This is a genomic window from Acinetobacter sp. YH12045, assembly GCF_013419925.1.
Lineage (GTDB): Bacteria > Pseudomonadota > Gammaproteobacteria > Pseudomonadales > Moraxellaceae > Acinetobacter > Acinetobacter amyesii.
Map to the genome: position 1 here is coordinate 57,672 of NZ_VOZE01000004.1, position 230,686 is coordinate 288,357.

206 protein-coding genes, 9 tRNA genes, 1 pseudogene and 1 riboswitch (2 of these 217 only partly in view) are annotated in these 230,686 nt (G+C 41.9%); of the genes and pseudogenes, 139 read left to right on the forward strand and 77 right to left on the reverse strand.

The annotated features are described in order from the left end of the window. The 5 genes from FTU02_RS06865 to asd form a co-directional block, all read left to right on the forward strand. A protein-coding gene (locus tag FTU02_RS06865) for a catalase (protein ID WP_180156451.1) crosses the window boundary here: on the forward strand, positions 1–25 show its 3' end. The gene continues 1,493 nt to the left of window position 1, outside the view; 25 of the gene's 1,518 nt are visible here — the last part of the coding sequence; its start codon lies beyond the left edge, outside the window; the stop codon is at positions 23–25. Between the two features lie 185 nt (positions 26–210). Continuing rightward, positions 211–711 (forward strand): ankyrin repeat domain-containing protein, encoded by a 501-nt coding sequence (locus FTU02_RS06870; RefSeq protein ID WP_180156453.1) that lies wholly within the window; start codon positions 211–213, stop codon positions 709–711. Positions 712–857: 146 nt separating this feature from the next. Then, entirely contained in the window at positions 858–2,066 is a 1,209-nt protein-coding gene (gene pncB / locus FTU02_RS06875) for a nicotinate phosphoribosyltransferase (RefSeq protein ID WP_111885113.1), read from the forward strand. A 153-nt stretch (positions 2,067–2,219) separates the two neighbouring features. After that, positions 2,220–3,068, forward strand: a complete 849-nt coding sequence (locus FTU02_RS06880) for a sulfurtransferase (RefSeq protein WP_180156455.1) — start codon at positions 2,220–2,222, stop codon at positions 3,066–3,068. Next, the gene (gene asd / locus FTU02_RS06885) at positions 3,065–3,916 is read left to right on the forward strand and encodes an archaetidylserine decarboxylase (RefSeq protein ID WP_180022320.1); all 852 of its coding nucleotides are present in this window, start codon (positions 3,065–3,067) and stop codon (positions 3,914–3,916) included. Before FTU02_RS06880 ends, asd begins: the two co-directional genes overlap by 4 nt. 145 nt (positions 3,917–4,061) lie before the next feature. On the opposite strand, the gene FTU02_RS06890 is transcribed toward asd, so the two are convergent. Continuing rightward, positions 4,062–4,661, reverse strand: coding sequence for an SPOR domain-containing protein (locus FTU02_RS06890; RefSeq protein WP_078193250.1), 600 nt, complete (start codon positions 4,659–4,661; stop codon positions 4,062–4,064). A 244-nt stretch (positions 4,662–4,905) separates the two neighbouring features. Continuing rightward, entirely contained in the window at positions 4,906–6,696 is a 1,791-nt protein-coding gene (gene argS / locus FTU02_RS06895; protein WP_078190674.1) for an arginine--tRNA ligase, read from the reverse strand. A 177-nt stretch (positions 6,697–6,873) separates the two neighbouring features. Here argS and FTU02_RS06900 point away from each other — a divergent pair, with 177 nt between their 5' ends. Further along, positions 6,874–7,161, forward strand: a complete 288-nt coding sequence (locus tag FTU02_RS06900) for a DUF2798 domain-containing protein (RefSeq protein ID WP_373684219.1) — start codon at positions 6,874–6,876, stop codon at positions 7,159–7,161. A gap of 59 nt (positions 7,162–7,220) precedes the next feature. On the opposite strand, the gene FTU02_RS06905 is transcribed toward FTU02_RS06900, so the two are convergent. The 4 genes from FTU02_RS06905 to FTU02_RS06920 all read right to left on the reverse strand — a co-directional run bounded on the left by FTU02_RS06905 (position 7,221) and on the right by FTU02_RS06920 (position 10,414). Beyond that, on the reverse strand, positions 7,221–7,814 hold the full coding sequence (locus FTU02_RS06905) for a hypothetical protein (protein WP_180132816.1): 594 nt from the start codon (positions 7,812–7,814) through the stop codon (positions 7,221–7,223). A 106-nt stretch (positions 7,815–7,920) separates the two neighbouring features. Continuing rightward, entirely contained in the window at positions 7,921–9,231 is a 1,311-nt protein-coding gene (locus FTU02_RS06910; protein ID WP_180156457.1) for a DUF445 domain-containing protein, read from the reverse strand. Positions 9,232–9,257: 26 nt separating this feature from the next. Beyond that, positions 9,258–9,815 (reverse strand): hypothetical protein, encoded by a 558-nt coding sequence (locus FTU02_RS06915; RefSeq protein WP_180156459.1) that lies wholly within the window; start codon positions 9,813–9,815, stop codon positions 9,258–9,260. Between the two features lie 59 nt (positions 9,816–9,874). Then, positions 9,875–10,414 (reverse strand): DUF924 family protein, encoded by a 540-nt coding sequence (locus FTU02_RS06920; protein WP_180156461.1) that lies wholly within the window; start codon positions 10,412–10,414, stop codon positions 9,875–9,877. 210 nt (positions 10,415–10,624) lie between these two features. On the opposite strand from FTU02_RS06920, the gene gshA reads away from it, so the two are divergent. Together gshA and FTU02_RS06930 are read left to right on the forward strand one after the other, a co-directional pair. Further along, the gene (gene gshA, locus FTU02_RS06925; protein WP_111885118.1) at positions 10,625–12,202 is read left to right on the forward strand and encodes a glutamate--cysteine ligase; all 1,578 of its coding nucleotides are present in this window, start codon (positions 10,625–10,627) and stop codon (positions 12,200–12,202) included. Between the two features lie 21 nt (positions 12,203–12,223). Beyond that, entirely contained in the window at positions 12,224–12,751 is a 528-nt protein-coding gene (locus tag FTU02_RS06930) for a disulfide bond formation protein B (protein WP_180073350.1), read from the forward strand. 68 nt (positions 12,752–12,819) lie between these two features. Here FTU02_RS06930 and FTU02_RS06935 read toward each other — a convergent pair whose 3' ends face one another. Next, positions 12,820–14,151, reverse strand: a complete 1,332-nt coding sequence (locus FTU02_RS06935; RefSeq protein ID WP_180024647.1) for an alpha/beta hydrolase — start codon at positions 14,149–14,151, stop codon at positions 12,820–12,822. A gap of 243 nt (positions 14,152–14,394) precedes the next feature. On the opposite strand from FTU02_RS06935, the gene FTU02_RS06940 reads away from it, so the two are divergent. The 8 genes from FTU02_RS06940 to FTU02_RS06975 all read left to right on the forward strand — a co-directional run bounded on the left by FTU02_RS06940 (position 14,395) and on the right by FTU02_RS06975 (position 23,894). Continuing rightward, positions 14,395–14,994 carry a YqiA/YcfP family alpha/beta fold hydrolase gene (locus tag FTU02_RS06940; RefSeq protein ID WP_180156636.1) on the forward strand — a complete coding sequence of 200 codons (600 nt, stop codon included), beginning with the start codon at positions 14,395–14,397 and terminating at the stop codon, positions 14,992–14,994. Positions 14,995–15,180: 186 nt separating this feature from the next. Beyond that, positions 15,181–17,061, forward strand: a complete 1,881-nt coding sequence (gene parE / locus FTU02_RS06945; RefSeq protein WP_180156463.1) for a DNA topoisomerase IV subunit B — start codon at positions 15,181–15,183, stop codon at positions 17,059–17,061. 375 nt (positions 17,062–17,436) lie between these two features. Next, complete coding sequence (urtA, locus tag FTU02_RS06950) at positions 17,437–18,723, forward strand: urea ABC transporter substrate-binding protein (RefSeq protein WP_180078537.1); 1,287 nt, start codon at positions 17,437–17,439, stop codon at positions 18,721–18,723. A 95-nt stretch (positions 18,724–18,818) separates the two neighbouring features. Then, a complete protein-coding gene (gene urtB / locus FTU02_RS06955; RefSeq protein ID WP_180156465.1) occupies positions 18,819–20,453 on the forward strand; it encodes an urea ABC transporter permease subunit UrtB in 1,635 nt (544 codons plus the stop codon). A gap of 4 nt (positions 20,454–20,457) precedes the next feature. Beyond that, positions 20,458–21,531 carry an urea ABC transporter permease subunit UrtC gene (urtC, locus tag FTU02_RS06960; protein ID WP_180156467.1) on the forward strand — a complete coding sequence of 358 codons (1,074 nt, stop codon included), beginning with the start codon at positions 20,458–20,460 and terminating at the stop codon, positions 21,529–21,531. Then, positions 21,528–22,349 carry an urea ABC transporter ATP-binding protein UrtD gene (gene urtD, locus FTU02_RS06965; RefSeq protein ID WP_180156469.1) on the forward strand — a complete coding sequence of 274 codons (822 nt, stop codon included), beginning with the start codon at positions 21,528–21,530 and terminating at the stop codon, positions 22,347–22,349. Before urtC ends, urtD begins: the two co-directional genes overlap by 4 nt. 10 nt (positions 22,350–22,359) lie before the next feature. Beyond that, positions 22,360–23,058, forward strand: a complete 699-nt coding sequence (urtE, locus tag FTU02_RS06970; protein ID WP_068532840.1) for an urea ABC transporter ATP-binding subunit UrtE — start codon at positions 22,360–22,362, stop codon at positions 23,056–23,058. 485 nt (positions 23,059–23,543) lie between these two features. Continuing rightward, positions 23,544–23,894, forward strand: a complete 351-nt coding sequence (locus FTU02_RS06975; RefSeq protein WP_257232765.1) for a DUF1877 family protein — start codon at positions 23,544–23,546, stop codon at positions 23,892–23,894. Positions 23,895–23,911: 17 nt separating this feature from the next. On the opposite strand, the gene FTU02_RS06980 is transcribed toward FTU02_RS06975, so the two are convergent. Further along, on the reverse strand, positions 23,912–24,412 hold the full coding sequence (locus FTU02_RS06980; protein ID WP_168379687.1) for a GNAT family N-acetyltransferase: 501 nt from the start codon (positions 24,410–24,412) through the stop codon (positions 23,912–23,914). 101 nt (positions 24,413–24,513) lie between these two features. Next, on the reverse strand, positions 24,514–25,275 hold the full coding sequence (locus tag FTU02_RS06985; protein WP_168379688.1) for an outer membrane protein OmpK: 762 nt from the start codon (positions 25,273–25,275) through the stop codon (positions 24,514–24,516). 497 nt (positions 25,276–25,772) lie between these two features. On the opposite strand from FTU02_RS06985, the gene FTU02_RS06990 reads away from it, so the two are divergent. From FTU02_RS06990 to FTU02_RS07010, 5 genes are all read left to right on the forward strand, one after another. Further along, on the forward strand, positions 25,773–26,138 hold the full coding sequence (locus tag FTU02_RS06990; RefSeq protein WP_078190593.1) for an HPF/RaiA family ribosome-associated protein: 366 nt from the start codon (positions 25,773–25,775) through the stop codon (positions 26,136–26,138). A 130-nt stretch (positions 26,139–26,268) separates the two neighbouring features. Continuing rightward, complete coding sequence (locus tag FTU02_RS06995; RefSeq protein WP_078190592.1) at positions 26,269–26,811, forward strand: ankyrin repeat domain-containing protein; 543 nt, start codon at positions 26,269–26,271, stop codon at positions 26,809–26,811. A 14-nt stretch (positions 26,812–26,825) separates the two neighbouring features. Continuing rightward, complete coding sequence (locus tag FTU02_RS07000) at positions 26,826–27,596, forward strand: transporter (RefSeq protein WP_180156471.1); 771 nt, start codon at positions 26,826–26,828, stop codon at positions 27,594–27,596. A gap of 54 nt (positions 27,597–27,650) precedes the next feature. Then, entirely contained in the window at positions 27,651–29,447 is a 1,797-nt protein-coding gene (dsbD, locus tag FTU02_RS07005) for a protein-disulfide reductase DsbD (RefSeq protein WP_180156473.1), read from the forward strand. A gap of 2 nt (positions 29,448–29,449) precedes the next feature. Then, positions 29,450–30,118 carry a glutathione S-transferase family protein gene (locus FTU02_RS07010; RefSeq protein ID WP_180156475.1) on the forward strand — a complete coding sequence of 223 codons (669 nt, stop codon included), beginning with the start codon at positions 29,450–29,452 and terminating at the stop codon, positions 30,116–30,118. 34 nt (positions 30,119–30,152) lie between these two features. Here the strand turns inward: FTU02_RS07010 and FTU02_RS07015 are convergent, their stop codons facing one another. Then, positions 30,153–31,319, reverse strand: a complete 1,167-nt coding sequence (locus tag FTU02_RS07015; protein WP_373684221.1) for a GGDEF domain-containing protein — start codon at positions 31,317–31,319, stop codon at positions 30,153–30,155. A gap of 281 nt (positions 31,320–31,600) precedes the next feature. On the opposite strand from FTU02_RS07015, the gene FTU02_RS07020 reads away from it, so the two are divergent. Continuing rightward, positions 31,601–32,170, forward strand: a complete 570-nt coding sequence (locus FTU02_RS07020) for an FMN-dependent NADH-azoreductase (RefSeq protein WP_180078552.1) — start codon at positions 31,601–31,603, stop codon at positions 32,168–32,170. Between the two features lie 86 nt (positions 32,171–32,256). On the opposite strand, the gene FTU02_RS07025 is transcribed toward FTU02_RS07020, so the two are convergent. Continuing rightward, positions 32,257–33,168 (reverse strand): alpha/beta hydrolase, encoded by a 912-nt coding sequence (locus tag FTU02_RS07025; protein WP_078190587.1) that lies wholly within the window; start codon positions 33,166–33,168, stop codon positions 32,257–32,259. A gap of 155 nt (positions 33,169–33,323) precedes the next feature. Between FTU02_RS07025 and FTU02_RS07030 the strand changes: the two genes are divergently transcribed. Next, a complete protein-coding gene (locus tag FTU02_RS07030; RefSeq protein ID WP_078193227.1) occupies positions 33,324–33,761 on the forward strand; it encodes a DUF2147 domain-containing protein in 438 nt (145 codons plus the stop codon). 104 nt (positions 33,762–33,865) lie between these two features. Here FTU02_RS07030 and FTU02_RS07035 read toward each other — a convergent pair whose 3' ends face one another. Both FTU02_RS07035 and FTU02_RS07040 read right to left on the reverse strand, forming a co-directional pair. Beyond that, positions 33,866–34,213 (reverse strand): Spx/MgsR family RNA polymerase-binding regulatory protein, encoded by a 348-nt coding sequence (locus FTU02_RS07035; protein WP_180109613.1) that lies wholly within the window; start codon positions 34,211–34,213, stop codon positions 33,866–33,868. Positions 34,214–34,840: 627 nt separating this feature from the next. Further along, on the reverse strand, positions 34,841–35,659 hold the full coding sequence (locus FTU02_RS07040) for an exodeoxyribonuclease III (RefSeq protein WP_078193225.1): 819 nt from the start codon (positions 35,657–35,659) through the stop codon (positions 34,841–34,843). A 40-nt stretch (positions 35,660–35,699) separates the two neighbouring features. Here FTU02_RS07040 and pyrE point away from each other — a divergent pair, with 40 nt between their 5' ends. Next, positions 35,700–36,350, forward strand: a complete 651-nt coding sequence (pyrE, locus tag FTU02_RS07045) for an orotate phosphoribosyltransferase (protein WP_078193224.1) — start codon at positions 35,700–35,702, stop codon at positions 36,348–36,350. 303 nt (positions 36,351–36,653) lie between these two features. Then, positions 36,654–37,088: a hypothetical protein gene (locus tag FTU02_RS07050; protein WP_180156480.1), complete on the forward strand. Its 435-nt coding sequence runs from the start codon at positions 36,654–36,656 to the stop codon at positions 37,086–37,088. Here FTU02_RS07050 and FTU02_RS07055 read toward each other — a convergent pair. The 3 genes from FTU02_RS07055 to FTU02_RS16460 all read right to left on the reverse strand — a co-directional run bounded on the left by FTU02_RS07055 (position 37,080) and on the right by FTU02_RS16460 (position 38,332). Then, positions 37,080–37,301, reverse strand: a complete 222-nt coding sequence (locus FTU02_RS07055; protein ID WP_180156481.1) for a DUF3565 domain-containing protein — start codon at positions 37,299–37,301, stop codon at positions 37,080–37,082. The genes FTU02_RS07050 and FTU02_RS07055 overlap by 9 nt on opposite strands. Positions 37,302–37,425: 124 nt before the next feature. Next, positions 37,426–37,797 carry a GGDEF domain-containing protein gene (locus FTU02_RS16455; protein WP_306670232.1) on the reverse strand — a complete coding sequence of 124 codons (372 nt, stop codon included), beginning with the start codon at positions 37,795–37,797 and terminating at the stop codon, positions 37,426–37,428. Beyond that, complete coding sequence (locus tag FTU02_RS16460; protein ID WP_306670233.1) at positions 37,748–38,332, reverse strand: sensor domain-containing diguanylate cyclase; 585 nt, start codon at positions 38,330–38,332, stop codon at positions 37,748–37,750. The genes FTU02_RS16455 and FTU02_RS16460 overlap by 50 nt, the downstream gene beginning before the upstream one ends. Before the next feature lie 315 nt (positions 38,333–38,647). Between FTU02_RS16460 and gshB the strand changes: the two genes are divergently transcribed. The 8 genes from gshB (at position 38,648) to lpxC (ending at position 48,011) form a co-directional block, all read left to right on the forward strand. Then, complete coding sequence (gshB, locus tag FTU02_RS07065; protein WP_180109615.1) at positions 38,648–39,592, forward strand: glutathione synthase; 945 nt, start codon at positions 38,648–38,650, stop codon at positions 39,590–39,592. Between the two features lie 302 nt (positions 39,593–39,894). Beyond that, positions 39,895–40,992 (forward strand): undecaprenyldiphospho-muramoylpentapeptide beta-N-acetylglucosaminyltransferase, encoded by a 1,098-nt coding sequence (gene murG / locus FTU02_RS07070; protein ID WP_180156483.1) that lies wholly within the window; start codon positions 39,895–39,897, stop codon positions 40,990–40,992. A gap of 14 nt (positions 40,993–41,006) precedes the next feature. After that, the gene (murC, locus tag FTU02_RS07075) at positions 41,007–42,455 is read left to right on the forward strand and encodes a UDP-N-acetylmuramate--L-alanine ligase (protein WP_078190576.1); all 1,449 of its coding nucleotides are present in this window, start codon (positions 41,007–41,009) and stop codon (positions 42,453–42,455) included. Positions 42,456–42,514: 59 nt separating this feature from the next. Further along, positions 42,515–43,444 (forward strand): D-alanine--D-alanine ligase, encoded by a 930-nt coding sequence (locus FTU02_RS07080; protein ID WP_078193219.1) that lies wholly within the window; start codon positions 42,515–42,517, stop codon positions 43,442–43,444. A 3-nt stretch (positions 43,445–43,447) separates the two neighbouring features. After that, positions 43,448–44,302, forward strand: a complete 855-nt coding sequence (locus FTU02_RS07085) for a cell division protein FtsQ/DivIB (RefSeq protein ID WP_180156485.1) — start codon at positions 43,448–43,450, stop codon at positions 44,300–44,302. Between the two features lie 68 nt (positions 44,303–44,370). After that, a complete protein-coding gene (ftsA, locus tag FTU02_RS07090; RefSeq protein WP_078193217.1) occupies positions 44,371–45,633 on the forward strand; it encodes a cell division protein FtsA in 1,263 nt (420 codons plus the stop codon). Between the two features lie 159 nt (positions 45,634–45,792). Further along, complete coding sequence (gene ftsZ / locus FTU02_RS07095; protein ID WP_078193216.1) at positions 45,793–46,983, forward strand: cell division protein FtsZ; 1,191 nt, start codon at positions 45,793–45,795, stop codon at positions 46,981–46,983. A 125-nt stretch (positions 46,984–47,108) separates the two neighbouring features. Further along, on the forward strand, positions 47,109–48,011 hold the full coding sequence (gene lpxC, locus FTU02_RS07100; RefSeq protein ID WP_180063028.1) for a UDP-3-O-acyl-N-acetylglucosamine deacetylase: 903 nt from the start codon (positions 47,109–47,111) through the stop codon (positions 48,009–48,011). A gap of 97 nt (positions 48,012–48,108) precedes the next feature. Here lpxC and FTU02_RS07105 read toward each other — a convergent pair whose 3' ends face one another. Then, positions 48,109–48,549, reverse strand: coding sequence for a DciA family protein (locus tag FTU02_RS07105; protein WP_111884464.1), 441 nt, complete (start codon positions 48,547–48,549; stop codon positions 48,109–48,111). Positions 48,550–48,655: 106 nt separating this feature from the next. Between FTU02_RS07105 and FTU02_RS07110 the strand changes: the two genes are divergently transcribed. The 3 genes from FTU02_RS07110 to FTU02_RS07120 all read left to right on the forward strand — a co-directional run bounded on the left by FTU02_RS07110 (position 48,656) and on the right by FTU02_RS07120 (position 54,323). Then, positions 48,656–49,351, forward strand: coding sequence for a M23 family metallopeptidase (locus FTU02_RS07110; protein ID WP_180156487.1), 696 nt, complete (start codon positions 48,656–48,658; stop codon positions 49,349–49,351). Between the two features lie 281 nt (positions 49,352–49,632). Beyond that, positions 49,633–52,335 (forward strand): pyruvate dehydrogenase (acetyl-transferring), homodimeric type, encoded by a 2,703-nt coding sequence (gene aceE / locus FTU02_RS07115; protein WP_180041745.1) that lies wholly within the window; start codon positions 49,633–49,635, stop codon positions 52,333–52,335. Between the two features lie 2 nt (positions 52,336–52,337). Continuing rightward, positions 52,338–54,323: a 2-oxo acid dehydrogenase subunit E2 gene (locus FTU02_RS07120; protein WP_180156489.1), complete on the forward strand. Its 1,986-nt coding sequence runs from the start codon at positions 52,338–52,340 to the stop codon at positions 54,321–54,323. A 231-nt stretch (positions 54,324–54,554) separates the two neighbouring features. Here the strand turns inward: FTU02_RS07120 and FTU02_RS07125 are convergent, their stop codons facing one another. Continuing rightward, positions 54,555–55,076, reverse strand: coding sequence for a hypothetical protein (locus tag FTU02_RS07125; RefSeq protein ID WP_168379405.1), 522 nt, complete (start codon positions 55,074–55,076; stop codon positions 54,555–54,557). Positions 55,077–55,134: 58 nt separating this feature from the next. Then, a riboswitch (yybP-ykoY riboswitch) is annotated at positions 55,135–55,277 on the forward strand. Positions 55,278–55,351: 74 nt separating this feature from the next. On the opposite strand from FTU02_RS07125, the gene FTU02_RS07130 reads away from it, so the two are divergent. The 7 genes from FTU02_RS07130 (at position 55,352) to recJ (ending at position 62,902) form a co-directional block, all read left to right on the forward strand. Beyond that, on the forward strand, positions 55,352–55,930 hold the full coding sequence (locus FTU02_RS07130; protein WP_078190565.1) for a TMEM165/GDT1 family protein: 579 nt from the start codon (positions 55,352–55,354) through the stop codon (positions 55,928–55,930). A gap of 194 nt (positions 55,931–56,124) precedes the next feature. Further along, positions 56,125–56,922 carry an MBL fold metallo-hydrolase gene (locus FTU02_RS07135; RefSeq protein WP_180156491.1) on the forward strand — a complete coding sequence of 266 codons (798 nt, stop codon included), beginning with the start codon at positions 56,125–56,127 and terminating at the stop codon, positions 56,920–56,922. A 98-nt stretch (positions 56,923–57,020) separates the two neighbouring features. Then, positions 57,021–57,386 (forward strand): YkgJ family cysteine cluster protein, encoded by a 366-nt coding sequence (locus tag FTU02_RS07140; RefSeq protein WP_180084433.1) that lies wholly within the window; start codon positions 57,021–57,023, stop codon positions 57,384–57,386. Positions 57,387–57,606: 220 nt separating this feature from the next. Further along, complete coding sequence (guaB, locus tag FTU02_RS07145; RefSeq protein ID WP_078190562.1) at positions 57,607–59,073, forward strand: IMP dehydrogenase; 1,467 nt, start codon at positions 57,607–57,609, stop codon at positions 59,071–59,073. 118 nt (positions 59,074–59,191) lie between these two features. Continuing rightward, complete coding sequence (gene glmM, locus FTU02_RS07150; protein ID WP_111884469.1) at positions 59,192–60,523, forward strand: phosphoglucosamine mutase; 1,332 nt, start codon at positions 59,192–59,194, stop codon at positions 60,521–60,523. A gap of 18 nt (positions 60,524–60,541) precedes the next feature. Next, positions 60,542–61,198 (forward strand): pyridoxamine 5'-phosphate oxidase, encoded by a 657-nt coding sequence (gene pdxH / locus FTU02_RS07155; RefSeq protein WP_180156493.1) that lies wholly within the window; start codon positions 60,542–60,544, stop codon positions 61,196–61,198. Then, positions 61,199–62,902: a single-stranded-DNA-specific exonuclease RecJ gene (gene recJ, locus FTU02_RS07160; RefSeq protein ID WP_180156495.1), complete on the forward strand. Its 1,704-nt coding sequence runs from the start codon at positions 61,199–61,201 to the stop codon at positions 62,900–62,902. Between the two features lie 71 nt (positions 62,903–62,973). Here recJ and FTU02_RS07165 read toward each other — a convergent pair whose 3' ends face one another. Both FTU02_RS07165 and FTU02_RS07170 read right to left on the reverse strand, forming a co-directional pair. Next, positions 62,974–63,759, reverse strand: coding sequence for a putative porin (locus FTU02_RS07165; protein WP_078193204.1), 786 nt, complete (start codon positions 63,757–63,759; stop codon positions 62,974–62,976). A gap of 325 nt (positions 63,760–64,084) precedes the next feature. Continuing rightward, a complete protein-coding gene (locus FTU02_RS07170; protein WP_180116813.1) occupies positions 64,085–64,933 on the reverse strand; it encodes a putative porin in 849 nt (282 codons plus the stop codon). Between the two features lie 181 nt (positions 64,934–65,114). On the opposite strand from FTU02_RS07170, the gene prfB reads away from it, so the two are divergent. The 5 genes from prfB (at position 65,115) to FTU02_RS07195 (ending at position 70,084) form a co-directional block, all read left to right on the forward strand. Continuing rightward, positions 65,115–66,210, forward strand: a protein-coding gene (gene prfB, locus FTU02_RS07175) for a peptide chain release factor 2 (protein ID WP_111884474.1) whose coding sequence is annotated in 2 segments (ribosomal slippage) — positions 65,115–65,186 and positions 65,188–66,210 — 1,095 coding nt in all. Because the reading frame shifts where the segments join, the coding sequence is not laid out codon by codon here. A gap of 142 nt (positions 66,211–66,352) precedes the next feature. Beyond that, a complete protein-coding gene (locus FTU02_RS07180) occupies positions 66,353–66,652 on the forward strand; it encodes a helix-turn-helix transcriptional regulator (RefSeq protein WP_078190555.1) in 300 nt (99 codons plus the stop codon). Between the two features lie 37 nt (positions 66,653–66,689). Further along, a complete protein-coding gene (locus FTU02_RS07185; protein WP_180156497.1) occupies positions 66,690–67,778 on the forward strand; it encodes an alkene reductase in 1,089 nt (362 codons plus the stop codon). 87 nt (positions 67,779–67,865) lie between these two features. Next, positions 67,866–69,146, forward strand: coding sequence for a 3-deoxy-D-manno-octulosonic acid transferase (locus FTU02_RS07190; RefSeq protein ID WP_180156499.1), 1,281 nt, complete (start codon positions 67,866–67,868; stop codon positions 69,144–69,146). Between the two features lie 227 nt (positions 69,147–69,373). Then, a complete protein-coding gene (locus FTU02_RS07195; protein WP_180156501.1) occupies positions 69,374–70,084 on the forward strand; it encodes a 16S rRNA (uracil(1498)-N(3))-methyltransferase in 711 nt (236 codons plus the stop codon). Here the strand turns inward: FTU02_RS07195 and FTU02_RS07200 are convergent. Both FTU02_RS07200 and FTU02_RS07205 read right to left on the reverse strand, forming a co-directional pair. Beyond that, positions 70,070–71,041, reverse strand: a complete 972-nt coding sequence (locus FTU02_RS07200) for a mechanosensitive ion channel family protein (protein ID WP_078193200.1) — start codon at positions 71,039–71,041, stop codon at positions 70,070–70,072. The two genes, FTU02_RS07195 and FTU02_RS07200, sit on opposite strands and share 15 nt — an antisense overlap. A 123-nt stretch (positions 71,042–71,164) precedes the next feature. Beyond that, positions 71,165–71,743 (reverse strand): DUF805 domain-containing protein, encoded by a 579-nt coding sequence (locus tag FTU02_RS07205; protein ID WP_180156503.1) that lies wholly within the window; start codon positions 71,741–71,743, stop codon positions 71,165–71,167. Positions 71,744–72,027: 284 nt separating this feature from the next. Between FTU02_RS07205 and acs the strand changes: the two genes are divergently transcribed. After that, positions 72,028–73,971, forward strand: coding sequence for an acetate--CoA ligase (gene acs / locus FTU02_RS07210; protein ID WP_180022761.1), 1,944 nt, complete (start codon positions 72,028–72,030; stop codon positions 73,969–73,971). 305 nt (positions 73,972–74,276) lie between these two features. Beyond that, complete coding sequence (locus FTU02_RS07215; RefSeq protein ID WP_180156505.1) at positions 74,277–75,455, forward strand: acyl-CoA dehydrogenase family protein; 1,179 nt, start codon at positions 74,277–74,279, stop codon at positions 75,453–75,455. 73 nt (positions 75,456–75,528) lie between these two features. Here FTU02_RS07215 and FTU02_RS07220 read toward each other — a convergent pair whose 3' ends face one another. From FTU02_RS07220 to msuE, 4 genes are all read right to left on the reverse strand, one after another. Then, complete coding sequence (locus tag FTU02_RS07220) at positions 75,529–76,143, reverse strand: riboflavin synthase subunit alpha (RefSeq protein ID WP_180156507.1); 615 nt, start codon at positions 76,141–76,143, stop codon at positions 75,529–75,531. A 124-nt stretch (positions 76,144–76,267) separates the two neighbouring features. After that, complete coding sequence (locus FTU02_RS07225) at positions 76,268–77,686, reverse strand: deoxyribodipyrimidine photo-lyase (protein WP_180156509.1); 1,419 nt, start codon at positions 77,684–77,686, stop codon at positions 76,268–76,270. Positions 77,687–78,180: 494 nt separating this feature from the next. Next, complete coding sequence (gene sfnG, locus FTU02_RS07230) at positions 78,181–79,287, reverse strand: dimethylsulfone monooxygenase SfnG (protein WP_180156511.1); 1,107 nt, start codon at positions 79,285–79,287, stop codon at positions 78,181–78,183. 39 nt (positions 79,288–79,326) lie between these two features. Continuing rightward, on the reverse strand, positions 79,327–80,058 hold the full coding sequence (msuE, locus tag FTU02_RS07235) for an FMN reductase (RefSeq protein ID WP_078190544.1): 732 nt from the start codon (positions 80,056–80,058) through the stop codon (positions 79,327–79,329). Between the two features lie 375 nt (positions 80,059–80,433). Between msuE and FTU02_RS07240 the strand changes: the two genes are divergently transcribed. Further along, positions 80,434–81,084: a response regulator transcription factor gene (locus tag FTU02_RS07240; RefSeq protein ID WP_078190543.1), complete on the forward strand. Its 651-nt coding sequence runs from the start codon at positions 80,434–80,436 to the stop codon at positions 81,082–81,084. Between the two features lie 167 nt (positions 81,085–81,251). Here FTU02_RS07240 and FTU02_RS07245 read toward each other — a convergent pair whose 3' ends face one another. Together FTU02_RS07245 and FTU02_RS07250 are read right to left on the reverse strand one after the other, a co-directional pair. After that, positions 81,252–82,001 carry a hypothetical protein gene (locus tag FTU02_RS07245; RefSeq protein WP_218956179.1) on the reverse strand — a complete coding sequence of 250 codons (750 nt, stop codon included), beginning with the start codon at positions 81,999–82,001 and terminating at the stop codon, positions 81,252–81,254. Between the two features lie 447 nt (positions 82,002–82,448). Next, the gene (locus tag FTU02_RS07250; protein WP_180156515.1) at positions 82,449–85,937 is read right to left on the reverse strand and encodes a PAS domain-containing hybrid sensor histidine kinase/response regulator; all 3,489 of its coding nucleotides are present in this window, start codon (positions 85,935–85,937) and stop codon (positions 82,449–82,451) included. A gap of 181 nt (positions 85,938–86,118) precedes the next feature. On the opposite strand from FTU02_RS07250, the gene FTU02_RS07255 reads away from it, so the two are divergent. Continuing rightward, positions 86,119–86,451, forward strand: a complete 333-nt coding sequence (locus tag FTU02_RS07255) for a DUF485 domain-containing protein (protein WP_078193192.1) — start codon at positions 86,119–86,121, stop codon at positions 86,449–86,451. A gap of 1 nt (position 86,452) precedes the next feature. After that, the gene (locus FTU02_RS07260; RefSeq protein WP_180156517.1) at positions 86,453–88,168 is read left to right on the forward strand and encodes a cation acetate symporter; all 1,716 of its coding nucleotides are present in this window, start codon (positions 86,453–86,455) and stop codon (positions 88,166–88,168) included. An 88-nt stretch (positions 88,169–88,256) separates the two neighbouring features. On the opposite strand, the gene FTU02_RS07265 is transcribed toward FTU02_RS07260, so the two are convergent. Continuing rightward, entirely contained in the window at positions 88,257–88,631 is a 375-nt protein-coding gene (locus FTU02_RS07265; RefSeq protein WP_180008801.1) for a hypothetical protein, read from the reverse strand. 251 nt (positions 88,632–88,882) lie between these two features. Between FTU02_RS07265 and FTU02_RS07270 the strand changes: the two genes are divergently transcribed. Further along, a complete protein-coding gene (locus FTU02_RS07270; protein WP_180008803.1) occupies positions 88,883–89,578 on the forward strand; it encodes an ion channel in 696 nt (231 codons plus the stop codon). Positions 89,579–89,637: 59 nt separating this feature from the next. On the opposite strand, the gene omp33-36 is transcribed toward FTU02_RS07270, so the two are convergent. Continuing rightward, the gene (gene omp33-36 / locus FTU02_RS07275) at positions 89,638–90,519 is read right to left on the reverse strand and encodes a porin Omp33-36 (RefSeq protein ID WP_111884490.1); all 882 of its coding nucleotides are present in this window, start codon (positions 90,517–90,519) and stop codon (positions 89,638–89,640) included. Between the two features lie 1,096 nt (positions 90,520–91,615). Here omp33-36 and FTU02_RS07280 point away from each other — a divergent pair. Continuing rightward, positions 91,616–93,322: a diguanylate cyclase gene (locus tag FTU02_RS07280; RefSeq protein WP_180084416.1), complete on the forward strand. Its 1,707-nt coding sequence runs from the start codon at positions 91,616–91,618 to the stop codon at positions 93,320–93,322. 41 nt (positions 93,323–93,363) lie between these two features. Here FTU02_RS07280 and FTU02_RS07285 read toward each other — a convergent pair whose 3' ends face one another. Next, positions 93,364–94,173 carry a toxin-antitoxin system YwqK family antitoxin gene (locus FTU02_RS07285; RefSeq protein WP_180156519.1) on the reverse strand — a complete coding sequence of 270 codons (810 nt, stop codon included), beginning with the start codon at positions 94,171–94,173 and terminating at the stop codon, positions 93,364–93,366. A 202-nt stretch (positions 94,174–94,375) separates the two neighbouring features. Between FTU02_RS07285 and blaOXA the strand changes: the two genes are divergently transcribed. Together blaOXA and FTU02_RS07295 are read left to right on the forward strand one after the other, a co-directional pair. Beyond that, entirely contained in the window at positions 94,376–95,227 is an 852-nt protein-coding gene (blaOXA, locus tag FTU02_RS07290; protein WP_257232766.1) for a class D beta-lactamase, read from the forward strand. A gap of 230 nt (positions 95,228–95,457) precedes the next feature. Beyond that, positions 95,458–97,197, forward strand: a complete 1,740-nt coding sequence (locus FTU02_RS07295) for a P-loop NTPase fold protein (protein ID WP_180156520.1) — start codon at positions 95,458–95,460, stop codon at positions 97,195–97,197. A gap of 111 nt (positions 97,198–97,308) precedes the next feature. On the opposite strand, the gene uvrA is transcribed toward FTU02_RS07295, so the two are convergent. Further along, on the reverse strand, positions 97,309–100,140 hold the full coding sequence (uvrA, locus tag FTU02_RS07300) for an excinuclease ABC subunit UvrA (protein ID WP_180156522.1): 2,832 nt from the start codon (positions 100,138–100,140) through the stop codon (positions 97,309–97,311). A gap of 179 nt (positions 100,141–100,319) precedes the next feature. Between uvrA and FTU02_RS07305 the strand changes: the two genes are divergently transcribed. The 3 genes from FTU02_RS07305 (at position 100,320) to FTU02_RS07315 (ending at position 102,088) form a co-directional block, all read left to right on the forward strand. Next, positions 100,320–100,703, forward strand: coding sequence for a hypothetical protein (locus tag FTU02_RS07305; RefSeq protein WP_180127372.1), 384 nt, complete (start codon positions 100,320–100,322; stop codon positions 100,701–100,703). 134 nt (positions 100,704–100,837) lie between these two features. Next, the gene (locus FTU02_RS07310) at positions 100,838–101,176 is read left to right on the forward strand and encodes a GlpM family protein (RefSeq protein WP_180121009.1); all 339 of its coding nucleotides are present in this window, start codon (positions 100,838–100,840) and stop codon (positions 101,174–101,176) included. Between the two features lie 189 nt (positions 101,177–101,365). Next, the gene (locus FTU02_RS07315; protein ID WP_180156524.1) at positions 101,366–102,088 is read left to right on the forward strand and encodes a hypothetical protein; all 723 of its coding nucleotides are present in this window, start codon (positions 101,366–101,368) and stop codon (positions 102,086–102,088) included. A 111-nt stretch (positions 102,089–102,199) separates the two neighbouring features. Here FTU02_RS07315 and tenA read toward each other — a convergent pair whose 3' ends face one another. After that, positions 102,200–102,865, reverse strand: coding sequence for a thiaminase II (tenA, locus tag FTU02_RS07320; protein WP_078193179.1), 666 nt, complete (start codon positions 102,863–102,865; stop codon positions 102,200–102,202). A gap of 207 nt (positions 102,866–103,072) precedes the next feature. On the opposite strand from tenA, the gene FTU02_RS07325 reads away from it, so the two are divergent. The 4 genes from FTU02_RS07325 (at position 103,073) to ahpC (ending at position 107,164) form a co-directional block, all read left to right on the forward strand. Then, a complete protein-coding gene (locus tag FTU02_RS07325; protein WP_180035454.1) occupies positions 103,073–104,158 on the forward strand; it encodes a DUF475 domain-containing protein in 1,086 nt (361 codons plus the stop codon). A gap of 155 nt (positions 104,159–104,313) precedes the next feature. Then, positions 104,314–105,678: an MFS transporter gene (locus FTU02_RS07330; RefSeq protein WP_111884498.1), complete on the forward strand. Its 1,365-nt coding sequence runs from the start codon at positions 104,314–104,316 to the stop codon at positions 105,676–105,678. Between the two features lie 51 nt (positions 105,679–105,729). Beyond that, positions 105,730–106,317 (forward strand): single-stranded DNA-binding protein, encoded by a 588-nt coding sequence (gene ssb / locus FTU02_RS07335; protein ID WP_078193176.1) that lies wholly within the window; start codon positions 105,730–105,732, stop codon positions 106,315–106,317. Positions 106,318–106,600: 283 nt separating this feature from the next. Further along, positions 106,601–107,164: an alkyl hydroperoxide reductase subunit C gene (gene ahpC, locus FTU02_RS07340; protein WP_078190520.1), complete on the forward strand. Its 564-nt coding sequence runs from the start codon at positions 106,601–106,603 to the stop codon at positions 107,162–107,164. 67 nt (positions 107,165–107,231) lie between these two features. Here ahpC and FTU02_RS07345 read toward each other — a convergent pair whose 3' ends face one another. Next, positions 107,232–108,155, reverse strand: a complete 924-nt coding sequence (locus FTU02_RS07345; RefSeq protein ID WP_180025069.1) for a LysR substrate-binding domain-containing protein — start codon at positions 108,153–108,155, stop codon at positions 107,232–107,234. A gap of 106 nt (positions 108,156–108,261) precedes the next feature. After that, the gene (gene ycaC, locus FTU02_RS07350; RefSeq protein WP_078193174.1) at positions 108,262–108,888 is read right to left on the reverse strand and encodes an isochorismate family cysteine hydrolase YcaC; all 627 of its coding nucleotides are present in this window, start codon (positions 108,886–108,888) and stop codon (positions 108,262–108,264) included. Between the two features lie 328 nt (positions 108,889–109,216). Between ycaC and FTU02_RS07355 the strand changes: the two genes are divergently transcribed. The 3 genes from FTU02_RS07355 to FTU02_RS07365 all read left to right on the forward strand — a co-directional run bounded on the left by FTU02_RS07355 (position 109,217) and on the right by FTU02_RS07365 (position 112,653). Next, complete coding sequence (locus FTU02_RS07355; protein ID WP_078193173.1) at positions 109,217–110,095, forward strand: pirin family protein; 879 nt, start codon at positions 109,217–109,219, stop codon at positions 110,093–110,095. A gap of 430 nt (positions 110,096–110,525) precedes the next feature. Beyond that, entirely contained in the window at positions 110,526–111,824 is a 1,299-nt protein-coding gene (locus FTU02_RS07360; RefSeq protein WP_180156526.1) for an FAD-dependent oxidoreductase, read from the forward strand. A 1-nt stretch (position 111,825) separates the two neighbouring features. Beyond that, a complete protein-coding gene (locus FTU02_RS07365) occupies positions 111,826–112,653 on the forward strand; it encodes a cyclopropane-fatty-acyl-phospholipid synthase family protein (protein WP_180127364.1) in 828 nt (275 codons plus the stop codon). A gap of 51 nt (positions 112,654–112,704) precedes the next feature. Here FTU02_RS07365 and FTU02_RS07370 read toward each other — a convergent pair. The 3 genes from FTU02_RS07370 to FTU02_RS07380 form a co-directional block, all read right to left on the reverse strand. After that, positions 112,705–112,780: transfer RNA gene (locus FTU02_RS07370), tRNA-Thr, on the reverse strand. 190 nt (positions 112,781–112,970) lie between these two features. Beyond that, complete coding sequence (locus FTU02_RS07375; protein WP_078190515.1) at positions 112,971–113,198, reverse strand: hypothetical protein; 228 nt, start codon at positions 113,196–113,198, stop codon at positions 112,971–112,973. A 430-nt stretch (positions 113,199–113,628) separates the two neighbouring features. Further along, positions 113,629–113,719: transfer RNA gene (locus FTU02_RS07380), tRNA-Ser, on the reverse strand. Between the two features lie 122 nt (positions 113,720–113,841). Here FTU02_RS07380 and FTU02_RS07385 point away from each other — a divergent pair. Continuing rightward, positions 113,842–115,722: a potassium transporter Kup gene (locus tag FTU02_RS07385; protein ID WP_078193161.1), complete on the forward strand. Its 1,881-nt coding sequence runs from the start codon at positions 113,842–113,844 to the stop codon at positions 115,720–115,722. A 203-nt stretch (positions 115,723–115,925) separates the two neighbouring features. Here the strand turns inward: FTU02_RS07385 and FTU02_RS07390 are convergent, their stop codons facing one another. After that, positions 115,926–116,642, reverse strand: a complete 717-nt coding sequence (locus FTU02_RS07390; protein WP_180156528.1) for a hypothetical protein — start codon at positions 116,640–116,642, stop codon at positions 115,926–115,928. 263 nt (positions 116,643–116,905) lie between these two features. Between FTU02_RS07390 and FTU02_RS07395 the strand changes: the two genes are divergently transcribed. Together FTU02_RS07395 and FTU02_RS07400 are read left to right on the forward strand one after the other, a co-directional pair. Next, positions 116,906–117,994 (forward strand): DNA/RNA non-specific endonuclease, encoded by a 1,089-nt coding sequence (locus FTU02_RS07395; protein ID WP_078193159.1) that lies wholly within the window; start codon positions 116,906–116,908, stop codon positions 117,992–117,994. Between the two features lie 117 nt (positions 117,995–118,111). Next, positions 118,112–118,360 (forward strand): hypothetical protein, encoded by a 249-nt coding sequence (locus tag FTU02_RS07400; RefSeq protein WP_180156530.1) that lies wholly within the window; start codon positions 118,112–118,114, stop codon positions 118,358–118,360. 98 nt (positions 118,361–118,458) lie between these two features. Here FTU02_RS07400 and aqpZ read toward each other — a convergent pair whose 3' ends face one another. Beyond that, positions 118,459–119,145 (reverse strand): aquaporin Z, encoded by a 687-nt coding sequence (gene aqpZ, locus FTU02_RS07405; protein ID WP_180063003.1) that lies wholly within the window; start codon positions 119,143–119,145, stop codon positions 118,459–118,461. A gap of 165 nt (positions 119,146–119,310) precedes the next feature. Further along, on the reverse strand, positions 119,311–120,321 hold the full coding sequence (locus tag FTU02_RS07410; RefSeq protein WP_180024917.1) for an AraC family transcriptional regulator: 1,011 nt from the start codon (positions 120,319–120,321) through the stop codon (positions 119,311–119,313). A 111-nt stretch (positions 120,322–120,432) separates the two neighbouring features. Here FTU02_RS07410 and FTU02_RS07415 point away from each other — a divergent pair, with 111 nt between their 5' ends. After that, positions 120,433–121,053, forward strand: coding sequence for a hypothetical protein (locus FTU02_RS07415; RefSeq protein ID WP_180108830.1), 621 nt, complete (start codon positions 120,433–120,435; stop codon positions 121,051–121,053). A gap of 374 nt (positions 121,054–121,427) precedes the next feature. On the opposite strand, the gene hisF is transcribed toward FTU02_RS07415, so the two are convergent. After that, positions 121,428–122,189, reverse strand: a complete 762-nt coding sequence (gene hisF / locus FTU02_RS07420; protein ID WP_306670495.1) for an imidazole glycerol phosphate synthase subunit HisF — start codon at positions 122,187–122,189, stop codon at positions 121,428–121,430. Between the two features lie 110 nt (positions 122,190–122,299). Between hisF and FTU02_RS07425 the strand changes: the two genes are divergently transcribed. From FTU02_RS07425 to FTU02_RS07435, 3 genes are read left to right on the forward strand one after another with little or no spacing between them, the layout of a single operon-like run. Further along, complete coding sequence (locus FTU02_RS07425) at positions 122,300–123,250, forward strand: homoserine kinase (protein WP_111884520.1); 951 nt, start codon at positions 122,300–122,302, stop codon at positions 123,248–123,250. Between the two features lie 27 nt (positions 123,251–123,277). Then, a complete protein-coding gene (locus FTU02_RS07430) occupies positions 123,278–123,904 on the forward strand; it encodes a DUF1294 domain-containing protein (RefSeq protein WP_180156533.1) in 627 nt (208 codons plus the stop codon). 39 nt (positions 123,905–123,943) lie between these two features. Beyond that, positions 123,944–124,336 carry a hypothetical protein gene (locus FTU02_RS07435; protein ID WP_078190495.1) on the forward strand — a complete coding sequence of 131 codons (393 nt, stop codon included), beginning with the start codon at positions 123,944–123,946 and terminating at the stop codon, positions 124,334–124,336. Positions 124,337–124,426: 90 nt separating this feature from the next. Here FTU02_RS07435 and FTU02_RS07440 read toward each other — a convergent pair whose 3' ends face one another. The 8 genes from FTU02_RS07440 to hisB all read right to left on the reverse strand — a co-directional run bounded on the left by FTU02_RS07440 (position 124,427) and on the right by hisB (position 130,900). Next, on the reverse strand, positions 124,427–125,314 hold the full coding sequence (locus FTU02_RS07440; RefSeq protein WP_180156536.1) for a DMT family transporter: 888 nt from the start codon (positions 125,312–125,314) through the stop codon (positions 124,427–124,429). A 69-nt stretch (positions 125,315–125,383) separates the two neighbouring features. After that, a complete protein-coding gene (gene hisA, locus FTU02_RS07445; protein WP_078190493.1) occupies positions 125,384–126,115 on the reverse strand; it encodes a 1-(5-phosphoribosyl)-5-[(5-phosphoribosylamino)methylideneamino]imidazole-4-carboxamide isomerase in 732 nt (243 codons plus the stop codon). 193 nt (positions 126,116–126,308) lie between these two features. Continuing rightward, entirely contained in the window at positions 126,309–127,073 is a 765-nt protein-coding gene (locus tag FTU02_RS07450) for a hypothetical protein (RefSeq protein WP_180156538.1), read from the reverse strand. 433 nt (positions 127,074–127,506) lie between these two features. Further along, a complete protein-coding gene (locus tag FTU02_RS07455; protein WP_180002794.1) occupies positions 127,507–128,172 on the reverse strand; it encodes a 3'-5' exonuclease in 666 nt (221 codons plus the stop codon). Positions 128,173–128,346: 174 nt separating this feature from the next. Beyond that, a complete protein-coding gene (locus FTU02_RS07460; protein WP_180156540.1) occupies positions 128,347–128,820 on the reverse strand; it encodes a DUF805 domain-containing protein in 474 nt (157 codons plus the stop codon). 230 nt (positions 128,821–129,050) lie between these two features. Further along, positions 129,051–129,560 (reverse strand): DUF805 domain-containing protein, encoded by a 510-nt coding sequence (locus FTU02_RS07465; protein WP_180009276.1) that lies wholly within the window; start codon positions 129,558–129,560, stop codon positions 129,051–129,053. A 129-nt stretch (positions 129,561–129,689) separates the two neighbouring features. Further along, positions 129,690–130,307 (reverse strand): imidazole glycerol phosphate synthase subunit HisH, encoded by a 618-nt coding sequence (gene hisH / locus FTU02_RS07470; RefSeq protein WP_078193147.1) that lies wholly within the window; start codon positions 130,305–130,307, stop codon positions 129,690–129,692. Next, the gene (hisB, locus tag FTU02_RS07475; protein WP_078190487.1) at positions 130,307–130,900 is read right to left on the reverse strand and encodes an imidazoleglycerol-phosphate dehydratase HisB; all 594 of its coding nucleotides are present in this window, start codon (positions 130,898–130,900) and stop codon (positions 130,307–130,309) included. The genes hisH and hisB overlap by 1 nt, the downstream gene beginning before the upstream one ends. Before the next feature lie 97 nt (positions 130,901–130,997). Here hisB and FTU02_RS07480 point away from each other — a divergent pair, with 97 nt between their 5' ends. The 10 genes from FTU02_RS07480 to FTU02_RS07525 all read left to right on the forward strand — a co-directional run bounded on the left by FTU02_RS07480 (position 130,998) and on the right by FTU02_RS07525 (position 137,808). Beyond that, on the forward strand, positions 130,998–131,387 hold the full coding sequence (locus FTU02_RS07480; protein ID WP_078190486.1) for a GNAT family N-acetyltransferase: 390 nt from the start codon (positions 130,998–131,000) through the stop codon (positions 131,385–131,387). 206 nt (positions 131,388–131,593) lie between these two features. Further along, positions 131,594–131,669: transfer RNA gene (locus FTU02_RS07485), tRNA-Phe, on the forward strand. Between the two features lie 137 nt (positions 131,670–131,806). After that, positions 131,807–131,882, forward strand: a tRNA-Phe gene (locus FTU02_RS07490). Positions 131,883–132,038: 156 nt separating this feature from the next. Beyond that, positions 132,039–132,488 (forward strand): hypothetical protein, encoded by a 450-nt coding sequence (locus tag FTU02_RS07495; RefSeq protein ID WP_180025927.1) that lies wholly within the window; start codon positions 132,039–132,041, stop codon positions 132,486–132,488. Then, positions 132,488–133,210, forward strand: coding sequence for a hypothetical protein (locus tag FTU02_RS07500; protein WP_180025928.1), 723 nt, complete (start codon positions 132,488–132,490; stop codon positions 133,208–133,210). Before FTU02_RS07495 ends, FTU02_RS07500 begins: the two co-directional genes overlap by 1 nt. A gap of 104 nt (positions 133,211–133,314) precedes the next feature. Beyond that, positions 133,315–134,049, forward strand: coding sequence for a class I SAM-dependent methyltransferase (locus tag FTU02_RS07505; protein ID WP_180156542.1), 735 nt, complete (start codon positions 133,315–133,317; stop codon positions 134,047–134,049). Between the two features lie 193 nt (positions 134,050–134,242). Continuing rightward, complete coding sequence (locus tag FTU02_RS07510) at positions 134,243–134,770, forward strand: hypothetical protein (RefSeq protein WP_233944666.1); 528 nt, start codon at positions 134,243–134,245, stop codon at positions 134,768–134,770. Positions 134,771–134,962: 192 nt separating this feature from the next. After that, the gene (locus FTU02_RS07515; RefSeq protein ID WP_180156545.1) at positions 134,963–135,712 is read left to right on the forward strand and encodes a hypothetical protein; all 750 of its coding nucleotides are present in this window, start codon (positions 134,963–134,965) and stop codon (positions 135,710–135,712) included. 79 nt (positions 135,713–135,791) lie between these two features. Beyond that, positions 135,792–136,070, forward strand: a complete 279-nt coding sequence (locus tag FTU02_RS07520) for a hypothetical protein (RefSeq protein WP_078190480.1) — start codon at positions 135,792–135,794, stop codon at positions 136,068–136,070. Between the two features lie 376 nt (positions 136,071–136,446). After that, entirely contained in the window at positions 136,447–137,808 is a 1,362-nt protein-coding gene (locus FTU02_RS07525; protein WP_180156547.1) for a GGDEF domain-containing protein, read from the forward strand. Between the two features lie 53 nt (positions 137,809–137,861). Here FTU02_RS07525 and FTU02_RS07530 read toward each other — a convergent pair whose 3' ends face one another. Then, positions 137,862–138,479, reverse strand: a complete 618-nt coding sequence (locus FTU02_RS07530; protein ID WP_180156549.1) for a hypothetical protein — start codon at positions 138,477–138,479, stop codon at positions 137,862–137,864. A 297-nt stretch (positions 138,480–138,776) separates the two neighbouring features. Between FTU02_RS07530 and tehB the strand changes: the two genes are divergently transcribed. Further along, on the forward strand, positions 138,777–139,649 hold the full coding sequence (gene tehB / locus FTU02_RS07535; protein WP_180156551.1) for an SAM-dependent methyltransferase TehB: 873 nt from the start codon (positions 138,777–138,779) through the stop codon (positions 139,647–139,649). Between the two features lie 152 nt (positions 139,650–139,801). On the opposite strand, the gene FTU02_RS07540 is transcribed toward tehB, so the two are convergent. The 3 genes from FTU02_RS07540 to fadB all read right to left on the reverse strand — a co-directional run bounded on the left by FTU02_RS07540 (position 139,802) and on the right by fadB (position 144,229). After that, on the reverse strand, positions 139,802–140,521 hold the full coding sequence (locus FTU02_RS07540; protein ID WP_180156553.1) for a hypothetical protein: 720 nt from the start codon (positions 140,519–140,521) through the stop codon (positions 139,802–139,804). Between the two features lie 369 nt (positions 140,522–140,890). Next, positions 140,891–142,063: an acetyl-CoA C-acyltransferase FadA gene (gene fadA, locus FTU02_RS07545; RefSeq protein WP_180059364.1), complete on the reverse strand. Its 1,173-nt coding sequence runs from the start codon at positions 142,061–142,063 to the stop codon at positions 140,891–140,893. A 12-nt stretch (positions 142,064–142,075) separates the two neighbouring features. After that, entirely contained in the window at positions 142,076–144,229 is a 2,154-nt protein-coding gene (gene fadB, locus FTU02_RS07550; RefSeq protein ID WP_180156555.1) for a fatty acid oxidation complex subunit alpha FadB, read from the reverse strand. 473 nt (positions 144,230–144,702) lie between these two features. On the opposite strand from fadB, the gene lpxO reads away from it, so the two are divergent. Further along, entirely contained in the window at positions 144,703–145,617 is a 915-nt protein-coding gene (gene lpxO, locus FTU02_RS07555) for a lipid A hydroxylase LpxO (protein ID WP_078190472.1), read from the forward strand. Between the two features lie 111 nt (positions 145,618–145,728). Here lpxO and FTU02_RS07560 read toward each other — a convergent pair whose 3' ends face one another. After that, the gene (locus tag FTU02_RS07560) at positions 145,729–146,001 is read right to left on the reverse strand and encodes a hypothetical protein (RefSeq protein ID WP_180156558.1); all 273 of its coding nucleotides are present in this window, start codon (positions 145,999–146,001) and stop codon (positions 145,729–145,731) included. Here FTU02_RS07560 and FTU02_RS07565 point away from each other — a divergent pair. Beyond that, the gene (locus FTU02_RS07565; RefSeq protein ID WP_180156560.1) at positions 146,000–147,073 is read left to right on the forward strand and encodes a diguanylate cyclase domain-containing protein; all 1,074 of its coding nucleotides are present in this window, start codon (positions 146,000–146,002) and stop codon (positions 147,071–147,073) included. The genes FTU02_RS07560 and FTU02_RS07565 overlap by 2 nt on opposite strands. Before the next feature lie 190 nt (positions 147,074–147,263). Beyond that, on the forward strand, positions 147,264–147,677 hold the full coding sequence (locus FTU02_RS07570; protein ID WP_180156563.1) for a PH domain-containing protein: 414 nt from the start codon (positions 147,264–147,266) through the stop codon (positions 147,675–147,677). Between the two features lie 53 nt (positions 147,678–147,730). On the opposite strand, the gene FTU02_RS07575 is transcribed toward FTU02_RS07570, so the two are convergent. After that, positions 147,731–148,777 (reverse strand): AAA family ATPase, encoded by a 1,047-nt coding sequence (locus tag FTU02_RS07575; RefSeq protein ID WP_180156565.1) that lies wholly within the window; start codon positions 148,775–148,777, stop codon positions 147,731–147,733. Positions 148,778–148,955: 178 nt separating this feature from the next. Between FTU02_RS07575 and uvrC the strand changes: the two genes are divergently transcribed. The 3 genes from uvrC to pgsA all read left to right on the forward strand — a co-directional run bounded on the left by uvrC (position 148,956) and on the right by pgsA (position 152,378). After that, positions 148,956–150,755 carry an excinuclease ABC subunit UvrC gene (gene uvrC / locus FTU02_RS07580; protein WP_078193131.1) on the forward strand — a complete coding sequence of 600 codons (1,800 nt, stop codon included), beginning with the start codon at positions 148,956–148,958 and terminating at the stop codon, positions 150,753–150,755. Positions 150,756–150,891: 136 nt separating this feature from the next. Further along, positions 150,892–151,686, forward strand: a complete 795-nt coding sequence (locus FTU02_RS07585; protein ID WP_180156641.1) for a thioesterase family protein — start codon at positions 150,892–150,894, stop codon at positions 151,684–151,686. 104 nt (positions 151,687–151,790) lie between these two features. Then, positions 151,791–152,378, forward strand: a complete 588-nt coding sequence (gene pgsA / locus FTU02_RS07590) for a CDP-diacylglycerol--glycerol-3-phosphate 3-phosphatidyltransferase (RefSeq protein WP_180007017.1) — start codon at positions 151,791–151,793, stop codon at positions 152,376–152,378. Positions 152,379–153,195: 817 nt separating this feature from the next. Here the strand turns inward: pgsA and FTU02_RS07595 are convergent. After that, positions 153,196–153,465 carry an oxidative damage protection protein gene (locus tag FTU02_RS07595; protein ID WP_078190466.1) on the reverse strand — a complete coding sequence of 90 codons (270 nt, stop codon included), beginning with the start codon at positions 153,463–153,465 and terminating at the stop codon, positions 153,196–153,198. Positions 153,466–153,492: 27 nt separating this feature from the next. After that, entirely contained in the window at positions 153,493–154,923 is a 1,431-nt protein-coding gene (gene argH, locus FTU02_RS07600) for an argininosuccinate lyase (RefSeq protein ID WP_180156567.1), read from the reverse strand. On the opposite strand from argH, the pseudogene FTU02_RS07605 reads away from it, so the two are divergent. From FTU02_RS07605 to FTU02_RS07750, 30 genes and pseudogenes are all read left to right on the forward strand, one after another. Further along, a pseudogene (locus tag FTU02_RS07605) lies at positions 154,914–156,067 on the forward strand (sensor histidine kinase). The gene argH and the pseudogene FTU02_RS07605 overlap by 10 nt on opposite strands. A 53-nt stretch (positions 156,068–156,120) precedes the next feature. Further along, a complete protein-coding gene (locus tag FTU02_RS07610; RefSeq protein ID WP_111886003.1) occupies positions 156,121–156,861 on the forward strand; it encodes a LytTR family DNA-binding domain-containing protein in 741 nt (246 codons plus the stop codon). Between the two features lie 95 nt (positions 156,862–156,956). Next, positions 156,957–157,874, forward strand: coding sequence for a hydroxymethylbilane synthase (gene hemC / locus FTU02_RS07615; RefSeq protein WP_218948553.1), 918 nt, complete (start codon positions 156,957–156,959; stop codon positions 157,872–157,874). A gap of 3 nt (positions 157,875–157,877) precedes the next feature. Then, positions 157,878–158,657, forward strand: coding sequence for a uroporphyrinogen-III synthase (locus FTU02_RS07620; RefSeq protein ID WP_180156572.1), 780 nt, complete (start codon positions 157,878–157,880; stop codon positions 158,655–158,657). After that, positions 158,654–159,496 (forward strand): hypothetical protein, encoded by an 843-nt coding sequence (locus tag FTU02_RS07625; protein WP_180156574.1) that lies wholly within the window; start codon positions 158,654–158,656, stop codon positions 159,494–159,496. Before FTU02_RS07620 ends, FTU02_RS07625 begins: the two co-directional genes overlap by 4 nt. Positions 159,497–159,502: 6 nt before the next feature. Beyond that, on the forward strand, positions 159,503–160,696 hold the full coding sequence (locus tag FTU02_RS07630) for a heme biosynthesis protein HemY (RefSeq protein ID WP_180156576.1): 1,194 nt from the start codon (positions 159,503–159,505) through the stop codon (positions 160,694–160,696). 9 nt (positions 160,697–160,705) lie between these two features. Continuing rightward, positions 160,706–161,137, forward strand: coding sequence for a thioesterase family protein (locus FTU02_RS07635; RefSeq protein WP_180156578.1), 432 nt, complete (start codon positions 160,706–160,708; stop codon positions 161,135–161,137). A 142-nt stretch (positions 161,138–161,279) separates the two neighbouring features. Further along, a complete protein-coding gene (locus tag FTU02_RS07640) occupies positions 161,280–161,606 on the forward strand; it encodes an H-NS family nucleoid-associated regulatory protein (RefSeq protein WP_180007248.1) in 327 nt (108 codons plus the stop codon). Positions 161,607–161,773: 167 nt separating this feature from the next. Next, a complete protein-coding gene (gspN, locus tag FTU02_RS07645; RefSeq protein ID WP_180065795.1) occupies positions 161,774–162,517 on the forward strand; it encodes a type II secretion system protein N in 744 nt (247 codons plus the stop codon). Then, positions 162,517–163,383, forward strand: coding sequence for a type II secretion system protein N (locus FTU02_RS07650; RefSeq protein WP_180156580.1), 867 nt, complete (start codon positions 162,517–162,519; stop codon positions 163,381–163,383). The genes gspN and FTU02_RS07650 overlap by 1 nt, the downstream gene beginning before the upstream one ends. Positions 163,384–163,425: 42 nt before the next feature. Beyond that, positions 163,426–165,657, forward strand: coding sequence for a type II secretion system secretin GspD (gene gspD / locus FTU02_RS07655; protein WP_180156582.1), 2,232 nt, complete (start codon positions 163,426–163,428; stop codon positions 165,655–165,657). 77 nt (positions 165,658–165,734) lie between these two features. Beyond that, on the forward strand, positions 165,735–166,484 hold the full coding sequence (locus FTU02_RS07660) for an FHA domain-containing protein (protein ID WP_180156584.1): 750 nt from the start codon (positions 165,735–165,737) through the stop codon (positions 166,482–166,484). 77 nt (positions 166,485–166,561) lie between these two features. After that, positions 166,562–167,230, forward strand: coding sequence for a phosphoglycolate phosphatase (gene gph / locus FTU02_RS07665; protein WP_180113619.1), 669 nt, complete (start codon positions 166,562–166,564; stop codon positions 167,228–167,230). Between the two features lie 117 nt (positions 167,231–167,347). Next, positions 167,348–168,841 carry an anthranilate synthase component I gene (trpE, locus tag FTU02_RS07670; protein ID WP_078193306.1) on the forward strand — a complete coding sequence of 498 codons (1,494 nt, stop codon included), beginning with the start codon at positions 167,348–167,350 and terminating at the stop codon, positions 168,839–168,841. A gap of 98 nt (positions 168,842–168,939) precedes the next feature. Next, positions 168,940–169,015, forward strand: a tRNA-Thr gene (locus tag FTU02_RS07675). Positions 169,016–169,069: 54 nt separating this feature from the next. Then, a tRNA-Tyr gene (locus FTU02_RS07680) sits at positions 169,070–169,153 on the forward strand. Positions 169,154–169,191: 38 nt separating this feature from the next. Then, positions 169,192–169,267: transfer RNA gene (locus tag FTU02_RS07685), tRNA-Gly, on the forward strand. 23 nt (positions 169,268–169,290) lie between these two features. Then, positions 169,291–169,365: transfer RNA gene (locus tag FTU02_RS07690), tRNA-Thr, on the forward strand. A 155-nt stretch (positions 169,366–169,520) separates the two neighbouring features. Continuing rightward, complete coding sequence (gene tuf / locus FTU02_RS07695; protein ID WP_180077405.1) at positions 169,521–170,711, forward strand: elongation factor Tu; 1,191 nt, start codon at positions 169,521–169,523, stop codon at positions 170,709–170,711. Positions 170,712–170,766: 55 nt separating this feature from the next. Next, positions 170,767–170,842 (forward strand) — tRNA-Trp (locus FTU02_RS07700). A 76-nt stretch (positions 170,843–170,918) separates the two neighbouring features. Then, positions 170,919–171,359 carry a preprotein translocase subunit SecE gene (gene secE / locus FTU02_RS07705; RefSeq protein WP_078189832.1) on the forward strand — a complete coding sequence of 147 codons (441 nt, stop codon included), beginning with the start codon at positions 170,919–170,921 and terminating at the stop codon, positions 171,357–171,359. Between the two features lie 7 nt (positions 171,360–171,366). After that, the gene (gene nusG, locus FTU02_RS07710; RefSeq protein ID WP_078189831.1) at positions 171,367–171,900 is read left to right on the forward strand and encodes a transcription termination/antitermination protein NusG; all 534 of its coding nucleotides are present in this window, start codon (positions 171,367–171,369) and stop codon (positions 171,898–171,900) included. 115 nt (positions 171,901–172,015) lie between these two features. Continuing rightward, positions 172,016–172,444: a 50S ribosomal protein L11 gene (gene rplK / locus FTU02_RS07715; RefSeq protein ID WP_004868049.1), complete on the forward strand. Its 429-nt coding sequence runs from the start codon at positions 172,016–172,018 to the stop codon at positions 172,442–172,444. A gap of 3 nt (positions 172,445–172,447) precedes the next feature. Continuing rightward, a complete protein-coding gene (gene rplA / locus FTU02_RS07720; RefSeq protein WP_078189830.1) occupies positions 172,448–173,143 on the forward strand; it encodes a 50S ribosomal protein L1 in 696 nt (231 codons plus the stop codon). A 301-nt stretch (positions 173,144–173,444) separates the two neighbouring features. Next, entirely contained in the window at positions 173,445–173,951 is a 507-nt protein-coding gene (gene rplJ, locus FTU02_RS07725) for a 50S ribosomal protein L10 (protein WP_111885844.1), read from the forward strand. 48 nt (positions 173,952–173,999) lie between these two features. Beyond that, positions 174,000–174,371: a 50S ribosomal protein L7/L12 gene (gene rplL / locus FTU02_RS07730; RefSeq protein WP_078189828.1), complete on the forward strand. Its 372-nt coding sequence runs from the start codon at positions 174,000–174,002 to the stop codon at positions 174,369–174,371. Positions 174,372–174,674: 303 nt separating this feature from the next. After that, on the forward strand, positions 174,675–178,763 hold the full coding sequence (gene rpoB / locus FTU02_RS07735; RefSeq protein WP_180024736.1) for a DNA-directed RNA polymerase subunit beta: 4,089 nt from the start codon (positions 174,675–174,677) through the stop codon (positions 178,761–178,763). Positions 178,764–178,904: 141 nt separating this feature from the next. Then, positions 178,905–183,104 (forward strand): DNA-directed RNA polymerase subunit beta', encoded by a 4,200-nt coding sequence (rpoC, locus tag FTU02_RS07740; protein ID WP_078192842.1) that lies wholly within the window; start codon positions 178,905–178,907, stop codon positions 183,102–183,104. A 159-nt stretch (positions 183,105–183,263) separates the two neighbouring features. Continuing rightward, a complete protein-coding gene (locus FTU02_RS07745; protein WP_111885842.1) occupies positions 183,264–183,806 on the forward strand; it encodes a hypothetical protein in 543 nt (180 codons plus the stop codon). Between the two features lie 130 nt (positions 183,807–183,936). After that, positions 183,937–184,293: a DNA transfer protein p32 gene (locus tag FTU02_RS07750; protein ID WP_078192840.1), complete on the forward strand. Its 357-nt coding sequence runs from the start codon at positions 183,937–183,939 to the stop codon at positions 184,291–184,293. 50 nt (positions 184,294–184,343) lie between these two features. Here the strand turns inward: FTU02_RS07750 and FTU02_RS07755 are convergent, their stop codons facing one another. Then, positions 184,344–184,826, reverse strand: coding sequence for a DUF4442 domain-containing protein (locus FTU02_RS07755; protein WP_078189823.1), 483 nt, complete (start codon positions 184,824–184,826; stop codon positions 184,344–184,346). A gap of 128 nt (positions 184,827–184,954) precedes the next feature. Between FTU02_RS07755 and FTU02_RS07760 the strand changes: the two genes are divergently transcribed. The 6 genes from FTU02_RS07760 to FTU02_RS07785 all read left to right on the forward strand — a co-directional run bounded on the left by FTU02_RS07760 (position 184,955) and on the right by FTU02_RS07785 (position 191,165). Then, the gene (locus FTU02_RS07760) at positions 184,955–185,830 is read left to right on the forward strand and encodes an alpha/beta fold hydrolase (protein ID WP_180156587.1); all 876 of its coding nucleotides are present in this window, start codon (positions 184,955–184,957) and stop codon (positions 185,828–185,830) included. Positions 185,831–185,926: 96 nt separating this feature from the next. Beyond that, positions 185,927–187,294: a Na+/H+ antiporter family protein gene (locus FTU02_RS07765; RefSeq protein ID WP_180156589.1), complete on the forward strand. Its 1,368-nt coding sequence runs from the start codon at positions 185,927–185,929 to the stop codon at positions 187,292–187,294. Between the two features lie 306 nt (positions 187,295–187,600). Next, on the forward strand, positions 187,601–188,188 hold the full coding sequence (locus tag FTU02_RS07770; RefSeq protein WP_180024739.1) for an OmpW family protein: 588 nt from the start codon (positions 187,601–187,603) through the stop codon (positions 188,186–188,188). A gap of 162 nt (positions 188,189–188,350) precedes the next feature. After that, on the forward strand, positions 188,351–188,698 hold the full coding sequence (locus tag FTU02_RS07775; RefSeq protein ID WP_078189819.1) for a lysozyme inhibitor LprI family protein: 348 nt from the start codon (positions 188,351–188,353) through the stop codon (positions 188,696–188,698). Positions 188,699–188,815: 117 nt separating this feature from the next. Then, complete coding sequence (htpG, locus tag FTU02_RS07780) at positions 188,816–190,735, forward strand: molecular chaperone HtpG (protein ID WP_180156590.1); 1,920 nt, start codon at positions 188,816–188,818, stop codon at positions 190,733–190,735. Positions 190,736–190,889: 154 nt separating this feature from the next. Further along, positions 190,890–191,165 (forward strand): hypothetical protein, encoded by a 276-nt coding sequence (locus tag FTU02_RS07785; protein WP_078192833.1) that lies wholly within the window; start codon positions 190,890–190,892, stop codon positions 191,163–191,165. Between the two features lie 68 nt (positions 191,166–191,233). On the opposite strand, the gene FTU02_RS07790 is transcribed toward FTU02_RS07785, so the two are convergent. From FTU02_RS07790 to FTU02_RS07810, 5 genes are all read right to left on the reverse strand, one after another. Further along, positions 191,234–192,394 carry a hypothetical protein gene (locus FTU02_RS07790; RefSeq protein WP_180156592.1) on the reverse strand — a complete coding sequence of 387 codons (1,161 nt, stop codon included), beginning with the start codon at positions 192,392–192,394 and terminating at the stop codon, positions 191,234–191,236. A gap of 98 nt (positions 192,395–192,492) precedes the next feature. Continuing rightward, a complete protein-coding gene (locus FTU02_RS07795) occupies positions 192,493–193,941 on the reverse strand; it encodes a hypothetical protein (protein WP_180156594.1) in 1,449 nt (482 codons plus the stop codon). Between the two features lie 11 nt (positions 193,942–193,952). Beyond that, positions 193,953–194,132, reverse strand: a complete 180-nt coding sequence (locus FTU02_RS07800) for a hypothetical protein (RefSeq protein ID WP_180007056.1) — start codon at positions 194,130–194,132, stop codon at positions 193,953–193,955. Between the two features lie 351 nt (positions 194,133–194,483). Further along, entirely contained in the window at positions 194,484–194,672 is a 189-nt protein-coding gene (locus tag FTU02_RS07805) for a hypothetical protein (protein ID WP_111885834.1), read from the reverse strand. A 234-nt stretch (positions 194,673–194,906) separates the two neighbouring features. Then, positions 194,907–195,155: a glycine zipper domain-containing protein gene (locus FTU02_RS07810; RefSeq protein ID WP_180156596.1), complete on the reverse strand. Its 249-nt coding sequence runs from the start codon at positions 195,153–195,155 to the stop codon at positions 194,907–194,909. Between the two features lie 237 nt (positions 195,156–195,392). On the opposite strand from FTU02_RS07810, the gene FTU02_RS07815 reads away from it, so the two are divergent. Then, entirely contained in the window at positions 195,393–195,593 is a 201-nt protein-coding gene (locus FTU02_RS07815; RefSeq protein ID WP_067761311.1) for a dodecin family protein, read from the forward strand. A 76-nt stretch (positions 195,594–195,669) separates the two neighbouring features. Here FTU02_RS07815 and FTU02_RS07820 read toward each other — a convergent pair whose 3' ends face one another. The 5 genes from FTU02_RS07820 to ompR all read right to left on the reverse strand — a co-directional run bounded on the left by FTU02_RS07820 (position 195,670) and on the right by ompR (position 201,248). Continuing rightward, complete coding sequence (locus tag FTU02_RS07820; protein ID WP_111885832.1) at positions 195,670–196,356, reverse strand: DsbA family protein; 687 nt, start codon at positions 196,354–196,356, stop codon at positions 195,670–195,672. Positions 196,357–196,505: 149 nt separating this feature from the next. Continuing rightward, positions 196,506–196,925, reverse strand: coding sequence for a GNAT family acetyltransferase (locus FTU02_RS07825; protein WP_078189811.1), 420 nt, complete (start codon positions 196,923–196,925; stop codon positions 196,506–196,508). A 127-nt stretch (positions 196,926–197,052) separates the two neighbouring features. Beyond that, positions 197,053–198,570, reverse strand: coding sequence for an acetyl-CoA hydrolase/transferase family protein (locus FTU02_RS07830; RefSeq protein WP_078192882.1), 1,518 nt, complete (start codon positions 198,568–198,570; stop codon positions 197,053–197,055). Positions 198,571–198,776: 206 nt separating this feature from the next. Continuing rightward, on the reverse strand, positions 198,777–200,237 hold the full coding sequence (locus FTU02_RS07835) for an ATP-binding protein (protein WP_180024744.1): 1,461 nt from the start codon (positions 200,235–200,237) through the stop codon (positions 198,777–198,779). A 246-nt stretch (positions 200,238–200,483) separates the two neighbouring features. Continuing rightward, positions 200,484–201,248 carry a two-component system response regulator OmpR gene (ompR, locus tag FTU02_RS07840; protein ID WP_078189809.1) on the reverse strand — a complete coding sequence of 255 codons (765 nt, stop codon included), beginning with the start codon at positions 201,246–201,248 and terminating at the stop codon, positions 200,484–200,486. Between the two features lie 335 nt (positions 201,249–201,583). On the opposite strand from ompR, the gene FTU02_RS07845 reads away from it, so the two are divergent. The 4 genes from FTU02_RS07845 (at position 201,584) to FTU02_RS07860 (ending at position 208,393) form a co-directional block, all read left to right on the forward strand. Beyond that, entirely contained in the window at positions 201,584–203,944 is a 2,361-nt protein-coding gene (locus tag FTU02_RS07845; RefSeq protein WP_180156598.1) for a Tex family protein, read from the forward strand. 118 nt (positions 203,945–204,062) lie between these two features. Further along, positions 204,063–204,746: a hypothetical protein gene (locus FTU02_RS07850; protein ID WP_180156600.1), complete on the forward strand. Its 684-nt coding sequence runs from the start codon at positions 204,063–204,065 to the stop codon at positions 204,744–204,746. A gap of 26 nt (positions 204,747–204,772) precedes the next feature. Continuing rightward, positions 204,773–205,978 (forward strand): ImmA/IrrE family metallo-endopeptidase, encoded by a 1,206-nt coding sequence (locus FTU02_RS07855; protein ID WP_180156602.1) that lies wholly within the window; start codon positions 204,773–204,775, stop codon positions 205,976–205,978. Positions 205,979–206,212: 234 nt separating this feature from the next. Continuing rightward, positions 206,213–208,393 (forward strand): SulP family inorganic anion transporter, encoded by a 2,181-nt coding sequence (locus FTU02_RS07860; RefSeq protein ID WP_180156604.1) that lies wholly within the window; start codon positions 206,213–206,215, stop codon positions 208,391–208,393. A 69-nt stretch (positions 208,394–208,462) separates the two neighbouring features. Here the strand turns inward: FTU02_RS07860 and FTU02_RS07865 are convergent, their stop codons facing one another. The 7 genes from FTU02_RS07865 to FTU02_RS07895 all read right to left on the reverse strand — a co-directional run bounded on the left by FTU02_RS07865 (position 208,463) and on the right by FTU02_RS07895 (position 214,755). Next, positions 208,463–208,777 carry a hypothetical protein gene (locus FTU02_RS07865; protein WP_078189807.1) on the reverse strand — a complete coding sequence of 105 codons (315 nt, stop codon included), beginning with the start codon at positions 208,775–208,777 and terminating at the stop codon, positions 208,463–208,465. A gap of 72 nt (positions 208,778–208,849) precedes the next feature. After that, complete coding sequence (locus FTU02_RS07870; protein ID WP_180156606.1) at positions 208,850–209,929, reverse strand: patatin-like phospholipase family protein; 1,080 nt, start codon at positions 209,927–209,929, stop codon at positions 208,850–208,852. Positions 209,930–210,035: 106 nt separating this feature from the next. Continuing rightward, positions 210,036–210,443: a hypothetical protein gene (locus FTU02_RS07875; RefSeq protein ID WP_180156608.1), complete on the reverse strand. Its 408-nt coding sequence runs from the start codon at positions 210,441–210,443 to the stop codon at positions 210,036–210,038. 104 nt (positions 210,444–210,547) lie between these two features. Further along, complete coding sequence (locus FTU02_RS07880) at positions 210,548–212,167, reverse strand: AarF/ABC1/UbiB kinase family protein (RefSeq protein WP_180156610.1); 1,620 nt, start codon at positions 212,165–212,167, stop codon at positions 210,548–210,550. 18 nt (positions 212,168–212,185) lie between these two features. Continuing rightward, positions 212,186–212,854, reverse strand: a complete 669-nt coding sequence (locus tag FTU02_RS07885) for an SCP2 domain-containing protein (protein WP_180156612.1) — start codon at positions 212,852–212,854, stop codon at positions 212,186–212,188. A gap of 16 nt (positions 212,855–212,870) precedes the next feature. Further along, positions 212,871–213,815, reverse strand: a complete 945-nt coding sequence (gene ubiE, locus FTU02_RS07890; RefSeq protein ID WP_078192823.1) for a bifunctional demethylmenaquinone methyltransferase/2-methoxy-6-polyprenyl-1,4-benzoquinol methylase UbiE — start codon at positions 213,813–213,815, stop codon at positions 212,871–212,873. 226 nt (positions 213,816–214,041) lie between these two features. Further along, positions 214,042–214,755 (reverse strand): hypothetical protein, encoded by a 714-nt coding sequence (locus FTU02_RS07895; protein ID WP_180156614.1) that lies wholly within the window; start codon positions 214,753–214,755, stop codon positions 214,042–214,044. Positions 214,756–214,960: 205 nt separating this feature from the next. Between FTU02_RS07895 and FTU02_RS07900 the strand changes: the two genes are divergently transcribed. Further along, positions 214,961–216,379 (forward strand): phosphate--AMP phosphotransferase, encoded by a 1,419-nt coding sequence (locus FTU02_RS07900; RefSeq protein WP_078192821.1) that lies wholly within the window; start codon positions 214,961–214,963, stop codon positions 216,377–216,379. Between the two features lie 141 nt (positions 216,380–216,520). Here the strand turns inward: FTU02_RS07900 and FTU02_RS07905 are convergent, their stop codons facing one another. Beyond that, positions 216,521–217,042, reverse strand: coding sequence for a hypothetical protein (locus tag FTU02_RS07905; RefSeq protein WP_180024754.1), 522 nt, complete (start codon positions 217,040–217,042; stop codon positions 216,521–216,523). A 179-nt stretch (positions 217,043–217,221) separates the two neighbouring features. Between FTU02_RS07905 and FTU02_RS07910 the strand changes: the two genes are divergently transcribed. The 6 genes from FTU02_RS07910 to FTU02_RS07935 form a co-directional block, all read left to right on the forward strand. Then, the gene (locus FTU02_RS07910) at positions 217,222–221,007 is read left to right on the forward strand and encodes an exodeoxyribonuclease V subunit gamma (RefSeq protein WP_180156616.1); all 3,786 of its coding nucleotides are present in this window, start codon (positions 217,222–217,224) and stop codon (positions 221,005–221,007) included. Further along, the gene (locus FTU02_RS07915; RefSeq protein WP_257232768.1) at positions 221,004–224,774 is read left to right on the forward strand and encodes a UvrD-helicase domain-containing protein; all 3,771 of its coding nucleotides are present in this window, start codon (positions 221,004–221,006) and stop codon (positions 224,772–224,774) included. Before FTU02_RS07910 ends, FTU02_RS07915 begins: the two co-directional genes overlap by 4 nt. A gap of 194 nt (positions 224,775–224,968) precedes the next feature. After that, positions 224,969–226,696 carry an exodeoxyribonuclease V subunit alpha gene (gene recD / locus FTU02_RS07920; protein ID WP_257232770.1) on the forward strand — a complete coding sequence of 576 codons (1,728 nt, stop codon included), beginning with the start codon at positions 224,969–224,971 and terminating at the stop codon, positions 226,694–226,696. Between the two features lie 868 nt (positions 226,697–227,564). Further along, the gene (gene rpsO / locus FTU02_RS07925; protein WP_067761248.1) at positions 227,565–227,834 is read left to right on the forward strand and encodes a 30S ribosomal protein S15; all 270 of its coding nucleotides are present in this window, start codon (positions 227,565–227,567) and stop codon (positions 227,832–227,834) included. Between the two features lie 273 nt (positions 227,835–228,107). Then, positions 228,108–230,195: a polyribonucleotide nucleotidyltransferase gene (pnp, locus tag FTU02_RS07930; RefSeq protein ID WP_180035036.1), complete on the forward strand. Its 2,088-nt coding sequence runs from the start codon at positions 228,108–228,110 to the stop codon at positions 230,193–230,195. A 138-nt stretch (positions 230,196–230,333) separates the two neighbouring features. After that, a protein-coding gene (locus FTU02_RS07935; protein ID WP_180156618.1) for a magnesium transporter CorA family protein crosses the window boundary here: on the forward strand, positions 230,334–230,686 show its 5' portion. It continues 916 nt past the right edge of the window; only the first 353 of its 1,269 coding nucleotides appear in the window; its start codon is at positions 230,334–230,336; its stop codon lies beyond the right edge, outside the window.

Genomic DNA, 230,686 nt, shown 5'->3' on the forward strand with positions numbered 1-230,686 from the left:
TAAAGCAGCACAACTGAAAGACTAATTTCGATCAGTCTGAAGGATTGGTAACTAGGGTCTAGAACGTTACCTCAAAAAAGTCCTATGAAGCTCCATACCTTTCCTGCACCCTAGGGGGGAGTTTCATAGGCACTCCTTAAATATTCATTTTTTTAATGAAATGAATTGTTTCCAATTCAATTCTACATTCGATTTCTGTTGGAGTTCATCATGAAAGTTATGCAGCATTTGACTTTAGCCAGTCTTCTTGCGTTTGGTTCCGCATTCGCAAACGTGGCAATCGCGGAAGATATCTCCCCCGCTAAAGCAGCTGCAAGCGATCAGATGACCTCACAACAGGAATTGATCGCAATCTTCTTTGCCGCAGCCAAAACTGGCAATGAAGAAGTGATTAATGAGTTTCTCAAGCACGGTTTTCCGGTCGATGTGCGCAATGCTTCGGGTTTTACACCACTGATGATGGCGACCTATTATGGTCATCAAAATATTGTGACTCGTTTGCTAGAACACGGTGCAGACCGCTGCGCACGTGACAATAAAGGCAACACCGCATTGATGGGTGCCATGTTTAAATTAGAATGGGCGATTGCAAAGCAATTACGCCAATTGGATTGCGATGCAAATGCCAAAAAAATGGGGCAAAAGACTGCAGAACAGTTTGCGCGTGAATTTGGTCAAGAAGAAAAATATCGACAGTTACTCAAAAAATAATGAGCTTGATCGCGCTCAGCTTCAGCAAAAAAATTGAAAAAAGTCGATGAATCGCGGTGATTTATAAGTTATTCCACTAAATCAATCGGCTTTTTATCAATAAAGTATGCTTTAATGCAAAGAGTTGATAAAAACTGAAAGTCTTTATGTCTCCAATCATCCAATCCTTATTAGACACAGATCTGTATAAATTCACCATGCTTCAGGTGGTGTTACACAAATTTCCGCAAACCCATAGTGTGTATCACTTTCGTTGCCGTAACTTGGATGATACAGCCTATCCACTGGTTGAAATTTTGGATGATTTAAACATGCAGCTCGACATGCTTTGTCAGTTGAAGTTTAAAGAAGATGAATTGCAGTATTTACGCAGTTTACGTTTTATTAAAAGCGATTTTGTTGATTATCTTGAATTATTTCAGCTTAAACGCCGTTTTATTAAAGCGGGTATTGATGATGAAGGTCGACTCGACATTTGGGTAGAAGGCCCAATGGTTCAAGCGATGATGTTTGAAATCTTTGTTTTAGCCATCGTCAATGAATTATATTTCCAACGTATTCGTACACCCGAAGTTTTAGCCGAAGGTGAGCGCCGTTTACAGCATAAGATTGCCTTGCTGAAGCAGTATGAAGCACGGCAAAATCCAAATGATCCACCATTCTTGGTCTCTGATTTTGGCACGCGTCGTCGTTATAGTTATGCATGGCAAAAGCATGTAATTGAAGAATTAAATCAGGCTTCACCGTATATTTTCCGCGGTACAAGTAATGTTCTGATTGCCAAAGACTTGAACATTACTCCAATTGGTACGATGGCGCATGAGTTCCTACAAGCATTCCAAGCGCTTGATGTTCGTCTACGTAACTTCCAGAAGTCTGCGCTAGAAACATGGGTGCAGGAATACCGTGGTGACTTAGGAATAGCCTTAACGGACGTTGTCGGTATGGATGCGTTCCTACGTGACTTCGATTTGTACTTTGCCAAACTATTCGACGGTTTACGTCATGACAGTGGCGACCCGTATGAATGGGGCGATAAAGCCTATGCACATTACAAAAAGCTTAAAGTCGATAGCAAAAGTAAAATGCTGACCTTTAGTGATGGTCTAAATATCGAAAAAGCGTGGGATTTGCATAATTACTTCAAAGACCGTTTCCAAGTTAGCTTTGGTATTGGCACCAACTTGACCAATGATATGGGACAAACTGCGCTGAATATCGTACTGAAACTGGTTGAATGTAATGGTCAATCTGTGGCAAAAATTTCAGATAGTCCGGGTAAAACCATGACGGATAATGATACTTTCTTAGCGTATCTACGTCAGGTGTTTGACATCTCTGAAGTTAGCGCTTAAACACAGCATTAGATAAAAATAAAAAAGCCGAATCAATGATTCGGCTTTTTTATATCTAAAATATTGCTAAAGGAATGCAAAAATTCAGAATAATAGTGAAAATGACTTATGCTAAGATCGAATTTAATCGCACAAAATACAACACGAACAACGATGACAGTATCTACACTGAATTTTGGTCTGCTGATTGAAGCGGAAGAATTGGTTCCACATCTTGGTAATGAAAAACTACGGATCGTCGATTTGAGTCGTCGTTCGGTTTATGACCAATTGCATATTCCACATGCACTGCATGTGCAGCCGAAACTGTTAGTGCGCCAAGAAGAACAAGCGATGGGGCTTTTACCTGACCAAGCTGGCTTAGAACAGCTCATCAGCTATCTGAATATCAGTCCAGAACATCATGTAGTAGTGTATGACGATGAAGGTGGGGCATGGGCTGGTCGACTGATTTGGAACTTACATTGCCTCGGTTTTGAAAATACCAGTCTCCTCAATGGTGGCATCCATGCTTGGCTTGGGGCAGGCTTACCGACCTCGTCTGAAATTGAGCAATTTGAACCCGTGAGCCCATTGGTTGAAGTAAGTGCGGAGGCGCGTGCTCAGTATCAAACAGATTATGATGAGCTATTGGCTCGTGTGCAGCAGGAGCAGATCCAAGTATGGGACTGCCGTACCGAAGATGAATATACAGGCCTACGTTTGGCTGCGCGACGCGGCGGTCACATTCCGGGGGCACGACATTTCGAATGGAGTACTGCCCTTAACCGAGAAAATCATTTAAAATTGCATCCTTTAGAACGCACACAACAACGCTTAGAACAATTGGGATTCAATTTAAACGAACCTGTGGTGGTATATTGTCAGTCCCATCATCGGTCGGGCCTAGCTTATATACTAGGACGTTTACTCGGTTGGAATATTCGAGCTTACGATGGTGCGTGGAGCGAGTGGGGCAACCGACTCGATAGTCCTGTGATCACCGGAGAGTTGCCGTCTTGAGCCTTACATCTCAGTTAAAAAAACAAATTTTTATTCAAGCTCAGCGTGTTGTTCCACAGCACAAATTATCACGTATCGTGGGTAAATTGGCTGCAAGCGAAAACCCTGTGGTGAAAAATGCTGTGATTACCGCATTTAAAGCGCAGTATGGCATCGACATGTCGATTGCTGAGCAAAGCAATGCCTTAAAATTTAAATCCTTCAATGAATTTTTCACTCGTTCTTTAAAAGAAGGCGTACGTGTAGTTGATGCAAATGCCAACAGTGTTGTTTCACCCGCAGATGGTGCGATTTCACAACTAGGTAAAATTGAAAATGGTGACGTATTTCAGGCCAAAGGGCAGAAGTTCACCGTTGAAAACCTGATTGCCGATCCACAATTGGCAGAGCCGTTTAAAAATGGCCAGTTTGCTACGGTTTATTTGTCACCAAAAGACTACCACCGTGTACATATGCCATTTGCAGGAACATTGACAGAAACCCTGTATGTACCGGGTGAATTGTTCTCAGTAAACCAGACCACTGCTGAAAATATTCCGGGTTTATTTGCCCGTAATGAACGTATGGTCTGCTTATTTGATACAGAAGTCGGTCGTATGGCGGTTGTATTGGTGGGCGCAATGATCGTGGCAGGTATTGAAACCGTGGCTACAGGTAAAGTTAAACCTACAGGGCGTTTGGAACTCAATCAACACGATTTATTCTTAGAAAAAGGTGCAGAATTGGGCCGTTTTTATTTAGGTTCAACAGCGGTAGTGTTGTTTGAAGAAAACAAAATGCAATGGGATGCGACCTTTAAAGCCAACTCGACTGTGGTGATGGGCGAAGCTATAGGGCATACCATTTAATGAATTCCCTCTCCTTTTAGGAGAGGGTTAGGGAGAGGTTTTTGAGCTAAGCGGATGTATTCAAAAAAGAATCCCTTCTAACCTCCCTTTATTAAAGGAATGAATAAAAAAAAGCGCCATCAGGCGCTTTTTTTAAATTCAAAATTTAGCGTTTTACGACGATCGAGTCGATACTGCTATGACGTAAAGTTTGTTGTGCAATCACAGCAGCTTCTTGTGAATCATAGGGGCCAGACACGACGCGATACCAAACTTTGCCATTTTCATTACTTTGGATCACATCGGCAGATAAGCCATTTAAAATAATTTCTGCACGACGGGCATCGGCTTGGTCAGGGTCATCATAGCTACGCACTTGCAAAATATAGCTTGCAGGGGCAGGTGTTGTTTCTGTGGCTTCAATACCCGGCTCAGTCGGTGTAGTGGTATCCGTTTCAGGTGCTTCAACGATCACCACGGTTTCTTTGGTATCTGTTTCAGGCACAGCTTGATCTGGAATCGGGGTGACTTGTTGCTGAGGCAACAGATCATAAAAACGGTAATCTTTATTGGTTTCTTCTTGGTAGTGTTCAGAGGTAATTTGACCTTTCGGTTTTACCGGCTCCCATGGTTTCCATAACATCAAGGCCACCAAGAAACTCAACACGATTAAAATGATCACAAGTGTACCTAACCATGCAGGAATCAATGGTTTTTTAGGCTGATTTGGCCGCTCTGATACACCGCGTTGCGTTTTTCCAAACACGAGGAAACCTCTTTAATTGTAATTGTTACGAACCTAGCGGGAACTGACCCAAAACCAAGTTCTGATTATTATATATTACATGACTGTCATGCTGTTTATGTTTAATTTTCACAATTTCAACATCTTCAATTTTTCATTAAAAGATGACTGAATATCCATGAAAATACAGGCTCATAAAGAGCCTGTATAGGCGTCAATGTATATGGTCATACATGGACGGATTCTAACGTATGCTAAGAATGGCTTACATTGATTCAGGCGCACTCACACCCAATAATTCAAGACCATTGCGTAAAACTTGCTGTACATTTACAGACAGTAATAAGCGCGCTTGAGTCAGTTCTGCATCATCACCCAAGACTTTATTTTCGTTGTACCAACCATGGAACAACGCCGCCAATTCTTTCAAGTAGTTACCCACTTGGTGTGGTTCATAGCTGTTTGCTGCACGAACCACAATTTCAGGGTAAGCCGCAAGTTTAGCAAGAACTTCAGTTTCAGCTTCTAACTCAAGTTTAGCTGCAAATTGACGTGCAGCTTCAGCAGAGAATTGAACGTCTGTCGCAGCCGCTTTTTCGAGCATACGGCAGATACGTGCGTGTGCATATTGGATGTAGTACACCGCATTGTCTTTACTTTGAGACACAGCAAGGTCTAAGTCGAAGTCAATGTGTTGTTCTGATTTACGCATGACGTAGTAGAAACGAGCAGCATCGTTGCCCACTTCTTTACGTAAGTCGCGTAAAGTCACGAATTGACCTGAACGAGATGACATTTGAACCATTTCGCCGCCACGCCATAGGCTCACAAATTGAACCAAAAGCACGGTCAATTTTTTAGAATCATAGCCAAGTGCATCAATCGCTGCTTTCACACGTGCGATATAACCGTGGTGGTCTGAACCCCAGATATCCACGATATCGGTATAGCCACGTTGTAGTTTATTTAAGTGATAAGCAATGTCGGATGCGAAGTATGTAGTCTGACCATTACGACGTTTCACAACACGGTCTTTTTCATCACCAAATTCAGTTGATTTGAACCAGATGTTGCCATCTTTTTCGTATAAGAAACCACGTTGATCGAGCATTTGTAATGCTTCATCAATTTTTTCAGTCAAGGTTGCTTCGCTGAACCATTGATTGAAAGTCACGCCAAATTCACCGAGGTCATCTTTAATGTCATCGAGAATGGCTTTCAGCGCAGCTTGATGGAACACACGGTAACCCGCAGCCAAATGGTTTTGTGAATTATGAATTAGGCCATCAATGTGTTTTTCTTTATCGCCTGAAACAACGACTTTATTGCCTTCGCTATCGAGTTCAGCGGCATATTGCACATCTTCTGGAACATCTTTGTAGATGTCGGCAACAGGGCGTACATAAGCATCGCCATCTTTGTCGATAATGCTTTGAGCGATTTCTTTAACGTAGTCGCCTTGATATGCATTTTTAGGGAAGACCAGTTGTTGACCGGTCAATTCTAAATAACGCAAGTAAGTCGATGTCGCCAAGATATCCATTTGACGGCCAGCATCGTTGACATAGTATTCACGGTCAACTTTGGCACCTGTTGCTTCAAGAAGATTGGCAACGGTCATACCGTAAGCTGCGCCACGACCATGACCAACGTGTAGGCTAGACGTTGGGTTGGCTGAAACGAATTCCACTTGAACACGTTTTTCAGCATTGGCCTGAGTGCGACCGAACTGATCTTTCTGAGCTTGAATTTGGTCTAAGACAGCAAAACGTTGGTCAGCATTTAAAAAGAAGTTAATAAAGCCAGGACCTGCAATTTCTGCTTTGCTGATATCTGCGACTTCTGGAAGATTTGCCAGAATTTTTTCGGCTAAATCACGCGGCTTCATACCTGCAGCTTTAGAGGCAATCATGGCAATGTTTGACGCAAAGTCACCGTGGCTTCGGTCTTTGGTTCGGGTCAAATTGCTAGTATTGTTCCAGTCAGTTGGGAGTACACCTTCAGCTTGAAGGGATTGCACTGCATGATCGAGCGCTGCTTGTATTGCCGTATTCATAATCAGTCGAAAAATAAATGTCGCAGAAAAACGGTAAATATAGCAAATTTCAGGCTCTTTAGGTGAACCCATTTGTTGCGAATAAAAAATATTCGATAAAAGTGAAGCATTGCTTATATCGAAGTAAAACGATATAAGTAGTTTAGCGATTCAGGATCACTGCTTGAGTATATGGACATGTCACAACCCACCCCTAAAATTTTTGGCAATGTGCCGAAGTTAGCTGCACGCTGGGCGCTGATTATCGTGCCGTTTATTTTATCCTGTCTCATGAGCGGTATTATTTCGTTTATTAATATGCTCAGAAATTTAGGCTGGTTTGAGGGATTTGTGACTCTATGGCTGCATAATTGGATGATTTCATGGGCAATTGCTTTTCCCATTGTACTGATTTTATTGCCATTTGTTCGAAAGTTTACAGGCCTGCTGGTTGATATGTCAGGGCCACAGCCACCTGCAAAATAAGCCTGCATGTAAGTCACAGCTGAGTCAAACGGTGACTTACTGCATTTCGCTTTAAATATTTATAGGCTATCGCGACAACTCACTGCTTTAGAGAGTAACTCGGCTTTGTTGTTTTGGAAGGTATAGAGTTTTGAGGAATTAAACACTTTAATGACTTTGGCCTGAGCGACAGCGGTTTTAAAGCTTTGGAACTTTTGCTGATGGGCTGTCTCAAACGGATTTCCAAAGTTTTTATTGTCGAGCAGAATTTGAATTTGCCCCACATTTGTATCATGTGCTTTTAGGATCTCTTGGCCATCCGCGTTGCTTATACTGAAAGTTGGGCGCTGAGTGCTGATTTTGCAATTCAATTTGAGGCTCAAGGTGAAATTGTCTGCCGATTTATTTTTGAGGGTAGATGTGCCTTGTTGATCATTTTCAATATAGATCCACTGATTTTTCGGCATATTGGTTAGTAGGGTTTCTAACTGTTGTTGGGTACTTTTGCTGATATCGACTGTGCCTTTTTTATCGATTTCAGGGGCTTTTTCTTTACCGAGCATGCCCATCACTTTGTCGCTGACTGTGCTACTGGTTTTGGAAATGGTCTGGCAAGCGCTTAAGCTACTGATGATTAGAATGAATGGTAGTGTATAGATGGCAGGTAAATGCATAGATTTTATTGTTCTATTAAATTTTCGGATCGGCAAAGTTTAACGGTTCTACGCATAAAGCTCAAACCTGCGGCCAATCTCCTTTGAGGAGGACTGCTGCAGGCGGCTAAAGCAGCCATTCTACACAGGCACGAATAATCCCCAGTGCGAGGCCAATAAAACCACCGACCACGACACCATTGACTCGAATCATATGCAAGTCGCCACCGACTTCGTTTTCGATCTTATCGATCATTTCACGTGAATCCCATTCATGTATACGTTCACTGATAAACCGAATGACTTTTTCGCTATATTGATCGGAGAGATTGATGGCAATATCACTCATTTTTTCATTCAGCAATTGGCGTACAGCGACATTAGAGACAATATTTTCGCCCACTTGTTGAATGGCGACACGTAGGTTTTGTGCAATCCCAGAGTCGGGTTTTTCTAAATCAGAACGAATCGCGTCGCATAAAATCACCACTGCACCACTGATAAAATTCAACATTTGTGGACTATCGAGCATGGCATCTTTGGTACTGTTCAGGCGTTGGCTGGCTACACTTTGATTGTCTGCCAGTTGCTGCATAAGCTGCTGTGCCATTTCTTCAATTTTTCGACGCCAAGGATGTTCTGGATCGGCCAACATAGATTCGACACGGCTCACCAATGAATCAATGGTGCGTTGTTGTACATCAATGCCGATCCAGCTTGCACCTTTGGCGAGCTTCCAAACCCCGAGTTCTTTAAACAACTGACGTGATAAATCACGGGTTTGTTCAGGGTGCTGTAACATCCAGTCATGGGCTAAATCTAATCCACGTTGCAGGACATCTTGATGGAAATCATTTTCTAAAACTGCTCGCAGCATTTCACTGGCAAGATGGTTGACTTGCGTATTGCGTACCCATTGCACGCTGTTATTTTGGATAAATCGTCCAATTTGTTCCTGACCGACAAATTCGAAAATTTTCGGTACCGTTTGCTGAATGACTTGAGTCACTTGCGCATTATTGTGCGGATTGGCCAACCATTTCCCGACGGCAAGAGAGAGATCCGTCTCCGCTAAACTTTTTTCAACCACTTGTGGTGAAAGAAAATTTTCCTGAACAAAGCGGCCCATGGACTCAGCAATGCGCGCTTTATTGCGTGGAATAATTTCTGTGTGGTCACGTAAAAATTTAGGAATCGGAATACGACCAAAGGGATTGCGAAATAAAACGGTTATCGCATACCAGTCTGCCAAACCACCAACCACTCCAGCTTCTGCTGAAAGCATTAAAATATGAATGAGCCAGACGTATTCAGGCAGCAATTTAGCTGCGATCATCAATGCAATCCACGCCAGCACCGCCACCACCAAAGCAATGGTGGCGAAGCGTTTACTGCGTTGCAGACTAGGTGAAACAGCGGGCTGTTCAGTTGGGCTCATCAATGATCGGGTCTCTATGGGTTGACTTATTTAGAGGTGGGCTCAGCGGCTACAGGCAAAGGATTTCCTTGGCTGTCTAAACCATATTTAGCTCCGAGTGACTGCAAAATCAAGCGAGCATCAAAGGCATCCTGAGGGGCTTTGGCACGATCTTTATAGCAAGTAATACTGTAGGAAACTTGAGTCGGATCGAGTGTGACCACCTGTGGAACGTCATAAAACGGGCCTGGCCAAAATCCGGGATGGCGACGATAATAGCCATATGGATAAGGCATAGGGTCTGGGTAAATCACCGCTTGACGCGGTGGTTTTTGACTCCGATTACTCGGATCATCCATGACTTTAAAATATTGAAAGCCATTGTGTAGGGTGGTTTGAGCGGCTTTAACCAAGGTAATTTCTTCGGCAGTACCATAGCTCATATTGGGGCGAGCTTGAAAGCTAATACGGTAGCTTTGCGCATTTAATGGTGTCGCAGAATATTGACCGAGTTGTTCAAAGGTCAAAGGTTTTGATGGGGTTGTGGCACAGCCAGTCAAACCGAGTGCTGCGGTCATGGCTGCTGCGATAATGAGTTTGTTCATGCGCATACTCCTGTTTAGTCGGTTCATGGCAAGGGGAGATACTGGCCAAAAGCCGTCAATTAAAAGCTAGAATTGGGCTGGGTTAAAAATTCCAATTCCTCTGCTGTGGATGTTCTGCCCAATACCGCATTGCGATGCGGGTAACGTCCAAATCGATCGATAATCACTTTATGCTTTTTTTCAAATTCTAAGTTGATCGGATTGCCCAGTTGCTCAAATAATTTTAACGCGCTTTGATGGATTTTTGTCGATTCGCTATGCATAAAGGGCATATATAAAAATGAGCGCTGTTCAGGGCTTAATTGTAGATCTAAACCCTGCGCGATGGCTTCTTGTGCAAGCGCCAAAGCCAGTGCATCTTGGGCAAAAGCCAAGCCAGAGTCACGGAATAAATTTCGCGAAAACTGATCTAAAACAATAATTTCAGCCAAGCGACCTTCGGCTGTGGTGCGCCATTGCCACAGTTCTGCTTGACTGGCCGCTTGATGGATGTCTTTAAACTTTTTTTCGATTAAAACATCAAAATTATTGCTTTTAGCGAACCAATTGGGCTGATTTTCTAGGTTAAACCAAAATTCGAGAATATCTTGATAATTCATAAGTTTTAAGCATTATTAGCATATACTTGTTTATAAAATCACAAATTTCAAATGTCATATAGAGTAAGTTTGTGATAAAAAATTGCCAAAATAAAATCACGGTTTGTCTCAAAACTATACAGTGGGTCATATGCCCACTTCAAATCGCGTTATACTGATATAAACTGATGATTTTATTTTAGTAGTTTCTTCCATTTAAGCGAGATAGCAATGAGTCAACCCGAATCGACCTCTCAAGACATTTTACCGACTTGGGTAGATTCTTCGCTGATTAAAGGAATGTTGCGCGGTATTGAGCGCGAAAGCTTACGTATGCAAAGCAACGGTTTCTTGTCTCAGGCCGACCACCCCCAAGCCTTGGGTGCGGCTTTGACTCATCCGCATATTACGACAGACTATTCTGAAGCTTTAATGGAATTTATCACACCGCCAAAAGAAACCATTACCGAGGCGTTGAACTATCTGCAAGATATTCATGCTGTTGCGCATACGCATTTGGAACATGGTGAGAAACTTTGGCCGTTGTCGATGCCGTGCATGTTGGATAAAGACGAAGACAGTATTCGTTTAGCGCAATATGGCAGCTCGAATATTGGGCGCTTTAAAACCTTGTATCGTCGTGGTTTAGGGGTGCGCTATGGTCGCCGTATGCAGACCATTTCAGGGGTACATTATAATTTATCTTTCCCAGATCATTTCTTTGAAGCACTGCAACAGCACGAAACTGACGACGCCCTCAAAGCATTGAGCTTACAAGATTATCGCAGTCATCGTTATTTCGGCCTGATCCGTAATTTTATTCGTTTAACGCCATTGGTGATGTTTTTGGTTGGGGCGAGTCCGTCGGTGTGTAAATGTTTTATGACTGGACGTGAACATCAGCTGTTACCGCTCTTAAAAGGCACGCTATTTTTACCCTATGCAACGGCGCTGCGTATGGGAAATTTTGGCTATCAAAATTCAGCACAAAAACAGTTAGGGATTCACTACAACGACATTCAGGCGTATTTGGAAGGTTTGCAAAAAGCGGTGCATACCCCGTATGCTGCATTTAGTCATTTAGGTTTAAATGATGAACAGGGTGAACCGATTCAAATTAATGACCATGTGTTGCAAATTGAAAATGAATACTACAGTTTGGTTCGTCCGAAACAAGTGCCACAGGATGGTGAAACACCGTCTGAAGCCCTGCAAAATCGTGGCGTAGGTTATGTTGAATTACGCGCGGTAGACGTCAATCCTTATAGCCCGATTGGGATCAATGAAGACACGGCAGGCTTGCTCGAAGTGGTGGCTTTGTACTGTTTATTGCAAAACAGTCCAGCGTTGTTAGATGCCGAACAAAATGAAATTGAGAAAAATCAGGCGGAAGTAGTGAACCGTGGTCGTGCCCCAAATGCAGTGATTTTACAGCAAGGGCAAGCGATTCCAATTGAAACATGGTGTCGTACACATGTTGCTGCGATGCAACCGTTGGCTGAATTGCTAGATGATTCTTACAATACAAATATTTACACTCAGGCAATGGCTGTGATGCAATCACGCATTGATGAAGTCGATGAAACATTGTCGGCACGTATGATTAGCGATACTTTAGAACAAGGTGGAACTTGGGGCTTTGGTAGCTTTATGGCCTTACAACATGCTGAAGTGTATGAGCAGCATGTCTTGAGCCCTGAAGCTGCTGCATATTTTGCACAAGCTGCTGAGCAGTCTTTAGAAAAACAGGCTCAACTTGAGCAAGACTGTACCTTGAGTTTTGAAGAATATTTGAAAAACTTTAGATAAAAAATTTTAAGAGGATTTACCATGAAATGGAGTTTCCGCTTCGTGAGTGGTTTGTTGTTTTTAGCCAGCGTGATCGGTATGTCTTTTGCGCTGTTTTTAGAACATGTACAAGGCTTAGAGCCTTGTCCGTTGTGCGTATTCCAACGTATTGGTTTGATTGGACTCGGCATCATTTCATTGATTGCGTTGATTCACAATCCAGCATCGAATTGGGGTAAACGCATTTACGCATTGTTGGGGACACTATCAATTCTTTGGTCTGCTGGGGTGGCTGCGCGTCATATTTGGCTGCAAAACTTACCGCCAGACAAAGTACCGAGCTGTGGCCCAGGACTGGATTATTGGGTAGAAACGCTGCCGTTAAAATCGGTCTTTGAGCAAGTGCTGACAGGCTCTGGTGAGTGTGCCAAAGTGGATTGGACGTTCTTGGGACAATCCTTACCGGTTTGGTCATTGGTGTTTTTTGCGGTCTTAACTTTGCTTAGCCTTTGGCAGTTATTACGTAAATACCCAAGCAGACCAGTGCCACGTTTACGTGATAAATTTTAATTTAGTGATACATAAAAAAGCCCTCAGTTGAGGGCTTTTTTACGCATACACATGGTGGAAATTTTACCTTAGGTTAGGGCAATGCCTTCCATACTTTCCAAGTCCATCATAAATTCATAAATGTGGTCACAAGCTTTATCGTCATTATTTGGATAGAACCAATGCACGATTTGCTCAGCCACTTGCGGATGATGCTGAATTTCAAAATGGTTCAGGCCATAAAATATTGCTTTATGTGAGTCAGGTACTTTTAATTGGTAGCGTGGGTTTGGGTGTTCTCCTAACGCACTTTTCACACTGACCAAGTAATCTCCAATCACATGTCGCGTTTTATTGCGACGATGTTCATATTCGATGGTCCCTGCCACGAGGTAGGTATTGATATGCGATGGAATCGGGGCTGGTTTACGGTTGTCGTCCATGAGTCCAATACGGACATCATTATGTTCCCAATCATCATCACGCACGCTGCCATAGCGCAAATCTAAAATGCCGTTACTGCGAATATTCACCACGTGGCCCACGATTTTGACCAAAGGGAAACGCCCCAATTGATCTTGCAGATGAAATCCGATACGTTCAAGCACAGCACCATGATGCGGTGAGCCTAAGCAGACTAGATTTTCGACTTGATGAATCCATTGATACATATTTTGTTTGCCATAAAAAATGGCACTACGGGACACTAAGCCTCCCATACTATGACCAATTAAGTCGATACTGGTAATGCCGGGGTTGCGACGGACCAAATCTTCTAATGTATTGGCTAGGCTGCGACCATTGGTCGAGATACGACGACCCGTATTGTAATTTAAATACAGCATGGTGTTATGGTCACGTTGAGAAAGTAATTTTTCACCAATGCCGCCATATTTGGCTGTCGACCATGACAGATGATTCATGCACAGCCCATGAATTAACAGGGTAATACGACCGTTTAATTCGCCTTTTTGTACCGCACCATAATGGTCGTAAACCACCATCGGTAAGGCCATCGGGTTGTGATATTTCAGTAAATAGTCACCCAGCACCCCATTCAGCGCACCTACTAGAAAATGTAAAGACGGCGTGAGGGGTTTGTCGTGTAAGCGTGGGAATTTTTCAATAATGCTACGCAGCGTTGGTGCAAGTAAATAATTGCCATAATTGAAAAAAGTGTTGTAAGAAAATTCGTAAATCCGTGCAATGGTCGGCTGCTTATGAAAGGCTTTCGAGCCTTGTTCGCTCATTCCAAAAATACTGATTAAAATTTCACGTTGAATGTTTTTGATCAAGTCATGCACGACATCACTAAAACGCATTGTCACGAGTTGTGCCAAACCTTCCAGCACATCTGCTTGACTGGGTGGAGTGCGGTCCCATTTACAATAGGTTTCATGCAATGGTGTTAAGCTAGGCATAATGTTCCTATCCTTACATTCAATGCTATCCCTCGATTGTATTTATTACTGGAATAGCCTGAAGTTTCATTGTTTATTTTATAAAATTCTCACGAACAGCTTTTACAATACCGATAACAGACCTGTCGGTGAATGCCTTTTGTCTGACAATTTTACTAAAAATTCAAATTTAGAAAATGTGACGCAGTTAGCACTTATATGCCACTTTTAAAGCAATTTAAAGATCAATTTGGAATCAAAATGATGAATATTGTGTATTTGCATGGTTTTCAAAGTAACTCAAATTCAGTGAAAGGACAGATACTGCGGCGCCATTGCGCAGACTTAAATGGTGTGCACGTGCATTTGCCAGATTTGAATATGCCACCGCTACAGGTAATGCAGCAGATGTCAGAGCTGATTGAAGGTTTGGATAATGTGGTTTTGGTCGGTAGCAGTTTAGGTGGCTTTTATGCGACGCAGTTGATGGCACGCCATCAAATTCCTGCGGTGATCATCAATCCTGCGGTCTATCCATGGCAATTATTTCGTGATTTATTTGGCGACACGGCATTGCCTTATCAGGTGACTGAAACGTGGTGCTTGGATGATGCACAGCTCAATCAAATGCAGGCTTTGGCTGTATCTAAGGTTGAAAATGCAGATCAACTGTTGGTCTTGCTCCAACAAGGTGATGAAACCTTGGATTATCGTGATGCCACTAGTTTTTATAGTGCGGTTCAAGCCGGCACGGCTATGCTGATCACTGAGGTGGGTGGAACGCATGACATGGATGATTTTGCAGAAAAAATACCGATGCTCTTGCAGTTTTTATCTGATGCTGTCAAAAATATGCCTAAATAAAATGATCCAATACAAATGCTGAAAAGCTAGATTCAACATACAAAAATAGGCAGTTACGACATCATTTGACGTTTAAATTGTTTAAGAAAATGGCGGCTGATCGCAAGAGATATGCATTTTAATAAAAAAGCATATACTGTAGCGCTTGAAGAAATGTTTTAACCAAAAAGCAGGGAATTTTGCAACGTGACGCAATATACGGCTCAATCACTTGAAGTTTTATCTGGCCTAGATCCGGTACGTCGTCGTCCGGGTATGTATACAGACACTACACGACCAAACCATTTGGCGCAGGAAGTGATAGATAACTCCGTCGATGAAGCGCTTGCAGGTCATGCCAACAAAATTACTGTGACGGTTTATAAAGATGGTTCTTTGTCGGTAGAAGACAATGGACGCGGTATGCCTGTTGATATTCATCCTGAGTATGGTCAAAGCGGGATTGAAATTATTCTGACCAAATTACATGCCGGTGGTAAGTTCAGTACCGATAACTACCAATTTTCAGGTGGTTTACACGGTGTGGGTATTTCGGTGGTGAACGCACTGTCAGATCGTGTTGAAGTGGAAGTTCAGCGTCAAGGCAATCTATATAAAATGGCCTTTGAACATGGCGTTCCTGTGGCACCGCTTGAGGTGTTGGAAGGCAAATGCGCTAAACGTGCAACGGGTACTACCGTGCATTTTTGGCCTGAAGCCAAATATTTTGATTCGCCTAAATTTGCGCTGAAAGCCTTAAAACACAACTTAAAAGCCAAGGCTGTTTTGGCGGCAGGCTTGCAGATTATTTATATCGATCAAATCAACAACGAAAAGATCGAATGGCAATTTGAAAATGGTCTAGTCGACTATTTGATGGATGAGCTACAAGACCGTGACATCGTTCCTGTTCCTGCATTTGTTGCGACTGGTGAAGCTGAACGTGCTAGTGCTGAATTTGCCATTTGCTGGAACGTTGAAGGCGGCGAACAGATTCAAGAAAGTTATGTCAATTTGATTCCAACTGCGCAAGGCGGTACACATGTCAACGGTTTACGTTCGGGTGTGACAGATGCGATTCGTGAGTTCTGTGAATTACGTAACTTGTTGCCGCGTAATATGAAGCTGTCTGCCGAAGATGTGTGGGATGGTGTCAACTTTATTCTGTCTTTAAAATTCCAAGAGCCACAATTTTCGGGTCAAACTAAAGAACGACTTTCAAGCCGTGAAGCCTCTAGTGTGGTGTTAAATATTGCCAAAGATGCCTTTGCACTGTGGCTGAATCAAAACTCCGATATTGCTATGCAACTGGCAGAAATGGTGATTGCCAAGGCCGGTCGCCGTTTAAAAGCTGCGAAAAAAGTTGAACGTAAAAAGATTGTTTCAGGTCCAGCTTTACCAGGTAAATTGGCGGACTGTGTAGGCCATACCTTAGAAGAATCTGAACTGTTTATTGTGGAAGGGGATTCTGCAGGTGGTTCTGCCAAACAAGCACGTGATAAGAACTTCCAAGCGATCATGCCGATCCGTGGTAAGATTTTAAATACTTGGGAAGTGTCTTCAGACGAAGTTTTGGCATCGCAAGAAGTACACGATATTGCGATTGCGATTGGTGTAGATCCGGGTAGTGATGACTTATCTGAATTACGTTATGGCAAAATTTGTATTTTGGCCGATGCCGATTCAGACGGTCTACATATTGCGACGTTGCTTTGTGCTTTGTTCGTTAAACACTTCCCAACTTTGGTGGAAGAAGGGCATTTGTTTGTGGCAATGCCACCACTGTTCCGTATTGATGATAATAAAGACGTTCATTACGCGCTGGATGAAGATGAACTAGAAAGCATCTTAAAGAAATGTAAAACCAAAAATCCTCAAATCACTCGATTTAAAGGATTGGGCGAGATGAACGCGAGTCAGCTGCGTGAAACGACTATGGATCCCAATACACGTCGTTTAGTGCAACTGGACTTGGATGACGTACAGTTTACTTCAGGTTTACTCGACAAATTATTGGCGAAGAAACGCTCTTCAGACCGTAAACACTGGCTAGAGCAGAAGGGTAATTTGGCCGATTTGGCGGTTTAAAATTGCAATAAGAAAAAAACCACGCAAGTGGTTTTTTTTTGCTTTAAATTTAGGAAAAGCTGCATGATTTGTGTGCTAATACACCGTATTTTTTGAAAAACGTCGCAAAATTGTTCAATTATAGGTCAAGTGTTGGATACAAGTTTGTATGCATCTTTGCGGTGATTTTACGGTGTTTGGATCGAACCATAAAAAATTACAAGCAAAGTTTTTTGTTATAACTATATGAAAAATAATATTTAAAAAATAAATAAAAGCACTCAATCAAAATAAAAAATAAGCCTTGGCACAGTTATTGAATTGCTCTGTTGTGATGAAAGACAACAAATGCATTTTAAAAATGTGACTTACAAGCTTAGGTTGGGAGTGTGAATAATGTTTCAACGCAATGTATTTGCTAAAAGTATTTTAGCGGCAACGATGACTGGGGCGATTGCTTTAACGGGCTGTTCAAAACCTGCAGAAGAAAAAACAGAAAGTGCTGCATCTGAACCAAAAGCCGCTGCAGCAAGTGGTGACACCATTAAAGTTGGGATCTTACATTCGCTGTCAGGCACGATGGCGATCTCAGAAACTTCTCTTAAAGATACGGCCTTGATGGCGATTAATGAAATTAATGCCAATGGCGGGGTATTGGGCAAAAAATTAGAACCTGTGGTGGTTGACCCTGCATCGGACTGGCCACTATTTGCGGAAAAAACCCGTCAGTTGATTACCCAAGACAAAGTAGCCGTGATTTTTGGTTGCTGGACGTCGGTATCTCGTAAGTCGGTTTTACCCGTGGTTGAAGAATTAAATGGCTTATTGTTCTACCCTGTTCAGTATGAAGGTCAGGAACAGTCTAAAAATATTTTCTACACAGGCGCTGCACCGAATCAGCAAGCGATTCCTGCTGTTGAATACCTGATGAGTGAAGAGGGCGGTAAGGCAGAACGCTTTGTACTGTTGGGCACAGACTATGTTTACCCACGCACTACCAACAAAATCTTACGTGCATTCTTGAAGTCGAAAGGCATTGCCGATGCAGACATCATGGAAGAATATACCCCATTTGGTCATAGCAACTATCAAACCATTGTGGGCAATGTGAAGAAGTTTGCGGCAGGGAAAAAGACTGCTGTGATCTCGACCATTAACGGCGATTCAAATGTGCCGTTCTATCGTGAATTGGGCAACCAAGGCATCAAAGCTGCGGACATTCCAGTGATGGCGTTCTCTGTAGGTGAAGAGGAATTACGCGGTATCGACACCAAGCCGCTGGTCGGACACTTGGCATCGTGGAACTACTTCATGTCAGTGAAAAATCCAGTGAATACTGAATTCACCAATAAAATGAAGCAGTATGCCGTGGAATACAAATTGCCAAATGCAGACAAGTTTGTGACCAATGACCCGATGGAAGCTACCTATGTCGGCATCAATATGTGGAAACAAGCGGTAGAAAAAGCAGGAAGTACAGATGTCGATAAAGTGCGTGAAGCTATGGCCGGCCAAGAATTTAAAGCGCCATCGGGCTATACCTTGCAAATGGATGCGTCGAACCATCATTTGCATAAACCAGTCATGATTGGTCAGATCCGTGCCGATGGTCAGTTTGATGTGGTACACAAAACCGCAAAAACCATTGCTGCAGAGCCATGGAGTCCGTATATCCCTAAATAATTCAATCCGAATGCCTGTTGCTATTGTGTAGCAGGCCTTTTTTGATGTGATCCCTAGAAGGGGTTGTTCTATTACTCAATAGGGATGCTTATAAGATGAAAAAATTACGCAATTTCCCGATCCTTTTTCTATTCCTGAGCCAATTATTCTGTCTGCAAATCGTGCATGCAGAAACTGCAGCGGATGTGGTGTCTACGGTGCAATCTGGGCAGCAAGGTGACGCCATTCAGCAATTTGTTCGCGGGAGTTTTACCGAGCGACGCAGTTTACTGAATCAATGGCCGGACGATATTGAATCCTTAGATCAGTTGGCCGCATTGGTTGAAAAAGATCAGTTATATAGTGGTCAAAGCGGTCAAACCTATATTTTAGAAACTGACGAAAAATTATTGAGCTATCCAGATTTGCAAATCGTGACGGATTGGCCTGCCGATTTATCTCAAGTCACCTTGGTGAATACCCTTCGTAAAGCCTTAACGTTTGCTCAAGCGAAAGAAAAGCTGCAATCGAATGATTTAAACCAACGTTTGGATGCAATTGATATTTTAGAAAATAACTTGGCTGAGTTGGATGTTAAAAATATTAATCAATTGTATTTAAATGAAAAAAATAACAAAGTTAAAGCCCGTTTAGCGCAGCTCAAAGCACGCTTAGACTATCAAAACCCCGATGTATTACAAAAAATACAGGCGGCTAAAGTGCTGCAAGATTCTAACCGTCCCGATGTGTTGGCAATGGTGGAGCAGGAATTACAACAAGCCAATCTGCATCCCGAGTTAAAAGCTGCACTGACGGAAGCCAAGAGCAATATTAAAACTCGGATTCAAGCCAGTGAATGGACTGGACATGTCTTTTCTGGACTGAGCACGGCCAGTATTTTATTGCTTGCGGCACTGGGCTTAGCCATCACGTATGGTCTGCTAGGCGTGATTAATATGGCGCATGGTGAACTGATCATGATCGGAGCCTATACCACTTATGTGGTGCAAAGCCTGTTTAAGAGTTATCTCAGTAGCTATGTCGATTGGTACTTGATTGCCGCGATTCCTGCTGCGTTTTTTGTTAGCGCTTTGATCGGCATGTTGATTGAACGTACCGTTATTCGTCCCTTGTATGGCCGTCAATTGGAAACACTATTAGCCACCTTTGGTGTGAGCTTAATTTTGATGCAAGTGGTGCGTATGGTTTTTGGTGCGCAGAACGTTGAGGTGTCAAATATTTCATGGCTGTCAGGGGGCATTGCTGTGACACCGAGCCTGATGCTGCCTTATAACCGTATTGCCATTATTGGTTTTACCATTGCGGTACTGTTGTTGCTGGTTTACTTGCTGAATAAAACCCGCTTTGGTTTATTTGTTCGTGCCGTCACGCAAAACCGTCAAATGGCACAGGCCGTGGGTATCCGTTCTAGCCGTATTGACATGATGGCTTTTGGCTTAGGTTCGGGGCTTGCAGGTCTGGCAGGCTGTGCCTTAGCACAAGTCGGCAATGTCGGTCCTGATTTAGGACAAAACTATATTATTGATGCGTTCTTGGTGGTTGTGGTGGGGGGTGTTGGCCAAGTATGGGGCGCAGTACTGGCTGCCTTAGGTCTAGGTGTCAGTGGCACTGTGCTGGAAATAGGCATGGGTGCGGTCTTAGCGAAAATTATTCTACTGGTTCTTGTGATTTTGTTTATTCAAAAACGTCCACAAGGTTTGTTTGCCATCAAAGGCCGTTTTGTGGAGTAAGCGCATGAAAATCACTTCGTTATTATCGGATAAACCTTATAGCGGTATGGCGATTGCCGTGTGCTTTACCATATTGCTGATTTTACCTTGGTTACATGTATTACCCGCCGATTCAGCACTGCATTTATCAGCGTATTGGGTCACGCTCATTGGCAAGATTATGTGTCTCGCCTTGGTGGCATTTGCCTTAGATTTGGTTTGGGGCTATGCCGGCATTTTAAGTTTGGGACATGGTCTGTACTTTGCCTTGGGCGGCTATGCCTTCGGTATGTATCTCATGCGTGAGGCGGCAGGCGATGGCTTACCCGACTTTATGCGCTTTTTGAGTTGGACTGAGCTACCGTGGTACTGGATGGGTACTGAACATATCGTGTGGGCATTGGCTTTGGTGGTTTTAGTTCCGGGATTGATTGCCTTCATTTTTGGCTTCTTTGCCTTCCACTCAAAAATTAAAGGCGTGTATTTTTCAATTATTACCCAAGCCATGACTTTTGCCGCTGCGCTACTATTTTTCCGCAATGAAACAGGCTTTGGCGGTAACAACGGCTTTACCGGTTTTAAAACCATCTTAGGTATGGATATTACCTCTGCACCAATGCGTGCAACCTTGTGTTTCCTCACGGCACTGACTTTGCTTATCTGTTTTGTCGGTTTACGTCACCTGATGAATAAACCCTATGGTCGCGTACTTGGTGCAATTCGTGACAGTGAAAACCGTTTGCAATATTTAGGTTACCGCACCTTATGGTACAAGCTCTCTGCATGGGTGTTGTCAGCAGTGATCGCAGGGATTGCTGGTGCTCTGTATGTCCCTCAAGTCGGCATTATTAACCCGAGTGAAATGAACCCTGTCAATTCGATTGAAATGGCGGTGTGGGTGGCTGCAGGGGGACGCGGTACGCTGATTGGCCCGATTTTGGGAGCAGGTTTAATCAATGGGGTGAAGACCTATTTCACGGTGGCTTATCCAGAGGCATGGCTATTGATTTTAGGTGCACTGTTTATTGTGGTAACGATATTCCTGCCAAAAGGTGTGATTGGGTTATTAGAGCGGTTTAAAAAGGAGCGCAGCGAATGAATGATCAATGGGTTCAACCGCATGGTGGCCATGCTGCTGAAGTCTATGGGCGACCAAAGGAGCAGGGTGCAGATTTCAGTCACGGTATCGCCCTGTATTTGGAAAAAGTCAGCGTTTGGTTTGATTCTTTCCGTGCATTAAATGATTTGTCGTTATATATCAAAGAAGGTGAGCTGCGCTGCATTATTGGCCCTAATGGTGCAGGTAAAACCACGCTGATGGATGTGATTACAGGGAAAACTCGTCCGACAGAAGGTTCGGCTTTTTTTGGGCAAACCTATGATTTGGCAAAAATGAGCACGGAGCAAATTGCAGAAGCCGGGATCGGTCGTAAGTTTCAAAAGCCTACTGTATTTGAAAATTTTACCGTGATGGAAAACCTGTTATTGGCAGCGCCGAAAGATAAACGGGTGAAAAAGAGTTTCTTCAGCAAACTCGATCCAGATGCGCAAAACGCCTTGGACGAATCTTTAGCACAAATCCGCTTAGAAGAATTGATCCATAAACCGGCAGGGCTGTTGTCACATGGTCAAAAGCAGTGGTTAGAAATAGGCATGCTACTGATGCAGCGTCCAAATTTGATTCTGCTAGATGAACCTGTAGCAGGGATGACCGATGCTGAAACAGAGCGCACTGCAGAGCTGTGTTTAGAGTTGAAAAAGAACCATACCCTTGTTGTGGTTGAACATGACATGAGCTTTATTGACACCATCAGTGAAAAAGTCACCGTATTGGCGCAAGGTGCGATTTTGGCCGAGGGTACATTGGCCGAAGTTCAAGCCAATGAAGATGTCATTGAAAAATATCTCGGACGTTAAGGAGCAGACCATGTTAGAAGTCAAAGACGTCAATCAGTTCTATGGTGGCAGTCATATTTTAAGAGATGTGACATTTGCCGCTCCTGTGGGCGCATGTTCGGTGGTGCTCGGGCGAAATGGTGTGGGTAAAACCACCCTCTTAAAATGTTTAATGGGCATTTTACCGATCAAGTCTGGGCAGATCTTACTGGATGGCAAAGACATTTCTAAACTGAGTCCAGAGCAACGTGTACGCGAAGGATTGGCTTATGTACCGCAAGGACGGGATATTTTCTCGACCTTGACCGTTGAAGAAAACATTTTGATTGGCATGGCGAAATTTAAAGGCGCTAAGACCCGAAAAGTGCCAGAACATCTCTATGAGATTTTCCCCGTATTGGATGAAATGAAACATCGACGAGGTGGAGATTTATCAGGTGGTCAGCAGCAACAATTGGCGATTGCCCGTGCGCTCGCTTCCGAACCGCGGGTATTGATTTTAGATGAGCCGACCGAAGGCATTCAGCCCTCGATTATTAAAGATATTGGTCGTGTGATTCGTCAGTTAGCCGATGGCGGAGAAATGGCGATTGTTTTGGTTGAGCAGTTTTATGATTTTGCAGAAGAACTTGCAGATGAATATACCGTGATGGCGCGGGGGCAAGTGATTGCACAAGGTGTCGGTAGTGAAATGCCTGAAAAAGGCATTCGGGAACTGGTGGCGATTTAACATTTAGTTGACTACGATGTGTGGCGGGCTTGTATGAATCAAGCTCGTTACTCTTTTAATTCAATTTACTAAGATCAAAAAATCGTTGCTGGTCATGGCAGTGGCATCAAAAAAACGAGGGGCTTCAAAAAAAATTTGTTTTAAGCCATAAGCTTAAGTTGTTCTCAGCATTGTCATTTGAAGCTTCAGCATCTAGTGCTTAAATGATGCTAAGCGCAGTACTGAAACTTGGGTAAAAGGCGAATTGGAATCCATCAGTATTCGATCAAATGCGGCCGAATATACAAAATATCTGCTTTATTTTTGTGTGGATTACATTAATCTAAATGTACGACATAACAAGAAGATAAGAATATGGACGCGATATTATATTTGATCCCACCGAATGATTTGGAAACTCTGATTTTAGAAGCAGAAACCCCTCAAGATGTCTTGGATTCACCTTTTGTACAACACTCCTTTTTTTAGGGGAAGCGTGGCAAGAGTTGAATCCATTATTAAGCGTGAACAGTGATTCAGTTGCGGCACTGAGTTATGCCATTCAGGCAGAACATCCTTTGTCAGAGCGACGACCGGGACTGAGCCTTGCAGTGCATTACAATACTGTAGTTCGAGTTGCAGAAATCCATCAGGCATTACAACAGTTAAGCGTGGATGAAATCAAAAAACGTTATTTGGTCACGATTGCTGAAACCGCACCTGAGCAAGAGCTTAAATTGGCCGAATTAAAACTACTTTTTTTACAGTTACAAGATCTTTATCGTGATGCGGTGCGTCATAATTTATCGGTGCTGAGTGTGATACAAGATGGTATTCGTTTGGATAAATTACCATAAACACAGCTCAATACGGGCTATAACTGAAGTTGCATCAGGACCAGATCACGCCATTCACCAAACTTTTGTCCCACTTCGGGCATATAACCTGTTTGCTTAAAGCCTAATTTTTTGTGCAGGGCAATCGAGGCGCTATTGCCGTGATCAATGCCAGCGATCATGACATGCATACTTTGGCTTTTTGCATGCTGAATTAGGTGCTCTAATAATTGCTGACCAAGACCCTGTCGAGCATAGTTTGGGTCAATATAGACAGAATGCTCAACAGTATGTCGATAGCCAGCAAAATGGCGGAAAGAACCATAGTCAGCATAACCGGCGATTTGCTGTTGATCCTGATCTTCAATCACCACAAAAGGAAAATTTTGCTTTTGGAAATCCAGCAATTTCTGTTGAAAAGAGTCAAGAGTGTAAGCTTGATCATTCCATGTCGCAAAGCCGTTGAGAACTTCATGATTATAGATTGCGAGAATGGCCGCTAAGTCTTGTGGAGTTGCAGGTCGAATGAGAAAAGACATGCGCAAATTTCTGATAAAAATAAAGTCAATTTAAAAACTTAGGCATAAAAAAAGCAAGGTGATGAACCTTGCTTTTTTCTTCATCGCGTTCTGAGTCGAACTTAGAAGTGGTATTTCACCAAAGCGCTGACATCGTTTTGGTCCTGACCTTTCAGGCCATATTTGTTGTTCCAAACCGAGTGTTCAACACCTACGTAGAGCTTAGTCTTAGGAGAGATATGCTTACCTATATTCCATTTATATTGGCTTGTCCAGTTTAATTCACTAGCTTGCGCCCCTTTTTCAGCTGTTGACCAGTCAAGGAAGGCATCTACTAAAAAATCTTCAGAGCCGATTTTAAATGGCACAGCATAAGTGATCGTCATTTGATAATCATCTTTAGTACCGGCTGATTTAGAATCATTATCCGCTTTATAGAAGTTGATGTTTGCATACTGTGTATATGGAATGTCTAAAGCAAAGCCAATACCATACAAGAAGTTATTAAACTCAGAATTTTTGTCGTAGCCGGCATTATGTTCCCAAGTCGTTGCAATCAGAACGTCTTTGATCGGACCCATAGAAAGGTCTTTACCAGAAACCTCACCTAAGCTAAGGCGTGGTGCAAGCTCAAGGTAAGTCGATGCTTCATCATCTTTGTCCCAAGCTTGGTCAACGAAGAAGAATACATCTGAATATTTCAGTTTAGCGGCATATTCAGCTGTGATCGTTTTCTGTTCATTGTTGTCACCATCAAAAGGCACAACATAATTTTCACCATATAGGCCAGTTAAGCTGAAATCTTGCCATACGATAGGTGAAGCTTGAGTGAAAGCAGCAGCAGATGCTAATGCACATGATGCAACGATTTGTGTAAGTTTCATTAAAAAATATCTCCCCCCGAGAAGCACTGAAAGCATACAGATTATTAAGCAAAAATAAAGCCAAATTTTACTCAACGGCAAAATTGTTTTGTAATTTGAAGGGGAAATACGCTGTGAATGATCAATGACGGTAAAAGCGAGATTTTGAGTTTGAATGGAATTGTGCAAATAGATGGTGGACGTCGAGGAAATGCACAAAAATATGACCCAAATCAATTAAAACAATGCAAATCTACAATAAAGTCTTACTTTTTGTATGGATATTAAAAAAAATATCAAAATAGCACTTGCAAAATTCTAACTTAAGACCGATATTCGAAGTATAAGGACACGGATCTGCAGACTCTAAAGTGTTCATCATTCAATGTGGAGGACGACGTTCCATACAAAGTTGAAGATGGTCATTGCTGTAACATTTACAGCAAATGTAACGTGCCAAGATAATAAGTTTTGCACAAATTTTTATAGCTAATACAGATAGATATGAGGATGATATTATGAACATTGAAATCCGTACAGATAAAAACATTATAAACAGTGATCGACTAATTACATACGTTCGTGCAGAACTTAATGAAGAATTTCAGCGCCATAGTGAACGCATTACCCACTTCTCGGTGCATTTAAGTGATGAAAATGGGGACAAGGGCGGCAGCGATGACATTAAATGTATGATTGAAGCGCGTCCAGCGGGTTTGAAGCCTGTCGTGGTTAACCATCGTGGTCATAACGTAGATACAGCTATTCACGGTGCAATTGATCGACTTAAACGTAGTCTTGAACATGTGTTCGAAAAGAAAGAGAACCCGCGCAGTACGCAACCTGCTTTTGCTGAAGCAGATGACAGCGTAGACGACGAATAAGTCTCAAAATTTAAAAAAAGCCCTGCGGGGCTTTTTTTTGTGTGTTTTGTATTTTGTTTTACATGAAATTCAAACAAACGCAGCTTTATTCGGCATAATAGATCAAAATAAATTGAAGTGAGCTTTCCAGATGTTAACAGCGCAACAACAGCTTTTTGTGCAAGCGTTAGAAGAACAAGATCTTGCACAGGTGCAACGCCTGTTGGCAGATGGTCTTAATCCAAATTTTATCGACTTTGAAAAAGGACCTGCGGTTTCTGTATGGTCTGATGGTTTGTTTAAATGGTGGGAAATGGTTTGCGAAGCGTATGAAGCAGGCCAACCTTTAACAGCAGAACAGAAAACACAACATTTAGATGTACATATGCAAATCTTGGAAGCGCTGATTCAAGCCAAAGCCAATGTGCATTTATGGGATGCTGAAGAAATTTATGGTCCATTATGGGATGCTGCGAGTGCAGCATGTGTCCCTGCGGTACAGCGTTTATTGGATGAAAAAGTGAATCCAAATATGATTGATAGCGATGGTTTAACCATTTTATCGTCGATTAGTGAATTATTTTTTGACTGTGATTTTGACGCGGTAAATTGGTCAGAAGCATTGGAAGAAGAAAAACAAACCTTGGAGCTTTTGCGTAGCCATGGCGCAAAAATGACCAAAGAATTAGCATAATTGTGAGTAAAAACATGACTGTATTTAAAGTTTTAAGCATTGCAACATTATCCAGTTTGAGCCTGTCTGCATTTGCGGCGGATTTTTCATTTGATCGTCCGGGCGCGGGTATGGGCACAGGCATTACCCCTGTAGGTCGTTTGGCATGGGAACAAAGTTTTCCAGCAGCGAGCTATAGTGAAAGTCGTGATGAAAATGGTGAAAAAGTAAAAAACACCACTTTAAATGCAGACATGTTATTCCGTACTGGTTTGGCAAAAGATTTGGAATTGCAATTGGGTTGGCAAGGTCCTGCATGGTCTAAAACCAAAGTTGCGGGTCGCTCAGTTGAAGAAGATGGTTTGGGTGATGTCAGCATTGGCCTGAAAAAAGCCATTGATTTGAATGATGAGAAATTGTCGATGGCCATTCTTGCAGAAGCCATTATTGCAACAGGCAATGAAGGCTTTAGTGCTGAAGATGACATTTATAGTCTGACTTCCGCTGTGGCTTATGATTATAGCGATACAATTGGGACTTCAATGACCATGCGTTATGAAGTTCAAGATGGTGATTGGGCTGTGAGTGCTATTCCTGGATTGGAATATCAAATAGCGGGTAATTTATCGGGTTTTTCTGAGCTGGTTTATCGCAAAGCAGAGAGTACCGATCAGGAAGTGTCTTTGGCTTCAGGCCTGACATATGCCGTTTCGGATCGTATGCAGTTGGATGCGAGCGTTGGTCTAGAACTCACTGGCGGTCATAAAAATTATCAGTCAGGTTTAGGCGTATCTTACCTATTCTAAAAGAACCCTAAATTTTAAAACGTATAAATACAGACTGAGGATGAATTCAGCTGAATGAAACAATGGACTTATGTTGCGGCAGCGGCTGTGCTGTCGTTCAGTATGGGCGTCTCTGCTCAGGATGCATTACTTTCAGCTGAAGATGCTTTTCCTTTCTCGGTCGTCTCTGAGCGTGCAGATCAGGCGGAGCTGAGTTGGGATATTCCAGCGCATTATTATCTGTATCAGCACAAAATAGAGGTGAAGCAGGGCAATCAAGTTTTAGCTTTGGATTTGCCTGCTGCTGAGGATTTGAAAGATGATAACTATGGTCATACGCAGGTGTATTACCAACAGTTGAGTTTTAAAATTCCGACTCAAAAACTGCAGACCTATAAAGTCAGTTGGCAAGGCTGTGCCAAGGATCGAGTGTGTTATCCACCACAGAGTATCAGCTTTAAAACGGATGCTTCTGGTTTAGTCACACAGCAAAATCTAGCCACTCCAAGCAAACGTTTACTCGACTTTGCAGCAGAAAATACTGCCGAACAGCCTATGGCGAATCGTTTAGATCAGCAGCGGGCAGAGAATGCTGCATTGGCTTCTGAACGCTATACCGCAAGTGACCAAATGTGGTCTGAAAAATTAGCACAAAGCTCTATATTTTATGGACTTTTACTGTTTTTTGGACTGGGTTTTTTGCTGGCTTTTACCCCATGTTCATTGCCAATGCTGCCGATTTTAACCTCACTGATTGTCCGCGACAGCCGAGGTTTAAAAGCATGGATGATTGCACTGACTTTTGTCACCAGTATGGCGATGGTGTATGCCATTCTCGGCTTGGTGGCATCGTCTGCAGGTTTGAATTTCCAGCGTTGGTTGCAACAACCCTCGACTTTAATTGCCTTTAGCGTGCTCTTTGTAGTTTTTGCCCTGAATTTATTTGGTTTATTTGAACTGAAATTGCCACGCAGTTGGGTCAATCGCTTAGACCAAGCGCAGTCGATGCAAAAGGGCGGTAGTCTCGTTGGCGCTGGAGTCATGGGGATGATTTCAGCATTGCTAGTCGGTCCTTGTATGACAGCACCGTTGGCAGGCGCATTATTATTCATTTCCCAAACCCAAAGTCAGTGGCAAGGTGCGTTATTGTTATTCACCCTCGGCTTTGGCATGGGGACCCCACTATTGTTGGCCAGTGTCCTTGGCTCACGGGTATTGCCTAAAGCGGGATTGTGGATGAATCAAATCAAGGTGCTTTTTGCTTTCATCATGTTGGCATTGGCTTTGTATTTTATTCGACCATTGATCAATGAAGCTTGGTTACAGTGGTTATCCCTTGCTCTGGGGCTGGTGTTTAGCGCTTATGTGCTTTGGCGCATTTTATGGCGCAGTACTCAGCTCAAATGGTTGTATATCTTGGTGTTCTGTGCAGCTGTACCTTATATTGTGTACAGTCAATATCAACACAGCCAACGTTTTTTAGTCGAAGAAAGTCAACAACAAAGTGCTTGGCATGTGGCACATACAGCGGAAGAGTTTCAACGTTTGTTAAGTGAAATTCCTCAAGGTCAATCCGCGATTATTGATGTCTATGCCGATTGGTGTGTGGCCTGCCAGCCGATTGAACATAAAGTTTTAAAATCGGCTGCAGTGCAACAGGCTTTGGCACCGTATTACTTAATTAAGTTAGATTTGAGTCAGTATGATGCAACCCATCAAGTACTGCTCAATCAATGGGATATTTTAGGGCCACCGACCTATTTATTTTTAGATACAGCACATCAAGAGATACGTGGACTGCGTTTGACGGGTGCTTTTAGTGAGGAAGAATTGCTAGCGCAATTGGAAAAATTTAAATCGCGTGGAGAATAAAAATGATGCAATTATATATTGCCAATAAAAACTATTCGACGTGGTCTATGCGACCGTGGTTGGTGTTACACGCGTTTAATTTACCCTTTCAAGAGATCTTGATTCCTTTTTCTGAAGAAGCAGATGGCGGAGCGTTCAAGCAGCAAATGTTAGCCCTACATGCCAATGGCAAGGTGCCCCTGCTGCAACATGACGGTGTGATGATTTGGGACTCATTGGCGATTTGTGAATATTTGGCTGAGCAGTTTCAAGAACTCCCGTTGTGGCCAAAAGATGCTACACAACGTGCATGGGCACGTAGTATTTGCGCGGAAATGCACAGTAGTTTTATGCAATTGCGTAGCTTATGTAGTATGAATCTGCAGGCGGATTATGGTCGTCATGGTCAGAGATTATGGTCTGAACATGCCGAATTGCGTGCTGAAGTGACTCGAATCGAGCAGATTTGGTCGAGTCGTCCTGCGGTGGATGGCTTTCTATGCGGTGAATTTAGTATTGCCGATGCATTTTTTGCACCCGTGGTGACACGTTTACAGACCTTCCAGCTACCTGTGAGTGACAACACACAGCGTTATATGCAAAAGATTTTGCAGCATCCTTCTGTGGTGGCATGGATCACGGCTGCTCAACTGGAACAGCCAGTCCGTCGTATGGAACAGTATCCACGTTAAAAGCTCAACGCCACGTCTGACCTAGATAAAAGTTTTAAACCAAATGGCTAAAGCTTTGTTGTTCGGTGTACGCCATGACCATGTTACGGCCGCCAGCTTTAGCTGCATATAGCGCCTGATCTGCATGGGTCAGCAATTGTTGCGGTACCAATTCTGGCGTAGAAATCGCAATGCCAAAACTGGCTGTCACATGAATCGACTGACCGTCATGCCCCCAAATTTCAAGCTGTTCGATGGCTTTTCGACAGCGCTCTGCAATGAAAATTGCTTGTTCTAAGTTAGAGTTTTTTAACACTAAAATAAACTCTTCCCCGCCAAAACGCCCAACCACATCACTACCGCGTAAATGTTGGTTTAATACTTGGCTGACGAGAATCAAGGTTTCATCGCCTTTATCGTGTCCGTATTCATCATTGATGCGTTTAAAATGGTCTAAGTCCAACAAGACCAGTGCATATGTATCTGTTTTAGCACTATCGAGCTGTTCCAAACATTGATTGATACTGCGTCGATTAAATAAATTGGTCAGTGGGTCGACTTGACTGAGTTTTTGAATCAAATGCTCACGGTGACGCCATTGGCTCAGTAAGATTTCAAATAAAGCCAGACAGGTTAATAAAATAGGAACAATGAAAAAGATCATTGAGAAGAGCCAAAAACTATTTTGATAGCCATAGGCATGAGGTTGAAAAATCGGGGCATAGGGAATAATGCCGCGAATACTTAAATACATGCAAATAGATAAAAAAATCGTGGCTGGAATCAGCATGCTATAGACGATTTTTCGTGTAAATAGTACCAATCCAACGGTCACAAGACTCACGTAGGAGATCATGGTGGCTGGACTCATGACGCCAATTAAATAACCGTCACGACATAAAGAAATGACGAATAAGCCGACCGAAAGATAAGGCAAAATCTGTTGAATCTTGGGATTATCTTTTCCAGCATAGCAAGGCCAAATCAGCAGGACCATTACGCAAAAAAAGACGATGTTGGTCCACAATTGAGAGTGGATGAGATCAAGGTTAACCCACTGCCAAAGTTCAGGTGTAAAAGAAATATATAATTTCCAAATAATCCAAAGCAGATGAATGGCTGAGCCAAGCATCAGCATGAGCATACACTTTTTCAGGATGCTCCAATTCATGACCACTTCATCTTCCAGTAAATACTGGGCGATTCTATTGCGAAGGATCATGTCACGTATGCTTGATTTCACCGTCATCCTGTGTCATTGCCCTGTTCGAGTTATCAGTTTTTTTCTTAAACTTTATATAGATATCATTTTATAGGCTTACATTAGCATGAAAATTTACACTTGATAACGGTCAAGAACCGCTCAGTAATTTTAAATTTTTTACGAGTTCAAAAAGATTGTTCTAAAAATAAAACATAGTGTCATAAGGATCGGGATTATTCTATTTATGAAAAGTGATTACACTAGGCTCAAGTTAATAACAACAGCTTTAGGTTTTAGTCATGAAAATTTTGCATATTGATTCAAGCATCATGGGCGACGCTTCAGTTTCGCGTCAACTTAGCGCTGAAATTGTACAACAGCTACAGCAAAAACATGGGGATGCTGCACAGGTTCAATATCTCGATTTAGCAGTACAGCAGATTCCACATCTCAGCAGTGAAATTTTGATGGGTCAAAATGCAGAACAATCGGCTTTAGGCGAGCAGTTGTTACAACAGTATTTAGATGCCGATGTGGTTGTGGTTGGTGCTGCTATGTATAACTTCGGTTTGCCATCAACTTTGAAAGCATGGATTGACCGTATCAGTGTTGCAGGTCGTACTTTTAAATATACAGAACAAGGTCCAGTGGGCTTGGCAGGTGACAAAAAAGTCTACATTGCCAGCAGTCGTGGCGGTGTGTATGGCGATAACAGCCCTGTAGATTATCAAGAAGGTTTATTAAAAGCCGTGTTTAATTTCACAGGTGTCAGCGATATTGATGTGATTCGTGCCGAAGGTGTCAATATGGGACCAGATATGAAAGCACAGGCAATGGCGACAGCTCAGGCTCAAATTCAAGCCATTTAACAGATTGACATTTCCCTCTTAGGTCAGCATCTGCTGACCTTTTTTTATGGTGACTTTGATCCATTTCAGGGATTATTTTTCAGCGATTAATCCTGATCCAGTCGATGTGCAAAATCGGCTAAATCACTCAGCGCACGCTGTCCTTCTTCAAACCATGGGCTAAACATTTGGAAGTTATGCCACATGCCGGTGTATAACTTGAATTCGACATCTAGGCCGGCTTCTTCTGCTTTGACTTTAAAACGCTGCGCATCATCCAATAAAATTTCTTTAGAACCCACTTGAATATGAATCGGAGGTAGTCCTTTGAGCTCTGCAAAAAAAGGCGAAACCAATGGATCAGCTCGATCGACCGAGCGTGGTACATAATAATCAATACCTGTTTCGAGGGCTTCTATGCTTAACAGCGCATCATGCTTACGGTTATAGCGTAGGGACTCACTGCTCAGGGTCAAGTCTAAAAACGGTGACATCAACACCAAACCACTGACTTGTGGAAGTTGTTCCTGTTGAATTTTAAGGGCTAAGGCAAGCGCCAAGTTTGCACCACAAGAGTCGCCTGACAAAATAATATCTTTGGCTTGAACTCCTTGATCTAATAACACCGCATACACATCAAAAAGGGCATCGAGTGCTTCAGGGAACTGTGCTTCTGGGGATAAAGGATAATCCAAATGTAACACTTGCATTTGCGTGCGTGCCGCAACTTGAGTCAGAAACGCCCGATGCGTGTTCATCGAACCCAAGAAAAATGCGCCCCCATGAATATGAAAAATGAGTTGGGTCGATGCCTGTTGTGGTTTGATTTCTTCGGCTTTTAAGCCGGCTAAGCGAATAGGACGAATTTGTACATCGGGGTTTTGGGGAAATGCACGACACATTTGTTCCAAAGCAAACCTTAAAGTATTGGGCGGTAAATTGAATTGGCTCGGCCCACGAATTGTGGTTTTTAAAATGCTTTCTGTAATCAGTTGTTTCGTCAGTGGCGATATCTTCATTGTCTTTCCATGTTTTTCTATTTTTGGAATCGTGTGAGCATATTTACCAACACAAATTACAAGGTTACACTAAACGGTCACATACAAAAATTGATAAATTGTTGTGACTTTTGGATACTAATGTCGTCTATATCAGACCAGGGAAATAAACAAAAATGAAAAAAATTGCACTAGCATTAGGATTGATGAGTTTAGCCGCATTTGCAAATGCTGCAGATCCGCTAAATGGTACAACTTGGAAAACCATTGATGATAAAACCAAGCAGCCAAAAGCGATTGTAAAATTCACTGAACAAAAAAATGGTACGCTTTCTGCGAGCATTCAGTCAGTTTTGACACCAGGTGAAGAGAACGCTTGTAAAAAATGTGAAGGCCCATATCACAATAAATCATTAAAAGGCTTACGTATTGTGACAGGTCTTAAAAATGTAGGTGGTACAAGCTATGAAGATGGTTCAATTTTGGATCCTCAATCAGGTAAAACTTACAAGTTAAAAGGTCAATTGGCTGATGGTGGCAAAAAACTAGAGCTTCGCGGCTTTATTGGCGTTGCTGCTTTAGGTCGTAATCAAACATGGATTCGTGCCAACTAATTTGACATGATTCAAACAAAAAAAGCCTGACAATGTCAGGCTTTTTTATAGCCTATTTTCAGCCACAATTGAACTAGAGCCGTGCATGAGTGTGATAAAAAAATTTATTTCAATGCACGGTAAGCGCTTTCATCAAAGCCAACCAATAAATCGCTACCTGTATCGAGTACAGGACGTTTAATCATGCTGCTATGCGCTGTTAAACACTGAATCAAATTTTCTTCACTGGCTAAGGCTGTCTGTTGCTCTTCTTCACTGAGTTTTTTCCATGTGGTGCCTTTTTTGTTGAGAATCACATCAGCGCCTTTGGCATCGAGCCATTTTTTTACGGTTTTAGCATCAATCGCTTGTTTTTTATAGTCATGAAATTCGTAGCTTAGGCCTAATTCGTTGAGCAAGTCGAAAGCTTTTTTCATGGTATTACAGTTTTTGATGCCATAAATTTTAAGCATGAACAGGTGTCCTCAATTATTCAAACAATAAGATAAAAATACAATTCAGCATTATCCTACAGGCTAATTCATCAATGCTCAAAGCCCGATCGTGATGTGGATTGAGAAATAAATGTTTTGCTGTACAAGTCGCATGCTGTAAATATTAGGCATTGTCATCAAAACGACATTTTGGTCTTTTAGAATAGCCTACAGAACAAAACGAATCAGAAAAGAAAGCGCTGCGATAACAAGAAAATTCAGCCTAAGGTTGCACAGTCAGAAGTAGAAATAAAGCGAGAATAAGAAATGCTGTGCAGATCGAATTTTTAGCTGTTTTAGTTGGGTGATGTTTTGAGTCTAGAGATATAAGGGCTAGATAAGAGAAAACCCGCATTTAATCATCCTGATCATGCGGGTCTCAATCCAACGTCCATTGTCACATCCTTGAAAACAAGCTAAATCATTTAGTTTGTTTTTATACTTCCTTCGGCGTCCAATCCTTTTATGTCATCCTGACATGTCCCTTTGCCGTGCGACCATAATGCTATGTTCAAGTTATGAGATAAATCCACAAATTCGTCATGTAATGTGAGAAATAAGCTCTAATTGAGTAAACAATCGTTCACTCAATTAATTGTTGGAAGCTTAAATTTTATAATCAATAATGACAGGGGCGTGGTCGCTAAACCATTCATCTTTAAATATCCAAGCATTGACTGTACGTTCTTTCCAGTCTGGTGAACATGCATGGTAGTCGATACGCCAACCCACATTTTTGGCACGCGCTTGTCCTCGGTTAGACCACCAAGAGTAAAGCTCGGCTTCTTTACGTACCTCACGGAAGGTGTCGACATAGCCAAGCTCATCATAAATATGATCGAGCCATGCACGTTCATGTGGTAAGCAGCCTGAAGCCTTTTGGTTCCCAGACCAATTTTTAATATCAATACGTTTATGCACGATGTTGTAGTCACCGCAAACAATCACTGACTTATTTTCAGCACGCCATTGCTTCAAAATTTGTTGATATTCGCCTAAAAATAGGTCTTTGCGCGCCTGAGCTTCTTCACCCGATGAACCAGAAGGCAGGTAGAGCGAGCAAATATGTGCAGTTTGTCCAAGTCCTAAATCGAACTCAGCAGAAATAAAGCGGCCTTGAGTGTCTGCCAATTCAAAACCTAAACCATCTGTCACTGAAACAAAAGGTAGGCGGCTATAAATCGCAGTACCGGCATAGCCTGGGCGTTCTGCAGGGAAAAGGTGTGTAAACCAACCTTCGGGTTTAAATTTATCGGTCCATTGTTCATGGGTAATGCGGCTTTCTTGCATGCAGATGACATCGGCATCTGAAGTTGCCATCCAGTCAAAAATACCTTTTTTTTCAGCGGAACGCAGACCATTCACATTAATTGAAACGACACGTAAAATTTTTTGATCACTTGGATAGCTACTCTTTGGTATCATGCTCAGGTTTAACCTCAAACTTAAAAAAATGGAGCACCTCATGACAGCGCAAGCGGCATTTAATCCACAAGCTTTTATCGAACTGGCATTATCACGTGGTGTGCTTAAATTTGGTGAGTTTACTTTAAAATCGGGTCGTGTGAGTCCTTATTTTTTTAATGCAGGTCTACTGAACGATGGTGAAGCCTTATCATTATTGGCTTCTGGCTATGCAGCTAAATTAACAGAATGCGATAATGTGGAAGTGGTCTTTGGCCCAGCTTATAAAGGTATTCCATTTGTAGCAGCTACGGCTGTCGCACTGTCACAAAACCATGGTGTGAGCGTACCTTGGGGCTTTAACCGTAAAGAAGCGAAAGACCATGGGGAAGGCGGTGTATTGGTTGGTGCGTCTGTTGAAGGTAAAAAAGTCTGGATCATTGATGATGTGATCACTGCGGGTACAGCGATTCGTGAAGTAGTAACTATTCTGAAAAATGCCGGTGCACAAATTGCGGGCGTATTGGTGGCGCTAGACCGTCAAGAAAAAGGTCAGGGCGATTTGTCTGCGATTCAAGAAGTGCAAAAAGAGTTAGAAATTCCTGTACATGCTTTAATCACTATGAAAGATTTAATGACTTTCTTAGATGCAAAAGGCGAAACTGAAGCCTTGGCGAAAATGGAAGCGTACCGTGTTAAATACGGCATCTAATTTTTCGGGATTTCAAAAGGCAGCTGAAGCTGCCTTTTTTACGTCTTTAAATGATGATTGTTGCATCTAACTAACAAAAAACGTGAAATATTGCTTAAAAAGTAGGCGTTAAACGTGAAGAATCAATAAAAAGCCGTCTCAGTGCGCTATTTACTGAAACGGCTTTAGTTAAAGTATTGATACTTATAGAAAATTTAAAGAATTTCGTATAACGTGTATTATGTTAATTTTAGAAATTACTAACAATTAGTTAGGAATCGTCCTCATAAATTCGATCCATCTTTGCGATTGAGACTATAAAATATGATTAGACTGTTAGCGGTTCTCGCTTTATTTTTATCAGGTATAGCAGGCTATACCATAGATAAATTTGGACAAGATTTATGTATAAATGAATATATATCAATGGATTCTGTAACTTATTTTAAAGAATTAAATGGTGTTTCTGCCAATGATCCATCTATGTTGGGAATGTGTGGATTAGTATCCATTTTTTTCTCTATCATATTAATTTTCATAAAAAACAATTACGTTTATTCTGGTTTGGCATTTACCTTAATCGTAATCGAATTAATATTATTAGGTATGATGGAAACAGCACCCTCTAGTGAAATTATTTTTGATTCGATCTCTAAATGTTTAAATTTCTCTGTTTTTGGATGGGTTATTCTTCAAGCAACATTCATTATTCTTAGTGGTGTCTATCTTGAAAAAAATAAGAAACCTGATTCAATTTAACATAATGGCTGTTATACGAAATAACATCTCTTCATCACATTTCTTACATTCCAACATTACCCCTAACTTTTCTTTCCGTCCTTGCTCAGTGATAACCCAAGGACGGTTTTGCCATGGAGGGGCGTGTCGGACATGCTGTGTATGGCCACAAGCTAAAATGGCATACCAATGATTTTCATTATCCAAGGCAAAATCAACAATGGCTTGCTGCATATCGGACACCTATCTAAATTGAACTTATGCTGAAAAGGGAATAGAGTTCATCTTAACAATCACAACGGCTTGAATATCGAATTGCAAAATAGACTGTGAAATTTGGTTTATTTCTGGCGCACATTTAGGCCGCGACAATTCTATTTTTCCCGCCATGTTTAGCTTTATACAGCGCTAGATCAGCACGTTGAATTGTATCTTCGTAGGTGCAATCTTCAGGCATGATGGTTGTCACTCCTATGCTCACGGTGACATGCGCGTTATCTATTGAAAACCGACTTAATTCTTTTCTGGAATGTTCATGAATCCGTTTGGCAAACTGGATGGCCTGCTCGCAGCCCGTGTTGGGCAAGGCGACCACAAACTCATCTCCACCTAAGCGGCAGGCGCAATCGGTCTTACGCAGCGTTAAACGAAGAATATCTGCGACTGCTCGGATTGCCTCATCACCGACATGATGGCCTTTGCTGTCGTTGATTTTTTTTGAGGTTATCAAGATCGAACATCAAGATCGAGGTCTGTATGGAATGCCGTAGGTATGACTCATCATAATGTAATGCTAAATCATGCTCTAATTTTCTTCGGTTGAAAAGACCGGTTAACTGATCTGTATGGCTGAGTTCTTTCAGCTTGATTTCCAAGTTGTGACGCGCCGAAATATTACTTGCGACCCAAAGTACAACGTCTTCTTCATCTACCGAAAAACTGAGGGATTGGATGCGCACCTCAAACCAAATCGGCTCTTCAGGACCATAATCGGGCAGATCTTTTACATCCCTATTGCTCAATTCGTACTCTTCGATGAGTAGATTTCCTGACGCTAGAGCTTGGCCGATCAGTTGCATAAAAAAGTTGGCTTTATCTGGCTTGATCACATCTGAAATATAGGTACCAACAAGACCGGAACCATTGTGGTAATAGCGATTATCGCGCCCACCAAAAACCGCAACGTATTTTCCACTACGCGATATGACAAAAGCAGGGTCTGGCAAAGCATCAAGAATGATAGCCATCTGCTCAATGTTGATCATCAATGAATTCTATTTCTTTATTTACAATAATTAACACAATAGCTAAAAAAATAAAAAGCACGTGTTTTTTCACCAAAAATAGTGATGAGTGAGATGAATATCTGTCTCGATTGTTTGGTATCGATTTACACAGGCCTAACTCCATAATGCTTTCACGGCTTATTTCCTTTATTGAGATAAGGTAGATGATAGAAATGTTTTGAATTATCGTCTGCATCACACGAATCCATACATACACATGCAAAATCAGAATAAACAAAAGAAAAATCTCGGCTATACTCGTTCATAAATTGATAATGAACAGAGCACTGAATAATGCGTGTACTTGTTGTGATGGATCCCATCGAAAATGTAAACCTAAAAAAAGATACCTCAATGGCGATGCTATGGGCAGCAGCACGTCGTGGACATGAGCTAGGCTATGCATTACAGCAAGATTTATATATCGATCACGGCAAAGCCTTTGGTTTGATTTCACCGCTAAAAGTTTTTGAAGACTACAATCACTATTTTGAACTCGGCGAAAAACAAAAAGAATCAATTGCTGCTTATGACGTAGTTTTGATGCGTAAAGATCCTCCGTTTGACATGAACTTTGTCTACACCACCTATATTTTGGAACAGGCTGAACGCGAAGGCGCATGGATTATTAACAAGCCACAAAGCCTACGTGACTGCAATGAAAAATTGTTTGCGACGCAATTCCCTGAACTTCAAGTACCGACCTTGGTGACCTCGCAGCAAAGCCTGATTCGTGAATTTTTGCACGAACACGGCGATGTGATTGTGAAGCCATTAGACGGCATGGGTGGTATGGGCATTTTCCGTTTATACCAAGATGGCGTTAATATTGGTTCAACCATTGAAATCCTGACCAATAACGGCACACAGCCGATTATGGCGCAGCGTTACATCCCAGAAATTGTGGATGGCGACAAGCGCATCTTGATGATCAATGGCGAACCCGTACCGTATTGTTTGGCGCGTATTCCGCAAAATGGTGAAGTGCGTGGTAACTTGGCGGCAGGTGGTTTGGGCGAGGCGCGTCCATTGACTGAAAATGATAAAGCCATTGCAGCCAAAGTGGGGCCATTCCTTCGTGAAAAAGGTTTAGTCTTTGTTGGTCTGGATGTGATTGGTAATTACGTGACTGAAATTAATGTCACCAGTCCAACCTGCGTACGTGAAATTGATGCGCAATTTGGCACCTCGATTGCCGATGATTTATTCGATGTCCTTGAGGCAGGTTTAAAAGCTTAATTTTGCACTAGATTTAAAAGAGTCCTCCACGGGCTCTTTTTTTGTCCTGCGCTAAGGGGAGGGGAGCTTAAAAAGCAAAAAACTGTAAGTGAATGCAATTAAAGTGAAAAATTGTCTGATTTTTTTTCAATTCTCATAGATTAATAATAAAACTAGTTTAAACTTTTAAAATAGTAGAAAAAAACAATCATACGCCTGTTGAAAAAAAGTAAATTACCTTTCACGGTCATGCGTTTGTGATTACAATTGTTTGCTTAAAATCGAATATCATTAGCCTCTTTTTAGAAATGAAGAATTAGACAGTGACCGAAGTAACGCAAGTAAAGCCGAAACATGTCATGATGATGGCTGCCGGAACCGGTGGTCACGTCTTTCCAGCGCTCGCTGTTGCCAAAGAGTTGCAACAACAAGGCTGTGAAGTTTCTTGGCTCGCAACGCCAACAGGCATGGAAAATCGCCTGCTTAAAAATCATAATATTCCAATTTATCAAATTGATATCCAAGGCGTACGCGGCAATGGAGTCGTGCGTAAGCTGATGGCACCGTTTAAAATTCTCAAAGCTACTTTGAGTGCCATGCGTTATATGAAACAACTCAAAGTTGATGCAGTTGCAGGCTTTGGGGGGTACGTGGCTGGACCGGGTGGTTTGGCGGCTCGTGCATTGGGCATACCAGTTATTATCCATGAACAAAATGCGGTAGCAGGTTTTACCAATACGCAGTTGTCACGTGTAGCCAAAATTGTCTGTCAGGCATTTCCAAATACCTTTCCAGCACAAGATAAAATCGTGACCACAGGTAATCCTGTGCGTAAAGAAATTACAGAAATTTTAAATCCGTCATGGCGTTACCAAGAGCGTGAAAAAGCTGGGTTGCCATTACGGGTTTTAATTGTAGGGGGCTCACTGGGGGCACGTGCCTTAAATGAATGTGTGCCGGCTGCTTTGCAGCAATTAGAACAGCCCCTGAGTGTATATCATCAGTGTGGTCAAAATAATGCTGAAAGCACATTGGCTCGTTATGCAAACGCACCTGAACATATACAAGTTGAAGTACAACCTTTTATTGAAGATATGGCAGCAGCCTATTCTGCAGCGGATTTGATTATCTGCCGTGCTGGTGCACTAACCGTCACTGAAATTGCGACAGCGGGTGTAGCAGCCGTCTTTGTTCCTCTGCCAAGTGCAGTGGATGACCATCAAACTGCAAATGCAGGGTTCTTGGCCAATATCAATGCCGCAAAAATTTGCCCACAAGCGGACATGACCGCAGAAAGTTTAACAGCGTTGTTGAAGCCGCTGATGAATCGCCAACGACTTATGGAAATGGCGGTTAAGGCTCGACAACAGGCACAACCCGATGCGACACAGCACGTGGTTGGTTTAATTCAAGATTTGTAAAATTCGAGTAATCTATGTCTCCATCAACGCCTGCCGATCAAGCGAAAAAGCTCATTAAAGTGCCAGAAATGCGCCGTATTAAACACATCCATTTTATTGGGATTGGTGGTGCGGGCATGTGCGGTATTGCCGAAGTATTGAAAAACCAAGGCTATAAAGTTTCAGGTTCAGATATTAAAGCGTCGAAAACCACGGCTCAGCTTGAAGAAAATGGCATTCAAGTTTTCATTGGTCATGCTGCTGAAAATATTCAAGGCGCTAATGTAATCGTGGTATCAACAGCCATTGATTCTGAAAACCCGGAAGTGAAAGCGGCGATTGAAACCCGTACACCTGTCGTGCGTCGTGCAGAAATGTTGGGTGAATTAATGCGTTACCGTCATGGTATTGCCGTTGCGGGGACGCATGGTAAAACCACGACTACCAGTCTTGTGACCTGCATGTTGGCAGAAGAAAATCTGGACCCAACTTATGTCATTGGTGGTTTGTTAAATCGTACTGGTGTGAATGCTGCATTGGGTGCAAGCCGTTATATCGTGGCTGAAGCGGACGAATCAGATGCGTCATTCCTGCATTTACAGCCGATGGCAACGATTGTCACCAATATCGACGCTGACCATATGGATACCTATGGCGGTAGTTTCGATGTATTGAAAGATACCTTCGTACAATTCTTACAGCGCCTTCCATTTTACGGTTTAGCTGTGATGTGTGGTGATGATGCCAACATCCGTGAAATTATGCCGCGTATTGGTCGTCCTGTCGTGACGTATGGTTTCAATGAAGACAATGACATTCGTGCTGTTGATGTGGCTCAAGAAGGCATGCAATCACACTTTACCGTTTTGCGTAAAGACCGTGAGCCGTTACGTTTAACCATTAACTTGCCGGGTCTGCATAACATCTTAAATGCCTTGGCAGCGATTGGTATTGCAACGGATGAAGGTGTTTCTGATGCTGCGATTGCACGTGCCTTAGAAAGCTTCAGTGGCGTAGGTCGTCGTTTCCAAGTACAAGGCGAATTTGAAGTTGAAGATGGCTTGGTGAAATTGGTCGATGACTATGGTCACCATCCAAAAGAAGTGGAAGCGACCATTAAAGCAGCACGTGCAAGTCATCCAGATCGTCGTTTGGTGATGATGTTCCAACCGCACCGTTTTAGCCGTACGCGTGACTGTTTTGATGACTTCGTCGATGTCTTGTCACAAGTCGATCAACTGTTGTTATTAGAAGTTTATCCAGCGGGTGAAAAGCCAATTGTGGGTGCGGATAGTCGTGCATTGGCTCGAAGCATTCGTCTACGTGGTGAAGTGGAGCCGATTCTCATCGATCCAGTAGAAGGCAACTTACAAGCAGTAATGAAAAAAGTGTTACAAGCAAATGACTTGTTATTAACACAGGGCGCAGGTAATGTTGGAGCAATCTCAATCGAACTTGCTCAAAACAATCTCTATGTAAAATGATCATCGCTGGGTGATCCAAAGTTTGTTTAGACCGTAGATAAAAGTTTAAGGATATAAACGTGTCAAATGCTTCAAAATTCGGCAAAGTTGCCGTGTTATTAGGTGGGAAATCTGCCGAACGTGAGGTTTCTCTCGATAGTGGTAAAGCTGTACTTGAAGCATTGGTGCGTTCGGGTGTAAATGCCGAAGCATTCGATCCGCAGCAACGCAGTGTGACTGAGTTGGTGGCTTATGACCGTGCATTTATCGTCCTTCATGGCCGTGGTGGTGAAGATGGTCAAATTCAGGGTACTTTGGAATGGTTAAACATTCCGTACACTGGAACGGGCGTTCAAGGCTCAGCGATTGGTATGGATAAAGTCAAAACTAAACAAGTTTGGCAAGGTTCAGAACTACCGACAGCACCTTATCGTATTGTCAGCAAAGACTCAGATTTACAAGAAATTGTAGATTCAATTGGTTTGCCATTTATTATCAAGCCGGTGCATGAAGGTTCAAGCATTGGTATGAGCAAAGTTGAAAAAATTGAAGACTTTGCAACCGCAATTGCAAAAGCGACCCAGCATGATGCAGTCGTGATGGCTGAAAAATGGATTACCGGACGTGAATTTACCATTGTGATTTTAAATGGTCAGGCATTACCGGTGATTCGTTTAGAACCGCCTGCAGATGTGGCTTTTTATGATTACGAAGCGAAATATAACCGTAACGATGTGCAATATGGTATTCCATGTGGCTTGACTGAAGATGAAGAAAAGCGTCTACAAGCTTTATCTTTACGTGCTTTCCAAGCGGTAGGTGCGAGTGGTTGGGGCCGTATTGACGCGATGCAAGATGCAGAAGGAAACTTCTGGTTACTTGAGGTAAATACTGTTCCGGGTATGACTAGTCATTCTCTAGTGCCAAAAGCTGCCAATGCTGTAGGCTATAGTTTTGATGATCTTTGTGTCGCGATTTTGGAACAAACCCTGACAGGTGCGGCACACTAAATTATGGCTCAACTTCCTGCGTCTATGCGCCGTAAACGTGCAGCAACGACATCGATACATGACAAACCGCCGACACGTAAGGAAAAACTTACCAATGTGGGTGGATGGCTGTTGTTGTTTATTGCATGTGTGGTTTTGATTGCCGGAATTTGGGGGCTATATAAAGTCATGACGGATGCACGTGTGGCTGAACTTGATGTGGTGGGTGTGCGGAGCGCCCAAGAAAAACAACAAGTCATATCATACGTTTCACCGATGATTACTGAAAACTATTTTACCTCTGATTTACGTGTCATTCGTGACCGTACTTTAGAAATCTCTTGGGTCGATCGCGTGGTGGTATCGCGTGCTTGGCCAAATGCAATTCGTGTACGGGTGATGCCGCGTCAAGCGATTGCACGTTGGGGAACTGGGCGACTGTTAAGCGACAGTGGTGATGTATTTGCCGAATTAACCCCGACCAATCATCAGAATTTACCGTTATTGCATGGGCCGACGAGTCAGTCCAAAATGATGATGCGTCGCTATAATGAAATTAATCAATTGTTTATACCTGTTGGCATTCGTTTAAAAGAATTATATTTAACCGAACGAATGACTTGGTTTATGCAGTTTGATTCAGGCTTACGCGTGATTGTCGATCAGGATCAGACCATGAGTAAGTTGCAGCGTTTAAGTTATCTCGCACACAGTGACTTAAAACCTGTATGGCCACGAATTTCTGCCATCGATTTGCGCTACCGAAATGGTTTAGCGATTCAATGGAAAAACTCTGTGCCAGCAAAGTCGGTAAATGGTCAGTTTGTTGTAACTAGTGATGACATAGGCATTGCGAATGCAGCGCCTGTAAAGCCATAATGATCGGCTTTATAAGTAGAGGCTTTAAGCCATAAATTAAACAAACATGTGAATGGTAGTAGTAAATAATGAATGAAGCTGTTCCCTCGGTTGTTGCGATTGACATTGGGACACACAAAGTTTCAGTTTTGATTGGTAAGGTACACGCGCCAGACAATATCCAAGTGGTAGGGATGGCGACCGCTCGTAACCGCGGCATGAATAAAGGGAAAATTGTCAGTCTCGATAAAGTTGTTACCGCAATTAAAAATGCAGTGCAGGAAGCAGAAGATATGGCGGAATGTCGTGTACATTCTGCGTGGATTTCTATTCCAAGTGCTGAACTAAAAAGTTTTTATGCCTCTGGTCGCACTCCAATTGAAAATAATGACCATGCGATTACCACCAATGAAGTGGTGCGTGCATTAGAACTGGCCAAAGCCAGTCATTTAACGTCTGACCACTATTTGGTGAGTGCTGTACCTTTAGGTTTTGAACTAGATGATGAACCCGAATGGGTGTTAAACCCGATTCGCATGTCAGCACGGAGTATGACAGGGCATTATCATTTGATGATGTTGCCCATCAGCACCATGCAGAATTTGGATCGCGCATTAAAAGGTGCCAATATTGGTGTTGAACGCATGGTCATTTCATCATTAGCAACTGCTGAAGCTAGTTTGCTTAAAGATGAAAAAGAATATGGTGTGTGCTTGGTTGATATTGGTGCTGGTACGACCAATATTGCGGTGTATTTAGATGGTCGCTTGGCGATGACACACACTTTGCAACGTGGCGGTGAGCATGTAACACGTGATATTGCTGCTGTATTGCAAACCACAACAGAAGAAGCTGAACGTATTAAGCTGTTGTATGGTTGTGTTGATCTGAAAGTGGTTAAACCTGAAAGTATGATTCAGTTCCAAGGTATTGATGGTCCACAAACCATTAGCCGTATTGAACTGACCGAAATCATTATTGCGCGCTATGAAGAAATTCTTAATCAAGTGCGTAATGAGTTGGTCGATCATGGTGCGATTCATGGTTTATACCATGGTGTTGTACTCACAGGTGATGCCTGCCAAATTGAAGGAATGGTGACATTTGCGCGTCGGATGTTAGGTGTTTCTGCACATTTAGGTAATCCACCTATGCAAGTGTATGCTGATGATCAACAGCAAGCCGCTTTACGTCGTTCACAATACGCGACTGCCGCAGGTCTGTTAATTTTCAGTCAAAGTGAAACACAAGATACGATCGTTGAGCCAGAAGATACGGAAAAACTTTCAGTATTGAATCGGGTAAAACGTGCATGGTCGGGCTTCAATGACACCTTGAAGTCGATCTTTTAAGTTGAAATATTTGGGAATATTGTTGGGAAGTTGTACGGATTATTGCTTGTACTTGACAAGCTGGAACTTGGACAGCATTCTAAAAAACAATTTTTATTAAGATCAAGGCAGTATACGGGCTGAAGTGTCTGCCAATTATGGATTAGGAATTTTTTAGGCATGGCCTCATTTGAATTTTTAGAAGATGATCAAAGCGACAGCAACGGTCAAGCCCGTTTCACAGTATTCGGTGTAGGTGGTGCTGGCGGCAACGCTGTGCAACATATGTTGGAATCAGATATCGAGGGTGTAAAATTTGTTTGTGCCAATACAGACAAACAAGCACTCGACCGCATGAATGCACAATTTAAAATCCAACTCGGCGAGCAAAGTACGCGTGGTTTGGGTGCAGGTGCAAATCCACAAGTGGGTCAAACTGCTGCTGAAGAAAGCCGTGAGTTGATTCGCCAACACCTTGAAGGTACGGACATGGTGTTCGTGACTGCAGGTATGGGTGGTGGTACAGGTACCGGTGCTGCGCCAGTTGTTGCTGAAATTGCCAAAGAAATGGGTATCTTAACTGTAGGTGTGGTGACGACTCCGTTTAACTTTGAAGGTAAACGTCGTCAGCAATCTGCTGAGAAAGGTATTGAAGCACTTGAGCAACATGTTGATTCTCTGATTATTATTCCGAACCAACGTCTACTTAAAGTATTCCGCGATATTTCAATGAAAGATGCCTATAAAAAGGCAGACGATGTATTGTTAAATGCGGTTCGTAGTATCTTTGATTTGGTGGTACGTCCAGGTCATATCAACCTTGACTTCGCCGATTTGAAAACTGCCATGAGTACACGTGGTTACGCAATGATGGGTGCAGGTTCTGGTCGTGGTGAAAACCGTGCGCGTCAAGCTGCTGAGCAAGCGATCCGTAGCCCGTTGTTAGATAACGTGACCATCATGAATGCAAAAGGCATTTTGATTAACGTTACAGGTGGCGATGACGTAACCTTCGGTGAAATTGAAGAAATCACTGATGTGGTGAACCAAATTGTCGATCTTGATGAAGGTCAAGTGTTCTACGGTACGGTATTTGATCCAGATGCACGTGATGAAATTAGCGTAACGGTGATCGCAACGGGTTTAACTCGTAATTCTGCCGATTCTGCTGAGCCAGTGAAACGCCCTGTCGCACAAGCAACGCGTACAGTCGCTTCTGCACAAGTACCTGTAGATGAAGATGATGTGCCAGCGATTCAACGTCAACACAATGAAGCAGCAGCTCCAGCTGCGGCAGCGGCGTCAGCATCCAATTCACGCCCTACGCCAATGAGTATTCAAGACTATTTGAAAAATCAGCAACGTAAATAACATAAATTCAATGACTTAAATGTCTGTTGATTACAAAAGGTAGCTGATCAGCTACCTTTTTGTTTTTTATCAATGGCTAAATATGCTAACGTATAGCGGTTTTGTGAACTGATGATAGAAGACACATGTTGAAACAACGTACCCTGAAACGCATCGTGAAAGCGAGTGGCATCGGACTGCATAGTGGGCAAAAAGTGATGATTAACTTTGTGCCACATCATGCCGATGGGGGGATTGTGTTTCGTCGTATCGACTTAAATCCACCGATTGATATTCCAGCCGATGCTATGCTGATTCAAGAAGCATTCATGTGTTCTAACTTGGTGCAAGAAAATGCCAAGGTGGGCACAATTGAGCACATTATGAGTGCGATTGCTGGTTTAGGGATTGATAACCTGATCGTGGAAGTGTCGGCGTCTGAAGTGCCTATTATGGATGGGAGTGCCGGCCCGTTCATTTATTTGCTTATGCAAGGTGAACTACAAGAACAAAATGCACCTAAAAAATTCATAAAAATACGCAAACCTGTCGAAGCACTGATCGATGATAAACGTGCTGCCTTCCAACCGCATGACGGTTTCCAATTAAATTTTACGATTGATTTTGACCATCCTGCATTTAAGAAAGAATTTCAGTCGGCAACTATCGACTTTTCAACCGAAACATTTGTCTATGAAGTTAGTGAAGCGCGGACTTTTGGCTTTATGAAAGATTTAGATTACCTCAAAGCTAATAATTTGGCTTTAGGGGCGAGTCTCGAAAATGCCATTGGTGTAGATGACAATGGTGTGGTCAATGAAGAGGGCTTACGCTTTTCGGATGAGTTTGTTCGTCACAAAATATTAGATGCTGTGGGTGATTTATATTTGCTCGGTCATCAAATTATTGCGAAATATGATGCCTATAAGTCAGGTCATGCATTAAATAATCAGTTATTACGCAATGTCAAAAGTGATCCAGACAGCTATGAAATTGTAACATTTGATGACATTAATGATTGCCCAATTAGTTATGTGAATGTGACATAAGTCATTGTCTTATAATAGTGATGTTATATTGTATCATTTGTAAGTGTTAAGTCTGTCACATTCTGAATATTCAAATTTATCTGTTACAACTCGGTGGTTACTTTTTATTGCTTGCCAAACGCAGCATTGCTTGGCTAAGCTTAGGGTCGCTCACAAAGTCAGCAGCATTACGGAGTAAATCCTGAGTTTCTGTACTGAGGGTTCTTGAAATTTTTTCAGGGGAATGGGGCGTTGGAGACGGAGTTCTCAGACGGACTTGAATCTTGTGTAAATCCTTGAATTCGTATATTTGTGATAACTGTGCAATATATTGCTTTTGTAAATAGGCCAACTGACTTATCAGTGCCTGATTTTCTCCAGTTAATATAAGTACACCGTTTATATAACAAACGACTTGCCATTGATCCGGTTGGGGTAATAGCGGTTGGACAATTTTCGTAAGCTTCTGCCATGCAGCAACTTGCGTTGAGAGAAACGAAAAGTTTCCTGTTTTTATGTGTTTTCTTGTTGGTTGAAAGACGTTGACAGGTTCTGACATACATATTTCCTACATGTTTATGTCTTAATCTTATGCGCTCCTTTTGGCTGATATCAAGGACGAAATCACACAAGGAACAAAAGAGAACAGTTTATAGAGGTTTTTTATGCATTTACGACGTATTTTATTGGCGTTTTCATTGGCTGCTTCGGCCGCTTCAGTCGCTTTTGCAGATTTAGTTGAATTAAATCAAGCAGATTCATCATCAGATCGTATTGAACAGTTAACTCGCACTTTGTCTCAAGGTGCTTACTCTGAAAGCAATGATATTGATATTCCAGCAGAAACAAAGTTGAATGTTCAAATTCGTGAAAAATCAATTGAACTCAACAATGCGACAATCACAAAAAAATACGGTTCAAGCACTTCCTCTAAAAACTATTCTGCAAGTTCAAATAATCCATATTCATGGTTAATTGCCCACCCACTTCCAGACATGAAGCGCGTGAGCTCAAACTATGGTGGCCGTACCATGGGTGGTCGTGCAGAAAATCATTCAGGTTTAGATCTTTCTGCGGCAAGTGGTACGCCTATTTATGCAACAGGTCCAGGCATTGTAACCAAATCAGGCTGGGGCACAGGTTATGGTCAATATGTTGAAATTAACCATGGTAATGGTTACCTGACACGTTATGCACATGCATCACGCTTAATTGCACGTGTAGGCGACCGTGTTGCTGCGGGTGAGCATATTGCTAACGTTGGTTGTACTGGTCGTTGTACTGGCCCACATTTGCATTACGAAGTAGTGAAAGATGGTCAACGTAAAAACCCATCGACGTATTTAGCGATGTTGCCATAAGCGCATACAAAATTTGTATACGAAGCCATTGTCCGAACCTCTACAGACAATGGCTTTTTTATTTATCGCTAATAACTATAAAATTATCATTCTAAAAAATATTGTCTGTATGAAATATGGCGAAAATTGACCCAAAAATGTAAATTTGTGTAATTGTTAATCAATAAGTATTTAGTAAATAAATAATAGAGCTATTTCGTATTCATCTGTGGCGATAACTGAGCCTAGCCAAAATATGGTACTAATAGAGCCATATATTTAGCACATAGGATAGGTGAAGTATGGCGTTTTATGGCGATACAGATGCGCAAGAAACCCAAGAATGGCAGGACGCATTTGATTCAGTTTTACAGCACATGGGAACTGACCGCGCTGCATTTTTGCTTGAAAAACTCTATCAACAAGCGATTGCTAAGCACGTTCCCATTCAGCGACTAAATACTCCTTACTTAAATACCATTTCAGTTGAAGAACAACCGCCTATGCCGGGTGATTCGGATATGGAGCGCCGTATTCGTGCGCTGATCCGCTGGAATGCCTTAGCGATGGTACTGCGTGCCAATAAAACAGGTGATGACTTAGGTGGTCACTTGGCAAGTTTTGCATCATCTGCAACTTTATATGACGTGGGCTTTAACCACTTCTTCCGTGCCAATAGCGACAGCTTTGGCGGTGACATGATCTATTATCAAGGTCACTGTGCGCCGGGTATCTATGCACGTTCGTTCTTAGAAGGTCGTTTGACTGAAGAACACTTAAATAATTTCCGTCGTGAAGTCGGCGGTAAAGGTTTGCCGTCATACCCACATCCGTACTTGATGCCAGATTATTGGCAGTTCCCAACTGTATCGATGGGTCTAGGCCCAATCATGTCGATTTATCAAGCACACATCCAAAAATACTTGATGAACCGTGGTTTGATCAAAGAAGAAAACCGTAAAGTTTGGGCTTACCTCGGTGATGGTGAAATGGATGAACCTGAAAGTACAGGTGCCATTTCACTTGCAGGTCGTGAAAAGCTCGACAACCTGATTTGGGTCGTGAACTGTAACTTACAGCGTCTAGATGGCCCAGTTCGTGGTAATGGTAAAATTATTCAAGAACTTGAATCATTGTTCCGTGGTGCAGGCTGGCGCGTGATTAAGGTGGTATGGGGTCGTCATTGGGATCCGCTACTAGCAAAAGATGATTCAGGTGCCTTAAAAGCTGTGATGGAAGAAGCGGTTGATGGTGACTTCCAACGCTATCAAGTGAAAGGCGGTGCGTATACGCGTGCACATTTCTTTGGTAAGTATCCTGAAGCTGAAGAGTTGGTGCGCAACTTAAGCGATGAAGATATTGATAACCTGAACCGTGGTGGTCATGACCCATTCAAAGTGTATGCGGCTTATGCTGAAGCGATGAAGGAAACGGGTCAGCCAACAGTTATCTTGGCAAAAACAGTCAAAGGTTATGGTTTGTCGGAAGAGATTGAAGCAGTCAACAAGACGCATCAAATCAAGAAAATGCAGCTTGAGTCGTTGAAATACGTGCGTAACCGTTTCAACTTGCCATTTACCGATGAACAGCTTGAAGAAGTGCCATTCTATCGTCCGAGCGAAAACTCGCCTGAATTGAAATACATGAAGGCGCGTCGTGAGGCATTGGGTGGTTATTTACCTGCACGTCGTAAAGAAAGTGAACAACTGGCGATTCCTGAATTGTCTGTGTTTGATGCGGTACTGAAAGGCAGTGGTGGTAAAGAGCAATCGACGACCATGTTGATGGTACGTTTGATTTCATCATTATTGAAAGAAAAAGCCATTAAAGATCGTGTCGTACCAATTGTGCCAGATGAAGCGCGTACTTTCGGTTTGGAAGGTATGTTCCGTCAGTTGGGGATCTATGCTGCGCATGGTCAAAAATATACCCCTGAAGACCAAGAACAGTTGATGCATTACCGTGAAGCCAAAGATGGTCACATGTTACAAGAAGGGATTAACGAAGCGGGTGCGATGAGTGCTTGGGCTGCGTTAGGGACCAGTTATTCGACCAATAACTTGCCAATGATTCCGATGTATATGTACTACTCGATGTTCGGTTTCCAACGTATTGGAGATATTGCATGGGCGGCAGGTGATGCGCAGGCGCAAGGTTTCTTGCTCGGTGCAACTGCGGGTCGTACAACACTGAATGGTGAAGGTTTACAACACCAAGATGGTCATTCACATATCTTGGCAAATACGATTCCAAACTGTATTTCTTATGACCCATGTTTTGGTTATGAGTTGGCAGTGATCGTACATGATGGGTTAAAACGCATGTACGTGAACCAAGAGCGCGTGTTCTATTACTTAACAGTAATGAATGAAAACTACGAACATCCAGCTATTCCTGAAGGTGCTGAAGAAGGCATTAAACGTGGTATGTATCTCTTCGAAGAAGATGAGAAAGCAACGGTTCAGTTGATGGGTTCAGGTGTGATTCTGCGCGAAGTGATTAAAGCAGCGAAAATCCTTCGTGATGAATATCAAATTCATTCAAACGTGTGGAGCGTCACTAGCTTTAACGAATTAGCTCGTGATGGTATGGCGTGTGAAGAATACAACCGCTTACATCCGTTGGCTGAAGATACGAAAGAAGCTTGGGTCTCTCAATTACTTCGTGAAAAAGACGGTATTGTGGTATCGGCAACCGATCACATGCGTGCATATAGCGAACAAATCCGTGCTTATCTTCCAGACAATCGTCCGTTCGTTGCATTAGGCACAGATGGTTATGGTCGTTCAGATACACGTGGCAACTTACGTAGCTATTTTGGTGTTGATGCCGCACATATTGTGGTAGCAACATTGAAAAAACTCGCGGATGAAGGCGAAGTTGATGCGCGTTTAGTCAAAGATGCCATCTCAAGCTTTGAACTAGATACTGACCGTCCAGTGGCATGGGCTCCGCAGGAAACGCCAGAACTGCATGCTGTGGCTGACTACAAAGAGGAGAACTAATCATGCGAATTACGACTCCTGATATTGGTGTAGATAAAGCAACGGTCGCTGAGATTTTAGTGAAAGTCGGCGACAGCATTAGCGTTGATGACAGCATTGTGTTGTTAGAGTCTGACAAAGCCTCTGTTGAAGTGCCAAGCACTTCGGCAGGCGTGGTGAAAAGCATTGCAGTTAATCTGGGTGACAGTGTTGCTGAAGGTGCTGTGCTGATCGAGTTGGAAGAAGAAGGTCAAAGTACTGCTACCGTTGAGCCAGTACAAAATGCAACTGAAGACCAAGCAGCAGAACCAACTCCGGTTGTGGAAGCAGAACAAGCTGCAGCAGCACCTGTTGCAGCCAATGCTCCTCAGTCGCAAAGTGTTGATGTGCAAGTCCCTGATATTGGCGTAGAAAAAGCTACGGTAAGTGAGATTTTGGTCTCTGTTGGTGATGAGATTGATGTCGATCAAAGTATTATCGTGGTGGAATCAGACAAAGCGACAGTCGAAGTCCCAAGTACTGTATCAGGCCGTGTTGAATCGATCACGATCAGTGCTGGCGATGTGGTGAAAGAAGGTGTAGTGATTTTAACGGTGAAAACGGCGGCTTCATCTGCTGCGGTTGAATCGGCTGCTGTGCAAGAAACTGCACAGCCTGTTGCTGCACCTGTTGTTGCAGAAGCAACACCAGCGCCGTCTACGGCTGCGGCGTCTGGACCTGTTGAAATTGCAGTGCCTGACTTAGGTGTTGATAAAGCAGCAGTGGCTGAAATTTTAGTCGCTGTGGGTGATGTGGTTGAAAAAGACCAAAGCATCATCGTGGTGGAATCAGACAAAGCAACGGTAGAAGTGCCAAGCTCTACAGCTGGTAAAATCACCGCGATTCATGTTCAGTTAGGGCAAAGTGTCTCTGAAGGCGTCGCTTTAGTGACGATTGAAGCCGAAGGTCAAGCTGTTGCAGCACCCGCGCCAGCAGCGAAACCTGCACCAGCTGTAGCACAGCCTGCGACAGTTGCACCTAAAGCTGAAAGCAAAGTTGAAGCAGCAGCACCGCAACCACAAGGCGCAGATAAGCTCACCAAAGAGCAAAATGCTGCCAATGCCAAAGTGTATGCAGGACCTGCCGTTCGTAAGCTTGCACGTGAATTGGGTGTGGTTTTGGCAGAAGTCAAAGCATCGGGCCCGCATGAGCGTTTAATGAAAGAAGATTTATTCGCTTATGTAAAAACCCGTTTGACCACTCCGCAAGTTGCACCTGCAGCTCAAGCTGTGGCACAGGTTTCAGGCTTGCCGAAATTACCAAGCTTTGATGCTTTTGGTGGTGTCGAAGAGAAAGTTTTGACACGTTTACAACAAGTGTCGATTCCGCAATTGTCTTTAAACAATTTTATCCCACAAGTGACGCAATTCGATGCTGCGGATATTACCGATCTTGAAGCTTGGCGTAATGATTTAAAAGCTAACTTTAAGAAAGAAGGTATTGGCTTAACCATTATGGCTTTCATCATCAAAGCAGTGGCTTATTTGTTGAAAGAAGAGCGTGAATTTGCAGGTCATTTGTCTGATGATGGCAAGTCAGTATTGCTACGCAATGAAATCCACATGGGGATTGCCGTTGCCACGCCTGATGGTTTGACCGTGCCTGTACTGCGTAATCCAGATCAAAAATCGATTAAGCAGATTGCAATTGAGCTGGGTGAACTGAGTCAAAAAGCACGTGACAAAAAACTGTCGCCGAAAGATCTACAAGGTGCGAACTTTACCATTACCAGTCTGGGTTCAATTGGTGGTACGGCATTTACACCGCTGGTTAATTGGCCACAGGTGGCGATTTTAGGTATTTCACCTGCAACTATGCAGCCGGTGTGGAATGGTGAAGGCTTTGATCCACGTTTGATGCTGCCGCTGTCATTGTCATACGATCACCGTGTAATTAATGGTGCGGATGCTGCACGTTTTGCCAATAAGCTGACGAAGCTGCTCAAAGATATCCGAACTTTATTGATCTAATCTGACCTGTTTAAGTTTCAAAATGAACCCTGCTTTGGCAGGGTTTTTTTATGGCGTCGTGGTGGTGGACTGACAAAGCCAATCAGGAAGTTCAATGGGTGAAGGGTAGAGCTTTAATGCTGAGTTTGCATTGAGGTTATAAGTGAGTGGAAGCGTACGATGTGGGTGCGCCGTCGACCAAAGCTTATGTCGTAAATGTTCAAAGCGTTGGAAGTCTTTTAAAAATAAGCCCTAAAACTTTTCATAATGCCCCAGTTCTTGTACATGTTGATACGCATGTGTTTGGCCCTGTTGGTGCTGGAAGTCATAGTCCATCAGCCAAATACGCTGCGGTTGAAAGAGATGTGCGAGTGAATAGGCTTGAAGGCCGCAATTATTACCATACACAAAGTACGGTGAATGAAATAACTCCGCTTGCGTATCGATGCGCACGGTTTTGAAGTTAATCACTTCATGTTCAGGATATGGACGGTTGTGACCTAAACCACATCCGCTAATGATGTCACCTTGAAAGCAGGCTTTGAGCATGGGTTGATAGTGTAACCACCACGCATAATCTGAATGATGGGCAATTTGAGCCTGAGGAAGTTGAAGAAAACTTTGATTACAGCAAATGATTAGCAGCTTTTTTGAGGGCTGAATGGTGGTTAAGTCAAAACTGAGCTGAGACGGGCCGCCTGCAATGATTAATACATCCTGCACATGCATATAGTGTTGAATAAATTCTTGAAATTTTTGATTATTGTTTTGCATATCAAATTGAGTCATCGAAAATTAAAATTGCGAAAACATGCATTCCTCGCTAGAATAGCATTACTTCATTGGGGAGTAGCCGCTTTTTACGCAAAGTAAAAAGGTGATGGTCAACATATTTGCTCTAAAACGAGCATGGTCATCATAGCAAAGAACCAAATGAGCTCTTCGTAGCTTTCTTTTGTTGGCAAGACCTTTGATTTATCACTCTGCACATTGGCTAGCAGGAGGGATAAGTCATCGGTATATGTTATTGCTAGCCAGAGAAATGCACCATGTTAACCGCTTTCTTCATTTCCCTTGCTGTTGTTGCCCTGTCAGAAATGGGCGATAAAACACAATTACTTGCCTTACTGCTTGCTGCACGTTTTCGTAAACCCGTTCCGATCTTAATTGCAATTTTCCTCGCGACTGTGGTGAACCACGGGGTTTCTGCTGTGCTGGGTCAATGGATTACCACTGTTTTAAGTCCAACCGTTTTATTGTGGATCGTTTCTCTGGGCTTTATTGCTATGGCGGTGTGGATGTTGATCCCCGATCAATTGGATGATGAATCTGAAAGTATCAATAAGTGGCAAAAATATGGGGTTTTCGGCGCCACTTTCGTTTTGTTCTTCTTGGCTGAAATTGGAGATAAAACCCAAATTGCCACTGTTGCACTGGCTGCACGCTTTGACAGTATTGGCTGGGTGACTTTGGGGACGACATTAGGCATCATGTTGGTTAATGCGCCTGCGGTATTTATTGGGAACAAGCTAGCTGAAAAACTACCGATTTCACTGATTCATAAAATTGGCGCCTTGGTATTCTTGGTGATTGGTTTGGCTGCGTTGGCACAACACTATTTATTTTAAATAATGATCTCACCATATTAAAAATACATGAAATCCTGAGTTAAAAACTCAGGATTCTTTGCCAATAAATGAGACCCAATTCACTGATATTTCAGATAATATTGACTGAATATTTATTGTAAGTTTCCCTAAATAAATATATGTTATTCACCTATAGAATATATTTTTTTTGATAAAAAATTTGGGGAATGGGAATGGCTTTCGAACGCACAACATCACAGGTACTTTATGATGATGGAAAGCATAAATGTATTAGCTTTACCAGCTTGGTAAAAGGCGAGGGCGTACAGGCGAACCAGTTCCTGATTTTGGATAATGAGCGCGCAGCGGTGCTCGATCCGGGTGGTGACTTGACCTATGTCCCACTGACTATGGAACTGAATAAATATACCCGTTTGACCAATCTTGACTATGTGATGGCCTCGCATCAGGACCCAGACATTATTACCTCGATGCCGCGTTGGTTGGTTTATACCGACGCCAAGGTGGTGGCATCTAAACTGTGGGCGCGTTTCTTACCGCATTTAAACTCTGCATTTATGAGTGACCGCATGAAAGGCAACTGGCTAGATCGTCTGATCGAACTGCCAGATCATGGGCAGGTGATTCCATTAGGCAACAGCCATTTGGTAGCTGTTCCTTCACACTTCCTACATTCAGTTGGTAACTTCCAATTTTATGACCCGATTGCCAAAATTTTATTCTCAGGGGATATGGGCGCATCTATGGTGGATGATGCCTCTAAACCTTTAGAAAATTTTGCCGCTCATATTCCTAAAATGAAAGGCTTTCATCAGCGCTATATGTGTTCAAACAAAGTGATCCGTCTGTGGGTCAACATGGTACGGACGATGGATGTGGAAATGATCGTACCGCAGCACGGCACGCCATTTATTGGTAAAGAACAGATCAATCAATTCTTAGATTGGATCGAAACCTTACAATGTGGTGTCGATTTAATGGATGAGACAGTTTTTACTTGCCCAGTATAATGACTTGAAAATTTCAAAAAATAATTGAGTTTCCAGATAACATTTTTTAATATTTTTCGTCCATAAAATAAGCTTTTAGATGACGAGAATAGATAAAAATGTTGTCTCAAATACCGACTCAGGATGCATGTTTAAGGTGTGGAGCATGTTGTGCCCACTATCGCGTTTCTTTTTATTGGGCAGAAGGGCTAAATATGCCTGAACATTATACGGAACCTGTGACATCGGTGTATTCATGTATGGTGGGTACGAATCAGGCAAATCCACGTTGTATTGCTTTAGGTGGAGAAGTAGGCAAACAGGTGAGTTGTAACATGTATGAGGCACGTAGTTCATCTTGTAAAGAAGTTCAAATCGCCGATGAGCAATGTAATAAAGCACGCATCGCGCATCAAATGATTCCATTGATCAGTATTCCACTGCATGATGCTGAAAATGACGAAGATTTCGATCAAGTCAGTTAAGGCTTTATTTCCAGAATAAATTTATTGAAATCTAAGAGGTAGAGTCTTCGGATTCTGCCTGTATTGCACTGGATGCTGACCAACCCCCAGAGTATTCTTGCTGAAAACAGCATATTCGATGGTAAATATTGAAAACTCCGTAAAGAATTGCCGCAATTAAAATGAAAATTGAACGGAAATTTGTATATAATGGCTCACGGAAATTACCAGCGAGACTGTTATGTTGACCATCGTTCAAGAAGCCCTAACCTTTGATGATGTCTTATTACTCCCTGCCTATTCTACTGTTCTCCCAAAAGATGTCTCTCTTAAGACACGTTTCACACGTGGCATCAATTTGAATATTCCACTTGTTTCTGCTGCGATGGATACTGTGACTGAATCACGTATGGCGATTGCAATGGCGCAAAACGGTGGTATCGGTATCCTGCATAAAAACATGGATATTGCTGCACAAGCTGCAGAAGTTCGCCGCGTGAAAAAATTTGAAGCAGGTATGGTGAAAGACCCAATTACCGTTACACCAGAAACGACTGTACGTGAGCTGATTGCTTTAACTCAAGCAAATAACATCAGCGGTGTACCAGTGGTGAAAGACGGTCAAGTGGTGGGTATTGTTACTGGTCGTGACACTCGTTTTGAAACCAATCTTGAGCAACCTGTTAGTAACATCATGACAGGCCATGATCGTTTGGTGACTGTTCGTGAAAACGAATCAAAAGAAAACATCCAAGCATTACTTCAAAAACACCGTATTGAAAAAGTCCTTGTTGTAAATGACAACAACGAACTGAAAGGTTTAATCACGGTTACTGATTTCCGTAAAGCTGAAAACTATCCAAACAGCTGCAAAGATGACTTAGGTCGTTTACGCGTTGGCGCTGCAGTAGGTACAGGTGCAGAAACACCAAGCCGTGTAGAAGCATTGGTGGAAGCAGGTGTTGATGCGATTGTTGTTGATACAGCACATGGTCACTCTGCAGGTGTAATTGAACGTGTACGTTGGGTAAAAGCCAACTATCCACAAGTTCAAGTGATTGGCGGTAACATCGCGACTGGTGATGCAGCTCTTGCATTATTAGATGCTGGTGCAGATGCAGTGAAAGTGGGTATTGGCCCAGGTTCAATCTGTACTACACGTATTGTGGCTGGTATTGGTATGCCGCAAATCTCTGCGATTGACAGCGTTGCCAATGCACTAAAAGATCAAATTCCATTGATCGCAGACGGTGGTATCCGTTTCTCTGGTGATATGGCAAAAGCGATTGGTGCAGGCGCGAGTACCATCATGGTAGGTTCATTAATGGCTGGTACAGAAGAAGCACCGGGCGAAGTTGAATTCTTCCAAGGTCGTTACTACAAAGCCTATCGTGGTATGGGTTCATTGGGTGCGATGGCAGGTGCAACAGGTTCTGCTGACCGTTATTTCCAAGACTCAAAAGCAGGCGCTGAAAAACTTGTACCAGAAGGTATTGAAGGTCGCGTACCTTACAAAGGCCCAATGGGTAACATCGTTCATCAAATGATGGGTGGTTTACGTTCATCTATGGGGTATACCGGTTCTGCGGTGATCGATGACTTACGTAAAAATGCACAGTTTGTCAAAATTACTGCGGCAGGTATGTCTGAATCTCACGTACATGACGTGACTATTACTAAAGAAGCACCAAACTACCGTGTTGGTTGATATTTAGTAGCTTTTAGCCGAAAAGGCCGTCATTAATATGACGGCCTTTTTGTTTTTGGTGTAAAGTATTTGCAGTAAAAAGTGATGATTAAGATCACCATTAAGAAGTGAGTACAACATGAGTTATTTTGGTACAGATGGCATTCGTGGCAAATTCGGTGAATTGCCTATTACCCCTGAATTTGCATTAAAACTAGGATTTGCCGCAGGTAAAGTATTAAAACAATACAGTAAAAAAGCAAAGCCCATCGTTGTACTAGGTAAAGATACCCGATTATCGGGCTATATTTTAGAGTCAGCATTACAAGCTGGTTTAAACGCAGCAGGTGTTTATGTTCATTTGTTGGGTCCATTACCTACACCCGCAATTGCCCATTTAACCCGTGCATTACATGCCAGCTTAGGCATCGTGATCTCGGCGTCGCATAACCCTTATTTTGACAACGGCATTAAGTTCTTCTCGAGCGAAGGTAAAAAATTGCCGGATGAAATTCAAGAAGCCATTAACAAAGAACTTGAAAATGACTTGGTGATCGAAGACCCTGCAAACTTAGGTAAAAGTGTGCGTGTAAAAGATGCCAATGGTCGTTATATCGAGTTTTGTAAATCAACCTTCCCGTACCATTTTGACCTGACAGGCTTAAAAATTGTGGTGGACTGTGCCAATGGTGCAGCCTATAGCGTCGGCCCTTCGGTGTATCGTGAACTGGGTGCAAAAGTGATTGCGCTGTTTAACGAACCAGATGGTTTAAACATCAATAAAGACTGTGGTTCGACGCATCCTGAGTTTTTACAAAAAGCAGTTGTGGAACATCAGGCGGATTTAGGGATTGCCTTTGACGGTGATGCTGACCGCGTGATTATGGTCGATAAAAACGGTCAGCAAATTACTGGTGACCATATTCTCTATATTTTAGCCACTCAAGCGAGTCAAAAGCCTGCGGGTATCGTGGGTACTGTGATGAGTAATATGGCACTTGAAATTGCTTTAGATCAAGCCAAAGTGCCGTTGCTTCGTGCCAAAGTTGGTGACCGCTATGTTCTACAAGGCCTAGAAGAAAAGGGCTGGGTAACGGGAGGTGAACCATCAGGTCATATCTTGACTTTGGACAAGAGCACCACAGGTGATGCGATCATTGCTTCACTTCAGGTGTTAACTGTGATGGTTGAGCAAGGTAAAGCTTTGCATGAATTGGTGGAAGGGTTTGAGTTATTACCAAATGTCTTGGTGAATGTTCGCTTGGCTGCGATGTTTGATCCCTACGCCGTACCTGCACTGGTGAGCGAGTTTGAAAAAGCTGAAGCTCAGCTTAAAGGGCGTGGTCGCATCTTGATTCGTAAATCAGGCACAGAGCCGGTCATTCGTGTCATGGTTGAAGGTAATGACCTTGAAGAAGTCACCGCATTGGCAAATCATTTGGCCGATGCTGTTCGTGCCAATGCAGCTTAAATCAAGAGGGGAAATTGCATGAATGATGTGATTAAGGACTTAAGTGAACTGCGTTTAACTTATCAAAAAGGTGAGTTGCATGAAGATCAGGTGAACCGTGATCCACATGAGCAGTTTTTATTATGGTTTAACCATGCCTTAGAAGCACAATTGCATGAACCCTATGCTATGTCTTTGGCGACGGCAAATGCCCAAGGTCGTCCGCACGTGCGGACGGTCTTGTTGCGCGGTGCGACCCATGCAGGTTATGACTTCTACACCAACTATGACAGTCAAAAAGGCAATGATCTGCTCGATAATCCTTATGCAGAATTATTGTTTTATTGGCAAGAGCAGGAACGTCAAATTCGGGTCAGTGGTCATGTGGAAAAGATTTCTCTTGAAGAATCGACGGATTATTACCATAAACGACCGCGTGACAGCCAAATCGCAGCACACATTAGCACTCCACAAAGTGGTGTTATCGCCAGTCGTGAAGAATTACAACAGCGATTCCAAAATTTGCATGATCAAGTGGAAAGCAAAGACGTATTGGCGAAACCTGAGTTTTGGGGTGGCTATCGTTTAGTTCCGGATTATTATGAATTTTGGCAAGGCCGTCCGAATCGTTTACATGACCGCTTGAGTTATAAACTACAGGATGGTCAATGGGTTTTACAGCGACTGATGCCATAAATGTCTAAACTTTTAATTCAACAAAGACCCCATTTGACGCGCCCTGAAGATATTCAGGGCGTTGCCCCGTTTATTGCTGATTTATTGGCACGTCGCGGGGTTTCTTCCGCACAAGAGCTGGAATTGAAGCTTAAGCACTTACATGCGCCAAACTTAAAGGGTTTAGAGCAAGCGATTGAAATAATCGATCAAGCAATTGATACTCAAAAGAAAATCGTCATTGTTGGTGATTATGATGCCGATGGTGCAACCAGTACTGCATTGATGGTCTTGGCACTGCGTGACATGGGCGCGGATGTTGAATATCTGGTTCCAGATCGTTTTAAGTATGGTTATGGCCTGACACCCGCCATTGCTGATTTGGCCTTCGTGAGCTTTACACCAGATGTGCTGATTACGGTCGATAATGGTATTTCGAGCCATGCTGGTGTAGCGCAGGCACAGGCACATGGTATGCAGGTGATCATTACCGACCATCACCTGACCACAAAGGAAACACCACAAGCAGAAGCAGTGGTAAACCCCAATCAGTTGGGATGTGAGTTTCCAAGTAAAGCCTTGGTTGGTGTGGGTGTCGCATTTTATGTGTTGGCAAATTTGGCCAGTATGCGCAAAAAAAATGCTAAATCCACAGCCAACCTCAGCCAATATTTGGACTTGGTGGCCTTAGGCACTTATGCCGATGTTGCAAGTCTAGATCTGAATAATCGGATTTTGATCGATGCTGGTTTGAAGCGGATACAGCAAGGATTATGTCGTCCAGGGATCAGTGCATTATTGGATATTGCCGGTCGTGATCCTGCACAGTTAAAAGCACAGGACTTGGGCTTTGTGGTCGGCCCACGACTCAATGCAGCTGGGCGTATGGAGACTATGGATATTGGGATTGAGTGTCTGATTGCGGCAGATTTAAGTACGGCTTATCCGATTGCGCAGCAGTTGAATCAACTCAATATTGAAAGACGCCAAGTCGAAGGGCAGATTAAACAGGAAGCTCTGGCTGAGTTAGAACATATTCAGCTTGATCAGGATAACTTACCTGTAGCCTTGATCATGTTTGAACAGCATTGGCATCAAGGGGTGATTGGGATTGTTGCAGGGCGTTTGAAAGAACAATTTCATAGACCTGCAATCGTCTTTGCCGCAGATGAGGATGGCGTACATATTAAAGGTTCTGCGCGTTCTATCGAAGGTATTCATATTCGAGACAGTATTGAGCGTATTGCTGAATTACATCCGCATTTGGTCAGTCATTTTGGTGGACATGCTGCCGCGGCAGGACTAACCATTCAAAAGCAGCATTTTTCTGAATTTAAAACCGCTTTTGAAGCACTCATCGCTGCGCAAGATGAAAATTTATTTCAGGCCACTATTTGGACAGATGGCGAATTGCCTGATTCGGCCATTAATGTCGAAACCGTCGATCTTTTGCAAAATTTAAGTCCATGGGGACAAAAATTCCCTGCACCGGTCTATGAAGGCCTATTTAAAGTTTTAGATTATCGTTGGTTGAAAGATGTGCATCTGAAATTAAAACTTGCTTTAGATAATGGCTTAATGGTGGACGCAATTGCATTTAATGCGGCAGAAAAATATGAATTTAATCCTATGCAAGATAAAATCCGCTTGGTCTACGAACTCGATAAAAATGAATTTAGAGGAAATGTCAGTGTTCAATTGAGAGTTCTACACTTGGCTCAATAAATTCTATTTTTACAGGCAAATAAAAAAGCCGCTCAGAAGAGCGGTTTTTTTATGGTTTTGACTTCAATGGATTAGAAGCGGTATTTCGCTGCTACACCAAATGAATTGTAGTCATTGTTGCCAACTTCACCGAAACCAACACGACCTTCAAGGCTTACTTGTTGGTTGAAGAATTTACGTGCATTGATCCCTACTTCGTTACGATCAGTGACATCGTTGTTGTAGTAGTCAGCACCAACACTGAATGTTTTGTCGATGAAGTAATCCGCTGCTAGATTGAATTCATCTAGATCACCGAATGCTGCACCCGCTTCAAGGTTGATGTCTTTACCATTGCTTAAAGTTGTTACGTATTTAGCACGTAAAGTTGGATCTACGCCATCATCTTCATCGTTATCCCAACCTTTCACACCAGCTGCAACTAAGAAGCCTGGTGCAGGAAGATAACCGACTTCAGCGCCGTAGTAAGTTGTATCGTTGTCTACTGTGCCGAATGGAGTGTCAACTTCGACATTATTACGGCTTACATCACCAGATACATAGAAATCTGAGTTTGGTACAAAGTATTCGATACCAACGCCATAAGTATTGTCGTCAACATCGCCACGGTCAGCGAAAGTTGCATGTGCATTTACGTTACTTGCACGGTTTAAGAATGCAGCTTCTGCAAGAGGAGCGTTACGCGTTTGAACAGGGTTGAAGTAATAAGTACCGTTTACACCAAATTCACTGCCAGAGCTTCCATTATCTGGGTCGATGTAACCAGCTGAAGCGCCTACTTCTGCTTGATAAGCATGAGCTGTACCTGTAATAGCAAGTGCAGAAAGAAGTGCTGAAGCAATTGCGAGTTTTTTCATGGAAACTACCCCTCTAAATTGTTTGGCTAAATTTAATACATTTTTTGTTACAAGTTTTAGTCTAGAGAATTTTTAAAGATGGTCAATCGCTGCAAAGTTGCAGAACTGTGTATTCGGTAATTTTATGTAATTTTAATAATTTAAGGTGTTGAAAAATATGTAATTATTATTAATGTTTTGTTTTATTAAAACTGTGTAGATAATATGAATTTGTGGGTTGTTTGGTCAACAACTCGACTTTTTTTAAAGTAAATATTACATCGAAAAGAAAAAAGCACCGCAAAATAGAGGTGCTTTTTTATGCAAATTTCTAATTCAAACGAAATTAGAAACGTAAAGTTGCATTGATGTTGAACGCTTGAACGTCATCACCAAAACCAACTTGACCACCGATTGCTAGGTTCGGGTTAAGGAAGTATTTTGAACGGATAGCGAAGTAATCCGTGTCTTCATCACCATCATCTTCGATGTTGTAAGACGCACCAATGCTAAAAGCTTGGTCGAAGTAGTAGTCTGCACCAATCGTAACAGAATCTAAATCACCAAAAGCACCATCTGCTTCCAGGTTGATGTATTGACCATTGTTCAAAGGCGCAACATATTTTGCTTTGACAGCAAAACGGTTGTCTTCGTCTTCATCGTTGTCGCCTTGATAGCCATCAATACCAACAGCAAGTAAAAGGTTAGAGACAGGTAAATAACCTACTAATGCGCGGTATGTTGTTGAATCATAGTCCTCGCTTGCTGAAATACCAGCAACTTTTACTTCAGCTTTTTCTTCTTTGTAGCCTAATTCACCATTAAAGTAGAATTGTTCAAAGAAGTATTCAGCACCTAATGAAATATGGTGGCTGTCATATTCTGCTTTGCCTGCAAGCGGACCTGAAACAGGAAAATAATCGGATACATCAACTGTTTTTGTATCTAAATATTGATAGCTATATTTAGCATAAATATTGCTGTTATGGCCTAAAAATGCAGCTTCGTTTAATGGGCCATTTTTAGGGTTTACTGAGTCTAAATATAACGTGCCTTGTAAGTTGAACAATCCGTTTGAATCTACGATGTCATTGTCCCAATCTGTATAAGTAAAACCGCCATCAACTTGACCATCATAAGCAAAAGTTGATGAAGTGATAACAGCTAATCCTAGTGCAAGTAATGTCTTTTTCATAAAACCCTCGAAACATTATTGTTGTAAATAAAATGTAATAAATAGTAACGCGAGCGTATTGTTCATATTATGTGCATTGAAGTCAATGATTTGGATGATCAATCTGGCTGAATCTGTGCAAATTCTCTGTGATATAATAGGCGGCTATTTAAGCCAAATTTTTTGATTGAGAGTAATTCACGTGGAAATTAATCCGTATCTATTACAGCTAAAAGACTTAAACGACCGTGGTCAAACATTACGGGGGTATCTTTGACTACGATCTGAAAAAAGAGCGTTTAGAAGAGGTTCTACGTGAGCTGGAAGACCCAGCAATTTGGAATGATCAAAGCCGTGCACAAGCAATGGCAAAAGAAAAAGGTGAACTCGAAAACGTCATTAACGTGCTCGAAGGGCTTTCAACTCAGCTAGAAGATGCCCAAGCGATGCTGGATCTTGCGGTTGAAGCAGAAGAAGAAAGTTTACTTGCGGATGTGCAAGCAGAGTTAACTTCAGCGGAAGCAGAACTTGCGAAATTAGAATTCCGTCGTATGTTCAGTAATCCGATGGACCCGAACCCATGCTATGTCGAAATTCAAGCAGGTTCAGGTGGTACTGAAGCACAGGACTGGGCATCGATGTTACTACGTATGTATCTACGTTGGATTGAACGTCATGGCTTTAAAGCAGAAGTGATGGAAGAGTCTGATGGTGATGTGGCAGGGATCAAGTCTGCAACGATCCGTGTAGAAGGTGAGTATGCATATGGTTGGTTACGTACAGAATCTGGCGTACACCGTTTAGTCCGTAAGTCACCTTTTGACTCAGGTAATCGTCGCCATACTTCATTCTCAGCGGTTTTTGTATCGCCTGAAATTGATGACAATATTGAAATTGAAATCAATCCAGCTGATGTACGTACTGATACCTATCGTGCATCTGGTGCGGGTGGTCAGCACATTAACAAAACAGACTCTGCGGTACGTTTAACTCACGCTCCAACAGGGATTGTGGTGGCATGTCAGAACCAACGTTCACAACACGCCAACCGTGACCATGCATGGAAACAGTTACGTGCAAAATTGTACGAACTTGAAATGCAAAAACGTAATGATGCGGCACAAGCGTTGGAAGACACCAAGTCAGATATCGGTTGGGGCAGTCAAATTCGTTCATACGTTTTAGATGACTCGCGTATTAAAGACTTACGTACTAGTGTAGAAAGTTCAAACACCGGTGCAGTGCTTGATGGCGATTTAGATAAGTTTATTGAAGCCAGCCTTAAACAAGGTTTGTAATTTAAATTTATATAGAAAACAAAGTTCTATCGGTTTTTGATTAATATATCTATAAAAATCGAAAAAATACGATATAGTGTGTTCAAGATGCTGAATAGAACTTTGTTGTCCAAATTTTTATTTAATTAAACCCGTTTAAATTATGGATATTGATTTAATTTTTAAAGCACTTGCCAATCCGACTCGACGTCAAATCTTGGAATGGTTGAAAACACCAGAACAGTTTTTGTCAGAAGAACAATGCGGCGGCTTTAATCGTGGTGTATGCGCCGGCAATATCGAAAAACTCGGTAATGTTTCGCAGTCTACGATGTCTAATCATTTGTCTGTGTTACAACAGGCGGGCTTAATTCAAGCCGAGAAATATGGTCAATGGTCGTATTTCTCACGCAATGAAGAACTCATTCAGCAATATATCGATTATCTGCAAAACTCACTTTAAATCTTTTTTCGCATTTGAAGTGTCAGGCGAGACATATATGGCTGAACTTAATACTCCTCTCATTTTGGGTGATTTACACCTCAAAAATCGCGTTGTAATGGCGCCACTAACCCGTAGTCGTGCAACCATTGACCGTGTTCCAACGCCGATGATGGCTGAATATTATGCACAGCGCGCAAGTGCTGGATTAATCATTTCAGAAGCAACAGTCATTTCAGAAGCAGCTAATGGCTATTTGCAGACGCCGGGTTTATTTACCGATGCTCAAGTTCAGGGCTGGAAATTGGTGACCCAAGCCGTACATGAACAGCAAGGTTTAATTGTGGCACAATTGTGGCATGTCGGACGTGTCTCACATCCCGATCTTTTGAATGGTGATACACCAGTTTCTGCCAGTGCGGTACAACAGGCGGGTTATGTCAGTCTGCTTCGCCCAAAACGCGAATATGTCGTGCCACGTCCATTAGAGATTGCAGAGATCAAAAGCATTGTAGAACAATACAAACAGTCTGCGATCAAAGCCAAAGAAGCGGGGTTTGATGGTGTGGAATTGCATGCGGCCAATGGTTATTTGATCGATCAATTCCTACAAAGCAAAACCAATTTACGTGAAGATGAGTATGGTGGTTCTGTCGAAAACCGCGCACGTTTATTGCTCGAAGTGGTGGATGCGCTGATTGAAGTGTGGGGGGCAGGTCGTGTAGGTGTGCATCTTGCGCCGCGTGGTGATGAACATGACATGGGCGATCATGATCCACGTGAAACCTTTGGCTATGCTTTAGAGCAGTTGGGGCAGAGTAAGATTGCATTTTTCTTTACCCGTGAATATCTAGCGGATGACAGTATCAGTGATTATCTGAAACAGCGCTCAAATGGTGTGCCATATATTGCCAATATGCGTTTAAGCCGTGAAGATGCTGTAGATTTATTAGCCTCAGGTAAAGCCGATGCGGTGTCTTTTGGTAAAGCCTATATTGCCAATCCAGATTTGTTTGAACGTTTGCTAGCGAATGCTGCATTGAATGAATTGCAGTTGGAAAACATGATTGGAACAGATGTTGCCGAAGGCTATATTGATTATCCAAGCATGAAAAATAAATTTGGTTCAGGTCGTTCAACCTATTAATCGACACTTGAATACGCATTATCCATTAACATGTGGATAATGCTCTGATATATTCTGCCGATTCAAACCGTTTTTGAGCGTAATAATTTGACTACTCCTTTTTGGTATAACGCAGCTTTGGCACTGATTAAGCCGCTATATCAATGGCGCATCAAAAAACGTGCTGAAGATCTCCAACTATATCAGCAAGAGTGTCTTGAGCGCTTTGGGCCATTTCAGCCGGTTAAAAACCGCAATGCAATTTGGTTTCATGTGGTTTCCGTAGGAGAAACCAACGCTGCACAGCCGCTGATTGAACATTATCTCAAAGCAGGCCATTCGGTCTTAGTCACCAATACCACCAAAACCGGACAAGCGCGTGCGAAACAATTATTTTTAAAAGCACCGTATGAATCGCTGTTTCAGGCTGTATATTTGCCGGCAGATCAAAAAAAATTAGTCCGTCGTTTTATCGAAAAATATCAACCGAAAATGTTGGCTCTGGTCGAAACTGAACTCTGGCCAAATTTGATGATTGAAGCCGATCAGGCCAATGTTCCGTGTTTATTGATTAATGCCAGATTATCTGAAAAATCGGCGAAGGGTTATAGCAAAGTCCCGAGTTTGACGCAGCCGATGCTAAAGAGTTTGAAACAATTATTGGCGCAAGATCAGGCAACTTTAACGCGATTTATTGAGTTGGGTGCAAACCCGCATACCAGTCAAGTCGTCGGTAGTATCAAGTTTGATATTCATGCGCCTGATAGCTTTGTGCAACAAGCAGCGCAGTTGCGTGAAGATTGGGCTTTGCAAGATCGTAAAATCATCACCATTGCCAGTACGCATGCGCCCGAGGAACAAAAACTACTCGCAGCGCTGCAGCCGATTTTGCAACAACAGCCTGAGCTGTTATGTATCGTCGTACCACGTCATCCTGAACGCTTTGATGAAGTTTTTGTAGAAGCGCAGAAACTGAATTTACGCACACAGCGCCGCAGTTTAAAGCAAACGATTCAGCCTGAAACGCAAGTGTATTTGGCAGATAGTATGGGTGAATTATGGCTTTGGCTGGCACTGAGTCAGGCGTGCTTTGTCGGCGGGTCTTTAAATGAACCGGGCGGTGGACATAATATTTTGGAGCCTATCGCGCTGCATGTCCCGACAGTATTAGGTCAGCATTATTTTAATTTTCAAACCATTGTGGATGAATTTTTAGCGGCCCATGCGGTTGTGGTTGTGCAGGATTTTGAGCAGGCGGCCTGTGCATTGGTTGACATCATTCAAAATACTGCGAAAGCGCAGGCTTTAAATGATGCAGCTCAGCTGATTATGCAAAAGAATACCGGGTCGCTGCAAAAGCATATTCAGGTGATTGATCAGTACCTTTAAGTTTTAATTTTGCGATACATTAATTTTTATTAGGCAAGTTTTATCACGGCCTTATTTTATGGTGATCGTTGAACATCCTATTCGTAGGCATAATCTACTTTTAAAGGATTAAAAGTAGCAAAAATCCTCTGTACGCTGAAGGTACTTCCTGTACCTCAGCGCACAGGCGACATCCATGTCGCCTGCCCTCAATGACATATGCTTTGCGTGAATTGATATGGTTATTTATGAACATCGTCTTGCTTGATCCTCGTCAAACTGAATCTGAACTTTGGAGTATTAGCGCCAAACGTCAAATTGAGCATTTAACCACGCATGTGGATATTCAAGTGGGCGATACACTCAAAGTCGGGATTCGGGAAGGAAAGCGTTATTTAACCCAAATCATCAGTATCAGTGATGAGCGCATTCAACTTAAACCCTTACAAGAAGAAGAAGTACCTGCAAAGCATCCGGTGACTTTAATTGTGGCAATGCCTCGTCCGAAAGTGTTGCGCCGTCTGATCATGGATGCCGTCACCTTAGGTGTAGAAAAAATCATTTTGCTGCACAGTTATCGCGTGGATAAAAGCTATTGGCAGACACCATTTTTACAGCAGCTCGATCACTATGTGACGTTGGGTTTGGAGCAGGCAGGTGACACCATTGCGCCCAAAATTGAATTGTATAAACGCTTTAAACCCTTTATAGAGGATGTTTTACCGAGCATGATCTCCTCGGACTATCCGGCTTATGTGGCGCACCCTTATGTCGAAGATGTGATGCCTGCAGGGATTCAACATGGATGTACGATCATCATTGGACCTGAAGGTGGATTTATCCCTTATGAGGTCGATTTGCTCATAAAAAACGGTTGCCAAGCAGTCAGCTTAGGCAACCGAATTATCCGGACAGAAACTGTGATTCCGTACGTTTTAGGGCGATTATTTAGCTGTTGACGCTTCTGTCTCAGCTTGATCACCACGGTAAACTTTCACTTCCTGTACAGGGTACGGAATTGAAATACCATTTTGATTAAATGCTTGGATAACGTGTTCTTGCACTTCACTGATTGAGTTCGCAGTGGTGGTTTCAGTGGTATCTACCCACCAACGGACATTCAGATTGACTGAGAAATCAGCCAAAGCATTTACGTTTACGGTAAACGCAGGTTGGCTCAAGATGGTTGGGTCTTTGTCCAAAATAGCCAAAACAATATTTTTAGCTTTCTGAATGTCATCTTCATAACCAATACCAACAACAAATTCACAACGACGACGTTGATAAGCGGTATTCACCGTTACAGCACTAGTGTAAACAGTCGCGTTTGGAATCACGATACGACGACCATCTGGAGAACGTAGGAAGGTTGCACGGATCTGAATATCTTCAACCGTACCTTCCATGCCTGACACAATAATGTCGTCACCGATTTTAAACGGTTCACCGAGGAGAATCAAAATACCCGACAGTAAGTTCTGGAAAATATCTTTAAACGCGAAACCGATTGCAACCGAACCAATCCCCAATGCACTCATGAGCTGACCCGGTGTGAACCCAGGAATCGCAATGACCATTGCAATTAGGAAACCGAAGAACATAATGGCTGAGCTACCCACACGGTTCAGTACCAAAACTAGATTTTGTTTTGAGTAAGAACGGTCAGTGAGCGCTTTACGAACAAAGAATCTAAAGAGTTTAGACAGTAGATAGAAGATCGTAAAAACAATTAATGCGATACAAATATAAGGCAGGCGTTCCCAAAATCCATCGACAAATTTATCGATCGTTGAGTATGCGTCATTATATTTAGAGGTATGTTCCAGCACAGTTTGTGCGGTTTTTTCTGTTGCCTCTTGCAAAAGTTGAGTCGTGCCTTGAGTGACATCACTCAAGGCATTTTCTTTTTCAGCCACGAGTTTTCCAAATGTTCCGGTTTTTCGCTATTTTGCCTGAAATTAGTGGCGAAAATAACCCTCATTTACAGGCTTGCGAACAGATGTATCAAAATTCAGACAGGCTCAGATTCGGTCAGTCGCTTAGAAATATTCAGTGCCTTGTTGAATGATTTCTGTCGGCGATTCAATTTCACCGCTACCCATCATATACGAGGTGATGCTACCTGTAGCCAAGAGCGACAAGACACTGATTAAAATCATCAACCATGCCAGAATTTTTTCCCAAACTGCAGTAGGGCGTGGCGCGCCGTATTGATTTACGGTCGGTGTACCTGAGGCTAATAATAAATATAGGATAAAGAACAGATTAATCACGGGGATAAATAATAATAGTAGCAACCAACCGGCTTTATTGAGGTCATGCAGCCGACGCACGACAAAGACACAATAAAAATAAATGTAAAGAATCATAATCGCTAAATAGGCGAGGCCAGATACCCCGGTGAATATGCCAACAAATTGCTCATTTAACGCCATGGTATTGATGTTGAAAATACCCACGGCAAGGCTTAAAGCGATTATGGCAAAAAAGCTGATGATATTGAGAAAGCCATACCAACCAATCATGCTCAGTCGACCAAAACGTCCATCAGGTTTCAGGGGATTGTCCGATGTAGTGGTTGTCTGACGGGAAAAGAAAGAAGAGTCATTGGTATTCATGCTTGGGTCAACTCAACGTGTATGGAAGAATAAAAAAGCGGAATGCTGAGTAAAATTACCTTTGCAGTATAGGTTTAATTGGACCGGTCAGATACTGAATTAAAACATGTTTTTGTTGAAATTTTGCTTATAGATGTGCTTTAAATGGGAAAGAATAATACGACCAAAGCATGATTGCTGCGATTAAAAATTAATCGTCATACTGCTGTGATGCAGGAATTATAAAAGTAGAAATGTGGCATGGCATCTCGTGATGAGATGAATCAGATCAAGGAAAATACAATATGAAAGAGATCTATCCAGTACCTGAAAGTTTCAAAAAAACCGCACGCATCAACGAGTCGGAGTACTTTGAGCGTTATCAAAAATCGATTGAACAACCAGATGAGTTTTGGGCGGAGCAAGCGCAAAAGATCGATTGGATCAAACCGTTTACCCAAGTTAAAAATACTAACTTTAAGCAAGATGATTTCAAGATCGAGTGGTTTGCTGATGGTGAACTGAATGTCAGTGCTAACTGTCTCGATCGACATTTAAAAGAACATCCACATAAACCGGCCATTATTTGGGAAGGTGATCATCCTTCACGGCATAAAATCATTTCTTTTGAAGAACTGCATGATGAAACCTGCCGTTTTGCCAATGTGCTGAAAAAACATGGCGTGGGCAAAGGCGACCGTGTGGTGCTGTATATGCCAATGGTGCCCGAAGCGGCTATTGCTATGTTGGCCTGTACCCGAATTGGAGCAGTACACTGTGTGGTTTTTGGCGGGTTCTCACCAGACTCATTGGCAAGTCGTATCGATGATAGTCAGGCGAAAGTCGTGATTACTGCGGATTGTGGGATGCGTGGTGGCAAGCCCATTCCACTCAAAGAAAATGTCGATCTTGCACTCGACATTGAAGGCACATCTTCGGTTCAAAATGTCATTGTGGTGCACCGTACAGGTAACCCGATCGAAATGAAAGCAGATCGTGACCTGTGGTATCACATGGAAATCATGTCGGTCAATGATATTTGTCCACCTGAACCCATGAATGCCGAGGACCCGCTATTTATTTTGTATACATCAGGTTCGACAGGAAAACCGAAAGGTGTATTGCATACCACAGGCGGCTATTTAACCTATGTGAATTGTACCTTCCGTGAAGTTTTTGACTTAAAACAAGATGATGTGTTTTGGTGTACTGCCGATGTTGGTTGGATTACAGGACATTCTTATGTGTTGTATGGGCCATTGTCGAATGGCACCACGACCGTGATGTTTGAAGGTGTACCACAATATCCAAGTTGGGCTCGGACCGGACATATTGTTGATAAACACAACGTCACTATTTTATATACGGCACCGACTGCAATTCGCGCCATGATGCGAGAAGGGGATGCCTTTGTCCGAGAAAGTGACCGCAGTAGTCTGCGTTTACTAGGTTCGGTGGGTGAACCCATTAACCCAGAGGCATGGAATTGGTACTACACCGTGGTAGGTGAAAGCCGCTGCCCAGTGGTGGATACATGGTGGCAAACAGAGACGGGTGGTTTCATGATTACGCCATTGCCGGGAGCAACCGATTTAAAACCGGGTTCAGCGACGCGTCCATTCTTTGGTGTACAACCTGCGATTGTCGATGCTGAAGGCAATGAGCTTGAAGGTGCCGTAGAAGGCAATTTGGTGATTAAGGATTCTTGGCCGGGACAAATGCGAACCATTTGGGGTGATCCTGAGCGCTTTATTGAAGCCTATTTCTCCACTTATCCGGGGACGTATTTTACAGGTGATGGCGCACGTCGTGACGAGTCTGGCTATTATTGGATTACGGGTCGTGTGGATGACGTCTTGAACGTTTCAGGACACCGATTGGGAACGGCTGAAATTGAAAGTGCGTTGGTTGCACATGATGCTGTGGCAGAGTCTGCGGTGGTGGGTATGCCGCATGATATTAAAGGACAGGGGATTTGCGCCTTTGTCACCCTACAAGCAGGGACAGCTGAGACGGATGAGTTACGTCAGGAACTGGTGGCTTGGGTACGCAAAGTCCTTGGACCAGTGGCAACGCCAGATGCATTGCATTGGGCGCCGGCCTTACCGAAAACCCGTTCTGGTAAAATCATGCGCCGTATTTTAAGAAAAATTGCGGCTAATGAGTTGGACTCTTTAGGTGATACCTCGACCTTGGCAGAACCTCAAGTGGTTGAACATTTGATTGCTACGGTTTATCCGAAGTCATAAGAACAATTTGAGCGTGAGTGATCACGTTCTGATGAAAGTTCACTATGGCTTATATGAAGGATTATTAAAGCAATAATGAACGTCCTTTCTCCTATAAAAGTTGATTAGGATGAAGGGACGTTCATGATGCATTTTATCCATCCTAAATACGACGTATAAAATGATCAAATTATAAGTCGCCTGAATCTTGGTGACTTAGATTTCATTAGATATAGATTTTACAGATATAGACTGCAGGCATTGAGATAAGCTGAATGCCTCTACTTTGTTAAGCTAAAACGGTAACAGAATAATCAGACAGACATATGAACGCTTCAACTCCATTGACTCAAGATCCGATCGATATTGCCAAAAAACTGGCGGCAGAATTTGCCACGACGGCTGCTCAGCGTGATAAGCAGGGGGGAAATCCCAAAGCTGAACGTGATTTGATTCGTCAAAGTGGTTTGCTTGCACTTTCCATTGGAAAACAATACGGTGGACAGGGTGCAGATTGGCTGACGATTTTTAAAACCATTCAAACCATTGCTCAAGTGGATAGCTCATTGGCGCATGTTTATGGTTTCCATCATTTATTGATTGCAACGGTACAGTTGTTCGCGCAGCCAGAGCAATATGGCCCGTGGTTTGAACAGACTGCACGTGAGCATTTATTTTGGGGTAATACCTTAAACCCTTTGGACCGTCGTACTACAGCGACGCAACTGTCTGAACATGAATATGTTTTTCATGGCGATAAAAGTTTTTGTTCGGGTTCCATGGATTCCGACATTTTGCTGTGTTCTGGCTTCAATGAAGATGGAAAATTATTGATCGGGGTGATTCCTACAGCACGTGAAGGCGTCAGTTTTGTCGGCGATTGGGACAATATGGGACAACGTCAAACCGACAGTGGAAGTAGCCATTTTGAACAAGTTAAAATTTCCAAAGATGAATTACTACTGAACCCGGGGCCTTTGAGTACACCGTATTCAAGCTTACGTCCTTTGATTGCACAGTTGATCTTTGTGCATATGTTTTTAGGGGTGGCAGAAGGGGCTTTTGAAACAGCAAAACAGACGGTTCAAAACCAAAAAGCATGGTCAAAATCATTGGTTGAAAATGCAGTGAATGACCCATTTATTCAAAAGCATTTTGCTGAGTTTTATGTGCAATTAGAAAGTGTACGTTTATTGGCAGATAAAGCTGTTCAGCGTTTGCAATGGGCTTGGGAGATTGGTGAAGCTTTGACGGCGGAACAACGTGGAGAAGTCTCTATTGCGATTGCAACTGCCAAAATCGCAGCCACCAATAGCTCGCTATACATTACGCAAAATATTTTCCAAGTGATGGGCGCACGTGCCACGACGGCCAAACTGAATTTAGACCGCTTCTGGCGCAATGTACGTACCCAGACCTTACACGATCCGATTGATTATAAATATCAGGAGGTCGGTGAATGGGTGCTCACAGCCAAAGTGCCAGATCCAAGTTTTTATTCTTAAACGTATATTGCAAATGAGCCAATAAAAAAGCCTCCGTTTTGGAGGCTTTTTTGCAACGTGCATTTAGTCGATTTTAACGCTGATGAATATTTTCTAAGGTATCGACTAAGGTTCGCGTTGTTTGATCAATTTCATAATTCACGGCATCACCGACTTGGACATTTTTCCATGTAGTGAGGCGCAGTGTTTCAGGAATAAGATCGATTGAAATTTCACTATTGGCACGATCAACACGGTTCACAGTCAAACTGCAACCATTGAGTCCAATAAAACCTTTGAGAAAGAAATATTTAATATTGCCTGCCGGAATGTGAATATCGAGATGAAAGGTTTCCCCACGATGTTCTAAGTTTTTGATCGTGGCTGTGCCTTCGATATGACCATACAGATTATGACCACCATTTTCTGCCCCAACTTTGGCTGAGCGTTCGACGTTGACCTCATCACCAGCTTTGAGCGCTTTTAGCGTGGTGAGTTGATTGGTCAATTCAGAGACATCAAAATGCACTTGGTTGGCTGCCAAATCAATATGTGTAGCCGTTAAACACACGCCATTAATCGCCACACTTGCCCCGATAAAGACATCATGAAAAAAATTCTGATGATTTGAAATCACCAAGGTTGTGAAGCCATTACCTTGACGAATCTCTAAGACTTTTTCTAAACCTTGCACGATGCCTGTATACATGGGAGCGTCTCTAAAATGATTTGCGTTTTCTGTATTGTAGGGACAAAACGAACGCTCGGCTATGCTTTACAGTGATCATTTCAGTACGGCGTTTTGATCTGTCGCAGTTCGATCTTGGCAATATCTACATTGCTCGGAATGTTTCAATTGCCGCTAGGCGAGACTGTTTTAAGTCAACGATCTGCTGAGGGTAGTTCAATTCCAGTTGAGGATTTTTGGCAAAGGGTTGGTGAATTTGTTTGGCATCCAAATCTGCGAGTTCAGGTAGCCATTGACGTAAATAATCCCCGTTCGGATCAAATTTCTGAGATTGGCTGATCGGGTTAAAAATCCGAAAATAAGGTACAGCATCTGTACCCGTCGAGGCGCACCATTGCCAACCGCCATTATTGGCTGCTAAGTCACCATCGACAAGGTGCTGCATAAACCATTGCTCCCCCAACCGCCAATCGATCAGTAGATTCTTACTGAGGAACATGGCACAAATCATCCGCACCCGATTATGCATCCAACCCGTAGCCAGTAGTTGACGCATCCCTGCATCGACGATCGGAATGCCCGTCTGGCCGTATTGCCACGCAGCAAAGTCTTGTGGTGCATGGCGCCATTTTATTTTTAAGGTTTTGGTTTGAAACGGCTGGTGCTGAGAAACTTGCGGGTAGTCAAATAAAATGTGCTGGTAAAATTCACGCCAAAGCAGCTCATCGAGCCAAGTTTGTTGTCCTCTGTGGTCGATCTGGAAATAGCCGCCTTGTTCACGAAACAGGGCTTGCAGACATTGGCGAATAGACAAGATACCCAAGTTTAAATACATGCCAATTCGACTGGTTCCATTGAGCGCAGGAAAGTCCCGATCATCAGCATAACGATGCAGATGTTGTTCAATAAATTCATCTAAGCACTGTAGTGCGTGATCTTCTCCAATCGGCCAAAGCTCGATTTGAGTAGCTAACAGCGATGTGGGATAAAAAGGAGTTAAATCAAATTGATTTTGCCACAGCGGATGCGGTTCGAGAGCCGCTTGGGCTTCAATAGCGGGATAACAAGTAGGCAGACTGATGCTCAATTTTTCGTAGCAATTTTTCTTAAATGCACCGAAAACTTGATAAGGATGTCCAGATTGATTGCGAATACTGCCAACAGGAAACAGGGTGCGGTCATGGTACAGCTCAACAGAGATGTGCTGCTGTTCTAATAACTGTTGTACTTCGCGATCTCGTTTAAGTTCATTCACACCATGTTCAATATGTGCATGAACAGTGTGTATATTGAGCTGAGTACATAGGGTTAATAGCTCAGTGGCGATGTCTGACCAATAGGGAATATGCTGAATAATCAGTGGAATATTTAGTTCAGCCAATTGCTGTCGCAAAAGTTCCAGTTGGGCAAGATAGCGATGGATTTTAATAGGGGCATCATCATGCCTTGCCCATTGTTCAGGAGAAAGCGCAATAAATGCAACCGTTTGACCAGACTGTGTCGCCTGCCACAGTGCGCTATGGTCATGTCGTCTTAAATCTTGTCGAAACCAAACAAGTTGCATGTTTATTGCCTCGTTTTTGTTGGAAATATCACCAGAATTACGGGGGTATCTATTGGTAATGAAATTATCTAAAAAATCGATTTCTATAAAAAACCATATAATATCTATGGTTTAACTTAACCGATTGCGCACAATCCTGTCAGCTTAAGCGTACAAGTAACGAAGTTTTTAGACGCTATGCGCGCTTTTAAATTTTACCTAAGATTAACTTATACAGGAACAGGACGTTCCGGAACATAAAACAATAACAAAGTGTTCACCATCAGGACTGTGAAGCAAGACAGGAGTCATGCTTAAGTATCCATATAGAAAAAGCCCGACAGGATGTCGGGCTTTTTCTTTGTCTATAGATTAGCTCATTTTCTAGAATCAGAGCATGTTTTTAAATGGTACTCGAGATAAAAAATCCCCTAAGCCGAGCCTTAGGGGAGGAAAGTGAAGTGAGCCGGTTGTGATTATTATGCTGATTACATGAGCTGTGACTGCATCAACAATTATGCTGATTTAGCCTGCACAACTTGCTGCTGTTGAGCTTCCAGTTCACGAACCAGTGGCAACACTTTTTCGCCAAAGTATTCCACTTCTTCAATGAAGTGGAGAAAACCTGAGAGAACCAAATCGACACCTACACTTTTGAGTTCCACAATGCGTTCGGCAATTTGTTGTGGCGTGCCAATCAGATTGGTTTTAAAGCCGTCGTTGTATTGAACCAAATCTTCAAAAGTAGATTTTGCCCAGTTACCTTCGCCTTCTTTTGTGGATGCACCTGCTTCACGAGTTGCATCGCCAAAAGCATTGACCGCTTCGGTATTGGCATTGTCGATAATAGCTTGAAGCACCGCTTGGGCTTCTTCCTCCGTATCTCGGGCAATAATGAAGGCATTCACCCCGATTTTGACCTGATGGTTGTTAGCTTTGGCTTTTTCACGAATATCATCGATCTGCTTTTTCAACTCAGCAGGGGTATTGCCGTTGGTGAAGTACCAATCGGAAACACGTGATGCCATGTCACGTGCTGCACGTGAACTGCCACCTTGGAAGATTTCAATATGCGGTTTTTGTACCGGTTTCGGAGATAGGGTGTAGTCTTTAAATTGATAGTATTTACCATCAAAGCTAAAGTTATCCTGCGTCCAAACACCTTTTAGGCTACGAATGAACTCTTCAGAGCGCGCATAGCGTTGATCATGCTCGGGCCATTCTTCACCAATCGCATCAAACTCACCACGGAACCAGCCACTCACAACATTGATTGCGATACGGCCATTGGTAAGATGATCGATGGTCGCCAATTGTTTCGCAGCCAGAGCCGGTTTCCAAGGGCCGGGTAAAATCGCTGCAATGACTTTGAGCTTTTCAGTCTTGGCCAAAATACCATGACTGAAGCTAACTGATTCGTGTTGATTTTCCGCGTTATAGCCTGCGGTAAAACGAATTTGAGTCAGCGCATAATCAAAGCCATTTTTTTCTGCAGCTCGTGCCAAACGCACGTTATAGTCATAGCTCCAATCGGTACGCTGTTCAATATTACTGACCACCAAACCACCACTGACGTTTGGTACCCAATACGCAAATGTAATGTTTTTTTCTTGTACTGACATTTTGCAAACCCTCGGGATCGAATTGTTATGCTGTGGTGTTTAGGCCACTTGCGTTTTTGGCTTTTTACTATGCAGTCGAGCTTCAGCGGCATCCAAACTTGGAACAGCTGCAGAAGGAAGGACTTCTTCTTGCTCGATTTGCTTATTAATGCCCAAGTTTTGGTTGGCTTGTTGAGACTTGGCTTTCACCACTTCAGCACGCTGACCTTTGGCTGGAGCCCATTCCAAAATCGGCAGCGCACGTGCTACGGCTAAAGTAATGCGGTCACGGAGTAATTCACTATGAATGGTATATTCAGGGGTGAAATCACGGTCTGTTGCATAGACTCCGATTGGTAATGTTTGCGCTTGGAAGAAACTGAACAATGGACGCAATTGATGTTCAAGCACTAAAGCATGGCGTTCAGAACCACCTGAAGCTGCAAGCAAGACAGGAACATCGACCAATGCAGTTTGTTCGACAAAGTCAAAGAAGTGTTTAAACAGACCTGTAAATGAAGCACGGTAAACTGGCGTTCCAACAATCAGTGCATCAGCAGCTTCAACAGCAGCAAGGTCATCTTGTACACGTTGTGGTAATTGGTTACGGTAAATTGCCCCACCTAATAAGTTGCCAATTTCGCTAAACTTAATAAAATGCACATTGATTGGAGTCGCATCACCGAGCTCATCAACAATGGCTTGTACCAGAGCTTCGGTTTTAGATGGATTGTTTAGGCCACCTGATACAGCAACAATATTCAGGGGTTTTTGTAGATTAACTTGAGACATTTTTTAAACCTAAAAGTGTGGTTTCTCGGAATGCCTTTTATTAATCCCGATGGGTGGATCACTGTAAAATAACGAAAATCAGAAAAGTTATCTGATTTTTAGATATGTTGGAAAAACCACAAGATTCGTGAAATATCAAATTTTAAACTGTTGATATTTCAACATATAATGCTTAGATATAAGCATTTTTACTATGTTGATAAAATTTATATGAAAATATGATTAGATTTAAAGATTTATAGAAAATGCGAAAAAAGACGCATTTTAAGCGAAAAATCTACATTTTAAATGCAAAAAAATAAGTTCTTGCATATCCTTCACATAGCATGTGTGGTTAGAATAGGGTCATTGTGCACAAGATCTCTCACGTTGCTTATGAATATTTTAATCGTTGATGATCACCCGCTGTTTCGTCATGCTTTAATTCAGGCGGTTCGTTATAGTTTGCCTCAGGCGCAAATTCATGAGACTGCAGCAGTCAATGAATGCTATGAACGTCTTGAAAATGGCCCTGAGCCTGATCTTGTGTTATTGGATTTAAACTTGCCGGGTGCTTCAGGCTTTTCTGCCTTGGTGCATATACGCGCACAATATCCATCGATTCCAATCATTGTGGTCTCTGCGCATGAAGAAGCGTCGATTATTCAACGTGCGATTGCACATGGCGCGATGGGTTATATTCCAAAATCTGCGCATCCAAGTCACATTGGTGAAGCGATTCGTCAAGTCTTAGAAGGCGAGATTTGGTTGCCACCAAATTTACCAGCCAATATGAACTTTGATCCACGTGCTGCAGATGAAACAGCATTGGCAGAACGTATTCAGTCTTTAACACCGCAACAATTCCGTGTGTTAATGATGGTGGCAGAAGGTTTGTTGAATAAGCAAATTGCCTATGAGTTGGATGTGTCTGAAGCAACTATTAAAGCGCATGTAACGGCAATTTTCCGTAAGTTGGGCGTACAAAACCGAACCCAAGCTGTATTGGCAATTAATGCACTGAATATTGAAGAAAAGAAAATCTAAGGATTTTTTCCATAAAAAAGACCTCCAAGATGGAGGTCTTTTTTTTCTGTTTAAGCACTAATGCTGGCGCTAGATCATTTCGTTGTAAATGCTGTTAGGCCTTTACATGTGGTTTAAAAGCAATAGAGCAATGCAACTTAACAATGACTTAAACAAACCACTTCAACTTAAGCAATATAGTCTTGCTTAGGCGTCAGATCGGTACAGTACAAAGGGTTGAGCGCACATTGCAGCTCATCAATTTGTTCATCGGACACATAGCCGCGCGCTTTGAGATAATCCGCGACACGGTCATCACGTAAACTCAAAAAGGCAGCATCATAAACACCCAAATCCACAAATAGGGCTGCAGTTTCTAAGCTGTTAAAACGGTCCAGATAAACATCATTATCATACATCAGGAAGATATGGTCTTGCTTGGAGTTGGCATCGACATTTAAACGTTGTGCCAATTCAAATGGCGCTGTTTTAATAAACAGTAAATCAGATAATTCATCAAACTGTGTTTTATCCAGCTGGTTTTTGTCGGTTTTGACTTTACCGAGCCAAGCTTTGAACACCAATACCGCACCGCCGCGCAGTAGCATGCTCCAAATCTGATGACGGGTGTCCAAACCTAAGCAATTGGATTCTGCTTCTAAATTTTGCAGCAGTAGATCTTCTTGTTCTGCCAGTCGATCGAATAAGCCAAGGCCTTGGGGTTTGTAAGCATTCGGTGCAAAGACATCAAAATTCAGTTCGTCAAATACCTGTAACGCAAGAGGAACGGCACTGCGATAGAGCGTTTCTAGCGCTTCGACTTGCACATCACTTAATTTGCTGAACTTAAATAATTGACGCCAATCGATCTCTGGCAAAATGGCATTGGCACCATACTGACGATGAAACTGTAGATTTTGATCAAAACCATGCGGCATTGTTTCTGAAATATTCACAAGATCACTCCTAATATGCGGGGGAGATCAGCTTCTCAAGTGTTGAGTTATGACGCTTCTTGAATTGGCTTGAAACTGATCAACTTCTTATGAATATTTTTAAAACGAACGGCGGCAGCTAAATATAAGACTAAAGTTTTAGTTTTTATTTTTGCTTGTAAAAATCTGATTTAAATCAAATAAATTTTTAATTGTAACTAAGTGTACAAGTGTTCACTCATGCATTCGATATCTTTTGCCATAGGCAATCAAAATTTGATATTTATGGCTAATAAATAGACGAAATATTGGGGCTATTTTGAATGATCTTGCCGCTGAGACAAATTTTTTTGCCAGTTAGGTAAGTTTAAGTAAAAGTAAGGTAAACAAAAGCCCATTTCATGTGAATGAAATGGGCTATTTTTCACAGAGAGATGTCCTGTAACAGCGCTACTGATTTGAAATCTTCAAACCAGATAACCATGAACGGAGTGAAGCCGGTTTCAACGGTTTTTTCAGTAAGACGATGTTTAACTCTTTTAGACGTTGCGGTAGTTCAGGATCAGAATCTGCAGTAATCAGTGCCACAGGGACATTTTCCTGACGGTTATCTAAAATAAAGTCGAGACCGATCTTATTATTATTTAAGTGTTGGTCAACCAACCAAACTTGAATATTTTCTTGTTGAATTAACTCCATGGCCTGTTCAGGTTCAGTGGCCTTAAAGACTTGATAGCCCCATTTGGTCAGTAAGGTCGACATACCTTCCAAAATCGTTTCATCATTGTCTAAGCACAGAATCTTATAGGCTTTGGTTTTCAGCGGAACCGCTTGGGTCGGTGCAGCGACCACTTTTGGCGCAGCGACCACCGGTACTTCAATCATAAAGCACGAACCATGACCAAGTTCTGAGAACACATGCACAGGATAGTCGAGTAGGCTGGTCATCCGTTGCACGATGGCTAAACCTAAACCTAGACCCTGTTCGCCCCATGGAGAGGTGTGTCCACAGCGTTCGAACTCTTGGAACAACTTAATGCGCTGTTCTTCCGCGATCCCAGGACCTGTATCCCAAACGCCAATACGAATATGCCCCAGACGTGCTGAACGTAGCACACCCACCACAACACGACCACGCGCTGTATAGCGTAGGGCATTGCTGACGAAGTTTTGGATAATACGACGAATCCACTGTGGGTCGGTGTCAATCCAGAACTGAGCATCGTGTACGGTCAGTTTGATATTACGCTGTGCTGCAATCGATTTAAATTGCAGTTCAAGGTCGCTGAGTAAGTCATGTAGTGGATAAGGCTGACGTTTCGGTTGAATGGTTCCACCTTCGAGTCGTGCAATGTCCAAGAGGGCAGAGAGCATACTTTCCGCACCATGCAATGCACGATCTAGTTGCTGAAGCGTTTTACGATCATCATCATTTTGTACGCTTTGCTCGAGGGCTGTACTAAACAGACGTGCAGCATGCATCGGTTGCAATAAGTCATGGCTTGCAGCAGCGATAAAGCGGCTTTTCGACATATTGGCTTTATCGGCTTGCTCACGTGCCAATTGTTGTTCAGACAGGGCGTCTGCCAACTGTTGGGTACGATCTTGCACACGGCCTTCAAGCAAGGCTTCATTTTCACGGAAAGCGGTAATATCGGCAAAGGTCGTCACGAAACCGCCGCCTTCGATCGGATTACCACGCATCTGAATTACACGACCATCTTTACGAATCCGTTCAAATTCGTGTGCGCTGCCGACCTGCATCCAATGCATGCGTTTACGTACATGCTCTTCGACTGAACCGGGACCACATTCGCCGCGTTCAGCGTTATAACGAATCAAGTCTGAAATTGGGCAACCGACATAGACAATGTCTTTTGGATAATCAAACAGTTTGAGGTATTGATTATTCCATGCTACCAAACACATGTTTTCATCAACCACGGACACACCTTGAGTCATATGGTCGATCATGGTCATGATCAGGTTTTGGTTAAAGCGCTGCCACTGTGAGGCTTGGTCAAGAATATTGGCGACCTGACCGAGTGCTAAACCATTATTAACCATGGCTGTGGTGAGTAAGGTACGGGCAGATGCCGCACCGATGGTGCCTGCAAGATACTGTTCGGTAAAACGCCACCACATGCCGTTGGCGCTGCTATTTTCATTTAAAACGACATTGTTTTGTGCGCAGAACTGGTTGAAGGCACGCATGGTTGGGCCTTCACCGGTAATACGTTTTGCCAAGGTAATCAAATCACCTACTTTTAGACGCGCCACATCGTGGTGAATATAGCTGATGTCGTTTGATGTACTTTGAGCAGGGAGCGGCTTGGTTTCATAATAAAAGAAACTTTCGGCCTGAATTTGCTCGGCAACACTTGGACGGAAGACGCGGGAAATCCAAATATAGAGGGTGATATTTAAACCGAGCGCCCAAACTACTCCATGGGTAAGTGGATCGAAAGATTCAAACCCTAACAGTGCTTCAGGACGTAACCAACTCAAGCCTAGCGGACCCTGACTTAAAAGATTTTCGGTAAATGTTTTAAATTGTTCAGGTAAGCTACGCAATACGGTTGGTAATAACAGGGTATAAGCCCACATGCCAAAACCGACCAACAGACCCGCATATACACCTTGCTTACTTCCGCCACGCCAATACAAACCACCAATTAGCGCCGGTGCAAACTGTGCCACAGCACTGAAGGCTAATAATCCAAATACCGATAATTGGTCAATGTCATTGAAGAAATGGAAGAACAAGAAGCCCAATAACATGACCGCTAAAATACATACACGACGTGTGAATTTCAGTACGAGTGGTAGGCGTTTGTCATGACGTGACAATAAGCGTGTACGCCACAGTGCAGGCATGATCAAGTCATTACTGAGCATAATCGACAAAGCCACTGACGACACCAACAGCATACCTGTCGATGCTGAAAAACCACCGAGAAAGGCAAGTAAGGTCAACCAGTCTTGGTTATAACTTAAAGGCAGTGAGAGCACAGCAACATCGGGGATTGCCAAGTAGGCTGGTGCTGCATGCAGTGCCCAACTGGCAATCGGGATGATCGCGATAATGGTTAAAATCAGATAAATGGCAAACCAACGACGAGCACCACGGATATGTTTTTCATCTCTCAGTTCAACTACTGCGACATGGAACTGACGTGGTAAACAAATAATCGCTAAAGCAGCCAATAAAGTTTGAATCCAGAAGCTTTCTGGCACACCTTTGAGCTGGACATCTTTAAAGGTAGTGTTGATGTCATGGCTGATTTGCGCCATGTTTTCAGGTGATTCAAAAACAAAGAAAAATGCGACTGCAAGTAGTGCAAACAGCTTGACGAAAGACTCAAATGCCACAGCCAACATTAAGCCACCGTGCTGTTCAGTATTGGCAATCTGTCGTGTCCCAAACATCATGGCCAAAATCGCCAATACACCAGTCAAAAACAGCACACTATTGGTGGTACCGGTCAGACCAGCGGTCGGCTCTAAAATGACTGTTGCACTTAGGGCAATCGCACGTAGCTGCAAGGCTAAATAGGGAATAATGGCAATCACGGCAAGGATCGTGACCAATGACGCTAAGGGGCCACTTTTACCATATCGTGCTGCTACAAAGTCGGCAATCGATGAAATGGCATGATGCTGACGGACACGGCCTAAACGTCGCCAAATATCATAGCCGAGCGCAACAAATAGCAGTGGCCCCAGATAGATTGGCAGGAAAATAATGCCCTCACGAACCGCGGCACCTGTTGCGCCATAAAACGTCCAAGATGAACAGTAAACCCCTAAAGTTAGACTAAAGAGAAGCATTCTGCCGCGAGTACTGAGCCTGCTGGCATGCTTTTCACCAAAGAATGCACATACAAAGAGTAATGCGATGTAAAGGGCCAATACCCCGACGATAAGCCAACTATTCATAGAGCCTGCAGCATATTAATTCTCGCTTAATGATAACGCATCCATAGGCTTAGGGAGGTTATTGCTCAAAATTTAACGACCAAAGTCTAAATTACAAGAGATAAGGAACATTGGTAAGTTTAGCTTCGAAATAATTCGAATTAGAAAATTGCGCGCCAAGGTTCGGCGTAAGGAGAACATTATGGATGAGAGACAGGTAGAACAAATTCTACAGAATCCAAAATTTAAGGAAATGGTTAGCCGTAAAAGTAAGTTGAGCTGGACTTTGACGATCATCATGTTGGTGGTCTATGTCGGCTTCATGCTACTTGTAGGCTATAACAAAGAGTTCTTGATGCAATCCGTGAGTGGTGGTGTGACCACGATTGGTATGCCATTAGGTTTGAGCATTATTGTATTGTCATTCTTACTGTGTGGTGTTTATTCGTATATTGCAAACAACAAGTTGGATGCATTAAACGCAGAAGCAATGCGTGAAGTAGAAGCAATTACTCAAGAAAAAGGACCGCACTAAGATGAAATGGAATTCATTGAAAGCAATAGTATTAGCGGCTCCTGCTCTGCTCATGTCAAGCATGGCAATGGCTGGGCCAGATTTAGGTGAAGCACAGCAACAAGCGACCAACTGGCATGCGATTATCATGTTCGCAATTTTTGTTGGCTTGACTTTGTTTATTACCAAATGGGCAGCGAAGCAAACCACTAACACTGCAGACTTCTATACTGCCGGTGGTGGTATTTCGGGTTTCCAAAATGGTTTAGCGATTGCCGGTGACTATATGTCAGCAGCATCGTTCCTCGGTATTTCCGCAATGGTATTCAGTTCAGGCTTTGACGGCTTGCTGTATTCATTGGGCTTTATGGTGGGTTGGCCCATCGTATTGTTCTTGGTGGCTGAGCGTCTGCGTAACTTAGGTAAGTTCAACTTATCTGACGTGGTGTCATTCCGTCTAGCTGAGAAACCTGTCCGTACCCTTGCAGCAGTAAGCTCGCTTGTGGTCGTAGCGTTCTACCTGATTGCACAGATGGTGGGTGCAGGTCAGTTGATTAAACTGCTATTCGGTTTGAACTACAACATTGCGGTTGTGATCGTTGGTCTACTGATGATGGCTTATGTAATCTTCGGTGGTATGTTGGCAACAACTTGGGTACAGATCATTAAAGCAGTGATGCTACTTTCTGGCGCAAGCTTCATGGCCTTCATGGTCATGAAAGGCGTGGGCTTCAGCTTCTCTGAAATGTTCACTCAATCGATCCAAGTTTTCTCTAAAGTACATGACGTATCTTTAGCTGAAGCTGCAAACATTATGGGTCCAGGTAAACTTGCAGCCAACCCAATTGATGCGATCTCTCTAGGTCTTGCATTGATGTTCGGTACAGCAGGTCTACCACACATCTTAATGCGTTTCTTCACAGTAAAAGATGCCAAAGAAGCGCGTAAATCAGTAGTTGTTGCTACAGGCTTTATTGGTTACTTCTACCTATTAACTTTCATCATCGGTTTTGGTGCGATCCTTTATGTATCGAACAACCCACAATTTCTTGATGTAGCGAAAATGGCGGTAACTGGCAAGTTAGAACTTGTTGGTGGTAACAACATGGCAGCGGTTCACTTGTCTGATGCATTGGGCGGTGACTTGTTCATGGGCTTTATTTCAGCGGTAGCATTCGCAACGATTCTTGCAGTAGTTGCAGGTCTAACATTGTCAGGTGCTTCAGCAATTTCACATGACTTGTATGCAAACGTATTCAAGAAAGGTCAAACTACACCTGAATCTGAACTTCGTATGTCTAAAATCGCGACTTTAGGTCTTGCGATCTTCGCAATGATTTTAGGTATCTTGTTCGAGAAACAAAACGTTGCATTCATGGTAGGTCTTGCATTCTCTGTAGCTGCATGTGCAAACTTCCCAGTGCTTGTATTGTCGATGTTCTGGAAAGGATTAACGACGCGTGGTGCAGTGATTGGTGGTGTGGTTGGTCTAGTAACTGCTGTGATTCTAATTGTATTGTCTAAAGCAGTTTGGGTAGATACATTCGCAATCTCTGAAACACCAATTAACCCATTCAATGGTCCTGCTATCTTTGCAATGCCATTGGCATTCATCTGCTGCTGGTTGTTCTCTGTGACTGATAATTCAGCACAAGCACAAGCTGAGCGTAAAGCATTCGATGCACAGTATGTACGTTCACAAACTGGTATTGGTATCTCTGGTGCTTCAGATCACTAATCTGAATCGCCTAAAAAGCCCCTAATAAGGGGCTTTTTTTATATTTAGTGAATGATATGAAACAGTGGTTTGTGGACAAATCTCTGTCCTATTTGCGTGTATAATTTTCTCCATTGATCGACATCTTCCAATGGCCTTGATCATCTTGATAAGGCGAGCGCTGAATGGTGAATTGTTGAGAGAAATTATCCTGACCGATGCTAAAGCTCTGATCCCCAAAACTGCTCAAATGGGCTTTTATTCGCGACTGTTCAGCACCACTGAAGGTTTGGTTGGCAATACTTTTTTCAGTATGTTCTTGATGGTAATACGTCACTTCGCCCGACGATTTGATCACTAATTCACTGTGGTTGTTTTGCCAAGTCCCCACATAATTTTCATGGCCTTTGAGGAGCGGACTGTTTTGTGTACAGGCAGAGAGCATGAGCAGACAGAGGGGTGCAAATACGAGATGTTTTTTCATAATGAAATCTACCACGCAGGAGATTCCTTTGAATATGTGCCTGAAAACTGAAACTTACAGTAGGTTTTTTGAACCTCTTTGGTAATAAGAAACCCATCTAGAACAGTGCTCATATGGATGCTTTTTCAGATTAAGATCAACAAATTTTTGCAATAAAAAAAACTCACTTCGTGCTAATTTAAAATCAATCAGTTGATGATGCTTCAGATCGATCATTTCAGCGCATGAAAAAAATATAGAGATTGAAAATAATGCAAGGTTTTGTAGATTTTTGGAAAAGCTTTAGACTTTTACCCTCAGCATGGCTGTTACTGGTGCAGTTTCTGATCTTGGTTTTAACCGCGATTACCCGAGAAAGTCTGTCTTTTCGTGCGCTAATTTGGGTACTTGGGGTGTCGGTACTATTGATCATTGCCAAAGTGATTCGCCAAACTCCAATGTTTACGATTCTAGGACTGAGTTTTGTTGGCTGCGCCGTATTGTTTTCTACTTTGATTATGCTCGGTGTAAATCATCCCAATATTCAAATTATTGCGCATGGTTTTGAAGCATGCGCATATTTTAGTGCAGCCTATGGCTTATTGCGCTATATGTTTGCCGATCGCTATTTAACCAAAGATGAACTTTTTGCAGCCGGGGCAGTATTTACCCTCATCGCATGGGGTTTTGCTTTTCTCTATAGTATTTGTCAGTTGATTTATCCGGATAGTTTTGTAAATCCTGCAGAGCCGGGTATGCAGTCGTGGTTAGATCTATTATTTTTAAGTTTTAGTTTGCAGTCTGCCACGGGTTTGTCAGATCTCATGCCAGTCAGCGCGCCTGCACGGGTGTTGGCGATGCTTCAAATGTTCTGTGGGGTGATGTATTTGGCTCTCATCGTTTCACGTTTAATAGCATTGCAATATATTGCCCATTTACCGGAACGCCATGAGCCCAAAGACAAATAATGGCAGAATAAAAAAAGGACGCAAATGCGTCCTTTTTGGTATTCAGTATCTAATATGAATTAGAAACGGAATTTAGCGTTTACGCCAACAGTTTGAGTGTCAAGCGCAACTTCTTCAGCATTAGCATTTACATAGCTAGCACCAACTGCAACAGCAGGAGTGATGAAGTAGTTTACGTTCGCACCCCAAGCTGAGTCTGGAGTACCAGCAAAGCTAGATTCAGCGTAAGAAGCACCAACGCTTAATTTAGGAGTTACGAAAAGATCAGTTTTGAATTGGTAAGCAGTGTCATCACCGTAGATGATGCCTGATTCGAAACCAATTGCCATGTTAGTGTCGTCGATTGCGCCAACATATTTAGCACGTGCAGTGATTGCGTCTTGGTCTTGGCCAATAGTTGTAGCTTCAGCAACAGCTTTAGCAACACCGTTACCCATAACGTTGAACGCGTCAACAGCAGCTTGGTCAGCAACGCTAGTGTAACCAACAGCAACTAAGAAGTTTTGAGTTGGAAGCGCACCAACTTCTAATGCATAACGGTCGCCGTTGTCTTCTAATACTTTAGATGCTTGGTTTTTAGAATCTAAAATAGTGTGGCTGTAAGACGCGCTTGCATATACAGGAACAACTTTAGTTGGAACATAAGCTTCAGCTTTAGCACCAAAGTTATGAGCAACTACGTCAACACCTTGTGAACCAACTTCACCGTAGTTGTAAGCAACAGATACGTTAGAAGCTTGGTTTAAGAATGCAGCTTCTGCTAAAGGACCTTTTGTAGAGTCAACATTTTTTAAGTAGTAAGTACCTTGAACACCACCAATGAAATCTTTGTCATTTGCAGTTGTGTCGATGTATTCTGCTTGGCCTTGAACTTCAAATTGGTAAGCTTGAGCACCGGTCATGGCTAATAATAAAGCAGTGGCTAAACCGAGTTTTTTCATGATTTTCTACCAGTTGTTACAAATGGATTAAACATTGAGCATTGTATTGTAACAATATATTAAGTCAATGATCCTAAAGGTTATTATTCAGTCTCTGACTCAGATCTTTATTTCATAATAAGAAATTCAGTTTTTACTCTAACTAATAAGTCACTCAAAAAAAATCATTGAGAACAATTAAGTAAGTTTGATTAAATTCTTAATTAAAAAAATACACTTGAAAAAATACACAACTTTTCAATCTAAAATAACAATTATTATTGTTATTTTAATTCAAAATAACATTTATTGTAGTGGGTAAATTCTAACGCTTTTCACGCATTTGAGGTAATAAATCGGGACTTTGACTGCTGAATTGTTGGGCTAAAACCACTTATTTGTATATTAAATAGACATTTTTGTTTTAAGTTTGAGGGATATGTCACTTAAATATGTGTCTTTGTGATATTTTTAATATCCTAGTGAAATACTTGGCTTTACATCAGGTTTTATTTGATTCATAATTTGCCAATCGAGTCGTCACACGGTTTAAAAGTGTGACTTTGACCCTGATTCTCCATTATTGTTTTTTATTCGCCCAGCTTTCCCCAAGGTTGGGCTTTTTTTTATTCAAAAATGCAACTTTATATTAAAGATAAAATATAGAGCAAATATCTCGTAGAAATAAATGCACTTTTATGGTGCGTTAATAATTCTATTTATCTTTCAATTAAAGTGATATAGACAAAAAAAATCCTGATTTTCAAGGAAAATCAGGATTTTTTAGCCAAAATTTTCGGGAAACTAAAATATTCTGCTGAGGAAGAAATCTAGTGTGCCCTAATACGGTGCATTCTGCACCAATTTATTGCAATTGTAAATATTTATTTAAACAAGTTAATAAAAAATATTTCGCTTTGAAATATGCTGCTGTTTTTTAGCAAATTATCTCGTTCTAAAGTGATAAAAATGTGACAGATTAAGCACATTTATATAGAATTTAGAGCTATAAATGTTCACTTTACAAATTAATAAATTATTGGTCATTAATTTAAATATTCCCGCGTTTAGTTGAGAAGTGGGTTGGGGTATGCAACAAGTGTGGGGCATAAAATAGATGGAAACATTACGAACAGAGCATATTAGTAAGCGCTTGCAACTTGCGATGCTAGTAATCGTCTTGTCTATCGTATTTATCAGTGTTCCATTGATTGTGAGCAGCAATCAAAACTACCTCAAAAGTGCCGAAGCGCTGAAAGAAATTCAGATGCTGAAAATGGTGGCAGATTTAACCAACCAAATTTCCCGTGAACGTGCGCCAGCTAACAGTGCAATGTCGAGTCAAGGTGAACAGCGCGAGCAAAAAATTATTGAGTTGGCTGAATATCGTCAAGGCGTTGATCGGCAATATCAAGATACACTGAAAGTTTTAAAAGAAACGGGCTTTGCACCGATCGCCCAGCAGTTAGAGTCCAATTTATATCCATATTTGTTGCAGGGTCGCAAAACGGTCGATCAATATATTGCGCTGCCGACACAACAACGTGAAGCTAAAAAATTGGATCATGCCATTTTGGCGATGTTCCAAGCTTGGGATCAAAGCTATATTGCCATGCAGAAATTGGTCAATCATTCTCATGGTAAAGATACTCGTGTATCGAATTATTACACGCTGATTTTATTACTGGCAGAATTACGTGATCAGGCGGGACGAGTCGCATCAAATATTATGGCTGCGGTATCATTTCAACAGGAAATTCCAGAGCAAAATTTAGCGCGGAGTTTACAAACCCAGCGTCAAACACGCTATCTATGGGAATTGATCAATGTCGTGCAGTCTGAACATGACAAAACTCCCGAGTTTAAACAGTTACATCATGCGGTACGGACGGAATTTTTAGATAAAGGTTTGCCAATTATTGATGGTTTGACTCAAAAAAGTCTTCAACATCAGCGTTATCACATGGATGGCACCCAGCTCACTGATGCAATGGTCAATAAATTTGTCACAGTGGTGGAATTGCAAAGTTATATTTTAGATTACAGTCTCAAAGTAGCTGCGGATGAACAACGTGAAGCGCGAAATAAATTGATTTTCACGCTTTTTGTCTCGCTCGTGTCATTACTGACTGCATTATTAACGATGTTCTATGCCAAGAAATGGGTGTTTGAACCTTTAATTCGTGCTCGTAATCAGTTATTTAAACTGGCTCGGCACCGACAAATGGATCAAGGCGTGATTGAACCTGCCAAAGTAGGTTATCTCAGTTTATTTGACGCCATTCAGCATATTGAAAACATGCTGGAACAGCGTGATGCCTTTGAATTTCAACTTAAACATATTGCCAATACTGACTCACTTACCAATGTCGCCAATCGTTTTGCCTTAGATGAATATATTAAATTTCGCGACAGCCAAAATTCAGGCTTTTTACATACAGCACTGATCGTGATTGATATTGATCACTTTAAACAGGTGAATGATCGCTATGGGCATATTGTCGGCGATTTGGTGATTCAACATGTTGCCAATCAATTACGAAAACATATTCGTTCATCCGACTTGGTGGTGCGATATGGTGGAGATGAGTTTTTAGTCCTGATCGAGGGGATTAATATGCTCAAAGCCCAACACATTGCCGAAACTATACGGCACGATATTCAGAATGTGAATTTTAATTTGGCAGAGGACGAAGCCGATCTCATTGTGACGGTGAGTATTGGTGTGGCAGTGGGGGCCGAAAACTGGATCGATTTATTAGAGCGAGCAGACCAAGCATTGTTTAAAGCCAAAGCTGCGGGGCGTGATCGTGTTTCAGTCTAAACGCAGCTTGGCAGATTCATAAAGTTAGCCAGACAAATGAATTAATCTTCATCTTTATATAATTTATTGCAGGCTTGTTGGTTCATTTGACTACCATCTTCATTCCAACACTGGGCTTGGGTAATTTTGCCTAAATTGTACTGAAGCACCGCTTCAGGTTGCTCATTGTCATACCAAATTTTATAACTGTTATGACGAACGCCATTACGATAATAACCTTGGCGTTCTAGTTTGCCGTTTTCAAACCACATTTTCAGCTCACCAATCAGTTTATTATTTTGAAAATTGGCATAGGTCCACGGTTTACCATCGCTATACCAGCGTTGGCGCAGGCCATGCTCGATACCATTTTTATAATTTTGAGAAAAAGCCAGTTGGCCATTTGGATGCCAAATTTTGTAATCCCCCTGAGATTCACCATTGATGATGCTACTTTCTTGCTCTTTTATCCCATTGGCAAACCAAAACTCGAGTTTGCCTTCGTACTCCCCATTTTTATAGGCAATGCGGCTACGGGGTTTGCCATTGGGGAAGAAACTTTCAAATACGCCTGAGCCTTGAATACCATCTGGAAAGTGAATTAGATGTTCACATTCACCATTTTTAATTTTGCTGTTGCTCAGAAAGATGGTGGTTAGGGCATTGCCATTGGCATAGACATATCGATTTTCATAGATCCCTTTGTGTGAAGTCGGGGTACTGAGGGCTTTACACTGCGGCTTATCTTTCCATGGGCTAAGATCAGGGTCTTCTTGTGAGACAAACAGCACCATGTATTCGTTTAGATAGCCATCGGCAAAGCTATATATTGGACATAATAAGAGGCTGAAACTTAAGATAAATTTATTCATTGTTAGTATGCTTTTATATTTTAAAAAGTTAAAAATTATTCGTTGTTGAGTTCATGATAGGCGTCATCATAAGGATGTTTTGTTTAAAAATAAATAGTCGATATGCTAAGTTTGCAACAGATACAAGACTATTGAAAAGTACACAATTCAGGTTTGAACTTCATCTTATACTGTGGACTTTAAACGCCATAAAAATAGTGCAATGAAAAAAATATATCTATCGTTGATGACTGTCCTGAGTTTGTCAGCATGTACAACAAATGAAGGCATGTTGGATTCATCTCAACACTTAAAACAAACCGCTCAATCCAATTTAGTAAATTCACGGTTGAGTGAAATTCCGTCTTTATTTAATCAAGCACAGACACAGGCGGTATTTGTCACATTTGATGGTCAGCGTTTGAGTCATTATGGCAATGACTTACAGCGCGCCCAGACAGAATACATTCCTGCATCTACTTTTAAAATGTTAAATGCTTTAATTGGTTTGCAACATCAGAAGGCGACAGCTACTGAAGTTTTTAAATGGAAAGGTGAAAAACGTGCTTTCCCCTCATGGGAAAAAGACCTGACTTTGGGTGAAGCCATGCAAGCATCTGCAGTTCCTGTATATCAGGAACTGGCAAGGCGAATAGGTTTGGCGTTAATGCAACAAGAAGTCAACCGAGTCGGTTTTGGTAATGCCAATATTGGCAAGCAGGTGGATAATTTTTGGTTGGTTGGGCCGTTAAAGATTACGCCTGAACAAGAAGTCAAATTTGCGTATCAGCTTGCGACAGAGAAATTACCGTTTGATGTCACGGTACAGCAGCAAGTCAAAGACATGCTTTATATTGAGAGTCGTGGCGATGCAAAGTTATATGCCAAGAGCGGTTGGGGGATGGATGTGGAGCCCCAAGTCGGTTGGTATACCGGTTGGGTGGATGATGGTCATGGTAAGTTCACGGCGTTTAGTTTGAATTTGCAGATGGCAGCAGGGGATGATGTGGCAGAGCGTAAGCAGTTAACTTTGGATGTGTTGGATAAGTTGGGTGTGTTTCATTATTTACGTTAATTTTTTGAATTTTGAGTTGGCACGTCCTCGCTTTGCATTAGGTTTTAGCTTCCATTGCGTAGGATTTATCTTACTTTTGAAAGCACAAAAGTAAGCAAAATGCTTTTGTTTGCCTGAGGGCACATCCGTGCTGCCCCAGTCAAACAGGCGACATCCATGTCGCCGTCATGTGATTGAATTTATTGTTTTTTGCAGATATAAAGGATACAAGTTATTAATATTTCAAGACAATGAACCAGTCTCAAGAACAACGTTTAGAAGATATTTTTAGAACAAATGATAATAATGGGATCGCAATTGCGATTACTGGGTCTTGGGGAGTTGGGAAAACTTTCTTCTGGAATAGCTTTTTAAAAGTTCAATCAATCAAAGAACAGGAAAGGAAGTATTTACCACTGTCCGTAAGGCTTATGCATAAGAATTTTTTTGATAAAAAATATGCTTATGTTTCTTTGTTTGGTATAGAAAATTTATCTGATCTTAAAGCTGCTATATCCACAAATATGAGTAGTAATTACTTTAATCAAGAGTCCTCAAAGAACTTTGAAATACCCACATTCATCAAAAAGGGACTTACAGCTTTAAGAGAGGTTAAGCTAACGAGCAGCGAATATGGAATTAGTTCTTCCGCACGAATTTTTGAATCCATGTTATATGCTCAAGTTAAAGATGCCATTATTTGTTTTGATGACTTTGAACGAATGTCAAACAAGCTCGATATAAAAGATGTCATGGGCTTAGCTAATCAGCTGAAACTAGAAAGAAATTGTCAGGTCGTTTTGATTTTAGATGAAGATAAAGCTGAAGGAGAGAATAAGAAAAAATATGCTGAATATAAAGAAAAGTTGATTGATGAAACCATAAAAATTACATCTGTTGAGCCTTTGATACGTGCTAATGCAGAAGGAATAGATACCGCTTTAATAAATTTGATGGTGAAATTTGCAGATGAGTTGGAAATTCATAATTTTAGATTTTTTCAAAAAGTAATAAAACTGTATAAGCATTTTCTAGAGCAATTACCTGCAGAAGTTGCTTACTCAACAAAAGAAATTATTTTAATTAGAGTTATACAATGTTATTTCATTGCTGATTTTGGTGTTAAGTATGAGTTTCAATGGGAAAATATCCAATTGGTTCTCGAAGATAATCAAAAAGATTGGTCTGAGCGGAAAGTTAAAACATATAAAGCATTACAGAATATTTCGTACAATTTTATACACTCTGATGTATGGCTTAGTGAGTTTAAAAAATGGTTTGATCAAGTAGATGAACTGGATTTAAGTTTATTAAAAGATTTAGCTAGTTCTGAATTGATATCTGAAAAAAATCAAATTCTAAAAAATAAGCTATGGGACATTTTTGACAGAAGATTTAATTTAATAATAAATGAAAGTGATTTTACGTTTTTAGCGGAATTAGGTGGTGATCTTATACAAGTGGAAACTATATACAACGTAGCGATTACTTATGAATTTATAAAAGAATATTTAAATGATGAGCCAAAGTTTCAAAAATTTCAGAAAGATGTCTTAAAGGTATTAGATTCCGATCTCGGGCAAGCTATTTCACGTAAAAATGAAGAGATCAGGCTATGGGGCTATCCAAATAATATTTTTTATGAACACATAGATAAACTAGCGGAAAATTATAAGGAAGATAAGGACTTAAAAGGAATTATTTCACATTATTTACAATATGACTATTTTAAAGAAGAAGAGGATAAACATAAGTTAAATGAATTTTTATTAAATGATTGGTATCAATATTTAACAGTAGATATCTATCAAGAAAAATTTTATTTAGACAAAGATAAAACGATTATTGCGTGTTTGCGTAAGCTAAGCAAAATCAAAGTCGATGATTTTTTTATGAAAGACATGGTGGTAATGGTATTGAATAAAATAGGTGAAGAATCTGAATTTAAAAGAAAATATATGAACGACATTATAAAAAATCATTTAGATTAATCTTCCCCTAACCTTGAGCCATATATGGCGCAAGGAAAAAGAGGGGGAACTCCACTGAATTAATAATGGAATACTCCCTCCTTTATTAAAGGAGGGTTGGGGAGGATTCAATTACTTCAACATCGGCTTTAAAAACTTCGCTGTATGCGACAGTTTATTCTTCGCAACAAATTCAGGCGTACCTTCGGCAATAATCATACCGCCGCCCGCACCACCTTCAGGGCCTAAGTCTACAATCCAATCGGCGGTTTTAATCACATCCAAGTTATGCTCAATCACCACAATGGTATTGCCCTTATTACGTAGCTCATGCAGGATGTCGAGTAATTTGGCAATATCATGGAAATGCAGACCTGTCGTCGGTTCATCAAGCACGTACAAGGTTTTACCTGTATCACGTTTTGCCAACTCACGAGCCAATTTCACACGCTGCGCTTCACCACCTGAAAGTGTGGTTGCAGACTGACCCAAACGGATATAGCCCAAGCCCACTTGGTTCAAGGTTTCCAAACGACGGTGAATCACAGGAATAGCGTCGAAGAAATGCATCGCATCTTCAACCGTCATTTCTAAGACATCTGAAATATTACGACCTTTATAACCAACTTCTAACGTTTCGCGGTTATAGCGCTTACCATGGCAGGCATCACAAGGCACATACATATCAGGTAAGAAATGCATTGCGACTTTAATCATGCCGTCACCTTCGCAGGCTTCACAGCGACCACCTTTCACATTAAATGAGAAACGACCTGCCGCATAACCACGTGCTTTAGCTTCAGGGGTTTGCGCAAAAAGTTCACGAATAGGGGTAAACAAACCAGTGTAAGTTGCGGGGTTTGAACGTGGTGTACGACCAATTGGGCTTTGGTCAATATCAACGACTTTATCGAGGAACTGTAAGCCGTCAATCGAGTCAAATTTTTCCGCAGTCAGTGTGGTTGCACCGTTCAATTGAGTTGCTGCAAGTGGTAACAAAGTACGGTTAATCAGCGTCGATTTACCTGAACCTGATACACCTGTCACACAGGTCATTACCCCTAAAGGAATGGTCAGGTCGACATTTTTTAGGTTATGACCCGCAGCGCCCATCAATTTGATTTGTTCTTCAGGTTTTGGCGGTTGTGTTCGTGTTTTCGGCACATCAATACTGAGCTTTCCTGATAGATATTGACCAGTTAATGAATCTGGATTTGCCAAAATTTCATCATAAGTCCCTTCGGCAATCACATGACCACCATGCACACCTGCACCTGGGCCAATATCAATAATATGGTCGGCGGCACGGATCGCGTCTTCATCATGTTCTACAACTAGTACGGTATTACCAAGGTCACGTAGGCGAACTAAGGTTTCAAGCAAGCGATCATTATCACGCTGATGTAGACCAATCGATGGTTCATCGAGGACATACATCACGCCCATGAGGCCCGCACCAATTTGTGAAGCCAGACGGATACGCTGTGCTTCACCACCCGACAGTGTTTCTGCCGAGCGCGATAAACTTAAATAGTTCAACCCTACAGAGACTAGGAAGTGCAAACGTTCACGGATTTCTTTGAAAATCTTGTCGGCAATTTCGCCTTTGGCACCGCTTAAGTTGAGATCTTGATAATAGCTTTCAGCATCGCCAATCGACATCTTGGTGATTTGCGCGATGGTTTTATCTTTAACTCGGACATGGCGTGAAATTTCATTGAGACGTGAGCCACCGCAAGCATCACATGCGGCATTTGATAAATACTGTGCTAAATCCTCACGCACATAGTTCGACTCCGTTTCACGGTAGCGACGCTCTAGGTGAGGTAGAATCCCTTCAAAGGCTTGCACACGTTTGTGCGAACGACCACGCTCATCAATATAGCTGAGGTCAACTTTTTCCTTGCCTGTACCATAAAGGAATTTCTTTTTGGTCTCGGCATCGAGTTCATTCCATGGGGTTTCCAAAGAATAGCCAAAATGATCTGCCACTTTTTGGATCATGCTGTAGTAATACGGACGCTGACGGTCCCAACCGCGAATCGCACCTTGGCTAATTGATACATCTGGACTTGGAATGAGTTTTTCAGCACTAAAATGGCTGCGTGTGCCTAAACCATCACAAACAGGACAGGCACCGAATGGATTATTGAAGGAAAATAGACGCGGTTCGAGTTCACCTACGGCACGTTCACATTCAGGGCAGGAGTGTTTGGCTGAAAATACGCGGTCTTCTTGTTCGCCTTTCATCCATGACAAAATGGCAATATCACCGCCCATGCGTAAAGCCGTTTCAAAACTTTCTGCAATCCGGTTGCCAAGATCATCACGTACTTTAAAACGGTCGACCACCACTTCAATGGTGTGCTTTTTCTTTTTGTCTAATTCGGGTGGTGTGTCGATATCAATAACTTCACCATCGACACGGGCACGGACAAAACCCTGACCTTGTAATTGTTCAAATAAGTTGGTGTATTCACCCTTACGGTCACGGACCACAGGGGCAAGCAACATAAGCGCCGTGCCTTCTTCTAGACCTTTGACGGTATCGACCATTTCAGACACAGTCTGAGCCACCATCGGGAGGTCATGTTCAGGACAATACGGCGTGCCGACACGGGCATAGAGTAGACGTAAATAGTCGTAAATTTCGGTGATTGTTCCCACTGTTGAGCGTGGGTTGTGGCTCGTTGATTTTTGTTCGATGGCAATCGCAGGACTCAAGCCTTCAATCGAGTCGACTTCGGGCTTTTCCATTTGCGAAAGGAATTGGCGTGCATAGGCAGATAAGGACTCAACATAGCGACGTTGACCTTCAGCATACAAGGTATCAAAAGCCAAAGAGGACTTCCCTGAACCAGAAAGACCCGTAATGACCACAAACTTGTCGCGTGGAATATCGAGTGACACATTTTTTAAGTTATGGGTACGTGCGCCTCGAATACGGATATGGCTTTGGCTCATGCAAGGGGTCCTAAAATATTCATCGAAAAACCTATATATGATAGCGCATGAAAAATGTTCAAGTGTAATTTAAACCTAGATTTATGCGTGACTTTGTGAGAAAAATGGCCGAATCAAAATATAGCTGTCTATGCCGATGCCCTAAAACATCTGCAAATCAGCAATCTAGGACTTTTAACATGAAATGGCAACTTCATCTCAATCCAACATTAGGTGTGATGGGTTTATTGATGTGTAGTGTGTTTTTGAGTGCATGTACCCCGAACCACACACCGAAAGCGCAAAAATATGACAGCTTAGAACAAGCAACTTTGGCGCTGAATACCGAAAGTGAAAAAATTGATCTGTATATTGCGAAATTAGGTCAAGCCAAAACAGAAGCTGAAAAAAAGCAGCTGGCTTGCGAAAAAATTCCTCAACAGTTTGATTTGGTTTTGGCAATTGTTGAAAACAATCAACATTTGATGAGTGCTGAAGATTTAAAAGTTCAAGCGCAGTTTAAGCAAATGGCTGAGCAACAAAAGGCGCGCTTTACATCTAGCCTGTGGTGTAAAGGTGCATAAATATAAAAGCGCTGTGACTGTTTTGAGTTCATCGTTTAAATCTCCTGTGTCATGCGCATAACAATCCATTGGAAAATCTCAGGACTATCGCAGAAAAGGCGTAAAATGCAGTTTTCTCGAAACTATAGAATGCCATGTTGTCCTTATTTCTCAAAAGCTTAATGGGTGCCTTTGTTGTGGTATTAATTGCTTTGCTGTCTAAAAGTAAGGCGTTTTATATTGCAGGTTTGGTTCCATTGTTTCCGACTTTTGCGTTGATTGCTCATGTCATTGTGGCAAATGATCAGGGTGCAGCCGCATTACAAAAAACTGCACTGTTTGGACTCTGGTCTCTCATCCCATATTTCATTTATTTATTGATGGTGTACCTGCTCGCAACACGTGTGAGTTTAACGGCATGTTTGAGTGTAGCAACGTTGAGTTGGGTGCTTGCTGCGGCTGTTTTGATTTATGCATGGCATAGTTTTCAGTAAGCATCAAAAGCCCATATCGATGCTGATTTAGATCAATTTTTTATGGGTTCTAGATCATTTATAAAACTATAGATTTGGCTAAAATTATGATGAATTTCCAATCATTAAATATGTGATTTTGAATGTAAGTATTTGAATAAATAATTATAATTCTGCCAGAATAGAAAATAATCATGATAAGAGCAAATAATGTTAAAACAATTTTGGGTGATCATCTGCCTCATGTTTTTAAGCCAAATCCTGTGGGCTGAAGACAGTCAAATCCTCGCGTTTGAACAGTTTATTGACCCGGTAGCCGAGCAGCGTTATAGCGTGAGCGTGCCTGCGGTCGGGCAAAATGAACAGCTATGGTCTGTGGTCTATATGGTACTGCAAACCAACCAAGTCCCTGACAATACTGTTCTGGACTTTAAAGTCGTTCCGCAAGGTTTATTGTTGAAAAATAATCCTGCACAAAAAACACAAGAGTATGCTTTTGATGGTGTACAGTTGGCACAGAAAAAAGACTATGTACTGTCCCAATTCTCCGATTTGAGTGAACAACTGGAAGATCAAACTGACAAGAAAGTGCAGGATGTATCAATCTTTGATATTAGTCGTGCCCATGTATATGCCCGCGTAGAAGATTGGGTGCCTGACTATAATGCACAAGCTACTCAACTGAATATTGAACTGGGAAAACTCAATGAAATGCAGGTGAAAGGGCTGTATTTCATTTTAGGCAAAGGTGAAAAGCCCAAAGATTTATTGGCCATTGCTCAACTTGATCCGATGATCAAATCACAATTTCATTCAGAAGAAATGCAGGAACGCAAAGCAGCGCGCAGTGAATTGCGTGAAGCACGTTTGGCGATTTTTTTGGTGATTATCGCGATGGGGATTTTCCTCGGATGGTATCGTTTTAAACGCTAATGCCTGAAATGATCGTGCAGGATCATTTTAAAAAACGAATCCAACCGTATTAAAAAAGGATCTAAAAGCAATTTTAGATCCTTAATTTTTTATACAGTTTAAATCAAAGGTTTATTCTACAGGCCATGTGCGCTGTTGATACGCGCTGTCCCAGAACATCCATTCTAATTTTGCACCGTTCGTATAAGCCGCATGCATTTTTTCACGTGTATCTGCATCGCAGCGAGCCGCCACTCGATCAATAGTTTGAATCACGTTTTGCACAGCAGTATTGAAGTCTTCACCTGAGTAGGTGTCGATCCATGCTTGGTAAGGGTTATTCGGTACAGATTGGCTGACAATGGCTTTGCCGACTTCAGCATAGATCCAAAAGCAAGGCAGGAGTGAGGCAAGGACCACAGGGTAACTTTCTGACCATGCTGTCGCTGTTAGAAATGAAGTGTAATGATGGCAGGCAAGGGTCAGTGGAGTATTTTCAAACTGTTCTTTGCTGATGTTGAAACCTTGCATAAAGTCATTGTGCAGACTTCGTTCCACCACGATGGCAATTTTTGCCGCTTCAGAAAACTGAATCACATCGTCGGCATCAAATGCTTTGGCTGCGCATACTGCAAGTGCACGACCATAGGCCAATAAATAATGGGCATCCTGAATGACATAGTGACAAAAGGCGTCGCGGCTTAAACTGCCCTGAGCCAATTCCTGATTAAACGGTAGATGGAGAATCTGCTGATATAACGCGGTATTACGTTGCCAAACTTCTTCAGAAAAACGCATTGAACATTCCTGTCGTTAAAAATGAAAGACGGGTCTACACCATGATGCGATGTAATTGAGAGCCTCCATCTTAGAGTGTTTATTCAAAATGTAACGAATAATTTTTGGTTTCAATCCTGAAAAGCGGCATAATTGCGCCATAAACTTAGCTTCAAACTGGGTATTCCCTCATTTTGAAATCTTATTGAATGAATAGGTCGATCTATCATGATGAAACATTTTGGTTTCTCAATCGTCTTTACGATCGTGTGTCTTGCTATTTCTGCATATTGGGGTCTGAATCATGGCCCAAATGCAGGTGTGCAAGCCATGCTGACAGCACTGACCATTACTGCAATTTTGGCAGTGATGGAAGTATCATTGTCATTTGATAACGCTGTAGTGAATGCATCGGTACTCCGTGGTTGGGATCATTTCTGGAAAATGATTTTCTTAACCGTCGGGATCGTGATTGCTGTATTCGGTATGCGTTTGATTTTCCCAATCGTCATTGTTGCTGTAACGGCTGACATGGGCGCAATGGAAGTGGTGCAATTGGCATTGAATAATCCAATTGAATACTCTGCAAAATTGATGGCACATCATGCAGAAATTGCGGCCTTTGGTGGTGCTTTCTTATTGTTGGTGTTCCTGAACTTCTTCTTAGATGAAGGGAAAGATACCCATTGGTTCCGTTGGCTAGAGCGCCGTTTGGCCAATCTTGCAAACGTTCCTGCGATGTCCGTGTTTATTGCCCTAATTGCGTTATTGGTAATGGCAGCAAACGTGGCCGAAGCCTCTCGTCTAGCGGTAGTCATGGCGGGTATCTGGGGGATCGTGGTGTATATCGGTGTCCAAGTACTGAGTCATTTATTGGGTGGTGAACCTGAAGTTGATGAAAACGGTAATGCGGTTGGACATGATGCAAATGGCGTACCGACGGGCGTGATCAAAGCAGGTTTTGGTGGTTTCCTTTACCTTGAAGTACTCGATGCCTCATTCAGTTTTGATGGTGTGATTGGTGCATTTGCGATTACCTCTGATGTCGTAATCATTATGCTCGGTCTTGCTATTGGTGCTATGTTCGTGCGTTCAATGACCATTTACTTAGTGGATAAAGGCACCTTAGATGCTTATATCTTCCTTGAACATGGTGCGCATTATGCGATTGGTGCTTTGGCCTTCATTATGTTGGCGAGTGGCACAGGTCTTCATGTCCCTGAAGTGGTAACGGGCCTAATTGGTGTGGCATTTATTGTTTGGGCTGTGATTGCCTCAATTCAATATAAAAAGCGTCAAGAAAATCTAGGCTAATTTAAATTTGCCTAAAATCTCCCAAAAAGCGCAGCGTCAGCTGCGCTTTTTATTTGTCCAATCATCAGGATATTTAAAATCAATAAAAATCCTGCTTCGCTTTAAGCTGAATGTCCTATAATCCCATTCCAAGATTAATGAATTTTTAACCAGCTATGATGAATGCTCTTGAACGACGCTCAACTTTTGCTTTGAGTAGTATTTTCGCCTTACGTATGCTGGGGCTGTTCATGATTATTCCTGTTTTCTCTGTGGCAGGTCAGCAATATGCAGGGGCAACACCAGCACTTATTGGTTTAGCGGTGGGTGTTTATGGTTTAACTCAAGCGATTTTACAGATCCCGTTTAGTCTAATTGCAGACCGTTATAGTCGTAAACCGTTGGTGGTAATTGGGCTGCTGTTGTTTGCTTTAGGCGGTGCAATTGCTGCAATGTCCGATAGTATCTATGGCGTGATTATCGGGCGTGCGATTGCCGGTGGTGGTGCTGTATCTGCCGTAGTGATGGCTTTGTTAGCCGATGTCACACGTGAAGAACAGCGTACTAAAGCCATGGCCATGATGGGGATGAGTATCGGTCTGTCCTTTGTGGTCGCGTTCAGCCTTGGACCTTGGCTCACAGGTTTAGTCGGCATCTCGGGTTTATTTTGGGTGACCACCATCATGGGACTTGCCGCGATTGCGATGTTGCTATTGGTACCGAAAGTAACGCGTCATCATAAAAATTTTCAACAAGGTTATCTGACGCAGTTAAAGCAAGTACTGAAAATGCCTGATCTAAATCGTTTACATGTTTCAGTCTTTTCATTGCATTTACTGCTCACAGCGATGTTTATCTATGTGCCGTCTCAGTTGATTGACTTTGCCAATATTCCCTTGCATTCGCATGGTCTGGTGTATTTGCCGCTTTTGGTCGTGAGCCTGTTTTTTGCCTTTCCAAGTATTATTTTGGCGGAAAAATATCGCAAAATGCGCGGCATTTTCTTGACCGCCATTGGTGGCATTATTTTAGGATTGGGCATCTTAATTTTTGGTTTCGAATCAAAATATATTTTGCTGACAGGCTTAGGTTTATTCTTTATCGCATTTAATGTGATGGAGGCATTATTACCGTCATGGTTATCGAAAGCAGCTCCAATTCAATCCAAAGCGACTGCCATGGGGGTGAACGCCAGCAGTCAGTTTCTGGGGGCATTTTTTGGTGGTATGATTGGTGGGCAACTTCTGTTGCTAAATGATACGGCAATGGGATGGGGCATCCTGACAGGGCTAGCCATTTTATGGTTGATCATTAGTTTTGGGTTGGCTCAACCGCGTTATTTATCGTCTATGGTTTTCAGTTTGCCTGAAGATAAAGAAACGGATGAATGGACTTCTCAGCTTTTAGCAATTCGTGGTATTGAAGAAGTTGTGGTGATGTCTGACCAGCAAGTGGCTTATGTAAAAGTGGATAAGCAGCAGATGGATGAATCTGCGCGACAACATTTAACGCACTTGTTAGGGAAAGAGGTAGCCATTTAAGCATAACTCTTATAAAGTAAATAATAGAAACAAATAGGAAGAATACGTCTGATGCGTGGTGTAAATAAGGTCATTTTAGTTGGTACTTTGGGTCGTGACCCTGAAACAAAAACTTTCCCAAATGGTGGTTCTCTCACTCAGTTTTCAATTGCAACGAGTGATTCATGGACAGATAAAAATACAGGTGAACGTAAAGAGCAAACAGAATGGCACCGTATTGTGTTACATAACCGCTTAGGTGAAATTGCACAGCAATATTTGCGCAAAGGTTCTAAAGTGTATATTGAAGGTTCATTACGTACTCGTCAGTGGACAGATCAAGGCGGTCAAGAGCGTTACACGACTGAAATTCGTGGTGAACAAATGCAAATGCTTGACAATAATCGCCAACAAGGCGAACAAGGTCAAGGCGGTGATTTTGGTCAGCCTCGTTTTAATAATCAACAAGGTGGTTATAACAATAACCAAAACCAAGGTGGCTACGGTAATAGCTCAAACCAAGGCGGTTATGGCAATAACCAACCGGCTCAAGGCAACAGCTATGGCAATAACAACCCAGGTGGTTTTGCGCCAAAACAACAGCCTGCACCGACACCGGCTCCTGCAGCAGCAGATTTAGATGACGACTTACCGTTTTAATGAACCTTAAACACAGCGTTTAAAACGGTAGATCATCATCAAAAAAAGCCCTCAATCTTGAGGGTTTTTTTATGTGTATTTAAATGTTTGCCAGTACTGTGTTCAGCATTGAGCGAATAGATTATTGATTGGTAGCGTCGATTAAAATCTAATATTAATATAAATAATAAATCTAAAAATCCGATAGTTTTTATAAAAAAGTTCGGTTTTACCTATGATTTGATAAGTCGTATTCTAGCTTCAACAGATAAGCAATCCCTGAAATGAGTTAGAGGAATATCAAATGAGTTTAATTAATACTGAAGTAAAACCATTTAACGCTACCGCTTACCAAGACGGTCAATTTATTGAAGTTTCAGAAAAAGACTTCTACGGTAAATGGTCTGTGGTGTTTTTCTATCCTGCTGACTTTACTTTTGTATGTCCAACAGAATTAGGCGATCTTGCTGATCACTATGCTGAATTCAAAAAAATGGGCGTAGAAATTTATTCAGTATCTACTGATACACACTTTACGCATAAAGCTTGGCACGATTCTTCTGAAGAAATTAAGAAAATCGAATACCCAATGGTTGGCGATCCAACTTGGACACTTGCGAAAAACTTTGATGTTTTAATTGAAGCGGATGGTCTTGCTGACCGTGGTACTTTCGTAATTGACCCTGAAGGTAAAATCCAAATCGTTGAAATCAATGCAGGTGGTATTGGTCGTGATGCTTCTGAATTGATGCGTAAAGTAAAAGCTGCTCAATATGTACATGCACACCCAGGTGAAGTATGTCCTGCAAAATGGAAAGAAGGTGAAGCGACGCTTGCACCATCGATCGACCTAGTGGGTAAAATCTAATTTGGTGATCCAACCGTAGATTTAAAAAAGCCAGAACTCAGTTCTGGCTTTTTTGTGGTTTAGATCATTAGACTAAATAGCCATCATGTTCTGGAGCATAGCCACGAACTCCATCGACTAAATAGTCAATTAATCTTTCCATGACTAGGCGTTGACCTTTGCGCGAAGCATATACCAATTGCACCGTACCGACATTTGAGCACCATTCGGGGAAGAGGTGAATTAAACGACCTGCCTCAATATCTGCTTGCACGGTTAAATAGGGTAAGTCTGCAATGCCTAAACCATCGAGTGCTGCATAATAAGTACCGGCTAAGTCATTGCTTTTAATCCGAGGCTGTAAGGCAATTTCAATCTGTTCTTGCTGTCCCGTATGATGCAAATGCCATTGATAGCGGTTTTTCTGTGTGCCCAAAACGATACTCGGAAATTCTGTCAATTCGGTAATATGCTTTAACTCGCGTCCTTGTAAAAGTTCAGGACTAATCACTAAGCAATGCACGGTTTTAATCACGTCACGTACAATAATACTCGAGTCTTCATTCTTACTAAAATTGGTGCGAATCGCCAAATCAATGTCGTCATGTAAGACATCCACACGGCGGCTAGACAGCTCGAGTTCGACCTGAACTTTGGGATGATCTTTTAAAAACTGATTTAACAAGGGGCGAATTTGATGTTCCATCATGACTGGTGGACAGCTAATTTTAACCAAGCCTTCAAGTTCACTTTTTTGCTTCAAGAGCACCTGATGCGCACATTCGACTTGTTCGATCACTTTTATGCATTCTTCATACAATTCTTGGCCTAATGTCGTGACCTTAAAGTGTCGGGTAGAACGCTGAATAAGGGTGACATTATATTTGGCTTCAAGATCTAAAATGCGTCGGCTTAATTTTGATTTTGTAATATTCGATGCTTCACTTGCAGCGCTAAAACCGCCATGTTTCACCACCAAGTAAAAGTAGTAATAGTCATCAAATGAATGCATGGATCACCTTATGCAGTGAAAAATTATTTCAATTCCAATTATCATACGTCAATTTATACATCAGGTATAAAAAAGCGGCTCGAAGCCGCTTTTTACTACTGGAGGATTATTTCTTTTCAGTATTTTGCGTATAGCTGTTGATGAGGTTACGGTAGTCTGGAATATGGTTGCCGAAAAGCGCACCTAAACCTTCAATATCATTACGCCAGTCACGGTGTAATTCACACGCGGTACCAAACCACGTCATGAGCTGTGCACCCGCTTGCGTCATACGTTCCCACGCTGAGTCGCGGGTTAAATGGTTGAAAGTACCTGAAGCATCGGTCACCACAAAGACGTCAAAGTCTTCTTCTAAAGCAGACAAGGTTGGGAATGCCACACAAACCTCAGTCACTACACCGGCAATAATCAATTGTTTTTTGCCGGTTGCTTTGACTGCTTTCACAAAATCTTCATTATCCCAAGCATTAATTTGACCTGGTCGTGCAATATAAGGTGCGTCAGGGAACATTTCTTTGAGTTCTGGAACCAATGGCCCGTTTGGACCTTGTTCAAAACTGGTGGTGAGAATTGTTGGAAGATTAAAATATTTAGCAGCTGCAGCAAGTGCGAGCACATTATTTTTAAATTTATCTGGATCAATATCGCGAACCAATGAAAGTAGACCCGTTTGATGGTCAACTAAAAGTACCGCGGCATTGTCTTTGTCTAAACGAACGTAAGGTTTGCCCATTTTATTGTCCTCTTTCCTGTTTGCAAGTACGCAGGATCAGATGAAGTCTGCGTGTTAACTCGATTTAGCATAGCTATAAAAATGGGATAATGGAATGGGATTAAATGAGAAAAACAATCATAATATTGGGATAATTCATTGTTGAATATGACTTAAACCCCTATATTTTCCAAATCAATGCTTGTTTTTGAGTAAATTTTAGATTGTATTACTGATTATTGTTCTATATTTGAGATATATAATGCTATTTGGATGATGGTCAGCAAGTATTTCAAAGCTTAAAATAAGCGCTATGTTCATCCTATCGTATGAATATAGGAGCTAAGAAATGAAAAAAGTAATTGGTGTTTATCGTAATCAGCAAATGCATTGGGTGGGTGATGGTTTTCCAGTCAAAAGCTTATTCTCCTATGATCGTCTAGGTCAGGCCATTAGCCCATTTTTGCTTTTGGATTATGCGGCACCTTATCAGTTCGATCCCACCACTGCACAGCATGGCGTGGGTTCACATCCACATCGTGGTTTTGAAACCGTGACTATCGCCTACAGCGGTGAAGTGACTCATAAAGACTCAAGTGGTGGTGGCGGCACAATTCAAACGGGCGATGTGCAATGGATGACCGCAGGTTCGGGTTTGGTACATGAAGAATTTCATTCGCCTGAATTTGCTCAAGCAGGTGGTCTTTTTGAGATGGTTCAATTGTGGGTGAATTTACCGGCAAAAGACAAAATGACTCAGCCTCGTTATCAAGCGATCACGCGCCAAGATATTCCACGCATAGACATGGATGAAGGTGCAGGGCATATTCGGGTGATTGCCGGTGAAATGGGTGGTCACCTTGGGCCAGCACAGACCTTTAGTCCAGTGAATGTGTGGGATGGTGAGTTAAAAGCTCAATATGAAACCACCTTACATGTACCTGAAGGGCATAACACCATTTTGGTGGTCTTGAAGGGTGAAGTTGTGGTGAATGAAAGCCATAAAGTTCAAGACAGTTCGATGGTCATGTTTGCCAAAGACGATATCGCCATTCAGCTACAAGCGTTGCAGGACACACAATTTTTGTTGCTTAGCGGTGAGCCACTAAATGAGCCGATTCAAGGTTATGGCCCATTTGTGATGAATAGCAAAGCTGAAATCATTCAAGCCTTTGATGATTTCAATAACGGAAAATTTGGTGAAATTGCAGTGGCGCATGAAGCTTAAGCGAAATTCATGACATTGAAATAGCCGAAAAAAAAGCCTCTGAACAGTCAGAGGCTTTTTTATTAAGCGCTGTAGTATTTATAGTTGTCATGATTTAAATATCATTTTACTTTTTATAAATTGTGATGAATTTATCACTTTCTTATGTGGCGCATCTTAGCGAGACTTGGCTTTAAAGTAAACCGAAAGTTATAAAAATGGTTAATTTAATTGTTTGGTTTTATAGAGTAATTAAAATTTTAAAGAAAAATATGTTTAAAAAACAAAGCTTAAATTGTGTGCTTTTTGACTGTAAATATTTGTAAATTTAACTTAAAAACGGCTGTACTGAAATCCATACAAAAAGTGCGAATCTGGTATTTTTTAATAGCTATTTTTAAGTTCTGATCAGTCATACTTTTAAACTGTGTTTTATAGATGGAAAAGAAAATTGGAAATTGCAGTCATCGGTAGTGGCATGGCTGGGCTGGCTACCGCAAGAATTCTTAAAGACGCAGGGCATAACATTACAATTTTCGAAGCTCTGCCTGGTCGTGGTATGGATAGCCACAGCACTGAGTTTGAAGGCGGCTTAATCGATGCCCCTTTGCGTGTGATGAATCCACACCTCTGGAAAAATACCTTAAGTTTGGCGACCCATTTAGGAATTAAAACTTTCCCTGTCCGTACCTATATGGCATGCAGTTGGCTCTTTGAAGATTGTACAGAAACGTGGTTGACCACCAGTCGTAGCCGTATTGGTAATTTCCCAATTATTAATAACCGTAAAGGCTTACAACAATATGGCTGGCGTTTAGTCAAAGGAATGTTGCAACTCAAAGCCGCGATCACTCGATTTTTTAAATCAAAAAATCAGGACATCACGCTTGCAGAGTTCATTAATAAAAATGAAATTGAAGAAGTATTTTGGCATGGTGCGGTCATGCCTGTGTTGTATACCATTTGCACCTGTAACCCGAAAACGATTGGCGAATGGCCTGCGAAACCGCTGTTGATTTTTTTGCGTCAATTGACCAATGGTGATGCCTTGTTGCGTATCCAAGGTGGTACACCTGCGTTGGTTGATAAGCTGATTGAAGGTTTAAATATTCAAAGTGGTACGGCAATTACCAAAGTGCACGAGCAAGACGATAAAGTCTTGGTGGAAACTGAGGCCGGAGCACATCATCTATTCGATCGCGTGGTTGTTGCGACACCAACCACCAAAACGGAAGAATTTTTAGATCCAACCCAGTTTGCTGATGATATTGAGCTCTTAAAGAAATTTAAATTTGAGCAAGGTCAGTTGGTGATTCACACCGATCAAACCGTGATGCCGCCGAAGCGCAAAGATTGGTCTGTACTAAGTTATATGATGGATCGTAAATTTACTCGTCAGCAATTTACCGTGTGGCTGAACTCAATCGAGCCGAGCTTGGTGGGTAAAACTCCAGTGTTCCAAACTTGGCAGCCAGTGACACCGATTGATCCTAAAAAAGTGATCTCTTCGGTCAGTTTGACACGCGCAGTGGTGGATTCACATACGGTGGCGCTGAATAAAGAGTTACAGCAACGACATTTATCCCCTGAGCGTAAAGTCTTCTTTTGTGGCTCATGGTCTTGCGATGGTCTGCCGATTTTAGAGTCTGCGGTAACATCTGCTATGCATATTGCAGAAATTTTTGGTGCACCATTGCCGTTTGTAGGTTTAAAACCTAAAGTGGAGGTTGCCCCTCAACTCGGTTACTAACATGAAATGGCTTCAAGCAATTCGTCAGCACATCCCTAGCCATAAATATGCGATTAACAGTCGACTACTCGGAGATGATGCGGAACTTGCTTGGAGTAATTTGGGCTATTGGGATGATGCAAAATCATCCTATCCTGCAGCCTGTCAAAAACTCGCTTTCCATCTTGCCGAATCCATTCAATTAAAATCTACAGATCGTGTTTTAGACCTTGGTTGTGGGCAGGGCGCGAGCTTGGTTTTTTGGATGGAACATTTTCAAATTCAAAACTTATCCGCAGTCGAATTGCAAACCGAATGTGTGGAAAAAATCCAAAAAAATTTAAATTCAAAAATCGAAATACAACAAGATTCATTTTTGAATTTAAAAAATATTTATCCACAAAACTGTATGGATGCGGTGCTGTGTATTGATGCTGCGTATCATAGTGATTTGAATTTATTGCTTTTATCAGTTGTTAATGTTTTGAATTCAAAAGGGCGCTTTGCTTTTCACTATTTAATGTTGTCTGATGCGTTTTTGAATTTAAATTCATTGCAACGATTGAAATATCAAAGTCTGTTGAAAGCAGCAGATGTGAATTTGAAAAATTTAAATTCAAAACAAAATTTACAACACCAAGTGCAACAGGCAGGTTTCGAAAATATCCAGATTGAAGATATCAGCGAATTCGTATTTCAGGGTTTTGCAGATTATATTCAAGAACAAAAAAGTCAGATGAGCCTGAGTCATGTGGATCAATTCAAAATCAAGATGACGGCAAAATTGTGCGAAAAGTTGTATCGAGACGGGCTGATTCGTTATGTGCAGATTAGCGCGAGGAAGCCATAAAAAAGCGGCTCTAAAAACATCAAAGCCTCACTAAAAAGCGAGGCTAAGAAATGGTGCCGGCACACGGATTCGAACTGTGGACCTACTGATTACAAGTCAGTTGCTCTACCAACTGAGCTATGCCGGCGTTGTGGAATGCATTCTACAGATTTTTTGAAGTGGTGCAAGTTAAAAAAACAGCAAATCGAATGTAATTTATACGTTTGATTTATTCAGCATTCAACCGATGTTTGGCTCTAAAAACCAGAGAAATAAAATTAGGCAATGTTTCGCCCACAAGATGTGGGCGAAAAAATAGGATGGATGAACGTTGAGTGCTATTTCATTCTTAAAATTTGGTCTAGATCCTGTGCGCATTCTTCAAGTGTATATGCCATCTCCAGTTGCATTTGGGGGCGGAGTTCATTGGCGAGCTTTCGCCATTCGTCAATCAGACGCTGTGCTTTTTGAATTTTATGTTTATTGATGTCTTTGGCAAGGGTTGGGGTATAGCCACCACGTTTGGCGTTCTTGATCTGCTTAACATAGTTCTGGCTGTTATTCATGTTCTCTCCGGAATAGCAGTGATATATGAAAGGTGTTTTTTAAGTTTTTCGTTGATCAAGTTAAAAGTACCGCAATCGCGTTTCAGTTCTATGATGTTTAAATTAATGAATAATTTTTTGAATAGTGCCTATATTGAGAGGATGATTAATTTTTAGCATAGGCTTAAGTAATTGTCTTTAGAATATAAAATTTGTATTTGTAAATAAACGTGTCTTTCTTACTGCTAATAAAAAATCCATAAGTCGTGCATTAGGAAAAAAACGTGTGAATTAAATCCATCAATCAGGACTCAAATATTGTGATGTCATTAAGCCAAAAAGTTTAAAGATCAATTAGGTAGAAATATTTAATATTGAGAACAATAAAATTAAAAAAGGCCTAAATTTTATCAATTTAGACCTTCATTCTGCTTGGCATTGCAGTTTATTCTGGCGGTGAAAGAGGGATTCGAACCCTCGAAACGCTATAAACGTTTACACACTTTCCAGGCGTGCTCCTTCAGCCACTCGGACACTTCACCTTTTGCGCGGTGGATAATAGCGAAAAAAATATATTCTGCCAAGAGAAACAATTGAATTAGACAAAAACATCTTGAGCGGTGCTATGATTCGCAAAAATCCTGTCTAAATTGAAGACAATTATATGCAAAGTACTGCACAAAAAGCCGCATTGCCTGCCATCACCTTGGCAGCTTTGGGCGTAGTATTCGGAGACATTGGGACGAGCCCGTTATATGCGCTGCGCCAATGTTTCCTCACAGCACACTTGGCGATTAGCGAAGCGTCTGTGCTGGGTATTCTGTCCCTAATTTTCTGGTGCATCATGCTGACGATTAGTTTTAAATACGTCAGCATCATCATGCGCGCAGATAACAATGGCGAGGGCGGTATTATGTCGCTGTTGGCCTTGAATCTACGAACCACACGAATTGCCGAAAACAAAAAAATCTACCTGATTGCCCTTGGCTTTATTGGGGCATCTTTGTTCTTTGGTGATGGGATCATTACCCCCGCAATCTCTGTGTTATCTGCGATTGAAGGCTTAAGTATTGCGACGCCGATGTTTAACCAATGGCTGCAACCCTTATCGATCGGTATTTTGGCGGGGCTATTTTTAGTGCAACGCCATGGCACAGGCACGATGGGTAAATTCTTTGGTCCCTTGACGCTCATGTGGTTTTTATCCATTGGTGGTTTTGGACTATGGAGTATTTCGCAAACGCCATTTGTGTTGACCATGATCAGTCCGCATTGGGCTTTCAATTTTGTGGTACAGCAGCCCTATGTTGCGTTTTTGACCATGGGTGCGGTCATATTGACGATGACAGGTGGTGAGGCAATCTATGCCGATATGGGGCATTTTGGCCGACTCCCAATCCGCTTGGCATGGTTTATTGTGGTCATGCCGTGCTTGCTGTTGAACTATGCAGGCCAAGGTGCCTTGCTACTGCGTAATCCTGAAGCTTTAGCCAATCCATTTTATATGCTGATCCCTGAATGGGCATTGTATCCAATGATTGCTTTGGCGACAGCGGCCGCGGTGATTGCCTCTCAAGCGGTGATCACAGGGGTGTTTTCTATGGTCAATCAGGCGATTCAATTGCGTTATTTGCCGCGTTTGACAGTGAAACATACCTCTGAAGTTGAACGTGGTCAGATTTATTTGCCATTTATTAACTGGGCATTGTTTATCTCGGTGCTGATCTTGATCTTGCTGTTTGAAAACAGTGCGAATTTGGCCAGTGCGTATGGCGTAGCTGTGACCATGACCATGCTCTGCGGTACGATTTTGATCTCAGTTTTGGCTTATGGTTTATGGCGTTGGCCCGTTTGGAAAGTGGCAATATTTGCAGTGCCATTTTTATTGATTGATTTGATCTTTGTTGCATCGACATCATTAAAAATCGCAGCGGGCGGTTGGGTTCCAATCCTGATTGGTGCGGTATTGTTTACGATTTTAATGACGTGGAAAGATGGACGGGCATTGGTGCTCAATCGGCTCGGTAAAGATGCTTTGCCTATTGACCTGTTTATTCGCAGTGTCAGCATGGGTAGTGAAACCAAGTTTGTTCCAGGTGATGCCGTATTCTTGACAGGAACGCCTGAGATCGTGCCTCATGCCATGTTGCATAATATTAAGCACAACAAAGTTCTGCATGAACGCAATATTATGGTTACGGTCAACACCCGAGATGTGCCATTTGTACCCGAAAATGAGCGGGTGATCACGGAAAAACTAGATGATCGATTCTATCGAATCACGATGTTTTATGGGTTTAAAGATCAGCCGAATATTCCTGCCGCTTTGGAGCATGCGTATCGTGAATTGGGCTTTGAATTTGATCTAATGCAAATCAGTTTCTTTATTTCCAGAGACCGTATTATTCATACCTTGGGTGAAGGCATGGCACCTTGGCGAGAAAAGTTGTTTATCTCTATGCAGCGAAATACCAGTCCAGTCAGCGATTTTTATCAAATTCCAACCAACCGTGTGGTTGAGTTGGGCAGTCAGATTGAAATTTAAGACGTAGATTGAACTTTTAGGCATAGATTTAAAAGTTAGACACGAAAAAGCCAGATCAATTCTGGCTTTTTTTTATCTGTAATAATTAAACTTTTTTAGTCCAAAGACATAGAGATCATTCTGTTGCTTTTTCCTGGGAGGAGTATGCGAGCAAAGCAACAGAATGAAGATGTTGCGTTATTTCATCCTTGAAAATACGCTGATTAGTTGATTGTCGCGTCTACATCTGCAGAGGCTTCAGGCGCAGCTTGGATGGCTTCGTCAGCAACAGGTGCTTCTGGGTTGGCTTGAATTGATGTATCTCCAGGATTTACACTTTGAGTCTCAGGTGCTGCCATAAAAGCATCTTGTTGTGCTTGAGGAGCTTCAGGCAATGCAGCCGATGCGCTATCGGCATTCACTGGCGCTTCTGCAGAAGAGGCAATGACGGGTGCAGCGTTGTTATCCGCTGATACGGCTTCAGGTACTTGCTGTGCTGTTTCCACAGGTGCTTCAGTTACCGCGGCTTCAGGTGTATTGGCCACTGCTGTTTGTTCAGTTGGAACGGACTGCTCTGTATGTGCGGCAGCTACACTTTGCTGTTCATTTGCGAGTGCATTTTCCGCTTCCGTCACTGCTTGTTCAGCATTTGCAGGGACTGCAGGGGCATTCGGATCGATTTGGTTTGCCTGAGTCTGTTCAGGGTTTAAGGGCTGTTCTGTTGCAGCGGCATTGACTTGTCCGGCAGGAGCTTCAACCAATTGAACTTGGCCACTTGACACCAAGTCCTGAATGGAACCAGGTTGACCATTCACGGTGGTCACAATTTTGACTTTAGATAAGCTTTCTAATGTATCACCGGGTTGAATCGGCGGCTCTGCAAATGCTGCTGCGCTCATTAAACCTGAAATTAAACCTAAACCTAAAATTTTAGAATGCATAATCACTCCGTATATTTTTATCGCAATTTTTCGTATTTTTACCTTGTCATAATTCTTGAGGCGAATTCAATGAAACATACGCAACTGCTTCATGACCTCCTATAAAGAACTGCACAACTGCGACATAAAGTTACATCAACTGCTGCTTTGTTAAACAATATTTGTGTGATTGTTAAGCAAATTAAAAAAGAAAAGTGTACTAAAATTTGCACCCTTGCTAAGCTGCGGAAAAATAGTCCTTTTAGAAGTCATTGTTGTAAGTCATGGTCAAAAAGAAACGCAATTCAGCAAATCCGCTTTCACAGTTATTTGGGCAAAATGGCATAAAAGTGCTGTTGGGTCTGGTGGCAACAGGAAGCTTTGCTATTGCTTTCGGGCAAGAAAAAATTCAACAACTTGTTTCTATGAGCAGCACTTCAAATAGCGCCTGTTTGGACCAATTTTATCGTGAAGTGCCACCTTATTTGGTCCGTGAAAGCCTACATAAAAACAGTTTTCCACTGTGTTTTAATGGCTTTAATGTCATGTATTCAGGGATATCCAAGACACCGCTTTGGGTTGCAGAAGCATTAACCCCCGCACGCCTGAGTCAAAAAATTCCGCGTGAAGATAACTTTCATGAAGAGACTCGCGTGCCGTCTGAATATCGGGCTTTGCTTTCAGACTATAAATCTTCAGGCTATGACCGTGGACACATGGCGCCAAATGCCGATATGCCCAATAAAGCTGCGCAGTTAGACAGTTTTTCTTTGGCCAATATGGTGCCGCAAGCGCCCAAAAATAATCAGCAAGTGTGGCGTGAGTTAGAAGAAGCCACACGGGCGATAGTGACCAAACAAAAGCAAGATGTCTATGTGGTAACGGGGCCGGTATATAGTGCGAAAAAATTAAAAACCATCGGGCAAGGGGTCATCGTGCCGACCGCTACTTATAAGGCGATCTATTTGCCGAAAAAAGGTGTTGCAGGCGTGTACTATGCAGACAATACCTTGCGTGATACGGCACCGACAGTCAAAGTCATGAGTATTTGTGCGCTAGAAGAACTGACTGGAATTAATTTCTTTCCAGAATTAACCGAAGACCAAAAGCGTAATACCTACCGTTTGCCACTCAAAGCCACCCAAGTCAAAGCAAATCAAGACATCGCTTATCTGCATTGGGATGCTGAAAGCCAGTGTGCTGCAGATGTCGCAGAAGACAAGATTTTAAGTTTGCAAAAAGAGTTTAAATCGAGTGGTGGTTCTGTGGGAGAGACATCCATGGCAAGCAGTGAAAATGACAACAATCAAGATGCCTTGGTCAAACAATTGATTGAAGAAATTTTGCAATATCTGCTACAGATTTTGAAATAATCGAGCAGCTAATAGCGCTGAACTGCGAGTGATGAAGAGGATCATTGCTTGCAGTTGAAATCTTTTTCACGTATTTCTATTGCTGCATCACTACAAAAAGAAAGAAGGATATCCAACATGTTTAAAGCATTTGAAAATGACACAGCGTCGCATGCAATTCATGACTTAACACTAGAAAATGGCCAAGATCGAATTAATATTTATGGCAACTTACAGGTGACGAAAGACCAAGCTGGTTTAGCTGCAGCGAAAGCTTTACAGGCATTTTTCAATGATGTGGTGACCACGCTTGAGGCAGAAACCAACTTAGCTGAAAAAATAGCGCAGGGCCGTGAAGAAAACGAAGTGGAAAATCCATTTCTTTAATGCTGTGTCATCGGCTGTCGAAGGACGCAATGCTCAATTCGGGATGAATGAAAAAAAGCTCACAGGTTGTGAGCTTTTTTTGTGGCGTATTTTTCTATTTATGCGTCTTTTGCCATCAGTTTATAGATGACCGCACCAATCACTGCGCCAATGATTGGGGCTACCCAAAACAGCCAAACTTGTGACAGCGCAGCAGTTTCAGCAAAGAATGCGACACCCATACTACGCGCTGGGTTGACTGAAGTATTGGTGACGGGAATGCTGATGAGATGGATCAATGTAAGCGCAAGACCGATCGCAATTGGGGCAAAGCCAGCAGGGGCGCGTTTATCTGTTGCTCCCATGATCACAATCAGGAAGCCAGCCGTCAGCACAATTTCAATAACTAACGCTGAGAGCATAGAGTATTTGCCAGGAGATAACTCACCATAGCCATTGGTGGCAAAACCGCCGACACCGGTAAATCCGGCCTGACCTTGTACAATGATGAATAGAATAAATGCGGCGAGGGTTGCACCCAGTAATTGAGAAATAATATATGGAGCCAGTTCTTTTGCTTCAAAACGACCGCCTGCCCACAAGCCGATACTCACTGCAGGGTTAAAATGTCCGCCTGAGATATGACCCAGCGCATAAGCAGCCGTTAATACGGTTAGACCGAAGGCCAGTGCCACGCCAGCGAAGCCAATGCCAAGTTCAGGAAAGGCTGCAGCCAAGACCGCACTACCACAACCACCAAAGACCAGCCAAAAGGTACCGATCAGTTCTGCTAAATATTTATTCATTTAAAACTCCATTTGTTTTTGTCATTTGGAATAGATTTTCAATCTTTCACTCAGCATGAGTGCAATCTAGTTGTGAAGTGTTGTTTTATTCATTTATTGAATATGCATAGATTTAATGGATTTTGCTGAAAATCACAACATTAAAATGATAACTGTGTCACATTTTTAACTTGCTGCTTCAATTTGCGATAAGCGCCATTGCTGTGGGGTTAAGTTTCGCCATTGTTTAAACGCACGTTGAAACGCACTCTGTTCTGAATAACCCAGCAGTAACGCAATTTCTTGCAAACTTAAATGCGGGTCTCTTAAAAATTCTTCAGCCATCATGCAGCGGACTTCCTGCATACGTTGCTGATAGGTACTGCCTTGTTGTTGTAAATGGCGTTGTAATTGTCGGACGGAAAGATTGAGTTGCGTAGCGACATGTTCAATTTGGAACTGATTTTTTTGCAAACCCATTAAGATGGCTTGCTGTAAGCGTTGGTCGATTTGCGTGGTATTCGGCAGTTTTTCTAATAAAGACTGTGCTTGTTGCATCAACAGTTTTTGTAAGGTCTGATCGCCTTGGGAAAAAGGGCGAGACAGTTCTTGAATGGGAACGATAACCTTCGACTTTTCTTGGGAAAAACGAACTTTGCAGCGAAAATATTGTTCATACTGAGCGACATTTTTCGGTGCAGGATTATGAAAATGCACTTCGTGTAAATTGATATCTTCAAAACGCATAAATAATTTTAGAAACTGCAGCATTAACGCAATCGCAATTTCATCGGTCAATTGATTGGCCATATTCATGGGTAAATCATTCCAACCGATGGAGAAAAAATCATTTTGAATATCAATCAGCAATGGACTGCCATCGAAGATTAAGCGATGAAAATCATGGTAGCGGAGCAGTGCTTCGCCCAAGTTTTCACAGGACAGGGCAATATACGCAATAATGCCAATATGTTTGGGTTGCACATGTTCTGCAATTTCTAAACCCAGCGCAGGCTTTTGGATCTTTTGATCTAAATCCATCAATAAATCACGCCAAATGGCATAATCAAAACGCTCTAAGTTTTGAACTTTATTCAGTTTTTCAGGAATAGCAATGCCTTGAGCTTGATGATAAGCATAGAGCAAATGGCCGAGTCCTCCATAGACCGATCCTGTATAGTCCTTGAGTTGTTGCATATTTTTTTAATTCTAAATTTTGTCGTGTTTTGTCAATAATATTAAAAAAAACGGTCAATATCTAGCCCTTTTCATTACCTATAGTGGAGCTAAGAAAAGGAGATATTGGTCATGTTAAAAGGTTTTATTGCGGGGTTGGTCGTCGCCAATGCCTTTGAATGGTTCGCACATAAATATGTTTTGCATGGCACACATCGGTCAGGTAAGCCACGTTTTAGTCCAGTACCGAAAAGTATGAAATCACATTGGGAACATCATCGTGAAGTTCGAAAAACAGATTTTCATGATCATGGCTATGTTGAAGGTGTACAGAACTGGCGCACGAAAAATGAAATATTGTCACTGGTGGCAGTTTCAGCCGTATTTGTCCCGCTATTTTATCCCATTTCCAAAGGAATGAGTTTGTCTGTGCTGTATTGCGCAGGGAATTATTATTATATCCATCGTCGCGCACATCTTGAGCCAGAGTGGGCGATGAAAAAGATTCCATGGCACTATGACCACCATATGAACTCAAATCAGGATGCCAATTGGTGTGTGACTAAGCCGTGGTTTGATTATATTTTAGGAACTCGGGTGATCTCGTCGGCGAAATTACAGGAACAGAATCCACTGGGTGTGCTACTACCGACAGCGATTGCCAAGCCATTGTCACACTGGGTCAATCGGGTCTTTCCTGCAAAGTGGGTGGCTGAGCGTGAAAAGCCAGTTGCACTGCTTGAAACGGTCTAATATGAATGCACTGTGCGTTTTGACAACAAGCTTTGCCATCCAATTGAGCTGTCGCAATTTGTCAATAAATTATGAATCTACTGTCAATCAAATGCCGTGTAAATGCCCTATATTTAAAACATCAAAAGGCTTGTACACGACGAGTTGATTGATGAAGTTGCTATGTATATTTTTTCATTTGTTTTAAGTATCAGACCAAGTGCTGTAGTTTTTCTTGGTTTATAGGAGCCGACAAGGCTCCTTTTTTTATGTCTATAGTGGATGAATTGTATAGACGATACTCTGCTACAAATCAATGGAGTTGCATCAAAAACACCAAAGCAAAAAAAGAGCGAATCATCGCTCTTCTTCAATCTTCATTGAAAATGAATCAATTAAAGACGCATTTCAATGCCTTGTTCTGCTAGATATTTTTTCGCTTCAGGAATGGTGTGTTGACCGAAGTGGAAAATAGAGGCTGCAAGCACCGCATCTGCACCGCCTTTTAAAATACCATCGGCCAAATGTTGTAGATTACCGACACCACCAGAAGCAATGGTTGGAATGGTGACACGGTCATTGATATTACGCATCAGTTCAAGGTCATAACCCGCTTTGGTACCATCTGCGTCCATTGAGGTTACTAATAATTCACCCGCACCGAAGTCAGCCATTTTTACAGCCCACTCAATAGCATCAATACCTGTTTCTTTACGACCACCGTGGGTGAAAATTTCCCATTTATTATCGCCGGTTTTTTTTGCATCAATAGCAACCACAATACACTGTGCGCCAAAACGCTGAGAGGCTTCTTGTACAAATTCAGGGTTATAAATAGCCGCAGAGTTAATCGAAACTTTGTCCGCACCGGCATTTAATAACAAGCGGATATCTTCTACTTTACGCACGCCACCACCGACTGTTAATGGCACAAATACAGACTCAGCCATACGCTCTACTGTACGGTAAGTAGTATCACGACCATTTGAGGTTGCGGTAATGTCTAAGAAGGTAATTTCGTCCGCACCTTGTTCGTTATAACGGCGTGCAACTTCAACTGGATCGCCTGCATCACGAATATCAAGAAATTGAACACCTTTCACTACACGACCGTTGTCCACGTCGAGGCAAGGAATAATACGTTTAGCAAGCATAATTTTTTCCAAAAATAACAGCCGATTATGAAACTTCGCGACTTAGATGCTACACCTTAGTAGTCGGAGCGGTTATTCTATCAAAAATATGTAAGTTTTTTCGCAGGTTTTCTATGTCGGTTTATACCACTTTGACTTTAAAGGAAGTTCAGGATTTTGCAGCACCTTATGGACTGGAGGTGATTGACCTGATTCCGATTCAAGGCGGTATTCAAAATACCAACTATTTTATTGTTTGCGAAAATGGCACGCAGTATGTATTAACCGTTTTTGAAGAGATGGACGAGCAAGGTGCAGGGGAACTGGTGCCTGTACTCGAACACTTGGGGCAGGCTGGTCTAGCTGTGCCTGTACCACTGAATCATTCAGGTAAAGCGATTCATAGCTTAAAGGATAAACCTGCACAGATTGCGCCACGCATGCAAGGTCAACATCCCATGCCTGCGAGCTTAGCGCAAGCAGAAGCGATTGCTGTAGCCCAAGCGAAAATGCATGTGGCTTTACAAGATTTCCCTTTGGAACGTGCAGAATATCGTGATCATGCTTATTGGTTACAAGTTTCACGTGATATTCGTCCAACATTAAATGAAGCAGATACCACGTTACTTAACAATCTGTTGGGCTTATATGACATCTTAACGGCGATGTATCCAGACCGTCCTACCGGTTTTATTCATTCTGATCTGTTCCGTGACAATACTCTATTTGAAGGCGATCAACTCAACGGCATTTTAGACTTTTATGAGTTAAATAAAGACGAACTCTTGTTTGATATTGCTATTACTTTAAATGACTTTTGTACTGAATATCCGGATGTGCATTTGAATGAAGACAAAGCCATTGCCTTTTTAAATGCATATGAAAGCGTGCGCCCATTAACCGCAGATGAAAAATCATGTCTAGAGTTATATTTGGCAATGGCGGCGGGTCGTTTCTGGATGATGCGTTTACAGGTGGCACAGAAAAATGCGGCAGAAGGCCGTACAGGGGATGATATTTTGCAGAAAAACCCTGCTGAAATGCGTAATATGCTGATTGAACGATTAAAATTCGTCACAGCATAAATTTTAAAAACAACGAGAGGGAAAAGCATGCGTGATCAAGGACGCTTAGTAGAATGGTTTGATGATAAGGGCTACGGCTTCATTCAACCGAACGATAGCACCAAAGATCGCGTATTTTTGCACATTAAAGACTTTTCCCGTCCCGGCCCACGACCAATCGTGGGCTGCGCGTTGGATTATGCTGTGATCTTAGACGAACGCGGACGCTTTCGTGCGCAGCAAGTGCATTACTTAAAAGCCTCACAAACCAAAGCTACACAACGTCCCAATAAAAAAAATGTGGTGCAGATGCCGCGTCAGGCACAGCCGATGCAAATCTTGTGCATCATTTATATCCTCGCCTTGGCGGGCTTGTCTGTGGCGGGTTTACTCAGTGGCATGGTGCTGCTTTTTGTGAGTATTATTAATGTCTTGACCTATTGGTTCTATGCGCAGGATAAAGAAGCTGCACAAATGGGCAACCGACGTGTGCCAGAAAATACACTGCATCTTTTGTCTTTTTTAGGTGGGTGGCCGGCGGCATGGCTAGCTCAGCAACGTTTGCGGCATAAAACACAAAAACAACCGTTTCGAAAAATATATTTCTGTACTATAGCCTTTAACATATTACTGATTTTATGGCTAATTTCACCATTTAATATCCTACATATTTAGGGTGGAATGATCCGCAAAATCATCATGACGGAGAGCGAAATGAATTATTCCATTGATAAAGATCCAAACCGCCTGCTCACGATTATTTTGTATATTCTTTATATTGTGGCGATTTTTTCTGCCGGCTTGCTTGCGGTCCTCGCGTTGATTATCAATTACGTCAAACGCAGTGACGTCCGCGGTACGATTTTTGAAAGCCATTTTACTTGGCAGATTCGTACGTTTTGGTGGTATCTCATTTGGAACATCATTGCTTTCGTGCCGTTTATTTTTCTGTTCTTTACTGGCAATAATGCCAATGCTTTTGCAGGTGTAGCACTGGGAGCGAGTACCTTCTGCGTCACGGTAATCGGACTGTCTTGGTTATGGATTGTGTACCGCGCGATTAAAGGTTTAATCCGTGTCAATGACAACCGACCGATGTATGACTAATGCGAGTTCAGAACTTTTTGGAATAAAAATCTTAGCATCAAAAAAGCGACCGTATGAGTCGCTTTTTTGATCTAATAGAGGATGCAGAAATTAGCGTTTCTTTAACCATTTCGGCCGCCATTCACTCACAATCACACCAAGCACTACACACAGTCCGCCAATGAGAGCGAGCGGTGTTAAGCGTTCACCCGCAAGTCGCCCAATGATTGCGGCCCAAACCGGTTCACCTGCATAGATGATTGCCGCCTGTGCAGGATCAACCATACGCTGCGCCCAGTTCATCACCAGTTGAATCACGGCGCTGGCCAGCCCCAATCCGCACAGTACAGCGATTAATGGCCATTCAAATTTGGGCAATGTGGTTTCACCTACCATTGGAGCAAAGCAAAAACAGAACAGTGAGGCAAATGCCAATTGTAGAACCGTCACTCTGCGCAGATTGACGCGGGGTGCAAAATAACTGATCAAGATAATTTCAAAGGCAATGGCAATCGACCCGAGCAGCGTAATGATTTGTCCAAAGTTGAGCTGAATGGCGCCAAAACCATTACCAGTTAAAAAGACCAAACCGACAAAAGCCAAACTTACCCCCAGCCATGTCATCACATGCGGTTTATGCCGAAAACAGAGCCACATAAAAATCGGCACCAGCGGTACATACAGCGCTGTTAAAAAAGCTGATTCACTGCTGCTGATGCTTTGCAGGCCGATTGTTTGCGTCGCATAGCCGATCGCAATCACCGCGCCGATACTTGCGCCCGCAATGACATCATATTGAGAAAAGTGTCTAAGATATTTGAGTGATAAAAGACTCACAGCCAGTGTTGCTGCGGCAAAACGTAGACCGACAAACAGCACTGGACTGCTAAAATTTAAACCGTATTGCACGGTGATAAAACTGGCGCCCCAAATCATGGTAATCAGGATGAGTGCGAGCTGCGGAAACTTGGCTTTCCAAGCAGATTGGACGGTTGGCATGTGTATTTGAATGTTCAAAGAGGAGAAATAAAAAAAGAGGCCCGAAGACCTCTTTTCTGCTCGGGTAAATTACAAGCTTTGTTGATCAAGCAGTAATTGAGCTTCACGAAGGTTCAATGTGCCTTCATAAATTGCACGACCGGTAATCGCACCTAAAATGCCCGGTTGGCCTTTTAAGTTACGCACGTCGTCTAGGTTGGTCACGCCACCCGATGCAATAACAGGTAAGCCTGAATAGGTTGCAAGGTTAACGGTTTGTTCAACGTTCACACCTTGCATCATGCCATCACGTGCGATGTCGGTGTAGACAATGCTCGATACGCCAGCATCTGCAAAGCGTTTTGCCAAATCAGTAGCTTTCACGTCTGTGACATTTGCCCAACCATCTGTTGCCACCATGCCGTTCATGGCATCGATACCAACAATGATATGGCCTGCAAATTTTTTGCACGCTTCTTCAACAAATTCAGGCTCTTTTACCGCTTTTGTACCAATGATGACAAACGAGACGCCTGCATCAAGGTAATGTTCAATGGTTTCAAGAGAGCGGATACCACCACCAATTTGAATTGGCAATTCAGGCTGTGCTTTAGCAATCGCTTCAACCACAGGCTTATGAATCGGTGTACCAGCGAAAGCACCGTTTAAATCTACCAAATGTAAGCGACGCGCGCCTTCATTTACCCAATGCTGTGCAGTTGCCACTGGATCGTCAGAAAATACGGTATCGTCTTCCATACGACCTTGTTTTAAACGGACACATTTGCCATCTTTCAGGTCAATTGCAGGGATGATCAGCATGCTTTCGCTCCTTGCTCAATCAAATTAAGAATGAATTTGTACCTAATCTTATCAAATAAACGGCTATTCACTAAATGCTAATATCAGAATTGATGAATTAAAAAAGCCTGACATAGGTCAGGCTAGTGCAAATAAAGGATTGGATTTTATTGTTGGTCTATAAAAATGCGCTGTGTATTAGCGTTTTTAGTCATTAAACATAAGCGGTTGTTTGTAATAAATCGCTGTTTACGGATTGAAGTAAGCTACCGACATCGTATAAGCCTTGATTGAGGGCTGTGGTACTTTCACCGACCACTTGAACAAGATCACCCACTACAGGAAATTCAGTGGCAATCGATGTAATCGGTACAATGTCATCCAGTAAGGTATCTAAAGTGCCTGAAACATCTTGCACGACACCACCCACACTTGCTAATGGATCATTCAGGACGGCTGTTAATAATTCGCTAGGATCAATACTGGCTACATAGTCGCCCGTTTCAGCCAATAAGCCAGTCAAATTCTCTGTGGTTTCGCCGACAGCATTCAATATTCCTCCTAATACTGGAACGTCAGCAAGACTGTCTGTGATTGGTGCTGCAACACCAGCAATATGATCTATTAAGCCCGCGACTTCTGTTACTGTTTGACCGACCACACCAGTTACGCCATTGAGAGCGGTTTGCACCCCACCAAGAAGATCACCCGTCGCCAGTTGATCGGCTACCGCATGTAAGCCTTCGTCTAAGGTGTCGACCAACTGATTTTCAACTGCCAGTACTTTTTCGATGGTCCCACCAATCAGTGGTAGTTCAGTCAGTGCATCCGTTAAGGGCGCTGTTAAGCTATTAACGGTCTTTAATACGCTGTCTACTGTATCCAAAACACTATTTAAAACCAGTCCAACTGCTTTACTGATCCCTTGTAAAGTCAGGCTGAGTACGCCGCTGATTTTTCCTGTAAATAAGTTCAACATGTCAGGTTCTCCAAGTTTTTAAATTATGATGTGTTATGTATTTGGCAGACTTTTTTTAGCAAAAGGAGATTGATGAAAACAAATTATGAAAGTATAGAAAGAATGAGATAAATCATGTAATTCTGCTAGAAAATCTAGAGAGATCAAAACCTTAGTTGAATAAAAATATAAATGTATATTAATGTAATTAAAATGAGTTAAATCAAAGATATAAATGTACTTAAAAGGTGCGATTTTATTGTTTTTAGACTGTGCTGTGACTATTTTTAAGGCAATAAGGTACTGTTCAAATCTTTAGCGCAAATAAACTGCAAATTCATTGGCACTCTTCAGCCGATCTTTGCACTTGGTCATGCCATAGATTGGGGCAATATCCAGTTACAGAGCGGTTACATCGCTGAATATAAATTAAATCATTAAAATAATTAAGGATTTATAAATTCATGTGCGGACGAATTCTTAGTTTGAGAGAAGTATTGGGAATGGTTTTGGGTAATAAGCCACGTTGTAATAATTCTTCAAAGACCAAAACAGGGGCATAGGCATCGGCAGCGGCATAACGAATTTGCTCCGGACTTAAGCGCTTTTTGGCCCAATTCGAGGTGCTGACCGATTTAGATTTTGGAAAATTCACACGAAAAAGCAGTGCCATGGCATTTTTTAAACCTAAAGGTTGGCTTAAGCCAAAAGAAGCAAAGCACTTGGAGAGTTCCAATACACTATTCAGTTCGATGCCTTTTTTACGAAATAAATGCGCATCATTTTTTAAGCCAAAACCCACTTTAATTTGATCACGATTACTCAAGATCGGCTTTAAAAAATCCCAAGTGCATTCGTTCATTTGAAACAACCACGCCTGTTGCGCCGTAGCGAGTTGGATTAAATGTGGACCGGTAGAGACCTCACCTTTACGAAAAGTCGGCTTAGATTCAGAGTCGAAACCGAATAAGGCAGTCGTCTGCAATTCATCGGCCCAGTGTTGGCATTGTTCTGCATTGTGAATGACATGGATCTGCTCTGGCACTAAATTTTGGAACAATGGAAAATTTTTAATCTGTTCTTTTGTTGGCAAAATAGGTGTCAGTAGAGCATCAGTCATTATGATTTAATTCAAAGGCTTGTTGTTGCAGCCTAGAGCGTTTAGTAGGGAAATGCAAATACCGAGATGTGGCGTTGAGCATGAGCCATTGACTCATCGGCCTGTCATAGCGCGTTGCTATGACAGTGACGAGGGTACTTAAACACAGTGACCAAGAGGCTTAAAGACAGTAACTTAAAACAGAAAACGCGCAGTAAATAATACATTTACCAAGATCAGTAAGAATAAACCGATAAAGAGAAAGGCGAGGACCACCTCCCATGTTTTGGATTCACGTGGCTCACCATATTGATTGGCATTTGCAGACCCGGGGATGAGCATCAGCGCAATGCACATAACGATATTGAGCAACGGAATCAACTCTAAGAGTGCAAACCAGCCTGAGAGATTAAAGTCATGCAAACGACGCACTGAAAAAATCATCAAAGGGATCAGCATTAAAATATTTAGGATAAATCCAATCACTTGCGTCATTGGATTTTCAGCATGAGCTATTAGGGCATTGAGGGTATTGGGCATCATGCTGACGATCAGTAGCATCAATATGCTCAGCATGAGGCCATAGAAGACATTCCAACCGATAAAAGACATGCGATTAAAACGACCGTCACGGTTCCAACCAGAGTTTATATTGGGTGAATTATTCATATTAAATGATCTTAAATTATCGTAAAAAGTATAGTTATCATTCATTTTTAGCCGCAAAAAAATTGAGCTAAAAACGACATAAAAATGTGAAAAAGTACAGGATTTGATCCTGAACATAAAAAGCGCGTTGATTATAAAGGTAAAGTACAAAAAAAGCCCACATGTGTGAGCTTGTTTGAGTAGATGTATTGCTGTTTAGAGCGATCTAGGCGGCATTTAATGATTTATCATTATTGTTGTTGAATCGTGGTTTGCTGAGAGCGGATCACATAGTTTTGGTAAGACGGAATCATGATCGCAGCAAGTATCCCGACTATAAACACCACGATATACAAAACAGCCAGCACTGTTTCCCAGCCTTTGGTCGGGCGTGGTTGTCCAAAGCTATTACTACCGCTATTACCCGGTGCAAATAACACATAGAGCGCAAATAATATATTCACTACAGGAACTAAGATCAGCAGTGCAAGCCATCCAGAATGGTCTCGGTCATGTAAACGACGGATTAAGAAAATGACGCTGTAATAAATGACGATGGCATACATGATAAAGAAAATAATCATGAGTGGCGTCGACATTGCACCCTCAGTCAACGCATTTTGCGCACCGGGTATGAGCAGGCCGACTACAACAGCAATTAGCGTAAAAATAATGCCGAGAAGTAGATTCCATGCAAGATATGCGCGCCGGCTAAAGCGGCCACTGGCTTGGGTCGGTGAGTCAGATGTGAATGTATTCATTATTATTCCTAGGCTTTGGTATTTTTATAAGTAGGCAAATTCTAAAATGAATATGTAGAAAATAAAAGGATGAAAAATAAACAGTACAAAAAAGCCCGCAAGGAGCGGGCTTTTTGCGGCGAAGGAATTTTAAATATCCCATTCCACAAAGTTTTTCAGCAATTGCAGACCGGCTGTATGACTTTTTTCTGGGTGAAATTGTGTCGCAAACAAGTTTTCCTTGTGAATTGCGGTACAAAATTCCAAACCATAGTCACAGGTAGCAGCGACTATGCTTGAGTCTTGCGGCTCTACATAGAAGCTATGTACGAAATAGAAACGTGCATCTTGCTCAATGTTTTTCCACATCGGGTGGCTTGGGTCTGCCTGATGCACTTGGTTCCAGCCCATGTGCGGCACTTTTAATCCCTCTACATCAGGGAAGCGTTTAACCGAACCTTCAAAAATACCCAATGCATCTGCACCGCCATTTTCTTCGGAATGCTGCATTAGGGCTTGCATGCCGACACAGATCGCAAGCACAGGTTTATTAAATGCCGCTTTACGGACGACTTCATCAATCCCTGCATCATGCATGCCTTGCATACAGTCACGCATTGCTCCCACACCGGGGAACACAATTTTATCTGCTTGTGCAATCAGCTTAGGATCATTGGTGACATCAACAGTTGCACCCACGTGTTCGAGGGCTTTTGCTGCTGAGTGAAGATTTCCCATGCCATAGTCAAGAAGGGCAATACGGGTCATTACAATGTTCCTTTGGTAGACGCAACAGTATTTTCGGCACGCGGGTCAACTTCACACGCCATACGTAATGCACGGGCAAAGGCTTTAAATACGCTTTCAATTTGGTGGTGGCTGTTTTTGCCTTTTAGGTTGTCGATGTGCAGCGTCATTAACGCATGGTTCACAAAACCTTGGAAAAATTCAGAGAAAAGATCCACATCAAAAGTCCCGATGCGTGCGCGAGTGAATGGAATATCCATCCAAAGACCCGGACGGCCAGATAAATCAACCACAACACGACTCAGTGATTCATCCAGCGGCGCATAGAAGTGACCGTAGCGACGTAAACCTTTTTTATTGCCCAGTGCTTGAGCAAAGGCTTGGCCAAGTGTAATCCCACAGTCTTCTACGGTATGATGATCGTCAATTTCAAGATCGCCATCACAATGAATATCAATATCAAACAGACCATGTCGCTTGATTTGATCAATCATATGATCTAAAAATGGAACACCAGTGTTTAAAGTGCCTTGACCAGTACCATCAAGATTCACACGAACTCGAATTTTGGTTTCGTTGGTGTTTCTTACCACTTCACTGATACGATCTGTCATAGACACGTTCCTCAAATACGTCAAAATGATTGATGTAAAAATATTTTCGCTGTGACGAAAAGTCACCGCATATTAGATTGCTCAGGAGGGTTTATCAATGCCTATTACCGTACATGCCTATACTTCTTTGGAAAATGATGAAGTGCGCAGCCAGCTTGAGCGACTGTATGACACCAGCCCTGAGTTTAGCGACGGTTCCGATGCGATTGAACAACTTGAGCAGAACTTAGCTCAGTATACCTTAGTTTATACTGCAGAATTTAATACAAAATTGATTGGCGCGATTTGGTGTACAGGCCAAGGTGAAAGCAAAACCCTTGAATATATTGTGGTACACCCTGCAAATCGTGGGCGTGGTGTTGCAGAGCGCTTGGTCAGTGAGGCTACCCGTATGGAAGAAGAAAAAGGGGTGAAGACTTTTGAGCCGGGTTGTGGCGCGATACATCGCTGTTTGGCGCACATTGGTAAAATTACTGCGGCTGAATAACTGGTCCCCCAATTGAAAGCAGCCATTGAGCTGCTTTTTTGTTGGATAAATACGTTGTCGTCACAGTAATTTCAGCTGTGGAAATTTAAAAGCACTCAAAAAATAAGCAAATAATGTGAAATATTGATTTAAAAATAAACATTTGCACAAAAAAGTGCAACGGATGCTTGACGCCATGAGACTGAAATTGTTTAATACGCCCCATCGGCGTGATAGCTCAGTAGGTAGAGCAACGGATTGAAAATCCGTGTGTCCCCAGTTCGATCCTGGGTCTCGCCACCATATTCAAAACTGATTTTTCAGTTTATCAATCCCTGATCCCATCAGGGATTTTTTTTGCCTAAAAAATATGCATACGAAAAATATTTTTATAAATATGATTGACTAATTGACTGAGATACGGCTTAATACACCGCATCGGCGTGATAGCTCAGTAGGTAGAGCAACGGATTGAAAATCCGTGTGTCCCCAGTTCGATCCTGGGTCTCGCCACCATATTCGAAAAAACCTCAAACCATTGTTTGAGGTTTTTTTTTGCCTGTTGTTTTTTCGGTTGTTTATCATTTACACAATTTAACTGCTACAATCTACCGAATATAATTTGACTAATAGTTAAAAAAATTTTTAAAAATAAAAGGTATGACAATGCATATGAACAAAATGTTAATGGCTTTAACTGTAATGACAAGTGCTTTATTAACAGCATGTGGTGGTGGAAGCAGTGGGAGTTTTAATTCATCTTATGAAAAAGAATTTACTTTTGGTACTCAAACCTATATTTGCCGCAGTGAAAAAGCAGCAAATGCATGCGGTAGTGCAAGTCGAGATTGTTCAGCGTGTGATCTTAAAACACCGTCTACAAATGTGATCACGGCAATATGTACTCAACCTGTAGCAAATACCCATAAAGTGACAACAGCAGGCTGTGTATTAAAGCTAACAAATGATACCCAGACAGGAATCTGTACATCAGAAGGATTAAGATTATTGTCAGGCAGTAATCGAACTAAAGAAGAAGTGAATCAGGGGGCATTATTTACAAATGGAAGTTTGAAAATCACGCTGGCGAATAACGTGACTGAAACGATTACGTGTAATTAATGCTGATGAAATTCATTGTGCCAATGTTGATTGGACTCGTCTGTTTTGGATTGGGCTATTTAATAGCCCCGTCTAATACTGTATCTGATGATCCTACAGTTATAGAAAGTAATAGAGATCAGACAGGGATTAGGTTTATTCAAAACCTTCAGCAGAATATACCTGAGCAGTCTGAAAATAATATCGAATTACAACAGCAACTTAAAAATCAAATGACTCAGGTGAATGCCGTCATTGATCAGGCGACACCACAACAGTTGGATCAATATTTAAAACAAGCTTTTCCCAGCTATGATTTATCGGCAATAAAAAACAAACGCGAATTTGCGAAGCATCTTGTACGCGAATTTGTTGATGCAAAAAATAATCCTCATGAGCCTATGAGTGGACGAGCCGCGGTTATGGCACAGCAAGAATACGGGGTTGAAAATGTACTGCCGCGTGACATTTATGCAGAGCAGCAGTTGTTTGCTCACTTTGATACTTTAGGAAAAACTCCGAATAATGAGCAGGTTTTTGTACGTTGGAGCGATCAATCTACTGGAGAAGTGCTGTTTTTTATGCCTCAACGGATTAGTGCTCAGCGTGAACAGAATTGGGTCAGTTTTAGTCCTGTCGCTGGCTGGAAGCCAGGGCACTATGATGTGAAATATTATCAAATGAATGATCAATTAAGCCCGATTGCACAGACCAGTTTTTATATACAGCACGTGATTGAGTAAATATTTGAAGCTCAAATTTTATCGCTGAAGCTATGACTTAAGTGCTAGTTTCCGACCCTAAAAATTCGATTAAACTGATAAAAAACGACCAATGAATCCCCGCAATGAAAGATCTTTTCTCTACAGGGAGTGCGCTGTATCAACAAGCACGTCCAAGTTATTCTGCTGAAGTCGTCGATAGCATCTTGCAGCATGTTGCCGTGCGTGAACTGGCATGGGACTGCGGTGCAGGTTCAGGTCAATTTACCAAAGGTTTAGCACCCTATTTTCAACAGGTTTTAGCGACAGATCTGAGTGCTGAACAATTGGCACACGCACACCAATTAGACAATGTGCGTTATGAGCAAGCCAGCGCAGAACATTGTCCGCTTGCAGACCATTCAGCGGATTTAATCACAGTTGCGCAAGCGATTCATTGGTTCGATTTTGCTGCCTTTTATGCAGAAGTACGACGAGTATTGAAACCCCATGGTCACATCGCCATTGTGGGCTATGGTCTGATTCAATTTGAACATGCGGAATTGAACCAGCTTTTACAGGATCTGTATTTTGTCACCTTAAAAGGCTATTGGGATGCTGAACGTCGTTACATCGACGAAGAATATCGCAGTATTCCGTTTCCATTTCAGGAGTTAGCGACACCTCAACTGTTTTTAAATTATAGGTGGAGTGCACAGCAAATTTTAGACTATTTGCAAACATGGTCTGGATTAAAACACTATCAACAGCAACATCCAACACATCAACCGTGTGCAGCTTTGAACGACTTCTTTAGCCGTCATCCGCAGCAAGAGTTTGCTTTGTCATTTCTTGTGCTATTAAGAATCGGGACCGTATAAAAAAGAAAAAGTAGCCGCAATATAGATAGATAAAGGATGAAATCTTAAGTCTAGAATGAGCAACGTGAGGTTTGAATCGGCTGTACTTTCGTGCCGTTTGTCGGGGTTAAATCTAGTTAATTGATTAATTGTTGTACAATAATAGCAGTATAAATTTTTTCAATTTTCTATTTTTAAATCTCTCGGAATGAACATGATGAATCTCCCTAAATCTGTTTCCTTTTTGGTTTTTGTTAGTGCAGCAATGACGGCTATGAGTACTTTGGCTGCGGAAAAAGCCATTACAAAAGCTGAGGATACCGAACAACAAGCTATTCAGATGCCTGCTTTAACCATTATGGCAGAGCGTGAAATGCGTGCAGAGACGGGCATTGTTGAGTATCAAGAGCAGGTGGATCGCCGTAAAGCCTTACAGCAACGGGTGATGCAACTTGAGCGCGATACGCAAAACAAAGGTGTCGATGCAACAATCGTGTCAAATGTAGATGTCTTGCCTGCCACAGCAGTGCCTGATATGTCGAATTTATCGCCTTTGATGCAGCAGCATGTTTTAGATATTGCCGCAGGTTTGCAGTCTTCTGACCCACGCAATGGTTTATATATTATGTTGCAACCCTTTGGGATAGACCGAAATTCGACCAATGTGCAAATCAGTCGTGATCAAATCAATCTCGGCAATATTGACCGTCAGTTAAATACCAATCCGATCAAGACCCCATAATCGAATACATCTCTACAGCAAATTGAAGGCGAAAATTCATGTTTTATCCATGAATTTTCGTTTTGATGACATGCGCAATTTAAGACTTTCTATATTGATGCTTTCAAATAGCCTCCTTAAAAAGCATGGCTATTTTATCGTCAATCTTCAAACTTTTGGTTAAACTGAATAAAAGGGCATTCGGAGCTCATTATGCCGCGTATCTTTGTTGTCTTAGCCAGTGCTACGGTATTGGTCTTTGGATGGATGTTTTATCAATATTCAGTACAGCAAAAAGAAGCTGTGCAACTCTCGACCTATGAAACGGTTTTGCGCGAAAAAACCGAGCAAATTTTTCAGCAAGCTCAGCACTGGGAAGAACCGATACAACTTAATGTGACAGATGCACGGCTAACGGGTGATTATAAAATCATGTCGGATTTTATTTTGAGCCAAATGCTGCAGCGTGCAGAAGCGCGAAATCAATATATTCGTGATCTTAAAGCACTGAATTGGGATAAATTTCTCGACATCGATCGCTTGTTGCAAGATAAAAAAAACCAATATCAAGAGACTGAGCAAATGCTGCAACAGGTGCATGCTGTGGTCGATGCTTATGAACAAAAAACCTCACAGCAAGAGGAAAATGGTTTAGCACAGGCCAAACAGTTGGCGGTCAAACAGGTGTTTCGTCAGCAAATTGCCCAGAGTTTAAGAGACAGTCGTGATAGTGAAGAGTCGCATGCTTTATTTGAGTTAGAAAAGCAAAGCTTGGCGAAGGCTGATGAAATTTTTGTTGTGCTGAAAGCCAATAAATGGGAAAAGAAAAATAAATTATTTATGTTCTATGAAGATGCACCTTTAAAGCAGTTTAATCAGCTTTATACAGAGATGTTAGCGCTCAATGCACAAATGGATGAGATCCGCCAAAAGAACCGTTCAGAGTTGAAACAAAAGCTTTAACTGACTGTCATCACTCTTTCAAATTTGCGCGATAAAGTGGCTTATAGCAGGGTTTTACATCATATAGAGGTCCATGCTCATGCGAGCTATTCAGATTTTTGATGATATTCAGCAGGTCTATATCGACTTTATCGCGAACCGCCAATATCCACGTTTGGAAAGTCTAAACAATTGGGGCAAGAACCGGTTTTTCTTCAGTCAGTATTTTCGCATGATTGAAGATTGGCATCTGACTGAACAGATTGTGATTGAATTTAATCAACAATTTTATAGTTTGGATACAGGGACGGCGCCTGACTTTATGGATCAAGATAAATACATGGCTTGGTTGATGGAACAATTACAAATACTAAAATAAGTCCTTCTCATTCAAATTATTCAGCACAGCTTCGAGACATGTTATGCAAGTGAAAGCCATCCTTTAGCGGATGGCTTTTTTGTTGTTATCGAGCATCATTTTGGGAACTGAGTTCCGAACTAGCATGAATAACGCAAAAAACATTGGCTTTAAAACAGTCTTTGATTGTTTAAATTGCAAATTTAATACAACTATTAATCAATAGTGTGACTTAAATCACTTAAAATACGCCGAAAATTTAAACATAAATTTTTAGCCAGCAGCCCATATCGCATAAGAAGCTGAGCTGTATTGAACTTGCAAGCATTCTAACCTTAGACCGATTGGCTTTGAATGAAAGGTTTATCGCCATTTTTAGAGACGATTTTTTTAGCGTATGAAAAAATTAATACTGCTATGGCTTGCCATATGTGCGGTTTCATTGGTGTCGATAGGCTATACCTATGAATTATTTATTAGCCCTGTTTGGGTGGTAAATGCATTCGCGGCCTATGGCATGATTTTAATGCGGAAGCATTTAAGCCACGACTTACTGATCGTGCTCTATGCTTTTAGTGCGATCTTTGTGGCCTCGCTGATGGTCGATCCCGCCAAAACTTTAGAAGATAAATTTCTCCTGTGTGCGATTTCGGCATTTCAAATTTGGGTATTTATTAAAGCCTATTTGGCACTGAGCCATTTAAAAAAGCGCCGCTTTAAACGAACCTTGATGCTAACTGTTCCGAGTATCGTGGGTGCTTTTGCAGGCAGTCTATTATTCGTGGCATGCTTTCAGATGGACAACCAATACTTTGCCTTTGTTGATTATTTTCTAGAGCAATTTGCAACAAGTTTGGCTGTGGTGTGTTTATTATTTGGTGTTCAGCGTTGGATGAATGTGCCGTGGGTGGATTATGGTTATCTGATCGTGGCACTGGCAGTGCAATATGTGATCTCAAATGATCAGATCTTCTATGCCTGCATGGTCTTGCCTTTATTGATGTGTTATTACGCGATCAAATACGACCTCAAAACTTTTTGCTGGCTGATTGGCTTAATGACGCTGATCTGTGGCTGGTATGGTGCCATGCCATTGGCTGGGGAATATTGGTCAGATGCACAAGTACATATGCTTTCGCGGATCAGTTCTTATCGTTTGGCATTGGGTATTTATCTGATCATTTTTCTGTTTATTTGTGAGCTGTATGCACGAAATAAAAGCCTTTATTTGGCTTTGCAACGTGTGAGTTTTTGCGATGAGTTGACGGGGCTGAAAAATCGCCATGCCTTTAAAGAACAAATATTTATAGAGGGTGCGGTTGATAAAGGCTGTGTCATTTTGCTCGATGTCGATAACTTTAAAAAAATTAATGACCAATATGGGCACCAAATGGGGGACTGTGTTTTGGTGCATTTGGCAAAAATCTTAAAAAATTGTAGTCCACGCGCGAGTTTTATCAGTCGCTGGGGCGGTGAAGAATTTTTAATTTTGCTCGAAGGTGCCGATTTGGAGCAGGGTAAAATGTTGTGTGAAACAATTTTGGAACGCTGCGAACATGTGCCGTTTCGAAAAGATCAATTAAGGCTAGATGTCAGCTTTAGTATGGGCTTGGCCGAGTTTCAACAGCTGAATTTGTCCAATTACTCCACGACTCTACAGCATGTCGATGCCTGCCTATATCAGGCGAAATCACAAGGGAAAAATCAGTTTGTTTATCAAAAGATTATTCCGTTGGCAGAAAGCAGTATTGCAGTCTAAATGGGCAAAAAAAAGATGCCGTGAAGGCATCTTTTTTTGCATTTAATCAACGATTAAGCTGCTTTTTTGAACCAAGAAAAGAAACCTTTTTTCTCAGCTTTAGCTGCTTCAGCTTTTTTCTCTGCACATTTTTTAGCGCAGTCTTTTTTCGCTTCAGCTTTTACTTCTTCAGTTTTAGTTTCAACAGCTTCTTTTGCATCAGTTGCTTTTTCTACAGCTGCATCTTTTGCTTCAACAGTTTTTGCAACGACAGCATCTTTAGTTGCTACAGTTTTTGCTACAGTCGCGTCTTTTGCTGCAACAGTGTTCGCAACAACAGCGTCTTTAGCCGCTACAGTTTTTGCTACAGTTGCATCTTTTGCTGCAACTGCAGTTTCTTTAGTTGCTGTTTTTTCTACAACTGCTTTTTTCATGTCAGCAGTTTTTGCTTTAGTGGTTTCTTTCACTGTTAAAGTTTTAGTTTGAGTCGCTTTTTCTGCAACAGCCACTTGAGTTTTAGCAGCATCTTTAGTTGCTTGAGCAGCAGCTACAGTTGCAGTTTTCGCTTGTGCAGCTTGAGCTTTTACAGCTTCAACAGCAGTCGCAGGTTTTTGTTCTACAGCAGTAGTTGCCATAGCAGAAGTTGTAGCAGCAACTAAAGCAACAGCTAAAGTAGTTTTGATCGCGTTCATAGTCATCACTCTATAAAACTTAGTTAAAATAAGGCATTGTAAATTTTATGCCTTATCAACAGCGCTTAGGTTATACGGCACAGAGTGAGGGATTTGATTGCGTGAATATTCCACCAATATTACAAACGGATAACATGGTGTTACGCAGAAAAACAAACAAGAACAGCGTGCATTGCACGGCATTCGAAATTTTCAATTCAAAGCTGATTTAAAATCACTATTAAATGCGTTATGGTGAATATATATTTTCACCATTGGTATGGCATAAAAATAACGTCGCATGAGGGAAAACTACAGATGCAGCAGCTTATTTGTTATAAACAGCTCCCTGTGTGGACGCAGCAGTCGATTCCACAAGGTTTTAAAAATCAGCACAATACCAAAGCAGGCACATGGGCAAAACTCACCGTGCTGCAAGGTGAAGTAAATTTTGCCATGTTAGATGCGTCTGGAAATATTCTTTCCACGCATGTATTTAGTCCAGACCAGCCACCACCGTTTATAGAACCGCAGGCGTGGCACAAGATTATCTCTGCGAGTGACGATGTGCAATGTCAGTTAAGTTTTTATTGCTTAGCACAGGATTATTTTTATAAGAAGTATCAGCTCAGCCCAACACATTCAGAGATTTTGGCAGCAACACCATATTTGCAAGGTGGTCGAGCTTTGGATGTCGGCTGTGGGCAGGGGCGTAATTCGCTGTACTTAAGTCAGCTGTCTGAGCAGCGTTTTGAGGTGGATGCATGGGATGTGAACCCACACAGTTTGTACAAGCTGCAAGAGGTAATCGCTGCGGAAGGCATTGAAAATATTCATGTGCAGCAGCGTGATCTAAACGCTGACCCAAGCATTACAGGTACATACGACTTTATTTGCTGTACCGTGGTGATGATGTTTTTAGAGGCCAATACAGTGAAGCCGCTGATTCAGCAGATGCAGCAAGCCACAAATATCAATGGCTATAACCTGATTGTTTGCGCAATGGATACACCTGATCTCCCTGCGCAGCCTGACTTTCCATTTAGCTTTAAAGGAGGGGAGTTAAGTGCGTTGTATGAAGGCTGGAACATTGTGAAATACAATGAAAATGTCGGTGAGCTGCATCGGGTGGATGCTAATGGAAAGCGGATTAAACAGCATTTTGCGACCTTGTTGGCGCAGAAAATTTAAGCCTAGAATTGTAGAATGTTGAGTTGAAGAGTTGGGGATCAACTCAACACTTACTTTACTTAATACTGAAAAAATGGGATCCAGTTTTTGAGCTATTCAGGCTGTATGTGTACTTAGAAAATTCAACCAATTGAATATGATCATACTCTGATTTAAGGCTGATAAATAAAGCCTAAAGCTTTTAAAGGCAATTGAATGATGTCGATTGTGAGTGCTAAAGGCAATAGTGGTAATTCTGCCAATTTTTCCTGCCCTGACTTTTTGACATAGCCACTTTGGTCTTCGTAATGCTGGATACGGATCTTATATGGATGGCTTAAGGGCTTTAAATCTGCGGCATTCGCAACTTTTGGGTAAACCGTACCTGCAATTTCTAAGTTAAAGAGATGATCTTGCTGTTCTGCCTTTGAACAATCACATGGTGCTACGCCATATTGGTTGAATAATGCCCTTTCCGTAGGACTTAGTGTTCCATTGGGAGGCGCATAATAAAATTTAAAGCTTCCGCTAAATTTAGTGCTGTTCGGGCTCGGAGAATTAAAGTCAAGTTCTCGATGGAGACGAATATATTGTGGATTGAGTTGGCTAATCAGTTGAATAAAATCAGCACCGCCTTTATTGATCACATAGCTGTATTTATTGCCTGCGACTACGATGCTATCGATTGGTTCATTGGGTATTGCTTTAGCGGGTTTGCCAAATGCGATCACATCATCTTCAAGGATTGTTCTCCATGCATATTTTGTTTCGTATTTTTGAAACAGATCACGGGAGAGTTCACCGATTTGATTATTTGTAACGCAAGCTGTAAGAAAAATAAAAGTGCTTAGGCAGCTCATCTTTAAGAGGTAGTGAAGTCGTTTATTTATCATTATTATGCATATTTAAGTTTTGGTTCAGGCCTTACCATAATTCAAAAATCGCTGAAAATCGAGAATTAACGTATTAACTTTAAAAATATGCTGAGGCGTTTTTACGGTTTGTTTAGCACGGTTTATTGCTGAAGATTTTTGAACAAAATTTATTGCACTATGAAATTTCCCTCTCCTTTTAAGGAGACTTGCGCAGAATACCGCTCAGGGAGAGGATTTATATGAAAAATTTCCCCTCATCCTCTTGTGGTGCATGCTGCTCACCCCAGAGGGAGAAGGGGCTTCTAGTATTATTCATGCGAGTTTAGTTAACAAATAAAAAACCCCGCATTAAGCGGGGTTTCTTTTATCTCAGTATTTAACTAAACATTAAACACGTTCGATAATGGTCGCGATACCTTGACCTAGACCAATACACATTGTCGCAAGACCGATTTGTGTATCTTGCTGTTCCATGACGTTCAGCAAAGTCGTTGTGATACGCGCACCAGAACAACCTAATGGGTGACCCAATGCAATCGCACCACCGTTCAAGTTCACACGGTCTTGTTGGTCATAAATGCCTAAGCCTTTAAGAACAGACAAACCTTGTGCTGCGAATGCTTCGTTCAATTCAAACGTTTGAATATCAGCAATTGACAAGCCAGCACGTTTAAGCGCTTTTTGAGTTGCTGGTACAGGACCATAACCCATGATCGCAGCGTCACAGCCTGCAACTGCCATAGAGCGAATTACAGCACGTGGCTTAAGACCTAAAGCTTGAGCACGTTCAGCAGACATCAGCAACATTGCAGAAGCACCATCAGACAATGCTGAAGATGTTGCAGCAGTTACTGTACCGCCTTTCGGATCGAATACTGGACGTAACGATTGGAACGCTTCAAGGTTTGCATCAGGACGAATCACTTCATCGATATCGCACAGAATTTTGAAGCCATTTGCATCGTGACCTTCAACGCCCACGATTTCATTTTTGAAACGACCTTCTTGTGTTGCAGCCCAAGCACGGCGGTGTGATTCAACACCAAACGCATCTTGTTCTTCACGCGATATACCGTTCATACGACCTAACATTTCAGCCGTTAAGCCCATCATGTTAGACGCTTTTGCATAATGCTTAGACGCTTCTGGGTTGATGTCGATGCCGTGCATCATGCCAACGTGACCCATGTGCTCTACACCACCAATGATGAAGATATCACCTTGGTTGGTTGCAATTTGCGCAGCCGCTGTGTGGATTGCTTGCATAGAAGAACCACAAAGACGGTTCACTGTTTGACCTGCAACAGTCTTTGGAAGATCAGCCAATAACGCAATGTTACGACCAATGTTCATACCTTGCTCTAGGGTTTGGTTTACACAGCCCCAGATTACGTCTTCAACTTCATTGGTATCAAACTGGTTACGAGCAACAAGCGCGCGTACTAATTCAGCAGATAAGCTGTCAGCACGTACGTTACGGAACATACCATTTTTGGTTTTACCCATTGCTGAACGTACGCCATCAACGATGACAACGTCACGTGGATTTAAAGTAGCCATTCACGTTGCTCCTTAACCGTAGAATTTTTTGTTGTTTGCAGCCATGTCACGCAACATTTGTGGCGCTTCATAAGCCTTACCTAAATACGCATATTTGTCGCAAAGCGCTACGTATTCAGCGACACCTGTTTGGTCGATGTAACGGCATGGACCACCACGGAATGGAGGGAAACCTACACCCATGATCATCGCCATATCTGCTTCAGCAGCAGTCGCTACGATATTGTCTTCTAGGCAACGAACAGTTTCGTTACAGAACGTCAGCATCATACGGTCAATGATTTCTTGAGCGTCAAATTCACGTTTTTCCGCAGTTGCAACAGAAGCCACAAGTTCGTAAGCCACTGGATCAACCACTTTGGCTTTCTTACCTTTACGGTCAAGTTCGTATTTGTAGAAACCAACGTCATTCTTTTGACCAAGACGTTTGTTTTCGTACATGGTTAAAGTTGCGCCTTTGTAGTCTGGCTTCATGCGGTCAGGGAAACCTTCTGCCATTACTTCCGCACCGTGTACGCCTGTGTCGATACCCACAACGTCGATGAGGTAAGCAGGACCCATTGGCCAGCCGAATTTTTCCATGACTTTGTCGACTTGTTGGAAGTCAGCACCGTCTTTCAATAGAAGGTCAAATGCACCAAAGTAAGGGAACAATACGCGGTTCACCAAGAAGCCTGGGCAGTCGTTAACCACGATTGGTGTTTTACCCATTTTCTGAGCAAGAACCACAGTCGTTGCGATTGCCTCAGCAGATGTTTTCTCACCACGGATCACTTCAACCAATGGCATCATGTGAACTGGGTTAAAGAAGTGCATACCTACGAAGTTTTCAGGACGCTCTAGGTTTTCAGCCAAACGTGTGATTGAAATGGTTGATGTGTTCGAAGCAATGATCGTGTTTTCACGAACATTCTTCTCAGTTTCAGCAAGTACGATACCCTTAACTTTAGGGTTCTCTGTAACTGCTTCAATCACGATGTCCACTTCTTTAAACTCGTCATAGCTTAAAGTCGGACGGATGCGCGCAAGAGTTTCACCCATTTTCGCCGCAGTCATTTTTTTGCGATCAACTTGTTTAGTCAACAATTTGTTCGCTTCAGACATACCTAACGCCAATTGTGGGTTACCAATGTCTTTCATGATGATTGGTGTGCCTTTGCTTGCCGCTTGGTAAGCAATACCACCACCCATGATACCCGCGCCTAATACAGCGGCTTGGTTGACAGGGTGAGCACCTTTTTCATATTTCTTCGAAGTTTTCTTCACAATTTGGTCGTTAAGGAATAAACCAATTAACGCACCTGCTTGTGGAGTTACAGCCGCTTTAGCAAAACCTTGCGCTTCGATTTTCAATGCTTCATCACGTGGAAGGCTTGCACCTGCTTGTAATGAGTCTAGAAGAAGTTTTGGCGCTGGGTATTGAGCAGGATTTGCTTTTGCAAGCACTGCACCTTTCGCTGTATTGAATGCCATCATTTGTTCAAGCATGTTCAATTTAACAGGATCTAATTTTTCTTGGCGTTTTGCTTTCCAGTCTACACGGCCAGCAATTGCTTGTTTCACAAGGTCAATTGCAGCGTCTTGTAGTTTGTCTACAGCAACAACTGCATCAACAGCACCGTCTTTGAGCGCAGCAGCTGGCTTTTTCGGTGCAGCCATTGCCATCCATTCAACCGCATTGTCGATACCAATCACGCGGCTTAAACGAACCGTACCACCAAAACCAGGGTAGATACCCAGTTTGATTTCTGGAAGGCCAACTTGTGCAGCATCTGACATCACACGATAGTCACACACTAAGCACATTTCAAAACCGCCGCCCAATGCCATACCATTGATTGCAGCAACTTTAGGAACGTTTAGATCTTCAAACGCATTGAAGATGTCGTGAACAGGCAATGCCCAATCCACAATCGCTTGTTCGCCTTGAGCGAAGTTGTCACCGAATTCAGTGATATCTGCACCCACGATAAATGTAGATTTACCTGAAGTAACGATTAAACCTTTGATGTCACCGTTTGCTTTAACAGCGTCAATTGCAGCTTTAAAATCTTCAATTGTTGCGCGGTTAAATTTGTTGACCGACTCACCTTGTAAGTCAAAGCGGAATTCTGCAATTCCGTCCGAAAGCATTTGGACGGTAATGGCATTGCCAGCGTGGATCATGCCTGATCTCCTTTATTTTGGAGGACTTCTAAGTTGATGTTGTGAAGCGAGTACGCGGTTCCTGCGTACACTTTATGCCTCGCTAATCTTACGATAACTATATCTAAAAAGAACATAACAAGTTGTATCAAGCCGTGACGCTAGGGTCATCAAAATTTCTTTTGGAAATAGCCTTTGGATCTGCCTTTAAACGCTATCGCTCTGATTAAATATGTTGAAGCTTATGTTTCAGTTCACATTTTTTTATAAATGTAAGCTATAGATTGAGATGCAAAAGAAAAATTCAAGAAAAAAGCAAGTGTATTTTTCGGCAGAATGGTCAATTCACTTTTAACATTGTCATCCATCTTTGCTGAGACACAGTGTTCTATGCTGCTTATTTAGGCATCACTGAGCACTATGCTATACTCGCCGCGTTCTCAAAAAAGTTAATTTTTCATTAAGCACAATGCTTATTAGCACCAGGTCCTCATATGATTAAGTGGATTATCCTGGCGGTCTTTGTCATTTCTGCGTTTTATATCCAGCAACGCGGTAAAGTCCGTCATTCATTTTATCGTCAGTTTTTTGATCATTCGACATTGCTCGCACCGATCAATTTTCTCATGTACATGTTTTCAAAAGTGCCGAGTCAACCCTATATCGACACGCAGCATTTTAAAGATTTAAAAGTCTTAGATGAAAACTGGGAAATGATTCGTGATGAAGCCAAGGCCTTGTATGAAAAAGGGGGCATCAAAGCATCGAGTACTTATGATGATCTTGGATTTAACTCGTTCTTTAAAACAGGTTGGAAACGCTTTTATTTAAAATGGTATGACTCAGCCCATCCTTCGGCTGCTGAACTTTGCCCAAAAACTACGGCTTTATTAAAAAACCTACCCACCATTAAAGCTGCGATGTTTACCGAGTTGGCGCCCGACAGTCGTTTAGTCCGTCATCGAGATCCCTATGCCGGTTCATTGCGTTATCACTTGGGCTTATTGACGCCCAATGACGACCGCTGTTTTATTGATGTCGATGGTCAGCGGTACTCATGGCGTGACGGCGAGAGTGTGGTGTTTGATGAAACCTATATTCACTATGCTGAAAATAAAACGGATCAGAACCGGATCATTTTCTTTGCAGACGTTGAACGGCCATTAAAGTCGAAGTGGATGGAAGCTTTTAACCATTGGTTTGGTAAAAATGTTATGACTGCTGCAAGTTCACCCAATGAAAGCGGTGATAAAACGGGTGGTTTAAATAAAGTGTTTGGCTATGTCTATCAAATTCGCATAAAAGCCAAAGCCTTGAAAAAAACCAATCGTTCACTGTATTACTTTTTAAAGTGGTTCCTGATGTTGGGGCTGTTTTTCCTGATTTTTGTACGTCCATATTTATTTTAAAAGTAGAATAAATATTGAAAAAATGCGCCCTTAGGGGCGTTTTTTTATGCTGACAGTCAGCGAAATATCAGTTATCGTGCAAGCAGAATAAAAATAATCATGCAGAGCAAATCAGCCAAAAGCAGAAATAGCGTTAGCCAGAATAAGCCAGAACCAGAATAAGCCAGAAAAAGTGAGCCAATAGACGAGGAATATGATGTTGACGTCCAAACTTAAGCCCATGCAAAACCGTTGAGCTGAAAGAAAAGTGTCATCATCAATGATAGCCAAAACCCAAGGGTGAAAACGGTGGAAGCTTTGCATGCAGGCATGAAGACCTACTGCATAGAAACCCTGTGTAAACGCCTGAAGGGATTGATTTGGCGGGAAGGGGATCCGATTCATGAAAGCAACCAACCAAACATTGATGCATCAAATGCATATTTCGATGCAAGATATAGAACGACGTAAACAGTTGCTTGGCTTGACTGATTTAGAGCTGGCGGAACTGGCTTCGATTGGTGGAATTGTGGCGCCGATCCTCGACAGTATGGTCGATGAATTTTATGAAAATCAGACCTCAATTCCAGAAATTGCAACATTGATTGGTGATCTTGATACCTTGAAGCGTTTGCAACGCGCGCAGCACCAATATTTATTGGACTTATTTTCGGGACGCTATGACAGCGCTTATGTGAATAACCGTTTACGGATTGGTTTGGTTCATAAGCGTATAGGTGTAGAGCCGAAATTGTATCTCTCTGCGGTGCATACCCTAAAGACTATGTTGTTCCGCTTAATTCAGCGTACCTTTAATGATACGGAACAGTATCAGCGGATTATTAACACCTTGGAAAAGCTCTTTATGTTCGACACTACATTGGTGGTGGAAACCTATGTATGGAGTTTGATTAATGAGGTGAAGATCTCCCGTGAAAAAATGGAACAGTATGCGCATGCGCTAGAGTTTCGTGCACAAGAAATGGAAGAACTTTCACAGCGCGATCCATTAACAGGACTGTTAAATGTCCGGCATTTATCGACCTTATTGACCAGTATTTTATATACCGCACAGCGTAATCATGAACCCGTAACAGTAGTGTTTATTGATATCAATGATTTTAAAAAGATCAATGATGAACAAGGTCATCCACGTGGAGATCAGGTACTACAAACGGTTGCTGCGGCCATAAAGTCGGTTGCACGTTTAGATGATCATTGCTTCCGTTATGGCGGAGACGAATTTTGTTTGGTCTTGCCTGGTTGCAGTGAAAAGCATGTGGAAGGGAGTTTTATCCCGCGTTTATTAGAAGCGGTGGCTGAAATGGAAGCAGGCTTAAGTTTAAGTATTGGGCTGTGCCAAACAGACCATCAGCAAGGCTATGTAGATGCCATGAGCTTGGTACAACAAGCCGATGCTAAAATGTATCAAGAGAAAAAGAATTATAAACGTTTGCAGGAACCACCCTTGCCGTAAGAAGCGTGATTCGAGCGTAAAGAACGCCAAAAATAACAATAGATGAATAGCGGTACTTGAGCGAAATGGTTCTCCATATTCTTGAAAATAATGTGATAAATACGCTTATTTCCTGCAAAAATAAAAGCTGAAATAGCAGATGCATCCTGCAAAATCTTGTATAGAATAAAAGCAGTTGATGGGGGATAAGATGCAAGTTTTTCGTTCAAAAAAAGATTGGTGGGTGGTGGCATTTATTGTTTGTATGAGCGGTTTACTCATTCAATTATTACTCACCATGCAAGCCAAAGGTACGATGCAGCAATATCCTCTTCATACCGCGGTGTATATTTTGACGGTGTTACTGCTGTGGTGGCCAATACTCAATACACGTTATCAAATTTCCGCTACAGAATTAAACATCCGTAGCATGTTTCTACGTTGGCAGATTCCTTTGCAGGATATCCAACGCATCAGTGCAAGTCAGGATTTGTCTGCGGCACCTGCGCTTTCCATTAAACGTTTAAAAATTGAATATCTTCGAGATGGCAAAACCAAATTTGTCATGGTTTCAACGAAAGATCCGCAAGCTTTTGCTAAAGCGATTGGTGTTCCAATCCAATAAATATAAGAATGCTGAATAAAGGTATGTGAGCATGCCTTTTAAAGACCAGTGAATTATTTAATAATAACCAATTGTCCAAGTTGTGCATCTAGGTGTATTTTAGTTTGTTCGGGATGATTCAAAAAATACACCGCCAAAATAGGCTCAAGCTCGACCCGCATTTTTCGTGCTAAATGTCGTGCGCCATAACGAATATCATGGTTCTGATAAAAATGTGCTTTGGCTGCATCTGTGAGTTTGATACTGCGTTTTTGATGTTGTAGGCGTTGATTAAGTTTTTCCAGTTCAATCTCCACCAAACGGGGCAAGGCATCATCTTGAACGGGTTGATATTGCAGTACACGGTCAATACGGTTAATAAATTCAGGGTCGAATTTACGTTGCATGACTTTTTCAATAATGCTACTGACCGGCACGCGTTTGAGAAAAACCTTCTGTATTTTTTCGGGTAAAAAATTTAACTTATCTAGATATTGCTGTGCCGCTTGTGCACCGACATTGCTGGTCATAAAGATCATACAATTACGAAAGTCGATTGTTTTTGTACCCGAGGTTAGGGTTAATTTTCCGCTATCTAGCACATTCATTAAGCCGCGAAGCACTTCGGTTGACGCTTTTTCCAGTTCATCAAAAAGCACGATGCCCGGTCGGGTATGACTACCTGCAATGGAAACTTCATCAAATAAACTATGGCCTTCTTTAGAACCGACATAGCCCGGAGGCGCACCAGTAATGGCAGCCGCATAATGTTCCTGTGCGAGCGTGTTCATATCAATACGGCAAAAGGCATCAGGTCGGCCATAAATCACTTCACTGATTAAACGCACAGTTTCGGTTTTACCAACACCTGTCGGTCCAAGCATTAAGGTTACGGAGAGCGGTCGTTCAGGACTGGAAAAATCAGCCTTGACCACATGCAGCATTTTTTCAATTTCGTCTAATGCTGCTTCTTGTCCAATGATCCGTTGCTTTAAGCGTTGCATAACGTCATGCGGTTCAAAATGAAAACGCGGCTTACCCATCAAACGGTTTTTTTCAGCAGTGCTCTGCGTCGAAGTTGTCGGGTGTACGACATGGATGGCGGGATTGGCGTTCGTCATGCATCATGTTCCTAAAGCGTGATGTTTCGAGCATAGCAAATTTAGAATTTTGCATTAATAGCTTTTAGCAATCAGATCATTGCTATGAGCAACAATAAATTTGCGGGATTGCTTGAAAATGTAGGTAAAAGCATCACATCATGTCAAAGAGCAATATCGAAGACGGAACAAGGCAAAAGTGAACGAAAACGCACGCGAACATATTGAAAAAATTCTTGCCAATATGACGACTCTACCCGGTGTTTACCGCATGCTGGGTAAAGATGGTGAGTTGCTGTACGTGGGTAAAGCAAAGAATTTAAAAAATCGTGTGTCGAGTTATTTTGTGAAAACCATTGAGCATCCCAAGACGCAGGCTTTGGTTGCCCGTATTTATGATATTGAAAGTTTGGTGGTGCGTTCTGAAACGGAAGCCCTATTGCTCGAACAAAACCTGATTAAGTTGCATCGTCCGCCGTATAACATCATGCTGCGTGATGATAAGTCTTATGTTTATATTTTTATCTCTGCCGATAAACCCTATCCACGAATTGCCGCAGGACGTGGGAAAGGTAAGCATCAAGCTGGTAAGTTTTTTGGGCCTTATCCGAGTGCTTATAACGCGCGTGATACTTTGGTGGTGCTGCAAAAACTGTTTAATGTGCGTCAGTGTGAAAATAGCTATTTTTCGCAGCGCAAACGACCATGCTTGCAATACCAAATTAAACGCTGTTCCGCGCCTTGTGTGGGTTTGATCTCACCCGAAGATTACAAAGAAGATGTCAATAACTCGATTCGGTTTTTACAAGGCGACACTAAAGAGCTTAATCAAGAGCTGATTGGGAAAATGGAAGCTGCGGCCGAAGCACTCGAGTTTGAAAAGGCGGTTTTTTATCGTGATCGTATGGCGCTGCTGCGTGATGTGCAAACTCAGCAAGCGATTTATAAAGTCAAAGGCGAGGCAGATATCATTGCCATTGCTTATCAAGCCGGTGTGACCTGTGTGCAAATCATGCATGTGCGCAATGGCAAAATGCTCGGCGGAAAGAGTTATTTCCCTGATATGCAGGGTGATGATCTAGGTCAAATGCTCTCGGACTTCATTGCCAATTTCTACTTTCAAGTTGCAGATGAGATTCCAACTGAACTCATCATCAATGTCGATATTCCAGATCGCAAAGACATGGAAGATGCACTACATCAGCACTTTGATAAAAAAATTCAAATCAAACATAAAGTGCGAGAAACTCGTGCCGAATGGCAAGAATTGGCACAGATGAATGTGCAGCATGCAATTAAAGGTAAACTGGCTGACCATTTTGAATTGAATGAGCGCTTTCATCAGTTAGAGCAAGTCGTTGGGCGACCAATTGACAGTATTGAGTGTTTTGATATTTCTCACACTATGGGGGAGGCAACTATCGCGTCTTGTGTGGTCTTTGATGCTGGCGGTGCAAGAAAGCGCGACTATCGCCAATTTTCCATCAATGACATTACCGAAGGCGATGATTATGCTGCCATGCGTCAAGCACTGACCCGCCGCTATAAAAAGCATATGTTGCCCGATTTGCTATTAATTGACGGAGGCAAAGGTCAATTACACATGGCGATGGAAGTCATGCAGGAGCTCGAGCTCGATGCCTTTATGGTCGGGGTGTCCAAAGGTGAGGGGCGTAAACCAGGTTTGGAAACTTTGCACTTTACCGATGGTGAAAAAATTCAATTGCCCGAAGACCATAAAGCCCTGCATTTGATTCAACAGGTTCGTGATGAAGCCCACCGCTTTGCTATTACCAAACACCGAGCGAAACGAGATAAAAAGCGTGGCTCATCGGTACTTGAGGTGATTCCGGGCTTAGGGCCAAAACGTCGTCGGGATCTGTTGACCCATTTTGGTGGCATTCAGGGGGTACTCAAAGCTTCGGAAAATGATTTAAAACTTGTACCGGGATTAGGCGATGTGATGGCGCGCACCATTTATAAAATCCTGCATGAATAGAGCGAACTAGCCCCAATCGTTGACGCATCAAGTCTGAATTTGCCAAAATGATCATTGACGCATGAGTCACTGATCATTCACATCATTCGATTTTTATACAATGATATAAAAATCAAAAATATGATCAGGGATGATGATGTCACTCGCACAGTTGTATCAACATATTGAACACAATGAATGGGTTGAGATCCCAGAAGGATGGTTGCAAGGACGTACGATCTATGGCGGCTTAGTGGCTGGCATGATGATGCACAAAGCCGTTGCCATCATTGCAGATCCGCAGCGACGTTTACTCAGTTGTAATGTGACCTTTGTTGGGCCAGTACAATTGGCGCCCGTGCGTTTAAGTGCGGAAATTTTAAGACAGGGCAAATCCGTCACCACCATTGAAGTTCGACTTTGGCAAGATGATGCCGTACAAAGCATTTTATTGGCGAGCTTTGGTGTTCCACGTGAATCAAGCATTGTCGTCAATCAGGAGCGTCAAGCACCCGTTTTTCCTGAAGTGAGCAGCTTAAAGATAGCCGAACATCATCCACTTGCACCACAGTGCTTTCAGCAAATGGATTTGGCCTGGGTAGATGGGCAGTATCCGTGTACTGCAAGCAAAAAGCCTGACTTTAGTGGTTGGATGCGTTTTAATCCAGAACGCCATGATAACCGTAAGATGACCGTCGCTGATTTGCTGGTCTCGATGGATATGTGGCCGCCCGGTGTACTGCCTATGTACAAAACCATGGCACCTGCTAGTTCTTTAACGTGGACATTGACCTATGTACATCTCTTGCAATCAAACTTACATAATTGGTTTAAATATAAAGTATTTACCGACTATGCCGCGGATGGCTACGCTACAGAATATGCTCATTTATGGGATGAAAATGACCAGTTGATTGCGATTGCGCGACAGACTGTTACGGTGTTTGCCTAGTGACACTGCGGGGCATTTCGTATAAAGTGAGTGCAACTAACGATGGATAAATCCTCAAATTATTTTGCATTTTCATCGTGCATGAGGGGAAAACTGGGGTGTCTATGACAACAGGTCGAATCCTGAATATTCCTAATATTTTAACATTGGCACGAATTGCTTTAATTCCTGTGTTTTTGTTGGTGGCGTACTGGCCACCTGCAATGGGCGTGGGTGAACATGCTGCCAGCATGTCACGTCATATATTGCTGACTGCTATTTTTGTGATCGCAGCTGTCACTGACTGGTTTGATGGCTACCTTGCAAGAACTTTAAATCAAACTTCAGCATTTGGACGTTTTCTCGATCCTGTTGCAGATAAATTGATGGTTGCAACAGCGTTGATCGTTTTGGTGCAATGGCAACCGACCATTTCGATGGCCTTTGCAGCGATTGTGATTATTTCTCGTGAAATCACGGTGTCTGCGCTTCGTGAATGGATGGCTGAATTAGGCGCGCGTACCAGTGTTGCGGTTTCAACCGTTGGTAAATATAAAACAGCATTCCAGATGATTGCGATTTCAGTATTTTTGCTGAATTGGCAGCCCCTAGAAATGTTGGCGTATGGATTGCTCTATACAGCTGTTGTTTTAACGCTATGGTCGATGTTTATTTATTTGAAAGCCGCATGGCCGTATTTAAAACAACCTTGATTTAAAAGTAAGTTATTAAAAGCTCCGTTATCGGGGCTTTTTTATTGCCGAGCTTTTAAAAAAATTGAGGGTATGTCTAGTTTGAACAGCGCTTCATTTGATTAGAGCTTGACGTTAAATGTGAGACGTTGGCGCAAATTTTGGATAAAAAAATTCCCAGATTTTGGGGGAAATCTGGGAAGGAAAATCGGGGTTACTTATCGCTATTATGGAAGATGTTTCCATCTCCTTGATTGCTATTATAGGAAAGCAGATTTAGAAATACATGGAGTTTCTTGTAGTGTAATGTTGTGTTTTATTGAGAAATGTATCACAAATTTACATTAATAATTTTTGATACAAATTGGCCAATAACTTTGGTAGGTTTTGTTTGGATTTAAACAATAAAAATCGATATATGTAATGATAAAAATACAATTAACATTATTTAAATAATAAATTCATTTATTTAAGTTTAAATAAAATTGATCAATGGATAAAAGATTTTCCAGCAATGATGAAGATCATTTCTGAATGAAAGCTTACACAGACGTCATCTTGGTTTTGCGGAAATTGCAGTGCTCCGAAGCAAAAAAAAGAGTCCTTTCAGACTTTATTTTGAAATTACGCACTTCGCTTGTCTTGCGTAATTTTTAGAGCAATAAAAAAGAATCCCCAAGATTGGAGATTCTTTTCAATTCAACCCTACGTGCAGCATAGCTGCTTGTCTTGCGGCGTGGCAGAGTATAAAAATAGGAGCCCCTTTGGACTCTTTCATGACATTTGAAACTACGCGCTTCGCTTGTCTTGCGTAAAACTTAAAGCAACGCTTTAAGTTTTACTCAGGCTTTAGGCCTTCGGCTTTTTCTAAAGATTCATCATTGCTGAAGAATTTTTCACGTTGCTCTTCAAGGAACTTTTTCGCGTCAGCTTCAAACACGTTTAAACGTTTTTCATTGATCAACGTCGTTTGGTGTTTTAGCCATTCTTGCCAAGCTTGTTTAGATACCGTATCAAACAATTCTTGTCCTTTCGCACCCGGGAATGGTGCAAAGTCTAAACCTTCCATTTCAGCCTGATATTTACGGCAAAACACTTGTCGAGACATATCAATACTCCATTTAACTTGAAAAAGTTATGCGTAAAGTTTTTCTAAACGTGCATGCGCGCGTTCAATTGCTGTTTCAACTTGAGCAGGTGCAGTACCACCAATGTGGTTACGTGCATTGACAGATGCTTCAAGTGTTAATGCTTTTTCGAAGACATCGGCTTGAATCAAGTCAGAGAACTGTTGAAGTTGCTCAAGGGTTAATTCTGAAAGATCTTTGCCTTCTTGAACACCGAGAGCAACTGCTTTACCCACAATCTCATGTGCATCACGGAATGCCACGCCATTTTTAACGAGGTAGTCGGCAAGGTCAGTTGCAGTTGAGAAGCCACGCAGCGCTGCTTCACGCATGATGTCAATGTTTGGCACTAGTGCAGGAATCATATCGGCAAATGCCATGAGTGAGCCACGAACAGTATCGATTGCATCGAATAGTGGTTCTTTATCTTCTTGGTTGTCTTTGTTGTATGCCAATGGTTGACCTTTCATCAGGGTCAATAGGCTCATCAAGTCACCATATACACGGCCAGTTTTACCACGGATCAACTCAGGAACGTCTGGGTTTTTCTTTTGCGGCATGATTGAAGAGCCAGTGCAGAAACGGTCAGGAATGTTCACAAATTTGAACTGAGCCGATGTCCAAAGAATCATTTCTTCTGACATACGTGATAAATGCATCATGATGAGTGATGCTGCAGCATTGAATTCAATACCAAAATCACGGTCAGATACAGCGTCTAAAGAGTTTTCAGCGACAGCTTCGAAACCTAGTAGTTCTGCAGTGAATGCACGGTCGATTGGGTAGGTTGTTCCAGCAAGTGCAGCAGAACCTAAAGGCATACGGTTGGTCCGTTTACGGCAGTCAATTAAACGCTCTGAGTCACGTACTAACATTTCAAACCATGCCATTAAATGGTGACCAAAAGTCACTGGCTGTGCAGTTTGTAAATGCGTGAAGCCCGGCATGATGGTATTGGTATTTTTCGCCGCTAAGCCTAGGATGCCTTTTTGTAATTTTTTCAATAATTCTAAAATCGCATCGATTTCGTCGCGAACATACAGACGGATATCGGTTGCAACTTGGTCATTACGACTACGACCGGTGTGTAGTTTTTTACCTGTAATACCGATACGTTGAGTCAAGCGTGACTCAATATTCATGTGCACATCTTCTAGGTCAATGCGCCATTCGAAGTTACCCGCTTCAATTTCTGCTTTAATGGTGTTTAAGCCATTAATAATATCGTCACGCTCTTGTTCAGTTAGAACGCCAACTTTTGCAAGCATGGTTGCATGTGCAATTGAACCTGCAATATCTTGTTTATAAAAGCGTTGGTCAAACTGTACAGATGCTGTAAATTCAGCAACAAAAGCGTCAGTAGCTTCGGAAAAACGACCGCCCCACATGCCTGAAGTTTGGGCTTGTGACGGATTTGAGGAATTAGAAGATGTGGTCATGTCGGCTCAATAAGATAAAAAGCATAGAACTGAGCAAGAGTATAGCAAATTCGAACCCAGTTGCCGAAGGGCAAGTTGATCAAACTTTTAGACAAGGTTTAGGTCTATGACAATTTCTGTATTTTCAGGAAAAATGGGCCGTTGGCACTATCTGTGGGAGCTGTTTCTTGCGGGCAATATTGTGGCTTTGGTCTTGGCCTTGGCCCAAGCTCAATCGTGGCATGTTTTAAGTTTTTCCAGTGTCATGCAGCATGTGTTGTTTATTAACTGGATTTTATTGGCATTTGCTGCATTTTCAGAGCTATTGCAGAGTAAGACGCGTGGTTTAAGCATGAAAATGCTCATGTTTGGCGGGTTTGTTTTATTGCAAGCTTTGGTGCTGTTCACTACCATAACTTTAAATGTTTTGATCTATTTTGGTGAAAATTTCAGTTTAGCTGGTTTGAGTGCAGACGTTTTAACTGCTGGTGTGGTTTTAAATCTGAGCTATGGGGTGTTGCTTGGGGCATTTTGTTTTCGATATTTATATTTAAGAGAACAGTGGGGTCGACAACATCATAGTGAATTAAACTCACGCATTCAGGCTATGCAAGCTCGGATTCATCCACATTTTTTATTTAATAGCTTAAACAATGTGATTAGCTTGATTGCGATTGACCCAGATAAAGCGGAGCAAATGCTACTGAATTTATCTCGATTGTTCCGTGCAAGTTTTCAAGAATTGAAGTTGGTAAGTCTCAAAGATGAGATCGATCTGTGTCAGCGTTATTTGGCCATTGAACAAATGCGTTTAGGTGATCGGCTTAAGGTGGAGTGGAAACTAGAAGGTATTGAACAATACGCTCAAGTACAAATTCCACTATTAACTTTACAACCTTTATTAGAAAATAGTATTTTTCATGGAGTTGAAAAGATTTTGACAAAGAGTACGATAAATATATTGATTGAAATATTACAAAATCAAATTAATATCGTTATTACAAATCCCTATACACAGGATACAATTAAATTACGTCAGGGGAATGGTATTGCCATCGAAAACGTGAAACAGAGACTTGAGGCATATTATGGTCAGCATGTCACTTTTCAAACCTACGCAGGCGAGGGAATGTATACGACTGTGGTGCAATATCAATATAAATAGAAATCTCAGTTGACCAATAAAAATAAATGACGTTAACGAGATAAGGAGGAGAAATGGACATCCTAATCTGTGATGATGAGCCTCTAGCAGTAGAGCGATTGTCACGTTTAGTCACTCAACTTGGACATCAAGTGGTTGCGAAAGCTTCACATGGTCAACAAGCGATTGACTTGGCTCAAAGCCTCGAGCCTGATGTCATCTTACTAGATATACAAATGCCTGAAATGGATGGGTTGACTTGCGCGAAATTGTTGCGTGAATTAGACCCCATGCCCGCTATTATTTTTTGTACTGCATATGATCATCATGCACTTGATGCATTTAAATCGAATGCAGAGGGATATTTACTAAAACCGGTTATGCAACAGGAATTGCAGCAGGTTTTAGATCATTTAACTAAATTAACCCAAGCTCAATTGAGCACGATAAAACAAAAAGAAAATATGGACGAAATTAAAATCAGCCGCCATCAAATCGCGGCAAAGACCTATCGTGGTGTAGAGTTGGTACCTGTGGAAAATATTTACTATTTTCTTGCAGATCAGAAATATGTCACTGTTCGGCACAAAAATGGCAGCGTACTCATTGATGAAACGCTGAAAGATTTAGAGCATGAATTTGGTGATCGTTTTATACGCATTCATCGCAATGCCTTGGTGTCTGTGAGCTTTTTAGATGGTTTAGAGGTTGTAAGCTCAGGGCAATATCAAGTGCGTTGTCGAGATTTAGACGAGCGCTTGGCGGTCAGCCGTCGGCATTTACCGAATTTACGCGAGCGAATACAAAAATTATAGGGCAAGGGTTGAAGCACATTGCGAATTAAGCTTGCATTTTCAACTGAGCAAGTTAAGTTTAGAATAATAGCCCTATAGACTGTATTTTAAAATTTATGAATATCCTTAAGATCGCAACTCGACAAAGCCCGCTTGCACTTTGGCAGGCGGAACATATTCGTGCACGCTTAGAAGCACTTCATGCAAATTTGAAAGTTGAGTTGGTGACTTTTGTGACCCAAGGTGACAAGATTCTAGATACCCCTTTAGCCAAAATTGGGGGAAAAGGATTATTTGTAAAAGAATTAGAAGCGGCGTTGTTGGATGGTCGTGCAGACTTAGCAGTTCATTCGATGAAAGATGTGCCGATGGCATTGCCTGAAGGTTTAAGCTTGGCCGTGATTTGTGAGCGTGAAGATCCATTAGATGCTTTCGTTTCAAATACCTATAACAGTTTTGATGATTTACCACAAGGTGCGAAGGTTGGGACATCGAGCTTGCGCCGCAAATGCCAAATTTTAAAACAACGTCCAGACCTCGAAATTATTGATCTGCGTGGCAATGTGGGTACGCGTTTATCTAAACTCGATGCGGGCAACTATGATGCGATTATTTTGGCCAGTGCAGGGTTGAAGCGTCTGGGTTTAGGAGAGCGTATTCGTCATACTCTTGAGCCTGTTGTGAGTTTACCCGCAGTTGGACAAGGTGCATTGGGCCTAGAATGTCGTAGCCAAGATCAAACTGTATTGGATTTAATTTTGCCCTTAATGCATACAGAGACCAATGCCTGTGTACGCGCAGAACGTGCATTTAATGCATATCTAGAAGGTGGCTGCCAAGTACCGATTGCAGGTTATGCAACCTTAGAAAATGGTCAGATTCATTTGGAAGGTCGTGTCGGTAGTGTTGACGGTCAAACCTTGTTGAAAGCACAGCAAGTAGGTTTTCCTGAACAAGCTGAACAGCTCGGTGTCAAATTGGCACAAGACTTGTTAGCCCAAGGTGCAGGTGAAATTTTAAAGGCACTGTATTAATACATGCTTTTTATCAATACACGTCCAGCAGATCGTGCAACGCAGCTTAGCTTGACGCTGCGCTCTGCGGGTGTTGCTGTGGCTGAGCTTCCATTACTTGAGCTCAAGCCACGGGCATGGTCAGAAGCATTGGCAGCGTGCTACGCCCAGTTGAGTGCTGCGGATGTATTGGTTGTGGTGAGCCCTTCTGCGGTTACCTTTGGAATGCAGGGTTTGCGTAAGGCAGGCATTTCACTTGATCAGCTCGAACATATTCAATGGGTTGCAGTCGGTGATGCAACTGCAGCAAAGCTAGCTGATTATGGCATTCACAGTGTCGTACCGCAGGTGGAAACCTCGGAGGGAATGCTCACCTTAAGCCATTTAGAACAATTGGAGACTGGGGCTTGCGTTGCATTTTGGCGCGGTGAAGGCGGTCGTCAATTTATGATGCAGCAGTTGCTAGCACGTGGCATTCAGGTTCTCAATTTTGTGCTATACGAACGGCATCTACCGGAAGAGACAACTCAAAAAGTAAAAACACTCATTTCTGAACATCAGTTGTCATCTCCATATTGTATGTTGATCACCAGTGAGGCCAGTTGGCTCAATTGGCTTGACCTGATTCAGTCGCATTTATCAGTACTGCGCCATGCACATTTTTTAGTTTTAGGTGTAAGGTTGTTCGAGCTACTTGAGCAAAGTCGTATAACACTGAACAAAGATTTTAAAATTATTCAACTCGAAGATTTAAACGCGACACACATATTGCAGCATGTGCAAGTCGTGCAGGGAAATACATGAAGAAGTTGTTTGTCGTTGTGGTCATTGTCGCCGTACTTTGGTTGGCTAAACTCAGTTTTGACCTATTTCAAGTCAATGCTCAACAAACCGAACTGATGCAACAGCAAACTTTATTGCAACAGCGCAATGCAGGTTTGAATGATCAGGTCGTGGCTTTGAAACGCCAGTTGAACGGCACAACGACCGAGATGTCGGCTGCAACGACATCGAATGCTTCAATCACTGCCGAGGCGACCCATAGCATTGAGCCGATGTTGGTTGTGGGCCAGCAACTTGATTTGGTTGAATTTGCCATGCAGCAACAACAATTTGTTGTCGCCTTGGAAAAATTAAATCAATTAGATCAACAATTAGATCAGTTGAGCTTGGCACCTGCACTGCGCATGAGTTTGCATCAGGTGATTCAAAAAGACCGTGAGACCTTAAAGCAATATGTGACAGAGCGTCAGTTGCAGTCTGATAAAGTGAAAAATACTCTGCAATCGATCGATCAATTGTTAGAAAAAGAAATATTAAAGCCCTATAGTTCTAAAGAGCAGCAAAAAGGTCTTTCTTTTTGGCAAAAATGGATTCAAGTCGAATCAGTCGAACAACCAAGTCCCGTATTAATGCAGCGTAGCTTGGTATTAAAAGAAATGCAGTTACGTTTAATTTTGGCTCAGCAAGTTTTAAATCAAGGACAATATCCTCAATTTCAACAAGAAATCACTGAAATTATGCAAATTATGCAGCAATTGCCAGATGCTTCATTAAAATCGATACGCCAACGTTTAGAACAATTAAAGGACATTCCGGTTATTTCTGTACCGCTATTAAATACTCGGGCACTCATAGGATAATCGACTATGAAACATATTTTATTGGCCTATTTGTTTATTAGCTTATTGGTTGTTGCCATTATTAGTTTGCTGAGTTTTGGACATGGAGCAGGCTATGTGTATTTATACTGGCGTGAATGGCAAGTTCAATCCAATATTTGGTTTTTAGCATTATTGCTGGCACTACTGAGTTTGATTGTGCAAATGCTTTGGTATGCGGTTAAACGCTATTTAAGTCGAGAACAACGTAAATCTGAAACCGTCTTTAGTTTTAATAAACTACATCCCTATGAACAATTGGCTGTTATTTGGCTTTTAAATGCTGCTCAAGATCAAAAAAACTTTATTCAGCAAGCTTTTACTGAATCTGGATTATTAAAAGGGGTGATCGATGCGCGTTTATATTGGATTCAGCAACAATATGAAACAGCATTAAATGCATTAACTCAGACCAATCCAATGGCTTTTGAGCTTGCAGAATTGCAACGGATTGAAATTTATTTATCTCAACAAGAGGGTGAAAAGGCTTTAACGCATCTTGAATTTTTAAATCAACATGAACTATCGCCATGGTTGCAAAAAGTCAGTAGTGCCTATGAGAAGCGCCTAACCACGCTATGGGGCATGTTTGCGTTGCAGTTTCCTTGGTTGTATTTGCGTTCGACACGTTATGGACATTTAGATGAGCTGACAAAACAAGCTTGGTTGGAGCAATTATTATCAGCGTTTGATCAAGCTGATGTCGATGACTTACAGTATTTAAAGCAGCGTTATTTGGATTTACAAGATCAAATCACAGAGCGTAAATATGCGGTCAAAGTGCTTTGGTTAAAAGTCTTGTCTCGTATGCCAGAGATGAGTCAGGAGCATGAGCAATTGGCCATTCATTTGCTGGAACAGCAATTTAACAAAGAAGTGTTCTTTTTGTGGTTCCAGCAAAAAATGCTGAAGCAAAACCCTGACTATGTGGCTGTAGAACAGCAGATTCAACGTTGGGAAGAAAAGTATCCTGCGCTGCCTGTTTTTAGTTTTGCAAAATGGAATATTTACCAAGCGACAGCACGTCAAGCTGAAGCAGATGCATTGTTAGAATTATATCCAAATGATGTATTAATGAGTTATTTACGCATTAAGTCAGCCTTAAATCAGCAGGATGACTTGATCAAACAATTAAATTTAATATTTGAAAATAATGCCAATTTTATGGAAATTCGAATATAAGGATATTATATGCAAGAAGATTTAGCTCAATATTCATTGGTTCATACTCAACACGTCGCTTGGGGGGATATGGATGCTTTTGGTCATGTAAATAACGTGCATTATTATCGTTATATGGAAAGTGCGCGGATTGGTTATTTAGATCAGTTGGATATATTTAATCAGTCTGTGGTTACGGTTGTGGCTTCAAGCCAGTGTAAATATTTAAGCCCCGTGATTTATCCTGATATTTTAAAAGTGGCAACGCGCGTTGAAGAATTAAGGAATAGTGCATTTCGTATGAGTTATATATTATGGAGTGAAAAGCAACAAAAAATCGTTGCAACAGGCGATGCAGTTATTGTGTGCGTGGATAAAACTACCCTACAAAAAACTTCAATTCCAGAAAGTATAAAAACTAAAATAAAAGCTTTGGAGATTTCAGTGGGAAATAATATTTAAATACAATTTAACTTTATATATTTTAATGAGTCGTGTTAAAATATTGTAGTAAAATGAAAGTTATTTATTGAATAAAAATTTTATTATAATATTATGAGCGAGTTTTCATAAGCATTATTAAAATGAAATTTCGGAGTTAAAGATTATGCCTGATATTAGTAATTTATCAGTTGAAGAGTTAAAGAAGCTTCAAGTAGAAGCTGAAGCACTGATTGCATCTAAAAAAGATCAAGCGATTGAAGATGCGTATAACCGTATTGTTGAAATTGCAGAAAATTTAGATTTAAGCGTTGAACAAATTCTTGAATTTGGTTTAAGCAAACGTAAAAAATCAACGCGTAAAGCGGTTGAGCCACGTTACCGTAGCAAAACCAATGCAGATGACACTTGGACTGGTCGTGGTAAACAACCACGTTGGTTAGTGGCTGAGTTAGAAAAAGGCGCGAAACTAGAAGACTTCTTAATTTAAGAACAATTCATGAAATCGTCATATCCTGAGTTCAGGATAATTAAACCAGGCAAATGCCTGGTTTTTTTATCTCTTTGAATTGGCTATGCAGAAAAAGTATGCATAATGTGTCTATAAAGAAAAATGTTTAAATGATGGAAAAAAATTGATGGATCGGTTGTGGTGGGATGATCAATAAAACTAATAATATTCGGTGGCTCATTTTTGCTGCGATCAGTTTTTTAATTTTCGTTATGCTGCAAGTGCCAGCAGCGTGGCTCATTACAAAGTTTTATAAAAATAACCAAATGCTACATAACGTCAGTGGCAATATTTGGCATGGGCAAGCAGATTGGACACGAGGAAATTTGAAAGGCTCGTTAAACTGGAACACACGCCCGTGGGACTTGATTTTATTACGCTTGGGTGCAAATGTTGAAATTCATAGTGGCAATACCAAACTGCAAGGTGTTATGGGGTATGGTTTTGGCAAAAGTATCAGCATCAAAAACTTAGAGGGTCAAATTGCTCCTGAAACCTTAAAAAGTTTTGCCGATTGGCAATGGCCAATGAATGCCATTCAATTAAAAGATGTGCAGTTTAAATATAAGCCACAACAGGGATTTAGTCGTTCATCAGGCGAGATACAGTGGGCAGGCGGGGATTTATCCTTTAGCTTTGCACAGCGTCAAGAGTCAATGAATGTGCCTGCCATGTTGGCCCAATTAAAAGATGATAATGGCAAATTATCGATTGATGTTCGAGATCAACGTGAACAAAAAATGATGAATTTGTCACTTGAGCCAGACCTCATGTTGGATGTGCAATTAACCCAGCGCTTTTTGATGAATGTTGCTTCCTATGAAGGTAAGGCAGGATTAGATACGTATGTGATTAGTTCGCGTCAACCCCTATTGAGTGGGGTGAACTGATGGCTGACTATTTCGAAAAAATCCGCGAGATCAATTGGAAGCAAACAGATCGACTTGCACCTGTGGTCTTGGTTTTAATAATTTTGTACCTGTGCTGGAAGTTAGCCGCTTTATTTTGGTTATTGATTGCACCGCCACAAGCCATGCAGTTAGACCGAGTTGAATTGGGTTCACAGCAAACGCAAGTTCCTAATATTAGCTCTTTTGCCTTGTTTCAGGAAAACCGCAGTTCAGCAGCTGACGCGCAGTTAAATATGGTGTTACAAGGTGTGGTGGTTGGACAGCCAAGTCGCTACTCGTCGGCAGTGATTAAGGTCAATGAGAGTTCAGATCGCTACTTGGTTGGAGAAACCATTCAAGGTTCATCATATCAACTGGCTGAAGTTTATTGGGATAAGGTGATTTTAACGCAGGGTAATGGTGCACGGCGTGAATTGGCGTTCCAAGGTATTGAAAACGGATTAGATCAACCGATTGTCCCTACAGCCAATGCAACATCAGGCGGATCTTTGCAGAATAACAGCATGCAAAATACAACTGATCCTGCAAATTTAGGGCAAAGCACAACGCAGTCCGCGATTGGTCAGGCCGTACAGCGCATGACTGAAAATCGTGAACAATATATGCAGGAAATGGGGGTAAATCCATCAGGTAATGGTGGGTTTGAGGTTTCAAATCGAACACCTGCAGCCTTGAGAAATAAATTGGGTTTGCAGCCGGGTGACCGCATCATGTCTTTAAATGGGCAGGCGGTCGGTGCGGGACAATCTGAGGCGCAATTATTAGAACAAGCCCGCCGTGAAGGGCAGGTGAAACTTGAAGTCAAACGTGGTGATCAAGTGATGACCATACAACAGGATTTTTAGTGATGTCTCATCACTTTATAGGGTTAGGAAACACAGGCGTATATGGCTTTATTTAATAATAACCGTTCAACTTTAGCTGCCTATGCCATGGTGCCCTTGGTTGCTATGGTCAGCACAGTAAGTTATGCACAAACTTGGAAAATCAATTTACGTGATGCAGATCTTACGGCATTCATTAATGAAGTCGCAGATATCACGGGGAAAAATTTTGCAGTTGATCCACGGGTACGAGGAAATGTAACGGTTATTTCCAATAAGCCTTTAAATAAAAATGAAGTCTATGACCTGTTTCTCGGTGTGTTGAATGTGAATGGTGTAGTGGCAATTCCATCGGGCAACACCATTAAACTGGTTCCAGACAGTAATGTAAAAAGCTCGGGCATTCCTTATGATGCGCGCCACCGTGCGTCTGGAGACCAAATTGTCACTCGAGTGATTTGGCTTGATAACACTAATGCCAACGACTTAATTCCAGCGTTGCGCCCATTGATGCCGCAATTTGCACATTTGTCAGCAGTGGCGGGGACCAATGCGCTTATCGTCTCAGATCGTGCAAGTAATATTTATCAGCTCGAAACGATTATTCGTAATTTAGATGGAACGGGTCAAAATGATATCGAAGCAGTGACGCTGCAATCGAGTCAGGCCGAAGAAATGATTGGACTGTTAGAGTCGATGAGTTCGACCGGCGCATCAAAAGACCCGAAAGGGTCACGAATTCGTATTATCGCGGACAATCGAACCAATCGCATTATCATTAAAGGTGATACAGCGACACGTAAGCGCATTCGTAAGATTATTGAAACCTTAGATGTGCCTGCAGCAGATCGATTGGGTGGATTGAAAGTTTTTCGTCTAAAGTATGCCAGTGCAAAAAACTTGTCGGAAATCTTACAAGGCTTGGTCACGGGGCAGGCCGTTTCGAGTACGAATTCATCGAATAGCTCAAATAGCAGCACGATGAACAGTTTAATGAATGATAATAACAGTTCAAATTCACAGTCATTCAGTTCACAAAATAACACCAGTTCAGGTATTAACCTCAACAGCAATAACTCTTCCAATAATACGCAAAATGGTATTTCAAGTTTTAATGCCAATGGCGTCAGTATTATTGCCGATACCACACAAAATGCACTGATTGTGAAAGCAGATCCGCAGCTCATGCGTGAAATTGAATCTGCGATTTCTCAGCTGGATATTCGTCGTCAGCAAGTGCTGATCGAAGCGGCGATTATTGAAGTCGAAGGCACGGATACCGATCAACTCGGTGTGCAATGGGCGTTGGGTGATATCAGTAGTGGTATCGGCTTAATTAACTTTGATAACTTTGGTTCTAGTTTAAAGAATATTGCCGCAGGATATTTAACTGGTGGCGCTGCGGGTGCAGGTAGCGCGGTGAGTGCCGGTACTTCTTTGGTCCTTGGTGATTATCGTGAAGGTAGTGATGGTTCACGCAAACTCTATGGTGCGATGATTCAGGCTTTAAAAGAAAAAACCAAATCGAATCTATTATCTACACCGTCAATTGTGACGATGGACAACGAAGAAGCCTATATTGTGGTGGGTGAAAACGTTCCATTTGTGACAGGTTCGGTCACCACCAATGGTGGCACAGCCAATCCATACACATCGATTGAGCGTAAAGATGTCGGTGTTACTTTGAAAGTTGTGCCGCATATTGGCGATGGTGGTTCGGTGCGTTTAGAGGTAGAGCAAGAAGTTTCTGATGTAAAAGACAATAAAGGCCAAGCGTCGGATTTGGTTACGACTAAACGCGCGATCAAAACCTCGATCTTGGCAGAGCATGGTCAAACGATTGTGTTGGGTGGTTTGATCTCTGACAATACCTTGCATGGACGTCAATCGGTTCCGGGGCTAGGGGCTATTCCTGTGCTAGGCAAACTCTTTAGCTCTGAAGGAAAATCCAACAGTAAACGTAATTTGCTGATCTTTATTCATCCGACTATTGTTGGAAATTCTGCCGATGTGAAGAAAATGTCTCAGCAGCGCTACAGTCAGCTCTATAGTCTGCAACTGGCATTGGATAATGACGGTAATTTTGCGAAATTACCTGAAAATGTGGACGATGTGTATCAGCAGCGCATACCTGTTTCAAAGGGTACAGCATCAGCCCCTGTGTATAAGACGGTACCTACAGCACCACAAACGACACAGCCAGCGGCAGTGGTCTCCACGCCAGTCGCCATTGAACCTGCGGTGAAGCGCCAAACCATTACCGTACCGAATGGCAAAGTGGCGGGCATGCCTTAGGTTAGACAGCAGAGTGGTTTAGCTTTGAAACCACTGCATGCTATGATGAAAAAAACGAGCAATAGAGAATTAACTTCATGACTTGGAAAATTCAAGCAATTTCTGGTGATTTAACAGGACAAGAAATTAGTATTGAACGAGATATGTTGGTGGGTCGCCACCAACAAGCAGATATTGTTTTGCAAGAATCTGATGTGTCGCGTAAACATGCTGCCTTTGTACTGAAAGATCAGGCACTCTGGTTGCAAGATCTTAATTCATCCAATGGGACGTTTATTAATGATGTCCGTTTGACTGGTGAATCACTTTTAAAAGAAGGTGATATTGTACAGTTTGCCAGTGTGAAGTTTAGTTTATTGGCTCCAGCTAAAGCTGTTCAGATTCCAGTGGATATCGAACAAAGCGTTGAAGCGTTGCAAACAGAAGAAATTACACTTGTTCAGCAGCCGTCTGAAGCTGTTGCAGTTTCTGAAACTGTGGCACAAGAGTCTGTAGCAAACACGTCTGAAACTAAGGCACAAGAGCCTGTCGTTAAAACCGCAGCACAACAAATGAATGATCAAGGTATGCCAGAGTTGAAAGAGCGAGATGGCTCGGTTCAATTGACTCGTGATGGTATGCCGACCAATGTAGGTGTGCCTAAACCTGCGCCAATCCCTGAGGGGGTTGACATTACTGCTGCTCCGAAAAATGAAGCATGTGATGTAGAAATTCCAGCGACATGTGTAGAGCAAGAGCGTGAAGCGCAAAAAAATGCCTCTGTGGGCTTAATCTCAGTCATTGTTTTAATCATTCTTGCAATTATTGCATGGGTCTTGTTTAAATAAACCGAGACATTCCTCAAAAGGCATGCATGGGCATGCCTTTTTTATGGGGAAAATTTACAAAAAAATAGAGGGACATTATGTTTGAAGTTCGTTTAGCAGAACGCCAAATGATTTTATTTGATCTGGATGGAACGCTAGTCGATTCAGCATCTGACTTACATCGTGCGATGAATATGAGTTTAAATGCGTTGCAATTACCGTTGGTCACAGAAGCGCAGGTGCGAAACTGGATTGGGAAAGGAACTTCATTGTTTTGTCATAGCGTACTTGAATACTTGACCGGGAAGGTGGATGCCGCACAGCACCATCTTTTACTGGAAACTTTTCTAAAGATTTACAATGCAGATCCTTGTGTTCTGACGCAGCCCTTTGACGGCATTCTAGCGTTCTTGGATTGGGCAAAAGCAGAAGAGAAAATTCTGATTTGTGTGACCAATAAACCAGAGCAACCGGCACGCAGTATTGTGCAGGCACTAGGTATGCATGAATACTTTGATGATGTGATTGGCGGAGATCGTTTTGAAGAGCGTAAACCACATCCCAAGCAGCTAGAGTATTGTGCGGAACATTATGCCTTGCCAAAACAGCAAATTTTGATGGTGGGTGATTCTGTCAATGATGTAGAGGCAGCACGTCGTGCGGGTATTGATTGTATTGTGGTCAGCTATGGCTATAATCATGGTGAAAATATTCGAGAGTGTCAGCCGCAGCACGTGGTTGATAACTTAAAAGAATTATTGGGTTGAAATAAGTAGGGTTAAGGAAGTGAAAATGAGCAACTGTGTAGGTTTTCGATGGCGTCACTCAATCAGCATGAGAAGAAATTAACTGAAATTGACCACGCGAAAAATAGAGAAACCGAGATGACTACACAAACTCAATTTGAACAACTGAAAACTGCTGGATATAACTTGATTCCAGTATATCGTCAGCGCTTGGCAGATACAGAAACTCCACTTTCTGTCTTTGCGCGATTAAAACAACATAAACAAGCCTATTTATTTGAATCTGTAGAGGGTGGCGAAAACTGGGCGCGTTACTCCATTATTGGCTTGGGCGAGTCCACCGTATTTTCGTGTAATGAAGGGCAGTTGACCGTTCAACATGCTGATGGCTCGGTTGAAAAACAACAATGTGCTGACCCATTTCAATACATTCGTGACTTCCAAGCACAATATAAAGTGCCTACACAGCAAGATTTGCCAGCGTTGCCGAGCTTTACCGGTGGATTGGTTGGATACTTTGGTTATGATGCTGTACGTTATATCGAACCAAAGCTCAATAATGTTCCAGAAGCTGACCCGGTCGGGATTCCGGATATTTGGATGATGCTATCAAAAACCGTCATCGTCTTTGATAACCTTAAGGATACCTTATTCTTAATTGTGCATGCCGATGTAAATGATGCTGAGGCCTATACCAAGGCGCAGCAACAATTGGATGAGCTAGAAGAACTTTTGGCAACCCCAATTGCACTCAAAGCAAATAAGCATACTGCACCACAGTTTGAATCCATCACCGGACACGATAACTTTATTGACTCTATTGCGAAAGTAAAAGAGTACATTAAAGCAGGTGATGTGATGCAGGTTGTGCCAGGTCATCGTATGGTATCCGATTTTGATGGTGAGCCTTTACAGGTCTATCGTGCACTACGTCACCTCAATCCATCGCCATATTTGTTCTTGGTGCAAGGGCAGACACTAGAAAATGACATTCCTTTTCATATCGTCGGTTCATCACCTGAAATTTTGTCCCGTTTAGAAAATGGTGTGGCAACAGTTCGTCCTTTGGCGGGAACGCGACCACGAGGTAAAACAAAAGAAGAAGATTTAGCGCTAGAAAAAGATTTGTTATCTGATGAAAAAGAAATTGCAGAGCATTTGATGTTGATCGATTTGGGGCGAAATGATGTTGGACGCGTTTCTAAAATCGGTAAAGTTCACGTGACTGATCAAATGGTGATCGAACGTTATTCGCATGTCATGCACATTGTGTCAAATGTGCAAGGTGAAGTACGTGATGATGTAGATGCTTTGGATGTTTTTAAGGCAACATTCCCTGCGGGTACGCTTTCAGGCGCACCAAAAATCCGTGCTATGGAAATTATTGACGAAGTTGAACCAGTAAAACGTGGAATTTTTGGTGGTGCTGTTGGTTATTTAGGCTGGCATGGCGAAATGGACATGTCGATTGCGATTCGTACCTGTGTAATTCGAGAAAATAAGGTCTATGTTCAGGCTGGAGCAGGGGTGGTTTATGACTCAAATCCTGAATCAGAGTGGAATGAAACCCAAATAAAAGCTCGCGCAGTGATCAAAGCGGTTGAATTATCATCAAATGGATTGATTTTATGAGTTTTTCACGTTTTTTTTAGAAAAAACACTTGCAAGGATTTCAAGATTTGCTAAACTGCACACCGTTCCGATACGAAACGTACGAAACACTAAGAAACGCCGGCATAGCTCAGTTGGTAGAGCAACTGACTTGTAATCAGTAGGTCCACAGTTCGAATCCGTGTGCCGGCACCATCTTAGAAAGTTTGAGAGTGAGTAGAAAGAACGACACTGAAGTAAGTGTAAAATGGTGAGGTTCCCGAGCGGTCAAAGGGGGCGGACTGTAACTCCGCTACGAAAGTTTCGAAGGTTCGAATCCTTCCCTCACCACCAATTTTAAGACTTCAATAAGTGGTTTGTACCAACATCGTGCGGGAGTAGCTCAGTTGGTAGAGCGGTAGCCTTCCAAGCTACATGTCGCGAGTTCGACCCTCGTCTCCCGCTCCATATCTATTGAAGTGCTTATATTTGCTCTTATAGCTCAGTGGTAGAGCACTCCCTTGGTAAGGGAGAGGTCTCGAGTTCAAATCTCGATAAGAGCTCCAGATTTTACAGTTTAGCAACTTTAAATGTTGCGCAAGATTCCAGAAGCAGGCTTTTTAGTCTGCTTTTCAAGTATTGGGTGTTTATTTTTTTTAGGCGATATGTCGGAGCTGGGTTTTACTCAGAATTGTGTTCGACGTAAACGAGGAAGAAAAGCATGGCTAAGGCTAAGTTTGAACGTAATAAGCCGCACGTTAACGTGGGCACAATCGGTCACGTTGACCATGGTAAAACGACTTTAACAGCTGCGATTGCAACTGTGTGTGCAAAAAAATTCGGTGGTGAAGCGAAAGATTACGCTGCAATCGACTCTGCACCAGAAGAAAAAGCACGTGGTATTACAATTAATACTTCACACGTAGAATACGATTCTCCAATCCGTCACTACGCTCACGTAGACTGCCCAGGTCACGCCGATTATGTTAAAAACATGATTACTGGTGCTGCGCAAATGGATGGTGCGATCCTTGTTTGTTCGGCGACTGATGGTCCAATGCCACAAACTCGTGAACACATCCTCCTTTCTCGTCAGGTAGGTGTACCTTATATCGTTGTATTCCTAAACAAATGCGATATCGTAGACGACGAAGAATTAATTGAATTAGTAGAAATGGAAGTTCGTGAACTTCTTTCTACTTATGACTTCCCAGGCGACGACACTCCAGTAATCCGTGGTTCTGCTCTTGCAGCGCTTAATGGTGAAGCTGGTCAATACGGCGAAGATGCTGTAGTTGCTCTTGTTGAAGCTCTTGACTCTTACATCCCAGAACCAGAACGTGCTATCGACCAAGCATTCCTTATGCCAATCGAAGACGTATTCTCAATTTCAGGTCGTGGTACAGTAGTAACTGGCCGTGTTGAAACTGGTATCGTGAAAGTAGGTGAAGAAGTTGAAATCGTCGGTATTAAAGATACAGTTAAAACAACTGTAACTGGCGTAGAAATGTTCCGTAAACTTCTTGACGAAGGTCGTGCGGGCGAGAACTGTGGTGTTCTTCTACGTGGTACTAAACGTGAAGACGTTCAACGTGGTCAAGTACTTGCTAAACCAGGTACAATCAAACCGCATACTAAATTCGACGCAGAAGTATACGTACTTTCTAAAGACGAAGGTGGTCGTCATACTCCATTCCTTAACGGTTACCGTCCACAGTTCTACTTCCGTACAACTGACGTAACTGGTGCGATCTCGCTTAAAGAAGGCGTTGAAATGGTTATGCCTGGTGACAACGTAGAAATGTCAGTAGAATTAATCCACCCAATCGCAATGGATGCTGGCTTACGCTTTGCAATCCGTGAAGGTGGCCGTACAGTTGGTGCGGGTGTTGTTTCTAAAGTAACTGCATAATATAATACAGTTATCTTTGTACAGATCGAGAGTTTCGACTCTCGATTTGCTCTGCAGGTCAGTAGTTCAATTGGTAGAGCGTCGGTCTCCAAAACCGAATGTTGGGGGTTCGAGTCCCTCCTGGCCTGCCAAATTTTTTTAAAAAGAAGCTTGATGCTGGCTCAACTGGTCATATAATAAGTCGCGAATCCTACGACGAGTACAAAAATGTCGAATGATAAATCGCGTGACGCATTAAGCGACGCGCCAATTCCTCAAAGAAATAATCCTGCTGAAGTTGTTAATTCTGGTTCCCCTTTAGACTATGTTCTATGGGTTATCGCGTTGATTTTACTCGGTAGTTCTATGATGGTGAATCAACATTTGCCAGCATACTGGGCACCAGCGAATGATGTTTGGGTCCGTGTTGGGGTAATTTTGGCTTGTATCATCGTGGCTTTAGGTTTATTATACGCCACCCATCAAGGCAAAGGCTTTGTTCGATTGTTGAAAGATGCTCGAATTGAGTTACGTCGAGTGACTTGGCCAACCAAGCAAGAGACCATGACCACATCTTGGCAGGTACTTGCGGTAGTCTTAGTGGCATCTATTTTATTATGGTGCTTTGACTATGCTTTGAGCTGGTTAATGAAGTTTATTATCGGGTAAGAGAGCTATGAAACGTTGGTACATTATTCATGCCTATTCAGGCTATGAAAAACAAGTGTTACGCTCACTTAATGATCGAATCCAGCGTAGCGCTGTAGCCGATAGCTTTGGTGAAGTCCTTGTCCCTACTGAAGAAGTAGTGGAAATGAAGGATGGTAAGAAACGTAAATCTGAGCGTAAATTCTTTCCTGGCTATGTGTTAGTCGAGATGGAAATGAATGATGAAACTTGGCACATTGTTAAAGAATGTCCAAAAGTATTAGGTTTCATCGGTGGTACTGCAGAAAAGCCTGCACCAATTACGCAAAAAGAAGCTGATGCGATTCTTGCACGTGTACGCAATACTGGCGAAGCACCTCGTCCTAAGACGATGTTTGAACCAGGTGAAGAATTACTCGTAATTGACGGTCCATTCACCGATTTTAAAGGCGTGGTGGAAGAAGTTCTATACGATAAGTCACGTTTAACGTTGACGATTAATGTATTTAATCGACCAACTCAGGTTGAGCTGGAATTTCGCCAAGTCGAAAAATCGGTTTAATTTAACTTGGTTGATAAACGCCCGATTTGTTATGAGTCGGGCATTGTTGTTGTAACGGTATCGTTACTTATATGTATGGGGAGCCTAGCGGCGTTAGTACCCAGAGGTAATTGAAATGGCTAAGAAGATTGACGGCTATATCAAGCTGCAAGTTCCAGCTGGTAAAGCAAATCCATCTCCACCGATTGGTCCTGCACTAGGTCAACGTGGTGTTAACATCATGGCATTCTGTAAAGAATTCAATGCTGCGACACAAAAAGTTGAAGCTGGTCTTCCAATTCCAGTAGTGATCACTGTGTACAACGACAAGTCGTTCACATTCATCATGAAAACTCCTCCTGCTGCGATTCTTCTTAAGAAAGCTGCGGGCATCCAAAAGGGTTCAGCTGTACCTAACAAAACTAAAGTTGGTAAGTTGACTCGCGCTCAATTAGAAGAAATTGCGACTACTAAAGAACCAGATCTTACTGGTGCTGATTTAGACGCACGTGTACGTACCATTGCTGGTTCTGCGCGTTCTATGGGCTTGGAAGTGGAGCTATAAGACATGGCTAAATTAACTAAACGTCAAAAAGCCATTGTTGCTGCTGTTGAAGCTAACAAAGTTTACACTTTGGAAGAAGCAGTTGCAGTTCTTAACGGCCTTCCAGCAGTAAAATTCAAAGAATCTTTGGATGTTGCTGTAAACCTAGGTGTTGATCCTCGTAAATCTGACCAAGTTGTTCGTGGCGCGACTACACTTCCTGCAGGTACTGGTAAAACTGTACGTGTAGCTGTGTTTGCTCAAGGCGCTGCTGCTGAAGCTGCTAAAGCTGAAGGCGCGGACGTTGTTGGTTTTGATGATCTTGCTGAAAGCATCCAAGCGGGTAACCTTGACTTTGACGTAGTAATTGCAGCTCCGGATGCAATGCGCGTTGTTGGTAAGTTAGGTACGATTCTTGGTCCACGTGGCTTAATGCCAAACCCTAAAGTGGGTACTGTAACTCCTGACGTAGCTTCTGCTGTTAAAAACGCGAAAGCTGGTCAAGCACGTTACCGTGTAGACAAAGCGGGTATTATCCACGCTGCGATCGGTCAAGTAGGTTTTACTGCTGAAGCTGTTCGTTCAAACGTTGAAGCTCTTGTAGCTGACCTTAAGAAAGCAAAACCTGCTACTTCTAAAGGTGTTTACATCCAAAAGATCACTTTAAGCTCAACTATGGGTCCTGGTCTTGTTGTTGATGTAGCAAACGTTTCTAAATAAGTTTCGACTTATTACAGAATTTTAAAGCCCTGAGTAATATTTAAAGCGCTGCTTTAAATATTACGCAAGAAGCACTTCGTCGTATATTGCGTAATTCAGGCAAACTTTGAATTGATAAATTTAGATTTATCAGCGTCAAAGACCTCAGGCGAGGGGAGTTTTATGCTTTCTTCTTAATAGGCCAGCCTGAGTAGACGCGGTGGTGTGATTTGTTCCTCCTCCGCGTGTTGGTTCAGTGATGAGCTAACGAATTGGGAGTGCATCTGTATAGGTGCATAAATCACCGTTAGGAGGTTTTACAATGGCTCTTCTTATCGAAGGCAAAAAACAGATCGTAGCTGAAGTAACTGAAGTTGCTTCTACTGCGTATGCTGCTGTTGTTGCTGACTATCAAGGTTTAACTGTTGAGCAATTAACTGCTCTACGTGTTGAAGCTCGTAAACTAGGTGTTGCTACTCGTGTAGTTCGTAACACTTTGGCTAAACGTGCTCTTCAAGATACTCAATTCAATATCTTGAGCGACAACCTTGTTGGCCCAACAATCTTAGCTTTCTCAACTTCTGAAGACGACATGGGCGCAGCTGCTCGTTTGTTCGAAGAATTTGCTAAAACTAATAAAGCATTTGAACTTAAAGCTGCTGCATTTGACGGTAAGGTTTATCAAGGTGCTGAAGTTAGCGTTATCGCGAACCTTCCAAACCAAGAGAAAGCGCTTACTATGCTTGCAAACGTTCTTCAAGCTCCTATTTCGAAATTGGGTCGCCTTATTACTGCGCTCAAAGAGAAAAACGAGTCAGAAGCTGCTTAAGCTTAAATCAATTTACACACCATTCAATACCCATTTGGAGTTACTCTCATGGCTTTAACAAACGAAGAAATCTTAAACGCAGTTGCTGAAAAAACTGTTCTTGAACTTGTTGAACTTATTTCTGCTTTCGAAGAAAAATTCAACGTATCTGCTGCTGCTGTAGCAGTTGCTGCTGCTCCTGGCGCTGCTGGTGCTGCTGCTGAAGAACAATCAGAATTCAACGTTGAGTTGACTTCTTTCGGTGCTAACAAAGTTGCTGTAATTAAAGCAGTTCGTGAAGCTACTGGCCTTGGTCTTAAAGAAGCTAAAGATCTTGTTGAAAGCGCTCCTTCAGTTCTTAAAGAAGGCGTTTCTAAAGAAGAAGGCGAAGAACTTAAGAAAAAACTTGAAGAAGCTGGTGCTACAGTTACACTTAAGTAATCTTAAGGGGAGTCGATTTTTTTATAATCGGCTCCAAAAAATGGCTGGTGGCCCTTGGGTCATCAGCCTTTTTGCGTTACAATAATCGGCTCGATTTTTGTTTGCATGATATAAAAATCATACAAATTAAAAATAATTTATAAAACCAAACGCTTACCAATATTTTTCAGTAAAAAATATTGTTAAGCGTTTTAATACCACTAAAAATTGCAGCATTTGTGAAAGTGGTGGCCATATCGGCCTGCGTAATTCCTTCTAAGTTCGTTCTGCAGGCGGACTTAGTTTACTTTCCGAGGACTCCAGATGGCATACTCATATACCGAAAAGAAACGGATCCGTAAGAATTTTGGTAAATTGCCCAAGGTAATGGATGTTCCGTACTTGCTCGCGATTCAAGTCGACTCGTACCGAACTTTCCTTCAAGACGGCAAAACTCCAAAAAACCGCGAAGATATCGGTCTCCAAGCCGCATTTCGTTCAGTTTTTCCTATTGAAAGTTATTCTGGCAATGCTGCTTTAGAATTTGTTGAGTATAGTCTTGGTAAGCCTGAATTTGATGTGCGCGAATGTATTCTTCGTGGCTCAACTTATGCGGCGCCAATGCGTGTAAAAATTCGTCTGATCATTAAAGATCGCGAAACTAAAACAATCAAAGATGTGCGTGAGCAAGAAGTCTACATGGGTGAAATGCCACTTATGACAGACAACGGTACCTTTGTGATCAATGGTACTGAGCGTGTAATCGTATCTCAATTACACCGTTCACCAGGTGTATTCTTTGACCACGATAAAGGCAAAACTCACTCTAGCGGTAAAGTTCTTTACTCTGCTCGTATCATTCCTTACCGTGGTTCATGGTTAGACTTTGAATTCGATGCAAAAGATCTTGTATATGTTCGTATTGACCGTCGTCGTAAATTACTTGCGACTGTTGTGCTTCGTGCCTTGGGTTATAACAACGAACAAATCCTAGACATGTTCTACGAAAAAGTACCTGTATATCTTGATATGGGTAGCTATCAAATTGACTTGGTTCCAGAACGTCTACGTGGCGAAATGGCACAGTTTGATATCGTGGGTACAGACGGTAAGACAATTGTTGAACAAGGTAAACGTATTAACGCGCGCCATGTTCGTCAAATGGAAGCAGCAGGTCTTGAAAAACTTTCTGTTCCTGATGAATACCTATATGAACGTATTGTTGCTGAAGATGTAACGTTACGTGATGGCGAAGTAATTGCTGCAAATACAGTACTAAGCCATGAAATTATGGTGAAATTGGCTGAAGGCGGCGTTAAACAATTCAACGTACTTTATACCAATGACATCGACCGTGGCCCATTCATTGCGGACTCTTTACGTGCAGATACTACAACTGGTCGTGAAGAAGCACTTGTAGAAATCTACAAAGTGATGCGTCCGGGTGAGCCACCAACAAAAGAAGCTGCTGAAAACTTATTCAACAACTTGTTCTTCTCTTCTGAACGTTATGACTTATCACCAGTAGGTCGTATGAAGTTCAACCGTCGTTTGGGTCGTCCTTACGAAGTGGGTACGGATCAGAAGTCTCGTGAAGTTGAAGGTATTCTTTCGAACGAAGACATCACTGATGTATTGAAAACATTAGTTGAAATCCGTAACGGTAAAGGTGAAGTCGACGATATCGATCACTTGGGTAACCGTCGTGTTCGTTCTGTTGGTGAAATGACAGAAAACCAATTCCGTGTTGGTCTAGTTCGTGTTGAACGTGCTGTTAAAGAACGTTTATCTCAAGCTGAAACTGATAACTTGTCTCCGCAAGATTTAATCAATGCGAAACCAGTTGCTGCTGCAATCAAAGAATTCTTTGGTTCAAGCCAGTTGTCTCAGTTCATGGACCAAAACAACCCGTTGTCTGAAATTACACACAAACGTCGTGTATCAGCATTGGGCCCAGGTGGTTTGACTCGTGAACGTGCGGGCTTCGAAGTACGTGACGTACATCAAACTCACTACGGTCGTGTATGTCCAATTGAGACTCCTGAAGGTCCAAACATTGGTTTGATCAACTCACTTTCTGTTTATGCGAAAGCGAATGATTTTGGTTTCTTAGAAACGCCTTACCGTAAAGTTGTTGATGGTCGTGTAACGGATGACGTTGAATACCTTTCTGCGATTGAAGAAGTAGGTACTGTGATTGCACAGGCCGATTCAGGTGTAGATAAAGACGGTAATTTAACAGAAGAATTTGTTTCTGTACGTCACCAGGGTGATTTCGTACGTATGCCTCCTGAAAAAGTGACGCATATGGACGTATCTGCACAGCAGGTGGTATCTGTTGCTGCATCACTTATTCCATTCCTTGAACACGATGATGCCAACCGTGCATTGATGGGTTCAAACATGCAACGTCAGGCAGTACCTACGTTGATCGCTGACAAGCCGCTTGTTGGTACAGGTATGGAAGCAAACGTAGCGCACGACTCAGGTGTATGTGTTCTTGCGAAACGTGGTGGCCGTATTGAATTCGTCGACGCGTCTCGTGTTGTTATTCGTGTAAACGAAGACGAAATGATCGCGGGTGAAGCGGGTGTAGATATCTACAACCTGATCAAATATACACGTTCTAACCAAAACACTTGTATTAACCAAAAAGTGCTTGTAAGCCTTGGTGATCAAGTGGGTCGTGGTGACGTATTAGCTGATGGTCCATCTACAGATGGCGGTGAATTGGCATTGGGTCAAAACATGCGCGTAGCATTCATGACTTGGAACGGTTACAACTATGAAGACTCGATCTTATTATCTGAGCGTGTGCTTCAAGAAGATCGTTTAACATCCATCCACATTCAAGAATTGTCATGTGTAGCACGTGATACTAAATTGGGTGCGGAAGAAATTACTGCCGATATCCCGAACGTGGGTGAAGCAGCACTTTCTAAACTTGATGAGTCAGGTATTGTTTACATCGGTGCTGAAGTAACAGCGGGCGATATCCTTGTAGGTAAAGTAACACCTAAGGGTGAAACCCAACTTACTCCGGAAGAAAAACTTCTTCGTGCAATCTTCGGCGAAAAAGCGGCTGACGTTAAAGATTCATCTTTACGTGTATCTTCTGGTGTTAAAGGTACTGTTATTGACGTTCAAGTGTTTACACGTGATGGTCTTGAAAAAGACGAACGTGCTCAAGCAATTGAAAAAGCTCAATTAGATGCTTACCGTAAAGATTTGAAAGAAGAATTCAAAATCTTTGAAGAAGCAGCTCGTGAACGTATTGTTCGTTTGTTGAAAGGTCAAGAATCGAATGGTGGCGGTACAACTAAACGCGGTGACAAATTAACTGAAGAGTTATTGTCTGGTCTTGAGTTGGTTGATCTTATTGAAATCCAACCAGTTGACGAAGCGATTGCTGAGCGTTTAACTCAAATTCAAGTGTTCTTGAAAGAGAAGAGCCTTGAAATTGACGAAAAATTTGCAGAGAAAAAACGTAAATTGTCTACAGGTGATGAGCTGACAACTGGTGTACTAAAAGTTGTTAAAGTTTATCTAGCTGTAAAACGTCGCATCCAACCGGGTGATAAAATGGCGGGTCGTCACGGTAACAAAGGTGTTGTATCAAACATCCTACCTGTAGAAGACATGCCACACGATGCAAACGGTGTTCCAGTTGATGTTGTACTTAACCCATTGGGTGTACCATCACGTATGAACGTGGGTCAGATTCTTGAAACTCACTTAGGTATGGCGGCTAAAGGTCTTGGCGATCAAATCGACAAGATGATGAAAGAGCAACGTACTGTACTTGAGCTTCGTGATTTCTTAGACAAGATTTACAACAAAGTTGGTGGCGAACAAGAAGATCTTGATAGCTTGACTGATGAAGAAATCTTGGTGCTTTCAGGTAACTTGCGTAAAGGTGTTCCTTTAGCAACACCGGTATTTGATGGTGCTGAAGAATCACAAATCAAAGAATTGTTAGAACTTGGTGGCATTTCACGTACTGGTCAAACAGTATTGTATGATGGTCGTACAGGTGAACGTTTTGACCGTCCAGTAACTGTGGGTTACATGTACATGTTGAAACTGAACCACTTGGTTGACGACAAGATGCATGCGCGTTCTACTGGTTCTTACTCTCTAGTAACTCAACAGCCGCTTGGTGGTAAAGCACAATTCGGTGGTCAGCGTTTCGGTGAGATGGAAGTATGGGCACTCGAAGCTTACGGTGCAGCATACACACTTCAAGAAATGCTTACTGTGAAGTCGGATGACGTTGAAGGTCGTACCCGTATCTATAAGAACATTGTAGATGGTAACCATTACATGGACCCAGGTATGCCTGAATCGTTCAACGTATTGACCAAAGAGATCCGTTCTTTAGGTATCAACATTGAACTGAAAAATGGTGACTAATTAGTTCCATTGAATCTCCCTTGCGAAGCAGTGCTTCTCACCTCTTTAATCAAGAGGGGCAAGGGGGATTTCTCAGTTAAAAAAACAATATTTGTGACCCAGTTGTGAAGTGAAAATCTCCACAACACACGGAGAAAAAAATTGAAAGACTTGCTCGATATCATGCGCAAAAAGACGGATTCAGACGGTCATGCTCCTGTAGAGTTTGATCGCATCCGTATTGGTCTTGCGTCACCAGAAATGATTAAGTCGTGGTCTCATGGTGAAGTTAAAAAGCCTGAAACCATTAACTACCGTACGTTCAAACCTGAACGTGATGGTTTATTCTGTGCCAAAATCTTTGGTCCAGTAAAAGATTACGAATGCTTGTGTGGTAAATACAAGCGTATGAAATACAAAGGCGTCATTTGTGAAAAATGTGGCGTTGAAGTAACAACTGCAAAAGTACGTCGTGAGCGTATGGGTCATATTGACCTTGCTTCTCCAGTTGCACATATTTGGTTCTTAAAATCACTTCCTAGCCGTATCGGTCTGCTTTTAGACATGACTTTACGTGATATCGAACGTGTATTGTATTTCGAATCATACGTTGTAACTGACCCAGGTATGACTCCACTTGAGAAATACCAACTTCTAAACGATGAAGAATACTTCACTGCTTTAGAAGAACACGGTGATGAATTCACTGCGAAAATGGGTGCGGAAGCAGTTCAAGACTTGTTGAAAGACATCGATCTTGAAGCTGAAATTTCTCGTCTGCGTGAAGAAATTCCAAATACGACTTCAGAAACAAAGCTTAAAAAAGCTTCTAAACGTCTGAAATTGATGGAAGCGTTCAAAGAATCGAACAATAAGCCAGAATGGATGGTGATGAATGTACTTCCAGTACTTCCACCTGATCTTCGTCCGTTGGTTCCTCTAGAAGGTGGTCGTTTTGCGACTTCTGACTTGAACGATCTTTACCGTCGTGTAATCAACCGTAACAACCGTTTGAAACGTCTTCTAGACCTTGCAGCACCAGACATTATCGTACGTAACGAAAAACGTATGTTACAAGAGTCTGTTGATGCATTACTTGATAACGGTCGTCGTGGTCGCGCAATTACTGGTTCGAATAAACGTCCTCTTAAATCTTTGGCAGACATGATCAAAGGTAAACAAGGTCGTTTCCGTCAAAACTTATTGGGTAAACGTGTCGATTACTCTGGTCGTTCGGTAATTACCGTAGGTCCGACTTTACGTCTTCACCAATGTGGTCTTCCGAAAAAAATGGCGCTTGAATTATTCAAACCATTCATTTTTGCGAAACTACAAGCATCTGGCCAAGCGACAACCATTAAAGCTGCGAAGAAAATGGTTGAGCGTGAAACTCCAGAAGTTTGGGACGTACTTGCTCACGTAATTCGTCAACATCCAGTGATGTTGAACCGTGCGCCTACACTTCACCGTTTGGGTCTTCAAGCATTTGAACCAACCCTGATTGAAGGTAAAGCGATCCGTCTTCACCCGTTAGTTTGTGCGGCATTTAACGCCGACTTCGACGGTGACCAAATGGCGGTACACGTACCATTAACACTTGAAGCTCAGTTAGAAGCTCGTGCGTTAATGATGTCAACAAACAACATTCTTTCTCCTGCGAACGGTGAGCCAATCATCGTACCTTCTCAGGACGTTGTCTTAGGCTTGTACTACATCACTCGTGATGCGATCAATGCCAAAGGTGAAGGCATGGTGTTTGCGGATACTGACGAAGTAAACCGTGCACTTGCAACAGGTCAAGTTGATTTACACGCTCGCGTAAAAGCACGTGTACACCAAACTGTCATTGACGAAAATGGTAACCGTGAACAACAAACCATTGTTGTAGACACAACTCCAGGTCGTTGTTTACTTTGGGAAGTTGTACCTGAAGGTATGGATTTCCAACAAATCAACGTTGAGATGACTAAAAAGAACATCTCTAAATTGATCAACTCTTGCTACCGTAAATTGGGTCTAAAAGATACTGTTATCTTTGCTGACCAATTAATGTACTTGGGCTTCCGTCAAGCGACTCACTCAGGTGTGTCTGTTGGTATGGAAGACATGTTAATTCCGCCACAAAAACAAGCAATTATCGAAAAAGCTGAAGTTGAAGTTCGTGAAATCGAACAACAGTTTGAGCAAGGTTTCGTAACTGCCGGCGAACGATATAACAAAGTTGTCGATATTTGGGCGCGTACAAACGACCAAGTAGCGAAAGCGATGATGGACAACTTGTCTTTCACAACTGTTAAAAACAAACAGGGTGAAGACGAGAAACAAAAATCATTCAACTCGATTTACATGATGTCTGACTCAGGTGCCCGTGGTTCGGCAGCTCAGATTCGTCAGTTAGCGGGTATGCGTGGTTTGATGGCAAAACCAGATGGTTCGATCATTGAAACACCAATTAAAGCAAACTTCCGTGAAGGTTTGACCGTACTTCAGTACTTCATTTCAACACACGGTGCACGTAAAGGTTTGGCCGATACTGCATTGAAAACTGCGAACTCAGGTTACTTGACTCGTCGTTTGGTTGACGTAGCACAAGACTTGGTAATTACTGAGCCAGATTGTGGTACTTTCGACGGTCTTGTAATGACTCCATTCATTCAAGGTGGCGATGTCATCGAGAACTTAGGTACTCGAGTATTGGGTCGTGTACTTGCTGAAGATGCGAAGAAACCAGGTTCGGATGATGTGATTCTTCCACGTAATACATTAATCGACGAAAAACTTGCAAACTACTTAGAAGAGCAAGGTGTCGATGAAGTGAAAGTACGTTCAGTTGTAAACTGTGAATCTACTTTCGGTGTATGTGCGAAATGTTACGGTCGTGACCTTGCTCGCGGTCACTTGGTGAATCCAGGTGAATCTGTGGGTGTAATGGCTGCTCAATCAATTGGTGAGCCAGGTACACAGTTAACAATGCGTACGTTCCACGTAGGTGGTGCTGCGAGCCGAACTTCTGCTGCTAACAGCGTACAAGTTCGTAACAAAGGTACAGTACGTTTCCACAATGTGAAAACAGTACAACACGCTAAAGGTCACTTGGTATCAACTTCACGTTCAGGTGAAATCGGTATTGCGGATGACATCGGTCGTGAACGCGAACGTTACAAAATTCCATACGGTGCTTCAATCATCATTAAAGATGGAGAAGCTGTGGAAGCTGGCGGTATCGTAGCGACTTGGGATCCGCATACACATCCATTGGTTACCGAAGTTGCAGGTAAAGTGCGTTTCAGCCAAATCGCTGATGGCGTAACTGTGACATCGAAAACTGATGATGCAACAGGTATGACGACTATTGAGGTACTTCCAGTAACTTCACGTCCAGCATCTGGTAAAGATATGCGTCCAGCTGTTGTATTGGATACAACAGATGGCGGCGAACAGTTCTACTTCCTACCACAAAACACGATTCTGACTGTGCGCGACGGCGAAACAATTGGTGTCGGTGACGTTATTGGTCGTGTACCACAAGAATCTTCACGTACACGTGATATTACCGGTGGTCTACCGCGTGTAGCTGACTTGTTCGAAGCACGTAAACCGAAAGAACATGCGATCCTTGCTGAAATTTCAGGTATCGTAAGCTTCGGTAAAGAGACCAAAGGTAAGAACCGTCTTGTGATTACTCCGGATGATGGCTCTGAGATTTACGAAGAGCTAATTCCGAAATGGCGTACGATTAACGTGTTCGAAGGCGAGCATGTGAACCGTGGTGAAACCATTTCTGATGGTCCGCAAAACCCACACGACATCTTACGTTTGAAAGGCGAAGTTGCACTGACAAATTACATCGTGAACGAAGTTCAGGACGTATACCGTCTGCAAGGTGTAAAAATCAACGACAAGCACATTGAAGTGATCGTACGTCAAATGCTTCGTAAAGTTGAAATCACTGACGGTGGTGATACAAGCTTTATCAAAGGCGAGCAAGTGGAATACATCCGCGTTGTTCAAGAAAACCAAGCTGTGGCAGCTCAGAACAAGTTCCCAGCGAAGTTTGAACGTCAATTGATGGGTATTACCAAAGCGTCGCTTTCTACTGACTCGTTCATTTCTGCTGCATCGTTCCAGGAAACAACTCGTGTGTTAACTGAAGCTGCTGTAACAGGTAAAGAAGATGAATTACGTGGTCTGAAAGAAAACGTAGTTGTAGGTCGTCTGATCCCAGCGGGTACAGGTTTGGCTTACCACTTAGAACGTCGTCGTCAAGAGTCTGAAGCTGCAGAGCTTGAGCTTCACAATGATTTCTCTGATGTAGATCAAGCATTAAGCCAAGCATTTAGCGATGAATTTAACGGTCTTTAATTAGCCCTTAAATCTTTCAAAAAAGCCACCTTTGGGTGGCTTTTTTTATGCGGATGAATTGAAAATTAAAGCTTTCCTAATGTTGATTTATTTCCTATAGTAAAAATAGAACATAACAAATCTCTTGATTTTTAAACTTAAACATAACGGGGTCTTTTGATGAAATTCGCACAACAATTATTCGCAGTTTCTGCATTATTCAGCTCATTGACAGCGATTGCTGCACCTATGCCCAATTCGATTGTGGTTGAAGATAAAGCTGTAGTTCCAGTACTAAAAACAGAAGTGATTCGCCGTGTTGCAGGTCAAGAACCTGTACGCCAAGTGACTGCAACAGTGTTAGAAATGACCAATAAAGGTCAGGATATCGTGGCACGTGAAATTGAACTTTCAGATCATCAAAGTGATTTTTCTGAAAAGAAATTATCGATTCCAGTACTACAACGTGGTGGCGTCATCGTCCCGACCTCTAAAATTGAAACCAAGACGACGGTGAAACAGGACGGTCAGATTATTCGTCAAAACACCAATATTGATGCAGAAGGCGTAGAGTTTAAGAAAGGGCAAGACCCGATTAAACGCACGCTAAAACTAGATCAGGCAACTGATCCAGAAAGCAAAGCTAAACTCTCTCATGCTGTGCTGACTGAAAATGGTGAAACCACAAAAGATTTGATGATTTTGGATGAAAACCCTGAGTGATTCGTGAGCGATTAGGCGTGATTTTTTACAAAATGCAGCATTTATGCTCCAAGCCGTAACAAGCTATGTTTAATTGTTTCATACAATGGTTTTAGAATCATAGGTATTGAAGAAGACAAGGAACATCACAATGAAAAAAGTAATGAGCGTATGCGCAGTCGCGATGATGTCGACCCTAATGCTTGCTGGTTGTGAAAGCATGTCGCCAAATGAACAACGTATTGGTGCTGCAGCTTTAGGTGGTGCCATAGGTGGTGGTGTGGGTAATAATGTCGGTGGTGGTGTAGGTGCAGCCGTTGGTGGTGGTGCTGGTGCAGCTGTCGGTAGTAAAACTCAAAACGGTTCAAACCGAAATGCCACATATAGTGGTGTAGGTGGTGCGATTGGTTCTGCAGTCGGTAAAAGTATCTTTGGTGGTAACACTGGTGCTGCGATTGGTGGTGCAATCGGTGGTGGCGCAGGTGCTGCAATTGAGCAAAATCGCTAATCCAATCCGATAAATTTGAATGAAAAGGCGCTTAAAGATAAGCGCCTTTTTTATTTGCGTGGACGGGGTTGCTTGCGACGAATGTATAGGGTTTTTTGAACTTCAGCGATACGTAAGCCTGCTTCATCAAAAATATTTAAGCTATAGTTCCGTAGTACAGGTGCGTGGTTATCTGCTAAGTTTTTAATATGGTTGATTTCATTTGGGTCGAGCTGGATGTCAGCGTATACCGTTCCACGCCCAGGGGATAAAAATTGGATATTTGCAGCTTTGTCCCACACGATATAACGTGAGCCCAGATGATGCATCAAAATCAACATATAAAATGGGTCAACCATTGAATATAGACTACCGCCAAAATGTACACCGACGATATTTTGATTTTTACGAGTTAATGGCATTTTGACGCGAATGTGATAATTGGCGAGATCAATTTTATCAATCGAAATGCCAGCACCTTTATAAGGGGCATAATGATTGAGTAAGAATTTAGAGACAATAGGCATTGTCATTATTTTCTGGATTATGCTCATACTGGGTCAATTTTTTTTTATGCTGAACTTTGCATACTAAATGAGTTTCAAAACTGTGGCATTGATCACATTGCCCATGTTCACAAATAAAACGTCAATTCGATGGAATCGATAAAAGGACAAGAAGAATGCAACCACTAAATACGCAATGGGTGAATACCGCAGATCAACAACGGCTCTATGTGAAGACATGGGGTGATGAAACTAAGCCGGCATTGGTTTTGGTTCATGGTTATCCTGATAATCAGGAAGTATGGGAACCGGTTATTGAACATCTTGGTTCTGAATTTTATATTGTGAGCTATGACGTGCGAGGTGCAGGGCAGTCATCTGTGCCCCGTAAAGTACGAGATTACCGTTTAGAACAACTTTCACTTGATTTAGATAGTGTGACGCAAGCGGTATTAGGCGAGCGTAGTTTTCATTTGGCCGCGCATGATTGGGGCTCTATCCAATCTTGGGAATCGGTGACTGAGCCAAAATTTCGCTCACATATTTTGTCTTATTCAACTATTTCTGGGCCATGTTTGGATCATGCGGCATTTTTGCTCAGAAATAGCTTTAAGCATCAGCAGAAAAAATTACTCAAATTATTAAGTAAGTCATGGTACATCGGCGTATTCCAATTACCATTTTTGGCACCGACGGCGTGGCATTTTTTGAATGCTGAACGTTGGGGAAAAATTGTGAATGATTTAGAACGTACTCAAGAATTGCCTTTGAATCATAATATTCAGCATGATGGTAAACACGGTATTGCGCTTTACCGTGCTAATTTTATTCCCCGCTTAACTCAGCCTAGACAACGTCATGCGGTCTGTCCTGTACAAGCGATTGTGTTGAAACATGATAATTTTGTCAGTCCAGATTACATTAAAGAATTACCTAATTGGGTTGAAGATTTATCTGTAGTTGAAGTCAATGCCAATCATTGGGCCGTGCTGAGCCAACCCGAAAAAATTGCAGGTTACATCGCTCAATTTGCGCAATCACAGCAGCTTTAAGTAAATCTTTCAACAGTGTCAGTTTCATCGATAGAGGGCTAAATAGCGAGCAAATTCTGATAAAATACGGTTTTTTGTCAGACTCCCTTTTTTCTTATGTTTGCTATTCTTGCCGCAATTACAGTCATGTTTGGACTGTCGCTGGCACGCGTGCCTGTTGTATTTGCGCTGATCATTGGTGCAGTAACAGGTGGCTTGTTAGCTGGTCTTGGTATTCATGGCACCATCGAAGCGTTTAATAGTGGCTTAGGCAACGGTGCTCAAATCGCACTTGCTTATGGCGTGTTGGGGGCATTTGCTTTGGCACTTGCGCGTTCAGGTTTGCCAGATTTACTGGCTTATCAACTCATTACTAAACTCAAAGGTAACAGTAATGTGAAAGCCCAGAATCGCGTGAAATACGTAATTTTCGCTACTATCGCTTTAGCCGCCGTATGTTCACAAAACGTGATTCCAGTGCACATTGCGTTTATTCCAGTATTAATTCCACCATTACTCAGCGTATTTAATCATTTAAAACTTGACCGTCGTTTGATTGCTTGTGTTCTGACTTTTGGTCTTGTGGCGACTTATATGCTGGTACCTTTTGGTTTTGGTGCTATTTTCCTTAATGATATTTTAGGTCAAAACATCAATACCTTTGGTAAGCCGTATGGTTTTCATATCAGCTATGATCAAATTCCAACTGCTATGGCAATTCCAGTATTTGGGATGTTTGTTGGCTTATTAATTGCTGTTTTTTATAGCTACCGTAAACCACGAGAGTATGCTGACGTTCAGATTAAGGAATCACAGCACACCATCTCATCTGATGTAAAAGCAGATGAAAATGGTAAACCACAAGTCGCTAAATTTACTTTGATTATGGCTGCGGTTGCAGTGGTTGCTACGCTTTCTGTTCAAGTCATATCTGAGTCGATGATTTTGGCCGGTCTCGTTGGTGTTGCGATCTTAAGCTGTGCAGGTATCTTTAAGTGGAAAGAAGCCGACGATGTCATTATCAGTGGTATGCGCATGATGGCACTGGTGGGTTTCATTATGATTTCTGCGCAAGGCTTTGCATCTGTGATTGAGGCTACGAATCAAGTACCAACACTGGTACAAGCTTCAGTTGAATGGATTGGAAACAGCCAAGGTTTAGCGGCATTTTGGATGTTATTAATTGGGTTATTAATTACCTTAGGTATTGGTTCTTCATTCTCAACAATCCCAATTTTGGCCATTATTTATGTACCACTTTGTATTCAATTTGGTTTTAGCCCAGCGGCAACGATTGCCGTTATTGGTACAGCAGCAGCTTTAGGAGATGCAGGTTCTCCGGCATCAGACTCAACTTTAGGCCCAACATCAGGCCTTAATATGGATGGTCAGCATGACCACATGAAAGACAGTGTGGTCCCGACCTTCATTCACTACAATATTCCATTAATGATCTTTGGTTGGATTGCCGCAATGGTACTCTAAAAAATTTTCAAAGATAAATAAAAAGGCGATTATATAATCGCCTTTTTTATTATTTAAACTTGATTAATTTAGTTGGATTAAAATAATTCATTTGATTAATTCTGATTAAAATGGTTGGTATATTTTAAATAATAAGTTAATTATAATGGTTGATAAATAAAACCAACCTTTGTGCTATGATTAAAATAAATATAGTTAATTAATAATAACTTATATAATAGTGTAATAAATTATTAAATAATGTTATTGCATAATTTTAATACTAATGTTTAATATTAATTATTCATTCTAGAAGGTTGCTTAAAAATGTTAAAACAAGCTGCTCTTATTGCATTATTGGGTATGTCTGCTTCAGCGATGGCTGGTCAATGGCAGGTTAAAGTTGGTGGTTCTGTAATTTCTCCAACAGGTGACACTGAAACCGCATTAGGTACAGTAAAAGCGGATGATGAGTTAGCATTTACACCATCGGTTGAATATTTCTTTAATGACAACATTTCAGCTGAATTACTTTTAGCTACTCCAATTGGTCATGATGTACTTTTGGATGGTGATAAAGCTGCTAAAATTAAGCATCTTCCACCAACAATTACTGCGAAATATAACTTTAAAAATTCAACACGCTTTACACCATATATTGGTGTAGGTGGTACAGCATTTGTTGCTTGGGATGAATCTGGCGCGGCTAAAAATGTAAAAGAAGATTTTGGTTTTGCAGGTCAAGTCGGCTTTAATTACCAACCAGCTGATGCGAAAAACTGGGGTGTATACTTCGATGCTCGCTATGCTCAATTAAGCCCTGAAGTGACTTTAATTGATGAATTAGGTGGCGGTAAATTCGATTTAGATATCGATCCTATGGTGTATACAATTGGTTATAGCTACAAATTCTAAGCTTTAACTGATCTTAAAACCCTGCCGCCATTAGGCAGGGTTTTTTTTTATGCAGCATATTCCATTCATCAGTTGATCGAATTGAACAAATAGGCAATAGAAAATTTAGGTGGAACTGTTAGAGTCGAAATAAATCAGCAAGTTGAAAGAAGAGAAAAGACGATGAAAAAAATTATTCAGGGTATGCTGGTCTTGGGCAGTGCTTATTTTATTTCGACAAGTTATGCCGCAAGTTTTGATTGTAAAAAGGCGAAAACCATTACCGAACATGCGGTTTGTGATAACCGGAGTATTAATGATGCCGATGTCAAAATGGCCACGACCTATACGATTATTCGTCATTTAGTTCCCATGGGGACACGTGGTGCAATTCAAGATCAACAAATAAAATGGCTACAACTACGCGATCAGTGCCGTGACAATGTCAGTTGTTTAAGTGATGTATATAAAATGCGGCAGCAAAAACTGGATCTCTACATGGACCGCGTTTATAAACAAGGACCTTTTTAAACCTTAAAATTTAGTGCGACAGAATAAAAATTTTCCATTCACACTATTGAAAAATAGTGAAGTCCCTCCATTCATATAGGCAATTGATAATTTTACTCAGTATGAACGGAGAGACTGATGAGCGAACAACAATCTCAAAAACACAGCTTCCAAGCGGAAGTGGCTCAGTTACTGCATTTAGTAACACATTCTTTATATTCAAATCCTGAAATTTTCCTTCGTGAGTTAGTATCAAACGCATCTGATGCCTGTGATAAATTGCGTTTTGAAGGGATTAACCATCCTGAATATTATGAAAATGATCCAGATTTACATGTGCGTATTCATTTAAATAAAGAGCAGAAGACAATTACCATTTCGGATAATGGTATTGGTATGACACAACAAGAAGCGATTGATCATTTGGGTACGATTGCTAAGTCTGGCACTAAAGATTTTATGTCGAAGCTTACGGGTGATCAAAAGTCAGATGCACAATTGATTGGTCAATTTGGTGTGGGCTTCTATTCAGGTTTTATTGTTGCTGAAAAAATTACAGTGGAATCACGTCGTGCTGGGGTAAATGCCGCTGAAGGGGTACGTTGGGTTAGTAATGGTACAGGTGAGTTTGATGTAGAGCCAATTGATAAGGCTTCACGTGGAACCGACATCATTTTGCATTTACGCGAGGATGCTTTAGATTATTTAGATCGTTACAAAGTTAAGCAGATTATTAATAAATACTCTGATCATATTAGTTTGCCAATTGAGATGCAGAAAGAAGTTTGGCAACAAGAGGAAGCTGCCGAAGGCGAAGAAGCAAAACCTGGTCAATATGTACTGACGGATGAGTGGGAAGCGATTAACTCAGCAAGTGCATTATGGACGCGTAATAAAAATGAGATCAGTGAAGAACAATATACTGAGTTTTATAAAAACCTGAGCCATGATTTTGAATCCCCGCTTGCGTGGACACACAACCGTGTAGAGGGAAGTACGGAATATACACAGTTACTTTATATTCCATCTCGCGCACCAAGCAATATTTTCACACGTGAAGCTAAAGCAGGAATTAAGCTGTATGTGAAACGTGTATTTATCATGGATGATGCGGATAATTTGATTCCAAATTATTTACGTTTTGTTCAAGGTGTGGTGGATAGCGCAGACTTACCACTTAATGTAAGCCGTGAATTATTACAAGAAAGTCGCGACGTTAAAACGATTCGTGAAGGTAACGCCCGCCGCATTTTAACGGTGCTAGATGGTTTGGCGAAATCTGAAGATGTTGCTGATCAAGAGAAGTTTGCAAAATTCTACGCTGAGTTTGGTTCAGTCTTAAAAGAAGGCTTAGGTGAAGACATGGCGAATCGTGAGCGTATTCTAAAATTATTACGCTTTGCTTCGTCAAATAATGATGAAGTGAAAACATCATTTGCAGACTATAAAGCCAATATGAAAGAAGGCCAAAAGGCAATTTACTATGTGACTGCTGATAGTTTAAATGCTGCGAAAAACTCACCACAACTTGAATTGTTCAAGAAAAAAGGTATCGAAGTGCTGCTCATGACTGAACGAGTGGATGAGTGGGCGATGGAATTTGTTTTTGAGTTTGATGGAACACCATTACAGAATGTATCGAAAGGTGCAGTTGATTTGGGTGATCTACAAGATGCTGAAGAGAAGAAAGCACTTGAGGAAGCTGCTGAGCAGTTTAAACCTGTTGTTGAAAAACTGTCGGATGCGTTAAAAGATAAGACCTCTGAAGTGCGTGTAACAACACGTTTAGTGGACTCTCCTGCGTGTTTGGTGGTGGCTGAGGGTGAGTTATCACCGCAACTGGTCCGTATGCTGAAACAAGCAGGACAAGCGGTTCCCGAGTCAAAACCAGTCTTGGAAATCAATCCATCCCATCCGTTGGTACAAAAATTAGAAAGTTCGGTGCAATTTGATGATTTGGCGAATGTGATCTTCGATCAAGCGTTGATTGCTGAAGGCGGTTTACCCGAAGATCCTGCCCAATACATCAAACGGATTAACAGCTTATTGCTGAAGTAACGGTAGATATGAAATGAACCTCCTTCGGGAGGTTTTTTTATTTGGTTTTTCGATAGAGCACATGAATAAAAACGTCCATGTTTTAATCTTTAAAATAAATTAAAAATAAATAATTAATCTATAATAGCGATCGTTAAGTATTGGGAATCTTAAGATGAAAATTTTAGTGATCGCTGTAATGGGCTCGCTGCTCTCTATGGGCCTCATGCAATCTGCTCAGGCAGACAGCGCTAAGCAAAAAATGGTGCGTAATGACCGTGTGCAGGTTTCAAAGCAGATCGCACAATACGATATCAACCCTTTTGTTGATAGTCGCCGTGTGATGCGAAATGATCGTGTTCAGTATAGTTTTCCTAAAGTGAAAAAAGTCGCTGAAAAACAGCCAAGTATTGTACGTAATGATCGTGTACGTGTGATTAAGAAAAATTGAAGCTGAGTTATTTAAAAAAAGCCCATCCTGTTGAGATGGGCTTTTTATTCGCTGTGAAATAGCGGGTTCTAGAACAAGGCTTCAAGGCGCACTAAAGCGCCCACAAAGTGGCTTTTATCGTCACGATGGTTGTTGAGGTAGTTGAGATCACCTTGGATATAAAACCATTCGCGCAGAAAGGGCTGTCGCCATGATACATAGGGTCCCCAACTGTTTAAACGCAGTTGATCGTTATTGTAAAAACCACCTGTATATAGGCCGTAGTTGAATCGGTTACCTTTAAAAAATTGGTGTTGGCGGTAACTGAAGTTATCCCATTTCAGATCATCATCCTGTGCATCTGCATAGGTCAGGTTGAATTGGTTTGAAATAAAGGGTTGGCCTGGACGGGCATGGGTTAATTCTAAATTGGTTCTTAGATAATTTTCACTATCGATACCATAACGATAAATTTGTTCGGCTAAAAAACTGTAATCATTGTCGAGTTGCCATTTTTTAGCTGCTTTTAAGCGGACATATAGGTCATCACCAGAACGTAAACCGAGATCAACGTCAGTTTCGAAGGGCAGTCGATCTGAAATTTCTGACCAACGTAAAGCCAGTGAACTGTTATCTTCACGGGTTTGCTTATTGTCATAATTTTTATCACTACGCCCCGCAGGGTTTTCATTGGTAATTGCAGCATTATTTTCTAATTCATTATCAAGTGAGTCATCACCAAAGACCACACTCAATTTTTTTTCTAAAGTGGGAAGCTTAATTTTACCGCGAATACGTGGCTTAATTTCGTATTCATCGTGCTTATTCCAACTGTTGTCTAAAATCACCCTAAGGGTAGCATTGGCTGGTTTATCAGGCTCACTTTGCCCAAACCAGTTATCCATGCGAACGGCTGTTCGATCTGCCCAATTTCGGACTTTCTTCTGTTGTCGATCGGTCCAGCTATTATTTTCCGTTTGTTCTATTGTCGGAACAATGGGGTGATCTGATTGTTCAGGTAAGAAGGTCGGTGTTGCATCAATCCAACGTGGAATTTGATCTAAAAAATCATAGGTCTTTGGCATGATATACGGTGAACTTTGCTCGGTTGCAGGCACATCCTGAGAATGTTGCCCCTCAGTTTCATTGATGACAGCATCAGTTTCATTGGCCCAAGCAACTTGATACATCAAGCTCATTGATGCGGAAAAAAGCAAAGTCCGAATAAAGTACTGTTGTTTTTTATGCATATGTTTTGGCTCTATTTAATTATCATCTGAGTATCCTGCATCTGTAGTTTTGTTATTTTTGTCGGATAAATGCAAGCCAAACTACAAAATAAATGCAATTAATCTTCGGTCATTTGCTTAAGTGCTTGATAAAGCGAAATCACATCAATGGGTTGAGGCAATTGTTGGATCACATTTTGGATGCTTTGCCAATTTAAACCTTGCTGTCGATGGAGGATCAAATAGGGAAGGGCTTGTTCGGTACGCAAGAGTGCCATGCGTTTTTGACCGTGGATTAAACGTATTTTTTGACGTTCTTGTAATAATAACAACGGGGTATGTAGTGTCGGTTCAGGTTCATCAAAATGAATGAATTTTTGCGTATGAATTAATTGTGCCGGGATAAATGGATAATAGTCGTTTTGCGACCAAATCATTTCAGCCCGCTGAGACTGTTGATAGAGCTGATCAGGTGCAGCACAGAGTTGCTCTAGACTGTCCCATGATATGACTTTAATCGCAGCAAGTTCATGTTGATGTTGTTGGCAAAACAGCTGAGAGAGTCGAATGGCTTCCATCTGCGTTTGCGCACCAAACAACAAGAGATATTTGATGAAGCGGCCCTCGGTATTGATTTGCTCTGCTAAATACAGCGGCTGGTTTTTCCAATCTGTACCATCTATCGTATGCAATAGAACATCAAGTTGTGTTGTGAGTTCAGGCTGATCTATAAACTGCAATTCATACAAGGCCAATTGCGCATCGATGTTTTGCAGCGTTTGAACGCGAGCGGCATATTGAGCGATTTGAACCTGTTCAGGAAGTTCAACGCCTGCCATTGTCGAGTTGAGATGTTCCTCCGATGGCGCATGTGTTGGCTGCTCAATTAGAACAAGAGGAACGGTATCAGGTGCAGAAAGCTCCGGTTTATTTGTATTTGAGTTATCAAGCAACGTATCCGCTTCATTGATTTGCTTATCGCAATGATCTATATCGACAGATCCATCTTTATTTATTGTTTCAATCGGCAGTAGGGCATCCACACTTGCTGCAACATTGTTTGGTGCTGTGCTGACTTCTTCTTTTAGGCGTACGGCATGTAGACGTAGATCAGTATCACTGATTAAACATTTATATAGCTGTTGTTGTTCAATTAACCAATCATAGCATTCGCTAAAATTGCCCCATTCACTGAGTAAAGCCGTGCGCTGTTTGGCTGGAATCATCCACACTTGCCAACCTAATTCATGGTCATGCAGCAAGGCCCAACCCATCTCTGGATATTGATATAAAGCATTTTCAAGTGCAGCATCATGGTTAAAATAGCCACGAAATAACAATGAATATGGCGTTTGTTTGGAAAATTCAGTTGCAGCCATTTGTGGCTTAGTTAATGCACGATAACTTAATATTTGCTTTTGAAAAATCGGTTCATCGCATAAGGCAAAAATTTCATGAATCCGACGTTTAGAAAGCGCAGTTTCATAAAAACTCAAAGCACGGTGTTCAAGTTGATGGGTCAGTACATGGATTTCTTTTATTAATTGTACTTTCTCTTGTAAATTCATTTGTCCGCTTCCTAAAGGACTTTTTGTGCTTTTTCTAAATATTTAGCCAATACAATATTGGTTGCAAGTTCTACTAATTTATATTCAGCCGAATTCGGGTTTCGATATGTATTGGCCAATTCAATCAGGTGCTCAATATCTATGACCTGCGGTGAAATTTTTCCTTGTATCAGTGCCTGAAGTTCTTGCATAGGACAATGTAAATTTAAAAATAAAGAAGTCGATTAGTTCATTTGATTATAGAGATTTCATTAAAAAAAACATGGAAATAAATGTCAGCTTCTACAAATTAAGCGTTAAATATGACAATTAATGCGCATTTTGTTTAAAAATAATACCAAATCATTAGCTTAAAGATAGGTTTTGCAAAAGATATAGCGGTATGGTTTGATCAATTTTTTTGAAGTCATCATCAGCGATCGAGCGCTTTTAGATGTTCATTTTTAATGTTAAGTAAAGAATAAAGCCCAAAGTAAAGGCACATAAAATAAAAAACCGATGGTGGGAGCCATCGGTTTTTTTATGGAAAAATCAGCTAAAAATTAAGCTTTTTTTTCTGTGTTTGTTATAACTTCAGTTGTATCAGCAGCTGGAGCTTGGCTCTCTGCATTGGCAGTTTCAGCAGTTACAGCTTTTTTTACTGGAAAATCTGGTACGTAAACGATTTGTGCAGAAACAGTTGCAGAAAGCGCCATCACAGCAACAGCCATAGCATATTTGATTGCGTTCATTTGTGTATTCCTATCAATCATTAGTAACTCAAAAATTGAGTCAGGGAGAAAATTAATCACTTGAATTTATGTGAAAATAATATCAAAAAATAATCAATTAAAAATGATCGATTCGGCAACACAAGATAAATGGTAGGATTTAATATTTATATAAAACAATATATTGGAGTTATTGCTCTAGAGTTTTTAGTGGCTGAGTGACAGCGGCGTATCACTCAGATATAGATGAAAAATCTATGAATGTTTGGCACATTTCTTTTCATAGACTTTGCCTGCGATACCACCAATAATGGCACCACTAATCGTACCAAAAACAGGCAAAATACTGCCTGCAACAGCGCCGATCGCAGCACCTTTGACGGTCGGAGAAAAACGTGAGAGAAAGCTATTCTTCCCTGTTTGGGACTTGTTGGTGGTTGTTTGAGAGGGTGTATTGGTAGATAGTTCGGTTTCAGCAGAAGTTGCTTGAGGTTCAATAGTCATGACATTACTCCCGAGCATGATCGTTTGAAGAATGAAGCTTTTAGCCTAATCGGTAGTGGCCTTGGCTTAAACAGAAAGCATGTAATAAATGATGGTCAGTTTGTAATCCCTCGAAGTGGAATTCACTCCTGTGTAAGACATGTAATATTTTGCTGTTTTGATGTTTAAAAAATAACCAAAATAAGTGACTTAATCATATGATGAAGATTCAAAATCATAACAATGAGGATAAATACAATGTCTGTTGCTAAAGTCGTTGAAGTAAATGCAAGTAGCACAAAAAGTTTTGAAGATGCCATCCAAACGGGAATTAATAAAGTCACTGAAACCGTAAAGAACGTTCAGGGTGCATGGATTAATGAACAAAAAGTTGTGGTGAAAGACAATAAAATTGCGGAATATCGAGTGAACTTAAAAATCAGCTTCTTGGTGGAATAAGTTTCATTTTATTGATGTTAAAAACTGATCATAAAAAATCCCCGAAGTTCGGGGATTTTTGATTGAACGCGCTGAATTATTTTTCAGGTGTTTCACAGCTTTCATCATTACAGACAGGTGTAGGAGCAAGCTCAGGGAGTTCCGCAGCTTTGTCCATCACTTTTTTAAATACATCTTTCGGTTGAGCGCCTGCTAAAGCAATGCGTTGCTCAAATACAAAGAACGGTACACCCGTAACTTTAAGTTGATCGCGTGCTACTTCTTCGTCGTATTTGACGAAATCAGCAAATTCATCTGAGTCTAATAAGTCATCGACTTCAACAGGGTTTAGACCAATACGAGATGCAACATCTTCTAAGGTTTCACGTTCACCAATGGCCAAGCCTTGCGTCATATAGCTATAGAAGAAAGCTTCTTTGGCTTCACTGCCGAGACCTTTGCTTTGTGCAAGATGAATCAAGCGGTGCGCGTTGAAAGTATTGCCTGAATTGGCTTTTTGCCAGTTAAATTCAATACCTTCAGCTTTTGCCATTTCGGCAATATTGCGCTGCATTTCCTCTACTTCTTCAATACTGCGGCCATATTTTTGAGCTAGACGTTCAGTATTAGAAATTTCTAGGCGAGCGGGCGCATCTGCATCAAGTTGATAGCTATGCCAAAACACTTCAAGCTCTACACCCGATTCTTCGGCAGCAGCTTCAAGGCGTTTTTTCGCAATATAACAAAATGGGCAAACCACGTCTGACCAGATATCTACACGCATGGGAAATCTCTTTTCTATGTTCTGGGAAAATGATGGGGGCAAATCCTAAAATTTAAAGCCAAGCAATGCAATCCATTTTTGTTTCGATGGCGCAATGTCGATTTTTTTTTGATTTTGTTACAAGGATTGAATGAAGATTTGTCGAACGATTAATCCGTGATTAAACGTTTACCCAAACAAATCACTTCAACCTCTTCATAGCCCAATTGTTCATAAAAATTTTGTACGTCAATGTTGTCTTGGCGAATCAGTAATTGAAGTTTTGGGCAGCCTAAAGCAATTAAGCGTTTTTCTAATTGTTGAATGAGGGCGGTAGCGACGCCATTACGTTGAAAATGTGGATGTACGGCAAGATAATTGACCCAGCCTCGGTGTCCATCATAGCCACCCATGACAGTTGCAATCAGTTGATCATCTTTGACCGCCAACAAGAATAATTGATCACGTTGAGCCAATTTTCGAAATATATCAATTTCAGGGTTATTCCATGGGCGGGTCAGATCACACAGTTCCCAAAGTGCAATCACATCATCTAAATCAGATTCGAGATAGGGGCGGATAATAAACATAATTTTTATTTTAGCATGTATTTTGACCAATTTAGATTAGTCGAGTTTTGCAGACTTGATAAGTCATATTGAAAAATAAAAGCCATAAAAAAACGCTCCGAAGAGCGTTTTTTTAGTTCACTGTCAATTAAGCAGTTTTCACTTCAGGCTGAGCAGCTAACATATGGCCGTTCTCTTCGAAGTTGATGTGCCAAGACAATGCTTCACGTAGAAGGTGAGGTGTTTGACCACCTTTCGCACAAGCACGGTCGAAGTAATCATTTAATGCTGCACGGTAGCTTGGGTGAGCACAGTTGTCGATTACAGCACGAGCACGTTCACGTGGAGCAAGACCACGTAAGTCAGCAAGACCTTGTTCAGTAACCAAGATGTCAACGTCGTGTTCTGCATGGTCAACGTGAGAAGCAAATGGAACAACAGAAGAAATGTCGCCACCTTTTGCAATTGATTTAGTCACGAAGATCGCCAAGTGCGCATTACGTGCGAAGTCACCTGAACCACCAATACCGTTCATCATTTTTGTACCGCAAACGTGAGTTGAGTTCACATTACCGTAAATGTCAAACTCAAGTGCTGTGTTGATACCGATGATACCTAAACGACGTACAAGTTCTGGGTGGTTAGAAATTTCTTGTGGACGTAATACAAGTTTGTCTTTGTATTGTTCAAGGTTATTAAATACTTTTTCGCCATATTTCGCAGAAAGCGTAATAGAAGAACCTGAAGCAAATTTCATTTTGCCTGCGTCGATCAATTCAAATGTACAGTCTTGAAGTACTTCAGAGTACATGATCAAGTCTTCAAAGTTTGAATCTTTAAGACCAGTCAATACTGCGTTTGCAATTGAACCAATACCTGCTTGTAATGGACCTAGGTTTTTCGGTAAACGACCTTCAGCGACTTCTTTTTCAAAGAAAGCGATAAGGTGGTTTGCAATACCTTGAGTTTCATCATCAGGGGCAGTCACTGTAGATGGAGAGTCATGCAATTCGTTGTTAAATACGATACCTACGATTTTTGAAGGATCGATGTTGATTGCATGTGTACCAATACGTTCGTCAACATGAGTCAATGGAATAGCTTGACGTGTTGGACGATATGTTGGGATATAAATATCGTGTAAGCCTTCAAATGCTGGGCTTAAGTTGGTGTTGATTTCAACAATTACTTTTTCAGCAAAAATTGCGAAGCTTGCAGAGTTACCTACAGAAGTTGTAGGGATGATGCCACCATCTTCAGTGATCGCAACAGCTTCAATAATTGCTACATCAGGCTTTTTAAGCTGAAGGTTACGCATTTGTTCAACTGTTTCAGACAAATGCTGATCGATGAACATTACTTCGCCTTTGTTGATCGCTTTACGTAATGTATTGTCTACTTGGAACGGTAAACGACGAGCAAGAACACCTGCTTCAGTCAATTTTTTGTCCAAATCGTTACCCAAGCTCGCGCCAGTAATTAGGGTAATTTTAAGAGGATTAGCATGAGCCTGTTGAACCAACGCTAAAGGTACAGCTTTCGCTTCACCTGCGCGTGTGAAACCACTCATACCTACCGTCATACCATCCTGAATGAATTCAGCAGCTTTTTCTGCGCTGATAACTTTGTCGTGAAGGGCAGCTAAACGGATGCGATCTAAAGACATCATATACTCTCGTGAAATTCTCAAAACTGATACGGATTGTACCGATCAAAAAAGCCATTTTGCATCCCTGTTAGGCTAAGGTCTAATTTTTTGAAAAAATGTGGGTATAAGATTTTATTATGATTTATAAGTTGATGAATAATAAAGTTAAAAATACCAATGATTAAGGATTGAACAAAACTGTTCGTTGCTTTTTTGAACGCTTGTTAAAAGCGTTCAGTTAAACTTTGCTTAATTTTTTCCAATGGGCTGTTGTTTAATATTTCATCATTTTCGAGTTTTTGCAGTGGTAAAGAAATGATCGCTTCGAGTCCACCTTCTGCTCGATTGTGAATTGAAAGTTGACCTTCGTGAATATCCACAATACGTTTTACAATGGCTAAACCGAGTCCACTGCCTTGAATGGTACGTGCATCATTACCACGTACAAAAGGTTGCATCAGGTCTTCAATTTGGTCTTCAGGAATCCCTTCGCCATTATCGGCAACGCGAATTTGAATATGGTCACCTTCATATTCGGTAGACAGTTCAATCGGCTCGGCACCATAGCGTTTTGAGTTATTGATTAAGTTGCCTATTAGTCGTTTTAAGGACAGGCTACGTGCTTGAATAATCGGTAAGTCTTGGGGTTCAAAGCGAATATCTAAAGGTTTAAATTGAATCACTAATTCCTGCAATAGCGCATTTAAATCAGTATCTTGCGGAACTTCATCAGAGCCATCTCGCATATACGAAATGAACTGATTCAGAATTGCATCCATATCTTCAACATCGTAAATCAGACCTTCTTTTAGGAAGTCATCATCAGGCATCATTTCTGCGCTGAGTCGAATACGGGTCAGCGGAGTACGCAAATCGTGGGAAATACCGGCCAACATGATGCGACGATCACGTTCAGTTTGTTCCAGCGTGTAGACCATGTGGTTAAAGGCTTGGTTTACTTCACGGATTTCTTGCGGCCCATGGTTGGTTTCTAAATAAGGAGCAGTGCCTTGTTTACTATAGTTGTTTGCCGCATCTTGTAAACGTTTTAGTGGACGGTTGAGCTGACGAACCAAGGTTAAGATAATGATGCCAGCAATCAGCGGAATACCCAATAACCAACCTAAAATCAGCTCTGCGCTATAGTTGGCATAGGTTTTTAAAGGCTCGCGAACCCAGTTGCCATTCATTTCTGGAGTTTGAATCCAGATGCGTGGGTCAGGTTTAAATTGGAAATACACAGTCGCATTATCAATGCGCATTTCTTTGGCCAGTTTCTTTTCAATTTGATTGGTAAAGAACTCTGCAATGACTTTGTCTTTGACGTTGGGGAATTCTTTCGGATCGGTCACATATTCGATCCCGACACGGTTGCGCATCCAGTCGTCGACATCCACTTCGGCATTGTTATGAAAAATCCGTAAATCAGGATTGTTAATGATTTCAAGTTCGACCGCGAGGTAACGAGCATGTTGTTGAATTTCGGGTAAATAGAGTGTGCGCCAAAAGAACCATAAGGACATAAACAGGCTAAAAAACACCACAAATAAGACCAATACGGTGGTCCGCATGGCTGCAGAGCGGGGTTTGATTTTATCAAGGAAGCGTTCCCAAGGTGTCCGTTTTTTTTCGGAGTAGGTAACGTAGTCGGTAAATTCCTGTGGATCGATGGGTTCGAGTTTCACGCAGAATCCTTTAAGCAAATTTTTTGAAAGGCAGTTTTTATTCTTTGCGATGGAATCTTACTGCTGGAACGTTCTTTGGGAGGAGTTTGTTATGTTACTTTTTAAAAAAGTAACCAAAATTTTTGCCATTCGCTGAACTCGCGCACATTACTTTTATTCATTCAATTTCAAGTGGCTCGGACAGCAGCGAATGGCATTTCCGGACATGAGGTACGGTGACTCGATTCTCAGGTCTTATTTTATGGCTTATTCAGCACCATCTGGAACAAAGACATAACCTACGCCCCAAACGGTTTGAATATAGCGCGCACGTGCTGGGTTTTCTTCAACCAAACGACGCAGGCGAGAAACCTGAACGTCAATTGATCGTTCCATGGCTCCCCATTCACGACCACGAGCAAGATTCATTAACTTGTCGCGTGTCAGTGGTTCACGAGGGTGTTGAACTAATGCTTTGAGTACGGCAAATTCACCCGTGGTTAATGTGACGACTTGACCTTCACGGGTTAAGGTACGTGTAGATAGGTCGAGTGACCAAGGACCAAAAGACACCACTTCCATTTGTTGGCTTGGTGCGCCCGGAACTTCACGCACTTGGCGACGTAGGACCGCACGAATACGAGCTAATAGCTCATTCGGGTTAAATGGTTTTGGTAAATAGTCATCTGCACCGGCTTCAAGTCCTGCAATACGGTCTGAATCGCTACCACGAGCGGTCAGCATAATGATCGGGGTATCGATGCTAGATTGGCGCAGACGGCGGCAAATACTCAAGCCATCTTCAACAGGCAACATAAAGTCGAGCACAATCAGGGAAAAGAGTTCCCGCTGCAACAGACGATCCATCTGAGTCGCATCATGTGCGGTTTTGACCACAAAACCTTTATCTTCTAGGAAGCGTTGTAAGAGGGTGCGTAGACGCACATCATCATCGACAACCAGAATGCGTTCGACTCGGTCGGTTTCGGCTTGTACGGCATCTGTTTTTTCAGCAGGTACAACTAAACTCATGACGTGCTCCTTATTCTTTATTGTCATCGTAAACAAAAAGTCGATTTCACTTGAGTATACGATTCATTTATATAAATTTACTATGCTCTAAAGCAACAAATATTGCAGTTAAAATCAAGACATAGATACCAAATGTATACATGTTGTTCGAATCAGTTTGCTTGTCTGAGTCTCGCTAATTTGCTGTTTCATAGTCAGTTTCGTAAAAAAATGTGTATTTGAGATGAATTGGCATTAAAAACCACGAATAAATTTATAAAAACAATTGTGGATTTTATGGTCTTGGTCTTTATAATCATGGCTTTTAGAACTTATCCTTGCAGGGATCTAATACGATGACTGACTTAGTTCAGCAGTTGGCAAAAGAAATTGCCGTACGTCCAAATCAAATTGAAGCTGCCATCAAGCTCATTGATGAAGGTGCCAGTGTTCCATTTATCGCACGTTACCGTAAAGAAGTGACGCAAGGTCTGGACGATACTCAATTACGTCAGCTCGATACACGTCTGACTTACCTGCGTGATTTATTTGAGCGCCGTGAAAAGGTAATCGAATCTCTAAAAGAACAAAACAAGTTATCTGATGACTTACTTGCTCGCGTGAATGCAGCAGAAACGAAAAATGCTTTAGAAGAGATTTACGCGCCGTACCGTCCAAAACGTACCAGTAAATCATTTAAAGCCAAAGAAGCGGGTTTAGGCCCAATCGCTGAAAAAATCTTTAATGAAGCGGTTGATCCAACCGAAGCTTTAGCTGGTTTTAGTCATGAAGATTATTCAGATGTTGAAAGCCAATTAGACGCGATTCAACACATTTTAATTGATGACTGGGCACAAAATATTGCATTAACCACTGAGCTAAAAGCGACATTTGCGAAAACTGCAGTGTTGAAAAGTTTAGTTGCAAGTGATGAGAAAAAGGAAGTCGGTAAAAAATTCCGTGATTACTTTGATTTCTCTGAAAGCTTAAACAAAGTCCCTTCACACCGTTTACTGGCGATGCTCCGTGGCCGTCAAGAAAATGTCTTGGGCTTAAAAGTCGATGGTGAAGATGAAGCACCATTGGTTCGTATTGAAACTGAATACAATATAGAAACAGCTCAGCCACAAGCGCGTGCAGATTTTTTAAAACAAACTGCAAAATTGTTCTGGCTCGGTAAAGTTCGTCCTGCCATTGAACATTCATTATTGACTGAAAAACGTTTGGCTGCTGAAGCTGAAGCGATGGATGTCTTTGCTGAAAATCTACGTCATTTATTACTTTCTGCTCCTGCAGGCGCGCGTTGCACATTGGGTGTAGACCCAGGCATCCGTACGGGTGTGAAATTGGCTGTTGTGAATGCATCAGGTGATGTTCTTGCACATAGCACGATTTACCCATTTGCTCCGAAAGAAGACAAAGCTGGTTCAGTTGCTGAACTTGCGCGCCTTTGCCGCGAATTCAATGTTGAATTAATTGCGATTGGTAATGGTACTGCAAGCCGCGAAACTGAAGCGGTTGTGGCTGAAATGATGGCTGCGAATACGGATTTGAATTTGATTCGTGTGTCTGTCTCTGAAGCGGGTGCATCTGTTTATTCAGCATCTGAATTGGCATCTCAAGAATTGCCAGAGCTAGATGTATCTATTCGCGGTGCAGTGTCGATTGCTCGTCGTTTACAAGATCCATTGGCGGAGCTTGTGAAAATTGATCCGAAATCGATTGGTGTAGGTCAATACCAACATGACGTGAACCAAACCGGTTTGGCAAAAACGCTAGAAGCGGTTGTGGAAGACTGTGTGAACTCAGTAGGTGTCGATGTCAACACTGCATCATCTGCAATTTTGGGTTATATCGCGGGTCTAAACAAAGCGATTGCACAGCAAATTGTTGAATTCCGCAAAGAAAATGGTCGTTTTGATAACCGTCAAAGTTTGAAGAAAGTACCTCGTTTAGGCGAACGTACCTTTGAACAAGCAGCAGGTTTCTTACGTATTCAAGATGGTTCTGAACCATTGGATGCATCTGCAGTTCACCCAGAGTCATATGACTTGGTGGCAAAAATTGTGGAAGCAAAAGCGACGACTGTAAAAGATATTATTGGTAATACTGAAATTATCCGTCAGATCGATGCAGCAGCATTTGTAAATGATCAATTTGGTTTGCCAACGATTCAGGACGTTTTATCTGAACTTGAGAAACCAGGTCGTGACCCGCGTCCAGAGTTCCGTACGGCGAAGTTCCGTGAAGACATCACTGAAGTGGCGCAGTTGACTGAAGGTTTACAGCTTGAAGGTGTGGTTACGAATGTGACGAACTTCGGTGCATTCGTGGATGTGGGTGTACACCAAGACGGTTTAGTGCATATTTCTGAACTTGCAAATGAATTTGTTGCAGATCCGCACAAAGTCGTGAAACCAGGTCAAATTGTTCAAGTTCGTGTCTTGAATGTCGATGTTGAACGTAACCGTGTCAACTTGTCTATGCGTGCAGAAGGTGCTGCTGCAGCGAAACCACAACGTCAACCACGTCGTGACAATGCGCAGCAAGAACAACGTGGTGAGCGTAAGCCACATGCGAAACGTCCACAGCATGCCCGTCCGCAAGGCGACCGCCCACAAGGTCATAAAAAACCTCAAGCAGCGAAACCACAAGAAAATAAAATTGGTGGTTTAGGTGCGTTGTTATTGCAAGCAGGGATTAAAGGTTCGAAGTAATCTTTAACTGTTAAAAAAACCTCCCATTTGGGAGGTTTTTTTATTTGTCTAAAAAATATTCCATACGAAGAAAAAATATGATATTTTCCAATTTAATAAAAATTATTTAGGGTATATAATGGGAAATGATTCTAATGACCACTCTAAAGAAAAACGATTGTATTTTCTTCAGCATTTGGTTAGAGAATTTTCAGATCATTTTGCGATTGATTTAGAGCAAGAGTTATTAGCTGTTGAGGGGCGAATTAAGGAACTTAATAGCTCAATTGAGCACAAATTGTTTCAGGCTCGAGCAACAGGTAATCTTTCTTATTACCATGGGATGAATTTATTAAAGAAAGTATGTGCTAAGTACGGTATTCCGTTCTTTATCGAATCAACTAATGGGCGAAAAGGCGGAGAGTATGGATTGGCAAAGACGAGAAATTTTGTTGTTGCATATTCTAATAATCCCGAAATAGCACAAACTCGAGCAGATTATCAAAAATACTATTCATCCTTAAACGCTGAATTAACCTTACAAGGTGTTCTTGATTTTTGTGAGCAGGCTGAGGATGGCAGTGTATTTACTGATGATGAAGATAAGTTCTTTGTGACTGTGGGGATAAAAAGAAATTCCCAAAATGATGCAAGTTTAGTATTCAATGTTCCAAATGCTGATGGCTTTAAACATTATGTTTTTTTCTTAGAGGAAATCATTGAAGTTTATAACATCATGAATAAAGAAGGTTCTTCTTTCAGATTGGATGAGAAAGAATCAGAGGTAGCATTGAAACAAAAATGGAAGACAAATTTTGAATAGTTTGTCTTCTATATAGGAGACAAATGATGCGTGGAGTCATGCAATTTAATGGTAAACGCCTGACCCAAGCTCTACATGCAAGATGTATGACACAGACATCTTTAGGTGAGTTAATTGGATATAGTTCAGGTACAGTCTCAAAATGGATTAAGGGGCAGCAGTTACCAGAGGCTTATGCTCTTACTCAAATGAGCAATGTTTTAAAGTTTCCTGAAAATTGGTTCTTGAAGAAAGATTTGGATACAGGAAGTCAAGTATCTTTCTTTAGATCTAATGCTACAGCTACTCAGCTTTTGCAAAGGAAAGCAGAAGCCCATCTTGAAATTACATTTGAAGCATCTGCTTACTTAGAGAATTGGGTGAATTTACCTAATGTTTTCTTTCCCAAAATATTGAGTAGAGAAGAATCTTTTTTACTTACACCTAGTGAAATTGAAAAAATTGCAACCGAATATCGTGAAATATGGGGATTGGGTAATACACCAATTTCTAATTTAATTACGCTATTAGAAAATGTTGGTGTGATTGTTATTCGCGAGGATTTAGGTGCAACCTCTATGGATGGTGTATCTAAATGGATTTTGGGACGCCCATATGTTTTGATTTCGAGTGACAAGGCGAGTGCGTGTCGAAATAGATTTGATTTAGCTCATGAACTTGCACATTTGATTTTGCATGCGAATTTGACTGCAGAAGATTACAAACTGCGATATAAAGAAATAGAGAAGGAAGCACATCTCTTTGCTTCGTGTTTCTTATGCCCTGCAGATGGTATTGCCTTTGATTTATATAGCCCGACTTTAGATTCTTTACTTGTACTGAAAAGAAAATGGAAAGTTTCAGTCGGTGCATTAATTATGCGTGGCGTAAGTCTTGATATTATTTCTGCTGATTTATCTACACGCTTGTGGCGAAACTATAGCTATCGTAAATGGCGAATGGGTGAGCCACTAGATGATGTAATTCAGCCAGAAATACCTACACTACTGAGTAAAATGGCAAAGCTTTTAATATCCGAAAATATTTTTAAAAAATCACAATTGAAGCAAGATTTAGCTATGTTGGATGAGGATATTGAAATCCTATTTGGTCTACCAAAGGGATATATGTCAGAGGACTTTGGTACGATCGTGAGTTTAAAAAATTCTGCTAACAGAAGGGAAAGTAGCATACGTTATTTGGATGATGAAAATAAGATTATACAGATGCGAAGAAATAGAGAAATTTCTTAAAAAAAACCTCCCATTTGGGAGGTTTTTTTATTTCTTTTAAGGCCTATCAAAGATAAATGAGCTGAATCTTAAACTTCGCAATAAAGTGTAAAAATCACACAAATCACGTATCAAAAAACACTATAGAATCGTTCGATTGTCAGACAATATAAGTCACGCCATAAAGTGGTTACAAACTTTAGGCTTTACATACTTACATCTAATTATTTGATATTTATTATAAACGGTAAAATGATGACATCTAAAATTGAACGACATCGATTTCATATTCACGACTTTTTATCTGGAACAGTGGTATTTCTCGTGGCTTTACCGCTATGTCTAGGCATTGCATTGGCCTCTGGCGCACCGATTCTTTCTGGCATTATTGCTGGCATTGTCGGTGGTATTTTAGTTGGAGCACTGAGTGGCTCACATATCAGTGTTGCAGGGCCAGCAGCAGGTTTAACAGCAGTCATTTTAGTACAGCTTGAACTACTCGGCGGCAACTATGCCGCCTTTTTATTGTGTATTGTTTTTGCCGGTATTTTACAGATTGGATTTGGCATATTTCGGCTCGGTTTCTTTGCCAACTTTATTCCGAACAATGTCATATTGGGTTTATTGGCAGCCATCGGGCTGATCTTGATTGGGAGTCAAATACCTTATCTATTTGGTTTGAATCAATTTTCATGGTCAGTGCTGTGGCAGTCACAGCCGCTCAATTTGCAATGGGATATCGGTGCTGTTCTGATCGGTATCGGTAGCCTTGTCCTGATGTTGCTTTGGGAGCATAGCCCTTGCAAAAAGTGGGTTTTGCCTTCGGCCTTGGTTGCTGTCGTTCTTGCTGCACTGTGCAATGCCGTGTTGGTACTTAGTGGTTCGCCTTTTGCAGTTCATCCATCGAACCTCATTCAACTTCCAAACCTTTGGGAGCAGCCACAAAATGTGATGATCTTTCCAGATTGGACCGCTTTAAATAATCCTCTGATTTATACGGGCGCTGTCACTTTGGCGGTCGTGGCGTCATTAGAAACTTTATTGAATTTAGAAGCAGCAGATAAATTGGATCCGCATAAGCGCTCTTCACCCCCCAACCGAGAGTTATGGGCGCAAGGCATCGGCAATGTCGTTTCGGGTGCTATAGGCGGGATGCCGCTAACTTCAGTAATTGTTCGTAGTTCTGTCAATGCCAGTGCTGGAGCTAAAAGTAAATGTTCTGCCATCTTTCATGGCGTATTGCTCTTGTTTGCCGTACTGTGTTTAGTGCCTTTGATGAACATGATTCCGCTTTCAGCATTAGCCGCAATTTTAATCCTCACTGGGTTTAAACTGACACATCCCAAATTGTTTAAACAGTTGTATTTAAAAGGTTGGAAACAATTTATTCCTTTTATCATTACCTTACTGGCGATTTTATTCACAGACTTATTGCTCGGAATCTTGATTGGTTTAGCCAGTAGTGCGGCCTTTATTTTATACGCCAATTTTAATAAGGGACTGAAGGTGTATAAAGAGCATCATTTACATGGGGTGATTACACGGATTGAATTGCCTTCACAAGTCAGTTTTCTCAACCGTTCGGCATTAATATCTGCATTGGAACATATCCATCGGGGCGAACAAGTGGTGATTGATGCCACACATGTGAGCGATATGGATGCTGATATTTTCCAGCTTATTCAAGAGTACCAGCAGGAAAAGGCAGCACAGCGTAAAGTGCAAGTGCAGTTGATTGGTTTCAAGGCACACTATGCCGATGCGCAGGAGGCGGCATTAGATATAGATATTAGTACCGCAGCTTTACAGCAACGTTTGAACCCAGAGACCGTGCTCGCTTTGCTTAAAGCAGGCAATGAACGTTTTGTACAAAATGAGCGTTTACAACGAGATATCTATCGGCAACTGCGGGTGACCGCAGAAGAAGGACAGCATCCGATTGCGGCAGTGTTAGGTTGCATGGATTCTCGTGCGCCGACTGAAATGATCTTTGATGTTGGAATTGGTGATTTATTTAGTTTACGTATAGCGGGGAATGTCGCGGGGCAAAAAGTTTTGGGTTCATTAGAATTTGCCTGCGAAGCCAAAGGCGCCAAAGTGATCGTGGTGCTTGGTCATACGGACTGTGGTGCGGTTAGCAGTGCTTGTCAGTTGCATTTAGCTGGTCAATCGATTCAGAGCCTGACGCGTATGCCACATATTCAATATGTGCTGGGGCCACTCAATGAGTCTGTATCGCGTGTTGCCGAATTGATGCAACCACAAACGCTGAGTCCGGCATTTTTAGAGCAAGTGACGCAAATGAATGTGCATTACAACATCCGCTATATTTTGCAAAATAGTGAAGTGCTACAGCAGTTGGTGCAAGAAGGTAAAGTGGCGATTGTTGGTGCAGTGTATGATGTAAAAACTGGACGGGTTAATTTCTTCGGATAAATAAAATCCGATGACATAAAAAGGATCATCATGAACACATGATGATCCTTTTTATTGAACTAAAATACATTAGCGAATCATCGGTACAATCCAACTGGTAATGATCAGCAAAATACCGAAATGTCCCAATTTACGGGTGACATATACCAATTTTGACGGCTTTTGTTCCAATTGTTTCGCATAGTCTTCGATGCTAATGCCTTGTTTTGCATTACTGGTAAATAAAAACACCGCCAAATCGATACAAATTAAAATGGTACCGACATCTGCTACCACTTCCATTAAATCGTATTGGCCGCTGATCAAGGCGGTTGACACTTGATAAACAAGGAAAAGTGCAAAAGCGATGCAGGCATACTGCAAAACAGTTAAAAATATCCGCATAAATCTATACTAAATAAGCTCAAAATTCTGAAACAGGATTATAGCGTCCCTCGCAAGAGATTACTGTAACGCTTAGAGTGCTTGCATGACTGCTGGGAAATGTTGCTTTTCAACCAACTCCAAAAACTCATCGCCCATACGCTGACTTTCAGCCACACATTGATTCCACATTTTAATGCGTTGTTGGTTGTCTAAGCCTTTGAGGGTAAAGTCTTTACGATCAGGCAGTCGGCCAAGCGGCAAGCTTGCAAGGTATTCTTGTGAAGGTGACAGCAACAGGGTACGCGCCTGATTTTCAGGATTGGCTTGGCGTTTAAATAATTTATCAAACCAACCTGGGGTGATGCTATCCGTGAAATGCGGATACAGCACGATGCCCTGACTTTGGAAGGGTAGGTCAATATGATAGTCAATCAGGCCGCCATCGCGGTAACTGCCTTGTGGCGCATCAGGGATATCACGTATCGCGGCCATGACACCGGGGATAGATGCAGAAGCCATAAGCCACGGCATGACACTGTCTTGAGTCAATGCATGGTAATGCGTGGTAAAGCCATCATCCGCCACAGTAAATTGATGACCTGACACAGGCTGACTAATCACACGCTGCATGAAATAACGACTGTGTTTACGTGCAAGCGCTGTCGTGCCCACGATCCCTGCGACAGAGGCTAACAGCGGCAGGGCTTTATCACTTTGGAAAATATGCTGAGCTTTGACTGAAAGCACAGTGAGGTGATAATCAGGATGATTAACCAGTGCAGCTTCTTGACCTTGAATCAAATCGATCAGCATGCCACGACACACATCGCTGACTTCTTGACGACTCATCTTTTTATGAAAGCTCAGATTGGTATACAGCTCAGAGAGGCGTTTCGTGCCTTCGATAGCTCCCCAAGCAGCAATACTGGCAAAGCGCCAACTGCCAATCGATGAACCAATTAAAGTACGCTTTTGTTGCGCACGTGGCAAAAAGTCAGCAAAAATCGCCTGATCTAAACCTTGAATACCAATGCCTTTCGGGCCACCAGCAGCACCGGGCAGGATATCCACTTGAGCAGCGTTTAAACCTTCTTGTTCAATCAGTTGGCGTGCTAAATGGCCAGCACGGATATTGAGCGCAGGCGGTTTTTTTTGCAAAATTTGAGTCATGGCAGTCGCTTAAAATACAGTCGTAGAATTATTCTAGTGCGTTTTTGCACAGACCCAATGGCTGAAACTTACGACAAATGACTTCTCAGTCATATCAGGGTATCACTCAGGAATGCTGTAATAATTGTTCATTATGCCGATGCAATTGAAACAAACTGAGGCAGACGATTGCCCATGTCGCCATTGGAAAGACCGCCCAAGCAAATAGATTAATGATAAAAACCACGGCCCCAGCTAATAACCAATAATTTAACCCGGCCATGAGTTTTTGCTGTGGCAAACAAAGTAGGAATAAACAGGGAAGTGCATTAAAGAGAATGATCCACCAAAATGCAGCGCTATGTTGCATCCGATACAGGATGGTGTTGGCTGACGGTTGCCAGTTTAGAAAAGGCATGTGCATATTTAATTGAACCAACACATCAAGCAGGGTCGAAAAACTATATAGCAATGCAGTGGCGCACGCTCTGAGTGGATTTCGACCATACAGTACCCCTAAATAACTGTATGACATGGCGTTCAGCCTTATTTAAATTTTTTGTTCTTATGGCTTTAAGCCCTTTATTGTCAAAGGGCTTAAAGGAGCTATGGATACAACATATTGTTTAAATACAAAGATTATTTAAACACACGCCAAATGGCAAGTAAGCTTGAAAGTGCAATTAATACGATGGAAACGTACCATGGCGCAATTATCGCAATGGAGAGGAAGATGGCCATAACACTGCCAAAGACCCAACTACGCTTTTGCTGATGTTCCATTTGCAAGCGCATGCTTTGCAGTTCATTGAGTTGTTTAGCATGCCAAGCCGACTGATTTTTTAAACCATTCAGGCTGTCGATCATCAGCGTTGGTAAATCTTGCGCACCTAAAAGTAAGTCTGGAATTTTTTGTCCGAGTTCTTTTAAGTTTTTTTGCGGATTCATTTGCGCTTTAATCCAATCGGTGAGGATTGGTTTTGCTAAACTCCAAATATCCAATTCAGGATAGAGATCAGTTCCTAAGCCTTCGACATGGACCAAGGTTTTGAGCAGCAACATCAGTTGTGGCGGAATCTCTAAATGGAAACGACGCGCAATATCCATCACTTGAATCAGAATGCCGGCGAAGTCCAATTCATGCATTGGTTTAGAGACCATTGGGCCAACAGTGCGACGCATTTCACGTGCTAAGGCATCTTGATCTGTACCCGGTGGAATCCAACCCGCTTGATGCACGATTTGAATCAGCTGCATAAAGTCGCTGTTCATAACCGCAAGTAGCATGCGTGCTACGGTCATTTGGTCGTGCTTTGAAAGCTCACCCATAATCGCGCAGTCCAAGGCAATAAAGCGTGGATTGCTAGGATTGATGGTTTCGACAAATACATTACCCGGATGCATGTCTGCATGGAAGAAGTTGTCGCGGAACACTTGGGTAAAGAAAATGGTGAGCCCTTTTTCGGCTAAATCTTTACGATCCATGCCCAAACGATCAAAGGTCACAATATCTGAAATAGGCACACCGGTAATACGTTCTTCGACCATTACATCACGGCTGTCCATGTAGACTTCAGGCACGTACATCATGCTTGAACCGGTGAAGTAATGACGCATACGACGGGTGTTATCCGCTTCTAAAGTCAAATCCAATTCATTGAGAATAATTTGACGGTAGTCCTGAATAATTTCAGATAAATGCAGGGCACGAGCGGCTTCTAGACGTTTTTCAAGGAACTGACCAAGCCACTCTAATATTTCAAAATCTTCCAGAATTTGATTGCGAATATTTGGGCGAGTCACTTTTACCACGACTTCACGGCCATCATACAGGGCAGCAGTATGCACTTGTGCAATAGATGCTGCGGCTAATGGTTGCTCGTCAAAGCGTGCAAATAAGGTATTCACATCCGCTTTGAGTGATTCCTGAATGCGCATTTTGGCAACGTCATTCGAAAAAGGTTTTACACGGTCTTGTAGTAGTACCAATTGCTGTAAAACTTCAGGTGGAATCAAGTCACGACGGGTAGACAGTAATTGCCCCATTTTAATGGCCAGCGGGCCCATCTCTTCCATGGCTTCTTTGAGCTTGAGCGGATTTTTACGCTCACGGCTTGACCATGCCGCAGGGTGCATGCGAATGAGAGAAAGAATATGACGGGCTTTTTCCGGTAATTCTTCCGCAGGAAACAACGTGTCGAGTCTATAGTGCGCAGCGATGCGCCAAAGGTCGAGTAAACGTGAAACGTGCGGAATCATATGTGCAATTACCTAGTCTTAAGTGTTGTCTTGTAATGAGTCAATTTGGCTGTGCAGCTGCTGAATTTTTGCTTCTGCACGGTCCAGATTTTGATTCAAAATTCGTGTGTCTTGATTCAGGTCATCCATCTGCCAACGTGGGGCAAACAAGCCGGAATCTTCTTTTAACGCGTCTTCAGCAAAGAACAAATGGCTTTGTAAAGTACGTTTGAGATATTTGGGGGCAAGTTGCAACTTACCAATTTCATGTGCAAGGCTTGGACCTATCCAAGGGCTTAAATGCGAAGCTAAATCGGGCTCAGCTTGCTGCATAATGCGTTGGATATCCTGCAATAAATGATAATCACCTTGCAATGGGATATTGCCGATATCTTCAGCCAACAGCAGTTTAAGGAGCTCGACGACCGTTTTGACATGCAAGGTCGCCGTTGCTTCGGTCGTACTTGACTGCTGCTCGTAAGGGCGTTGCTCAAAGATAGATGCGGTTTCAGAGTGTCCTGTTGGCGTCGGTTCTAAGCGAACTTTCTGATTGTCAAAAAACACATCCACCGACAACTGTGGTGAGTCGATCACCACACGAAGCATTTTGCCTTGCAATTCATTCAGTTGGATGCGAGTAATAGCATCCAGATCAATGAAATGATGAATTAAGCGTTCAACTGCACCAAGTGCGAGAATCGACCACATAGTTCAGCCTGCAGTATTAAAGTTTGAAACCACGATGTACGGCTACGATACCACCCGTTAAGTTGTGATAATCACAGTTTTGGAAGCCTGCATTTTCCATCATACCTTTAAGAGTACGTTGGTCTGGGTGCATACGAATTGATTCTGCAAGGTATTTATAACTTTCAGAGTCATTTGCTACGATTTTTCCCATAATTGGTAATGCAGTGAATGAGTATAAGTCATACAGTTTTGAGAATGGTTCAAATACCGGTTTAGAGAATTCTAAAATCAGTAAACGACCACCTGGCTTAAGAACGCGGTACATTGCAGCAAGAGCAGCATCTTTGTCAGTCACGTTACGTAGACCAAATGAAATGGTTAATAGGTCAAAACTGTTGTCTGCAAAAGGTTCTAAAGTTTCAGCATTGGCCAAAACGAAATCGACATTGGTACAACCAGCATCAATGAGGCGGTCACGACCGACATTGAGCATCGATTCGTTAATGTCTGAAAGCACCACATGACCTGTCGGACCAACTTCACGACTGAACACTTTAGCAAGGTCACCTGTACCGCCTGCAATATCCAGTACGTGCTGACCGCGACGAACACCTGACATGTTAATGGCAAAACGTTTCCATAGACGGTGAATACCAAATGACATTAAATCATTCATGATGTCGTATTTCGCAGCCACTGAGTGGAAAACTTCCGCGACTTTTTGCGCTTTGTCTTCGCTGCTCACGGTCTGATAACCAAAGTGTGTAGTTGGCCCAACATTACCTGTGTTCGCGCCACGTGGCAGATTATATTTGGGTACTGAACCTGTCACAGGTGTGTCGGTCAGACGTTGTTCTAAAGATTGTTGCTGACCTTGCGCTGTCCCTTGTGGTAAAGGTTCAGTTAAGAATGGACTCGCTTTGTCTGTATTTTGTGCCGACTCAGGTGTAGGGACAGGCGTTTGATTCTCGTTAGACATTAGAGTCACTCCTAACTTATAAATAGGGTTAATGTTACTTTGTAAGCATGATGACAGATTCTCTGTTGTTATACAGCAGTCATTTGCATTTGTTGTGAATAATATACAGAAAAAATAAGGGGCTGCTGTAATTGCTTTGCAAAACCCCTATAAAAAATCTGAATTCAGCCTTGAACGCCCTGTTTGTTTTATATCAAATGTGGGCTGAATGGGGATGATAATTTTGTTAGGCCGCAGGCTGAAACGGGTTCGGGTCTCCAGCATGTACACGGTCAATGATTTGACGTTCTACAGTGGTAAATTCACGCACAAATTTTTCTGCTGACTTAAGTGGTTTCATTGCGAGAAAGCCATCTTGCATAAAGTCATACATCACTTCGAAGTTATATTTTATTGCTGCACCTTTGCACATCTTAAAGGCGGTATAGACCATAAATGAGCGCATATATTTATCTAAATTACGACCTAAATCGTCCAATAGTTGCAGCTGTAACATACGGTCCTTGCCCTGATCGAGCTTAAGATAAGTCTGGCGCATCATTTCATCGGTTAGGGGCAGATTGGATGGATAATCTTCTAATAATTGCATGGCCACTTGTTCATCAAGCTGTACGGCTAAAATGGCAAGTTGTACACCCGAAGTACCAGTCTTTATAGCATTGTCTGGAATCAATTTTTCAGCTTTGTGTGCATAGCGCGTGAGACGAGCAATTTGTGCTGCTAATGCATCAAAATCAGGACCGCCATATAAACGATTAATAAAATATTCAGACATCAGCACATTGTGTTTTTCAGCAAATTGTATGGCATGTGTGCGTTGCATACGCTGTTTTTGCCACTGCTGGACATCTTGTAAACGCTGTAAAATTTCTGGCTTTTTGTGGTAGTTCAACTGGTAATACAGTTCAAGTAAATCATCTAATACTGCAAGTTTGGACATTGAGTGTCTCAATTATTTTTTAGATCTTTGAATCTTAGTTGGTGTTGGAGCTTAGGGCTATGACAAAGTGACGAAATTACAGGTCAATCTGAGTCAGTTTGTTGCAGAAACGGTCATATTTTCCATTTCAGCATATACATGAAAGCATTGTTGTGTGATGAACGGCATGGTTATACTCAAAACAGAATAAAACCAAGGGTCCGCCATGAGCTTAAAAGAAACAGAATTTCAATTGATGGATGAAGAACAACTCTCGGTTGAGCTAATTGAAGCGCAATATCAACTGAAAAATACCAGCCGTCAGCCTAATGCCAAAAGTGTGTTGATTTTAGTCAGCGGAATAGAGCTTGCGGGTAAGGGGGAGGCCGTCAAACAGCTCCGTGAATGGGTCGATCCACGTTACTTAAGGGTGAAAGCGGATGCCCCGATCATATTTAATCCAAAACAAACCTTTTGGCAGTCTTATGCACGGTTTATTCCTGCCGAAGGGCAAATCATGGTGATGTTTGGAAACTGGTATAGTGATTTGCTCAGTACCGCCATGCATGTGTCAAAACCTTTGGATGAAACCTTATTTGATGAATATGTCGAGAACATGCGGGCTTATGAACGAGACCTAAAAAATAATCATGTCGATGTGATTAAGGTCTGGTTCGATTTATCTTGGAAATCTTTACAAAAACGTTTGGATGAAATGGACCCGAGTGAAGCGCGTTGGCATAAATTGCATGGTTTAGATTGGCGCAATAAAAAACAATATGACAACTTGCAACGTTTACGTCAGCGTTTTAGTCATGACTGGATCATTATCGACTGTGAAGATGAGCAAGTCCGTGATCAGCAATTTGCACAGTATATTTTACGCACTTTAAAACATTGTCCAACACATGAAACTAAAGCGGTAGGGCGTTGGAAACAAGCCAAAACACCACAGGCTTTATTGGAGCCAAGTACAGCCGTCGCTGATGAAGCCGATTATAAAAAAGAATTAAAAAAATTAAGCCGTAAGGTGGCTGAAGCTTTACGTTTTGATTCACGCAACGTGGTGATCGTGTTTGAAGGGATGGATGCCGCAGGGAAAGGCGGAGCAATTAAACGTATTGTTAAAAAGTTAGACCCACGCGAATATGAAATTCATACCATAGCAGCACCTGAAAAATATGAACTACGCCGTCCTTACTTATGGCGCTTTTGGAATAAAATTGTCCCTGAAGAGAAAATCACGATTTTTGATCGCAGTTGGTATGGTCGTGTTTTGGTTGAGCGGATTGAAGGATTTGCTAATACCGTTGAATGGCAGAGGGCATATGATGAAATTAATCGCTTTGAAAAGGACCTATATAACACTCAAACGGTTGTCATCAAGTTCTGGTTAGCCATAGATAAGGATGAGCAAGCTGCGCGGTTTAAAGCCCGCGAAGAAACCGCGCATAAACGTTTTAAAATTACTCCAGATGACTGGCGGAATCGTGACCGTTGGGATGACTATCTCAAAGCTGCTGCAGATATGTTGCAACGCACGAATACAGAATATGCGCCGTGGCATGTGATTGCGACCAATGATAAGCATAGTGCTCGTTTACAAGTGCTAAAAACGATTTTAGCGCAGTTGAAAGCAGATTGATTTTATGAAAAAAGCCACGCAATTCGTGGCTTTTTTCTTCATTTTCAAAACTCGCTTATTTTCAGATTTACTTCATCTTTAGATCTATGGTTTAAATCACTTTGATTCTTAAATCTTGTTGATGCGCTATACATCGTTTCGTTAACCATTGTTAGGCGTTGGGACAGGTTGGTTCGGAAATTTCTGTTGAATACGCTTCGCCAATTGGTAGCTTTCTTCTACATGGGTTTCAGCGACTTTTTTCATCACAATATAACCCAAACTGGCTGCCACCAATTGTCCACCTAATGGAATAAATTTAGTGACTTGTTTGGTAATATATTTTGCTGCAATGTTATTTAGCGATTTTTTCATCGCGGTTCGTGCAACCACTAAACCAGAAAATTCGACACCACGTTTACGCAGTTCTGTCCAATGAATTTGTTTGGTTTTTGGATCATACACACTAATTTGATCTGGCGCTAAACCAAAACGCGCATTAATTTCTGGAATGAGCTGTGACAAAATTCCGACGTCAATCACCACATCCAAAAATGGCACAGGAATAATGGCTGCACCTGCTGAAAAATAAGCACGTTTTTTGACGAGCTCTAAGCATTCAGCGCGAATAATGTCCAGATTTAAGTTAGGGTCGATGGAATCAGGAATGTTATCAATTTTCATAAGCAGATACCCTTGATACTGGATTGGTTTTTTTCTCATAAAGTATCATTAAGATACTTGTTTAAAAGCATTTTTTGCAATCTATTCTCTTGTCAAAGTCGCATAGACAGCCCAAGATGTATAGTAAATAATCATTGTTGTTTTGTAGTAGTTGGTCACTCAGGCTGTAAAGGTAATCCATGGCAATACATGTAATTCAGAGTCAAAGAATCGAAGTTTTGGTGGATTGTCTAATCAAAAAATTGAAATCAAATCAGTCGACTAATGCATTATCTGTCTTGCAAGAACGGCATATCGTGGTACCGGATCAAGCCATTGCAGCATGGTTAGAAAAACAAGTTGCTGAAAAAATCAGTATTAGTGCCAATATTAAGCATCATCGTAAAATTTTAGGGTTGCAGTGGAAAGCCTACGATTGGGCCTTGCCGAACAAACAAGACCGTGAGCGAATTAAAGGTATCAACATGCCGCCATTGATTATGCAGTGGCGTATTTATAATGCTCTAGCTGGGTTTATTGCGGCTGATAAGTTTGATGCTGCTCAGATTCCGACAGACGTGCAGCCCTTAGTTCAGCGTATTTTTGACAGCACAGCACAACTCTCAGATCGAAAAAAACGTGAGCAAAAGCGCCAAGAAATGTTGTACTGGATCGCTGCTCAAGTCACCCGGCTTTTTACTAACTACATGGCCTTTCGTGGCAGTTGTATTCATACCCCTGATGAAGGTGTTGAGCAATGGATTTGTCCACATTGCGATACCGACTGGCTAAAAGCGTGGAGTCATAATCAGCCATTAAATATTATGCAACTCACAGGTCTGAAACCTGAACAAGCTGATGAATATTTACCGACGCAGGCTCGACAACTAGAGCAGTGGCAGCGTTGGCTGTGGCATCAAGTATTCAAAAAAGATTTTAATGACCGTCAGGAAATAGACAATAAATTTTGGTTTGCTTTGGCGCATGCTGAGCAAAATCGGCAGCAGCAGTTTGATTTGGATGCTGAGGATGATGAACGCGATGATGATGAGCGTCATCAAACCTATAACGGTTTACCTGAACAGATTTTCGTCTTTACTACCTTAGAACTACCACCTGCACAACTCAAATTTTTATATCGTTTGGCGGCGTATACCGAAGTACATTTGTTGTATTTCAACCCATCGCGTGAGTATTGGGTAGACATGGTCGATCCAGTTTGGAAAGATCGTTATAACCTAAAATTACAACAGCGTTATATTGAGCGAAATCCCAATGTCAGCACGGCACAAATTCAGGCCTATCTGAGTACAACCAATGCGGAATTTCGTGAATCACAGCATTCATTATTGACTCGTTTAGGCAAACGTGCGCGGGATAACTTTGCATTATTGGTGAATATGTCTGGTGGCGAAGGCTGGGAAGATATTTTTTCAGATACTGAGCCGACAACGCTGCTCGCTCAAATTCAATATGACATCATGACTTTAGAAGAGCCCGAACAGCATCAATATGCACTCGCGGGTTCAGATGAATCGATTCAATTTCATGTCTGTCATTCTAGCCTGCGTCAGTTAGAAGTTTTACGTGAGCAGTTGGTACATTGGTTGGCCGAAGGCTCGGAACAAGAGCCACGCTATCCGAGTGATATCTTGGTATTGGTGCCAAATTTAAAAGAACTGGAACCGCATATTCGGACGGTCTTTTCGACGACTCGAGGCATGGGTCGCAGTGCTGTGGATTTACCTTATATCCCAGTAAAAATTGCAGGAGTGGTTAGTCAAGATATTCAAAATGCATGGAAAGCCTTTGTTGGACGCATTGAAATTAGCCAAGGTCGTTTTACCGCAGAAGATTTTCACGATTGGTTGAATTTGAATGCGGTGCAAGAACTGTATCAGCTCGACCATGTACAAATGGAACGTATGATGGAACTGCTAATTCAAGCCGGTTTCCGTCGTGGTTTAGATGAACAGCACATGTTGGCTTATTTGTCTGAGCAAGACCGAGATTATCGTTATACCTTTAAATTTGCTTTAGACCGTTTGGCGTTAGGGATTGCGATTCCACAGCATGCCGTATTTGAGAATACTTTAAGTTTCGCAGGGGTGCAGAGTAGTGATTTTGAGTTGGTGCAAACCTTAATTCAGATCTATCAAGATATCAGTGCGCGTCGAGATTGGCTTAATCCTAACCTCAGTGCACAGACGGTCAAAGCGTGGTTGCAACAGCTAGATGCAGATTTAAAACCTTTTGTTGAAGCCAGTGGTCGAGCATTTGAAACCATACGCGGTGTGATGCGTGCAATGACACAACGACTGAAAAATGCCCAAAGTGAAAAAGTTGAGTCGCTACCAAATAGCTTTAATTTACCGCTATCTTTATTGCTCAAGGAGATACAACAAGGCATCGATGGTTCTGTCGATCAGATCGAACCAACTGGTTCAGTGACCTTTGCAGACATGGGTAAAATCCGTCAAGTCCCATTTTCACTGGTGGTGTTGTTGAACATGGATAGTGGAAAATTCCCACGTCGTGATCAGAAAGTACCTTTTGATTTAATGGATGTGTTTAAGCCAGTATTGGGTGATCGCTCACGTTTGGAAGATGATAAAGGTGCATTTTTAGATGCCTTGTTATTTGCCCGAAAGTCCTTATGGATTTTCTATAATGGCTTTGATGTCAATGGAGGTGAAAGTCGTGAACCATCATCTGTCATTTATGAGTTTAGCCAATTCCTCGCTCGAATGATTCAACCCCAGCAGTTAGATCAGCCACATGATGCCATGTTGGATTTGGATGGCTTACGAATTCCAGAGCAACTCGAACCGCTCTATCATATCTATCCGTTGCAGCCATTTGACCCGACAGGATTTCAGCAGTCGAAAAACGTACGATATAAAGATCAATGGTTTGCTGTGGCGGAACATATTTTAAATCAGTCTGGACAACGCCAACCCTGGATTAACCTTGATTATCCAGTGCATGATACACAAGAAGTAAGGGTGTTAGATGGTCAGGAATGGATTAAAGATGTGGTATTCCCAGCTCGGGCATATTTGAAAACGCTTGGTGTGGCCAGTGTGTATACCGGTGATCAGTTACCACAGAAAGAGCCTTTATTACTTGACCGTTTACAGCAATACCATGTCCGTAACTTGTTGCAAAAGCATTATGTGCAGCCTGCATCTCGTGTCAATCAAGCTGAGGATCAGAACTCTACGACTCCAACTGAACCAGATATAGCATTATTCCAAGATGTACTGCCTGTAGGACATAGCCAAATAGCAACGTGGAAGCTCAGTTTGCAAGAGCAGACACAATTGTTAGCACGTTTAGATGGACGTTGTGTAACTGCGACCACTTTACAAAACTTACAGCTTGAACCGCATTTGATACTGAGCATCACCGTGCCTGAAGACCGTCAGAGTATGCATTGGTTAAGCTGTATGGCATCTGGGGCAAAGCCTAAACGTCAGACACAAACTTGGCTCGAATATCTTCTGTGGTTGAGCTATTTAGACTTAGGTGATGAGGGGGCTGCATATCGTCGTGAAGTGATTTGTAATGATAAAAGTATAGTTTGTTGTGGTTTAAGCTCCGCACAAGCCAAGCTACAGCTCAGTGAATGGCTGGCGATGTGGAAACATGCACAAAAACGTCCTGTGGTGCTGCCTGCTGCCTTAATTCGCCAAGAAAAATGCACTTGGGTAGAAAATGAAACAGGCCAACTCATGCCAGATAATTTTGCAAAGCTTCAAGAGGAATGGCTGAAAAATCATAGTTTTGGTGGTGTGGAGTTGGAGTCGAATGAAGCCAATAGCCACCATCGTGATTGGAGCTTTATTTTACAGCAACAAGCGGCAGATGAACTTCTGGCATTGTCCTGTCGTTATTATGCAGAACGTTTATATCATGTGATGGATACCGAGGCAGATGACGGCCTAAAAAAACTTAATGTCATCAAGCCTGAGGTCAAAAAATGAATATGCCACAGCAAACGATGAATATGTCCACCAACCCGATTGCAGACATGAGCTTTACAGGACTCCATTGGATAGAGGCTTCTGCGGGTACAGGGAAAACCTATACGCTATCCAGTCTGATGGTGCGGATTTTTCTCGATCGTTATATGCCGAATCAGGTCATTGCCACTACCTTTACACGTAAGGCTACAGCGGAACTCAAAGCGCGGGTACGACTGCGGATTGAAGAAACCCGTGACTTTATTTATAGCCTGTTGGCGACACCTCAAGATGAGTTGGCCGAACTTCAGCAGAGTTTGAATGACCCTTTGTATCAGCAGGTGTTGAAAGATCATGGGCATCATTTAGATTATGCCTACAATCGGCTGAACGTGGTCTTACAACAATATGAAGAACTCTTTGTCGGAACTTTAGACAGCTTTAGTCAAAAGTTATTACGTGAATTTGCCTTTGAAAGTGGTCGTATCGAACAGGTGCAAATCAGTGAAGATGAAGATCTACATATTGAACGTATTATTCATGATTTATTAAGAGATTGGATTCAGCAGCAGCCTGCGCATTTGATTGAATATTTGCTGTTGAATCATCAGTTGAAAGGCCCTGAATATTATCTGGGCGTGGTAAAGGAAAGTCTAAACTTCCCATCGGTGGATTTACGTGTCCCTGAATTACCCGAAAATGCTTTGGCACATTTTGAGGCGATGTGTCATCAGCTTGCGCAAATGCTGCCTGCTGCTCGTGTAGAACTTGCAGCGTGTTTTGATGCCGCAAGTCATTATAAGAACCTTGTCGACGCTCGACGTTTTAATAAAGGGGCATTCTTTGTCACCTTTAACACACGCATTCCCGAGTTTTTACAGCACTTTGAAGCTGCGGGTAGCCAAGGGGTATTGACTCAGTCTGACGTGTTACAACCGACAATGAAAGCCATTCGTTCATTGTTTTATGATCCGAATAAAACTGAATTCAAGCCACGTGTATTTAAAGACAAAGTCGTTGAAGAGCAGCCAGATGTCTCAAAAGAATTTTATCAACATGCTTTTGTGCAACAACTCCGAGCGGTGCTCAATGCTTATGAACATATCAATCAAGCAGAACAATTTCTAAACTTTTATTTGGCACAGGAAGTCAAAAAGCGTTTACCTCAAGTGTTGTCCCACGCTGGCGAAACCACCTTTTCACAACAAATTAGGACCTTATCGGAAGCCTTACAGCAAAGCTCAGCAGCAGGGAAAGACAGTTTTGCCGCTCATGTTTTGGCACGATATCCGCTGATTTTAGTCGATGAATTTCAAGACACCAACCAAGATCAAGATGACATGCTGTCTAGCATTTGGCGGGTCAAGGAGCGCTTACATCAGGGTTGTATGATTATGGTCGGCGACCCCAAACAGGCGATTTATGGGTTCCGTGGCGGTGACATGCTGACCTATCGTAAAGCGCGTCATGATATTCAAACTAAGGGTGGACGTTGTTATACCTTGAACAAAAACCATCGTTCAGTCAAAAATTTGGTTGAAGTGGTGGATGCCTTGTTTCATCGGCAAATGGATTTTGGTGAGCAAGTTGAATACACCCCAATTCAAGCAGGGGAGCGCGAGCATCCTCCGTTGATTGATCATGATCAAGTCAATCCACAACCGCTGCGTTGGTTGGCTTTGGATGAAACGCTAAATGAAGCTGAACAAGTAGCTTGGCAGATTCAGTCATTACTCAACCAAGCTCAGCAAGGACATTTATATTTTCAAGAAAACAATATCCAGCGAGCACTGACAGCAAACGATATTGCGGTCTTAGGGCAAAACCATTTCGACTTAGAGCAAGTGCAACAATGTTTATTGCAGCTGGGCGTTCCTTGTTATAAAGCCTCTCGGGACAGTGTCTATAAAAGTTCCGTCGCACAAGACGTAGCCGCTTTGCTGACCGCGATTTTGAATCCTTATCAAGAAGCCAAGGTGAAACGTGCGCTGCTGAGCCGTTTATTGGGTTTTGATCTGAAACAACTGGTCGCACTCGAACAGCAAGCAGATGGACTGAGCGAAATTGTCGAAAAACTTGAACAGATCCGACAAATTTGGAATGAGCAAGGATTCCGCAGCGCGTGGAATAGCTGCATGACGGTTTTTCAGGTGTGGACGCGTTTGGTGGCTGGGCAAAGTCGAGATAATGAACGCACAGTGGTGAATTTACGCCATATCGCAGAATTATTAAGTCAGCAAAGCGAACACTACACCGGTGCGCATAAGCTCTATCAATGGTTTATTCGCCAAATCAATTTAGGCATCAATAATGAAAGTACCCAAGAGCGAAAATTGACTGGGCAATTGGGGGTGCAATTGATGACGATCCATGCATCCAAAGGCTTAGAGTTTGGTTGTGTATTTTTATTGGGAGCAAATGCAGGCTTAAGTGAAAAAGGCAATTTGAATTTTTCCCTTAAAGACAATCAGCAAAAAAGCCTTGGGTTAGAACGTGTGATTGCTGTGAAGTCTTCGGACTTACCCGAAGATGATATTCAACAAAATGAAGCACGCAATGAAGCAGAGCACCATCGTTTGTGGTACGTGGCGTTGACCCGTGCCAGTTATCGTGTCTATGCCGTGCTGCGTCATCATGAGGTAGAAAAGAAACAAGTGGCAGAAGCGCGTTCAGGACTGACTTTTTGGCGTGGAAGCGCACCAGATCTGTTCCAACACGCAGATAGTGTGGATGCCGATGTCCTGCGTGCAGCACCACCGATTTTGACCCAGACTCAGGTTGAAACTGTTGTATTAGACGCGGAAGAAATTCCCAACAGCCATTTTTATCCACGGGAAACCACCAGCTTTACCGCGCTCACGCGCACGACGCATAAGGCACATATACAACGTGACCAACTGGCAGCGGTCATGACCGAGCCAGAAGACAGGGCTGCCGATGAAGTTGAACAAATTGAAATCATTGAAGCAGAAACTGCAGAGAAAATTAGTTGGATTAAACGGCACTTTCCAAAGGGAACCAAGCCCGGAAGTTTCTTGCACAAGTTGATGGAAAAAGTTCGATTTAGCACCCCAGAAGAGAAGTTGGCCAAAGCCATCGCAACGCGTTTTCATAGTGATGTTGAGTTTGATTCGCCGCAAATATTGCAAAATTTGATTAAACAGTTTGGGCAAACGGCGAACCCTGAACAAGACGAAGCTGAACTGATTGAAGAAATGCAGGAATGGTACAGTCAAATCATTCATACACCGTTGCATGATGGTTTTAGCCTGCATCAGTTAAACGATGGTGAATATCGTTCAGAAATGGACTTTCATTTAAGTATGGCAGATCGTGCATTGGCAATACGTAAAATACGCATGCTATTTGAAAGCCTAAATGAGCCAGATTTACGGATACAAGATTTGAATGATGTGTTTACAGCACGCTATCTGACGGGGTCGATTGACTTGGTATATTATGATGGTCAGCGTTATCACATTGCCGATTATAAAAGTAATTTCTTAGGCGATCAGACCGCACATTATAATCATGCCTATATTCGAGAAAGTATGAGTCATTCTAGTTACTGGTTGCAGGCGGCTTTATATTTGGTGGCCCTACATCGTTATTTGAAAGCCGTGATGAAAGACTATGACATGAAGCAGCATTTGGGTGGGGCGAGTTATTTGTATCTTCGCGGTATGGATGGACAGTCCGATCGTGGGGTATATCACTGGAAGCCGGCGGATACATTCATTCAAAACCTCGATGCAATATTGAGCGAAAAGGTTGTGGCTAAAACGTGAATAAGCACGAAAAAGATAAAAATATTCACGCTGAAACAATAGGTTGCATTGTGGATAAGTTTGAGGATAACTGTGTGGAAAATGATCAAAAAGCCTTGTCAGCACAGCCTTTGTACGCGGGACAAGAAAATACTGCAGAAACGCAGCTTTTAGTTCCCCAAAATACCCAAGAAAAAGCTGATTTAGATGCGGTTTTGCCGGATTGGATTGACTATTTAATCCAACACTATTTACCCAATCAGGCCAGTCATCCTGCTGCAAATCAGTTAATTCAACAATTGATGCAAGCCGTGGAAAAAGGCGATAGTTGTATTTTGGCCGAAGATGCAGAGATTCAATGTTTGGCTCAGATGGTTCAGCATGAGCATGCTGAAAAAACACCTGTTGCGCCTTTTATTTTTGATTCACAGCGACTTTATCTTTATCGCTATTGGGCACTAGAAAATGCTTTAGCCAAGCAAGTTGCACGTTTAAAACAGCAAACAGAGCAAAATCTCAATCAAACGCAGATGCTGAATATTGAAAAGGATTTACTGACCGATCCACATCAGATTCAAGCACTGCACATGGTGTGTCAGCACAATTTTAATATCATTACCGGTGGGCCTGGGACAGGTAAAACCTATACCTTGGCACGGATTATTGCCGTGTTGAATGAGCAAAATCCAAATATAAGAATTGCCATGGCAGCACCGACAGGAAAAGCGGCGCAGCGCATGGAAGAAGCCTTACAAGCAGCGTTTAAAGATCCTGCATTGCAGCATTATTCGATTATTCACAAACATTTGAAACCCGTGACTTTGCATCGTCTATTGGGATTAGGGACGCGCGCTATCCCGCGGTTTAATGAACGTCAACGCTTACCCTATGACGTCATTGTGGTCGATGAAGCCTCTATGTTGGACTTAAGTTTGGCGCAGATGCTATTCGCGGCAATCCCTCAGAACAGTAAGCTGATTCTATTGGGGGATGCAGAACAGTTGGCTTCGGTCGATGTAGGTGCAGTTTTGGCTAATCTTCAGGATGTGGATGCCTTACAAGCCCACCGCACCCATTTACAGACCAGCCGTCGCTTTGTACAGGGTGCAGCCATTGGTGAGTTTGCCCGTTTTATTCAACAACAAGAACAACAGCAAACAACCACAGAAGTTCTGGCGAAATTCGAACATCAGGTGGTATCTGCATCCGAACTTCAGCCGATTCAACTGACACCGAATATGAGCGATGTGATTCAGTTGCAATATCTCCCCGAAGCCACGAACAGTGCGGCACATTGGGCAAAATATTATGATCAACTGATGTATGGTTTTCAGCCCTATGTGGCATGGTTAAAACAATGGCCAGAGCAATCCGCTGAATATGCAGATTGGTTAGCCCAATTGATTCGTTATTTTGATGATTATCGAATTCTATCGGCCATTCGACATGGAAAATTAGGCTTACATGAGCTCAATCAGCAGATTGAACTTCGGGTCTTAAATGCCTTGGGTGTGTTGAAACAAGGGGATTGGTATGTTGGTCGTCCAGTTATGATGACCTATAACGATTATCAACTTGGACTATCAAATGGTGATATTGGGATTTGCTTAAAACGACCGATGACGGAAAAGTCGCAGTTTGAGGTTTATTTTCCCAGTTTGGATAAATGGGTTGTGGCAACACGGTTACCTAAAAGTATAGAAACTGCCTACGCATTGACCATACATAAGTCTCAAGGTTCTGAATTTACCCATACGGCGGTAGTTTTGGAAAATCATGCAACCGAAATGATGAGTAAAGAGCTGATTTATACCGCTATCACACGTGCAAAAAAAGTGGTGAGTTTACTTGTTGCAAAAGATGCATTGGCAAAAGCGCTTATAAAAAGAACAGCACGAGTTAGTGGTTTGTTAGAAAAAATTAACAATCACCTATCTTTGTAAAGCCTGGCAAAAATGTACCGTATTTTGTAAGAAATAGCTTACATTGATTCAGGAGATTTGCGCATAGAGCTTCTTATAGCTTTTTGAGAAGATGACTTCACAGAAAAAGAACTCAACACGGATGGTTGAGTAAAATCGCAAAAGTATAAGAATAACGTCAAAAGACAGCGAACTTACAGTGAAGTAAGGAAATAGGAAACTTACAGCCGCTAAGCCTTGTAGTTTTGGGAGAGACTACAAGGCTTTTTTATGTATAGAAAATAAGAAATGCCTATATGCTGTAACAGAAAAGAAATAGAGCTTAACCGATGTACGAAAAAGCTTACATATAGATACGAAAAATACGACTTTTATCTAACAGCCGTTGTGGCAAAATCTACCACATAAGGAAGTGCAAGTTAAAACATGGAATGTTTAACATAAGGACGCGGAAAAGCGCCACATAAAACAATAAATAATAAAACAATAACTAAAAAAGAAGAAACTACAGCGCAAAAAAGCCCGAGCCCAGCTCGGGCTTTTTTTTAATCATTCCAGTTTGAGTTTTGTATTCTAAACATCGAGTGGCAAAATGTATCAAAAAATCAGTTTAAAATTCATTCAATAATATGGAATTCAATGTGTTGAAAATATGCAGTTTTGTGTCGTATAGAGTGTCGAAGCATATAAAAAATTTATAATGGAATCGAGAGGAAAAATAAGGCGTTATTGTCATTAACATAACCTGACGAAGTCGGCTATCTCTTTTTGCAATTAATACGATTTTCCCTTAATATAATGCACTTGCTGTAGTGATGCACGGCAGTCAGCTGATTTATCGGTTGATTCGTATCAAAAGTTAACTTTATAAGCATCTCGGAGAAATCGAATGGCTTTAACAAACGCAGATCGCGCAGAGATCATTGCAAAATTCGCTCGCGCTGAAAACGACACTGGTTCACCAGAAGTTCAAGTAGCTCTTTTAACTGCTCAAATCAATGATTTACAAGGTCACTTCAAAGAGCACAAACACGACCACCATAGCCGTCGCGGTCTTATTCGTATGGTTAACCAACGTCGTAAGCTTCTTGACTACCTTAAAGGTAAAGACGCTACTCGTTACAGCGCATTGATTGCTGCTTTAGGCTTACGTCGTTAATTCGATTTAAACTTTTATTTTCGGACTATTGCATGCTAAGTGCCGTATTACTGAAAACTAAAGTCTATCCAACCTTGGTTGGATAATGGGGAAGGGGCGATGATTCGCTCCTTCTTTGTGTCTTAAATTAGTATTTTAAATTAATGTTTTTAATCTCTAGTGAGGTCGGCTTCTAAGCTTTGTCATTTATGTTACAGCGTTTGGGGCGTTGAATGAATGCCAAACCTTAGGGGTCTCCACTAGAATAAAATCAGGAAAAAATAAAACATGTCGATGTTTAATATTATTCGTAAAGAATTCCAATATGGTCAGCATCAAGTTGTCCTAGAAACAGGTCGTATTGCGCGTCAAGCGAATACTGTGATCATCACTATGGGTGGTGTACAAGTTCTTGTTGCTGTTGTTGCTCAGCCAACAGCGAAAGCAGGTCAAGACTTCTTCCCATTGACTGTTAACTACCAAGAAAAACAATATGCTGCAGGTCGTATTCCGGGTGGTTATGGTAAACGTGAAGGCCGTGCGTCTGAAGCTGAAACGCTTATTTCACGCTTAATTGACCGTCCAATTCGTCCATTGTTCCCAGAAGGTTACTACAACGAAATCCAAGTGACTGCGACTGTTATTTCTTCTGATAAGACAATGGAAGCTGACATTGCTGCAATGTTAGGTACTTCAGCTGCTCTTGCAATTGCGGGTACACCTTTCCGTGGTCCAATCGGTGGTGCACGCGTTGGTTTAATCAACGGTGAATACATCCTAAACCCGAACCACGAACAGCTAAAAGAATCTGACCTTGACCTTGTGGTTGCAGGTACAGAATCTGCGGTATTGATGGTTGAATCAGAAGCGAAAGAACTTTCTGAAGACCAAATGCTTGGCGCTGTATTGTTCGGTCATGACGAAATGCAAATCGCGATCCAAGCGATTAAAGAATTTGCTGCAGCTGCTGGTGCAACAGAGTCTACTTGGACTGCACCTGCGAAAAACGAAGACCTTCGTGCAAAATTAAAAGAAGCGTTTGAAGCGAAAATCTCTGAAGCATACACAATCGCGGTTAAACACGATCGTTATGCAGCACTTGATGCGCTTCAAGCTGAAGCTGTTGCTCAATTCGTTCCAGAAGATGACGTTGACGGTATCGCTGACGACTTAGCTGAATTATTCGAAGACCTTAAATACCGTACAGTACGTGACAACATCTTGTCAGGTAAGCCACGTATTGATGGCCGTGATACGAAAACAGTTCGTGCGCTTGACGTACAAGTTGGTGTATTAGACCGTGCTCACGGTTCTGCATTATTTACACGTGGTGAAACTCAGGCGTTGGTAACAACAACTTTGGGTAATACACGTGATGCGTTAATGGTGGATACATTAGCAGGTACGAAAACTGACAACTTCATGTTGCACTACAACTTCCCTGCATACTCTGTAGGTGAAACTGGTCGTGAATCTGGTCCTAAACGTCGTGAAATCGGTCATGGTCGTCTAGCGCGTCGTGGTGTACAAGCTGTTCTTCCTGCAGCTGACCGCTTCCCGTACGTGATTCGTATCGTATCTGATATTACTGAATCAAACGGTTCATCTTCAATGGCGTCTGTATGTGGTGCTTCTTTATCACTTATGGATGCTGGTGTGCCAATTAAAGCGCCAGTTGCTGGTATTGCGATGGGTCTTGTGAAAGAAGGCGAACGTTTCGCAGTGCTTTCTGACATCTTGGGTGATGAAGACCACCTTGGTGATATGGACTTTAAAGTAGCCGGTTCTGCAAACGGTATTACTGCACTTCAAATGGATATCAAAATCGAAGGTATCACTGAAGAAATCATGGAAGTTGCATTAAACCAAGCGTATGCAGGTCGTATGCACATCTTAAATGCAATGAACCAAGTGATTTCACGTGCTCGTCCTGAAATTTCAATGCATGCACCTACATTCCAAGTGATCAACATCAACCCTGATAAGATCCGTGACGTGATTGGTAAAGGCGGTGCAACAATCCGTCAAATCACTGAAGAAACCAAAGCGGCAATTGATATCGAAGACAACGGTACAGTACGCGTATTTGGTGAAACTAAAGCTGCTGCTTCTGCTGCTGTTGCGAAAATCCAAGCGCTTACTGCTGAAATCGAACCAGGTACAATCTACACTGGTAAAGTAATCCGTATCGTTGAATTTGGTGCGTTTGTAAACATCCTTCCAGGTACTGATGGCTTACTTCACATCTCTCAAATTTCAAACGAACGCATTGCGAACGTTTCAGACGTATTGTCTGAAGGTCAAGAGATCAAAGTACAAGTTGCCGATGTCGACAACCGTGGTCGTATCAAATTAACTATGAAAGACATCGAACAAGCTTAATAGTTTGCTGATTCACAGAGTTTCGGCTCTGTGAATGGATTCACAAAAGCCTTGAGTGTAGTCAGAGTATGAACTTTGACTTGCTCAAGGCTTTTTTTATGGCATCATGCAAAAAGTAAACACAATAATAAATGAGATATGCAAACCTATTATTTTTTTCAGCATCCAACAGCCGCGCATATCTATGTGCAAGACCAAGTGCAATGTGAGCATCATCCTGAACTTGAACCTGAGTTTATTTGGATTGATTGTACCCGTGAAGATGTCGTCAACCGCCCAGAGCAGTGGCAGAGTGATATTTTTCAGGCATCAGATTTACGGGTCAATGAATACCATCTGCGGGATATTTTAAATTTAGAGCATCCGTGTGCCTTTGACACACTCGATGATTATGATTTATTAATTTTTAGAAAAATGGTCACACCCGATGACCAAATTGTTGCAGGTGCAGAAGCTCTTGAAAAGCATGAGCGGGTCTTTGGTTTGGCGAC

What these genes read in the sequence shown, in the direction of transcription:
- FTU02_RS07585 (WP_180156641.1), top strand. Translation starts at nt 150,892, where the DNA reads ATGTCACTCGCACAGTTGTATCAACATATTGAACACAATGAATGGGTT.
- FTU02_RS16460 (WP_306670233.1), bottom strand. Translation starts at nt 38,332, where the DNA reads ATGATCAACATTGAGCAGATGGCTATCATTCTTGATGCTTTGCCAGAC.
- pyrE (WP_078193224.1), top strand. Translation starts at nt 35,700, where the DNA reads ATGACAGCGCAAGCGGCATTTAATCCACAAGCTTTTATCGAACTGGCA.
- FTU02_RS07810 (WP_180156596.1), bottom strand. Translation starts at nt 195,155, where the DNA reads ATGACTATTGAACCTCAAGCAACTTCTGCTGAAACCGAACTATCTACC.
- FTU02_RS07355 (WP_078193173.1), top strand. Translation starts at nt 109,217, where the DNA reads ATGAAAAAAGTAATTGGTGTTTATCGTAATCAGCAAATGCATTGGGTG.
- FTU02_RS07635 (WP_180156578.1), top strand. Translation starts at nt 160,706, where the DNA reads ATGCAAGAAGATTTAGCTCAATATTCATTGGTTCATACTCAACACGTC.
- FTU02_RS07305 (WP_180127372.1), top strand. Translation starts at nt 100,320, where the DNA reads ATGAAATGGCAACTTCATCTCAATCCAACATTAGGTGTGATGGGTTTA.
- pncB (WP_111885113.1), top strand. Translation starts at nt 858, where the DNA reads ATGTCTCCAATCATCCAATCCTTATTAGACACAGATCTGTATAAATTC.
- FTU02_RS07085 (WP_180156485.1), top strand. Translation starts at nt 43,448, where the DNA reads ATGGCTCAACTTCCTGCGTCTATGCGCCGTAAACGTGCAGCAACGACA.
- murC (WP_078190576.1), top strand. Translation starts at nt 41,007, where the DNA reads ATGTCTCCATCAACGCCTGCCGATCAAGCGAAAAAGCTCATTAAAGTG.
- FTU02_RS06920 (WP_180156461.1), bottom strand. Translation starts at nt 10,414, where the DNA reads ATGAATTATCAAGATATTCTCGAATTTTGGTTTAACCTAGAAAATCAG.
- FTU02_RS07120 (WP_180156489.1), top strand. Translation starts at nt 52,338, where the DNA reads ATGCGAATTACGACTCCTGATATTGGTGTAGATAAAGCAACGGTCGCT.
- FTU02_RS07285 (WP_180156519.1), bottom strand. Translation starts at nt 94,173, where the DNA reads ATGAATAAATTTATCTTAAGTTTCAGCCTCTTATTATGTCCAATATAT.
- FTU02_RS07015 (WP_373684221.1), bottom strand. Translation starts at nt 31,319, where the DNA reads ATGATCCTTCGCAATAGAATCGCCCAGTATTTACTGGAAGATGAAGTG.
- lpxC (WP_180063028.1), top strand. Translation starts at nt 47,109, where the DNA reads ATGTTGAAACAACGTACCCTGAAACGCATCGTGAAAGCGAGTGGCATC.
- FTU02_RS07000 (WP_180156471.1), top strand. Translation starts at nt 26,826, where the DNA reads ATGACTGTATTTAAAGTTTTAAGCATTGCAACATTATCCAGTTTGAGC.
- FTU02_RS07255 (WP_078193192.1), top strand. Translation starts at nt 86,119, where the DNA reads ATGGATGAGAGACAGGTAGAACAAATTCTACAGAATCCAAAATTTAAG.
- FTU02_RS07050 (WP_180156480.1), top strand. Translation starts at nt 36,654, where the DNA reads ATGATTAGACTGTTAGCGGTTCTCGCTTTATTTTTATCAGGTATAGCA.
- FTU02_RS07025 (WP_078190587.1), bottom strand. Translation starts at nt 33,168, where the DNA reads ATGAAGATATCGCCACTGACGAAACAACTGATTACAGAAAGCATTTTA.
- FTU02_RS07375 (WP_078190515.1), bottom strand. Translation starts at nt 113,198, where the DNA reads ATGAATAACAGCCAGAACTATGTTAAGCAGATCAAGAACGCCAAACGT.
- FTU02_RS07030 (WP_078193227.1), top strand. Translation starts at nt 33,324, where the DNA reads ATGAAAAAAATTGCACTAGCATTAGGATTGATGAGTTTAGCCGCATTT.
- FTU02_RS07440 (WP_180156536.1), bottom strand. Translation starts at nt 125,314, where the DNA reads ATGCCAACCGTCCAATCTGCTTGGAAAGCCAAGTTTCCGCAGCTCGCA.
- omp33-36 (WP_111884490.1), bottom strand. Translation starts at nt 90,519, where the DNA reads ATGAAAAAACTCGGTTTAGCCACTGCTTTATTATTAGCCATGACCGGT.
- rpoB (WP_180024736.1), top strand. Translation starts at nt 174,675, where the DNA reads ATGGCATACTCATATACCGAAAAGAAACGGATCCGTAAGAATTTTGGT.
- FTU02_RS07530 (WP_180156549.1), bottom strand. Translation starts at nt 138,479, where the DNA reads ATGAACGCGATCAAAACTACTTTAGCTGTTGCTTTAGTTGCTGCTACA.
- FTU02_RS07845 (WP_180156598.1), top strand. Translation starts at nt 201,584, where the DNA reads ATGACTGACTTAGTTCAGCAGTTGGCAAAAGAAATTGCCGTACGTCCA.
- FTU02_RS07345 (WP_180025069.1), bottom strand. Translation starts at nt 108,155, where the DNA reads ATGCATTCATTTGATGACTATTACTACTTTTACTTGGTGGTGAAACAT.
- FTU02_RS07595 (WP_078190466.1), bottom strand. Translation starts at nt 153,465, where the DNA reads ATGTCTCGACAAGTGTTTTGCCGTAAATATCAGGCTGAAATGGAAGGT.
- urtA (WP_180078537.1), top strand. Translation starts at nt 17,437, where the DNA reads ATGTTTCAACGCAATGTATTTGCTAAAAGTATTTTAGCGGCAACGATG.
- rplK (WP_004868049.1), top strand. Translation starts at nt 172,016, where the DNA reads ATGGCTAAGAAGATTGACGGCTATATCAAGCTGCAAGTTCCAGCTGGT.
- pgsA (WP_180007017.1), top strand. Translation starts at nt 151,791, where the DNA reads ATGACAACAGGTCGAATCCTGAATATTCCTAATATTTTAACATTGGCA.
- tuf (WP_180077405.1), top strand. Translation starts at nt 169,521, where the DNA reads ATGGCTAAGGCTAAGTTTGAACGTAATAAGCCGCACGTTAACGTGGGC.
- acs (WP_180022761.1), top strand. Translation starts at nt 72,028, where the DNA reads ATGAAAGAGATCTATCCAGTACCTGAAAGTTTCAAAAAAACCGCACGC.
- FTU02_RS07790 (WP_180156592.1), bottom strand. Translation starts at nt 192,394, where the DNA reads ATGCATAAAAAACAACAGTACTTTATTCGGACTTTGCTTTTTTCCGCA.
- secE (WP_078189832.1), top strand. Translation starts at nt 170,919, where the DNA reads ATGTCGAATGATAAATCGCGTGACGCATTAAGCGACGCGCCAATTCCT.
- FTU02_RS06900 (WP_373684219.1), top strand. Translation starts at nt 6,874, where the DNA reads ATGTCACAACCCACCCCTAAAATTTTTGGCAATGTGCCGAAGTTAGCT.
- FTU02_RS07020 (WP_180078552.1), top strand. Translation starts at nt 31,601, where the DNA reads ATGAAAATTTTGCATATTGATTCAAGCATCATGGGCGACGCTTCAGTT.
- FTU02_RS07755 (WP_078189823.1), bottom strand. Translation starts at nt 184,826, where the DNA reads ATGAGCATAATCCAGAAAATAATGACAATGCCTATTGTCTCTAAATTC.
- FTU02_RS07295 (WP_180156520.1), top strand. Translation starts at nt 95,458, where the DNA reads ATGAACCAGTCTCAAGAACAACGTTTAGAAGATATTTTTAGAACAAAT.
- FTU02_RS06905 (WP_180132816.1), bottom strand. Translation starts at nt 7,814, where the DNA reads ATGCATTTACCTGCCATCTATACACTACCATTCATTCTAATCATCAGT.
- FTU02_RS07185 (WP_180156497.1), top strand. Translation starts at nt 66,690, where the DNA reads ATGGCTGAACTTAATACTCCTCTCATTTTGGGTGATTTACACCTCAAA.
- FTU02_RS07240 (WP_078190543.1), top strand. Translation starts at nt 80,434, where the DNA reads ATGAATATTTTAATCGTTGATGATCACCCGCTGTTTCGTCATGCTTTA.
- FTU02_RS07245 (WP_218956179.1), bottom strand. Translation starts at nt 82,001, where the DNA reads ATGCCGCATGGTTTTGATCAAAATCTACAGTTTCATCGTCAGTATGGT.
- FTU02_RS07105 (WP_111884464.1), bottom strand. Translation starts at nt 48,549, where the DNA reads ATGTCAGAACCTGTCAACGTCTTTCAACCAACAAGAAAACACATAAAA.
- ftsA (WP_078193217.1), top strand. Translation starts at nt 44,371, where the DNA reads ATGAATGAAGCTGTTCCCTCGGTTGTTGCGATTGACATTGGGACACAC.
- FTU02_RS07540 (WP_180156553.1), bottom strand. Translation starts at nt 140,521, where the DNA reads ATGATAAATAAACGACTTCACTACCTCTTAAAGATGAGCTGCCTAAGC.
- rplL (WP_078189828.1), top strand. Translation starts at nt 174,000, where the DNA reads ATGGCTTTAACAAACGAAGAAATCTTAAACGCAGTTGCTGAAAAAACT.
- FTU02_RS07745 (WP_111885842.1), top strand. Translation starts at nt 183,264, where the DNA reads ATGAAATTCGCACAACAATTATTCGCAGTTTCTGCATTATTCAGCTCA.
- hisA (WP_078190493.1), bottom strand. Translation starts at nt 126,115, where the DNA reads ATGCTGATCATCCCTGCAATTGACCTGAAAGATGGCAAATGTGTCCGT.
- FTU02_RS07860 (WP_180156604.1), top strand. Translation starts at nt 206,213, where the DNA reads ATGACATCTAAAATTGAACGACATCGATTTCATATTCACGACTTTTTA.
- gspN (WP_180065795.1), top strand. Translation starts at nt 161,774, where the DNA reads ATGATCAATAAAACTAATAATATTCGGTGGCTCATTTTTGCTGCGATC.
- ssb (WP_078193176.1), top strand. Translation starts at nt 105,730, where the DNA reads ATGCGTGGTGTAAATAAGGTCATTTTAGTTGGTACTTTGGGTCGTGAC.
- FTU02_RS06990 (WP_078190593.1), top strand. Translation starts at nt 25,773, where the DNA reads ATGAACATTGAAATCCGTACAGATAAAAACATTATAAACAGTGATCGA.
- FTU02_RS07400 (WP_180156530.1), top strand. Translation starts at nt 118,112, where the DNA reads ATGTTTAAAGCATTTGAAAATGACACAGCGTCGCATGCAATTCATGAC.
- rpsO (WP_067761248.1), top strand. Translation starts at nt 227,565, where the DNA reads ATGGCTTTAACAAACGCAGATCGCGCAGAGATCATTGCAAAATTCGCT.
- FTU02_RS07850 (WP_180156600.1), top strand. Translation starts at nt 204,063, where the DNA reads ATGGGAAATGATTCTAATGACCACTCTAAAGAAAAACGATTGTATTTT.
- FTU02_RS07180 (WP_078190555.1), top strand. Translation starts at nt 66,353, where the DNA reads ATGGATATTGATTTAATTTTTAAAGCACTTGCCAATCCGACTCGACGT.
- FTU02_RS07040 (WP_078193225.1), bottom strand. Translation starts at nt 35,659, where the DNA reads ATGATACCAAAGAGTAGCTATCCAAGTGATCAAAAAATTTTACGTGTC.
- FTU02_RS07515 (WP_180156545.1), top strand. Translation starts at nt 134,963, where the DNA reads ATGCCGCGTATCTTTGTTGTCTTAGCCAGTGCTACGGTATTGGTCTTT.
- trpE (WP_078193306.1), top strand. Translation starts at nt 167,348, where the DNA reads ATGACTACACAAACTCAATTTGAACAACTGAAAACTGCTGGATATAAC.
- lpxO (WP_078190472.1), top strand. Translation starts at nt 144,703, where the DNA reads ATGATTAAGTGGATTATCCTGGCGGTCTTTGTCATTTCTGCGTTTTAT.
- urtD (WP_180156469.1), top strand. Translation starts at nt 21,528, where the DNA reads ATGAATGATCAATGGGTTCAACCGCATGGTGGCCATGCTGCTGAAGTC.
- FTU02_RS07510 (WP_233944666.1), top strand. Translation starts at nt 134,243, where the DNA reads ATGATGAATCTCCCTAAATCTGTTTCCTTTTTGGTTTTTGTTAGTGCA.
- FTU02_RS07855 (WP_180156602.1), top strand. Translation starts at nt 204,773, where the DNA reads ATGCGTGGAGTCATGCAATTTAATGGTAAACGCCTGACCCAAGCTCTA.
- FTU02_RS07765 (WP_180156589.1), top strand. Translation starts at nt 185,927, where the DNA reads ATGTTTGCTATTCTTGCCGCAATTACAGTCATGTTTGGACTGTCGCTG.
- FTU02_RS06935 (WP_180024647.1), bottom strand. Translation starts at nt 14,151, where the DNA reads ATGCCTAGCTTAACACCATTGCATGAAACCTATTGTAAATGGGACCGC.
- FTU02_RS07410 (WP_180024917.1), bottom strand. Translation starts at nt 120,321, where the DNA reads ATGCAACAACTCAAGGACTATACAGGATCGGTCTATGGAGGACTCGGC.
- FTU02_RS07885 (WP_180156612.1), bottom strand. Translation starts at nt 212,854, where the DNA reads ATGTGGTCGATTCTCGCACTTGGTGCAGTTGAACGCTTAATTCATCAT.
- FTU02_RS07130 (WP_078190565.1), top strand. Translation starts at nt 55,352, where the DNA reads ATGTTAACCGCTTTCTTCATTTCCCTTGCTGTTGTTGCCCTGTCAGAA.
- FTU02_RS07330 (WP_111884498.1), top strand. Translation starts at nt 104,314, where the DNA reads ATGATGAATGCTCTTGAACGACGCTCAACTTTTGCTTTGAGTAGTATT.
- urtC (WP_180156467.1), top strand. Translation starts at nt 20,458, where the DNA reads ATGAAAATCACTTCGTTATTATCGGATAAACCTTATAGCGGTATGGCG.
- FTU02_RS07875 (WP_180156608.1), bottom strand. Translation starts at nt 210,443, where the DNA reads ATGTCATACAGTTATTTAGGGGTACTGTATGGTCGAAATCCACTCAGA.
- sfnG (WP_180156511.1), bottom strand. Translation starts at nt 79,287, where the DNA reads ATGTCAGTACAAGAAAAAAACATTACATTTGCGTATTGGGTACCAAAC.
- FTU02_RS07760 (WP_180156587.1), top strand. Translation starts at nt 184,955, where the DNA reads ATGCAACCACTAAATACGCAATGGGTGAATACCGCAGATCAACAACGG.
- FTU02_RS06910 (WP_180156457.1), bottom strand. Translation starts at nt 9,231, where the DNA reads ATGAGCCCAACTGAACAGCCCGCTGTTTCACCTAGTCTGCAACGCAGT.
- FTU02_RS07480 (WP_078190486.1), top strand. Translation starts at nt 130,998, where the DNA reads ATGCCTATTACCGTACATGCCTATACTTCTTTGGAAAATGATGAAGTG.
- FTU02_RS07365 (WP_180127364.1), top strand. Translation starts at nt 111,826, where the DNA reads ATGAAATGGCTTCAAGCAATTCGTCAGCACATCCCTAGCCATAAATAT.
- FTU02_RS07895 (WP_180156614.1), bottom strand. Translation starts at nt 214,755, where the DNA reads ATGTCCAAACTTGCAGTATTAGATGATTTACTTGAACTGTATTACCAG.
- recJ (WP_180156495.1), top strand. Translation starts at nt 61,199, where the DNA reads ATGTCTAAACTTTTAATTCAACAAAGACCCCATTTGACGCGCCCTGAA.
- FTU02_RS07650 (WP_180156580.1), top strand. Translation starts at nt 162,517, where the DNA reads ATGGCTGACTATTTCGAAAAAATCCGCGAGATCAATTGGAAGCAAACA.
- ahpC (WP_078190520.1), top strand. Translation starts at nt 106,601, where the DNA reads ATGAGTTTAATTAATACTGAAGTAAAACCATTTAACGCTACCGCTTAC.
- FTU02_RS06980 (WP_168379687.1), bottom strand. Translation starts at nt 24,412, where the DNA reads ATGTCTTTTCTCATTCGACCTGCAACTCCACAAGACTTAGCGGCCATT.
- FTU02_RS07795 (WP_180156594.1), bottom strand. Translation starts at nt 193,941, where the DNA reads ATGAATTTACAAGAGAAAGTACAATTAATAAAAGAAATCCATGTACTG.
- FTU02_RS07035 (WP_180109613.1), bottom strand. Translation starts at nt 34,213, where the DNA reads ATGCTTAAAATTTATGGCATCAAAAACTGTAATACCATGAAAAAAGCT.
- FTU02_RS07900 (WP_078192821.1), top strand. Translation starts at nt 214,961, where the DNA reads ATGAGCTTAAAAGAAACAGAATTTCAATTGATGGATGAAGAACAACTC.
- FTU02_RS07390 (WP_180156528.1), bottom strand. Translation starts at nt 116,642, where the DNA reads ATGCATTCTAAAATTTTAGGTTTAGGTTTAATTTCAGGTTTAATGAGC.
- FTU02_RS07385 (WP_078193161.1), top strand. Translation starts at nt 113,842, where the DNA reads ATGCAAAGTACTGCACAAAAAGCCGCATTGCCTGCCATCACCTTGGCA.
- htpG (WP_180156590.1), top strand. Translation starts at nt 188,816, where the DNA reads ATGAGCGAACAACAATCTCAAAAACACAGCTTCCAAGCGGAAGTGGCT.
- rplA (WP_078189830.1), top strand. Translation starts at nt 172,448, where the DNA reads ATGGCTAAATTAACTAAACGTCAAAAAGCCATTGTTGCTGCTGTTGAA.
- FTU02_RS07315 (WP_180156524.1), top strand. Translation starts at nt 101,366, where the DNA reads ATGTTAAAACAATTTTGGGTGATCATCTGCCTCATGTTTTTAAGCCAA.
- gph (WP_180113619.1), top strand. Translation starts at nt 166,562, where the DNA reads ATGTTTGAAGTTCGTTTAGCAGAACGCCAAATGATTTTATTTGATCTG.
- gspD (WP_180156582.1), top strand. Translation starts at nt 163,426, where the DNA reads ATGGCTTTATTTAATAATAACCGTTCAACTTTAGCTGCCTATGCCATG.
- FTU02_RS07260 (WP_180156517.1), top strand. Translation starts at nt 86,453, where the DNA reads ATGAAATGGAATTCATTGAAAGCAATAGTATTAGCGGCTCCTGCTCTG.
- FTU02_RS07450 (WP_180156538.1), bottom strand. Translation starts at nt 127,073, where the DNA reads ATGTTGAACTTATTTACAGGAAAAATCAGCGGCGTACTCAGCCTGACT.
- FTU02_RS07870 (WP_180156606.1), bottom strand. Translation starts at nt 209,929, where the DNA reads ATGACTCAAATTTTGCAAAAAAAACCGCCTGCGCTCAATATCCGTGCT.
- FTU02_RS07010 (WP_180156475.1), top strand. Translation starts at nt 29,450, where the DNA reads ATGATGCAATTATATATTGCCAATAAAAACTATTCGACGTGGTCTATG.
- FTU02_RS07820 (WP_111885832.1), bottom strand. Translation starts at nt 196,356, where the DNA reads ATGCGTGTAGATATCTGGTCAGACGTGGTTTGCCCATTTTGTTATATT.
- FTU02_RS07570 (WP_180156563.1), top strand. Translation starts at nt 147,264, where the DNA reads ATGCAAGTTTTTCGTTCAAAAAAAGATTGGTGGGTGGTGGCATTTATT.
- FTU02_RS06880 (WP_180156455.1), top strand. Translation starts at nt 2,220, where the DNA reads ATGACAGTATCTACACTGAATTTTGGTCTGCTGATTGAAGCGGAAGAA.
- FTU02_RS07880 (WP_180156610.1), bottom strand. Translation starts at nt 212,167, where the DNA reads ATGATTCCGCACGTTTCACGTTTACTCGACCTTTGGCGCATCGCTGCG.
- FTU02_RS07270 (WP_180008803.1), top strand. Translation starts at nt 88,883, where the DNA reads ATGCAAGGTTTTGTAGATTTTTGGAAAAGCTTTAGACTTTTACCCTCA.
- glmM (WP_111884469.1), top strand. Translation starts at nt 59,192, where the DNA reads ATGAGTTATTTTGGTACAGATGGCATTCGTGGCAAATTCGGTGAATTG.
- rplJ (WP_111885844.1), top strand. Translation starts at nt 173,445, where the DNA reads ATGGCTCTTCTTATCGAAGGCAAAAAACAGATCGTAGCTGAAGTAACT.
- FTU02_RS07125 (WP_168379405.1), bottom strand. Translation starts at nt 55,076, where the DNA reads ATGCAAAACAATAATCAAAAATTTCAAGAATTTATTCAACACTATATG.
- FTU02_RS07250 (WP_180156515.1), bottom strand. Translation starts at nt 85,937, where the DNA reads ATGAATAGTTGGCTTATCGTCGGGGTATTGGCCCTTTACATCGCATTA.
- ompR (WP_078189809.1), bottom strand. Translation starts at nt 201,248, where the DNA reads ATGAGTTTAGTTGTACCTGCTGAAAAAACAGATGCCGTACAAGCCGAA.
- FTU02_RS07140 (WP_180084433.1), top strand. Translation starts at nt 57,021, where the DNA reads ATGTTGTCTCAAATACCGACTCAGGATGCATGTTTAAGGTGTGGAGCA.
- FTU02_RS06870 (WP_180156453.1), top strand. Translation starts at nt 211, where the DNA reads ATGAAAGTTATGCAGCATTTGACTTTAGCCAGTCTTCTTGCGTTTGGT.
- FTU02_RS07620 (WP_180156572.1), top strand. Translation starts at nt 157,878, where the DNA reads ATGCTTTTTATCAATACACGTCCAGCAGATCGTGCAACGCAGCTTAGC.
- FTU02_RS07460 (WP_180156540.1), bottom strand. Translation starts at nt 128,820, where the DNA reads ATGAATAATTCACCCAATATAAACTCTGGTTGGAACCGTGACGGTCGT.
- FTU02_RS07325 (WP_180035454.1), top strand. Translation starts at nt 103,073, where the DNA reads ATGATGAAACATTTTGGTTTCTCAATCGTCTTTACGATCGTGTGTCTT.
- FTU02_RS07455 (WP_180002794.1), bottom strand. Translation starts at nt 128,172, where the DNA reads ATGACTGATGCTCTACTGACACCTATTTTGCCAACAAAAGAACAGATT.
- blaOXA (WP_257232766.1), top strand. Translation starts at nt 94,376, where the DNA reads ATGAAAAAAATATATCTATCGTTGATGACTGTCCTGAGTTTGTCAGCA.
- ftsZ (WP_078193216.1), top strand. Translation starts at nt 45,793, where the DNA reads ATGGCCTCATTTGAATTTTTAGAAGATGATCAAAGCGACAGCAACGGT.
- FTU02_RS07575 (WP_180156565.1), bottom strand. Translation starts at nt 148,777, where the DNA reads ATGACGAACGCCAATCCCGCCATCCATGTCGTACACCCGACAACTTCG.
- uvrA (WP_180156522.1), bottom strand. Translation starts at nt 100,140, where the DNA reads ATGAGCCAAAGCCATATCCGTATTCGAGGCGCACGTACCCATAACTTA.
- FTU02_RS07165 (WP_078193204.1), bottom strand. Translation starts at nt 63,759, where the DNA reads ATGAAAAAACTCGCAATTGCTTCAGCACTTCTTTCTGCACTTGCTATT.
- FTU02_RS07815 (WP_067761311.1), top strand. Translation starts at nt 195,393, where the DNA reads ATGTCTGTTGCTAAAGTCGTTGAAGTAAATGCAAGTAGCACAAAAAGT.
- FTU02_RS07565 (WP_180156560.1), top strand. Translation starts at nt 146,000, where the DNA reads ATGAAAGCAACCAACCAAACATTGATGCATCAAATGCATATTTCGATG.
- fadA (WP_180059364.1), bottom strand. Translation starts at nt 142,063, where the DNA reads ATGGCTACTTTAAATCCACGTGACGTTGTCATCGTTGATGGCGTACGT.
- ubiE (WP_078192823.1), bottom strand. Translation starts at nt 213,815, where the DNA reads ATGTCTAACGAGAATCAAACGCCTGTCCCTACACCTGAGTCGGCACAA.
- FTU02_RS07800 (WP_180007056.1), bottom strand. Translation starts at nt 194,132, where the DNA reads ATGCAAGAACTTCAGGCACTGATACAAGGAAAAATTTCACCGCAGGTC.
- FTU02_RS07660 (WP_180156584.1), top strand. Translation starts at nt 165,735, where the DNA reads ATGACTTGGAAAATTCAAGCAATTTCTGGTGATTTAACAGGACAAGAA.
- FTU02_RS07110 (WP_180156487.1), top strand. Translation starts at nt 48,656, where the DNA reads ATGCATTTACGACGTATTTTATTGGCGTTTTCATTGGCTGCTTCGGCC.
- fadB (WP_180156555.1), bottom strand. Translation starts at nt 144,229, where the DNA reads ATGATCCACGCTGGCAATGCCATTACCGTCCAAATGCTTTCGGACGGA.
- FTU02_RS06940 (WP_180156636.1), top strand. Translation starts at nt 14,395, where the DNA reads ATGAATATTGTGTATTTGCATGGTTTTCAAAGTAACTCAAATTCAGTG.
- FTU02_RS07500 (WP_180025928.1), top strand. Translation starts at nt 132,488, where the DNA reads ATGCTGATGAAATTCATTGTGCCAATGTTGATTGGACTCGTCTGTTTT.
- hisB (WP_078190487.1), bottom strand. Translation starts at nt 130,900, where the DNA reads ATGACAGATCGTATCAGTGAAGTGGTAAGAAACACCAACGAAACCAAA.
- FTU02_RS06995 (WP_078190592.1), top strand. Translation starts at nt 26,269, where the DNA reads ATGTTAACAGCGCAACAACAGCTTTTTGTGCAAGCGTTAGAAGAACAA.
- urtE (WP_068532840.1), top strand. Translation starts at nt 22,360, where the DNA reads ATGTTAGAAGTCAAAGACGTCAATCAGTTCTATGGTGGCAGTCATATT.
- FTU02_RS07225 (WP_180156509.1), bottom strand. Translation starts at nt 77,686, where the DNA reads ATGCAACTTGTTTGGTTTCGACAAGATTTAAGACGACATGACCATAGC.
- argH (WP_180156567.1), bottom strand. Translation starts at nt 154,923, where the DNA reads ATGACCACATCTTCTAATTCCTCAAATCCGTCACAAGCCCAAACTTCA.
- FTU02_RS07430 (WP_180156533.1), top strand. Translation starts at nt 123,278, where the DNA reads ATGCGTGATCAAGGACGCTTAGTAGAATGGTTTGATGATAAGGGCTAC.
- FTU02_RS07310 (WP_180121009.1), top strand. Translation starts at nt 100,838, where the DNA reads ATGTTGTCCTTATTTCTCAAAAGCTTAATGGGTGCCTTTGTTGTGGTA.
- msuE (WP_078190544.1), bottom strand. Translation starts at nt 80,058, where the DNA reads ATGTCTCAAGTTAATCTACAAAAACCCCTGAATATTGTTGCTGTATCA.
- nusG (WP_078189831.1), top strand. Translation starts at nt 171,367, where the DNA reads ATGAAACGTTGGTACATTATTCATGCCTATTCAGGCTATGAAAAACAA.
- argS (WP_078190674.1), bottom strand. Translation starts at nt 6,696, where the DNA reads ATGAATACGGCAATACAAGCAGCGCTCGATCATGCAGTGCAATCCCTT.
- tenA (WP_078193179.1), bottom strand. Translation starts at nt 102,865, where the DNA reads ATGCGTTTTTCTGAAGAAGTTTGGCAACGTAATACCGCGTTATATCAG.
- FTU02_RS07905 (WP_180024754.1), bottom strand. Translation starts at nt 217,042, where the DNA reads ATGAAAATTGATAACATTCCTGATTCCATCGACCCTAACTTAAATCTG.
- FTU02_RS07770 (WP_180024739.1), top strand. Translation starts at nt 187,601, where the DNA reads ATGTTAAAACAAGCTGCTCTTATTGCATTATTGGGTATGTCTGCTTCA.
- FTU02_RS07495 (WP_180025927.1), top strand. Translation starts at nt 132,039, where the DNA reads ATGAACAAAATGTTAATGGCTTTAACTGTAATGACAAGTGCTTTATTA.
- FTU02_RS07610 (WP_111886003.1), top strand. Translation starts at nt 156,121, where the DNA reads ATGGACATCCTAATCTGTGATGATGAGCCTCTAGCAGTAGAGCGATTG.
- tehB (WP_180156551.1), top strand. Translation starts at nt 138,777, where the DNA reads ATGCAGCAGCTTATTTGTTATAAACAGCTCCCTGTGTGGACGCAGCAG.
- FTU02_RS07505 (WP_180156542.1), top strand. Translation starts at nt 133,315, where the DNA reads ATGAAAGATCTTTTCTCTACAGGGAGTGCGCTGTATCAACAAGCACGT.
- gshA (WP_111885118.1), top strand. Translation starts at nt 10,625, where the DNA reads ATGAGTCAACCCGAATCGACCTCTCAAGACATTTTACCGACTTGGGTA.
- pdxH (WP_180156493.1), top strand. Translation starts at nt 60,542, where the DNA reads ATGAATGATGTGATTAAGGACTTAAGTGAACTGCGTTTAACTTATCAA.
- FTU02_RS07910 (WP_180156616.1), top strand. Translation starts at nt 217,222, where the DNA reads ATGGCAATACATGTAATTCAGAGTCAAAGAATCGAAGTTTTGGTGGAT.
- gshB (WP_180109615.1), top strand. Translation starts at nt 38,648, where the DNA reads ATGCGTGTACTTGTTGTGATGGATCCCATCGAAAATGTAAACCTAAAA.
- FTU02_RS07215 (WP_180156505.1), top strand. Translation starts at nt 74,277, where the DNA reads ATGAACGCTTCAACTCCATTGACTCAAGATCCGATCGATATTGCCAAA.
- FTU02_RS07395 (WP_078193159.1), top strand. Translation starts at nt 116,906, where the DNA reads ATGGTCAAAAAGAAACGCAATTCAGCAAATCCGCTTTCACAGTTATTT.
- FTU02_RS07205 (WP_180156503.1), bottom strand. Translation starts at nt 71,743, where the DNA reads ATGAATACCAATGACTCTTCTTTCTTTTCCCGTCAGACAACCACTACA.
- FTU02_RS07625 (WP_180156574.1), top strand. Translation starts at nt 158,654, where the DNA reads ATGAAGAAGTTGTTTGTCGTTGTGGTCATTGTCGCCGTACTTTGGTTG.
- FTU02_RS07560 (WP_180156558.1), bottom strand. Translation starts at nt 146,001, where the DNA reads ATGAATCGGATCCCCTTCCCGCCAAATCAATCCCTTCAGGCGTTTACA.
- FTU02_RS07265 (WP_180008801.1), bottom strand. Translation starts at nt 88,631, where the DNA reads ATGAAAAAACATCTCGTATTTGCACCCCTCTGTCTGCTCATGCTCTCT.
- FTU02_RS07220 (WP_180156507.1), bottom strand. Translation starts at nt 76,143, where the DNA reads ATGTATACAGGCATCGTGCAAGGTTTAGAAAAAGTCTTAGAGATTCGT.
- FTU02_RS07425 (WP_111884520.1), top strand. Translation starts at nt 122,300, where the DNA reads ATGTCGGTTTATACCACTTTGACTTTAAAGGAAGTTCAGGATTTTGCA.
- FTU02_RS07280 (WP_180084416.1), top strand. Translation starts at nt 91,616, where the DNA reads ATGGAAACATTACGAACAGAGCATATTAGTAAGCGCTTGCAACTTGCG.
- FTU02_RS07135 (WP_180156491.1), top strand. Translation starts at nt 56,125, where the DNA reads ATGGCTTTCGAACGCACAACATCACAGGTACTTTATGATGATGGAAAG.
- FTU02_RS07435 (WP_078190495.1), top strand. Translation starts at nt 123,944, where the DNA reads ATGAATTATTCCATTGATAAAGATCCAAACCGCCTGCTCACGATTATT.
- ycaC (WP_078193174.1), bottom strand. Translation starts at nt 108,888, where the DNA reads ATGGGCAAACCTTACGTTCGTTTAGACAAAGACAATGCCGCGGTACTT.
- FTU02_RS07830 (WP_078192882.1), bottom strand. Translation starts at nt 198,570, where the DNA reads ATGTCTTTAGATCGCATCCGTTTAGCTGCCCTTCACGACAAAGTTATC.
- FTU02_RS07915 (WP_257232768.1), top strand. Translation starts at nt 221,004, where the DNA reads ATGAATATGCCACAGCAAACGATGAATATGTCCACCAACCCGATTGCA.
- FTU02_RS06985 (WP_168379688.1), bottom strand. Translation starts at nt 25,275, where the DNA reads ATGAAACTTACACAAATCGTTGCATCATGTGCATTAGCATCTGCTGCT.
- FTU02_RS07630 (WP_180156576.1), top strand. Translation starts at nt 159,503, where the DNA reads ATGAAACATATTTTATTGGCCTATTTGTTTATTAGCTTATTGGTTGTT.
- guaB (WP_078190562.1), top strand. Translation starts at nt 57,607, where the DNA reads ATGTTGACCATCGTTCAAGAAGCCCTAACCTTTGATGATGTCTTATTA.
- FTU02_RS07195 (WP_180156501.1), top strand. Translation starts at nt 69,374, where the DNA reads ATGAACATCGTCTTGCTTGATCCTCGTCAAACTGAATCTGAACTTTGG.
- FTU02_RS07825 (WP_078189811.1), bottom strand. Translation starts at nt 196,925, where the DNA reads ATGTTTATTATCCGCCCCTATCTCGAATCTGATTTAGATGATGTGATT.
- urtB (WP_180156465.1), top strand. Translation starts at nt 18,819, where the DNA reads ATGAAAAAATTACGCAATTTCCCGATCCTTTTTCTATTCCTGAGCCAA.
- dsbD (WP_180156473.1), top strand. Translation starts at nt 27,651, where the DNA reads ATGAAACAATGGACTTATGTTGCGGCAGCGGCTGTGCTGTCGTTCAGT.
- FTU02_RS07750 (WP_078192840.1), top strand. Translation starts at nt 183,937, where the DNA reads ATGAAAAAAGTAATGAGCGTATGCGCAGTCGCGATGATGTCGACCCTA.
- FTU02_RS07465 (WP_180009276.1), bottom strand. Translation starts at nt 129,560, where the DNA reads ATGAATACATTCACATCTGACTCACCGACCCAAGCCAGTGGCCGCTTT.
- FTU02_RS07865 (WP_078189807.1), bottom strand. Translation starts at nt 208,777, where the DNA reads ATGCGGATATTTTTAACTGTTTTGCAGTATGCCTGCATCGCTTTTGCA.
- aceE (WP_180041745.1), top strand. Translation starts at nt 49,633, where the DNA reads ATGGCGTTTTATGGCGATACAGATGCGCAAGAAACCCAAGAATGGCAG.
- FTU02_RS07775 (WP_078189819.1), top strand. Translation starts at nt 188,351, where the DNA reads ATGAAAAAAATTATTCAGGGTATGCTGGTCTTGGGCAGTGCTTATTTT.
- FTU02_RS07170 (WP_180116813.1), bottom strand. Translation starts at nt 64,933, where the DNA reads ATGAAAAAGACATTACTTGCACTAGGATTAGCTGTTATCACTTCATCA.
- FTU02_RS06915 (WP_180156459.1), bottom strand. Translation starts at nt 9,815, where the DNA reads ATGAACAAACTCATTATCGCAGCAGCCATGACCGCAGCACTCGGTTTG.
- aqpZ (WP_180063003.1), bottom strand. Translation starts at nt 119,145, where the DNA reads ATGAATAAATATTTAGCAGAACTGATCGGTACCTTTTGGCTGGTCTTT.
- FTU02_RS07525 (WP_180156547.1), top strand. Translation starts at nt 136,447, where the DNA reads ATGAAAAAATTAATACTGCTATGGCTTGCCATATGTGCGGTTTCATTG.
- pnp (WP_180035036.1), top strand. Translation starts at nt 228,108, where the DNA reads ATGTTTAATATTATTCGTAAAGAATTCCAATATGGTCAGCATCAAGTT.
- FTU02_RS06930 (WP_180073350.1), top strand. Translation starts at nt 12,224, where the DNA reads ATGAAATGGAGTTTCCGCTTCGTGAGTGGTTTGTTGTTTTTAGCCAGC.
- FTU02_RS07805 (WP_111885834.1), bottom strand. Translation starts at nt 194,672, where the DNA reads ATGAACGCAATCAAATATGCTATGGCTGTTGCTGTGATGGCGCTTTCT.
- FTU02_RS07520 (WP_078190480.1), top strand. Translation starts at nt 135,792, where the DNA reads ATGCGAGCTATTCAGATTTTTGATGATATTCAGCAGGTCTATATCGAC.
- FTU02_RS07415 (WP_180108830.1), top strand. Translation starts at nt 120,433, where the DNA reads ATGTTAAAAGGTTTTATTGCGGGGTTGGTCGTCGCCAATGCCTTTGAA.
- FTU02_RS07055 (WP_180156481.1), bottom strand. Translation starts at nt 37,301, where the DNA reads ATGCAGCAAGCCATTGTTGATTTTGCCTTGGATAATGAAAATCATTGG.
- FTU02_RS07785 (WP_078192833.1), top strand. Translation starts at nt 190,890, where the DNA reads ATGAAAATTTTAGTGATCGCTGTAATGGGCTCGCTGCTCTCTATGGGC.
- hisH (WP_078193147.1), bottom strand. Translation starts at nt 130,307, where the DNA reads ATGACCCGTATTGCCCTTCTTGACTATGGCATGGGAAATCTTCACTCA.
- hemC (WP_218948553.1), top strand. Translation starts at nt 156,957, where the DNA reads ATGAATATCCTTAAGATCGCAACTCGACAAAGCCCGCTTGCACTTTGG.